Here is a 223,746-nt window from a genome sequence, read left to right as displayed (position 1 = left end):
AGATCGGGCTGCGGCGTTCCCGGACCTCGACGAGCACCTGATGCATGGTGAATCGATCAATTCCTACTGGGCGCTTGACCGGCTAGAGGCGTGGGACGCGGACGAGGACGGCACCGGCATGGCCTGGGAAGCACAAGGCTGGGTGGGTTCCGACTTGAACCGGCTCTGGCTGCGCAGCGAGGGCGAGCGTGCAGGTGGATCCACCGAGTCGGCGGATGTGGAAGTGCTGTACGGCCGAGCGATCGCCCGATGGTGGGACGCAGTCGCTGGTGTCCGCCATGACTTCGCCTTCGGCGGCGGGCCGTCGCGCACCTATGCCGCGCTCGGTGTGATCGGTCTTGCGCCGTACAAATTCGAAGTCTCCGCGACGGCCTACCTAGGCGAGTCCGGTCAGCTCGGGGTAGGTGCGGAAGCCGAATACGAAATGCTGTTCACCAACCGGCTGATCGGCCAGTGGCTGGTCGAAGGCGAGGCCTGGAGCAAGGACGATCCGGCGGTGGGAATCGGCAGTGGGCTGAGCAAGGTCGAAGCCGGTTTCCGCTTGCGCTACGAGTTCCATCGACAGTTCGCGCCCTATGTCGGCGTGGTCTGGGAGCGTGCTTACGGCGGAACCGCAGACCTCCGTCGCGCAGCATCAGGCGATGTTGACGACACCCGGATTGTGGCGGGCGTCCGCATCTGGTTCTGACAGGAACTGGCATTGAGCCAGCGTACGCAAGGCTGGCTGAAGTTTCTTCAGCGACACACACACCACTGATTTCGGAGTTCACGCATGAACGTAACACCCGTCACCCTCGCCCTCGCACTGGCATTTGCCGTTGTGTCGCCCGCTATGGCGCAGACAACCCAGGCGCATGCACATCACCCCGCCACTGCGGCAGCGGCGAACGTGGATGTTCCTGCCGCCGCCACGGCCGCCGTCGCCGTGGTAGAGCGGTTCAACACCGCACTGTCCAGCCAAGACCTGGCAACGGTCGGATCCCTGCTCGCTCCTGACGTCCTCATCCTCGAGTCCGGTGGTGCCGAGCACAGCCGCGAGGAATATCTGGGCCACCACGCCATCAGCGACGCGGCGTTCCTCAAGGACGCCCATCGCCAACTCCTGCGCCAGCGCGCACGAACCGCTGGTGAGTTCGCATGGGTGGGAACCGAAAGTGAGCTGCACGCCCAGAAGGACGGCAAGCCCCTGACCGTTCTGAGCACCGAGACAATGGTGCTGAAGCAGACCGCCGACGGCTGGCGGATCGTCCACATCCACTGGTCCTCGCGGACCAGGCGCTGAGCGGAGAACCGGAAATGAAAGCCTGCAGATTGAACCGACTGGCGTGGGCGGCTTTTGCGGTCGCCGGCTTGGGTGCCTGTACCCAGGCGGCGACACCCGCGCAGTCCACCATCGCGCCCGCTGTACAGGTCGTCCCGGAAACAGCCGACACCACTCCCGCTGCCCTGCCACGCATGACCGTCCACAAGACCCCGACCTGCGGGTGTTGCGGTAGCTGGGTTGACCACGTGCAGAAGGCGGGCTTCACCGTGGATGTGCACGACATGGATGACCTGGGTCCGGTCAAGGAACGGCTGGGTGTCCCCTATGCAAAGGGCTCCTGCCACACGGCCGAGATCGGCGGATACGTCATCGAAGGCCACGTCCCGGCCGCGGACATCAAGCGTCTCCTCGAAGAAAAGCCGGACGCACGCGGCCTGGTCCTCCCAGGGATGCCGCTTGGTTCTCCCGGCATGGAGGTTCCGGAGGGGCGACAGCAGCCGTACACGGTCGAGCTGGTCCATCGCGACGGAACCACCGAATCCTTCGCACAGCATTGATCCGCAAGAGCAAGAGGGGGCGGTGTTGCGGGCGCGCCGATTCTCGTCCGCGATGAAGCGGGAGATCCACATGACTCACCATTCCGAAGACCACCGGTCCCAGGCCATGAACACGTGCATCGACAACTGCACGCAATGCCATGCGATTTGCCTGGAGACCATCAACTATTGCCTGACCAAGGGAGGTGCACACGCAGCACCGGAGCACATCGCCCTGCTGGCGACGTGTGCCGATATCTGTGCCACCAGCGCTGACGCGATGCTGCGCGGTACGAGCGTTCATAACGTCATTTGCGGTGCCTGCGCGGAGATCTGCCGCCAGTGCGCGGATGCATGCGATGCCATGAACGACCCCGAGATGACGCGTTGCGCTGAAGCGTGTCGTCGATGCGCGGAAAGCTGCAGCGCCATGGCAGCTTGATGCATCGAGGGTCCCGCCTGCGATGGCGGGATCCTCACCTCCGATTTCACAAGGCACGGCGCCCACCAACGGGGCTTTGCATCAGTTCACAAAGAGGTCCATATGAAGTCTTCAAGCGTTCTTCGCTCTTTCGCGCTTGTACTCGCAATCGCGGCAGGGCAGTTTTCGCTGCAGGTCGCGCGCGCCCACGCGGCGTTACAGCAGTCCACACCGGCAGCAAATGCGGTCGTGGCCTCCCCAAGCCAGATCGATCTCGTGTTCAACGAGACGCTGATTCCGCGAGCGTCGCGGCTCAAGCTGGTCATGAAGCACGGCAGCTCCACCATGCCGATCGAGAATTTCACGACCGAGATCGTCAACAACGGCAAGACCCTGCGTGCCAAGTTGCCCCAGCCGCTGGCTCCAGGCGTCTATACGGTGGAATACCGCGCCGTCGGTGGTGACAATCACCCCATGCCGGGCAGCTTCAGCTTCACGGTGCGCTGAGGAGTCGCGAATGTTCGACCTGTCGGCTTACGCACTGAGATTCCTGGAGTACCTGGTTCTCATGCTTCTTTTCGGCGTCCCACTGTTCGGTTGGTACGGTTTGCGTCGACCGGCACTCGCCCACGCCCTGGCCGGGTGGCCATTCATGGGCGTTCTGTTGGTGAGTGCCGCCGTCGGTCTCGTGCTCACCGGGGCCGATGTCGTCTTCAAGACCGCGGGCATCATGGGAATGCCGATTGCCGACGTTGATCGCGAATCGCTCGGCTGGTATCTGTTTGATACGTCCGCAGGCCGCGCAGCCATGGCGAGAGGCGCGCTGCTGATCGCCATGGTGTTTGTACTCGGATGGCATCGTCGTCGCGGGAAGGTGGAGGCCGCCTTCCCGTTCGCGGCGACGCTGGCGGGCGGCGCCCTCGCCTCGCTGGCATGGAACGGCCACGCCGCCGCTGGCGAGGGCGTGGCAGGCGCGGTCCGGCTCTCTGCGGGCCTCGTCCACCTTCTCGCTGCAGGCGGCTGGATCGCAGCGGTCCTGATGTTCCTGGGAATGCTCCTGCGCGGCAAGGGCGCTGCGGGCAACGGGCGTCTGCGATCAACGCATGACTTCCTGCGTGGATTCTCGACGCTTGGAACGATTTTCGTTGCTGCGCTCATTGTGTCCGGCATCGCGCATTACGGTGATCTCACCGCGTGGTCATTGTCGACGCTGGTCCAGAGCACCTACGGAAACCTGTTGCTGTTCAAACTTGCCCTGTTCGGCGGAATGCTGGGCCTGGGAGCAATGCACCGATGGACGCTGGTGCCGCGCCTTGAACGGGCGCTGGCCGGCGGAGATCCCTCGCAGGAGGTGCGAGCCTTGCGGCAGAGCGTTGCGGCCGAGGCTGCGCTGGCGATCCTGATCCTCATTGTCGTTTCAGTGCTCGGGACGCTCAGCCCCGCTTGACCGTACCTTTCAACGACACACACGCTGGCAGGCCTAACTGGTGCCGCCTGTACGTCTCCGACGCACCCGAGAACCAGGTGCGACCGCACACGTTGCCGTAACTGTCGCGGTGCAACGCTTTCCAGGATGGTTGACGTCGGGTAGGACACTGTTCCGGAAACACTAGGAGAAGCAACATGGCACACGCTGTTCAAGGGACAGATCACAAGCACGCCGAGGGCAGCGGGCGTCCCTATCTGCTGTTCTGGATCAACATGGTGCTCGGTCTCGCGGTGATGTACATCGTCATGTTTTCGATGATCGATGGTGTCCGCGACTTCCGGAACAACCTGAACATGTTCTACATGGCACTGACCATGTGGGCTCCGATGGGGATCTTCATGCTCGCCACAATGCCTGGCATGTTCCCCAAGAAGGGCCTGAACATGGCGCTTTACGCAATCTTCGCCGCAGTGACGCTCGGCTCGTTCGGCGCCACGCGCGCGCAGGTGCTTGTAGATGACCGTCAGTTCATCGACTCGATGATCCCCCATCACTCAGGTGCGATCCTCATGTGCCGGGAAGCCAGACTGCGTGACGCCGAACTGCTCGCGCTGTGTGACGACATCACCAAAGCGCAGCGCTCCGAGATCGACCAGATGGAGAGCATCAGATCCCGTCTCGACTAGGCCGAGGATCTGCCTCCATCTGCTGCCCGGTGTCCGAGAAAAATGGGGTATCCGGAATCTGGTGTGGGTTCTGGCTCCTTGGGTCTTTGTAGCTATCACTTTCAAAGAATGGATTTTGGTGTTGGACGGCTGAGCGGATGTGCTAGAGTAAAAGTCGGATTTCAGTGTGGGTTCGCCCAAGGTGCTGAGTGACGGACTTTCTCCAGCTGCGAAGCCTGAAGACGCTTGAAATCCTGACCAGCGAGGACAGTTACGTCGTCAAGGCCGAAGGCGTCAATCAGTGGGTGACCTGCCCGCTGTGCAAGACCGGACGCCTGCATGGTCACGGCTCACAGGAACAGTCGTTTCAGGACACACCGACGCACGGCAAACCCGTCGTGATCTTCATCCAGCGCCGTCGCTATCGCTGTACAAGCTGCACCAAGACCTTGTTTGAGCCTGTGGCGGACCTTGATGGAAAACGCCAAGCCACGGCGCGTCTGGTGCGTTATATCCGCGACCAGTCCTTCTCCAAGACCTTTGCGGCCCTTGCCCGGGAAGTAGCCGTGGACGAAAAGACGGTCCGCCACGTCTTCGACGATTTCATCGAGGAGGTCGAGGCCAAGACCCAGTTCCGGACGCCGCGGGTGCTGGGTATCGACGAGCTCAAGATCATCGGCCAGTACCGGGCCATGATCACCAACGTCGAGCGCAAGACCGTGTTCGATATCCGCCCCAGCCGGGCCAAAGCCGAGTTGATGCCCTATTTCCGCGACCTGCGGGACAAGGACTCGGTCGAGTGGGTGGCGATGGACATGTACCACGTTTATCGGCAGGTGGTGCGCGCCACGCTGCCACAGGCCCGGATCGTGGTCGATCGATTCCATATCCAGCGCATGGCGAACGACGCGCTGGAGAAGCTGCGCAAGCGCATTCGCAAGGATTTGTCCACCCGGCAGCGCCTCAAACTCAAGGACGAGCGGTTCCTGCTGCTCAAGCGGCAGCACGACCTGACAGGGAGAGATATGGACCGGATGCGGGAATGGTTCCAACAGTTCCCGCTCCTAAGCGAAGCCCACGCGCTCAAGGAAGGATTTCTGTCGATCTGGGATCAGAAGACCCGCCCAGCAGCAGAAGCCGCCTGCGCGAAGTGGCAGGCCAATATTCCGACCGAATTGGCGGCCACGTTCAAGGACCTGACCACCGCCGTGCACAACTGGCACGACGAAATCTTCGCCTACTTCGAGCAGCCGATTACCAATGCCTATACTGAGTCAGTCAACCGAGTGGCCAAAGACATGAACCGCATGGGCAGGGGTTACAGCTTCGAGGTGCTTCGGGCGCGCATACTCTACGACAAGAAGGCGCGCAAGGATGGCTCGGTTATCGAAACCGTGTTGGTCGATGACGACGACCCAATGACCACGGACTTCGTGTTCCAGCGGATGACCACGGCGGCAACGCGCAAGAAGAAGATCACGCGCGTGGTCGAGTACGGCCCCTATCTCCCGACGCTGGCGCGGCTACTCGAAGAGGGGTATTTCGAATAGTCCTCAGCCCATTGTGCAAGAGGCGGCGCTTCAGCCTGAATTTGTGATTCAGCCGATGAAGCATAGGTAAGAGGCCCAGCCACTACCCCGCGCAACAGGACAGTTGCTTTACGTCCTTGGTGAAGGTTTGTGCCGCGAGTTTCAGCCCCTCGACCATCGTCAGGTAGGGGAATAACTGGTCGGCCAACTCTCGCACCGTCATGCGGTTGCGAATCGCCAGTACTGCGGTTTGGATCAGCTCGCCTGCTTCCGGGGCTACCGCTTGCACGCCGATCAGTCGTCCCGAACCGGCCTCCGAAACCAGCTTGATGAAACCGCGCGTGTCGAAGTTGACCAGCGCCCGGGGCACGTTGTCGAGCGTCAGCGTGCGGCTGTCGGTCTCGATACCGTCGTGGTGCGCTTCGGCTTCGCTGTAGCCCACGGTGGCGACCTGCGGGTCGGTGAACACCACCGCCGGCATCGCCGTCAGATCCAGCGTCGCGTTGCCACCCGTCATGTTGATTGCAGCGCGGGTGCCGGCCGCCGCCGCGACGTAGACGAACTGCGGCTGGTCAGTGCAGTCGCCGGCGGCATAGATGTGCGGCACGGTAGTGCGCATCGCGTGGTCGATGGTGATGGCGCCTTGCGCATTGACCACCACACCGGCCGCGTCGAGGTTGAGCGTGCGGGTGTTTGGGGTGCGGCCGGTGGCGAACAACAGCCGGTCGGCATGCAGTTCGCCGCGTTCGGTGGTGAGCACGAATTCCCCATCCTCATAGGCGACCTGGCTGGCCTGGGTGTGGTCCAGCACTTCGATGCCTTCGGCGCGGAACACGGCCGTGATGGCCTCGCCAATGGCGGGGTCTTCGCGAAAGAACAGTGTGCTGCGCGCCAGCATGGTCACCTTGCTGCCCAGCCGGGCAAAGGCCTGCGCGAGTTCGACGGCCACCACCGACGAGCCGATCACGGCCAGCCGATCGGGGATCGTGTCGCTGGCCAGCGCTTCGGTCGACGTCCAGAAGGGCGTGTCTTTCAAGCCCGGGATCGGTGGAATCGCCGGACTGGCCCCGGTGGCGATGAGGCAGCGGTCGAAACTCACCTCGCGCATCCCGTCGTCAGCGGTTGCCACGGTCAGCGTGTGCGCATCCTTGAATCGGGCATCGCCGCGCAGCACGGTGATGGTCGGGGTGCTCGTCAGGATGCCTTCGTACTTGGCGTGGCGCAGTTCATCGACGCGCCCCTGCTGCCGAGCCAGCAAGCGCTTACGCAGAATCTTCGGCGAGGCGGCGGCAATGCCGTCATCGAACGGACTCTCGCGACGCAGATGCGCAATGTGGGCAGCGCGCATCATGATCTTGGACGGCACACATCCGACGTTGACGCAGGTGCCGCCGAGAGTGCTGCGCTCGATCAGCGTCACACGCGCCCCTTGCTCGACGGCCTTCAACGCCGCCGCCATCGCCGCGCCGCCGCTGCCGATCACGGCCACGTGCAGTGCAGCCTCATCGTCCTCGCGCTTTGGTTCGCCGCCCAGCCGCTCTTGTGCATTGTTCAGCAGGTCGCTGGGTTGCCCCGGCGCATCGGCAAGCTGCGCTCGGTAACCGAGTGCGGATACCGCCGCGACCAGCGAGGTCACGTCCGCGGCGGTACCTACGCTGGCCTCAATCTCGGCCCGGCGCTGTGGGTAGGACACTGAGGCCGAACGCACGCCGGGCACCTTTTCCAAGGTCTGCTTGACGTGCTCGGCGCACGACCCGCAGGTCATGCCATCGATGTGCAGCGTGATCGCCTCGGTCATGAGCGTGTGCTCACTTCTTGACGGTAGACGGGTAGCCGGCGTTCTCGGTGGCTTTGGTCAACGCGGCCGGAGTGGTCTTGGCATCGTCGTAGGTTACCACCGCCTCCTTGGGCTCCCAGGTCACCTTGGCCTCGATGACGCCTTCGACCTTGGTCAGCGCCTTCTTGACCGTGATCGGACAGGTGGCGCAGGTCATGCTCGGCACCGACAGCGTGACGGTTTTGGTGGCGGCCCAGGCGGGAGCGCTGAGGGCAACGGTCAGAGCGAGCAATGCGACGAGTTTCTTCATGGCAATCTCCTTTCAGTAGAACAGGGGCATGAGGTAGGGGAACACGAGCGCGATCAGCACCAGGGCGGTGACGATCCAGAAGATCACCTTGTAGGCCGTCCGCACCTGGGGCACGGCGCATGCGTCGTCCGGCGCGCAGGCGCGAGCCGGCCGGAAGATGCGACGCCACGCGAAGAACAGCGCCACGAGCGCCACGCCAATGAAGATCGGCCGGTACGGTTCCAGCGCGGTCAAGTTGCCGATCCAGGCGCCGGAGAAACCCAGCGTGATCAGCACCAGCGGACCGAGGCAGCAGGTCGAGGCGAGGATGGCGGCGAGGCCACCGGCGGCCAGTGCACCGCGGCCGTTGCTGGGGTCTGCCATGTGAGGGATCTCCTTCCGAGACGTTGCGTGATGCGCTAAGGTTACTTCCGTAGTCAAGTACGGAGTCAAGCGCGATGGTGAACGATCCGCAAACACTGACCATCGGGGCTTTCGCCAAGGCCGCTGGGGTCAACGTGGAGACCATCCGGTTCTATCAGCGCAAGGGGTTATTGCCAGAACCAGGTCGGCCCGTCGGCAGTATTCGCCGCTACGGATCGGCGGACGTGGCGCGGGTGCGTTTCGTGAAATCCGCCCAGCGGCTGGGGTTCAACCTGGACGAAGTCGGCCAACTCCTACAGCTTGAGGACGGCACTCACTGCAGCGAAGCCGCCGAGCTGGCTGCGCTCCAGCTCACCGACGTGCGCACCAAGATGGCGGACCTGACGCGAATCGAAGCGGTGCTGTCACGGTTGGTCAACGAGTGCCATGCGCAGCGAGGCACTGTGTCGTGCCCGCTGATCGATTCTCTGCACGGGAGCTAGGCGCGTGGCTTAACCCGGTTTTCCGTTCCACTGCGCCTCAAACCCCAGTTCGAGCCGGGGGCAAGGTGACCTGCCACTGATTGTTTCCTTGCACCGACATGCGCCAGACAAAGCCCACACTGAAGGCTAAAAGCGCGTAAGCCTTGCGATACCAGAAACCTACCGAACGAGAGCTGTCAGACAAGAAGGGCTAGTGCGGTCTTCCCACACTAAAATCCGGATACCCGAAAAATGCCGCCCGGCCTCGCTCCAGAACTCGCCAAACTCCGGCGCCGAGACCGGCAGCCGCATGATGGCACTCGACAATGTGCCGCCGGCGCTGTCCAACTTCGAAACGCGCGGTCCATGACGTTGATCACCGGAGCCGGTTTCGGTCGACCGATCGTCTTACAGACAGCGGTCCAGAGGCCAGCGAGCTGATTCAACAGCCGCAATCGCCATCCGCACGATGGCAGTGCATGAGCTGGCTGCGCGGTAGCGACCTGCCGAGCTGCCGGGCCTTGACCTTGCCATCGTGGGAATCTTTAAGCTGGGCTTCCCGCGCATATTCCAGGGATAGTTCCATGACTTTCGTCGCCACCCGACCGGTCGCCAATCCACCCAGCTCCGCCGTCTCCCGCCTGAGCCTGCCAGTCGAGGGCATGACCTGTGCCTCCTGCGTTGGCCGCGTCGAGCGGGCGCTGAACGCGGTCCCCGGAGTGCAGACAGCCGCGGTCAATCTCGCCACCGAACGTGCCGACCTCACCTTCTTTGGCCTGGCCGATCCGCGGGCTGCGGTTCGCGCCATCGAGAGTGCCGGCTACACGGTGCGCGAAGAGACCACCGAGCTCGCGATCGAGGACATGACCTGCGCGTCGTGCGTGGGCCGGGTCGAAAAGGCGCTCGCACAGATCCCGGGCGTGCTCGAAGCCAACGTCAACCTGGCGACCGAGCGCGCGCGGGTGCGCCACCTTGCCGGGGTCGTTTCCACGGCGGACCTTGAAGCGGCGGTCGAACAGGCGGGTTACAAGTCCCGCCGCTTGTCCGTCGATACGGCAAGTGCAGGCGATCATGACGCCGAGCGTCGTGAGAGCGAGGCACGGGGGCTGCGGCGGGCTTTGACCATTGCCGCCGTCCTCACCTTGCCAGTCTTCATCCTCGAGATGGGGTCCCACCTGATTCCCGCCATGCATCATTGGGTGATGGGGGTCCTGGGTCAGCAGACGAACTGGTATATCCAGTTCGCGCTCGCCACCCTCGTGCTGTTTGGTCCGGGGCTACGCTTCTTCCGCAAGGGCGTACCAGCGTTGCTGCGCGCTGCCCCCGACATGAATTCACTGGTCGCGGTTGGCACGGCGGCCGCGTACGGCTATTCAGTCGTCGCGACCTTCGTCCCCGACGTGCTGCCCCCGGGCACCGCCAACGTCTATTTCGAGGCCGCCGTGGTCATCGTGACCCTGATCCTGCTCGGGCGCTCGCTGGAGGCGCGCGCCAAGGGGCGAACCTCACAGGCGATCAAGCGCTTGGTCGGACTCCAGGCCAAGACCGCGCGCGTCGAGCGCAACGGCGATACGGTCGAAATTCCGCTCGATCAGGTGGCGACCGGTGACGTCGTGCTGGTTCGTCCGGGCGAGAAGATTCCGGTGGACGGCGATGTCGTCGAGGGCGCCTCCTATGTCGACGAGAGCATGATCACCGGCGAGCCGGTCCCCGTATCGAAGGGGGTGGGCGCCGATGTCGTCGGAGGCACGATCAACAAGACCGGCGCTTTCAGTTTCCGCGTGACGAGGATCGGCGCGAACACGGTGCTCGCGCAGATCATCCGCCTGGTCGAGGAAGCGCAGGGTTCCAAGCTGCCGATCCAGGCGCTGGTCGACAAGGTCACCATGTGGTTCGTCCCGGCAGTGATGGCCGGGGCCGCGCTGACCTTCCTTGTTTGGCTGGCCTTCGGACCGGAGCCCGCGCTGTCCTTCGCGCTCGTCAATGCGGTCGCGGTGCTCATCATCGCCTGTCCCTGTGCCATGGGGCTGGCCACGCCGACCTCGATCATGGTCGGGACGGGCCGCGCGGCCGAGCTCGGCGTTCTCTTCCGCAAGGGCGAGGCCTTGCAGGCGCTGCGCGATGTGAGTGTCATCGCGCTCGACAAGACCGGCACGCTGACCAAGGGGCGCCCGGAGCTGACCGACCTGGTGCCTGCCGAAGGCTTCGAATACAACGAAGTCCTGGCGTTTGTCGCCGCGGTCGAGACCCGCTCCGAGCACCCGATCGCAGAAGCGATCGTCGACGCCTCCAAGCAGCGGGACATCACGCTCGCACCCGTCGGGGGCTTCGAGGCCACGCCGGGTTTCGGCGTGTCGGCCAAGGTCGCCGGTCGCACCGTCGCCGTCGGCGCGGACCGATTCATGACGCAGATCGGTATCGATGTGTCGGACTTCCTGCCTGTCGCCCAGCGTCTCGGCGACCAAGGCAAGAGTCCGCTCTATGCCGCGATCGACGGCCGGCTGGCGGCGGTGATCGCGGTGGCCGACCCGATCAGGGAGACCACGCCCGAGGCGATCAAGGCGTTGCATGCGCTGGGACTCAAGGTCGCGATGATCACCGGCGACAATGCCGCGACGGCCGCGGCGATCGCCAGGCAGCTCGGCATCGATGAAGTCGCGGCCGAGGTCTTGCCCGACGGCAAGGTCGCGGCGCTGAAGAAGTTCCGGACCAATGGCGCGCGGGTCGCCTTCGTGGGCGACGGCATCAACGACGCGCCGGCGCTGGCCGAAGCGGACGTCGGGCTCGCCATCGGCACGGGAACCGATGTGGCGATCGAGGCCGCCGACGTGGTGCTGATGTCGGGCGACCTGCGCGGCGTGACGAATGCCATCGCGCTCAGCCGAGCGACGATCCGCAACATCAAGCAGAACCTGTTCTGGGCTTTTGCCTATAACGCCCTGCTGATCCCGGTCGCGGCGGGTGCGCTTTACCCGGTGAACGGCATGTTGCTTTCGCCGATCTTCGCTGCGGCCGCGATGGCCCTCTCCAGTGTCTTCGTGCTCGGCAACGCGCTCCGGCTCAAGCGCTTCCAGGCTCCCATAACGATCGAAACCCGTACGGGGATGCCCCAGAGCGGGGCGGCATTGCCCAATCCGCGCCAGGCAATCGAACATTGATCCCAAGACACGGTGCCGCCTGACTGAACACCAAGACAGGATCGATGTGGCGGACGCCGGCCTAGCGTGTCGAACCAAGCATCCTTGGGTGACCAGGAAAAGAGAATGATGAATATCGGTGAAGCAGCCAAGTTTTCAGGCGTGTCGGCGAAGATGATCCGCTACTACGAACAGATCGGCTTGATCCCCAAAGCTGCGCGCTCTGAGGCCGGCTACCGACACTACAGCACGCCTGACGCTTATAGCCTTCGCTTTATCCGTCGCGCACGAGACCTTGGCTTCTCTGTCGAACAGATCGCAGAACTGCTGGTCTTGTGGCGCGACCGTGACCGGGCAAGCGCCGACGTCAAGGCGATGGCGCTTTCCCATGCCGCCGGACTGAAGACGAGAATCGCCGAGCTGCAGGCGATGGTGCAAACGCTCGAGCATCTGGCCGACCACTGCCACGGGGATGACCGACCGGAATGCCCGATCCTTGCGGATCTGGCCGAGCCAACAGCGGCGGAGTCGCGTTCGCAGGGTCCACATAGGACGCCTCGGTTTGGGGCCGACACGCCCGCCTCCTCGCGTAACCGCGGCGTCAGATGACTCATTCGTGGTCGGACGTGCATTCGCAAGAGTTCTCGGCGCCGTTGTCGGCCAGCCGTGAGCAGCTTGCAAACATTCTGCTGATAGCCGATTGACCTTGCCACGCTGTCAAACCCCATATTGATCCGACACCACAGTCGATCAGGAGATCAAGATGCTTCGTTTCCACATTCCAAACATGACATGCGGCGGCTGCGCCAAGTCCGTCAAGAAGGCACTGCTCAGTGTGGACCCCCAAGCCCGCATCGAAACCGACCCACCGACGCGTCAGGTGAGGGTCGATAGCGACATGGACGGGGGCGCGTTCCTCTCAGCGCTCAGTGAGGCTGGGTACCCGGACGAGCGATCAGCCTGAAGCTGGTTCCGGCCGCCGCCGGCGCGCTCTACTCGCGCTCGGGGATCCCGCTGAGCCCGATGGTTGCGGCGCTCGCCATGAGACTGAGCTAGGTGTCGGTTGTGGCCCGCGCGCTTCGCCTGGCCGGGTCGGCTCCGGTTTCGGCGACACCGAAAGCGGCCATGCCGGTCCAGTCACCCGATCTGCCCGGGGATTGATCTGGATCAGTTGCATCTGACCGAGCAAAAGGTAACCTCAAGCCATGATCCGCCGTCGTCACCGTAGCTGGTTCCAGCGCACCGCCCTCCTCGCGATGGCGGCATTGCTCTGGTCTCAGCTCGCGCTGGCCAGCCATGGCGGCTGCCTGGATCTTCCGGGCACACCCGCCGCCGCAGTCGCGGCCGGCGCGGATACCCCCCACGACCACGGCCACGGCTGCGACGCGGAGCTTCCCTCGGCGGACAGGGCGGTGTGTGCCGCGCACTGCAGCTTGGGGGGTATTTCGGCCGACAGTGGGCGCATCCCACCGGTCCCGCCGCTGTTTGTCGGAGCGTGGGTCTCCTGGTTCGTCGTGGCCGAGGTCGCCGATGCCGGCCCAGGGGTCACGCCCAGCTGGGTGGAATCGCCCCCCAGGGCCGCCTGGCACCGGCCCACCGCCCATCCCGCGGCTCTCCTGCTGATCTGATGCCCGAACGCTGACCCGCCCGCACAACTGTGCGGCGCGGTCCTGTGCGTTCGCGCCGTGGCTGCGTCACGGCACGTGTTCCTGCCCTCGTCCGAGCGACCTGCGTCGCGTCGGCCCAAGGACACTGATATGGCATCCCTGTTCGACCGAATGCAGGCCAGGCACCTGCACCCTAACCCGCTATTCCGCCGTCGGCCACTGCTCCGGCACCTGCTTGCCTGCGTGTTCGCCGGCGGCTTGTGGACGCTGGCGCTGCCCGCGACCGCCACCGAACCCATCCCGGGGCACAGCCTCGAGTCGATCCGCACCTGGGTTCTGGAACACAACCCCGAGCTGCGGGCCATGGACTTCGAAACCCAGGCCGCCGAAGCGAGGATCCTTCCCGCAGGTGCCCTGCCCGATCCGATGGCCTCGGTTGGATTCCGCGGCCTCGATCCGGACAAGCCCTGGCGCACCGCCGGTGCCGAGCGCGAGGTGAACTACGCGCTGCGTCAGCGCTTCCCGCTCTGGGGCAAGCGTGGTCTGGCGCGGACCGCGGCCAGCCAGGACGCGGTCGCGGTCGGGCTTGACCGCATCACCGCGGCGCGCGACCTGCTGGCAGAGGCTGAAGCGGCGTACGTGCGCTACTGGCATGCCGATCAGGCCGTGGCCGTGCTCGACCGCCGCATCGCCCTGCTCCGGCAGGTCGAGGAAATAGCCGGCGTGCGCTACGCCTTGGGTCGCGCGGCGCAGCAGGATGCCATCCGCGCCCAGGTCGAGCAGACCAGCCTACAGCGCGAGCGGATCGAACGCCTCGCGACCAAGCAGGAGGCGGCCGCCACCTTGAACGCGGTGCTGGGACGCCGTTCCGATGCACCGCTGGCGACTCCCGATGAGGCGCCGCGCCTCGTCGTCCACAGCGCCTCGCTCACCGAGGCACTGGATGACGCAAATGCGCACCCCGCGGTGCGCTCGCAGCAGGCCCGCGCCGAGGCCGCGCGCACGAACGTGGTACTGCAGCGTCGCAACCGCTTTCCCGACATCACCGTGGGCGTGGGTGCGATGCAGTACGGCAACGGCATCGAAAGCACCGAGCTGATGCTCGAGGTCGAGATCCCGTTCCAGCAGCGCGCCCGCCGCGAACGCGAGCGCGAGTCGCGCCTGCTCGAAGACGCGGCGCTGGCCCGCAGAGATGCCACGTTGCGGGCCGTCGAGGAAAGCGGCGCCTCCGCCTGGTCGCAGTGGACCAGCGCACGCGAGCGCCGCGCGCTGATCGAGAACACGCTGCTGCCGCAGGCCGACGCCACCTGGCAGTCCGCGCTGGCCAGCTACCAGGTCGGCGAAGTCGACTTCGGGACGCTGCTGGAAGCACTCAATGAATGGCAGGGCGCCGACCTCGCACGGGTCGATGCACTGCGTGACGAACTGTTGGGCGCCGCCGCCGTGCGCGCCATCGAAGGAGAGATCCGATGACCCGTGTCCAGACCCTGTCGCTCGCCATCGGCGTCGCACTCGCCGCACTCGCCGTCGGCTGGATGGCGGGCCGCGCCACGAACGATTCGCCCACCGCAGCCACGTCCGCCGAGGCAGCGGCCGCGGAACGCAAGGTGCTCTATTACCGCAATCCGATGGGCCTGGCGGACACGTCGCCGGTGCCGAAGAAGGATTCGATGGGCATGGACTACGTCCCGGTCTATGCCGACGACGCCCCGCCGGCGGCGCCGGGTACGGTGGTGCTGCCCCCGGACAAGGTGCAGGCGCTGGGCGTGCGCACCGAGGCGGTCAAGCGAGGAGCCATGTCCGCCACCGTGCGCACCAGCGGCACGGTCGAGGTCGACGAGACCCGGCAGTACGCGATCGCGCCCCGCTTTGAAGGCTGGGTGGAGCGGCTGTACGCGAACCAGACCGGCATGCGCGTCCGCGCCGGGCAGCCGCTGCTCTCCGTCTACAGCCCACAGTTGGCGGCGGCGCAGCAGGAATACCGGCTGGCCGACGAGACCGCCCGCAGGTTGGCCGGGTCCGATCCCGCGAGCGCGGCATCGATGACCCGCCTGCGCGATGCCGCACGCACCCGCCTGCGCAACTGGGAAATCAGCGACGCGCAACTCGGCAAGACGGGGCTGGTGCTCACCGCGCCCGCGGACGGGGTCGTGATCGAGAAGCCGGTGGTCCAGGGCGCACGCTTCGAGCCCGGCGAAACCATCCTGCGCCTGGCGGACCTGTCGACGGTGTGGGTGATCGCGAAGGTCCCGGCGGCGCAGGCCGCGGGCATCCAGCCCGGCCAGCCCGCACGCTTTGAAACCGTGGCCCTGCCGGGCCAGGTGGCCGAGGGCGCGGTCACCTTCGTGCAGCCCGTCATCGATGCGATGACGCGCACCGTGGATGTGCGCATCGCCCTGCCCAACCCCGACGGCGACCTCCGGCCGGGGCTCTACGGGACGGTGGTGCTGGAGGAGCCGGGTGCTGGACCGGTCCTGACCGTTCCGCGCTCGGCCGTGCTCGACAGCGGCACGCGCCAGGTGGTGCTGGTCGAGACCGGCCCCGGCCGGTTCGCACCGCGCGACGTCACCCTGGGTCGCCGTGGCGGCGATCGCATCGAAGTGCTCGACGGGATCGCCGAAGGCGAACAGGTCGTGGTCTCCGCCAACTTCCTGATCGACGCCGAAAGCAACCTGCAGTCGGCACTCCAGGGGCTTGAGGGTCATGCAGGACACGGCGCGCCTTCGGGCACCACTGAGGATCCACACGCCGGGCACGGTGAGGACGCCGTCGATCCGCACGCAGGTCATGTTGACGAGGTCGCTGATCCCCACGCAGGCCATGCCATACCGGCGACATCGGGAGATCCACCGGCTGCCGCCAGCGATCCTGGCGCGTCCGACGGCCATGACAGCCATGGCGACCATGGAACGATGAACGACCACGGCACACCTGCTCCCGCCACCAGCCACGAGGGGCACTGACATGCTTGGCCGTCTCATTGAATGGTCGGTGCGCAACGTCTTCCTGGTGCTGGTGATGGCGCTGGCGATTGTCGCCGGTGGCATCTACGCACTGATGAACACGCCGCTGGATGCCCAGCCGGACCTGTCGGACGTGCAGGTGATCGTGTTCACCGAGTATCCGGGGCAGGCGCCCCAGGTGGTCGAAGACCAGGTCACCTATCCGCTGACCAGCGCCCTGCTCGCGACGCCGAAGTCGAAGGACGTCCGCGGCTTCTCGTTCTTCGGCGCCTCCTTCATCTACGTCATCTTCGAAGAAGGCACGGACCTGTACTGGGCGCGCTCGCGCGTGCTCGAGAACCTCAACGTCGCATCGAAAAACCTGCCGGCTGGCGTGGCACCGGCACTGGGACCCGACGCGTCCGGCGTGGGCTGGGTCTACCAGTACGTGCTGCAGAGCGACCGCCACTCGCTGGACGAGCTGCGCGCGATGCAGGACTGGTACCTGCGTTACCAGCTCACCACCGCGCCCGGCGTGGCCGAGGTCGCCAGCGTCGGCGGTTTCGTGCGCCAGTACTCGATCACCGTTGATCCGCTCCGGCTGCGCGAGTTCGACATCCCGATTTCACGGGTGTCCGAGGTGATCGCCGAGAGCAACCGCGACGTCGGCGGCCGCGTGATCGAGATGGCCGAGACCGAGTACATGGTGCGGGGCCGCGGCTACCTGCGCGGTATCGAGGATATCGAGAGCCTGGTTCTGCGCGCCGAAGGGGGCGCACCGGTGCTGATCGGCGACGTCGCCCGGGTCGAACTGGTACCCGATGAGCGCCGTGGCATCGCCGACCTGGACGGCGAAGGCGACGTCGTGGGCGGGATCGCCATTGCGCGCTTCGGCGAAAACGCCCTGGCCGTGATCGGGGGGGTGAAGGAAAAGATCGCCCAGCTTGCGAGTGGACTCCCCGAGGGCGTCAGCGTCCAGGCGGTCTACGACCGCTCCGATCTCATCGTGCGCGCGATCAAGACGCTACGCACGACGCTGCTCGAGGAGAGCCTGATCGTCGCACTGGTGTGCCTGGTATTCCTGTTCCATGCGCGCAGCGCGCTGGTCGCGATCGTCATGCTGCCCGTCGGCGTGCTGATCGCGGTGATCGCGATGCGCATGCTGGGCATGAACTCCAACATCATGAGCCTGGGCGGCATCGCGATCTCGATTGGCGTGATGGTCGACGCGGCGATCGTGATGATCGAGAACGCGCACAAGCACATCGAGCGCTCCGACGGCTCCCGCAGCCGGACCCAGCTGATCATCGATGCCTGTCGCGAGGTCGGGCCGGCGCTGTTCTTCAGCCTGATGATCATCACCGTCTCGTTCCTGCCCGTGTTCGCCCTGGAGGCTCAGGAAGGTCGCCTGTTCAAGCCGCTGGCCTTCACCAAGACCTTCGCGATGGCCGGTGGCGCGCTGTTGTCGATCACGCTGGTACCGGTACTCATGCTGCTGTTCGTGCGCGGCAAGATCGTGCCCGAGCACAAGAATCCGGTGAACCGGTTCCTGGTTGCGGCCTATCGGCCGGTGATCAACGTCGTTCTGCGGCATCGCATGGCCACAATCATGTTTGCGTTGGTCGCCCTGTTTGCAAGCCTGTGGCCTGCATCGCGGCTGGGCAGCGAGTTCATGCCAACCCTCAACGAAGGCACGCTGCTGTACATGCCCGCGTCGCTTCCGGGCATGTCGGTGACCAAGGCCTCGGAGCTGCTGCAGCAGCAGGACCGGATCATCAAGGGCTTCCCGGAAGTGGAGTCGGTGTTCGGCAAGGCGGGCCGTGCCCTGACGGCCACCGATCCCGCACCGCTGGAGATGTTCGAGACCGTCATCAACCTCAAGCCCGAGGACGAATGGCGGGACGGCATGACCACCGACAAGCTCATCGCCGAGATGGACGCGGCGCTGAAGTTCCCGGGCGTCGCCAACTCCTGGACGATGCCGATCAAGGCGCGCACCGACATGCTGGCCACCGGCATCCGCACGCCCGTGGGCATCAAACTCTTCGGCACGGACCTTGAGCAACTCGACGCGCTGGCCACCGAGATCGAAGCCGTGGTGCGCGAAGTGCCGGGGACGACCAGCGCGTTCGCCGAGCGCCTGACCGGCGCCTACTACCTCGACATCACCCCCGACCTGGGCCGCCTGGCGCAGTACGGCGTAACCCTGGGCGAGGTGCAGGACGTGGTGGCGGCCGCGCTCGGCGGCGAGATCGTCACCACCATCCTCCAGGGCCGTGAGCGCTTCAGCGCGATCGTGCGCTATCCCCGCGAACTCCGCGACGATCCGCACCGGATAGGCAGCCAAGTCCTGGTGCCGGTGCCCGGCGGCGCCCAGGTGCCGCTGGGCGAACTGGCGCGGATTGAGGTCAGGAAGGGTGCGCCGAGCATCCGCACCGAGAACGCGATGCTGGCGGCGTACATCTACGTCGACACCCGAGAGAGCGATCTCGGCCGCTACGTGAAGGCTGCGCAGGAAGCGGTCACCGAGCAGGTGCAGTTCCCGCCTGGCTACTACGTGACCTGGAGTGGACAGTACGAATACATGCAACGTGCCGCGGAGAAGATGCGTGTCGTCGTTCCGGTGACGCTGGCGCTGATTTTCCTGCTGCTGTACCTCAACTTCCGCCGTGTCACCGAGTCGCTGATCGTGATGCTGTCGGTGCCCTTCGCACTGGTCGGTGGCATCTGGCTGATGTGGATGCTCGACTACAACACCAGCGTCGCGGTGATCGTGGGCTTCATCGCGCTGGCCGGCGTCGCCGCGGAAACCGGCGTGGTGATGCTGATCTACCTCGACCACGCACTTGAAGCGCGTGCCGCGCAGAGGCAGGCCGAAGGCCGGGCACTGGATTCACGGGACCTGCGCGAGGCCATCATCGAAGGCGCGGTCGACCGCGTGCGCCCGAAGATGATGACCGTGGTCGCGATCATGGCGGGCCTGCTGCCCATCATGTGGAGCAGCGGTACTGGCTCGGAAGTCATGCGCCGAATCGCTGCGCCGATGGTAGGTGGCATGGTGTCTTCGACCATCCTCACCCTGGTCGTGATCCCGGCGCTGTACTCGCTGATCAAGCAGCGGCAGCTGGCCAGGAAGCCGCACCCCTCCTCCGCACTACCCAAGGAGAAGTAGTGATGGGGCCGTTCAACGCAGGCAGGGACCGACGGTTCATGCAACTGTGGCCGCGAACATCCGTCCGTCTACGGCCAATTCGCGCGTTACTGGCTTCGCCCACCGCAAGGCCGGTTGACCTGTGTGCGAGACACAGGTCTAGCCTGATCAACACCTCGCCGGGAGCAAGCCGATGACGACCAAGGAAGAAGTGACGCTGCCGCTGATGACGGTCCGCCAGCTGGCACGGCAGGGCGATGTCACGGTGCATGTGGTGCGCAACTACCTGCGGCGCGGCCTGCTGCAGGCGGCGAGGCACACCGAGAGCGGCTACCAGCTGTTCTCGGCTTCGGAGCTCCAGCGCCTGCGCTTCATTCGCACCGCCCAACAGCTCGGCTTCACGCTGGCGGAGATCGAGGAAATCGTCCGCCACAGTGTTCTGCGAAGGAGTCCCTGCCCGCTGGTGCGCGACATCATCCGACGCAGACTCGAAGACACCCGCCAGCAACTGGACAACCTGCTGGCCATGCACGGGCGGATGGAGCATGCCGTCCACGCCTGGACTTCGCTGCCGGACTCCATCCCGACTGGCGACGATGTCTGCGCATTGATCGAATCCGTTGCAGCCGCTGAGGGCGGCGGATTCGTCAGGTCCACCCCGGGGCGACTCCCTGGACGCCGCCCCACTCAGGAGAACTTGCCATGACTGTTCCTGGTCCTGCCACCTCAGGGTCCCGACGTTGGGTCTTCTGGATCTTCCTTGCGCTGGCCCTGTTCTATCTCGGCGTCGAGCACCGCGCCCACCTTGCGGGGACGCTCCGCTGGCTGCCGCTGGCCATCTTGCTGCTGTGTCCCTTGATGCATGTGTTCATGCACAAAGGGCATGGCGGTCATGGAGGCGACGGAAGTCATGGGCGCGACGGCAATGCCGACGACCCACCCCATGGCCACCATCAGAGCCGTCGGAACCGGGCATGGAACGACGAAACGTCCGACACCTCGAACGAAGGACACCGACATGCACGCACCTGACTCCGGCTACGGTCTTTGGCTCCTCGCCGCCATCAACGCCGCGTTCTTCATCTTCTTCGCCTGGAGCTTCTACAAACCGCTGACCCGTTGGGACTGGCGTGGGTTCGGTATGTTCTCCGCCTTCGTCGTGGCCCTGTTCGCGGAAATGTATGGCTTCCCGCTGACGCTGTACGTCTTGGGCGGGTGGCTCAGCGCCAACTATCCGCAGGTCAACTGGCTCAGCCACGACGCCGGCCATCTGCTGGAGATGTGGTTCGGCTGGCGCGCCAATCCGCATTTCGGTCCATTCCACCTGGCGAGTTTCATCCTGATTGGCGGCGGGTTCTGGCTCCTGTCGGCAGCCTGGCCCGTGCTGTATCGGGCACAGCGTGAGGGTCGGCTTGCCCGGGAGGGCGTGTATGCACGCATGCGTCACCCGCAGTACGTCGCCTTCGTACTCGTACTGACTGGTTTCCTCCTGCAGTGGCCCACGCTGCTCACGCTCGCCAGCTATCCGGTGCTGGTGTGGGCCTATGCCCGCCTCGCGCGTCGTGAGGAGAGAGATTGCCTGAGCCGCTTCGGCGAGGACTACGTGAGCTACATGCAGGAGGTGCCGGCCTTCATACCGCGACGCCGGCGCGGTCCTGTCCGATCGGCGGGGGAAGTCCGATGAAGGCCGACCGTCGTGTTCCATCCCTTTGTGCTCTCGCAGTCTCGCTGTTTCGCCTCACATCCATTCAAGGAGTCCACACAATGAACAACGTCACACATGCCGCCTGTTTTGCTGGCCCACGCACCAATCCCAATCGCTGGTTCGCCGCGCTGGCGCTGGCGGGCGCCTTTGCCTTCTCCTTCGCACTGCCGGGGGCTGCTTCCGCGAGCGAAGGCGGGTTCCGCCACAACGTGTTGATGCGCGGCCAGGTTCTGGAGACGCAGGACGACACACTGGTGGTCTGCGTCGGCAAGGCCGACGGAGCCCAGGTCGACCAGGTGCTGGATGTGATCCGGCACAAGCGCCGTAACCGCGGTCCCCGGGATATCGGGCCGCGCTTTCGCCGGGAAGCCGTCGGTCAGGTGCGCATCACCGGGCTGTTCGACGACCACTACGCAGAGGCTGAAGTGATCTCCGGAAAGCCCAAGGTCAATGACATCGTCGAGCTGATTCGACCGTGAGCAAGCCACGCGTCCGGCGCGATCTGCGTCGGACGTGTGCCCGCTTTCCGCCATCACTTCCTGCCAGAACCGGAGCTCATCATGACCTCGACTTCCCGCCCGACGCTGCAGTTCCTCGGTGCCGCCGGTACCGTCACCGGATCGCGCTACCTGGTCGAGGCCAATGGCCAGCGCGTGCTGGTCGACTGCGGTCTCTTCCAGGGCTACAAACAGCTGCGCGAGCGCAACTGGGCACCGTTTCCCGTCGACGCGGCATCAATCGATGCGGTGATCCTGACCCACGCCCACTTGGACCATTCGGGCTACCTGCCCGCACTCGTCAAGCAGGGGTTCCGCGGCCGGATCCACTGCACCCACGGCAGCGTGGCGCTGTGCGGCCTGCTGCTTCCCGACAGCGGGCACCTGCTCGAAGAAGAGGCGAAGTACGCCGCGCGCAAGGGCTACTCGAAGCACAAGGAGCCGCGACCGCTCTATACGGAAGAGGACGCCCGTCGCAGCCTGAAGCAGCTGCAGGGACATGACCATGAACGCGACATCGAGGTCGCGCCCGGCTTCACGGTGCGCTTCCACCCCGCAGGTCACATCCTGGGCGCCGCCCACGTCAGCCTGGATGTCCAGGGCCAGCGCTTGCACTTCAGCGGCGACTTGGGACGGCAGCAGGAATCGCTGATGAATCCGCCGACGCCCCTGCCCGCCTGCGACGTACTGGTCTGCGAGTCCACTTACGGCAATCGCGAACACGTCCCGATCGACCAAGAAGCGGAATTGGCCCCGATCATCCGCCGTGTTGCCGCGCGCGGGGGCGTTATCGTCATCCCCGCCTTTGCTGTCGGACGCGCCCAGGCGCTCATGCTGCATATCGCCCGGCTGCGTGAGCGCAAGGAGATCCCTCGCGTGCCGGTGTACCTCAACAGCCCGATGGCGATCAACGCGACCCGGCACTACCACGCCCACCATTCCGAACACCACGTGTCCGAAGAGGACTGCCAGCGGATGTTCGACGTGGCCACCTTCGTCAACACGGTGGAAGAGTCGAAGGCGCTCAACCGCCAGCGCGGGCCGATGATCATCATCTCCGCCAGCGGCATGATCACCGGTGGACGCGTGCTTCACCACATCGAGGCGTTCGGCCCCGATGACCGCAACGCGATCCTGCTCGCCGGCTACCAGGCCGGCGGAACACGCGGTGCCGCGCTCGCGGCGGGCAAGCCCAGCTTGCGCATGTTCGGTCGCGAGGTGCCCGTGCGCGCCGAGGTGGTGCAGTTGCAAGGCTTTTCCGGCCACGCCGACGCCGGGGAGCTGCTGGACTGGATGCGCACCGCGCCATCCGCGCCGCGCGTCGTCTATCTCACCCATGGCGAGCCCGATGCAGCCGACACGTTGCGCGGGCGCGTGCAGCGCGAGCTGGGCTGGCGGGCGCGCGTGCCCGAGCACCTGGAGCGCGTGGGACTGGAGGATGCGCAATGACCGGGCAGGCCGCAGGCCATACCCGCCTGCGCGTCACCCGTGCCGGCATCGACACCTACCAGCAGCCGGTGGTCTACATGCATCGCGACTGCGAAGTCTGCCGCTCGGAGGGCTTTGCCGCGATGACACGCGTGAGGCTGGACGTGGACGCCCGCACGTTGGTGGCGACGCTGAACGTGGTTGTCGACGATCGGCTTGGCCTGGATGAGATAGCCCTGTCGGAGGCCGCGTGGACGCTGCTGGATCCCATGCCCGATGCCTTGGCCTGGGTCGGGCATGCGGAACCCGCGTCGTCGGCAGGCGCGCTCCGGGCCAAGGTATTCGGCGCGCGGCTGGACGACGCGCAGTACCTTGCCCTGGTGCAAGACGTGATGGAAAGCAGGTTGTCGGACCTGGAGCTTGCCGCGTTCGTCACAGCCAGCGCCGGCGACCGCCTGGACCACGCGGAGACGACCGCGCTGACGCGCGCCATGATCGCCGTCGGCCAGCGCCTGGACTGGGGCGAAGGGCCGGTGCTGGACAAGCACTGCGTGGGCGGCCTGCCGGGCAATCGCACCACCCCGATCGTGGTGGCCATCGTGGCCGCGCTGGGCTACCGCATTCCGAAGACGTCCTCGCGCGCGATCACGTCTCCGGCAGGCACCGCCGACACCATGGAAGTGATGGCGCCGGTGGCGCTCGACCTGGCGGCGATGCGGCGGGTGGTGGAGCGCGAGGGCGGCTGCATCGTCTGGGGCGGCAACGTGCGCCTGAGCCCGGCCGACGACATCCTGATCCGGGTGCAGCGGCCGCTGGACTTCGACAGCGACGGTCAACTGGTGGCCAGCGTGCTGTCGAAGAAGATAGCCGCGGGCTCCACCCACGTCCTGATCGACATGCCGGTGGGTCCGACGGCCAAGGTGCGAGGTGAGGCCGCGGCCCACAGTCTGGGCTCACGGCTTGCGCACACCGCGGCTGCGCTTGGATTGCAGCTGGGCATCCATCGCTCCGACGGCACCCAGCCGGTGGGCCGGGGCATCGGCCCGGCGCTCGAGGCGCACGATGTGCTCAAGGTGCTGCGCAACGCAGCCGATGCACCCGCCGACCTTCGCGAACGCGCACTTGCGCTGTCCGCGGCGCTGCTGGACATGGCACCGGGCAGCAACGCCGGCACCGGACTGGAGCGCGCGCGCAGCGTGCTGGATTCCGGGAGGGCGCTGGCCAAGTTCCTGGCGATCTGCGAAGCCCAGGGAGGCTTCCGCGAACCGGCGCGGGCGCCATTCACCGCCGACGTTCCGGCATCCGCGTCGGGCCGCATCACGGAAATCGACAACCGCAGGCTGGCCAAGCTGGCCAAGTTGGCCGGCGCACCCACATCCCCCACCGCCGGCCTGGAAACGAGTCTGCGCGTCGGCGATGCGGTCGAGCGCGGACAGCCTCTGCTGACCCTGCATGCGGAGTCTCCGGGCGAGCTGGCCTATGCGCTGGAGCACGCCGCCACCTTGCAACCCTTCGTCCTTGGAGAGGTTCCATGACCCGTGTGCTGATGCCTTTCCCGGCCGATGCAGCATTGGCCAGCACCATGAACCAGGCTATGCAGGCGCGCATTGCACCTGTGGCTTGGCGGCACTTTCCCGATGGCGAGTCGCTGGTGACCCTGGAGGACTCGCTGGCTGGCGCGGATGTGGCCATCCTGGCCAGCCTGCGCCACGCCGATGCTTTGGCCCTCCCGTTGCGTTTCGCCGCCCGAACGGCGCGCGAGTTCGGGGCGCGCTCGGTCGGCCTCATCGCACCCTACCTGGGGTATATGCGCCAGGACACCCGCTTCCATCGCGGCGAGGCGGTCAGTACACCGCTGTTTGCACAATTCCTCGAAGAGGCTTTCGACTGGCTGGTGACCGTGGACCCGCACCTGCACCGCGTCGAGCGCCTGCAGTCGCTCTACCGCATTCCGACGGTCCATGTATCGGCGACGCCGGCCGTGGCCCGCTGGATCGCTGAGACCGTCCCCGACGCTGTGCTGATCGGCCCTGACAGCGAGAGCGAGCAGTGGGTAGCGGACATCGCCGCCCTGTCCAGCATGCCCTACCAGGTGCTGGCCAAGGAGCGGCACGGCGACTACGACGTGCGCGTCAGCCTGCCCGACCCGGCAGCCGTGGCTGGTCGGACTCCGGTGCTGATCGACGACATCGTGTCGTCCGGCCACACGATCCTGGAGACCCTCGCACACCTGCGCCGGTTGTCGTTGCCGTCGCCGTTGCTGGTCGCCATCCATCCGGTGTTCGCAGGCGACGCCTATGCCCGCCTGCAGGAGGCGGGCCTGGCCCGCATCGTCAGCACTGACACCATTTCCCACCCCTCCAACGCCATCGCGCTGGGTGCGGACCTCGCCGCCGCGGCATCGACCCTGATGACCGCTTCGACCGATTCCCCGGAGGACCCATGAACCTGCATCTCAACTGCTGCACCGCCGACCAGCTGTCGGCCGCCGAGCGCCAGCGGATCCTTGAACTCGCCGACGCCCACCGGCAGGCCGATCCCGCGTTCGCCCACTGGGCGGCCGGCTACGGGGTGATCCGACATGACCCGCTTACCCTGCTCCGGGTCCGCCAGATGGTGCACGAGCTGGTCGCCCTGGGCCGCACGCCGGATGCCGGCACCGCATGGCAGCGGCTCGCCGCGGCCGACCGCGTCACCAGCGCCGGCATGTGGCTGGTGGCGCACATGACCTACAGCCAGCGCGTTCGTACCGACGGCGCGGCCCTGGAGGTCGATGATTTCAAGACCACGCCTGAAGGCCACACCGGCGGGTCCCTCAACATGGTGCCCGCCTACGCCGGCTACCTGCTGATGGATTCCCTGGATGGCGTCACCCGCGCGTGGATGATGGGCCAGGGGCACTGCGTGGCCGCCATCGACGCGCTGAACGTGCTGGTTGGCAACATGACCGACCGGCACGCCGAACGTTACGACCGCACCGGCGAAGGGCTGAGCCGGTTCGTAAGCGACTTCTATGCCTACACCCTCAATCCGGACGGAACGCCGGCGTCGCCCCTCGGCTCCCACGTCAATGCGCACACCGCCGGGGGCGTGATGGAAGGCGGCTATCTCGGCTTTGCCGAGCTGCAGTACGTGCATGCGCCGCTCAAGGATGAACGCCTGGTCGCCTTCCTCAGCGACGGTGCGTTCGAGGAACAGCGTGGCAGCGACTGGGCGCCACGCTGGTGGCGCGCCGAGGACAGCGGACTGGTCAGCCCGATCATCATCCTCAACGGGCGCCGCATCGAACAGCGCAGCCAGATCACCCAGCAGGGCGGCGAGCGGTGGCTGGACCGGCACCTGCGATTGAACGGCTTTGATCCGATCGCGCTGGACGGGCGCGATCCGGCCAGCATCGCGTGGGGCATCCACGTGATGGAGTCGCGCCTGCAAGCGGGCGCCGCTGTTCCCGCCGACGTGCGGCTGCCCTATGGCATCGCCGAAACCGTCAAGGGCTTCGGCTTCCCCGGCGCCGGGACCAACGCCTCGCACAACTTGCCGCTGCCGGGGAATCCGGCGAAGGATGCCGCGGCGCGCACGCTCTTCAATGAAGGCGCAGCGGCGCTGTTCGTGGCCGCGTCGGAGCTCGAGCAGGCCGTTGCCGCACTCAACAGCCACGATCTCCAGCAGCGGGTGCGCGAGCGCGACCATGCGCTGGCCGATCGCCAGGTGGAACCGCCCCGCGTCCCGGCGATCGCCGACCGCGGCGCCGGCGGTGAGAGCTCGCCAATGACCGCACTCGACGAGCAGTTCGTCGCCATCGCCGAGGCGAATCCGGGACTGCGGGTGCGCGTGGGCAATCCCGATGAGCTGCGCAGCAACAAGCTCGACCGGACCCTGGACGCGATGAAGCACCGGGTGCACGAGCCCGAGCCCGGCGTCGCCGAATCGCCAACCGGCGCGGTCATCACTGCGCTCAACGAAGAAGCCGTGGTCTGCGCGGCGCTCGGCAACAAGGGCGGGCTAAACCTGGTGGTCACCTACGAGGCGTTTGCACCGAAGATGCTCGGCGCCGTACGTCAGGAACTGATCTTCGCCCGCCACCAGGCCCAGGCCGGGCGCCCACCCGGCTGGCTGGGCGTGCCCCTGGTGCTGACCTCGCACACGTGGGAGAACGCGAAGAACGAACAGTCCCACCAGGATCCGACCATGGCCGAGGCACTCATGGGCGAAATGGCCGACATTTCGCGCGTGGTGTTCCCGCCGGACGCCAATGGCGCTGCCGCCGCCCTCGCCCGCGCCTTCGCGCAACGGGGCACGGTCACCACACTGGTCGTTCCCAAGCGTCCGGTGCCTCATGAGCTGACCCCGCAGCAGGCCCAGGCACTGGCCGAGACCGGCGCAACATGCCTCGCCGGCGATCCGGAGACGGCGGCGATCCTGCTGGTGGCCACCGGCGCGTACCAGCTGCAGGAAGTGCGCCGCGCACAGGCGCGTCTGGCCGCACGCGGAATGTCGGCCGCGATCGTCTATCTCGCCGAACCCGGCCGATTTCGCGCCCCGCGCGATCCGGAGGAGGCAAGGTACGTGCACTCCGACAGTGCGGTCCAAGCGCTGTTTCCGGTGGGCCGGCCGCGCGTATTCGTTACCCACACCCGTCCGGAGCCCTTCCTCGGTGCGCTGCGCCGACTCGACACCGGCCCCACCACCACCGCGGCGCTGGGCTTCGTCAACCGGGGCGGCACACTGGACGTGCCGGGCCTGCTGTTCGCCAACCGCAGCACCTGGGCGCACGTGGTTGACGCGGCTGCGGGCGTCCTCGGCGAGTCCCGCGACAACCTGCTGTCCGAAGCGGAGCTGGCGGCCGTGGATGGTCGCGGCGATCCGACCGCCATCCTGCGCGCGGAAGCGGGGCCGGCATCGTCAGCCGGCCGGTCAGGACCTCGCGCTGATGGCCGGCACGGTGCGCCGCGGAGGTCAGATCGCCTGGGCCGGACTGAAGCTCGGAGTCGCCGTGCTGCGCCTGCGCCGGCGTGCACCCGATCGGCTTCCCGCCTACATCAGCACCACCCTGGTGGGGCTGGGCACCACCTTCGTCAAGCTGGGCCAGGGCTTGAGCCTGCGCTGGGACCTGCTGCCGGCGCCCTATCGGGAGGCGCTGTCGCGACTGCACAGCGATGTGCCGGCGTTTCCTGCGGAGCAGGCGAGGCGCAGCGTCGAGCAGGCGTTCGGCGCACCGGTCGACGCGCTCTTCGCCAGCTTCGATGACAGGCCGCTGGCCGCGGCTTCAGTCGCCCAGATCCACCCGGCGCGCATGCATGACGGACGCGACGTGGTCGTCAAGATCACCCGCCCCGGCATCCATGCCCAGGTGCAGGCCGACCTGCGGCTGCTGCGGCGCACGGTGCGCGTGGCCCAGTGGCTGTGGCCGCCGCTCACGCGGCACCGCCCGCTCGAGCTCGTCGACGAACTGGGTGCCTTCCTGCGCGACGAGATCGACATGCGCCACGAGGCGCAGAACATGCGCCGCATGGCGAAGGTGCTCGATGCCCTGCCCGGCATCACACAGCCACATGTCGTTGAGCCCTACGCCACCCGCGACGTGCTGGTCCAGGATCGTAGCCACGGCACCCGCCTGGAAGCCGCTTATGGAACGGCGGCGGCTCCCGCACTGGCAAGGGCGCTGCTCGGTGCCTACGTGCATCAGCTCTTCGGCGCCGGCGTCTTCCATGCCGACCCGCACCCGGGGAATCTGTTCTTCTTTGACGACGGTCGCCTGTGCCTGCATGACTTTGGCTCGATCGGCGTGCTCGACCCTGCATCCCGGCTCGCGCTCGGCGGCATGGTCGAGGCCATTGCGGCCGACGACGCCGAGGGCGTGCTGGATGCAGCGATCGCCATGGGCTTCTTCCCGCCGCAGGTCGACCGCCGCTCGCATGTGCGCGAGATCCACCTGATCCTGGCCGAGATGGCCAGCCGTCCGCTGGCGCAGTGGTCCATTGCCGAGGCAATCTGGCGCGTGGCACGCATTGGGCAGGGCGCTGGCTTCCGGCTTCCGGCCCACCTGCTGTCCCTGATCCGGACGCTGTTCCTGGTCGAGAACACGCTGCGGGCGCTGGATCCGGATCTGGACCTGCTGGGGACGCTGTCCGCGCAGGCGGCCGCGATCGCCGACATTGCCGAAGCCAGCCGCCCCAGCGGCAACAGGCCGCTTGCCATGCGGCTGGCCCGCACTGCGCGCCAATTGCCACAGATCGCCACCGACCTGTTGCGGCAGGCGCAACTGAGCGACGGACGACCCGCCTTCTCCGTACACCACCATGGCCTGAGTTCCACGCAGGAGGCAATCGCGCGCACGGGCAACCGGCTGGCGTTGGCCCTGGTCACCTTGGGCCTGTACGTAAGCGGTGCGCTGTTGAGCCTGCATTCCGACGGCCCGCAAGTGTTCGGTCACATGCCTTTCCTGGCTATGGTGGCTTTCGCTGCTGCGGGATTGCTCTCACTGCGGCTGGTGATGGCCATCGCCAGATCGGGACACTTGTAACAGAACACTGATCTATCTCCCCGCTGGTGCCCGGCGCATCAGTGCATCCAGGAAGGCAGACCCATGACGCAACACAATCATCATCATCAAGATCATCAGGCGCACGGCGAGCAACCGCCGCATCCCCGCACGGGTGCTGAAGGTGACGTCCATGCCGGGCACGACAAGCACGCCGGCCACAGCGTGGCGAGCTTCCGCGACAAGTTCTGGCTCACGCTGCTGCTGACCATCCCCACTCTGATCTGGAGCGGGATGATCCAGCATTGGTTCGACTACACCGCACCACAGTTCCCGGGGTCGGCGTACATCCCGGCGGTGTTCGGCACGATCGTGTACTTCTACGGCGGCTCGCCGTTCGTCCGCGGCGGATACCACGAGCTGAGAAATCGCCTGCCGGGCATGATGACGCTGATCTCGCTTGCGATCACCGTCGCCTTCCTTTACAGCGCGTTGGTCACGCTCGGCGTTGTCGAGGGCTTGGACCTGTGGTGGGAGCTGGCGACGCTGGTGGCGATCATGTTGCTCGGCCACTGGATCGAGATGCGTTCGATCAACCAGGCACAGGGCGCTCTCAAGGAACTCGCGAAGCTGCTGCCTGATATGGCGGTGCGGTTGGATGAGGCCGGTACCGCGAAGGAAGTCCCTGTCGCGGAACTGAAGCGCGGCGACCTGCTGCTCATCAGGCCCGGCGCGAGCATTCCCGCCGACGGCGTCGTGAAGGAAGGGACCAGCGCCGTCAATGAAGCGATGATCACCGGCGAGTCCAAGCCGATGGACAAGTCGACGGGCGACCGGGTGATCGCCGGCACCGTCAACGGACAGGGCTCGTTGCGTGTCGAGGTGACGGGAACCGGCGACGAGACCGCGCTCGCGGGTATCATGCGGCTCGTCGAGCAGGCCCAGACGTCGCGCTCGCGCGCCCAGGCCCTGGCGGACCGGGCGGCGTTCTACCTCACGATCATCGCCATCGTCTCCGCCGCGGTTACCGCCATTGTCTGGCCACTCCTCGGTCGACCGTGGAGCTTCACGATCGAGCGCGTAGTGACCGTGCTCGTGATCGCCTGTCCCCATGCGCTGGGTTTGGCCATCCCGCTGGTGACCGCCATCTCGACCACGATTGGCGCACGGAACGGCCTGCTCGTGCGCGATCGACGCGGCCTGGAAGAGGCCCGTTTGCTGAACACGGTCGTGTTCGACAAGACAGGCACGCTCACGCTCGGTTCGCACCGCGTCGTGAAGACCACTGCCGCCGATGGACTCACCGACGACGAGGTGCTTCGCGTGGCCGCGTCGGTCCAGCGCGACGCTGAACATCCGATCGCGCAGGCGCTGATGACCAGCGCCAAGGAACATGGCATCGACGTTCCGATGTCGCAGGACTTCGAGTCCATGCCGGGACGCGGCGTGCGCGCAGTCGTCGAGGAGCGCTCGCTCCACGTTGGCGGGCCGGGTCTGTTGAGAATGCTCGCGGTCGAACCGCCGGAGACGCTTCGGCGGGCTGCCGAATCAGCGGCAGCCGATGGTCAATCTGCAACCTACCTTGTGGAAGGCGACCGGGTGCTCGCCGTGTTCGCGATCGCTGACGCCATCCGTCCCGAATCGTTCGATGCGGTCAAGCGTCTGCACGACAACGGACTGGAGGTTGTGCTGCTGACTGGTGATTCCACCGCAGTCGGCAATGCGGTCGGGAAGGAGCTCAATATCGACACCGTCTTCGCCGAGGTCCTGCCAGAGGACAAGGTGGCAAAGATCGAGGAACTGCAGGCCCAAGGGAAGCGCGTCGCGATGGTGGGCGACGGCGTCAATGACGCGCCGGCGCTGCTCACAGCCGACGTCGGCATCGCCATCGGCACAGGGACGGATGTCGCGGTCGAGGCTGGCGACGTCGTACTTGTGCGCAGCGACCCGCGCGACGTCCCTGCGATCATTGCATTGAGCAAGGCGACCTATCGCAAGATGATCCAGAACCTGTGGTGGGCCGCCGGGTACAACATCGTCGCCATCCCGCTCGCTGCCGGCGTTCTCGCTGCATGGGGGATCATGCTGCAACCCGCGCTTGGTGCAGTGCTCATGTCGCTGAGCACCATCGTGGTGGCGATCAATGCGCAGCTGTTGCGCCGGGCGGTACGGTCCCCATGAACATGAACTGGCGACACCTATGACCACGCGCCGGCTTCTGGCACTCAACGTTGGCTCGTCCACCCTCAAGGGCGCGTGCTATCTGTTGCAGGCTGAGGGCCCAGGCGCGCAGCCACGCGTCGTGGAGCGCTCCCGGGCCGAGATTGCCGTCGGCGCGGATGCGCAAGAGCGACTTGCCACCCTGCTCGAAATATTGTCGATACCGGCGCCCGGCCCCGACGTGGTGGTCCACCGAATCGTACATGGCGGCGACCTGCGCAACGCCAGCGAGCTCGACGAAGATGTACTTGCGAAACTGGATGCCTTGGTGCCATTCGCACCCTTGCACCAGCCGGTCGCCCTCGCGTTCGCGCGTGCCGCGCGCCTGCGTTGGCCGCAAGCCCGCCAGGGCGTGGCCTTCGACACGGACTTCCACGTGACACTCGCACCCTGGAGCCAGCGCCTGCCCGTCCCCGAAGCATGGGATGCGCTGGGCGTCCGCCGCTACGGTTTCCACGGACTCGCCTTCGCCTCTGCACTGCGAGTCGTGGCCAGCCAGGACGCCGGAATCCTGCGGAGCCGCGCCGTCTTCGCGCATCTGGGGGGGGGTTGCAGCGTCTGCGCCGTCGAGGACGGTCGGAGCCGCGACACCACCATGGCGCTCACTCCGCTGGGGGGAATCCCGAGCCCTACCCGCTCCGGGGATCTCGATCCCGGTGCGTTGCTGTACCTGCTCAGGCACGAACGGCTGGACGCGCAAGCGATTGAAGATGGTTTGTCCCGCACTGCAGGTCTTGCCGGCATCGCCGGGCACGGCGATATGCGCGTGCTGCTTGCCGATCCTGGCCCGCAGGCCCAGCTTGCCGTGGACCTCTTCGCAGTCCAGATCGCGCAGTCCATCGCGGCCATGGCCACGGGAATCGGCGGACTCGACCATGTCGTCTTTTCCGGCGGCATCGGCCACCGCGCGCCGGGTCTGCGGGCGCGGATCATCGCGCGCTTGGGCTGGCTTGGCCTGGCGCTGGCACCTGACGACAACGATGCTGGGGCCACGCGGATCGATGCCGCGAGCGGGCCGGCCATCTGGAACGTCGCGATCGATGAGGAACGCGAGCTGGCCGAATCAGCATTGGCCTGGCTGTAGTCCACGGCATACCGCCAGGGCGGCCCCAGCCAGGATTACTCGCCGATCAGTGGCGTCGTGAGCACCGCTGCGAATCCACCACCTGGGGTGCGCATGTTCGTAGTCTGGCCCTGATAAAGCCGGGCCGCGAACAACAGCACACCCGCCTCGGACGCGAAGCAGCGCACGTCCGCCTTGAGCGACTGGCCCCCATGCACGATCCGCATGCTCGGTGGCGCGAAGGCCTGTGCGATGTAGGTCGCCGACGCCATCGACTCCCACGTTCGCCGGGTGAGCTTGTCGCCCCGATAGCTGCCACGGCTGCCGAACCCTGCTGCAGGCTTGAAGAAGTAGCCGTTGCGCGCTGCCCACAGCGCATCCCGGTTTCCGGGGACGACTTCAACCGTTGTCGGGATCACCTCGGCCAGCAGGGCTGTCAAACCCGCATCGACCCCAAACCCGCCGAGCAAAGCCGCGTCTCCAAGCACCGCCAGGTTGCGCTTGTCGGCGAACAGCGCGTGCGCACGCGGATGCGGGGTGAGTGCGACGTCCCCTGCGAGATAAGCCTGACGAAGGTCCGCATGCGAAGCTTCCTCAAGCGCGAAATCGGTCAACCGGTTGTAGACCATGTCGATCGGGCCGTCGGCATCTGCAAGCCCCTCCGGGCCGAACCTCAGATCCTCGGGCGCGCGTATCACGCAGTCCACGCCGTGCTCCCGGAATGCGTCCGCGTACAGCTCGAACTCGGGGTAGAGGAACTGCTCCCGCGGGGCGCTGTCCACGATGGCCACACGGGACGGCGCGCGGCCCGACTGCTGCCGGGCATCGTCAAGCCAGGCGGCTACAGCCGCGCTATGGGCCTCCGTCGCCGTGGTCCAGGTGGTCCACGCAGCCGGCGCGCAAGATCTCACGGCATCGAGCAGCACGGCATTGAGGAGCAGCCCGCCTGGATTGGTGTTGACCTCGATCAACCGCGGGCCGTCGACGGTCAGGTGAAAGTCCAGCCCCAGGACGCCACCCGCCGAACCCGGGTAATGGGTTGCGATGTCGGGGGCCCATTGCAGGACGCGCTCGCGGTATCGTGGATTCTCTGCAACTTCGAAGAGCGCCGCCGCGACTCGCCCCATGGCGTCCAACGCCGCACGGTCGACGAACAGGGCGTACCGAGAGAACAGATGTGCGTGAACGGCCGGGTCAGACATGGACTCCGAGAAGGCGGCCCGGATCGACTCGTGCAGCCGCAAGACGTCGACTACTTCGCATGCACACCGCTGGTTGAGCGAGGCACCCACTGAAGTGGCACAGTTGATATTGCAGCCTGACTGGCCAGCCATTCTTGGGGCTCCCTAGGTTTACGCCTCGACGCAGCCTGGTTGCTGCGCTGCTGCATCGATCCCGCCCAGCAGTCATGTTATCTGCTCTCAGGACAAGCGCCGCTTCTCGAAGAAGACAGAGGTAGGGCGTGATGCCCCAACTGAACATCCGCTCGGGTTGGCAATCCAGCCCGCCCACCCTCGATAACGCACCCTAATCGCTGCACTCTACTCGACAACTTCCCGTTTGGGAGCAATATCGAAGGATCATTGCTGGGCTGCCCGCCGCGACCAGGATTTACCACTGGGGAGATATCGACGAAGGCGGCTTTCGCATTGCCGCCACGTTGGCGGCGGACGTGCTCGAGCAAGGGCGGAGTCTGCAACCTTGGCAGATGTCGCCCTCAAGTGTTCCGAAGCAGGCGCAAAAGACGGCGGCGCCAACCGCCGCACTCGCGCGGATGTCGTATTGGGCCGGCATGGCGGGCTGGAATGCGATCGCAGCGGACCCTAAAGATCACCCGTACCGGTTGGAACAGGAGGCGCTCGATCCTGTCCTACCCGGGTAGCCCCTCGGCCCCTGTCCATGTCTGCAGCCGTCGATCAGTTCGCAGCAGCGGCCAACAGCGGGGCCGTATCGATCCAGCAGGCGCGTCCACCCAGCGCCAGCATTGGAGACTATCGCCCTACCGAGTCGCTGGTGTTCGAGGGCGCGCTCGCGTTGACCGCCATTCCGATCGCCTCTGCCGGGGTTAGGCCCAAGCGCGCTGTAAGGTGAAGGAATTCCATGACGTCGAGCCGGCGCGCCCCCGCTTCGATGGCTGACAAACGCTGTTGGGGCCACCCGAGCTCCAGAGACAGCGCAGTTTGAGTGAGCCCAAGCTCCTCCCGTCGAGCTCGGAGCTGCTGAACCAGCCGTCTGTATTTGGCTGAATAGATCGTCTTGGTAGCCATTGCCGCGCCAAAAAAGGGCGACTGGAGAAGCTATGGCACAGGTACCGATTACATGAAATTCATGTAAGATCGGCCCATCTGCCAGCCCCTTTACACCTCCGCCGCCAGCGATGCGACATGACCCTGTATCTGGTGAATACCGCTGTTGAGATGACGCTCGAGCTGTATGTCTCTCAGAACCTGGAGGAATCCCTGACCATCCAGTACGAGCGCATCAAAGATCGAAAGGTGCGGGACACTTTCGTGAGGCGCTTGGAAAAGCAGGTCGAGACCCTACTGAAAGACAGTCTCGATTGGGACTTGAAGGAGCCGACCGAAGCCCAGCTCAACTACGCCACCCTGGTGGCCAAGCAACTCGGAATTTCCCTGCCGAGCGAGGCACGAAAGTTTCGCTTCCACACGGCGATGTTCCTGGAGATGTACGCGCCCCAGCTCCGGAAGGAATTCGAAGATGCCCGCGAACCGCCGGCCCCGTCATCAGCGCAAGCTGCGGAGCAGTTGGTCGCAGATAAGCTTCGGAAGGATGCGAGCGACCAGAGGTCGTGAGGCAGCGGTTCGCCTATCAGGCAGTAGCCGCTGAACCCTTCCACTTTCGATCTCAATGAGTGAGAGAGCCTGACTGGATACTAGTCATGACGACCTCAGAAGCGGCACCATGACAACGCCACACGAGCGCAGTCGCGCATTGGTTTGGGCAGGCGGATTTCTAATTGAGCTGGCTCGGGATGAGCGTCTGCCGGTGGACGTTCGGCGGAAGGCAGTCAGGACTGCTCGTCACTTTCCAACGATCGAACAAGTCGGCCACTTGGCCGCGACCGTGGCGTCATCCCATTCGCCGTTCGGGCTTGATCTCGAAGATCCTAGAACCACCCCCGAATGGGCCCGAGAATGCGAGCACGGGCCGCTCACCAATGACACGCGACTAGGCTGGCCAGCCGCTTCTGGAGGTGAGTGATCGTCTTGCCAAGACCGTTCTGGATCGCCCCCTACCCTCGATAATGGTCCCTAGCTGTGATCTCTCAGTAGGTTGTTCATCCGGGGTGATCCCGGAACACTGGAGGTGCGACCCATCAAGCACCCCAGGAGCCCCGGATGAACCTGCATAAACATGCCCGTCTTACGCCTCGCGGTTGAGCCCTTCTTGTTGAACGGGTGATCGACCACGGCCTGCGGGTCGAGGAAGCCGCCCACGCCGCGGGAGTGAGCGTCAGAACGGGGTGAACCCCTTCTGTCCATGCACCCAACTCCGCGGACAATCCATTCTCCAATTGCGGCCCACCTTCCGAACAAGTTCGTAGCCAACGCCGCATGACAATTTCCCTCCCTTCGCTCTACTACTGTTCGACCAGACGGGACCCAAGACTGACGACATTCTGATTGACCATCTGGCGCAACGAAACGACCTCCCTCCAGAGTTCAAGCAGCTCCCTTTCGGCTGACATCAGTTTGCTTTGGGCAAGATCCCTATCGCGCTTGAGCTCCTCTATCCGATCCCTCATGCTCTGATTTCTACGACGGGCAGCCCTTAGCTCCTCACGCGGAGTTCGTGAGCTCTTCAGTGGCGCCCCACTCGTCGCGATCCATCCCTGAATTTCCCTGACCAACGCAGGGAACCGTTCCTTCTTCAATGCACTTGGATCCTTACCGGCTTCGCGAGCGACATTATTCTGCGTGACCGGCGTCCCCTTAGGCAGAGTTTCCGGTTTGCCCAGCTTGAGCCGGAGAAACGCAGCACGAAAGGCTGCCTCGGCCTTACCCATAACAGAAGGATCAATCCGCATCGATAACATTCAATGCCTCCTTCACCGCCACTTCCTGCGCATCGAAGCACTCACGCAACAACGAATCTACGCTATCCACGTCGACGATGGCTTGGGCAATCAATCGACCTACTCTCTCGATCTGGTCTCGCTTGGCCTTGCTGATCAGAGCCTTGTCGCAACGCGTGCACTCCGAAAGATGATCGATGCCGCCATAGGGGCAATAGTCCCGGTTCAAGCAGACGCCCAATACGGTTTCACGAATAGAAATTTGTCCTTTCTTGGCCATGGACAAGAGCTGATTCGCGGTGCGCTGGCTGATGAACTCAACCATACGGGATTTGTGCTTCTCGCCGAGAGGCGAGGCGAACTCATCCCCGAGCAACGACGAGGCCCGTGTCGCCAATGCCTGAAACATCGTCTCGATGAACTCGGTGGTCATGGCCCGGTTCAGCCGGAGCCGCGAGAACCCCTGTCCGTAGTACAAGGACATCGTCGGGGTCTGGTGCTTCATCTCATACTGCAGGCTCGGCAGCGACACAATCCCGCTATGCGTGGCGTTCACGTTCAAGGTACGCCGCAACTGGTGGAATGTGAAATTCCACGGCTTCCCGACCGCGTACCGATCCATATCCAGCGAAGGCGTAACCAGCCTCGCCGCCTGTAGATCCTCTTCCGTGATCAGAATTTCCTTTGGGTCGAACAAGCGGGGACAACGCATACGCCATTCACGGAACGACAACGCCTTTCGCACCTCCTCGCCCAACCCGATATCGTTTACCCTCAAGACGCCCCACGGCTCGTACGTACGGGTGATAAGGTACGGGTTCTCGACCAACGCCTGAGCCACCTCGAAGCGAGGATCTTCGAGGGCAGTGGTCATCCGCATCCTGGCAACCGACGACATCGCCTCCACCGCAATTTTCGCGGTAGGGCTCGTGATCCAGATCGCATTGTCGTCGTCGACTGTCTTGCGTGTATCGCCCTGCAGTAGATAGACATCGCCCACCCGCTCATCGTGGTCGACGACCAGACAGTCCGATCGGAGACGTGCAACCTCAGACGCACGCATGCCACTGAAACTGGCTAGGTAAACGCTACCCACGAACTGCACTGCACCGAAGTACTTCGACAGCAACCTGACTCCCGATCCTTCATCGAGAGTCGACCCTACATCAACGACCCACTTCTCGATAACCTCCGCCACACCGAATGCCCTCGCGGTGTCGGCAAAAGAGCCGAGCCCAGCGGCGGCGTTGGTTTGGAACGCACTCATGCGCGGTCCAGGCGGCAACTCGTAGAACGCCGCGAGCGACCCGTGTTTCCGTTGATACACATCGAGGCAGTGATGGTAGATCGCCTCGAAATCGTCACACCGTCGATTGAACTCCTCCAGCATCTCACGGCACCTCTTCATCTGGTACAGCCACAGCCGCGGCGGAATGTAGGGATGCTGCCGCTTGGTGGTCTCCGGTGCAGACTTGATGATCATCTGGAGACGTTCCGGCGGCAAAATCTCGAACTGCAGGAACTCCCGCGCGTTGTACAACTCAAACAGCATAGACATCACGACGCCCAGCTTGGACTTGTGCACAACGCCACTGACCTTCGCAACCACCTTTGGGTATCGAGCCAGATCGGACACGAGGATACCGTTGTCGTTACAGAGCTTGAACAAGGGGCGCAACGAGGCGATATAGAAGCTCAGCGTGTCAGCCGTGACCAGGTTCCGTTCGCCGTACATGTAGTAGATCATCACCTGCTTCAACAACTCGCTGTTTCCTGAACTCAGGCGCAAACTATCGCGGCGCCTGGGAGCCACGCCAAAATCCAGTCGCACGGGCTTGCCAGCTAGCCAAGACAGATTCCAACTAGGGTCGGCGTAACGGCAGACCACTGCTCCCGCCATATCCACCGCTATCGGAAAATCCGGCGGGGGCGGAAACGAAGGCAACAGGTAGTTGGCGATGCCAGGGACAGCATAGGGACTGTCCAGCTTTAACACGAATTCATTCACGCCATGACCTCCGACAGCAGAATGAAACCCGCCCACCGCGGGTGATAATCTTCTTCCAGGCAACGTGTTTCCGCTTCCCGGACCCAATCAGCATGCACGCCGCTACGCGATCCGAAGTCAGTCAGGATGTCGTTGATCCTCTCGACCACCATCAGCGGCGCATTCGTTTTCAGGTCGGCGTCGACGCGCTTGTATTTGGCCAGTTCCAGCCGCTTTAGCATCCTGAAACTGGCCATCGACCACGCGTAATCAAGACTTTCGATCCCGCGGTACAGGTCACAGAAGAAGCAACCGGCAGGGTTCCGACAATCAGGCTCTGGTGCACGTTCGCTCACGCCCGCCGCCCGCGCGGGCGTCTGCGATGCGCATCCGCCTGGAGCAGGTGCTGCTTGCAGCGAATCTTCGACCCCTTGGAAGTACTTGGTCCACTCGATCGCGGCCACCTGATGATTTGGTTTGAGGTAGATCCGCTCGAGGGTCGCCACGTCGTGCTGCGCCATCTCTGCCACCACGGCGTTGTCACCCGCGGCCCGGGCGAGCCAGTTGATCCGCGTACCGCGCAGCATTTGCGGCGCGATGAACGGCCTGCCCAGCTTCGCCAGAAATCGCCGTACGTTCTCGATATTGAAGACGGCCCCAGGAGGCGCACCCTTCCGCGAAAAAACCGGAAACAAGAGTTCCGAGTATCCCCCGGGAATCGCCCGGAGGCGGAAATCGAGATACCGTTCGAAGTAAGGGCGATACTCGCTGTAGATCTCGAACTCTACATCTCCCTTCTTCCGGCCCTTGTACTTGCGCACTGCATATCCGTCCATGAAGCTCTCATACCGATAATCGCCCAGCGTCAGTGCCATTGCCTGCGCTTTGTTCATGCCCGTCTGCGCCACGAAGATCAAGAACTCGGCGCAGATCCGCAGGTTGATGACCATGAGCCGCTCCTCCAGCTTTGGCTCGGTCGATCGCCTGTTGCGACGGGCACGTATGACCTTTGGCGAACCAAACGGTCGGTTCTCGGCGTCAGTCTCTGCCAGAACCCGGCTTGTGGGCTGCAGACCGCACCACAATTCATGGGATTTCCCGGTGGATCGCAACTTGACATGCACGGGCAACGGCCCCAGACAATCGTCGAAACTCAAGCTCTCGACGATGTCCAGCAAGTCGATGCCGAAGGATTGCGTTCCGGCGAGGTTTTGCTTGTCCGCCTCAGTACCGAGAGCCTGATTCGACTTGCGAGGCTTCTTGAGCCTCGTTCCTTTCGACATCGATACGTAAGGAACATCCATGGCTCGCGAGAACAATCTAGCAACCGTTTTCCCCTGGTGATACACCACTCTCTCTTTCAGTTCACGCAAGCGAACGCGTTGGTACAGATACTCCACCCACGCTTTGAACCACTCCCTGACGTTCGACAGATTGACGTCACCGGACTGCTTATCCACGAACGCGTAGAAGGAACGGAGATGGCTGTAGAAATTTCGGACGGTTTGATCCCTGTCTCCCTGCGCGGCCTCAGCTTCCAGGAATTCGAAGACAAGCTCGATTGTGTCTAGGCGCTTCTCAATTGGACGCCCGAACTCACCACAGGCAATCCTCTCGACAACATTTGATGCATTGGCTCCGCCAGCGCCACGCCACAACAGCGTATCTACATACAATCGCACTTGGCGCTCGGTATAACTCACGGGCAGCAACATCCTTGGCGGCGCGAACTCACGCATCGACCGGCTCTTCCTGCCCAGCAAGCCTGCTTCCGAAAAGGAACTTCGTGAACTCATTGGCCCAGTACGCCTTGACCTTTTGTTGCTTGACGAAGGTGATGTAACGCGCCGCCGTTGCTTCGTCCTTATGCAGAAGCAGATCACGAATCAAGGAAATGATGTCGCCCCACCCAACGGATGCACCAGGCATCCGAGTAGCCGCTTCCGCCAGAGAAGTGGCAAACGTTGCGCGCGATCGGTGGAACTTGAACCCCTTGAGATTGAGACCTTCGATGGCTGCCGCCTTGCGCAGGCGCAACATATCGACATTCACCGAGGGGCTCTTGCCATTATCCCGTGTCGCGTACGGCTTGCCATACCGATTAAGGAAGACCAGATTCTTGTGCTCCGGCGCTGCCAGCGCCTCCCGCCGAAGTCGCCGTTCGGAATTTACGTATGCACGCATTTCCAATAGGAGTTCCGTTGGAATGATCACCCGCCCGGTCACACCGAACTTTGTCCTGACTGGCGCGCCGCGCACACCTGGCCCGATGTTCAGGTAGTGAAGCAATGGAGTTTCCGCGAGACGCACCGCATTCGTCAACGTAGCCAGCTTGAGATCGCATATCGATCCCAATCGCATTCCTGTGAGGAATCCGAGACGCAGCATCAAGTTGAATTCCAAGCTGCTATGCCTGGCCGACAACTCGAGGATGCTGTCGCGCTCTTCCAGGCTAACGGGAAGCAGCCCATCCTCGAGTTTGACAGCATTGCGATTCTTGTTCGGAATGCTGAGTTCAGAACTCGCAACTGCGATTGTCCGATTGAATCCGTGTTCGTCGCTAACCGTGATCGGAACAATCCGATCCTTCCAGAGCGGCCAGTCTGCCGAAATCAACCTCTCACTCCTAACCCACCGATACCACTTGATCACTCCCGCCATGTGCGCTGTTGCGACCGAGGCAGCGATACGATCCTTCTTTCGCAACATGACGAGGTGGCCGCGGAAACGGGTCGTCGGCCGATCTGCTTTCTTTTTGGGGAACTGGCTCCAATGTAGCTCCGGCTGGGACTCAAGAAACTTCATGTAAGCCAAGAGCGCTTGCGCCGTCGCCTCCAGCGTCGCGACAGACAACTGCTCACTGAGCACCAAGTCTGCGCGTGCGGCGAAATACAGGTTCGCTTCTGTCCACGGCTCCCCTGACCCCCAGTAGAGAACAGGCACTCCATTGACTGCCTGCAATTCGGATCGGCCATCCACATCGTGAGCCTTCGCCACCCACCGAATCCCGGCTCCTTCCGCCAGAAGAAACTCGTGAGGCGTGAAACAAATCCTGTCTAGGCGCGCCATCCCCTTCCTCGGACGCCGTCATTCGATGCAGGGAAGGGTATCGACAACCACTCATGATGTCCATGGTCTTCTATGTCATATATGTGCGTCCATAGCTTTCATGACATCCTTACCCTGCTTCTCGGTCATGCCCATGCCCAGGGTGACGCCGGCCTTGCCGGCGATGGGCACGTCGCGCGGGTCGTAGCGCTGCGCGGCGACCTTGTCGGCCCATTCGCGCAGCGCCGGCTCGCGGCGCAGCACCGGCACCGCGGCGTGGGTCATCGTCAGCGGGCAACTGGTGCCGGCCTCGACCTGGTGGTGCAGGTAGCTCAGCGCCGCGCGCGCGACATGCCGCCCGGGCCTGTCGCCTGCCCACGACAGGCCGGCCACGCCGTGGCCGATGGCCGCCTCCATCAGCCGATGGTAGGCCGGATGGAACTCGACCGCGTCGATACGGTGGCCGTGGCGATCGTGGGTCTTCAGCCGCGGGCGATCGCGGTTGGCGTCGAAGCCGAGGCGGTACAACTCGTCGCCGGCCAGCGCGGCGTAGCGAGCCAGCGCCTCGGCGAACGCCGCGCCGCCCTCGCGGTCGACGGCCTCGCGCAGCGTGAGGTCATCGGCCCACAGGTCGCGTGGCTCGAACGGCGGCGGCTGATTGTCGACCGCATGGGTCTCGAAGGGGGGCCATCCGCTCATCGCGCTCTCCCGTGTGCCTGCAGTGCCTGCGGGCGATTGTGCTGCATTCCCCATGCCGGCGCCCGGCAGCGCGCTCCCGGCCGGGCGACCGGCGTCACGGAAACGGGCCGTGCCGCGGGCACAAAAAACCCCGCCGCAGCGGGGTTCAAGGGAATCTTGAAGCGGTTTCAGGCAGCCGGGGTGATGTTGGAAGCCTGGGCGCCCTTCGGGCCCTGGGTCACTTCATAGCTGACGCGCTGGCCTTCCTGCAGGCTGCGGAAGCCCTTGGAATTGATCGCGGTGTGGTGCGCAAAGACATCGGCGCTGCCATCTTCTGGCGCGATGAATCCGAAGCCCTTGGCGTCGTTGAACCATTTCACAGTACCGTACGGCATAGCGCTTGCGTTTCCTTGAGTGTTGACGGGTGGATGTGTGACAGACCGCCACACGCGCCGAGTATGCAAATCCCGGGCCGTGTTGACAATCACCCGTGCGCGAGCGCCCCGATCAGCTCCGGCAGCGCGGCCGAGGCCGCCTCGACGTTGGCCAGCACCTCCGGCATCGTGATCTCCAGCCCGTCGCCGCAGCCGGCGGCCCAGTTGGCGACGATCGCCAGGCAGGCATAGTCCAGCCCCAGCTCGCGCGCCAGCGCGGCCTCGGGCATGCCGGTCATGCCGACCAGGTCGCAGCCGTCGCGGCGCATCCGCGCGATCTCGGCGCGGGTTTCCAGCCGCGGGCCCTGGGTGGCGCCGTAGCAGCCGCCGTCGACCACGTCCGCGCCCACGGCCGCAGCGGCCGCCAGCACGTCGCCGCGCAGCCGCGGCGTGTACGGGTCGCCGAAATCCACGTGCAGCACCTCCTCGCCCGGCTCCTCGCAGATCGTCGGGATGCGGCCCCAGGTGTAGTCGATGATCTGGTCCGGGCAGGCCAGCACGCGCGGGCCGAAGCGTTCGGTGATGCCGCCGACGGTGTTGAGCGCCAGCACGCGGGCGGCGCCGAGCTGCTTCAGCGCGGCCAGGTTGGCGCGATAATTGATGCGGTGCGGCGGCACCGAGTGGCCCTCGCCGTGGCGGGCCAGGAAGGCGACGCGGCGCTCGCCCAGCCGCCCGATCCGGACCGGGCCGGAAGGTGCACCGAAGCGCGTGTCCACCTCGTGCGTTTCCACGTCCTGCAATGCGGCCAACCGGTAGACACCGGTGCCGCCGATGACCGCCAGCGCGATCTCGCCGCTCATGCCCCTTCCTTCAACGCATACACGCCGGGCAGGTTGCGGCCCTGCTCGTGGTAGTCCATGCCGAAGCCGAACACGTAGCGGTCCGGCACTTCCAGCCCCGCGTAGTCGGCGCAGACGCCTTCGATGCAACGGTCGTGGCGCTTGACCGTCATCGCCGCGATGCGCACGTCGGTGGCGCCCTGTTCCAGGCACCACTGGCGCACGGCCTGCAAGGTATAGCCCTCGTCGAGGATGTCATCGACCAGCAGCACGCGGCGGCCGTACAGCGCGGTGGCCGGGCGATGCTTCCACACCAGTTCGCCGCCCTCGGTCGCGCCGCGGTAGCGGGTGGCGTGCAGGTAGTCGAATTCCAGATCGACGCCATGCGCGCCCAGCGCCAGCGCCAGCAGGCCGGAGAACGGCAGCGCGCCGTGCATGATGGTCAGGTAGACCGGCACTTCGCCGGCGTAGTCGCGCGCGATGCGCCCGGCCATCGCCTCGATGGCGGTTTCCAGTTGCGCGCGGTCCAGCAGCAGTTCCGAGCGCGGCAGCGCCTCGGCCAGCGAGGGGCGTTGATTCCCGAGGTTCGACATCTATGCGGTTCCCTGTTCTGGGCGCGGCAGTCTCGCCTGCGCCTGGTGATAGCGGTGGTCGGCCAGCAGGCCGTCCCAGCCCAGCGCGCCGCGGCCGATCAGGCCCAGCAGCGCGGCGGTGTTGCAGCGGCGTCCCGCGACCGCCTTCAGCGATTCGTCGACCAGCCTGGGCGAGCACACCAGCACGACGTCGCAGCCGGCGTCGAGGTGATCGTCGATGCGCGCCTTGACCCCGCCGGCGGAGAACGCCGCGGCCATGCCGATGTCGTCGGAGAACACCACGCCGCGGAAGCCCATCTCCTCGCGCAGCACGGTCTGGATCCAGTACGGCGAATAGCCGGCCGGCTCCGGCGCGACCGCCGGGTAGGCCACGTGCGCCATCATCACCGCGTCGGCACCGGCTTCGATGCCGGCCGCGAACGGCACCAGGTCCTCGTTGCGCAGCACCTCCAGCGGGCGCGGATCCACCGCGTCGTCGAAGTGCGTGTCCTCCAGCACGGTGCCGTGGCCGGGGAAGTGCTTGAGCGTGGCCGGCATGCCGACCGCGTGCATGCCGCGAACGTAGGCGCGGGTGAACTCGGCCACCACCTGCGGCTCGGCGGCGAAGGCGCGATCGCCGATGGCGCGGTTGCCGCGCGCCAGGTCCACCACCGGCGCGAAGCTCAGGTCGATGCCGCTGGCGCGCACCTCGCTGGCCATCAGCCAGGCGTGCTCCTCGGCCAGCGCCAGCGCCGCCTGCGGATCGCGCGCATGCAGGCGGCCGAATGCCTCCAGCGGCGGCAGCGCGCTGTAGCCGTCGCGGAAGCGCTGCACGCGGCCGCCCTCCTGGTCGACGCAGATGAGCTGCGGCCGCGGCGCGGCGGCGCGGATCGCCGCGCACAGCTCGGTCACCTGCTGGCGCGAGGCGAAGTTGCGGGTGAACAGGATGACGCCGGCCACCGCGTCGTGCTGCAGCCAGTCGCGCTCGGGCGCGCTGAGTTCGGTGCCGGCGATGCCAATGACGAGCATGGAAATCCTCAGGGAATGTCGGCGGCGGCGCGCTCGGCTTCGCTCCATTGCGAATACGGGCGCGCGGCCAGGGCCAGATTGTAATAGCGCGGCGCGTCGGTCACTTCACGCCCCGCCCACGCAGGCCGGGCGAACGGCTCGGCGGCGTCGCGCAACTCGATCTCGGCCACCACCAGCCCGGCGTTGTCGCCGAGGAACTCGTCCACCTCCCACAGGTGGCCTTCGTGGCGGACCAGGTGGCGGCGCTTGTCGACGATGCCGCCCACGCACAGTGCCAGCAGCGCCTGCGCGTCGGTGACCGGAATCCGGTAGTCGAATTCCTGCCGGGTATGGCCGAGCTCGCGCGACTTGAGGTTCAGGTAGGCTGCCTCGCCCTGGATGCGCACGCGCACCGATGCCTTCTGCTCGCCCCGATCCATCGCGCCGAGATCGTTGAGGTAACCCTGCGCCATCGGAATGACCTCATGCGCGGCATCGCGCCAGGCGTCGCCGGTGACGAGGAATTTGCGTTCGATTTCCAGGGGCATGGGGGAGGCCGGGATTGGGGCTAGAGGCTAGAGGCTAGAGGCTAGAGGCTAGAGGCTAGAGGCTTGCAGGATGTTCCACTGAACGAGGAAAGCAAGCGTCCACAGGTCCTTCGACCATTATTCCGGCGCAAGCTGGAATGACCGCTGGAAACGGCATTCCTCTTTCTGCATCCGACGACCGCGCGGCCGCTCATCCCGTCCCGAATCCCGAATCCCTAATCCCTAATCCCGAATCCCCAATCCCGGCCACTCATCCCCTCTCGAACAGCGCAATCGACTCCACGTGCGCCGTATGCGGGAACATGTCCATCACTCCGGCCGACCTGAGCGCGTAGCCCTGCTCGTTGACCAGGTAGGCGGCGTCGCGCGCCAGCGAGCCGGGATGGCAGCTGACGTAGACGATGCGGTCGAACTGCTTCAGCGGCAGCTGCTTCAGCACGTCGATCGCGCCCGATCGCGGCGGATCCAGCAGCAGCTTGTCGAAGCCCTGCCGCATCCACGGCGTGCCGCGCTGGTCCTGGGTCAGGTCGGCGGCATGGAACTGCACGTTGTGCAGCCCGTTGTGCGCGGCGTTTTCGCGCGCGCGCGCCACCAGCCCGGCTTCGCCCTCGACGCCGACCACCTCGCCGGCCAGCCGCGCCAGCGGCAGGGTGAAGTTGCCCAGTCCGCAGAACAGATCCAGCACGCGATCCTGCGGCTGCGGTTCCAGCAGTTCGAAGGTTCGCGCGATCATCTTCTGGTTCAGCCCGGCGTTGACCTGGATGAAGTCCAGCGGACGGAACAGCAGTTCGATCTTCCACTGCGGCAGCGCGAAGGCCAGCTTCGGCGCCTGCGGCCACAGGGCATGCACGCTCTCCAGGCCGCCCGGCTGCAGGAACACCGCCCAGTCCCGCGCCTGCGCGAACGCGGCCAGCGCCGCCAGGTCCGCATCGCCCAGCGGCTGCAGGTGGCGCACCACCAGCGCGATGCCGCTGAACCCGTCGGCCGCATCGCCGGCGATGAACTCGATCTGCGGGATGTGCGCGCGCGCCTGCAATCCATCGACCAGTTGCGCCAGCGCGGCGATGCGCAGGCCGATCTCCGGGATCACGGTGTGGCATTCCGACAGGTCCGCCACGAAGCGCGGATCCTGCTCGCGGAAACCGACCAGCGTCTTGTCCTTCTTGTCCACCCGCCGCACCGAGAAACGACCCTTGCGGCGGTAGCCCCAGCTCGCATCGGTCAGCGGCGGCAGCACCGAGGCCGGCGCCACGTGGCCGATGCGCTCCAGGTTGTCCAGCAGCACCTGCTGCTTGGCCTCGATCTGCCGCGACTCGTCCAGGTGCTGCAGCACGCAGCCGCCGCAGCTGCCGAAATGCAGACAGCGCGGGACGACCCGCTGCGGCGAGGCGGCCAGCACCTCCAGCGTGCGCGCCTCGTCGAAATGGCGGTTCTTCGCCGTCTGCTCGGCCATCACCCGCTCGCCCGGCAGCGCACCGGCGACGAACACCGCCTTGCCCTCGCGTCGCGCCACGCCGCGTCCATCGTGGCTCAGGTCCAGGATTTCCGCCTCGAAGGGCGTCTTGTCGATGCGGGGGGAACGGTGTCGTGCCACGTGGCGGAAGGCTGCGTGCGGTTGCGGGCCGCCATTGTCGCAGATGCCCGGCGCCGGCGACCCCATCCCCCTTCGGCGCGATAAGATGCGGCCGGAAAAACAGGAGGCGCGCCATGCCGGACACGGACGACAGGCAACCCAGGCTGCTGCTGGTGGAGGACGATCCCGTCAGCGCCAGTTTCATCGGGACGGTATTGAGTACGCTGCCCGCTTCGGTGGACATCGCCGGCAGTTGCGATGCGGCGCTGGAACGGCCGTCCCACTACGACCTGTGGCTGATCGACGCCAACCTGCCCGACGGCAGCGGCAGCGCGCTGCTGCGGCAGGCCCGGCAGCGGGATCCCGCATTGCGCGCACTGGCCCATACCGCCGACACCTCGCCCACCCTGCACGCGCGCTTGCGCGCCGAGGGTTTCGCCGACGTGCTGGCCAAGCCGCTGGCCGCGCAGGCGCTGCTGGCGGCCGTGCGGGAAGCGCTGGGAATGCCGGCAGCGCCCGCCCCGCCCGGCGCCGTGCCCGGATTGCCGGACTGGGACGAGGAGGCCGCGCTGCGCGCGCTGCATGGACGCCAGCAGCACGTGCTGCAGCTGCGGCAGCTGTTCCTCGACGAGTTGCCGGGGATGCGGCGCGCCATCGTCGATGCCGCCGCCGGCGGCGATGCCGCCGCGATGCGCGAAGTCCTGCACCGCCTGCGCGCCAGTTGCGGTTTCGTCGGCGCGGCGCGGCTGGGCGATGCGGTGGGCCGGCTGCACGACACGCCCGGTTCGGCGACCGCGCTGGAGGACTTCATCGCCGTCTGCAGTGGTCTGGAGGCCCGCTCCGGGCCGCTATGAACGCGCCGGCGCGCGCGCGATGCGATGCAGCTCGCCCGCCATTTCCCAGGACTTCAGGCCGCGCGGGCCGAGGTGGTGGGCCAGCACGCCGCGCAGCGGCAACCGCAGGCTGGCCAGATCGTCGGCCCCCGGTCGTTCGTCGTTCGCCAGCGCGAGCAGCGCATGGCCGGTCGCGGCGCGGCTGCGGTCGGCATGGCCGCGATCGCTGAGCAGTCGGCGCGGGCCGTGCTCGGGATCCAGCCGGTAGCGCGCCGCCGGGTCGATCGCCGCGCCGTCGCCGTCGTGATCGAAGGCGAAACCGAACCCGAGCGCTTCGAGCAGATCCCGCTCGAAGCGCCGCAGCGTCCACGCCAGCGATCCCTCCGTCGCCAGTCCGGCGCGGGTGCGCGCATAGGCCGCATAGAGATCCGGGCTGGGATCCTGCCTGGGCGCCAGCCGCAGGGTCAGTTCGTTGAGGTAGAACGCCGCCAGCGTGGCCTCGCCGCCCAGCCGGGGCGCGGCGTCCAGCGCCTCGGCGGCAATCAGCCGCGCCAGCTCGCCGCGCAGCAGCGCGTCCAGGCGGATGTGCTGCATCGGTTGCAGCGCCGCGCGCAGGACGTGCTTCTTCGGTCCCTGCACGCCGCGCGCGACCAGTCCCAGCCGCCCATGCCCCAGCGTCAGCGTCTCGACCAGCAGGCTGGTCTCGCGCCAGGGACGCGCGTGCAGGACGAAGGCGGGTTCGCCGGTGAGGCGCATGGGGGGCTAGGGGCTAGGGGCTAGGGGCTAGGGGCTAGGGTTAGGGGTTAGGGGCTAGGGATTAGGGATTAGGGATTAGGGATTAGAGGCTAGGGGCGAGGAATGACGAAGGCTTTTTCCTCGTCTCTAGCCCCTAGCCCCTAACCCCTAACCCTACTCATACCCAAACGCCTTCAGCGCCGTCTCGTCGTCCGACCAGCCCTCGCGCACGCGCACCCAGGTCTCCAGGAACACCTTGCGGCCGAACAACCGTTCCATCTGCATGCGCGCCTTGCTGCCGATGTCCTTCAGCCGGGCGCCGCCCTTGCCGATGACGATGGCTTTCTGGCTCTCGCGCTCGACCCAGATCACCGCGCCGATGCGCAGCAGCTCGCCCTCCTCGGTGAAGCGCTCGATTTCCACCGTCGTCGCATACGGCAGCTCTGCGCCGAGCTGGCGCATCAGCTGCTCGCGCACCAGTTCGCCGGCGAGGAAGCGTTCGCTGCGATCGGTGATCTCGTCCTCGCCGAACATCGGCGGCGCCTCGGGCAGCAGGGCCAGCACCTGCTTGACCAGCGCCTCCAGGCCGTTGCGCTTGAGCGCCGACACCGGATGCACGGCGGCGAATTCGCGTCCCTCGCTGACCTTGGCCAGGAACGGCAGCAGTTCGCTCTTGTCGCGCAGGCGATCGACCTTGTTGACCACCAGCACCACCGGGATGCCGGCGTCGCCGAGCACCTTGTAGGCCAGCGTGTCCTCCTCGTCCCAGCGCCCGGCCTCGACCACCATCAGCGCGGCGTCCACGCCTTCCAGCGCGCCGCGCGCCGCCCGGTTCATCACCTTGCTCATCGCCGATGCGGAGAACTTGCCCTGCTGCCGGTGCAGGCCCGGCGTATCGACCAGCGCGATCTGGCCATGCGGGAAGGTGGCGATGCCGAGCAGGCGATGGCGCGTGGTCTGCGGCCGGCTGGACACGATGCTGACCTTGGCGCCGACCAGCGCGTTGGTCAGGGTCGACTTGCCGACGTTGGGACGGCCGATGACGGCAACGCTGCCGCTGCGGTGCACGGGTTCCGGGGACGGGTTCATCTGGAAACGTTCAACCTTTCGATGACGGCGGCGGCGGCCTGCTGCTCTGCGGTGCGGCGCGAGGTGCCCTCGCCCTCGGCGGCCAGCGAGGGATCGACGATCGCGCAGCGGACCTTGAAATGCTTGGCATGATCGTCGCCGCTTTCCTCGATCAGCTCGTAGGTGGGCAGCGCGCGCTGGCGCGCCTGCAGCCATTCCTGCAGCCGCGTCTTGGCATCCTTTTCCGGCTTGCCGACCGGCAGCGCGGCCAGCGCTTCCTCGAACCACGGCAGCACGCGTGCGCGGCAGGCCTCGAATCCGGCATCCAGGTAGACGGCCGCGACCACCGCTTCCAGCGCGTCGGCCAGGATGGAATCGCGGCGGTGCCCGCCGGACTTCATCTCGCCCGGCCCCATCGTCAGCCGCGCGCCCAGTTCCAGCTGCCGCGCGATCGCGGCCAGCGAGGCCTCGCGCACCAGTTCGGCGCGGGCGCGGGTCAGCGCGCCCTCGTCGGCCCTGGGCCAGCGCGCGAACAGCGCCTCGGCCACCAGCAGGTTGACCACGCTGTCGCCGAGGAACTCCAGCCTTTCGTTGTGCGGCGCGCCGGCGCTGCGATGGGTCAGGGCCTGCGCGAGCAGGCCCTCATCCGCGAACTGGTGGCCGATGCGATCCGCGAGCAAACTTACGGCACCGCGCCCTTGCGCGTCAGTTCCTGGGTGGTGTCGAACTTGCCGACCACGTCCAGGTTGCCGACCATCGGCCGGCGCACTTCGTAGTTCACCTTCATCAGCCAGCCGCCTTCCATCCGCTCGATCTTGACGTCGGACTTCTTCACGTTCTCGGAGTAGTTGATGTAGAGCCGGCGGAAGAACAGATCCTGGATCTTCGACGGATCCATGTCGCCGATGCCCGGTTCGGACGCCAGCCCCTTCATCGCCGAACGCACCGCGTAGTACTCCTGGTACATCGGGAACAGCTTCATGCCGATGTAGGCGGCAAAACCCGCAACCGCCAGCACGATCAGGAAGCCGATCAAGGTCATGCCGCTCTGCTTGCGCTTCATTGTGTTTCCCCCGGTTCCCCGTTGAGTGTGCGATCGTCCGGCGCGGCAGGCCGGATCAGCGGATGCGGTTGCCGATCCGCGAGGGCTCGAAGCTGCCCTTGCAGAACCAGCCCTCGCAGTTCAGCCAGATCAGGAACGCCTTGCCGCGCAGGTTTTCCTCGGGCAGGAAGTGGGTCTGGGTCCACAGCCGGCCGTCCTCGCTATTATCACGATTGTCGCCCATGACGAAATAGTGGCCCGGCGGCACCTGCCATTCGCCCTGGCCGACGTGGCGTTCCAGGCCTTCCAGCACCTGGTGCGGGCGGCCCGGGAGCTGCTCCTCCAGCAGGCTGGCGCTGTCCAGCCCGAAGGCGACGCCGCGGCCGGTATAGGTGCCCAGCGTCTGGTACTGGATCTTCTGGCCGTTGATGGTCAGCTCGTTGCCCTGGAACACGATCCGGTCGCCGGGCAGGCCGATGACGCGCTTGATCCAGTTGTTCTGCGGATCGTGCGGCGGCTTGAACACCACCACGTCGCCGCGCGCCGGCTCGCCGATGGGCACGAACTTGTGGTTGTTGATCGGCAGGCGCAGGCCGTAGGCGAACTTGTTGACCAGGATGAAGTCGCCGATCAGCAGGTTGGGCATCATCGAGCTGGAGGGGATCTTGTACGGCTCGGCGACGAAGCTGCGCAGCACCAGCACGATGGCCAGCACCGGGAAAAACGCGCGCGAGTAGTCCACCAGCACCGGCTCTTCGTCCAGCAGCCCGCCGCGCGCGGCGCGGCGCCTGGCGAAGAACAGCTTGTCGCCCAGCCAGATCGCGCCGCTCAGCAGGGTCAGCACGACGAGGATTGTTTCGAACCAGACCATACGGATTCCTAAAAGCGGGAATAGGGAATGGAGAATGGGGAATGGGAGGAGCGGAAACAAAGGCAGGACACGGTGGTCGCTCTACCGATTCCCCATTCCCTATTCCCCATTCCCGGCATCACTTGCTGTCCACCTGCAACACCGCCAGGAAGGCCTCCTGCGGGATCTCCACGCGGCCGACCTGCTTCATGCGCTTCTTGCCTTCCTTCTGCTTTTCCAGAAGCTTCTTCTTGCGGCTGATGTCGCCACCATAGCACTTGGCCAGCACGTTCTTGCGCATCGCCTTGACCGTGGAGCGGGCGATGATCTGCGAGCCGACCGCGGCCTGGATGGCCACGTCGAACATCTGCCGCGGGATCAGTTCGCGCATCTTCTCGGTCAGCTCGCGGCCGCGACGATCGGCGTGGCTGCGGTGCACGATCAGGCTCAGCGCGTCGACCTTGTCGCCGTTGATCAGGGTGTCCAGGCGCACGAACGGGCCGGGCTGGAAGCGCAGGAACGAGTAGTCCAGCGAGGCGTAGCCGCGGCTGACCGACTTGAGCTTGTCGAAGAAGTCCAGCACCACCTCGGCCATCGGCAGCTCGTAGCTGATCTGCACCTGGCTGGCCAGGTACTGGATGCCGATCTGCACGCCGCGCTTTTCCTCGCACAGCTTGATGATGGCGCCGATGTAGGCTTCGGGAGTGAGGATGTTGGCACGGATGATCGGCTCGCGCACCTCCTCGATCAGGTTGGACTGCGGCAGCTTGGCCGGGTTGTCCAGCGAGATCACGCTGCCGTCGGTCTTCAGCACCTCGTAGACCACGGTCGGCGCGGTGGTGATGAGGTCCAGGTCGTACTCGCGTTCCAGCCGCTCCTGCACGATCTCCATGTGCAGCATGCCGAGGAAGCCGCAGCGGAAGCCGAAGCCCATCGCCTCCGAGCTTTCCGGCTCGAAGCGCAGCGCGGCGTCGTTCAGGCGCAGCTTTTCCAGCGCCTCGCGCAGCGCCGGGTAGTCCTCGGCGTTGACCGGGAACAGGCCGGCGAACACGCGCGGCTGCATCTCCTGGAAGCCCGGCAGCGGCCCCGGCGCCGGATCGCCGGCCAGGGTCAGGGTGTCGCCGACCGGCGCGCCGTGCACGTCCTTGATGCTGGCGGTGATCCAGCCCACCTCGCCGGCGCCGAGCTTCTTCATTTCCTTGCGCTTGGGGGTGAACACGCCGACCTTGTCGACCTCGTGGACGCGGCCGGTGGACATCACCAGGATCTTGTTCTTAGGCGCGATCTCGCCCTGCATCACCCGCACCAGCGAGACCACGCCGAGGTAGTTGTCGAACCAGGAATCGATGATCAGCGCCTGCAGCTTGTCGGTGTCGCGCGGCCGCGGCGGCGGGATGCGCTGGACGATCGCCTCCAGCACCAGGTCCACGTTCAGGCCGGTCTTGGCGCTGACCGCCACCGCGTCCTCGGCGTCGATGCCGATGACCGCCTCGATCTCGGCCTTGGCGCGCTCGATGTCGGCGGTCGGCAGGTCGATCTTGTTGAGCACCGGCACCACTTCCAGGCCCTGCTCCACCGCGGTGTAGCAGTTGGCCACCGACTGCGCCTCCACGCCCTGGGCGGCGTCGACCACCAGCAGCGCGCCCTCGCAGGCGGCCAGCGAGCGGCTGACCTCGTAGGAGAAGTCGACGTGGCCGGGGGTGTCGATGAAGTTGAGCTGGTAGACCTGCCCGTCCTTGGCCTTGTACGGCAGCGACACGGACTGGGCCTTGATGGTGATGCCGCGCTCGCGCTCGATCGGATTGGAGTCGAGCACCTGCGCCTCCATCTCGCGGGCCTCGAGGCCGCCGCAGAGCTGGATGATCCGATCGGCCAGGGTGGACTTGCCGTGGTCGACGTGGGCGATGATGGAGAAGTTGCGGATGTTCCGCATGGAATCGGCGGGCATGGGGGGCGGCGGCGAGGCCGTCGTCAGGAAAGTCGGGATTAACGCGACATTATCGCACGACGCGGCCGGCAGCTCCCGCTCCGTCGCCGCCAGGGCGCGGGAAGGCTCCGCGGCCTCCGCAGGCCGGCGCGCGCTGCCCCGCACGGGGGCGACGGCGCACCGTCGGCGCGGCTTGCTTCACTCGTCCTGCAAGGTCACCGCGAAGAAGCGCGTCGCCCCGCCCCGCCGCACCAGCAGCATCACCGTATCGCCGGACCTGGCGCCGGCCAGTTGCCGGTTCAGCGCCGCCGGGCTGTCGACGGCCTGGCGCCCCACCTGCAGGATGACGTCGCCCGGCTGGAGCCCGGCCTCCCGGGTGGCAGCGCCGTTGATGCGGGCGACCAGCACCCCTTTCTCATCGGCCTTCAATCCCAGCCGGCGCCGCGTATTGGCGTCGATTTCCTGCGAGACGATGCCCAGCGGATTGCTTCCGGCCGCGGCCGGAGGCGCGCCCGGCGCGGTCGAAGGACCGGACGATGCCGCCAGCGCCGGATCCTCCTGCAACTCGGACAAGGTGACGGTGAACTCGCGCGGCTTGCCGTCGCGCAGCACGGTGACCTTGGCGCGCGTGCCCGGCGGCAGGGCGCCGACCACCGGCGGCAGATCGCTGGACTGGTTGATCGCCACGCCGTTGAAGGAAGTGATGACGTCCATCGGCTCGAGACCGGCCTTGGCCGCCGGACTGTCCTCCAGGACTTCGGCCACCAGCGCGCCGCGCGTGTCGGACAGCTTGAGGCCGCGCGCATCGCTGGCGGTCAACGGCTGGACCTGCACGCCCAACTGGCCGCGGCTGACCCGCCCGGTCTTCTTGATCTGCTCGACCGCGCCCATCGCCAGATCCACCGGGATGGCGAAGCTGATGCCCATGTAGCCGCCGGACATCGAGAAGATCTGCGAGTTGATGCCGACCACCTCACCGCGGGTGTTCAGCAGCGGGCCGCCGGAATTGCCCCGGTTGATCGCCACGTCGGTCTGGATGAAGGGCACGTAGCGCTGCTCGGGCGAGGCGCTGCGGCCGACGGCGCTGATGATGCCTGCGGTGACCGAGTGGTCCAGGCCCAGCGGCGAACCGATCGCCACCACCCACTGGCCCGGCTTCAGGCCCGCCGAGTTGCCCAGGCGCACGGTGGGCAGATCCCTGGCCTCGATCTTCAGCAGCGCCACGTCGTACTGCTGGTCGCTGCCGACCACCTTGGCGGTGAATTCGCGGCGGTCCGGCAGGCGCACGACGACCTCGTCGGCGCCGTCGATGACGTGGTGGTTGGTCAGCACATAGCCGTCGGCCGAGATGATGAAACCCGAGCCCATCGAAATGCCACGTCGCTGCTGCGGCGCATGGTCGGGAATCTGGAATCCGGGCGGCAGCATGCGCCGGAAGATCTCGGGAATCTCATCCTGCTCCGGCACCTGCGTGCGCGATGCCTGCCGCGCGCCCGTGCGCGCCTCGATGTTGACCACGCCCGGCCCGACCTGCTCGACCAGCGCGGTGAAGTCCGGCAGTCCGGTCACCAGCTGCGGCGCCGGCGACTGCGCCACGGTCGGCGCGGCCAGCGCGGGCGACGGCGCCGCGCCTTCCGGCGCGCGCGCGCAGGCGACCAGCGGGGTGGTCAGGAACAACAGGAAAAGCAGGGGCTTGTGGACACGGAGGGTCATCGAAAACAGGCCTCGATCAAGTGAACGTCAACAAGGATGCCGCCGTCGCGGCCAGCAGGATCACTCCTGCCGGGATGGTTCCGCCGTTTCGGCCGGCGGCGGCGACGACAGGCGCGGCTCGAACGGATAGAAGCTGCGGCCCGCCTGGCTGCTGGACAGCCCGGCGCTGAACATGCCGGTGGCCGGGTATTGCGGCAGCGACGAGCGCGGCCACGGGCGCGCGGCCGGCGTCTCGTCCGCCGGCGGCAGGAAAGGGCTGGTGGACGGCAGGGGCTGCGCCTGCGCCGCCAGCACCGGCGCGGACGGCGGCGGCACCGGCGGCAGGGCCGATGCGGCGGCGACGCGGACCGGTTCGCGCTCGGCGCGGGCGGCGGCCGTGGCACGCGCGGCCTGCCGGGTGCGGGTGGCGCTGCGGCGCGGCGATTCGGTCCGCAGCGGCGCGCTCGCCACCGTGGCCACGACCACCAGGCCTGCGGCATCGGCGCTGGTGACGGTCGGTTCGGCCGGCGCCGGCGATGGCGCGGAAGACTGCGCCGCCACCGCGGAAGCGGCCGGCGCCGATTCGTCGACCGCCTGGTAGCGCGCCATGAACAGCGCCACCAGCGCCATCGACGCGGCCAGCGCGCCGCCGCCCCAGCGCGCCAGCCGGTGGCGGCTGCCGACCGAGGCGTCGTTGGCGGCCACAGCCGGCAAGCGGGTGGAAGCAGACGTCTTTTCCGCCGCCACCGCCAGCGCGACGCGCCGGGAAAGCCGGCCGGCGCCGTCGCCTGCGCCTGGCCGCGCAGGATCTCGCCGCACAACTGCCAGCGATCCCAGCAGCCGGCCAATTCCTCGTCGTGCTCCAGCCGGCGCAGCAGGAAGCGCGCCTGATCCGGCGGCAGTTCGCCGTCCATCAGCGCGGAGAGCTGCAGGAGGTGGTGCTGTTCGAGCTTGTCGGTTTCGTGGTTCATGGGCGGACCCGCTCCCGGGTGGCGCTGTCGATGTCGAGCAGGGGGCGCAGCTGCGCGTCGATGGCCTCGCGCGCGCGGAAGATGCGCGAGCGCACCGTGCCGATCGGGCAGTCCATCTTCTGCGCGATGTCCTCGTAGCTCAGCCCCTCCACCTCGCGCAGGGTGATGGCGGTGCGCAGTTCCTCCGGCAGGCCGTCCACCGCCTTCATCACCGTGCGCTCCAGTTCCTGGCGCATCAGCTCGCGCTCGGGCGTGTCGGTATCGCGCAGGCGGCTGCCGGCGTCGTACTGCTCGGCATCGGCGGCGTCGACGTCGTCGGTCGGCGGGCGGCGGTTGTGGGCGACGAGATGGTTCTTGGCGGTGTTCACGGCTATCCGGTGCAACCAGGTGTAGAACTGGGCATCGCCGCGGAAATTGCCCAGCGCGCGATAGGCGCGCAGGAAGGTTTCCTGGGCCACGTCCTGGCATTCGCTCCAGTCGTGCACGTAGCGCCCGATCAAGGCCACCACCCGGTGCTGGTACTTGCGCACCAGCAGATCGAAGGCCGCACTGTCGCCGCGCTGCACGCGCCTGACCAGCTCGATGTCCAGCTCCTGTGTTGGGTCTGTTCCGGCCATGCCGGGCCGCACTCCTGTCGGCCCGGTCATTGCCGGGCACTGTGACCGCCTGGGCGGAAAAAAGTTCAGCGGTGTCGCCAAACCGCTGCGCTATCAGGAATTTAACCCGCTCCACCGGAACATCGCCGGTGCCGCTGGTCACGCCCTTCCCGCCGATATATGGATTTGACGCGGGTTAAACAACCTCGGGATGATAGCGGCCTTGTCCATACGTGAACGGATGGTCCCTGCATGACCGCAAACTTCGATGGGCTGCGATTCAGCCACTGGAAAACCGAGCTGCGCGGCGACGGCATCGTCGTGCTGGCCTTCGACCGCGAGGGCGCCAGCGTCAACGCGTTCTCGCAGGATGCGCTGATCGAGCTGGGCGACGTGATCGAGCGGCTGGCCATCGAACCACCGAAGGGACTGGTGATCCGGTCGGCCAAGTCCTCGGGCTTCATCGCCGGCGCCGACCTGACCGAGTTCCAGGAATTCGACCGCCGCGGCACCGTCAACGACGCCATCCGCCGCGGCCAGAGCGTGTTCCAGAAGCTGGCCGACCTGCCCTGCCCGACGGTGGCGGCGATCCACGGCTTCTGCATGGGCGGCGGCACCGAGATCGCGCTGGCCTGCGACTACCGCGTGGCCTCCGGCGATCCGTCCACCCGCATCGGCCTGCCCGAGGTGAAGCTGGGCATCTTCCCCGGCTGGGGCGGCAGCGCGCGGCTGCCGCGGCTGATCGGCGCGCCAGCGGCGATGGACCTGATGCTGACCGGGCGCACGCTGTCGGCCTCGGCCGCGCGCAACCTCGGCCTGGTCGACAAGGTAGTGGACAAGGCGGTGCTGGAGGACGCGGCGGTGGCGCTGGTCCAGTCCGGCACGACGCGCCCGTTCAAGCAGCGGCTGACCGGATGGCTGACCAACACCTGGCCGGCACGGCAGCTGCTGGCGCCGCAGATGGTCAAGCAGGTGTCCCGCAAGGCGCGCAAGGAGCACTACCCGGCGCCGTACGCGCTGATCAACGCGTGGAAGAACGCCGGCGGCAAGGGCATCCAGGGCCGGCTCGACGCCGAGCGCAAGGCGGTGGTCAAGCTGGCCTCCACGCCGACCGCGCGCAACCTGGTGCGCATCTTCTTCCTGACCGAGCGGCTCAAGGGGCTGGGCGGCAAGGATCACGGCATCGCGCACGTGCACGTGATCGGCGCCGGCGTGATGGGCGGCGACATCGCCGCGTGGTCGGCCTACAAGGGCTTCGAGGTGACCTTGCAGGATCGCGAGCAGCGCTTCGTCGACGGCGCACTGGGCCGCGCGCAGGAACTGTTCGCCAAGAAGGTCAGGGACGAGGGCAAGCGGCCGGCGGTGGCGGCGCGGCTGAAGGGCGACCTGGAAGGCGCCGGCGCCGCGCAGGCGGATCTGGTGATCGAGGCGATCATCGAGAACCCAGAGGCCAAGCGCGAGCTGTACCAGGCCGTCGAGCCGCGGATGAAGCCGGACGCGCTGCTGACCAGCAACACCTCGTCGATTCCGCTGGACGAACTGCGCGAGCACATCGCCCGTCCGGCGCAGTTCGCCGGCCTGCACTACTTCAACCCGGTGGCGATGATGCCGCTGGTGGAGATCGTCCAGCACGATCGCCTGGACGAGGCCACGGTCAAGCGCCTGGCCGCGTTCTGCAAGGCGCTGGACAAGTTCCCGGTGCCGGTGGCCGGCACGCCGGGCTTCCTGGTCAACCGCGTGCTGTTTCCCTACATGCTGGAGGCCGCCACCGCCTACGCCGAGGGCATCCCCGGCGCGGTGATCGACAAGACGGCGGTGAAGTTCGGCATGCCGATGGGGCCGATCGAGCTGATCGACACGGTCGGCCTGGACGTGGCGCAGGGCGTCGGGGCCGAGCTGGCGCCGTTCCTCGGCCTGCAGGTTCCGGCGGCGCTGAGCGCGGTCGAGCCGGGCAAGCGCGGCAAGAAGGACGGCCAGGGCCTGTACAAATGGGAGAACGGCAAGGCGGTCAAGCCGCCGGCGCCGGAGAACTACCAGGCGCCGGCCGACCTGGAGGACCGCCTGATCCTGCCGCTGCTCAACGAGGCGGTGGCCTGCCTGCACGACGGCGTGGTCGCCGACGCGGACCTGCTCGATGCCGGCGTGATCTTCGGCACCGGCTTCGCGCCGTTCCGCGGCGGTCCCATCGCCCACATCCAGGCCACCGGCGCCGACGCGCTGGTCGAGCGCCTGCGCACGCTGCAGGGCCGCTACGGCGATCGCTTCGCGCCGCGCCCGGGCTGGGACATGGCGGTGCTGCGGCAGCCGACGCAATAGCGATGCATCGAAGGCAGGACGCCGCCCGAGGGCGGCGTTTCCGTCACCGGGCCAGGCATTGCCGGCGATACATGGCCCCGTCGTTCCGGCACAAGCCGGCCTCTTCAAGCCATTGAGGGCAAACGCGGGAATGACGGGCTGGAGATGCCCGGGGGATCCTAGTGTCGATGCGTATGGGAATGGCCATGATCGTGGTCATGGCCCGCATGCGCGTGCCGGGTTCCTTCCGCGCACGATGCCGCGCCGCAATGGCCGGATTCCATCTGCAAGGTGCTGTGGTGGATGGCGAATTCCTCCTCCAGCCGCCTCGACAGCGCCACGCGCAGCGCATCCGCATCGACGCCGCCTTCCGCCACCACGTGCGCGGTCAGCGCCGGCGTGCTGGAGCCCAGCGCCCACACGTGCAGATCGTGGATGTCGCGTACCCCGGGCGTCCGCTGCATGGCCTGGCGCACGCGCGCCAGGTCGATGCCCTTCGGCACGCCCTCCATCAGCACGTTGAACGCCTCGCGCAGCAGGATCCAGGTGCGCGGCAGCACCCACAGGCCGATCAGCACCGCCAGGATCGGATCGACGATCTGCCAGCCGGTGAGGCGTATCGTGACGGCGCCGATGATGACCGCCACCGAGCCGAGCATGTCGCTCCACACTTCCAGGTAGGCGCCCTTCATGTTGAGGTTCTCGCCGGCGCCGGCCTTGAGCAGGCGCATCGAGATCAGGTTGATGATCAATCCCAGCGCGGCGATGGCCAGCATCCCGGTCGAAGCCACCTCGGGCGGCTGGCGGAAGCGCTGCGCCGCCTCCCACAGGATGTAGCCGGCCACCACGAACAGCAGCCCGCCATTGATCACCGCGCCGATCGCCTCCATCCGCGCGTAGCCGTAGGTGCGCCGCGCGTCCGGCGGGCGCCGGCTCAGCCGCACCGCCACCAGCGCGACCGTCAGCGCCAGCGTGTCGGTGGCCATGTGCGCCGCGTCGGACAGCAGCGCCAGGCTGTTGGTCAGGAAGGCGCCGACGACCTCGGCCAGCAGGAAGGTCGCGGTCAGCCCGAGCGCCCACCACAGCGGCTTCTCATGGCGGATTTCGCTCGGGGCGTGGCTGTGGTCGTGTCCCATCTGGCGGCGCGTCGTCTTGAACCGCCAGCACCATAATCAGGCGGGTGCGCGGAGACTATTACATCGCACAGGCCGGGTTGGGCGTGCCCGCTCGCGCGCCGCCGCAACGGGATTGGACGCCGCTACATCGTGCTGGTCGGCTTTTCGGCGTTGAGCGTGCCGGCCAGCATCGTCTCGATGCGGTTCTTGATCGCCTCGCCCTCGGTGGTGTCGGCGAACTGCACGCCGATGCCGGCGATGCGCGCGCCCTGCGCGCCGACGGGCGTGACCCAGACCACCTTGCCGGCCACCGGCAGGCGCTCGCTGGATTCGGGCAGGGTCAGCAGCAGGAACACCTCGTCGCCGAGGAAATAGCGCTTGGGCGTGGGCACGAACACGCCGCCGCCCTTGATGAACGGCATGTAGGCGTTGTAAAGCCCGGCCTTGTCCTTGACTGCCAGCGACAGGATGCCCTGGCGTCCTCCGGCTGCACTCATTCCCGACTCTCCTGTGATTGGCGTGAAGCATGCGCGGCGCGCTGGCGATCCGGGCCGGCCCAGGCCCGCAGCAGTTCCACCATCGCCAGATCGGCGCGCACCGTGGTGCGCAGCAGATCGCGGGTGCGATTGGCGGCGTCGAACCACGTCGCGAGCTTGTGCAATCGCGCCGCGTCGGTCAAGCCGGCGCCGGCCTGCGCCAGCACCCAGTCGGCGGCGTGCGCCAGGCGCGCGTCGGCGTGTTCGTCGGACCAGCGCTGCGCGGTTTCCAGCACGCCGGCCTCGCCCTGCTCCAGCCGCGCCAGGTCGCGCGCGATGGCGCGGCGCAGCGCCAGGCCGTCCTCGCGCAGCCAGGCATCGGCCAGGCCGGGATGGCCGCGCGCGGCGTCCAGCGCCTCGGCGGCCTCGGCCGCGTCGTGGCCCTGCCGGCGCAGCCAGTCCAGCGCCTCGGCGCGCGGCGGCAGCCGGAATTCCAGCCGCTGGCAGCGGCTGCGGATGGTCGCCGGCAGCCGCTGTGGCTGCGCGCTGATCAGCCACAGGTAGCGGCCCGGCGCCGGTTCCTCCAGCGTCTTCAGCAGCGCGTTGCAGGCGGCGCGGTTGATCGCGTCGGCCGGGTCGATGACGACGACCTGCGCGGCGCCGTACTGCGGCGTCAGCGCGAGCTTCTGCGACACCTCGCGGACCTGCTCGATGACGATCTCGGTGCGCAGCTTGTCGCCGGTGCGGTTGGGGATGAAGGAGACGAGCTGGAAGTCCGGATGGGTGCCGGCCGCCAGCAACTGCGCGGTGCGGCCCTCGCCGGCGGGGCGCCCGCCCTCGAGCACGTGCTGCGCCAGCCGCTGCGCCATCGCGCGCTTGCCCAGCCCCTGCGGGCCGCAGATCAGCAGGCCGTGGCCCAGGCGGCCGGCGTCCAGCGCGGCCACCGCCTGGTCGTAGGCGCGCTGCTGCCAGGGCGAGAATCCGGCGGCGCTCATGCCTGCCCGTCCAGCCACGCGGCCAGTGCCGCGTCCACCGCCGCGCCGACCTCGGCCGGTGGGCGGCCCGCGTCGACGACGCGGAAGCGCTCCGGCTCGGCCGCCGCGCGCTGGCGGAAACCGGCGCGCACGCGCTCGAAGAAATCGTCCTGCTCGCGCTCGATGCGATCCGGCCACAGGTCGCGGCCGCTGATGCGCGCGCGGCCTTCGCGCACGTCCAGATCCAGCAGCAGGGTCAGGCCAGGCTTGAGGCCGACCGCGCGCCGCTCCAGTTCGGCGATCCACTCCGCGTCCAGGCCGCGCCCGTGGCCCTGGTAGGCGTAGCTGGAATCGGTGAAGCGATCGCTGACCACGTACGCGCCGCGTTGCAGCGCCGGGCGCACCACCTGGCGCACGTGCTGCGCGCGCGCGGCGAACATCAGCAGCAGTTCGGTCTCCGCCTCCAGCTTCTCGCCGCGCGGGTCGAGCAGCAGATCGCGGATGCGTTCGGCCAGCGGCGTGCCGCCGGGTTCGCGGGTCAGCACGACCTCGTGGCCGCGCGCCTGCAGGCACGCGCGGATCGCGGCGATGGCGGTGGTCTTGCCCGCACCCTCGCCGCCTTCCAGCGAGACCAGGCGCGGATGGGTCAGCACGGCGCGGGTCATGGCGTGGCCGGCTCCGTCTCCCGCGCCTGCAGCGTGCGCCGGCGGGTGGCCAGGTAGCGCGCCACCGCGGCGTTGTGCTCGGCCAGCGTGGCCGAGAACACGTGCCGGCCGCTGCCGTCGCCGACCGCGACGAAGTACAGCGCGTCGCCGTCCTGCGGATTGACCGCCGCGCGCAGCGCGTCGCGGCCGGGCATGGCGATCGGCGTCGGCGTCAGGCCGCGGCGGGTGTAGGTGTTGTAGGGCGTATCGGTGGTCAGGTCGCGGCGGCGGATGTTGCCGTCGTAGCTGCTGCCGATGCCGTAGATGACGGTCGGATCGGTCTGCAGCGGCATGCCGATCCTCAACCGACGCGCGAACACGCCGGCGATGGCCGGGCGCTCCCCGGCGATGCCGGTCTCCTTCTCGATGATGGAGGCCAGGATCAGCGCCTGCTCGGCCGATTGCAGCGGCACGTCCGGCGCGCGCGCGTCCCAGGCCTCGGCCAGCGCCTTCTCCATCGCCGCGTGGGCGCGCGCCAGCACGTCGCGATCGCTGTCACTGCGCGAGTAGAGATAAGTCTCGGGCAGGAAGCGGCCTTCCGGATGCTGGCCGGGATGGCCCAGTGCGGCCATCAGCGCGGCATCGTCCAGTTCCGCCGTCTCCTGCCTCAGCGGCGTGGCGGCGCGCAGGGCGGCGCGCAGCTGGCGGATGTTCCAGCCTTCCACCAGGGTGAAGCGGTAGTGGATGACCCGGCCCTGGCGCATGTCGTCCATCAGCCGGCGCGGGGTGATGCCCTGCGGCAGCGCGTATTCGCCGACCTTGAGCTGGGCGTCGGTGCCGGTGCGGCGCGCAAGCGTGCGCCATTCCAGATCGTGGCCGTCGCTCACGCCCTGCGCGCGCAGCTTGCGCAGCACGCCGGCGAACGAATCGCCGCGCGCCACTTCCAGCGTGGCGTCCTCGCCCAGCCCTTGCAGCGGCCGATCGGCGAACGCTTGGTAGCGCTGCCAGCCCCAGAAGCCGGCGCCCGCCAGCAGCACGACGGCCAGCACGGCGACGATGACGATGAAGCGCGCGACGCGCCTGCAACCTGATGCCACGGGTCCCTCGATCTGCGGTTCCGGCCGGGCAGGATACCCGGTCGTCGTCTCAGCGGCTTCCTTCGGTCCGCTCCGAATGCATGGCCTGCCCCCTCTCCCCCGCGTGCGGGGAGAGGGAAGACTCCTGGGATTCCGATATGCGCCAGTCAGCCTTCCAGCGCCTTCAGCAACCCGCGCGCCTTGGCGCGGGTCTCGTCCAGTTCCTTCACAGGATCCGAATCGGCGACGATGCCGGCGCCGGTGCGGAAGCGGACCTCGCTGCCGTCGCCGTCGGGCAGGATCTCGGCGCTGCGGATCAGGATGTTGAGATCGAGATCGCCGTCGCGGTTGAGCCAGCCGAACGCGCCAGTATAGGCGCCGCGCGCGGCCCGCTCCAGCTCGGCGATGATCTGCATGCAGCGCACCTTGGGACAGCCGGTGATGGTGCCGCCCGGGAAGGTCGCGCGGATGACCTCGCCCGGCGTCGTGCCGGCGCGCAGGTGGCCGCGCACGTTGCTGACGATGTGGTGGACGTGGGCGTAGCTCTCCACCGTCATCAGTTCGTCCACCTGCACGCTGCCGGGCGTGCAGACGCGGCCCAGGTCGTTGCGCTCCAGGTCGATCAGCATCACGTGCTCGGCGCGCTCCTTCGGATGGCCGACCAGCTCGCGGATGCGCATGGCGTCGTCGTCGCCGGGAAAGCGCGGGCGGGTGCCGGCGATCGGACGTGTCTCGACCACCTCGCCGCGCACCGACACCAGCCGCTCCGGCGAGGAACTGGCCACCGCCCAGCCGTCGCCGGCGAACAGGCCGGCGAACGGCGCCGGATTGCTCCTGCGCAGGCGCGCGTACAGCGCGGCCGGATCCAGCGGCGCATCGAAGCGCGCGCGCCATTCGCGCGACAGGTTGACCTGGAAGATGTCGCCGGCGGCCAGGTAGTCGAGGATGCGCGCAACGCCGTCGACGAAGCGCTGCGGCGCGTCCTCGTCGATGCGCGCCGGTGGCCGCCAGTCCGGCAGCGGCGGCAGCGCGGCGGCGTGGGCGGCATCGGCCTGCAAGGCATCCAGCAGACCCGCGTGGCCGGCCTCGGCCAGCATCACGCAGTCGCCGCTGTTGCGGTCGCGCAGCACCGCCGCCGGACAACGCAGCGCCAGCGCGTGCGGCCGCCGCGCACCGGCGGCAGGCAACGCCAGCACCGGCTCGATCTGTCCGGCCAGTTCGTAGTCCAGCAGCAGCGCCCAGCCGCCGCGGAACGGCCAGCGCGGTTCCTCGCGCGCGATCGCATGCGCGCGCCAGTGGCGATCCAGCGCCTCCAGGAAACCGCCCTGCTCCGCTTCCCCGCGCAGCGTGCGGGTGATGCCGTCTGCATCCAGCCGCAGGCCTTGGCCATCGGCCACCAGCAGCAGATCCCAGCGTCCCTGCGCGGTGCCCGAGGCCGCCGATTCCAGCAGCAACGGATAGCGCCGCGGATCCCGCCGGTGCAATGCCAGCAGGTCGATGTCGGACGGGAGGGCGCGGGTCTCGATCATGGGGTTCCTCCCCTCTCCCGCCGGGAGAGGGGTTGGGGAGAGGGTGCGGAGGAAATGCGGGCTTCGGGCATCGATGATGCCGCCACACCCTCGTCCGGCGCTGCGCGCCACCTTCTCCTGCAGGGAGAAGGCAGCGTCGTCAGATCCGCCTGAACACCAGCGTGCCGTTGGTGCCGCCGAAGCCGAAGCCGTTGGACACCGCCACGTCGATCTTCTTCTCGCGCGCGGTGTGCGGCACGTAGTCCAGATCGCAACCCTCGCCCGGTTCGTCCAGGTTGATGGTCGGCGGGACGATGCCGTGGTGCAGCGCCAGCACCGAGAAGATCGCCTCGGCGCCGCCGGCCGCGCCCAGCAGGTGGCCGGTCATCGACTTGGTCGAGCTGACCATGAGCCGATAGGCGTGATCGCCCAGCGCGCGCTTGATGGCCAGGGTCTCGGCCAGGTCGCCCTGCGGCGTGGAAGTGCCGTGCGCGTTGAGGTACTCGACCTGCTCGGGATTGAGGCCGGCGTCCTTCAGCGCCGACACCAGGCAGCGCGCCGGGCCTTCGCCGTTCTCGCTCGGCGCGGTCATGTGGTGGGCATCGGAACTGGCGCCGAAACCGGCCAGCTCGGCGTAGATGCGCGCGCCGCGCGCCTTGGCGTGCTCGTATTCCTCGAGGATCAGCACGCCGGCGCCGTCGCCCAGCACGAAGCCGTCGCGGTCCTTGTCCCACGGGCGCGAGGCCTTTGCCGGCGCGTCGTTGCGGGTGGACATGGCCTTCATCGAGCAGAAGCCGGCCATCGAGGTCGGCGAGGAACCCAGCTCGGCGCCGCCGGCCACCATCACGTCGGCGTCGCCGTACTGGATGGTGCGCATGGCCACGCCGATGGAATGGTTGGAGGTGGCGCAGGCCGACACCACCGAGAAGTTCGGCCCCTTGATGCCCTTCAGGATCGACAGCTGCCCGGGCAGCATGTTGATGATGGTGCTGGGGACGTAGAACGGCGAGACCTTGCGCGGGCCGCCCTCGGCCAGCCGCAGGGTCTGCTCCTCGATGCCGTGGATGCCGCCGATGCCCGAGCCGACGATCGCGCCGATGCGCTCGGCATTGGCCTCGGTGATCTCCAGCCCGGCGTCGTCCAGCGCCATGAACGAGGCGGCGATGCCGTAGTGGATGAACGGATCCATCTTCTTGGCGTCCTTGGCCGAGACGAAGGCGGAAGGATCGAAGCCGCGGATCTCGCCCGCGATCTGCGTGGCGTAGGAAGAAGCGTCGAACCGGGCGACCGGGCCGATGCCCGAGCGGCCGTTGACGATGCCATCCCAGCTGCTGGCCAGGTCGTTGCCCAGCGGCGACACCAGACCCATACCCGTAACGACGACGCGACGCCGGCTCATAGAGGACTCCTGATAGCTCTAGTCTTGATTCGCATGCGCCCTACGCGGGCGGATGTACGGCCCGGATACGCGCGGGGCCGCATGCGCGGCCCCGACACGATCCGGTGTAGCGGGCAGGATTACGCCTTGACGTGCGCCTTGACGTAGTCGATGGCCTGCTGCACCGAGGTGATCTTCTCGGCTTCCTCGTCCGGGATCTCGCACTCGAACTCTTCTTCCAGCGCCATCACCAGCTCGACCGTGTCGAGGGAGTCTGCGCCCAGATCATCGACGAACGATGCGTTGTTGGTGACTTCTTCTTCTTTGACGCCAAGCTGTTCGACGACGATTTTCTTGACGCGTTCTTCGATGCTGCTCATGGATATCGCTCCAGACGGAGATGGGGTGACTGATTGATTGCCATCGCGGGCGATGGGCAAACCGGGGATAGTTTAAGTGCAAAGCGGCAACGATTACAGGTGTCGATAACCGCCATCGGATCAAACACTTACCGATACTTGTGAATCACGGCATGTACATGCCGCCGTTGACGTGCAGGGTTTCGCCGGTGATGTAGCTGGCATGCGGGCCGGCCAGGAAGGCGACCGCGTGCGCGATGTCGGCGACCTCGCCCAGCCGCCCCAGCGCGATCTGCTGGGTCAGCGCCTGCTTGGATTCCTCCGGCAGGTCCTTGGTCATGTCGGTGGCGATGAAACCGGGCGCGACCACGTTGACGGTGACGCCGCGGCTGCCGATTTCCTTGGCCAGCGACTTGGAGAAGGCGATGATGCCGGCCTTGGCGGCGGCGTAGTTGGCCTGCCCGGCGTTGCCGGTCACGCCGATCACCGAGGCGATGTTGATGATGCGGCCCTTGCGCGCCTTCATCATGCCGCGCATCACCGCCTTGCTGGTGCGGTAGACGCTGGTCAGGTTGGTGTCGAGGATGGCCTGCCAGTCCTCGTCCTTCATCCGCATCAGCAGGTTGTCGCGGGTGATGCCGGCGTTGTTGACCAGGATGCTGATCGCGCCGATGTCCTTGCCGATCGATTCGATCAGCGCGTCGATGCCGGCGCCGTCGGCAACGTCGAGCACGCGCCCGTGGCCGCCCGTGGCCGCCAGCCGCGCGCCGATGGCCTGCGCGCCGGCCTCGCTGGTGGCGGTGCCGACGACGGTCGCGCCCAGCGCGGCCAGTTCGTCGGCGATGGCCGCGCCGATGCCGCGGCTGGCGCCGGTGACGAGCGCGATCTCGCCCTGCAGTGGCTTGCTCATTGCAGTGTCCTCTTGGAAAGTGGAGTGAAGGAGGAGCGCTGCGCGCTCAGTCCGCCCAGTCGGCCAGCGCGGCCTCGAAGTCGCCGGGCGTGGCCAGGGTACGCGCGTCGAGCGACTTGTCGATGCGCTTGTTCAGCCCGGTCAGCACCTTGCCGGGGCCGCATTCGGCCACCCGGGTGATGCCCGCCGCCGCCAGCGCCTGCACGCAGCCGGTCCACTGCACCGGCAGGTAGAGCTGGCGCACCAGCGCGTCGCGGATCGCCTCGACGCCTGCGTGCGCCTGCGCATCGACGTTCTGCACCACCGGCAGCGACGGCTCGCGCCAGTCCAGCCCGGCCATCGTCGCGGCCAGCCGGTTGGCGGCCTCGCGCATCAGCGGGGTGTGCGACGGCACGCTGACCGCCAGCTTGACCGCCTTGCGCACGCCGCGCTCGGCCAGTAGCGCGATCGCGCGATCCACCGCCGCCGCGTCGCCGCCGATCACGATCTGGCCCGGCGAGTTGTAGTTGGCCGGCACCACGACCTGGCTGTCGGAGGCCTGCTTGCAGACCTCGGCGACCACTTCATCCTCCGCGCCCAGCACCGCGGCCATCGCGCCGACGCCGGCCGGCGCGGCTTCCTGCATCAGCTGCCCGCGCAGGCGCACCAGGTGCGCGCCCTCGCGCAGCGACAGCGCGCCGGCGGCGACCAGCGCGGTGTACTCGCCCAGGCTGTGGCCGGCCAGGCGCGATGGCTGCGCGCCGCCGTGCGAGCGCCACAGGCGCCACACGGCGATGCCGGCGGCCAGCAGCGCCGGCTGGGTGTATTCGGTGCGACCGAGCATTTCCTCCGGGCCACCCTGCGACAGCGCCCACAGGTCCACGCCGGCGCCGTCGGAAGCCTCGACGAAGGTCTCGCGGACGGAGGGATGCAGTTCGGCCAGTTCGGCCAGCATGCCCAGCGATTGCGAACCCTGTCCGGGGAAGACGAACGCCAGCGGGGAAGAGGAAGTCGAGGTCACGCAGTCGGTGTCGTTTCAGCGGGCCGGAGATGATACGGGCGAAAACCCGGCTGCGTCTGTACTGGGGCGTATGCGGTGGACCGGGATTCGGGATTCGGGATTCGGGATTGGGGATTGGGGATTGGCAAAGGCGCATCGTGAAGCGCTGGGCGCGCTGCGCGAATCCGGAATCTTCGGTTGAGCCCAAGGTGAAGCCGCTGGCGAAGGATTCCGGCAATAGTGCGCTACACCGCTCGCGTCCCTAACGTGCCGCCTCGTCCAGCATCAGCGATACAGGAAAAATCAGGCCAGAAATCAGGCTCCACGCAACACATCACGACACTGCGCGATGCGCCTTTGCCAATCCCCAATCCCGAATCCCCGTTTTCAACGGACGAATGTCCGGTCATCCCGGCGCCTCAATAGCGCAACAGCGCCGAGCCCCAGGTGAAGCCGCCGCCGAAGGCTTCCAGCAGCAGCAGCTGGCCGCGCTGCACGCGGCCCGAGCGCACCGCCTCGTCCAACGCCAGCGGCACCGATCCGGAGGAGGTGTTGCCGTGCTTGTCGACGGTGACGATGACGCGATCCATCGGCATGTCCAGCCGCTTGGCGGTGGCCTCGATGATGCGCAGGTTGGCCTGGTGCGGGATCAGCCAGTCCAGGTCGTGCTTGTCCAGGCCGTTGGCCTCGAGGGTCTCGTCGACGACCGAGTCCAGCGCCTTGACGGCGTACTTGAACACGTCGTTGCCCTTCATCTCGATGCGGATGCCGTGGTTCGGCTGGTCCGGCTTGAACCCGCAGGAAACGCCGACCGGGTTCCACAGCAGTTCCTTCTTGCTGCCGTCGGCATGCAGGTGGGTGCTGAGGATGCCGGTCTCGCCGTCGGCCTTGAGCACCGCCGCGCCGGCGCCGTCGCCGAACAGCACGCAGGTGGTGCGCTCGCTCCAGTCGACCATGCGGCTGAGCGTCTCGGTGCCGATGACCAGCACCGTCTTGGCGTCGCCGCAGCGGATGAACTTGTCGGCCACGCTCAGGGCATACAGGAAACCCGAGCAGGCCGCGTTGACGTCCAGCGCCGCGCAGCCGCCGGCGCCCAGCCGCGCCTGGATCAGGCAGGCGGTGGACGGGAAGATCAGGTCCGGCGTGGTGGTGCCGACGATGATCATGTCGATGTCGGAGGCCTGGATGCCGGCCGCCTCCATCGCACGGGTGGCGGCGATGTAGCCCAAGTCGCCGGCGGTCTGGCCCTCGGCGGCGATGTGCCGCTCGCGGATGCCGGTGCGGCTGCGGATCCATTCGTCGCTGGTATCGACCTGCTTGGCCAGGTCGTCGTTGGTCAGGACCTTCTCCGGCAGATAGCTGCCGGTACCGGCGATACGCGCGTAAATGCGCCCGTTGGATTCCGGCTGCTTCATGCCCGCTCCCGTTGCTGGCCCGCAACGGGGCCGGTGTACCACACGCAGAAAGTGACGGGCGCGCCCCTGCGGGCGCGCCGGCCCGCATCAATCCTCGTCGGCGACGGCGTCGGACTTGGTGTTGATGACCTTCTTGCCACGGTAGTAGCCGTCCGCGGTCACGTGGTGACGCAGGTGGGTCTCGCCGGTGGTCGGATCGGTGGACAGCTGCTTGGCGGTCAGGGCGTCATGCGAACGACGCTGACCACGGCGGGACGGGGTGACTCGGGATTTCTGCACAGCCATGGGATTGCTCCAGCTCCAAAACTCGTAAGGTGAACCTGTCGATTCGTGTTGCCCGGCCGCGTTGGCGGCTAGTTCTTCTTCAGCGAGGCCAGCGCCGCGAACGGGTTGGCCTTCGCCAGTTCCTCTTCCTGCGCGGGCCAGTCGCGTTCGACCGCGTCCGACCCGGGCGCCACCGGCACCACCGGCACGGCCAGGACCAGTTCGTCCTCGACCAGCTCGGCCAGGCGCAGCATGCCGTCCTCCGGCACCAGCAGCGCCTCGTAGTCCGGCGGCAGCGCCGCCTCGTCGGCCTCGTCGCGCACCAGCCCGAGCCGCTGGGCGATCTCGACCGGGAACAGGAACCGCTCCAGGCTGCGCTGGCACACCAGCGGCAACTCGGCCCGTATCCTCAGTTCCACGTAAGGCACCTGCAACGCATCGCGATCGAATTCGACCGAGAAACGCGCCTCGCCGTCGGTATCCACCAGCAGCCCCTGCAGCCGCGTCATCGAGGACAGGGGCAGGCGGCCGTCGAAACTGCGCCGCGCCGCGACCATGCGCCAAGCATCCAACATCTCGGGCGTATTCGCGGACATAAGCCGCTGAATGTTAAGGACCGAGGGGCGACCTGTCAAACCCGGTGGACGGGCGGCCGCGCTTGCCGCGCCGGGCGCCGGCCCGCAGACTGCGCCTCCCCCCGCCGCCGACGCCGCCATGACCCTGCTGCTGGCCTCCACCTCGTCCTACCGCCGCCAGTTGCTGGAACGCCTGCGCCTGCCGGTGCGCCCGGCGCGGCCGGAGGTGGACGAGACCCCGCTGCCCGGCGAGGACTGCCCGGCCCTGGCCCGCCGTCTGGCGCGCGCCAAGGCCGCCGCCATCGCCGCCCAGCACCCGGAGAGCTGGATCGTCGGCGCCGACCAGGTCGCCGAACTGGACGGCCGGGCCATCGGCAAGCCCGGCCACCGCGAGGCGGCCCGGAGCCAGCTGGCCGCGATGTCGGGCCGCACGGTGCGCTTCCATACCGCCGTGTGCCTGATGCGCGGCGACGCCTGCCACGAGGCGCTGGACGCCACCGACGTGCGCTTCCGCCCGCTCGCGCCCGCCGAGATCGAGCGCTACCTCGACGCCGAGCAGCCGTTCGACTGCGCCGGCAGCTTCAAGTGCGAGGGCCTGGGCATCGTGCTGTTCGAGGCCATCGACAGCCGCGACCCGACCGCGCTGATCGGACTGCCGCTGATCGCGCTGTCGCGGATGCTGCGCGAGGCCGGTTTCGAGCTGCCCTGAGCCGCGTTCAATCGGAACCTTCGCGCGGCGTCTCCGCCTCGGGGCGGAACGGGGCGAAGCCCCATTCGCGCAGCAGCCCGAGACGCTGCGGCGCCTGCTCCGCCCTGCCCTCGTAGGCCTGCGCCAGGACTCCCGGATCCAGGTCGGGGTAATGCGCGCGGATGTGCGCGGCGTACTCGACCGCGCGCTCGCGCACCACCATCGCCTTCTTGAGCATGTGCAGGCCGTTGATCGCGGCGAAGCACAGCGTCACCACCAGCAGCGGACGCGCCCAGCGGCGCCACGCCGGCGCCGCCTCGCGCCAGGCCAGCACCATCAGCCCCAGCCAGCCGATCCAGAACAGCGTGGCGAAGCTGACGTAGCGGATGACGAAGGCGTGATCGGCGCCGAAATAGCCGGCCCGCCCCAGCGCCGTCATCACCGCGCAGCCGATCGCGAACAGCATCAGCGCCAGCCACGGCAGCGCGCGCCGTTCCCGTCCCATGCGCGCGAGCGCCATGCTCGCGGTCGCCAGCGCGAGCAGCGTCCACCACGGCGCCAGCTTGTTGGCGAAGCGCAGCACGCCGCCGCCGAGATAGTTGAGGACGTACATCGCCAGCACGTCCAGGCCCGGCCACGGCACCGGCTGGCCGCGCGCGCGCAGCAACGCGTACGCCAGCGCCGCCGCGCCCAGCAGCCACGGCAGCGCGAACGCCACGCGCCTGCGCCACGACCACTCCGTTCGCGCCAGGATCAGCAGCACCGCGATCGGGAACACCGCCAGCGTCGTGGTGAAGCCGAGCACGCCCGCCGCCGCCAGCGCCAGGCCCGCCAGGTTGAGCGCGAACGCCGGACGCTCGGCGGTGAGGAAGCGGATCGGCGCGATCGCCCCGAGCAGGCTGATGAACACCGCCACCTGCCAGCCCCATTGCAGGTTGGCCAGGTGACCCGGGTGCCAGGCCATCAGCAGCAGCACCAGCCACCATGCCCGGCCGACCTGCATGCCTTGCCAGCCGCTGCGCGCGATGCCCAGCAGCAGCCACGCCTGCACCACCAGCACCGCCCAGCTGACCATGCAGTCCAGCCACGGCTGCCCGCCGGACAGCCAGGTGGTCAGCAACAGCACCGCGTAGGCGGCGCTGTGGAAGTGGCTGCCGTCGTGGATGCGCCAGAACTCCGAGCCGGCCAGATCGCCGCGCTGCCAGGCTTCGTGGATCGGCACCAGATCGATGTGGTCCCACAGCATCAGCGGGATGTGCAGGAGCAGCGTCGCCGTCAGCATGAGGGCCGCGATCAGCAGGAAGGGCGGTACGGGACGGAAATGCGCGGAGTTCGCAATCATGGCGGCATCGGGATGCGTTCGGGATGGATTGCCGGGCACGGGACCCGGGGTGCTTCAGGGTGCACGGGCAGGCTCGCAATCGCTCCTGCCATGCATTGGACAAGCCGTTCCGGGCGCGGGAAGACGGGATGCCCTGTCATGGTTCGCCCATCGCCGGGTCGATGACGACCGGCTGCTCGGCCCAGGCCTCGCGGCTGCCGTCGCGGCCGTGGATCACCAGTCCCAGCCAATGCCGGCCGGGCGCAAGCGCCGAGGCATCGATCTGCGCGCTGAAGGCGATGGCCGGCTGCTGCGGATCGCGCGAGGCGTCGCGATAGAAGCGCGCCGGCCATTCGTCGCGATGGCCGTACTCGGCGAGCGCGACCGGCTTGCCGTCGAGGGTGACGGTGACCGCTTCCACGCCGGCCACGTCCTTGATCGCCCAGCCGCGCAGCGCGAACCGCGGCGGCACCCGCGCGCCGCTTTCCGGCTGGTTGATATGCGCGATCGCCGGTGTCACGCAATCGCCTTCCGCGCCGCCCGCGGGCAGCCGGAACAGCAGGAAGCGCTGCGCGCCGTGATCGCTGTTGATCACGCGCGGCGGCGGCAGCGCGCCCAGTTGCGCGCACAGCCACTGGTAGCGATCCAGCAGGTCGCGCAGCTTGACGTCGGTCGAGGACGCCACCAGCAGGGTCGGCGCCTGCGGGCGGCCGGCGTGGGCCAGTCCGGAGAGGGCCAGTTGCGGCGCGCGGCCATGCTTGTGGTTGAGCGGATGGTCGAGCACGGCGATGCGCGGGTCGCGCAGCGCAAAGCCCAGTTCGGCGCCGATCTTGAAGTTGTCGGCCAGCAGCACGGTACCGGCCGGCATCGCCCGCAGTTCCTCGCGCACCGCCACGGCCAGTTCGTCCCAGCCGGCGAAGTTGTACGGGTAGGACTTGTCGCCGGCCCAGTGCGCGCGCCAGGCCGGCACCGATACCGCCAGGTAGTAGGCCAGCAGCGCCGCCAGGCCCAGCGCGGCCATGAGCCAGGTCGCCATGCGCAGCGCGCGCGGCCAGCTCCGCAGCAGCACCGGCACGGCGACCAGCAGGGCCAGGTAGCCCGGCAGCGTCCAGTGGAAGCTGACCCGCTCCGAGTCGGCGAAGAAGCCCAGCGCGAAGAAGCCGAAGGTCGAGGCCGCGCCGAGCAGGCCGAGATAGCGCCACGGCGGCTGCGCGCCGGCGCGCAGCGCGCGCACGCACAGTTGCAGCAGCGCGAGGAACAGCAACGGCGTGGCCAGCAGCGCCTGCACGGCGATGAACCACGCGCCGCGCGCATCGAACGACCACGGATGGCGATCGACCAGTTGGAAGCGCAGTCCCGCATCGGCGTGCTGCAGGTTCCACAGCAGCAGCGGCAGCCATGCCAGCGCGCCGATCGCCAGCGCCGCCCAGACCCGCGCGTCGAGCAGCGCGCGGCGGCCCTGCGGCAGCGCCAGCAGGGCGATCGTGCCGATGCCGATCACGCCGACGAAGCGGTAATGGCTGAGCGCGCCGATCGCCAGTCCCAGCGCCAGCGTCGCCACGGCCGCCGCATCGACCCGCCGCAGCAGGCGCGCACCGGCATCCATGCACAGCACGGTGGCCAGCGCCATCGGCACGTCCGGCAGCGCCAGCAGGCCCAGCGTGCCGGACAGCGGCATCAGCACGACCAGGCTGCCGGCCTGCCAGCCGGCGGCCTCGTCGAACTCGCGCGCGCCGATGCGCGCGACCAGCCACGGCAGCAGCGCGGCGATCAGCAGGAACGGCATCCGCAGCGCCAGCGCGTGGTGGCCGCCGAGCTCGACGCCCAGCCGCGTCAGCCAGGCGGTCAGGCCGGGCAGATCCGAATAGGCCAGCGCCAGGTGCCGGCCTTCCTGCCAGTAGAAGGCCTCGTCGACGAACAGCGGCAGGCGCGCGGCGATCGCGCACTTGGCGGCCGTGGCCAGCAGCCACAGCGCGACGAAAACCCGCTTCGCCTGGTGTCGATCCTGCATCCGCTACACTCCCTCCTGACCCGTCAGCCGAGAGCGAGTGATGTCCGCAGTCCCCAGCGCCGGACCTATGCTATCCGATGCCCTGCTCGACGCCCTCAAGCGCGCGCAGCAGCAGGTCAACGCGCTGTTGCTGGGCAAGTCGCACGAAGTGCGGCTGGCGTTCGTGGCGTTGCTGTCGGGCGGGCACCTGCTGATCGAGGACCTGCCCGGACTGGGCAAGACCACGCTGGCGCACGCGCTGGCCGCCACGCTGGGGCTGGGCTTCCAGCGCGTGCAGTTCACTTCCGACCTGCTGCCGGCCGACGTGCTGGGCGTGTCGGTGTACGACGCGCAGAGCCGGCAGTTCCAGTTCCACCCCGGCCCGGTGTTCACCAACGTGCTGCTGGCCGACGAGATCAACCGCGCGCCGCCGCGCACGCAGAGCGCGCTGCTGGAGGCGATGGCCGAGCACCAGGTCACGCTGGACGGCGTCACCCATTCGCTGCCGGATCCGTTCTTCGTCATCGCCACGCAGAACCCGGTCGATCTGTCCGGCACCTACCCGCTGCCGGATTCGCAGTTGGATCGCTTCCTGCTGCGGCTCAACCTGGGCTATCCCAATCCCGAGTCCGAGCGCGCGCTGCTGGCCGGCGCCGACCGCCGCGAACTGATCGCCCAGGCCATGCCGCTGCTGTCGGACGAGGACGTGCTGGCGCTGCGGCAGGCGGTGGACGAAGTGCACGCCAGCGATGCGCTGATCGACTACGTGCAGGCGCTGCTGACCCGCAGTCGCCAGCACCCGGGCGTGCGCGTGGGCCTGTCGCCGCGCGCCGGCATCGCGCTGCTGCGCGGCGCGCGCGCCTACGCGCTGCTGCTGGGCCGCCGCCACGTGCTGCCGGAGGACGTGCAGGCGCTGTTCTCCGCGGTGGCCGCGCACCGGCTGGTGGCCGAGGCCGAGGCCGCGTCCACCCCGGCGCTGGCCAAGGCGGTGCTGCACGCGGTGCCGGTGGACTGATCGCGGCGCAAGCCTGAAGCCGTGTCCGACACGCCCCGCCAGCGCCTGGCCCGACGCTTCTCGCTGCTGGCGCGCCCGCGCCAACCCGAGGCGCTGCCGGCGCGGCTGGATCGTCGCCGCGTCTACGTGCTGCCGACCGGCTTCGGCGCGTTCTTCGCCGTGCTGCTGTTCTCGATGGTGCTCGGCGCGCTGAACTACAACAACAATCCGGCGCTGCTGCTGGCGCTGCTGCTGTGCTCGGCGGGGCTGGCCAGCCTGATGGCCGCGCACCTGCAGTTGTCGGGCCTGTCGGTCGACGCGCTCGGCGCCGAGCCGGTGCCGGCCGGCGCGGTGATGCAGGTGCACGTGGCGATCTCGGCGCGCGACGGCCGCAAGCGGCGCGGCCTGCGGCTGCACGGCCTGGGCGACCAGACCACCGCGCCGGTGCTGGCCGGCGAGCCGGTGGTGGCGACGCTGATGGTGCCCACCGAGCGCCGCGGCTGGCTGGATCCCGACCGCATCCGCCTGTCCACGACCCAGCCGCTGGGCCTGGCGCGCGCGTGGTCGTGGGTGTGGCCGCAGACGCCGTTGCTGGTCTACCCGATGCCGGAACACAACGGCCCGCCGCTGCCGGAAGGCTTCGGCCAGCAGCAGGCCACGCGCCTGCACCCGGCCGGCGAGGACATGCACCACCTGCGCCCGTATCGCCCCGGCGACCCGCGCCGCGCGATCGCCTGGAAGCACTCGGCCCGCCGCGACGCGCTGCTGGTGCGCGAGTACGAGCAGCCGCTGAGCCAGGACGTGGCGCTGGACTGGCAGGCGCTGGCCGGCCTGGACCACGAACTGCGCATCCGCCGGCTGGCGCGCTGGGTCGACCTGGCCGAGCGCGAAGGCCGCCGCTACCGGCTTTCGCTGCCGGGACAACCGCCGCTGGGGCCGTCGCAGGGCCCGGCCCACCGCCACCTCTGCCTGCGCGCGCTCGCGCTGCTGCCGCATGCCGCGCACTGACGCCCTGACGGACGCGCCGCCGATCGGCGCCGGACCGCGCGCATGGGTGCTGGCCACCGCCGGCCTGTGCCTGGCCGCGCTGCTGATCCCGTTGCCGGCCTCGGTGGCGCTGCCGATCGCGCTGATCGCGCTGGCGGTGGCCGCGCTGTCGTGGCGCCGGCCGCTGCACGCGGCGCTGCGCCTGCTGCTGGCCTTGTCGATGCTGGCGGTGGTGTTCGCGGTGATGGGCTTCAACTTCGGCCGCGATACCGGCTGCGCGATGCTGGCCTCGATGCTGGCGATCAAGCCGGCCGAGACGCGCAGCCTGCGCGATGCGCGCAGCCTGGTCGGGTTCGGGCTGTTCGCGCCGTTCGCCGCTTTCCTGCTCGACCAGGGACCGCTGACGATGGTGCTGGGCCTGCTGTCTGCGCTGGCCGCACTGGTCACGCTGCAGCGCCTGGCCGACGCCGAGGCCGGCCTGGCGGCCGGCGCGCTGCCGCTGCGGCGGCAGTTGCTGGCGGTCGGCCGGCTGGTCGCGCTGGGCCTGCCGATGATGCTGGCCGCGTTCTGGCTGTTCCCGCGCTTCCCCACCCCGCTGTGGGGCGTGCCCGAGCGCGCGCTGGCCAAGCCCGGGCTGTCCGACAGCATGGAGCCCGGCGGCTGGATCGACCTGATGGCCGACGACAACCCAGCGCTGCGCGTGCAGTTCTTCGGCGCGGAGCCGCGCCCGGAACAGATGTACTGGCGCGGGCCGGTGCTGTGGGAGTTCGACGGCCGCGTCTGGAGTCAATCGCGCTGGCTGCGCGAGCTGCCGCCGGAGACGGTGACCCACGGCGCGCCGGCCTGGGACTACCAAGTCGAAATCGAGGCCACCGATCGCCGCGAAGTGGTCGCGCTGGAACTGCCGCACGCCGCGCCGGCGGGAACCCGCCCGACCTACGACCACACCCTGCTCAGCCAGCGCCCGCTGACCTCGCTGACCCGCTGGCGCATGCAGTCGGCGCCGGTGCTGCGGCACGAGCCGCAGCTGCCCGCCGCCCTGCGCCAGTACGCGCTGCAACTGCCGGCCGGCTACAACCCCCGCACGCTGGCGCTGGCGGCGCAGTGGCGGCGCCAGGCCGGCAGCGACGACGCGCGCATCGTCGAGCGCGCGCTGGCATGGATACGCGCCGAGTTCGGCTACACGCTCGACACGCCGCTGCCGGGACGGCACAGCGTCGACCAATTCCTGTTCGAGCAGAAGAACGGCTACTGCGAGCACTTCAGCTCGTCCTTCGTCGTGCTGATGCGCGCGGCCGGCATCCCGGCGCGGGTGGTGACCGGCTACACCGGCGGCTACCGCAATCCGTTCGGCGACTACTGGATCGTGCGCAACATGGACGCCCACGCCTGGGCCGAGGTGTGGCTGCCGCAGCGTGGCTGGGTGCGGGTGGACCCGACCGCGGCGGTGGCCCCCGAGCGCATCTACGACACCCTGGAGGACCGCCTGTCCGGCGCCGGCGGCGGCCTGGGCGCGGTGCGCCAGCTCGGCGATTTCGGCGACTGGCTGCGGCGCGGCTGGAACGATCTGGTGCTCGGCTTCGACGCCTCCCGCCAGGAACGGCTGCTGTCGGGCCTGGGCATGGGCCGGCTGGGCGGCGAACGGCAGGGCCTGCTGTTCGCGCTGGCCGCCGCGCTGGCGCTGGGCTGGATGGCCTGGTGGCTGGCGCGCGGCGAGCGCGAGCGCGACCCGCTGCTGCGCGCCTGGCACCGCCTCGGCAAGCGCTACGCACGGCTGGGGCTGGAACGCGCGCCGCACGAACCGGCGCTGGCCTGGGCGCGGCGGGTGGCCAGGACGCGGCCGCAGGTCGCCAACGGGCTGGTTCCGCTCAGCGAGCGTTTCGCCGCGGCCCGCTACGCTGGCGACGTCCAGGACCGCGCTGCGCTCATCCGCGACCTGCGCCGGCACCGCCCGTAACCTCCTCCAGGAGATCCGCCATGAACATGCTCCGATCCACCGTGCTGATCGCCACGGCCGCGTTGCTGGGCGCCTGCGCGTCCGCGCCGCAGCCGCTGCAGGGCAGCTTCACCCAGGTCACCCCGCGCGACGCGGTCGCCACCGCCCAGGTCGGCGCACCGGTGCGCTGGGGCGGGCGCATCATCGAGACCATCCCGGGCCCCGACAGCACCTGCTTCCAGCTGGTGTCGCGTCCGCTGGCCGCCACCGGCCGGCCGCAAAGCTCGGCGCCGGACGCCAACGACGGCCGCTTCATCGCCTGCCGCGCCGGTTTCTACGACCCGGCGGTGTTCGCCGAAGGCCGCGAGGTCACCTTCGTCGGCCGCGTCGACGGCTACGAGAACGCCCGCATCGGCGAATACGACTACCGCCTGCCGCGCGTGGCCGCCGACGTCGTCTACCTGTGGCCGGAAGTGCGCCAGGTCGAGGTGCGGCCGTACCCCTATCCGTACTACGACCCGTTCTGGAGTCCGCGCTGGGGCTGGTGGGGCTGGTGGTGAAGCCTGCCGCCTGGTAACGAAAAAGCCGCTCGATGAGCGGCTTTTTTTCGTAGTGGTCAGCATCAACTGACGGCGATACCACTTGTAGAGCCGAGCTTGCTCGGCTGCCTTTCGCGCACAGCCGAGCAAGCTCGGCTCTACAAGGATGCCCTGTGGGAGCGACGTCAGTCGCGACGCGGCGGTACCTCGGTCGCGACTGACGTCGCTCCCACAAGCGTCAACCCGCCGTGCCGAAACGCCCCAGCGGTGCGCCGGCGAGCAGGTGCAGGTGGATGTGGAACACGGTCTGGCCGGCGTATTCGCGGCAGTTCATCACCACGCGGTAGCCGTCCTGCGCCAGTCCCTCGCGGCGCGCGTATTCGGCCGCGGCCAGCGCCAGCTTGCCGATGAGGTGGGCCTGCGACGGCTGCAGGTCATCCAGCGTCGGGATGGCCTCGTTCTTCGGGATGAACAGCACGTGCACCGGCGCCTGCGGCGCGATGTCCTTGAATCCCAGCACCTCGTCGTCCTCGTAGACGATGGTGGCGGGAATCTCGCGGCGGATGATTTTGCCGAATATGGTGTCGGTCATGGCTCGGGATTGGGGATTGGGGATTGGGGATTGGGGATTGGGGATTGGGGATTGGGGATTGGGGCAGAGCTTATCGCCTTTGCTCGCCTTTGCTCGTCATCCCAGCGCAAGCTGGGATGACGGTCCTGCGGGACGCGGGCTGTTGCGAATCCCGAATCCCGAATCCCGGTTTTCAACGGACGAATGTCCGGTCATCCCCGCCCTCAAGCCATCTCGCTGCGCGACCCGAACGCATGCGCCAGCGTGCCGCGATCGACGTATTCCAGTTCGCCGCCTAGCGGCACGCCGTGGGTCGGCCGGCTGGGGCGCACGCCATGCTGGCGCGCCAGTTGCGCCAGGTAGTGCGCGGTGGCCTCGCCCTCGACGGTGGGATTGGTGGCGATGATCAGTTCCTCCACTCCGCCCTGCGCCAGCCGCGCCGACAGCAGGTCCAGCCCCAGCTCGCGCGGGCCGATGCCGTCCAGCGGCGACAGCCGGCCCTGCAGCACGAAGTACAGGCCGCGGTAGCCGGTGGCCTGCTCGATGGCCAGCCGGTCCACCGGCGATTCGACCACGCACAGCTGCTGGCGATCGCGGCTGGCGCTGGCGCAGGTCGCGCAGATCTCGCTTTCGGTGAAGTCGCGGCACATCGCGCAATGGCCGATGCGCTCCAGCGCCTGCGCCAGCGTCTCGGCCAGCCGCTTGCCGCCGGCGCGGTCGCGCTCCAGCAGGTGGTAGGCCATCCGCTGCGCGGTCTTCTGGCCGACGCCCGGCAGCACGCGGAAGGCTTCGATGAATTGTTCGAGCAAGGAACCAGACATGGCGACGGACTCAGGAATACCGCATCAGCGAATCATCACCGGGCTTTTGCGAATCCCCAATCCCAAATCCCCAATCCCGTCCATCAAAACGGCAGCTTCATCCCCGGCGGCAGCGGCAGGCCGGCGGTGGCCGAGCCCATCTTCGCCTTCGACTCGGCATCGACCTTGTTGGAAGCGTCGTTGAACGCCGCGGCTACCAGATCCTCCAGCATCTCCTGGTCGCCGAGCAGCGACGGATCGATGCGGACCTTGCGGCATTCCTTGGCGCCGGTCAGGGTCACGCTGACCATGCCGCCGCCGGCGTTGCCGGTCACTTCCAGCTTGGCCAGTTCCTCCTGCGCGCGCTGCAGGTTCTCCTGCATCTTCTGCGCCTGTTGCATGAGCTGGGCGATGTTTCCACGCATGTCTTTCTACTCTTCGAAGGGGCGGATGGAGTCCGGCACGAGCTGCGCGCCGTGCTGCTGGATCAGGCGCTGGACGTCCGGGTGGTTCATGAAATCCTGTTCGGCGGCGCTGCGGCGCTCGTCCTGCTGCCGGTGCACGCGGTCCTTCAGCGTTTCGGCCTCGGACGAGGGGTGCACGAACACGATCTTCGGCGTGGCGCCGAAGCGGCGCGTGATCGCCTCGCCCAGTTCCTGCACCAGCCGATCCGAGCGCATGTAGTCGAAGCCGGCGTCCAGCGCCAGCTTCAGCACCCCGCCCTCGCAACCGGCGAAGGCGGCGTTCTCGGCCAGTTGCCGGGCCACGCCCTTCAGGCCGCTGCTGCCGGCGAACTGCAGCCAGCTCTCGGCATCGGCGATGACCGCGTCGTGGCCGAAGGCCCCGGTCGCGGCGGCCGGTTTGGCGGTTGCGGCCCCGGCAACGGCCGTTTCACGCGCCGGCACCGGGATCTGTGGCGGCGCGGACGGCGGCGGGGCTGGCGCACGCACCGCCTGCACCGGCGGTTCGGCATGCGGCGCGGCCACCGCCGCGGTTACGGCCCCGGTGGTCGCCGCCGCCGCGGAGGATTCGCCGCCCTTCATCTCGCCGGCCTGGGCCGGGCGGAACGCCAGCATGCGCAATACGCTCATCTCGAAACCGGCGCGCGGGCTCGGCGCCAGGTACAGGTCGCGGCGGCCGCCCAGCGCCATCTGGTACCACAGCTGCACCACTTCCGGCCGCAGCCGCTGGGCGAAGGCGTCGGCGTCGATGCCCTCGGCCTCGACCGCCACGCCCGGCACCAGTTGGCGCACCTGAATGCGGTGCAGCGCCTCGGCCAGGGCCTCCAGCACGCCGCTCCAGTCGGGCGAGAACTCGGCCAGCGCGGCGACCACCTGCAACAGCCGCGCGCCGTCGCCATCGGCCAGCGCGTCGAGCATCGCGCCGACCTGGGTGCGATCGACCGTGCCCAGCATCGTGCGCACGACCTCCTCGCGCAGCGCGCCGCCGGCGTAGGCGATGGCCTGGTCGAGCAGCGACAGGCCATCGCGCAGGCTGCCATCGGCGGCCCTGGCGAGCTGGACGATCGCGCTGGCGTCGGCTTCGATGGCCTCGGCGGCGAGGATCTTGGTCATCTGCCCACGGATCTGCTCCTCGTCCAGCCGCTTGAGGTTGAACTGCAGGCAGCGCGACAGCACGGTGACCGGCAGCTTCTGCGGGTCGGTGGTGGCGAGCAGGAACTTGACGTGGCCCGGCGGCTCCTCCAGCGTCTTCAGCAGCGCGTTGAACGCCGCCTTCGACAGCATGTGCACCTCGTCGATGAGATACACCTTGAACTTGCCCCGCGAGGGCATGTACTGCGCGTTCTCGATCACCTCGCGCACGTCGTCCACGCCGGTGTTGGAGGCAGCGTCGATCTCCAGCAGGTCGATGTAGCGGCCGGCGTCGATGTCCAGGCAGGCCGGGCACTGGCCGCAGGGATCGGCACTGGTGCCCTGCTCGCAGTTCAGCGACTTGGCGAAGATGCGCGCGATGGTGGTCTTGCCGACGCCGCGGGTGCCGGTGAACAGGAAGGCATGGTGGACGCGGCCGCTGTCCAGCGCGTTGCTGAGCGCGCGGACCACGTGTTCCTGGCCCACCAGCTCGGCGAAACGCCTGGGCCGCCACTTGCGGGCGAGTACGAGATAGGACATGCGCGCATTGTGCCATGCCCGGTGCGGCCGCCCGGCGGCCGGTTCAGCGGGCGGTCGCCGGGGACTCGCATAAAATCCGCTCGACGGCTAGAATTCACGACCCTGCAGGCGGCCGGAAAGCCGCCGCAGGTCCCGGAGAGGTGTCCGAGTGGTTGAAGGAGCACGCCTGGAAAGTGTGTAAGCGTCTAAACCGCGCTTCGGGGGTTCGAATCCCCCTCTCTCCGCCAATTCGAATAAGCCGTTGTTTTGCAACGGCTTTTTTCTTGGATTCGGAATCGCTTGTGGGACACCGATCGGGACACTCCCGATGCGACTCCCCCACTACCTGGTTCGCAATCCCTCAGGCCGTTTTGTTTTCCGCCTGCGTGTGCCTCGTGCACTTCAAGCACTGACGAAGCGCTTGGTTATCAAGCATGCCTTGTGCACGACCGACGCGCGTCTCGCACAGCAGCAAGCACTTGGGTTGGCCGCCCGCTATGCTCAGATTTTCGAGCAGCTGGGTTGGCAAGGAATGCCCAAACCTCCAAAGCCTGAGGACATCCTCGCCAGCGTGCAGGCTAACGGCCTGAGCCGCTACGAACTCGACCTGCAATCTGGGCGCCTGAAAGTCGATGGGCCTGAGGACCACGCCCTGGCGATGGACGCGCTCGCGCGTATCGGGTCGGTCGGCTTTCTGGCTCGCTCGCCGGAACCCACCACCCCGCCCGCCCCCAAGGTCGCCGAAGTCATCTCAATGAAGCAGGCCCAAGAGGCCTGGATCAAGTCGATCGCCCCAAGCACCAGCAAGAAGACCCTGAGCATCAAAACGACAGCCATCAAGGTGTAATGACCCAGTGATTTCCTGCTCAGGTGCTACCTTTTGACGGAGAGCACGATGAGCCAAGTGATGGACGAAGAGATCAAGCGATGGACGGCCCGGCGGAAGTCGGCGCTGGTGCTGGAAATCATCCAGGGCAAGACGACGGTGGCCGAGGCCAGCCGGCAGTTCGACCTGACCCCATCAGAAGTCGAGGGTTGGGTCGAGGAAGGCAAGCGCGGGATGGAGAACGCCCTGCGGGCGAAGCCCGAGGACGTTCGGGAGCAGTACGAGCGGCAGCTCAAGGACCTGCAGGAAGCTTACGGCGAGGCGATGCTGGAGCTGCGCGCTCGAAAAAAATTGGCGTCCCTGTTGGGCAAGGACGAGACCTGATGGTCTCAATCCAGCAGGGACTGCGGGAGGACGGCTTCGAGGTCTCGATGGTGAAGCTGTGCCGGTGGTTCGGCGTGGCGCGCAGGACGGTGTACTACCGACCGACCAAGGCACCGCCGACGGTGCGGCCGGAGTTGGCCGAGCCGATCAAGGCGCTGATCGAGGAAGAGCCATCGTTCGGCTACCGGACGGTGGCGGGCCTCCTGGACATGAACAAGAACACGGTGCAGCGGATCTTCCAACTGATGGGCTGGCAGGTTCGCAAACGGGCCGTGGGTGCTCGTCCACGGATCCAGGCGCTGCCGTCGGTGGCGCAGGCCCCGGACGAACGTTGGGCGACCGACCTGTGCCGGATCTGGGGTGGTCGGGATGGCTGGCTCACCCTGGCCCTGGTGATCGACTGCTACACCCGGCAGCTGCTGGGCTGGCAACTCTCGCGCAGCGGCAAGGCCAGCACCGCGGCCGCGGCGCTGGAGCAGGCGTTGATCGCCCGGTTCGGGACCTTGGGCCGGGTGCAGGCGCCATTCCTGCTGCGCTCGGACAATGGCCTGGTCTTTACCAGTCGCAACTACACGCGGCTGGTGCGCGGCTACGGCCTGCAGCAGGAGTTCATCACCCCGCACTGCCCGCAGCAGAACGGGATGGTCGAGCGCCTCATCCGCACCTTGAAGGAGCAGTGCGCGCATCGCCACCGCTTCGAAACCCAGCAACAGGCCATGCGCGTGATCGGCGACTGGATCCAGTTCTACAACCACCGGCGCCCCCACCAGGCGCTGGGCATGAAGACACCCGCCGAGGCTTATGCCTTAGCAGCCTGACCTGTGCAGGAACCGCTGGGTCATTACAACCTACCGAAGGCAGAGCGGATGTTGCGACGTGGATGATGTCTTGCGTGTTGCTTTGCATGAGTGTCCTCATTGGTGGGTGAGGACACTTGGATAAGGTGATCGCTTTTTCTGTCAAACGAAGATGAGCCGAAAAACGCTATTTTCAGTCCTCTTATGGATTGACGGTAACCGCGCACATTGCGGTCATAGACGGCGCGCTGATTGAGTTGCGAGAGAGAAATTTTCTAAATCTTGCCAATGACTTACGAACATGCAAAGCCATATACGTGTTTGCTTGGGCATAGTATTAGTTTTCTTACGTTGTTACACATAAGAACTAGAGCTTACATATACGTAATAATGAATAAAAAAATAAATGTCAAGAAACATTCTGCAAGAAAGAACTCTACGAAGAACGCGCCATTTAGCAGATGCGCCGGCTCCTAATCCTGCAAGCTGATGATCGCTCCATCCGGTGTCATGCAATGCGATCCCAGTAGTTCGCTGGCGCGAAGCAGACGCGGGGCCGGGAACACCGCTTTTACGCCTTTTCGACGCAGGTAGATAAGCACTGCCGCAAAAAGGGCGGCGAGAGAATAGAGCGCGTTCTGCAAATTTGCCTCTGTATAGCTGCGCGAGCGGTCATGTTTGACAGCATTGTGCGCACGCCACCAAGGTGGATGACCCGAGGCTGCCCAACCAAACCAAGGTTGGATTTCCAAGCCGGCCCTGCGCACTAGAACTTTGCCATTTACCAGCTTCTCCGCGTCATCGCCTAAGAGCTCAAAACAATTTCCCAAGCTCTTGCTCTTGCCTAGTCCGGCTGCGAGCTTCAAAACAACCTCTGCCTCTGAGCAACTCGCTAGGAGCAGACGAGTGCATTCAATTGAATGAGTGGAGAAGTTCGCCTCCGAGATCTCGACGAAGCGGGACAGCTGATACAGATCCTCTTCCAGAGCAAGGAAATATGCCCAGTGAATATCGTCTTCTTCCATCCATTTTTCATTCATGCGTCCGTTTCCATGCTAATTGGTACAGCCAACCCTGATCGCAATTTGCTCTGAGTCGTAGGCTTGCAGCTGCTTGGGCATATGCGTGGTGATCCTAGTCCAATTACTGTGCGCTCAACGTGCATATCTCGCGTCGAAACGTCAGCCCCCTTTCTGTCCTACGCGCCACCACCACGAGCTCATCGTTGACGCGCAAGACACGCTCCCATTCCCCTGCGGCGCACGCTTGGTCCCTGTGCATATCCAACCCCTGAACCATCCAGCTCGCGAGCGTCTCGACGCCTTGGCCGAAGCCTGACTCAGCGGCGATCACGGGGGAGATCAAAGACATTGTGGCAAACGCGCCCCCAATCCTTCCGAGCCACAGCCACGAGCGACCGGCTTTGTTCTTATCCTTGGATGAAAGCTGAGTGGCCCAGGCAAAGAACATCGTAAACAGCGCGATACCTGCCAGCACGCTGACAAATAATGCCAATGCAGGAATGGCCGCGATCGGTGCCATGAAGGCGGATGCACGGGGAAACAACCCAGGATCCTGGCCAGTCGCCGTATTTATGATGTTTGCGGCACTGCCGAGGCTATACGCGCTCACCATCACCGCCAACGGCACCAGGAGCCACTTGACCCACGCCGACTCCAAGTGGCCCACGACAATCACGTAGGCTTCTCGCGCCAATGCACCGAAGAGGAATAGCCCCGCACCCCAAAAAAATGGACCGACGAAGGCCTGGTCAACTTTGATAGCAAGCAAGATGATGCCAATCGCACAGAGGACCATGCCAAAGGCGTATGCCTTCTCGACTTGGCTCATGTATTTGAAAGCGGCAACCCGCCCTCTCAACCATGAGATAGCGATCACTTGAATCGTTTGCTCCATTGTCGTTCCCCCTCCGCCCAATCCGGCACACAATCTTATGCCGTCCGCCGGTCTCAACCACTGCGACTCCTCATGGAGACGCTGCCTGCATACCAATGATCTTGGGGAGAACCTATGCCTGTCCTGCAAGAGCCTCTTAACGATGCAAGCTACGCGGCGCTCGAATGGGTCTCCCTGGTCGGCGAGGAAGGAGATGGCTACGCCCCTTGGAGGCTGGCCAGCAAGTTCTTCCAGCAGGCGAGACGCTTAGAGGGCGACGGGCAGCCCCTTCAATCCCAAGCCATGCAAGTTCTGGGCGGTGCGATCTCCATGCATCTGCGGCACCCGTCCCATGCCCCCTTTGGACCCGTTTTCCAGTCCAGGGAAGGCCGGAGCATGTCCATGGAAGATCTTGGCGAGCACGACGTGGCACTTCTCGCGCGGGCCGCCCGGGACGCGCCCTCTCCATGGTTGCGGGCTAGGTTCTCCGACCTCGCGGTTACGGCTGATGGAAGCACGCCGCCCGACTGGCGCCTGGGACGGCTGGCCGTGGACGCCTACCTTGAATATGTCGCCTCGGTGTTCGGGACCGAACACGCGATCGGCGGTCTCGATGAACTGCAACGGAGCCTGGTGTTGCTATGGGTTTACGCCAAGAAAGACCACGCGCTTTGGGATCGGTATTGGACTGTCATCCTCGATGAGATCCCGCATTCCATCGAAAAGAATTGGCCTGGTCTTGTTTTCCGCCTCTGCGACGAGGCAATCAGTCGCAACCGCCATGCCTGCGAGGCCATCCTGCCCCAAATTGAAGCCAAGGCGCTCGCCTTGGAGGCCGAGTCCCCCCAAGAGGCAGCGCGTTGGCATGCGCAAGCACATCGTCTCAATCAACGCTTAGGGAAGCGGCAAGAAGCGACCGCTTCGCTCATGGCCCAAGGAGAAGCCATGGCCCGTGCCGCAGAGCTTGCAGCTGAGCATCAGCCGATGCTTGGTCCCATGCATATGACAGAGGCGATCAGCCTTCTTCGAAAGGCCAAGGCGGCTCCATCACGGATCCAGGAACTGCGGGACCGACTCGCCACCTACGAACGCGCTTCCTTGGATCACTATGGTCATTTCTCCGCAAAGACCGATGTAAGCGATTGGGTGAAGTGGATCGATGAGCAACTTGCGGCCCCCGACTTCTTCTCAGCATTGCTCCGAATGGCCTATCGGGCAGGACAATGGCTGAATGTCGAAGAGATCGAGGAACGCGTGCGGAAAAACTTCGCGAAGCATCCGCTGTCTAGTCTGTTCACAGCAACACACGTCAACTCCGATGGGGTGGTAGTTTCCCAACGGCCACCACTCGATCTTAATGATCCCACCTCCGTGCGCTTATATGCCATCAGTGATGCTAGCCAGACCGATATCCCGATGCGATCGTCGATCATGGTTTCGCGTGCCGCGGATACTCTCTACACCGCTTATCAGCCGTCATTTCATGCGATCAAAGAGATCGTGGAAGCATCACCCATCACACCCGTCGGGCAAACGGAAACCTTAGCTCGCGGCCTATTCTCTGGTTTCATTGATGATTGGCTGGCCGCATCCGTCTATCTGATCCCCGCGATAGAACCTTTTGTGAGGGCGCAGCTCAAACGGTCCGGAACACATACCACCGGCATGAATGAAGATGGCACGCAGCACGAGAAGACATTAGGCGAGCTACTCGACATGCCAGAAGCAGAGCGCTTCTTCGGCAAGAATCTTGTCTTTGAACTGCAAGTTCTTCTGACTGAACCCGAAGGCTTCAATCTACGTAATTCTTATTGCCACGGACTGATGTCAGACCGAGAATTGCAGAACGCAGGGATCATGTCGCTTTGGTGGACGCTCTGGCGGATGATCTTGTTCCCTTGGCACGACCACCCGGCAGTTCTGGCCAATCTTCCCCCTACGACTTCCTAGCGCTGAAAGGGGGATTCTGTCCTAGCGTGGCATTGCTGCCAGTCGCATTGGAAAGACCTCAAAGTGGAAATTTTTTTACGAGGGAGCTTCCACAAGCCGGACAACCTCCATGTCCTCTGCTGAGAGACCAAAGAGTGCGGTGATCTCGCTCTCAATTCTTGTGATCAGCACTTCTGCATGCCTCTCTTGCAAGATCCTCTGCACTGGGATCTTCGCCTGACCCGCCGCCATTTTTGTTGCAATCAGCTCGCTCACCATTGCTTCAATGGCTGTTCGTTTCTCTTCACTGGGAAGGGGAATGGGCAGATGCTCAATGAACTGTTTCCCGTGCGAGTAGTAGCCACCTCGGAATGCACTCGTATGCGTTCTTACGATAGCTTCGCTAAACGGATGATGGAGAACGGCCATCAGATATTTGTCGCTGACCCCGCTGCCTAGGCGCGCTCTCATCATGTAATAGGGACCATTACCGCCACCCGTCGCCATTACATTCGCTTCGTCATATGCATAACGCGCATCGGTGGACAGTGCAGGTAAAACGATCTTTGGCGAGTTGAACTTGGCCAGACTTTGAGAGCGCCCGAACTGGTAGAACTGCTGGCTACCTGCACGACCACCGACGATGTTTCTGCGCTCCAGTTCCGCTCTTCTTGCGTTGAGATACGCAAAGCAGTTTGGGAAGTCCGTTTCCATTCGCTCCGGCGGAATGAGCTCCACTGTTTGGCCACCGGCCACGTCCGCCTGGATCACATAAGGAAATATCATCCAACGATTCGCACTAACCTCTTCGTATGCGCCCAACTGTCCATCCAGGAGGCATGGACGGCATATTTCTCGCTCAATCGGCCACTCTTGCCCCGCCCAGCTCAATACGAGTGTGCCGGGTGCGTCTGAAACGTTGGTAAAGATATAGATGGCATCAGCACTGGTCTGGACGCCTACGAAGATCTCGGCAACCTGGCCAAGCTCGTGTGGATGAGCGGCCCGCATCTTGGCGATCAAGCTTACTGTTTCTGCAGAAGCAAACTGCCAGGGCTCCTCGTCTAGGGTGTCAGCAGGGATAGCCGCAACTGTCCCTGGATTTCCGTAGCGCCATTCGTCGAGTGGCCCGGGGTGTTCCACTTGTATGACGTCTGCTCCCACTCGACTAAGAATGAGAATGCATGTGTAGTTCGAACTATTCTCGAACACTTGCTTGACGCCAAAATGCACCACCTCTTCAAGCAGACGCTGGCCTGCGATCATTTTTCTGAGCGCGCGCCCCGCTTGGATCGTCATGAACTTATGAGGCGTGATGATGCCAAGCCGACCTTGGGGACTCAGCAGTGAAAGCGACCTCTCAACGAAGAGAGCGTATTTATCGAAATTATCGTGCTTCGCTGTGAGATACGGCGACTCCTCGTCGTGATAGTAAGCAACTTCCTCCGCCGAGTAGGTCGCCATGTTCTGGATGCGGATGTAAGGGGGGTTGCCCACCACGACATCAAAGCCGCCGCGCGCCATCTCTTCTGGGAACTCCTTTTCCCAATCGAAGGGCCTAACCTTATCCAATAGAGCGACTGGCATAGGCCCCTTAGCGTTCTCCCACTCCGCCTGGCTGACCAAGCTATTGCCTGACTTCAAGCTCATATCAAGCGAAGGAAGCGGCTTTTGCTTGGTGGAGGTAGCAAAGTGCGTCAGGCTCGCCTGTGTCTCTCGCTCGATGAGCTTCAACAACAGACTGAACTGGGCGACCTCAACCGCGCTGGCATCGATGTCCACGCCGCGGACGTGAGCCAGGAGAATTCGGCGTTTTTCTGCGAACGTTAGGCGCCACTGGCCTGCACCGCTATCGAAGATCCTCACGCCATCGTGCGCTGCGGGGTCATTCGCGAGATACCAGGACAGGTAGTGGTCCATTAGCAACTCGTAAAGCGACAGCAGGAAGATCCCTGACCCACAGCAGATGTCAATGACCGAAAGGGCCTCCACCTGTGCAGGACTCTTTCCATCCAAGAGCGGACGGAGAGTCTTGGACACAATCAAATCAACGATGTATCCGGGCGTTGGGAAAACACCATCACTCTCTCGAACCTCGGGGCGATTGACGATGGATACGACCCCTCCATCTACTTGGATTTCATCGCCCAAGAACTGCTCATAGATTTCACCGAGAACATGCGTGTCTACTACGGCGAAGGTGTAAGGGCTCTTGGGGTAGTAAAGGTCCTCAAAAATTGCCTGCAAAGCAGCATCGCTTATCTTGATTCCCAGCTTTTCATCGTCCAGCAATCGAAAAAGATCCGAGTTGTAGAAAGCATCGGCCCGGCGCAACTCGTCCATGAACAGCGCAAATGTGTTGCGAGCTTTCAAGTTCTCGTAGGTCTCTATGTCTCGATCTTCACAGATACGAAGGAAGATGATCCGAGACAGAAAGACCTGCACAGCGTAGGTAAGCTCAGCCGTGCTGAGCCCCGGCGTGTTCTGTTGAATATCCTTGGCGAGGATCTCACGCCAGCTTCTTACCTGGCGCAGGAAAAGATCATCAAACTGCTCTCCCGCTCCCTTCTTCGCTGGAACGGCGAATTTTCTATCAAACTCGCCAGAGTGCACCGATTGTCGAGAGAGAATAGGCCATAGCTCATCGAACCTCGCCTCAAACTCATCGTAATTGACCAACAACAAGCGGGCGTAATTTGCCTCGTCGTTGGCATTGGGCGCATGAGTTGTATCGTATACGGCTAGGCGATGAAAGTTCGTCAGCACTGATATTGCGAAGCCCGCAGAAAAGCCATACCGCCTTACTTGGAAGGCCGCTTCTTTGTTGGTCTCGATTGAGACGCTTGGCTTCTTGGCTTCAACAAAGAACTTTCTTTGACCCGCCAGCCGCAATTCGTAGTCAGGGCGTTTGTTAAGCTTCTCCCCAACTTCAACGGTTGCCTCTTCTACGACATCTCGTAGAAGCGAGCTCTGCCCAGAAGCGTTGTAAACATCCCATCCAAATGCTCCAAGCAGCGGGGTTATAAAATCAGTTCTGGCTTGTGTTTCGTTGTAGCCCTTATCCAGCCGCTCCGCCTCGTTGCTTTTGAACAGGGCGACGAGCTCAGCGACTCTCGCTTTTGCAGCTTCGCGCAGCTCGGCCGGATCGGTCATCAGAAGGTCTCCCTCGCAGCGCTAGAACGCCGACCACCTTTCTTTCGAGCCATGCGCCGATCCCGCATCTTGAACCAAATATCTCGAAGCGCCGTGCACTCAGTCTTTGAGAGACCCATGTGCTCCATGAGGACGATACGAGCATTCTGTTCGAGAACCTGATCGAGCCGCCCAGCGCGCATCAGTCGATCACACTCTGTGAGCGGCAAAGCACCATTCAATACGGCGGGCATAAGCAAGCGCTCGGCTTCGGTGGGTTCGAGTTCAAGCACGCCGCCGCCATAGCTGCGGCCCTCGATTTCTGCCGAAGCGGCAGTCAGCCAGGAATAGGTATTCGCCACGACCCGCTCCGGGGTGGCGTGTTTGGCCCTGAGTCGATGGATGGTGTCGGTTGAGGTGGCTTCTGCCTGATTGAGCACGACCCGGGGAAAATCGTAGATCTGACGAAAAAGAAACCCATCAGGAACCCAAACAGAGGGCACCTCATACCAGGGATTTCGAATTGAGCACTTATAGCCCGTATGAACTTCCTGCTGCTCTCCGAATTCGATGTAGCGCTTCAATGCGGGCGACAGTCTTGCGCCCTGCAAGCGTTTGAGATCCAACAGGTGAACGCGCCCGCCGGTCTCGGACATGGCTTTCCAGTCGGATTTTCTGACGGTGGTGCCCTTCAAATGCGCGGAACGAGACACAAGCGGCGCCGTGTAACCACTGATCCCGAACTCTTCGACTTGTTCTGTCGTGAGCACAAAGAACTCGTTGCGCCCAGTCACCACTCCAACATCAACACTTGCATGAGAGGAGAGAGAAGTCGCAGCACCCGACTCTCGCAGTGCCCGCATTAGCGAAATTTCCTGCTGCGTCAGGAAGTATTTCAGCCACTTCTCGTTATCGTGCCTAATAGTCTTAGGCTTTGCGGCGGCGAGGATCGACTTCGGTGTGCGCTGAGTGATCTCAGCCACTGTCTGCGCTTCTGTCATGGCTACGCGACAGAGGTTTGTATCAGAAGGTTTAGCGAGGCGACCATCCGCCAACAGCAAAACAACCTCTTGCTCCGCCTTCTCGAAAAAGAGTTCATTGCAAGCCACAACGTCTATACGCTTGAAGCGGTCAGTCAGGAAGGATCTCAGCTGTGCGGCGTAAGATACTTGCAGTATCTCAGCAGGCAGGACGAGACCCAGGCGACCACCCGGCTTTAGAGCCGCTGCGGCCGCCACGACGAAGGGGACCCACATGTTGGTGAGCTTGTTGGGCGCCAGGCCCTCATTCGCCATGAGCGTCATCGCAAGCGAACGATAGGGCTCTGGAAAAGTCTGGTAGCGGATGAAAGGGGGATTTCCAATCACCGCGTCATAGGTCTCACTGGCGTGTGCTTCGCGCCATGAGAAGAAATCCGAGTTATGCACGATTTTTTCTGCACCGCTACCGACGAGTGCTCGCAAACTCTCGCGCGCACTGTCCGCTTGGTCTTCCATGATCTCAACGCCCGTTAGGCGTGCGGCAATGTTGCTCTTCTGAGCACCGAGCTCACGATATCGGAGGGCGGCGGCTCGCAGAAAGGCCCCATCTCCGCAACTAGGCTCCAGGACCTTTTCCTTATCTGTGCGGATAGCCCATCCACAAATCCACTCCGCCACCTCAGAGGACGTGTAATAACCACCACGCAACTTGTCGCGGCTCAAATTCGTGAAGCGCCCGGCGCTTGGTCGCAGGGGTGCGCGCACCGGGTCATTTTTCTTTCGCGTTGGCATTGGTCAGCTCAGGGAATTTTGGAGAGGAGCGGCCATTGCTCTGCTACGTATTTTTCACTTGCGTCGCGGATCACCCAGGCCAGGGATACCTTCTTCTGCGATGCAATTTGTTCGAGGAGGCGGTAGAGCTCAGGAGGAAAGCTCACGGACGTCCGCAAAGCTTGGTCAGGTCTACCGCGTTCACTGGAGGCTTGTGCGGTCATGCTTTCGGTCTCCCTTCACGCCGATGCACCACTCTACACCAGGCTGGTGCATTCGCAGCCGGCCACCCGTCCTTTCGGGCAGGCAGGATGGGAGGAGACGGTCTCAGAAATGGCGACCATGCTTCCGGGGTGATCACCCTGCACGCGCAAGCCTTTCCGAACGCATGCGCATTCAGCTTTTGCTGGGATGGCCTACGCCCTGCTAAACTAGCGGGACACCCACTAGGACCCAGTCCGGTAGGTGTCGCGTGAGTGATTTCAATGGGTTAGGGGTCGGGATACCGTGTCCCCCTCTCTCCGCCAGTTCCACGAGCCGCGCCCCGGGCGCGGCTTCGTCTCTATGGTGACCCCGTCGGTCCCTCGCGACGCTAGATCGAAAATCCCGCCAGGGCCGGAAGGCAGCAACGGTATCGGTCGATGCGGGCGCCGAGGTCAGCCGGCGGGGTCATCGCCTTTCCGGTCGAGGCGGCGTGAAAGCCCGCATGTAGAGCCGAGCTTGCTCGGCTGCGTTTGCTGCCCCGGCTCATGCGACACGCGATGTGGGCCTTCGCGTCATGCTCGAAGCAGCGGAGCAAGCTCCGCTCTACAAGGACTCGCGGGTAGGGCCGGGCTTGCCCGGCCGCATCGACCTATTCCACCAGCCCGAGCGCATCGGGCTCGCGGCCGGTGACCCAGTAGTCGACGACCTGCCAGTTCGCGGTATCGATAACGGCGATGCGATCGCCGCCGCTGATGGCGACGTAGACGCGGGCGCGCTTGCGGTCGGCGACCACGCCGATAGGCAGCGGGGCGCGGCCGAGCATCGTCGGCTGGTATTCCATGTCCGCACGCGACAGCGCGACGGTCGCCAGCCGGACCTTGGTGAGGGCGTCGAACACCGCCAGTTCGGCCGCGCGCGCGTTGGTCACCAGCGCCAGCGCACCGTCGGCGGTGAACGCCACCCGGATCGGGAAGCCGGGGCTGCCCATGCGCCGCTTGACCGCCAGCGTGCGCGGGTCGTGCACGGTCAGGGTGCCGTCCTCGCGGTTGGTCACCCACACTTCCGCGCCGTCCGGGCGCACCGCCACGCCCTCGGCGCCGCGCCCGGCCGCCTGCTCGTGGGTGACGCGGCCGCTGGCCAGGTCGATGCGGCTGATCGTGCCCCGGGCGATCTTGCTGACGTAGGCGGTCTTGCCGTCCGGCGACACCGCGATCATGTGGCCGACGCCGTCGCCGACCTCGATGACCTGTTCGACCTTGCCCTGGCGCACGTCCACCCGCAGCACGCTGCCCGAAGCCTCGGTGGTCGCCAGCACACTGCCGTCGGGCAGGAAGCGCAGCCCGTGCGGCGCACCGTGCTGGCCGAGGTCGATGTGCCGGGTCGGCTGGCCGGAACGCAGGTCCAGCACCGACAGGGTGTTGCCGGCCTGTTCGCTGCCGTAGTTGCTGACCACGGCGATGTCGCCCTCCGGCGCCACCGCGATCTCGTGCGGCGCCGGGCCGGTGCGGAACTCGCCGATCCTGCGGCCGTCCTGCAGCGACAGCCGCCACACCGTGTCGGCGGACTTGTTGCCGACCAGCAGTTCGCCGGCGTCCGCGCCCGGCGCCAGCGCCAGGCCCAGCCACAGCCATCCCGCCGCTACCCGCGCCATCAGCACGTCCCGATGTCGCGCTTGCCGCCGCGCTTGCCGAGCAGGCGCGCCGGGCCGATGACGATGGCGTGCGAGAGCGCCTTGCACATGTCGTAGACGGTCAGCGCGGCGACGGTGGCGCCGGTCATCGCCTCCATCTCCACGCCGGTGCGGTGGGTGGTGCGCACGCTGCATTCGATCCGCAGCGCCGTCTCGCCCTGCCAGTCGATGGCGATGCGGCAGCCGTCGATCGGCAGCGGGTGGCAGAACGGGATCAACTCGTGGGTGCGCTTGACCGCCAGCGTGCCGGCGATGATGGCGGTATCGACGATGCCGCCCTTGGCGCTGCGCAGCCCGCTGGCGCGCAGTTGCGCGGCGACCGCCTTCGGAAAGGCCACCTTGCAGGTGGCCACCGCCTGCCGCGCGGTGACCGGCTTGGCCGAGACGTCGACCATCGCCGGACGTCCGGCCGCGTCGAGATGGGTGAGCGCGGAAGCGGGTGTTTTTGCCATGATCACGAATCTTTCGGCCGGATCAGCCGCCGATAAGATACATCTCCACGTGGCGCCCGCCCACGCGCGCGCGTTCGCCGCGCAGTTCGCTGTAGCGGTCGGCGCGGCGCGACCACAGCGCGGCCACGCGCTCGGAAACGGCCTGTTCGCCCTGCTCCAGCGCCTCCATCAGCGAGGTGCCGTCGGCGGCGAACAGGCAGGTGAACAGCCGCCCGTCGGCCGAGACCCGCGCACGGTGGCAGTCGCCACAGAACGGCTGGCTGATCGAACTGACGAAGCCCACCTCGCCCGTGCCGTCGGCGAAGGCGTAGCGTTCGGCGACCTCGCCGCGGTAGGCCGGCGCCAGCGCGCGCAGCGGCCAGCGCGCGTCGATGCGGTCGCGCAGCTCGGCCGAGGCCACCGCGTCGTCGCGGCGCCAGCCGTTGCAGGTGCCCACGTCCATGTACTCGATGAAGCGCACGACGTGGCCGCTTCCGCGGAAATGCGCCAGCAGCGGCAGCACCTGGTCCTCGTTGACGCCGCGCTGGACCACGCAGTTGATCTTGAGCGGGCCGAAACCGGCCTCCTCGGCGGCGGCGATGCCGTCCAGCACCTGCGCCACCTCGCCGCGGCCGCCCGACAGCCGGTGGAACAGTTCCGGATCCAGCGCATCGAGGCTGACCGTGATGCGCCCCAGGCCCGCCTGGCGCAGCGCGGCCGCCTGCCCGCGCAGCAGCGTGCCGTTGGTGGTCATCGCCACGTCCTCCAGGCCTTCGATGGCCGCCAGCCGCGCCACCAGGTCCGGCAGGTGGCGGCGCAGCAGCGGCTCGCCGCCGGTCAGGCGCAGCTTGCGCACGCCGGTGCGGACGAAGCCGCGCACCAGCGTCTCCATCTGTTCGAAGGTCAGGCGCCGTTGCGCGCCCAGCGCCTCGTCCTCGACCTCGCGCCCTTCCGGCATGCAGTAGCCGCAGCGGAAGTTGCAGGCCTCGATCACCGACAGGCGCAGATCGCGCAGCGGCCGCCCGAGCCTGTCCTGCGGCATCGTCGCGGCCGTGCGCGGCGCCTGCGTCGCCATGTTCACGCCTCCTGCGTCCATGCCAGCGGCGCGGCCAGCGCCAGCACCTCGCCCGGCCGGGCGACGCGGTGGCCGCGCGCGCGCAGCGCCTCGCCGTCGGCGGCGCTGGCGTAGTGGTAGAGCACGCAGCGGCGCAGCAATTCGGGCGGGTATTCGCGTTCCAGATCGTCGATGCCGCTGTGCGAGGGGTTGCCGTGCAGCGCGCAGTCGTGGGCGATCAGCTCGCGGGCGTCGGCATGGCGCGCGAGCATCTCCGGGATCGGCCGGGTGTCGCCGCTCCAGACGACGCTGCCGCGCAGGCGCAGGCCGAAGGCCGTGTCCGGCCAGTGGTGGCGCACCGGGAACACCTCCAGCCGCTGGCCGTCGTGCCAGAACGCGTCGCCGACCGGGATCAGCTGGAACGCGTCCCAGAAGTTGGCGCCGCCCTCGGCCAGCACGTTGGGATACTCGCCGACCCGCCGGTGCAGCCAGGGCACCAGCGGCGCAGGCACGTACAGCCGCACCTTGCCGCGCCGCGCCGGATCGAAATAGCTGCCGACGAACAGCCGCTCCATGCCGGCGACGTGATCCAGGTGCACGTGGGTGATGAACAGCGCCGAAGGGAAGCGGCCGCCGTAGTCGTCCAGCAGCGCGGTCAGGCCCTCGCCGCCGCAGTCGATGGTCAGCCACGGCTCGCCGTCGCGTTCGAGGGTCGCCATCGCCGAACCCAGCGCCACCGCGCTCGCCGCGCCGACGCCGTGGAAGCGCAGCGCCCAGCCGTCGCGTCGCGCGTCCATGCTCACACGCCCCGCGCCCAGGCCGCGTCGTAGGCGCGGCGCAGGCGTGCATAGCCCTGGCGGATCTGCCCGGCGTCGCGCGCGCCGCGCAATTTCAGCAGCGAGCGCAGCAAGCGCGACAGGTTGCGCTCGCGCCAGTGGGTGGCGGGGATGTGCAGCTTGCCGCGGTCGAAATCGATCAGCCAGCCCTTGCCGGCCTGGTCGAACAGGATGTTGTGCGCGTTGAGGTCGGCATGGTCCAGCCCGGCGCGATGGAAGCGCGCGATCAACTGCCCGGTCGCCTCCCACGGCAGATCGTCCTGCCCGCTTTCGAGCATCGCGCCCAGCGAGCGCACCCCATCCAGCCGTTCCAGCAGGATCGCGGCGCGGTAGCCGAAGCCGTCGCGCAGGTAGCAGGCCGCCACCGGGCGCGGCACCGGCAGGCCGCGCGTGGCCAGTGCACGGGTCAGGCGGAACTCGGCGAAGCTGCGCGTGCGGTCGGGCCCGCGCCACAGGTAGCGGTCGCGGCTGAAGCGCGCGGCCAGGCCGCCACGGCGATACTGCCGCAGCACGCACTGGCTGGAGGGCGCATCGATGAACCAGGCGCCGCCGCGGCCGCCGCTGTCCACCGGACGCGCGCGCGCACCCCACTTCTCCGGGTCGAACCAGTCCGGATCGGCCTTGCCCAGGTGGGTGCGATCGAACAGGATCGCGCCATAGCCGTCGCCTTGCCGGAACGGCGTCAGGGATTCGCTGGCGTCGAAGCTGACCATCCGGTCGAGTCTAGGGCGTGACGCCGCGGCGGTCACCTCCCCGCGTCGCGCTTTCAGGCATTCCGCATCACGCATCCGGCCGTGGCCAGCGCGCCGGTGTTCGTCATGGTCGGTCGCCGCACGGGTACGGCATACACTGTCGGCCAGGTTTCGTGCCCGGATTGCCGCCTTGCCCCCTGCCCCCGATTCGCTCTGCCTGCTCCGTCTCTCCGCCCTCGGCGACGTGACCCACGTGGTGCCGCTGGTGCGCACGCTGCAACGCCACTGGCCGGCCACCCGCCTGCACTGGATCATCGACAAGGCCGGCCACAGGCTGCTCGACGGCCTGGAAGGGGTGAGCTTCCACGTCTACGACAAGCGCAGCGGCCTGGCCGGCATGCGCGCGCTGCGGCGCGAGCTGCCCGGCCGCTTCGACGCGCTGCTGCAGATGCAGGTGGCCCTGCGCGCCAACCTGCTGTCGGCGTTCGTGCCGGCGCGGCGGCGCATCGGCTACGACCGCAGCCGCTCGAAGGATCTGCACGGCCTGTTCGTCAACGAACGCATTCCCGACCGGCCGGGCATCCACGTGCTCGACGCCATCGGCAGCTTCTGCGAGCCGCTGGGCCTGAAGCAGGCCGAGGTCGCCTGGAACCTGCCGGTGCCGCAGGAAGCGCACGACTGGGCCGCCGCGCAATGGCCGCGCGACGGCCGCCCGGTGCTGATGATCTCGCCCTGCTCCAGCCACGTGCGCCGCAACTGGTACGCCGACCGCTACGCCGCGGTGGCCGACCACGCCGCCGCGCGCGACTGGCGGGTGGTGCTGTGCGGCGGCCGCAGCGAGCTGGAACGCCGGACCGCCGACGCCATCGTCGCGGCGATGCGTGCGCCGGCGCTGGACCTGGTCGGCAAGGACACGCTCAAGCAGCTGCCGGCGCTGCTGGCGCGCGCCGATTTGGTGATGACGCCCGATTCCGGGCCGATGCACATCGCCAACGCGATGGGGGTCAAGGTGTTGGGCCTGCACGCGGCCAGCAACCCGCGCCGCAGCGGGCCGTACTCGGATGTCGCCTATTGCGTGGACCGCTACGACGCCGCCGCGCGCAAGTACCTGGGCAAGCCCGCCGCCGAGCTGAAGTGGGGCACCAAGATCGAGTTCGACGGGGTGATGGAACTGGTCACCGTCGACGATGCCATCGCCGCGTTCGAGCGCCATGCCGGCCGCTGAGGCCGCCGCGCCGCGCCGCGGAGCCGTGCCCGGGCTGGCGCCGCTGCTGCTGGGCCTGTTCGTGCTGTCCGGCTTCGCCGGGCTGATCTACCAGTCGCTGTGGTCGCACTACCTCGGCCGCACGCTCGGCCACGCGGCCTACGCGCAGGCGCTGGTGCTGGCGATCTTCATGGGCGGCATGGCGCTGGGCGCGTGGCTGGCCGGGCAGCGCAGCCGGCACTGGCGCCGGCTGCTGCTGGCCTACGCAATCGCCGAGGCGCTGATCGGCGCGTTCGCGCTGGCGTTCCCGCCGCTGTTCGCCGGCTACACCGCGCTGTCGCAGGACGGCGTGCTGCCGGCGCTGGGCGGCGGCTGGGCCGGGCTGCTCTACCCCTGGCTGTCGTCGGCGCTGCTGATCCTGCCGGCCTGCGTGCTGCTGGGCGCGACCTTCCCGCTGCTCAGCGCCGGCTACCTGCGCGCCAGCGACGAGCCCGGCGGGCGCGTGCTCGGCGGCCTGTACTTCGCCAACAGCATCGGCGCGGCGGCCGGCGCGCTGATCGCCACCTTCGTGCTGCTGCCGGCGCTGGGCCTGCCCGGCGCGATGCGGCTGGCCGGCGTGGCCAACCTGGTGGTCGCGCTGGCGGCGTGGGCGGTGTCGCGGCGGCTGCGCGAGGGCGCCGCGCCCGCGCGGCCCCTGGCCGAAACGGCGACGGCGTCCCCGTCACCGGCGACCGCCAACGACGCCGGCCTGGCGCGCGGGCTGCTGGCGATCGCCTTCCTGTCCGGCGGCTTCTCCTTCGTCTACGAGATCGGCTGGATCCGCCTGCTCAACCAGGCACTGGGGACCACGCTGCACGGCTTCGAGCTGATGCTGGCCGCATTCCTGCTGGGGCTGGCGTTCGGCGGCGGGTGGGTGCGCCGGCGCGCGGCGCGGCTGGCCGATCCGCTGCGGCTGGCCGCCTTCGCGCAGATCTGGATGGGCGTTTGCGCGCTGCTGTCGGTGGTGGTGTTCTCGCAGTCGTTCCACGCGGTCGGCTGGATGATGCAGGCGCTGGCGCGCAACGACGAGGGCTACCTGCTGTTCTCGCTGGGCAGCGCGCTGATCGCGCTGGGGGTGATGTTCCCGGCCGCGTTCTTCGCCGGCATGACGCTGCCGCTGTTCACCCTGGCGCTGCTGCGCGCCGGCGGCGGCGAGTCCGGCATCGGCCGCATCTACGCGGCCAACACGCTGGGCGCGATCTTCGGCGTGCTGCTGATGATGCATGCGCTGATCCCGCTGATCGGCGTGCGCTGGGGCATCGCGCTGGCCGCGCTGGGCGATGCCGCGCTCGGCTTCTGGCTGCTGGCGCGCGCGCCGTCGGGCGCGGCGGGGCGGCGCATCGGCGCGGTCGCGGTCGGCGTCGCGCTGGCGCTGCTGCTGACCGCCGGCCGGCTGGATCCGCGCGAGCAGGCCGCCGGCGTATTCCGCAACGGCAGCGTGCGCCTGTCCGACGAATCGGAGGTGCCCTACCTGCGCGACGGCAAGACCGCAACGGTGGCGGTGGTGCGCTCGGCCGCGCATGGCTCGGCCGCCATCCTGACCAACGGCAAGTCCGACGCGGCGATGGTGCTGGACCTGGACAGCCCGCCGCGCGGCGACGAGTTCACGATGGTCGCATTGGGCGCGCTGCCGCTGGCGGTGCATCCTGCGCCGCGCGAGATCGGCGTGATCGGCTGGGGCTCGGGCCTGTCCACCCATACTCTGCTCGGCAGCCCGCTCGTACAACGAGTGGAGACGGTCGAGATCGAGCCGGCCATCCACGCCGGCGCGCGGCTGTTCGGCGAGCGGGTGGCGCGCGCTTATACGGACCCGCGCTCGCAGGTGCGTTTCGACGACGCGCGACGCTTCTTCGCCAGCCACCAGCGCCGCTACGACGTGATCGTCTCCGAACCGTCCAACCCGTGGGTCAGCGGCGTGGCCAGCCTGTTCACCCGCGAGTTCTACGCCTTCCTGCGCGGCCACCTGGCCGACGACGGCGTGCTGGTGCAGTGGCTGCAGACCTACGAGATCGACGACGCGCTGCTGGCGACGATGCTGGCCGCGCTGCTGGAGGAATTCCCGGACGCCGAGGCCTACCTGGCCCACGACGTCGACCTGGTCATCGTCGCCTGGCGCGGCCGCCACCACGGCGCCGACCACCGGCGCCTGCAACATCCGGATCTGCAACGCGAGCTGCCGCGCGTCGGCCTGGGCAACGCCGACGAACTGGCGCTGCGCCGGATAGGCGGCGGCGATCTGCTGCGCACCTTCGTGCGCTCGCTGGATGCGCCGGTGCATCGCGACGACTACCCGCAAGTCGCCCTGCGCGCGCCGTCGGCGCGCTTCCGCGGCGCCAGTTCCGACACCCTGCAACGTCTGGTGGACAACGGCCTGCCGGTGCTCGACCTGCTCGAAGGCCGGACGCCGGCCACCGCGACGGCCGCTATCGGCGCCTACGGCGATCACCGCTTCACCCTGGCCCACCGCGATGCCGTCGCCATCGCCGGCGCGCTGCGCGGCGTGCCCGGGGACGCCCTCGCCCCGGAACTCGGCGACGAGGCGCTGCTGAAGCTGGAGGCGCTGCGTGCGATGTCGGCCCGCCCCGTCGACAGCCTGTGGTCGTGGTCGGATACGGTCGCCGCATTGGCGGAGAGCAGCCTGGGCGCACTGCCGGCCGAGGACCTGCGCGGCGCGTGGATCCAGCCGCTCTGGATCGATGCCGGAGCGCAGCCTCCAGCGGTGCAACGCATCCTGGACATGTACGCCGCCGCGGCGCGGCGCGACCCGGCGGCCATGCGCGAGGCCGGCGAGGCCACGCTGCAACTGGCCGAACCGCTGCCGATGCGCGTGCAGGAGCACGCCCTGGTCATCGCCCAGCTCGGCGCGATCGGCAGCGGCGACCCGGCGGCGGTGGAGAGGCTGCACCAGGGCTACGGCGTCGCCCTGCCGCACAGCGAGCGCTTCCGCATGGCCCGCCACTTCATCCGCGTGCGCGCCCTGGACACGGCCGCGGCCCAACGCTCCGCGGGCCGCTGAAAGCCGGCGCGGATCGCGCCGGCCGCGTCACTTACGCCTTCGGCGCGCCGCCGCCGCGGTAGTCCTCGTAGGACTTCTCCTCGACGTAGCTGGAACCCAGCGCCAGGTTGATGTCCTTCTTGATGCGCGCGCGCTCGTCGTTCTCGAAGTAGACGCTGCGCGCCAGCCGGACGAACTCCTCGTCGAAGGCCTGCGCCTTCTCCTTGAGGCGGATGTCGTCCTCGATCACCCACAGCCGCTCGTTGACCGCCTTCAGCCGCGCGCGCAGGTCGGCGATGTTGTGGCCGGCGGCCGGGTGGGCCATCCAGGTCTTCTCCAGCGCGGTCAGCTCGTTGCGGACGTTGGCCAGCTTGGCCTCGTCGGTCATCCGCTCGGACTTGATCTGCAGGATGGCGATCTTGTCGAGCAATTCGCCGAACGACACCGGCACCAGGATTTCGGACATGGGACGACACTCCGTAAGGGGAGCGCGATTCTACCGGGGGCGCCGTGAAGTTTCCGCTCCGCGCGCGGGCGATGGAGCGCCTCGCGATCGCCCCGCGAAAGACGGCGCGGAAGGCCTTCTCCCGCCCGCGCGCCGCGGCTGGATCTAGAATGCCGGCCTTTCCCGCAATCCGGAGCATCGAGAATGGACCTGCAATCCCTGCGCGTGATCGTCACCGGCGGCACCGGCGCGCTCGGCCGCGCGGTCGCCGAAACCCTGGCGGCCGCGGGCGCGCGCGTGGTCGCCCTGGATCATGCGCCGGCGACAACCGACGCACCGGCGGGCGTGCAGGTCATCGGCGGCATCGACCTGGCCGACGGCGACGCCGCCGGCCGCGCGGTCGCGCAGGCCGCCGATCTGCTCGGCGGGCTGGATGCGCTGATCAACATCGCCGGCGGCTTCCGCTGGGAGACCGTGCAGGACGGCAGCCTGGACAGCTGGGACCTGCTGTACCGGACCAACCTGCGCACCGCCGTCGCCGCGACCCGCGCGGCGCTGCCGCTGCTGCGGCAATCGGCGCGCGCCAGCATCGTCAACATCGGCGCGGCCGGCGCGCTGAAGGCGGGCACCGGCATGGGCGCCTACGCCGCCTCCAAGGCCGGCGTGGCCAAGCTGACCGAGGCGCTGGCCGACGAGCTCAAGGACGCCGGCATCACCGTCAACGCCCTGCTGCCGAGCATCATCGACACCCCGGCCAACCGCCGCGACATGCCCGACGCGGACTTCGCGCGCTGGGTCGCCCCGGCGCAGCTCGCCGGCACGGTCGCCTTCCTGCTGTCGGAACCGGCCCGCGCCATCACCGGCGCGCTGATCCCGGTCACCGGCCGGGTCTGAGGTCCGCCGCGCCGGCTACTGGCAGCGCACCAGGATCGCGGTGACGTTGTCCGAGCCGCCGCCGTCCAGCGCGGCGGCGATCAACGAATCGACGCATTCCTGCGCGCTGCAGTCGGTATGCCGCAGCGTATCGGCGATGCCCGAGTCGTCCACCTCCTCGGTCAGGCCGTCGCTGCACAGCAGCAGCTGCATGCCCGGGCGCAGCTCGCCGGTCATCGTCTCGACGTTGAGGTGGCGCGGGTCGGTCACGCCCAGCGCCTGGGTGACGACGTTGCGGTGCGGATGCTGGCGCGCCTGCTCGCTGGTCAGCGCGCCCTGGGCGATCAGTTCCTGCACGTAGCTGTGGTCCTGGCTGAGCTGGGCGAGCTGGCCCTCGCGCCACAGGTAGGCGCGGCTGTCGCCGACCCAGGCCACCTCGAAGCGCTGGCCCTGCACCCGCGCGGCGACCACCGTGGTGCCCATCGGCAGGCTGTCGTTGCGGCGGCGCGAGATGCGGATGATCTCCTCGTCGGCGATGCGGATGGCCTGCGCCAGCGGCGTGCCGTCGCGGATCTCGCGGACGATGGTCTCGCGCGCCAGCGCGCTGGCCACCTCGCCGCAGGCGTGCCCGCCCATGCCGTCGGCCACCAGCCACAGGCCCAGCTCGCTGTCACCGTAGTAGGTGTCCTCGTTGAGCTCGCGGCGCAAGCCGACGTGGGTGATATGCCCGAATTCGATCATGGTGGCCCGCGGGGGATGGACGGGAATAGCCTTGCCTGCCAATACGCGATCATCGCGGCGAAGCGGACAGGCGGCAAGCACGCCGCAGATGGCGGCATTCGGGCCGGATTCAGGCCGAAGCCCCGGTCCGCGCTTGTCGGCCAACGGCCCGCCCCGTATCATGCACGGCCCGGCTGCAGCCGGGACCGCATCGGAGAGGTGGCAGAGCGGTTGAATGTACCTGACTCGAAATCAGGCAGGCGTTTATAGCGCCTCGGGGGTTCGAATCCCCCCCTCTCCGCCAGATACGCATGACGCCCCGCAAGGGGCGTTTTGCGTATCTGGCGGAGAGGGGGGATCTGGATGAGAACCCAAGCGGGTTCGACAGCGTGCCGCAGGCGCGCTGGACAGCCGCAGGCTGGCCCCGCAGGTGCGCAAGCACCGGAGGGGCGAGGTCCGAAGGACCGAGCAATCCCCCCCTCTCCGCCAGATACGCAAGACGCCCCGCAAGGGGCGTTTTGCGTATCTGGTGCAGAAGGGGGATCTGGATGAGAACCCGAGCGGGTTCGACAGCGTGCCGCAGGCACGCTGGACAGCCGCAGGCTGGCCCCGCAGGTGCGAGGGGCGAGGTCCGAAGGACCGAGCAATCCCCCCTCTCCGCCAGACATGCAAAACGCCCCGCAAGGGGCGTTTTGCGTATCACGTGTTCACACGACCGTGGCGACCGCTTCCTGCGTGCCTTCCAGCGCGTCCCACAGGCAAACCCCGCCGGCCTTCTTGCGCAGCTTCTCCAGCCGCGCCTGGTGGGCGGCCAGTTCCTCCGCGTCGGGCTGCACGCGCGGGCGCGGCGCGGCAATCGCGGCGGTGAACACGAAGGTGGCGGCGCTGGCGGTCTCGGTTTCCTCGACGCCGGCGAAGCCGATCTCGCGCTGGCCGGCGGTCAGGTTGAGGTAGACGTCGCACAGCAGCTGGGCGTCGAGCAGCGCGCCGTGCAGCTGGCGGTGGGTGTTGTCCACGCCAAGGCGCTTGCACAGCGCGTCCAGCGAATTGCGCTGCCCGGGAAAGCGCTGCCGCGCCAGCAGCAGCGAGTCCTCCACGCGCACGCGATCGTGCATGCGGCCATAGCTCGGCCCCAGCAGCGACAGTTCGTAGTCGAGGAAGCCGATGTCGAACGCGGCGTTGTGGATGATCAGCTCGGCGCCGTCGATAAAGGCGAGGAACTCGTCGGCGATCCCGGCGAACAGCGGCTTGTCGGCCAGGAAGTCCAGGCTCAGCCCGGTCACCTCGGCCGCGCCCTGCTCGAACTCGCGCTGCGGATTGATGTACTGGTGGAAGGTGCGCCCGGTCGGGCGGCGCTCGAGCAGCTCGACGCAGCCGATTTCGACGATGCGGTTGCCCTTTTTCCACTCAAGTCCGGTGGTTTCGGTATCGAGGATGATCTGTCGCATCGGAGTCAGGGATCCGTCTCGGTGTCGCGGTCGAAGAGCTTGACCTCATGATCGTCGGCGGGCAACCGCAGGGTGCGCCGGAAGCGCATGCCCAGGCTTTCCAGCAGGCGGATCGAGGCCTCGTTGTGCGGCGAGACGATCGCCGCCACCCGCGCCAGCCGGTGGACCGGCCAGGCGGACGCCAGCACCGCGGCGGCCGCTTCGCGCGCATGGCCCTGGCCGCGGAATTCCGGCAGGAAGGCGTAGCCGATGTCGGCATCGTCGAGGAAGTCGCGCCGCAGCAGCCCGCACACACCGACGCTCTCGCCGCCCTGCTTCAGCTCCACCCGGTACAGGCCGAACCCGTGCCGCGCATAGCTGGCGATGGCACCGTCGAGCAGGTGCCGGCGCGATTGCGCGAGCGTGCGCACGCCGCGATCGCCGATGTTGTGCAGGAAGCCGGGATCGTTGAGCAGGCGCAGGTTGAACGCGACCTCGTCCGCGTTGTCGGCATCGAACCGCCACAGGCGCAGCCGCGCCGTCTCCAGCGCCGGGGTGGCGCTCATGGCGTCGCCGCGCCGGCGCGCACCCGCGTGGCCTGTTCACGCGCGAGCAGGTCGACGCGCTCGTTGTCGGGATCGCCGTTGTGCCCCTTCACCCAGCGCCAGTCGATCCGGTGACGCTGGCAGGCGGCGTGCAGCCGTTCCCACAGGTCGCGGTTCTTGACCGGTTCGCCGGCGGCGGTCTTCCAGTTGCGCCGCACCCAGTTGGCCATCCACTCGGTGATGCCTTGGCGGACGTACTGCGAATCGCTGTGCAGGGTGACCTGGCACGGCTCGGTCAGCGTCTCCAGGGCGACGATGGCCGCCATCAGCTCCATCCGGTTGTTGGTGGTGTGCGCCTCGCCGCCGACCAGCTCGCGCTCGCGCTGCTGGTAGCGCAGCAGCGCCGCCCAGCCTCCGGGGCCGGGATTGCCCAGGCAGGAGCCGTCGGTATGGATTTCCACGTGCTTCATCGACAAGGTGATTCCAGATCAGGCCGGCGCGGCGCCGGCGCGGCGCCAGGCGGTCTTGGCCGGAAGGGGGAAACGGGAGCCGGCGTGCGCTTCTCGGCACGCAGCAGGCAGGCCGCGCGCAGCGGCGCGATGGGGCCATCGGCGGCGAGCACGCGCGCGCAAGGGCCGAAGTAGCGGGCCTGCGGCTCGACCTGCAGGCCGGCCGCGCCCAGCCGCAGCCGCCAGGCCACCGCCGCGCGCGGCGGCAGGCCGGCGCGGCGCCAGTGCCGGCGGTACGGGCTCCAGGGGTTGAGGCTGAACAGCCACAGCCGCCCGCCCGGCGCCAGCACCCGCGCGCACTCGGCGATCAGGTCCTCGCTGCCGTCGTCGTGGGCATGCTGGAGCACCAGCCGGCCGATCGATTCGCTCGGCAGCGGCAGCGGCAGCGCGCAGCGCAGCGGCCCTTCGAAGCCGCCGCCGGCATGGCTCAGCCGCAGGCCGCGCCCGGCCGGCGACGGCGGCGCGGCGGCAGTGGCGGCGGGACCGGCGGCCAGCCACAGCCAGGGCTGGGCGTCGTTGCCCTGCAGGGCTTCGGCGACCGCCTGCGCCTCGGCCGCCAGCAGCGCCTGTCCGGCCGCGCTGCCGAACCATGCGATGGCATCGGGTTGACGGCTGAACGCGAAGGCAGGCATGGTCGGAATTGTAGTGGACGCGCCCCCCGGCGTCCGGTCCGGGATCCGCCATGCGCCTGCAAGCCCTTCCCGCTTTCGAAGACAACTACATCTGGGCGCTGGTGGACGACGACGGCGATGCGCTGATCGTCGACCCCGGCCAGGCCGAGCCGGTGCTGGCGGCCTCGCGGCTGGGGCTGTGGCCGGCCGCGGTGCTGGTCACCCACCACCACCCCGACCACTGCGGCGGCGTGGCCGCGCTGCGCGAGCGCTGGCCGACCCTGCCCGTGTTCGCCCCGGACGACGCCCGCATCGCCCACGCCAGCGAGCGCGTCGGCGACGGCGACAGCGTGGCCGTCAAGGGCTGGCGGCTGCGCGTGCTGGCCGTGCCCGGCCACACCTCCAGCCACGTCGCCTACCACGGCGGCCCCCCGCAGCAGGCCCCGCACCTGTTCTGCGGCGACACCTTGTTCAGTCTGGGGTGTGGTCGGATGTTCGAAGGTACGCCGCCGCAGATGCTCGCCTCGCTGGACCGGCTGGCCGCCCTGGCGCCGGAAAGCCTGGTCTGCTGCGGCCACGAGTACACGCTGGCCAACGCGGCCTTCGCGCGCACCGTGGATCCCCGGAACGACGCGCTGCGTCACCGCATCGAGGAAGCCCAGGCCATGCGCCAAGCCGGACGCCCCACCCTGCCGACCTCCCTGGCCCGGGAGCTGGCCTGCAATCCGTTCCTGCGTACCGACGCCCCCGCCGTGCAGGAAGCCGTCGCCCACCGGCTGGGCCGCATGCCGCGCGACCGGGTCGAGACCTTCGCCGAGCTACGGCGCTGGAAGGACGGCTTCCGCGCATGATCCGGCGCGGCTCCTTGCTGCTGGCCCTGCTGTGCGCGGCGGCCTGGCCGGCGCTGGCGACCGACCCCGCGGCCGCACCGCCCGAAGTCCCTGCCGCCCCCATCGCGCCCGAAACCCCGGAAGAGCCGGCGTTGCCGCCCGGCCATCGCAGCGGGCTGGAAATCTACCAGCGCTTCCGCGAGGGACTGGCCGATCCCGAATGCGACGCCGACGCCACCGGCGGGCGCTGGAAGCAGCAGTTCGGCCATGCCCCGGGCCGGCTGCTGCGCGACGACGACCTGCTGCCGCTGTTCGGCTACGTGGTCGACGCGCTGCGCGAGGCGCACCTGCCGACCGAGTACGCGCTGATCCCGTTCGTCGAGAGCGGCTACCGGCCGGGCGCGCGCAACGCGCAGGGACCGGCGGGGCTGTGGCAGTTCGTCGGCGTGACCGCGCGCAACCAGCAGATCCCGATGCGCCAGGGCTACGACGGCCGGCTGTCGGCGGTGGATTCGACGCGCGCGGCGGTGCGCTACCTGAAGACGCTGCACGGCATGTTCGGCGGCGACTGGCGGCTGGCGGTGATGGCCTACAACGCCGGCGAGTACCGCATCCTGCAATCGATGCGCCGGGCCGGCATGAACGCGCGGAACGCCCGCCCGGCCGAGCTGCCCGGCCTGTCCCCCATCACCTACGCCTACGTGGAGAAGCTGCACGCGCTGGCCTGCATCTTCCAGCAGGCCGACGACCGCAAGGAATGGCTGGAGCGGCTGGACCGGCCGGTGCCGCTGCTCGCCGCGCAGCCGCTACCGCCCGGTACCAGCCTGGAGCGCTGGAGCCGCGACAACGCGCACGACCCCGAACGGATGCGCCGGCTCAACCCGGCGCTGGCCGCCGGCTCCGGCCGCGGCGAGCGGCCGCTGCACGTGCTCGCCCCGCTGCGCGCCGACGTCGCCACTATTGCCGATGCACCCATCGCGACGCTGGCGCTGGCCGCGGTCACGCCTGCCGGCGCAACGCCCGCATCGGCCGCCTCCCCGGCCGCCGCTGCGCCGCGCTCGCACACCGTGCGCAGCGGCGAATCGGCCTGGCTCATCGCCCGCCGCTACGGCCTGCGCCCGCAGTCGCTGCTGGCCCGCAACGGGCTGCGCGCCGACAGCGTGCTGCGCCCCGGCACGGTGCTGCTGCTGGACGGCCTGGACGCCGCCGCGCGCCGCGCCGACACCGCCGCGGCGCCCGTGGCAGAATAGAGCGATCGTCCCGACAGCGAGTACATCATGGGTTTCCTGCAAGGCAAGCGCGCGCTCATCACCGGTATCGCCAGCGAGCGTTCCATCGCCACCGGCATCGCCGAGGCCATGCACCGCGAAGGCGCCGAACTGGCGTTCACCTACCAGAACGACAAGCTCAAGTCGCGCGTGGAGAAGGCCGCCGAAGCGTTCGGCAGCGACATCGTGCTGCCGCTCGACGTGACCGACGATGCTCAGATCGCCGCCTGCTTCGAACAGTTGGGCCAGCGCTGGGACGGCATCGACATCGTCGTCCACGCAATCGCCTTCGCGCCGCGCGAGGCCCTGGCGGGCGGCTTCCTCGACGGCCTGACCCGCGAGAACTTCGCCAGCGCCCACGACATCTCCGCCTATTCGCTGGCCGCGCTGGCCAAGGCCGCGCGCCCGATGATGCAGGGCCGCAATGGCGCGCTGCTGACGCTGAGCTACCTCGGCGCCGAACGTGCGCTGCAAAGCTACAACGTGATGGGCGTGGCCAAGGCCAGCCTGGAAGCCACCGTGCGCTACCTGGCGCTGAACCTCGGCCCGGAGGGCATTCGTGTCAACGCGGTCTCCGCCGGCCCGATCCGGACGCTGGCGGCCTCGGGCATCTCCGGCTTCCGCAAGATCCTCGGCCACGTCGAGGCCAACGCGCCGATCCGCCGCACCGTGACCATCGAGGACGTCGGCAACGTCGCCGCCTTCCTGTGCTCCGACCTGGCCGCCGGCGTCACCGGCGAGGTCACCTACGTCGATGGCGGCTACAACATCGTCGGCATGACCGGGCTGGGCGACGAAGAATAAGCGCCGGCCCTCGCGGATACGAAAAAGCCCGGCGATGCCGGGCTTTTTCATGGTATCTCCCCACCGAAGTCCGGGGGAGACGCTGTAGCGCCGGGCTTGCTCGGCGGATGGCCCGCCGGGCAGCGGAGCAAGCTCCGCTCTGCAGTGTGCGGGCCGGCGTTACAGCCGGTCTTCCATCACCTTGACCTTGTACTGCTTGCGCATCGCGTCGATGTAGGCCTGGGTGGCGCTGGCGCCGTCCATCTGCGCGACCTGCTGGCGCAGCATCGCGCGCTGCTCGGCCGGGATGGCCGACAGGTCGGCCTCGTTGACCTTGTCGACCGAGAACACCGCCCAGGCGCCGTTGCCCAGCGCGACCTTGCCGGTCGAGGGCTTGCCGTCGGCCGGGCGCTGCGCGGCGAAGATCGCCGCGTTGGCTTCCTGCGTCGGCACCTGCATGCCGCGCTGCAGACCGGGCAACTGGCCGGCCTGCAGGTTCTCGGCGCTGGCGATCTCCTGCAGCTTCTCGCCCTTGGCCAGGCGCGCCAGCAGCGCATCGGCGGCCGCCTGCGCGGCCTTGTCCTGGCGATCGGCGCGGATGGCGGCGATCACCGCATCGCGCACCTGCTCCAGCGGCTGCGCGCGCTCGGGCTGGTGCTCGGCCACGCGGATCAGCACGCTGTGGTTCGGCGCCAGTTCGATCGGATCGCTGACGGTGCCGTCCTGCACCAACGCCTCGGAGAACGCGGCGCGCTGCACCGACGGATGCGCGACGATGCCGACCGGCGCATTGCGCGCGACCGGGCCGACGCGCTGCACGGCCAGTCCGGTCGCCTCGGCGGCGGCGGTGAGCGAGGTCGGGTTCTTCAGCACCTCGTTGACCACGCGGCCGGCCAGTTCGTTGTAGGCGCGCTCGCCGTCGCTGGCGGCCTGCTCGCGCGCCAGTTCGTCGCGCACTTCCTCGAACGAGCGGCCCTGACCGGCCTTGATCTGCCTGAGCTGGAGCACGTGGAAGCCGTAGTCGGTCCGGACCGGGGCGCTGATCTCGCCGGCCTGCATCGAGAACATCGCGTCCTCGAACGGCTTGACCATCGAGCCGTCGCGCGCCACCCACGGCAGTTCGCCGCCGGCGTCCTTGGAACCGGGGTCTTCCGAATGGGCCTTGGCCAGCGCGGCGAAATCGGCGCCGCCGCGTGCCTGCTCGGCCAGCGACGCGGCCTTCCGCTCGGCCGCCTTGACCGTCGCCTCGTCGGCATCGGCAGGCACGGTGATCAGGATGTGCGCCGCCAGCCGCTGCTCGGGATCGACGAAGCGCGCCTTCTCGTCCTCGTAGCGCTTGCGCAGCGTGGCTTCGTCGGCGGGCGCCGCGGCAGGCAGTGCCGCGCCGTTGATCTCGACGTATTCCAGCGTCACCGATTCGGCCTGGCGGAAATCGCTGCCGTGGCTGTCGTACCACTGCTTGATCTCGGCGTCGGTGACCTCGGCGGCGTCGGCGGCCGGCGGCGCGACCATCGCGATGGTGACGTCGCGCGTTTCGCCCAGCAGGCGCAGCAGGCGCTCCATCTCCTTGTCGGTGATGAAGTCGGATTCGCCGATCGCCTGCGGGATCACCAGCATGCCCAGGCGCTCGCGCTGGCGCTCCTCGAACGCTTGCGGCGTCAGCGGCGGGTTTTGCTGCGACAACAGCAACTGGTAGCGCTCGAGGTTGAACTGGCCCTCGACCTGGAACGCGGGTTCGGTGGCGATGGCGCGCGCGACCGCGTCGTTGCCGATGACGATGCCGGCCTGCGCGGACGCCAGCGCCAGCACCTCGCGATCGATCAACTGCTGCAATACCCGCAGCTTGTTCTCCATGCTCTCGAACTCGCGCGGATCGAAGTCCTCGCCCTGCGCCTGGCGCTCCTGCGCGCGCACCTGCTCGAACTCGGCGCGGAACTCGTCGAGGGTGATTTCGCGGCGCTCCCACAGCATCGACACCGGCCACCAGGACGGCGCGGATTTCCACCAGTGCGGCGGCGCCTCGACCGTGGCCACGTCGTTGGCCGCGCCGCCGGTCATGTACTCGTTCACGCCGACGAAGGCGAACGGGATGATCAGCAAGCCGAGGATGAGGGTGGCGATCCAGCCGGTGGTCTTGTCGCGGAGTTTCTGCAGCATCGGTGCGCGGGGCCTGATTACGTCAAGCCTGCAAGTTTAGCGCGCTTTGCGCCGTCTGCAGCGGCATTCCCGGCACCGCCTGGATGCGCCGGTCCGGCCGGAAGCCCGCCCGGGCGAAGCCGGGCCGGGAAAGTTCGCATCGGCGGCCCGCTGCGATGGCCCGGAAAGCAGAAAGCCCGCTTGCGCGGGCTTCCCTTGTAGGTGGCGGAGTGGACGGGACTCGAACCCGCGACCTCCGGCGTGACAGGCCAGCATTCTAACCGACTGAACTACCACTCCGCGCTTTGGAACATCGAAACTCGCCTTTCGCGTCTTCCGCGAAAGAAAGCCCCCGATCGCTCAGGGGCTCCTTGTTACTGGCGGAGCGGACGGGACTCGAACCCGCGACCTCCGGCGTGACAGGCCAGCATTCTAACCGACTGAACTACCGCTCCGCGCCTTGAAACCTGGTGTTGCCTTGCTGGGTGCCCTGGTGGGTGCTGAGGGGATCGAACCCCCGACCCTCTCCGTGTAAAGGAGACGCTCTACCGCTGAGCTAAGCACCCAAGCGAGTCGATTAGTTTACGGCATCCTTCAGGGCTTTGCCAGCCTTGAACGAGGGGTTCTTCGAAGCCTCGATCTTGATCGCGTCGCCGGTCTTCGGGTTGCGGCCGGTGCGCGCGGCGCGCTCGCGGACCTGGAAGGTGCCGAAGCCGACGAGCGTCACGGTGTCGCCGGCCTTCAGGGCCTTGGTGACACTGGCGATGACGGCGTCGACGGCGCGGCCGGCTTCGGCCTTGGACAGTTCGGCCTGGTCGGCGACGGCATCGATCAATTCGGTTTTGTTCATCTAATGACTCCCTGTGCGGAGGATCCGCGGAATGAGTGATCGGCTGCCCGCGCTTCGGGACAGCCCATCGAGTTGCCGTGTGCAGCGTCGTGTACCAACGCGTGACGGGTGCGGGTTTTATACCAGCGCGATCCCTGCCACGCAAGCCGAAAACCCAATAACGACGCGGGTTTTGCGGCTTCTACGGGATCTGCGCGGCGAACGCTAGTGCTTGACGCCGGGTTGCGAAACCGGCTTGTCGGAAGAACCCAGCGGCCGTTCCTGCCCGCCTTCGGACGACGGCGCGATCGGCCGTTCCAGCGCGATGTCGAGCACCTCGTCGATCCATTTCACCGGGATGATGCGGATGCCGTCGGTGACGTTGGCCGGGATGTCGGCCAGGTCCTTGCGGTTCTCCTCGGGGATGATCACCGTGTCGATGCCGCCGCGCAGCGCGGCCAGCAGCTTCTCCTTCAACCCGCCGATGGCCGAGACGCGGCCGCGCAGGGTGATTTCGCCGGTCATCGCGACGTTCGCCTTCACCGGATTCTTCGTCAGCGTGGACACCAGCGCGGTCACCATCGCGATGCCGGCGCTGGGACCGTCCTTGGGCGTGGCGCCGTCCGGCACGTGCAGGTGCACGTCGTGCTTTTGCAGGAACTCGGCATCGATGCCGAGCTGCCCGGCGCGCGAGCGCACCACCGACAGCGCGGCGGTCGCCGATTCCTTCATCACGTCGCCCAGTTGGCCGGTCAGCGTGGTGCCGCCCTTGCCCGGTACCAGCGAGACCTCGATCTGCAGCAGGTCGCCGCCGACCTCGGTCCAGGCCAGGCCGGTGACCAGGCCGATCTCGTTCTGCTCCTCGGCGCGGCCGTAGTCGAAGCGGCGCACGCCCAGGTACTTGTCCAGGTTCTTCGAGGTCACCTGCACCGGCGCGGGCTTGCCGGACTTCTTCTTCGCCGGCTTCGGGCCGGCCAGGGCCAGTTCCTTGACCACCTTGCGGCAGATCTTGGCGATCTCGCGCTCGAGGTTGCGCACGCCCGACTCGCGCGTGTAGTAGCGCACGATGTCGCGGATCGCGCCCTCGGCGATCTTCAGCTCCTCCGGCTTCAGGCCGTTGGCCTTGATCTGCTTGGGCACCAGGTAGCGCTGGGCGATGTTGAGCTTCTCGTCCTCGGTGTAGCCGGGGATGCGGATCACCTCCATGCGGTCCAGCAGCGGGCCGGGAATGTTCAGCGAGTTCGACGTCGCCACGAACATCACTTCGGACAGATCCAGGTCCACTTCCAGGTAGTGATCGTTGAAGGCGTTGTTCTGCTCGGGATCCAGCACCTCCAGCAGCGCCGAGGACGGATCGCCGCGGAAGTCCATCGACATCTTGTCGATCTCGTCCAGCACGAACAGCGGGTTCCTGCTGCCGACCTTGTTGAGGTTCTGCACGATGCGGCCCGGCATCGAGCCGACGTAGGTGCGGCGGTGGCCGCGGATCTCGGCCTCGTCGCGCACGCCGCCCAGCGACATGCGCACGAACTTGCGGTTGGTCGCCTTGGCGATGCTCTGCCCCAGCGAGGTCTTGCCCACGCCGGGCGGGCCGACCAGGCACAGGATCGGGCCCTTCATCTTCTGCACGCGCGACTGCACGGCGAGGTATTCGAGGATGCGTTCCTTGACCTTGTCCAGGCCGTAGTGATCGGCGTCCAGCGTGTCCTGCGCGACCTTCAGGTCCTTGCGCACCTTGCTGCGCTTCTTCCACGGCACGCCGAGCAGCCAGTCCAGGTAGTTGCGCACGACCGCGGCCTCGGCCGACATCGGCGACATCTGCTTGAGCTTGTTGAGCTCGTTCCTGGCCTTGGTCTCGACCGCCTTGGGCATGCCGGCCTCGGCAATCTTGCGCGCGAGTTCCTCCTGCTCGTTGGGCACGTCGTCGAGCTCGCCCAGTTCCTTCTGGATCGCCTTCATCTGCTCGTTGAGGTAGTACTCGCGCTGCGACTTCTCCATCTGCGACTTGACCCGGCCGCGGATGCGCTTCTCCAGCTGCTGCACGTCGATCTCGCCGTCGACGAAGCCGACCAGCAGTTCCAGCCGCTCGCCGACCTCCAGCGTCTCCAGCAGGCGCTGCTTGTCGGCCAGGCGCACGCCCAGGTGCGCGGCGATGGTGTCGGCCAGGCGGCTGGGCTCGTCGATGCCGGACAGGGTCTGCAGCAGTTCCGGCGGCAGCTTGCGGTTGGTCTTGACGTACTGCTCGAACAGCGACATCAGCGAACGCGCGACCGCCTCGATCTCGCGCGGCTCGCGCCCTTCCGTCGATTCGATCTGCTCGCCGCGCCCATACAGCGAGCCGTCGCGCTCGACGATGCCGGAGACGTTGACCCGGCCCACGCCCTCGACCAGCACCTTGATGGTGCCGTCGGGCAGCTTGAGCAGTTGCAGCACCTGCGCCAGCGTGCCGACGGCGTACAGGTCGGCGGCGGCCGGATCGTCGGTCTCGGCCGACTTCTGCGCCAGCAGCAGGATGCGCTTGTCCGACTCCATCGCCTGCTCCAGCGCGCGCATCGACTTGTCGCGGCCGACGAACAGCGGGATGACCATGTGCGGGAACACCACCACGTCGCGCAGCGGCAGGACCGGCAGGTCTAGGATTTCGGACTCGGAACGACGCGGCATGGAGACTCCGTGACAGGCAATGCGGGGCGTGGAAACGCCGATGGCCCCGTTATGGGGCCATCGCGCGGGAGTTGCAAGGGGAAGCGGGAAAGGGCTTCCCGTTCAGTGACTTGCGGCCGACAGCCGCCGTTTCGTTCAGTCGCCCGAAGCGGCCTTGGGCGCGGGCGCGCTCTGGTAGATCAGGTAGGGTTCGGACTTGTGCTCGATGACCGATTCATCGACCACCACCTTGCCCACGTTCTCCAGCGACGGCAGGTCGTACATCGTGTCCAGCAGCACCGACTCGACGATGGTGCGCAGGCCGCGCGCGCCGGTCTTGCGCTTGAGCGCCTTGCGGGCGATGGCCGACAGCGCGTCCGGGCGGAACTCCAGCTCCACGCCTTCCATGTCGAACAGCTTGCGGAACTGCTTGGTGATGGCGTTCTTCGGCTCGGTCAGGATCTTGACCAGCGCGGCCTCGTCCAGTTCCTCCAGCGTGGCGACCACCGGCAGGCGGCCGACGAACTCGGGGATCAGGCCGAACTTGATCAAGTCCTCCGGCTCGACCTCGGCCAGCACCTTGCCGACCTCGATCTTGCGCTCGGAACTCTTGACCTTGGCGCCGAAGCCGATGCCGCCGGCCTCGGTCGAGCGCTGCTGGATGATCTTGTCCAGCCCGGCGAACGCGCCGCCGCAGATGAACAGGATGTTCTTGGTGTCGACCTGCAGGAATTCCTGCTGCGGATGCTTGCGCCCGCCCTGCGGCGGCACGCTGGCGACGGTGCCCTCGATCAGCTTGAGCAGCGCCTGCTGCACGCCCTCGCCGGACACGTCGCGGGTGATCGACGGGTTCTCGGACTTGCGCGAGATCTTGTCGATCTCGTCGATGTAGACGATGCCCTGCTGCGCCTTCTCGACGTCGTAGTCGCACTTCTGCAGCAGCTTCTGGATGATGTTCTCCACGTCCTCGCCGACGTAGCCGGCTTCGGTCAGCGTGGTCGCGTCGGCGATCGTGAACGGCACGTTGAGCAGGCGCGCCAGCGTCTCGGCCAGCAGCGTCTTGCCCGAGCCGGTCGGGCCGACCAGCAGGATGTTGGACTTGGCCAGCTCGACGTCGTCGTTGCGACTGCGGCTCTCGATGCGCTTGTAGTGGTTGTACACGGCCACGGCGAGCGTGCGCTTGGCGCGCTGCTGGCCGATCACGTACTGGTCCAGCACCTCGAGGATCTCGCGCGGCTTGGGCAGCGAGCTGCGCGCGGACTGGGCCTTCTCCTCCAGTTCCTCGCGGATGATGTCGTTGCACAGCTCGACGCATTCGTCGCAGATGAACACGCTGGGGCCTGCGATGAGCTTGCGGACTTCGTGCTGGCTTTTGCCGCAGAACGAGCAATACAGGATCTTGTTGCTGTCGCCGGTGCGGCCCTGACGGTCTTCGCTCATGCTTCGGATACCCAATTACCTGCCCGGTGAAGGGCTTTCAATCGCAGAATAGCACACGGTCCCGGCTTGTCAGCCGGGATCGTGAACAGGGGAAAGGCCCGCCGCGCGGCGGGCCGGAGGGCGCGCTCAGGCGGCCTGGATGGAGTCGTCAGGGCGGCGTTCCAGCACCTGGTCGACCAGGCCGTAGGCCTGCGCGTCGATGGCGCTCTTGAAGTTGTCGCGCTCGGTGTCGCGCTCGATGGTTTCCAGCGCCTGCCCGGTGTGGTGGGCCAGGATGGCGTTCAGCTTGGCGCGCAGGGTGAGGATCTCGCGCGCGTGGATGTCGATGTCGGTGGCCTGGCCCTGGAAGCCGCCCAGCGGCTGGTCGATCATCACCCGCGAGTTGGGCAGCGCGTAGCGCTTGCCCTTGGCGCCGGAAGCCAGCAGCAGCGCGCCCATGCTGGCGGCCTGGCCGACGCAGATGGTGCTCACGTCCGGCTTGATGTACTGCATGGTGTCATAGATGGCCATGCCGGCCGTCACCACGCCACCGGGCGAGTTGATGTACAGGCTGATGTCCTTCTCCGGGTTCTCCGCTTCCAGGAACAGCATCTGCGCGACGATGACGTTGGCGACGTGGTCGTCCACGCCGCCGACCAGGAAGATCACCCGCTCCTTGAGCAGGCGCGAATAGATGTCGTAGGCACGCTCGCCGCGGCTGGTCTGCTCGACCACCATCGGCACCAGGTTCAACGCCTTGGTTACATTGTCCACGCGGGGATCTCCTGTTCTTTCGTTGAATCCCCGCGCGCGGACGACGCGCGGGCTCTCGCAAAGCGGTTGCATTACTGGCGGATGGCTTCCTGGAAGGAAAGCGCCTGCTCGGTGTGCTGGGCGCGCTCGGCGATCCAGTCGATCACCTGCTCTTCCATCACCCGCGCCTGCAGTCCATTCATCAACTGGGGATCGTTGCGGTACAACTCAATGACCTGCTCCGGTTCCTCGTAGGTGGAGGCGATCAGGCGCAGGGTTTCGTTCACCCGCTTGGCCTCCAGCTTGAGGCTGTTGCGGCGGGCGACCTCGCCCACCAGCAGGCCGACCAGCACGCGCTTGCGCGCCGGGTCCAGGAAGCCCTCGTGGGCGTTGTCCGGGATCTGCCCGACCTGCTGGCCGCTGCGGCGGGCTTGCTCGACGGTCTGCTGGACCATCGCGCGGGCCTCGTTCTCGACCAGGCGCGGCGGCATCTCCACGTGCGCGTAGGCGGCGATCAGCTGCTCGCCGACCTCGCGGCGCAGGCGCGTCATCAGCGCGCCCTTGAGCTCGCGCTCCAGGTTGGTGCGGATGTCGGCGCGGAACTGCTCGACGTCGCCGCCCTTGACGCCGAAGCTCCTGATGAACTCCTTGTCCACTTCCGGCAGCACCGGCTCGGCCACGTCGGTGACCTTCAGGTGCACGTCGACCTGGCGGCCGGCCAGCTGCGGCACGCGCCAGTCGACGGGGAAGTCGACCTTCACGGTCTTCTCCTCGCCCTTGGACAGGCCGACCAGCGCCTGCTCGATCTCGCCGTACATGACGCCAGAGCCGACCAGGGTGGCACCCTTCTCGCTGCCCTCGGCGGGCATGCGCTCGTCGCCGGCCTGCGACCAGGTCTCCAGCCCGACGCGGTCGCCTTCCTTCGCGGCGCGATCGACTGGATTAAAGGTACGGCGCTGCAGGCGCAGGTTCTCGATCATCTGGTCGATGTCGGCGTCGGTCACCTCGGCGGTGTGGCGCACCACGTTCAACCTGGACACGTCGATGTCGCCGAAGTCCGGCACCACCTCGAAGGTGGCCACGAAGCTCAGTTCGCCCTCGCCCGGCTCGATGCGCGGGTTGCCGGCCAGCTGCAGCGACTGCTCGCGCACGGCGGTGCTGAAGGTCTCGCGCAGCAGGCCGTCCAGCGCCTCGGCGCGGACCTGCGGGCCGTAGCGCTGCTCGATGACCTTGGCCGGCACCTTGCCCGGGCGGAAGCCCTTGATGCGGGCGGTGCGCGCGATCTCGCGCAGGCGGCCGCCGACGTGGGTATCCAGCTGCTCAGCCGGCAGGCTGAAGCTCATGCGGCGCTCGAGGCTGCCGATCGATTCGACCGAAACTTGCATAACTGACTCACTCCTGCCGCCACGGCCCGCGGCCGCGGCATGTATGTTGATGATCTGGTCCGCCGGCAGCACGCAATGAAGCGCCGGCCCGCCGAACTGCCTAGTTTCGCCGATTCCGGGACGGGCCGCCACTGGCGGCGCATGCAGGCGCTCGCGTCGCGCGCTCCGGCCGGACGGAAGCCGGCCGGGAATGGCGCAGGACGGGGAGCCGGCAGGCGTCGCCGGCGGGCACCTGGTGCGGAAGGCGGGACTCGAACCCGCACGCCTCGCGGCGTCAGAACCTAAATCTGGTGCGTCTACCAATTCCGCCACTTCCGCAAGCGGCCGCGCATTCTATCGCCGGGCCACGGCCGCGGGCGAGGCGCGGGCAAAAAAGAAGCGCCCGGGGTTGCCGGGCGCTTCCGAAGTGGTGGGCCGTCAAGGATTCGAACCTTGGACCTATTGATTAAGAGTCAACTGCTCTACCAACTGAGCTAACGGCCCGAAAAACCCGGGTGCGTAGTGTACGCGCTCACCACGTTTCTTACAAACCCCCATGCATGGAGGAAGTGGGGTGGCTGAGGGGACTCGAACCCCCGACATCTGGAATCACAATCCAGTACTCTAACCAGCTGAGCTACAGCCACCACATTGGAACCACTGCCCCTGCCGGCTGCACCGGCAAGTGGCGCGCCCGACAGGACTCGAACCTGTAACCGCCGGCTTAGAAGGCCGGTGCTCTATCCGGTTGAGCTACGGGCGCCCAGGCCGGTTTGCCGCCTCCCGCCCGCGTCTGCAGACTGGTCGGGGTAGAGGGATTTGAACCCCCGACCCTCTGCTCCCAAAGCAGATGCGCTACCAGACTGCGCTATACCCCGACGAGAGCCCGGCGCGGCGCCAAGACGCCAACAAGGCCGGCTATTGTCGGCAGCCGGGCCGTCGCTGTCAAACACCGCGTGCGCCGCATGGCGGCCGCGCACATGCGATATCCTCCGTGGCCTAGGACCGCGGTCCTCACGATACCAAGGAGCAAGCATGATCCGCAGCGGCAATCCGGCATTGAAAGAATCCACCTTCCTCGATCTGGGCAGCGGCACGGTCGTCTCACGCAGCGCCGGCGCGATGACGCTGAACGGCACGGTCAACAAGACCGGCATGTTGCTGCTGCTGGCGGTGCTGACTGCGACTTTCGCCTGGCACCAGACCCTCTCGCCGGCCGGCGAAGTCCTTCCCGCCGCCAAGCTGTACCTGTGGGGCGGCCTGATCGGTGGCTTCGTCCTGGCGCTGGTGACCATCTTCAAGAAGGAATGGGCGCCGGTCACCGCGCCGCTGTACGCGCTGGTCGAGGGCCTGTTCCTGGGCGCGATCTCGGCCATGTACAACCACCTGTACGAAGGCATCGTGATGCAGGCGGTGATGCTGACCTTCGGCACGCTGTTCGCGCTGCTGATGGCCTACCGCTCGGGCCTGATCAAGGCCACCGAGAACTTCAAGCTGGGCGTGGTCGCGGCCACCGGCGGCATCGCGCTGGTCTACCTGGCTACCATCGTGCTGGGCTTCTTCAATATCCAGATCCCGCTGATCCACGAGTCGGGCCTGATCGGCATCGGCTTCAGCCTGTTCGTGATCGTGATCGCGGCGCTGAACCTGGTGCTGGACTTCGACTTCATCGAGTCGGGCGTGGAAGCCGGCGCGCCGAAGTACATGGAGTGGTATGCCGGCTTCGGCCTGATGGTCACGCTGGTGTGGCTGTACATCGAGTTCCTGCGCCTGCTGGCCAAGCTGAACTCGCGCGACTGATGCGTCCGCGACAAGGCGAAAAAGGGCGCTTCGGCGCCCTTTTTCGTATCCGCTCAGGCGGCCTCGTTGCCCGCCGGCAACGGCACGGCGCGGCGCCTGCGCGCCGGCCACAGCATGAACGCCACGGTCACCGCGACCAGCAGCCAGCAGTAGTGCGCCTGCCCGATCAGCGACAGTGGCGAGGCGCCGGCCAGCGAGGCCGCCAGCAGGATCTGCGCGCCGTACGGCAGCAGGCTCTGCACCGCGCAGACGAAGATGTCGAGCAGGCTGGCCGCGCGCGCCGGCGGCACGCCGTGGCGCTGGGCGATGTCGCGGGCCATGCCGCCGCTGACCAGGATGGCGACGGTGTTGTTGGCGGTGAATACGTCGGTGACCGCGGCCAGGCCGGCGATGCTCCATTCGCCGGTGCGGCGGCCGTCGTTGCCGCCGGCGATGCGCGCGATCAGGCCGGCCAGCCAGGCCAGGCCGCCGCTGGCCTTCATCAGCGCGGCCAGGCCGCCGATGAACAGCGCCAGCAGGGTGATCTCGACCACGCTCTCGAAGCCGCCGTAGATGTCGTCGGCGAAGCTGGCCAGGCCGTAGTCCTGCGCGCCGAAGAAATGCCCGAACACCGCCGCCACGACCAGGCCGATGCCGAGCACCACCAGCACGTCCAGCCCGGCCACCGCCAGTACCAGCACCAGCAGGTAGGGCAGCACCAGCCAGGGCGAGGCGTCGCCGGCCGGCTCCACCGGCGAGGCCTCGCCGACGATGCCCAGCAGCACCAGCGTCAGCAGCGCCGCCGGCAGCGCGATGCGCAGGTTCTCGCGGAACTTCTCCCGCACCGTGCAGCCCTGGGTGCGGGCGGCGGCGATGGCGGTGTCGGAGATCACCGACAGGTTGTCGCCGAAGGTGGCCCCGCCGATCACCGCGCCCAGCACCAGTGCGCGATCGATGCCGGCCGCGTCCGACACGCCCAGCGCGATCGGGGTGACCGCGGCGATGGTGCCCATCGAGGTGCCGATGGCCAGCGACAGGAAGCCGGCGACCAGGAACAGTCCGGGCAGGATCAGCGCCGGCGGCAGCGAGCCGATGCCGAGGGCGACCACCGCGTCGACCGCGCCGATCTGCCGGGTGACCATCGCGAACGCGCCGGCCAGCAGGAAGATCAGGCACATCAGCACGATGTCAGGATTGCCGATGCCCTTGAGCAGGGTGTCCAGCGCCGGCACGCCGGCGCGGCGCGCGATCCACAGGCCCAGCGCGATCGCCGGCAGGATCGCCACCGGCGCGTGCAATTGGTAGAAGCCCATCGCGTCGCCGTGGGCGGTGTAGTACAGCCCGGCGCCGAAGAACAGCGCCAGGAACAGCAGCAGCGGGGTCAGCGCGAGCGCGCTGGGACGAACGGGCATTTCGGCGGAACCGGGCGGAGGGGAACGGGCAATTTTGCGGCGGCGCAGCAATCGCGCCAAGCCCATGCCTGGGACACACGGCTACAAAAACGGGACGCTGGAGGCGTCCCGTTCAGGGGGGCGGATGGCCGCGGTTCCGCCGGGGCGGAAAGCCGCAGGCGCCGGCCGGTTCAGACCCGGCTGGCGATGGCCTTGGCGAAGGACATCGTGGTGCCCTCGCCGCCCAGGTCCGGGGTCAGCGAGTCCTTGGCCTCCAGCGTGGCGATGATCGCCGCGCGCAGGCGCTCGGCCTTGTCCGGCTGGCCCAGGTGGTCGAGCATCTGCGCCGCGCCCAGCAGCAGCGCGCAGGGGTTGGCCACGCCCTTGCCGGCGATGTCCGGGGCCGAGCCGTGCACGGCCTCGAAGATCGCCGCGTCGGCGCCGATGTTGGCGCCCGGGGCCAGGCCCAGGCCGCCGACCAGGCCGGCGCACAGGTCGGAGATGATGTCGCCGAACAGGTTGGTGGTGACGATGATGTCGAACTGCTCCGGGCGCATCACCAGCTGCATGCAGGTGTTGTCGACGATCATCTCGTTGGTCTGGATCTCGGGGTACTGCGCGGCAACCTCGCGCGCCACCTTCAGGAACAGGCCCGAGGTGGTCTTCAGGATGTTCGCCTTGTGGACGATGGTGACCTTCTTGCGGCCGGTCTTGCGGGCCAGTTCGAAGGCGTAGCGAACGATGCGCTCGGAGCCCTTGCGGGTGATCTTCTGGGTCAGCAGCGCGGTCTCGCCGTCCTCGGAGATGGACTGGCCCTCGCCGATGTAGGCGCCCTCGGTGTTCTCGCGCACCGTGATCAGGTCCACGCCGTCGGCGAAGCGCGACTTGGTGTTGGGGAAGGACTTGGCCGGGCGCACGTTGGCGTACAGGTCGAAATGGCGGCGCAGGGCGACGTTGATCGAGCTGAAGCCCTCGCCCACCGGCGTGGTCAGCGGGCTCTTCAGGGCCACGCCGTTCCTGCGGATGGAGTCCAGCGTGGCCTGCGGCAGCAGGTCGCCGTGCTTCTCCAGCGCGACCATGCCGGCGTCGGCTTCCTCGTACTTCAGGCCGGCCTGCAGGGCTTCGAGCACGTACAGGGTGGCGTCCATGATCTCCGGGCCAATACCGTCGCCGCGGATGACCGTAATCGTCTGGGTCATTGAATGGGATTCCGAACAGGGGCGTGCGCCGGCCGGGACCGGAACAGGACGCCAAGGGGGAAAAGTTGTGCCGCCAATTATGCCTGAACCGGCCGTATGGTCCCAGCGACGATGGTCTTATGCCCTCCCCTTCAAGGGGGAGGGCCGATGCCTGCGAGCCGATGGTTCGCATCGGACCGAACGCCGGAGCGGGCGCGAAGGCCGGGCGGATTGGGTGGGGATGGCTCCGCGAACCGACGACGGTGGCAGCCGGGAAAACCATCCCCATCCCGGCCTGTCCGGCCACGCGCAGCGCGCGTGGCGTTCATCGTCGCGCGAGCCTCCGGCTCGCAAACGCTCATCTTCACCCCCTTGAAGGGGAAGGGGAAACGCCTCAGCCGTGGTCGTGCGCCGCCAGCGCGCCGGCCTGGCCGCCTTCGAGCTGGTCGAGGAAATCCACCGCCCGCCGCAGGTGCGGGATGACGATCAATCCGCCGACCACCAAGCCAACCGAGAAGGTCTCGAAGAACTCCTCGCGGCTCACCCCCGCCTCCTTGCACTGGGCCACGTGGTAGCTGATGCAGTCGTCGCATCGCAGCACCATCGAGGCGACCAGGCCCAGCAGTTCCTTGGTCTTCACGTCCAGCGCGCCTTCCTGGTAGGTCTGGGTGTCGAGCGCGAAGAAGCGCCGCACGACCTGGTTGGGCTCGGCCAGGATGCGCTGGTTCATGCGCTGGCGGAACTCGGTGAACGCGCGGACGCGGTCCTCGCCTTCGTCGTGGCCGCCGCTCATGCGCCGGCCTCCGGGGCCCGGCCGGCCAGCAGCGGTTCCAGTCCGCCGGCGCGGTGCAGCGCCATCATGTCGTCGTAGCCGCCGACGTGGGTCTCGCCGATGAAGATCTGCGGCACGCTGGTGCGGCGGGTGCGGGCGACCATCTTCTCGCGCTCGGCCGGATCCAGGTCGATGCGGACCTCGGTCCAGGCCTGGCCCTTGCTCTTGAGGAAGTTCTTGGCCGCCACGCAGTACGGGCAGATGGCGGTCGAGTAGATGGTGATGGGCGGGGCGTCGCTCAAGGGAATTCTCCGGGTGATTCAAGGTCGACAATGGGCGATAGCGTATATGGTTCGCGGTGAACGCCGCTTCCAGGCGGGCGGATGGAACGCAGGATCCCACCCGGACGGATTAACGGCCGATTCACTCGCCACCCGCGCCCAGGCCTCATCCTGCGCTGCGCACCCCTCGTACGGAGTCGCCTCTTGCGTTCCCTGCTGCTCTGCACCGCCCTGACCCTGGCCCTGGCCGCCGCGCCGGCGTCCACGCAGGAGAACCGCCTGCCCGACATCGGCTCGTCGGCCGGCGAACTGCTCACGCCCGCGCGCCAGGCCGAGTACGGCGCGATGATGCTGCGCGAGTTGCGCAACTACGGCTACCTGCTGGACGACCCGCTGCTGAACGACTGGCTGCAGGGCGTCGGCAACCGGCTCGGCGCGCAGAGCGACACGCCGCGGCAGCCCTACACGTTCTTCCTGATGCGGGACCGCCAGATCAACGCCTTCGCCACGCTGGGCGGCTACATCGGCATGAACGCCGGCCTGATCCTGACCGCCGAGCGCGAGGACGAGATGGCGGCGGTGCTCTCGCACGAGATCGCCCACGTCACCCAGCAGCACGTGCTGCGCGGGGTCGAGCGCGCCCAGCGCGACCAGATCCCGATCCTGCTCGGCATGCTGGGCGCCATCGTGGTGGCGCAGAGCGCCGGCGGCAGTTCCAGCGGCGACGCCTCGCAGGCGGCCATCGCCTCGGCGATGGGGCTGATGGCGCAGCGGCAGATCGACTACACCCGCTCCAACGAGTCCGAGGCCGACCGCCTGGGCATCCGCACGCTGGCCCGCGCCGGCTACGACGTCGATGCGATGGCCGGCTTCTTCGCCCGCATGTCGCAGGCCATGCGCGGCAACCGCGGCCACGAGTACTACGACCTACCCGACTACCTGCGCACCCACCCGGTCAACACCACCCGCATCAGCGAGGCCCGCCAGCGCGCCGAGCAGATGCGCAAGGACCAGATCCGCACGACCACCCACGTGCCCGGCGGCGGCACCCGGGTGGAGACCATCCCCGCCGAAGGCCCCACCGCCGCGCCGCCGGCCGTCCGCGACAACCCGCTGCTGCCCGCGCTGGTGCGCCTGCCCAGCGAGGTGTTCGACAGCGGCGGCGCCAGCGGCCAGTTCGACTGGGCGCGCGAGCGCCTGCGCGTGTTCAGCGCGGACACGCCGCAGATGGCCCTGCGCGAGTACGAGGGCATCCGCCGCGACGGCGGCAGGCCGCTGACCCCGGCGCAGCGCTATGGGCTGGCGCTGGCCCATCTCCAGTCGGGCAACGGCGCCGCCGCGGCGCAGGAGCTGGAAGCCCTGCTGGCCGACGACCCGGGCAACCTGTGGCTGGAGACGGCGCTGGCCGAGGCCGACGCGCGCCGCGGCCGCCATGCCGCGGCCAACCACCGCATGGCCGCGCTGATGCAGCGCATGCCCCACCACCGCGCCATCGCGCTGACCTTCGCCGACATCCTCAACCAGCAGGGCACGCCGGAATCCGGCCGTCACGCGCAGGCGGTGCTGCGGCCGATGCTGGGCCGCTCGGGCGACGACCCGGTGTTCCAGAAGGCGTTCGCCCGCGCCAACGAGCTGGCCGGCGACAGCGCCCGCGCCGGCGAGGCCTATGCCGAGGCCGCCTTCCTCAACGGCCGCCCCGAGCAGGCGCTGCTCCAGCTGCAGAACCTGAAGAAGCGCGAGGACCTGGACTACTACGCGCGCGCGCGCATCGACGCGCGCATCGCCGCCATCACCCCGCAGGTGCTGGAACTGCGCCGGCAGGGCGTGCGCGACCCGGACCTGGAGCGCCGGCGCTGAAGCCGGGCCGCCGCGCCCTAAAGCGCTGCGCGCGGCCGTCATCTTCCTGACACAAAACTGTCGTCTAATGCCGCAGGCCCCTGGCGCGTCATGGGAAGGACATGCAGAAACACATCCTCATCGTGGACGATGAGCCGGCCATCCGCGACATGGTGGCCTTCGCCCTGCGCAAGGGCGACTACGAACCCATCCACGCCGGCGACGCGCGCGAGGCGCAGAACGCCATCGCCGATCGCGTCCCCGACCTGATCCTGCTGGACTGGATGCTGCCCGGCACCAGCGGCCTGGAACTGGCGCGACGCTGGCGCAAGGACGCGATGACCCGCGACGTGCCGATCATCATGCTGACCGCGCGCGGCGAGGAGAACGATCGCGTCGGCGGGCTGGAGGCCGGGGTGGACGACTACGTGGTCAAGCCGTTCTCGGCGCGCGAGCTGCTGGCGCGCATCCGCGCGGTGATGCGGCGCTCGCGCGAGGACGACGAGGACGGCAGCGTGACGGTCGGCGCGCTGCGCATCGACGGCGCGGCGCACCGCGTGTTCGCCGGCGACGCGCCCGTGCCGATCGGTCCCACCGAATACCGCCTGCTGCATTTCTTCATGACCCATCCCGAGCGCGTCTACAGCCGCACCCAGCTGCTCGACCACGTCTGGGGCGGCAGCGTGTACGTAGAGGAACGCACGGTCGACGTGCACATCCGCCGCCTGCGCAAGACGCTGGAGCCGCACGGGCTGGAGAACATGGTGCAGACGGTGCGCGGGGCGGGCTACCGGTTTTCGGCGGCGGTGGGGGGCTAGGGGCTAGGGGCTAGGGGCTAGGGGCTAGGGGCTAGGAACTAGAGGCTAGGGGCTAGGGGCTAGGGACGAGCGCATCGCCTTTTCGCTAGCCTCTAACCTCTAGCCTCTAGCCTCTAGTTCCTAGCCTCTAACCTCTAGCCTCTAGCCCCTCTCTACTGTCACATCCACCTGCCTACAATCCCCGCCCATGCCCCGCCACCTCCGCTCCGCATGGTTCAAGACGCTAGGCCAGCTGGCGCTGGTCCTGGTGGCCGCCGTGGTCGCGGGGCTGCTGATCGGCCAGGTGTGGCCGGTGCTCACGGCGGCGGCGCTGGCGGTGGTGGGCTGGCACTACCTGCGGCTGCGGCGCGTGCTGGTGCGGCTTGGCGCGCGGCAACGGCTGGATGCGCCCGCGCGCGGGGCCGGCGCATGGGACGAACTGGACCGCCTGCTCCATCGCAGCCAGGCCGAGATGCGCGCGCGCAAGAAGCGCCTGCTGGAGATGCTGCGCGCCTACCGCGCCGCCGCCGCGGCGCTGCCCGACGCGGTGGTGGTGATCGAGCGCAACAGCCAGCGCGTCGTCTGGTTCAACCGCGCCGCCACCGACCTGCTGGGCCTGCGCCATCCGCGGGACATCGGCGCGCCGGTGGTGGAACGGCTGCAGTCGCTGCCGATGTCGCACTGGCTGGCCGCCGGCCGCAACGCCGAGCCGATGCACGATGCCGCCTCGCCGGTGGCGCCGGACCTGCGGCTGAACCTGCGCCTGATCCCGTACTCCGAGGAATACTGGCTGCTGCTCGCGCGCGACGTCAGCAAGCTGCTGCGGCTGGAGCAGATGCGCCGCGACTTCGTCGCCAACGTCTCGCACGAGCTGCGCACGCCGCTGACCGTGGTCCACGGCTACCTCGACATGCTCGATCCGCAGGACATGCCGGAATGGGCGCCGATGCTGTCGGAGATGCAGAAGCAGTCGCAGCGCATGACCCAGCTGGTCGAGGACCTGCTGACGCTGTCGCGGCTGGAGGCGCAGGACAGCCTGCCGGACGAGGGCGTGGCGATGGCGCCGATGCTGGCCACCCTGCGCCGCGAGGCCGAGGCGCTCAGCCAGGGCCGCCACGCCGTCACCGTGCAGGATCACGCCGGGGTCGACCTGTGGGGCTCCAACAAGGAACTGCACAGCGCGTTCTCCAACCTGGTCGGCAACGCGGTGCGCTACACGCCGCAGGGAGGCGCCATCGCCATCGAGTTCGCGCGCGCGGCCGACGGCGGCGCGGTGCTGCGCGTGCGCGACACCGGCTACGGCATCCCGGCCGCGCACCTGCCGCGCATCACCGAGCGCTTCTACCGCGTGTCTACCAGCCGCTCGCGCGAGAGCGGCGGCACCGGCCTGGGCCTGTCGATCGTCAAGCACGTGCTCAACCTGCACCAGGCGCGGCTGGAGATCGAAAGCCAGGTCGGCCGGGGCAGCACGTTCTCGGTGCACTTCGGCGCCGAACGCGTGCATCCTCGCCACGATACTCCCCTTCCCCTTGCGCAGAGCCAGACCGCATGAACGCCGCCGCGCCCGCCCCTGGCGAGACTTCCACGCAGGAAGACCTGCTGCGCGACCCGGCACTCTACCTCAACCGCGAGCTGTCGCAGCTGGACTTCAACTTCCGCGTGCTGGCGCAGGCGCAGGATCCGCAGGTGCCGCTGCTGGAGCGGCTGCGCTTCCTGTGCATCTCCTGCACCAACCTGGACGAGTTCTTCGAGATCCGCGCGGCCACCGTGCGCCACGCCGTCGACTTCGGCCTGCCGCCGGCGGCCGACGGGATGAGCCCGTCCACCGTGCTCAACCGCATCCACGACCGCGCCGCCGAACTGGTCGAGGCGCAGTACCACTGCTGGAACCACGTGCTGCGCCCGGCGCTGGCCGAGGCCGGCGTGCGCGTGTTCCAGCGCGGCAGCTGGAACGCGCGCCAGACCCGCTGGCTGCGCGCCTACTTCCGCAACGAGATCATGCCGGTGCTGTCGCCGCTGGGCCTGGATCCGGCGCACCCGTTCCCGAAAATACTGAACAAATCCCTGAACATCGTGGTGGTGCTGAAGGGCAAGGACGCGTTCGGCCGCGCCGGCCACCTGGCGATCGTGCGCGCGCCGCGCTCGCTGCCGCGCATCATCCACCTGCCGCAGCGCGTGTCCGGCGGCGAGCACGACTTCGTGCTGCTGTCCTCGGTGCTGTCGGTGTTCGTCGACGAGCTGTTCCCAGGCATGCAGGTCAAGGGTTCCTACCAGTTCCGCGTGACCCGCAACTCCGAGCTGGTGGTGGACGAGGAAGAGGTGGAGAACCTGGCGCTGGCGCTGCGCGACGAGCTGGTCGATCGCGGCTACCGCCCGGCGGTGCGGCTGGAGATCGCCCACGACTGCCCCAAGCCGATCGTGCGCACGCTGCTGCAGAACTTCGCCCTGCCCGACAACGCGGTCTATCCGATCGACGGGCCGGTCAACCTCAACCGCGTGATCCAGGTCTACGACCTGGTGCAGCGGCCGGAGCTGAAATACCCCGCGTTCACCCCGCGCCCGCTGCGCGACGGCGACGCGCTGTTCGAGGAGGTCGATGACGGCGACGTGCTGCTGCACCACCCGTTCGACTCGTTCGGCGCGGTGCTGGACCTGATCAAGCAGGCCGCGATCGATCCCGGCGTGCTGGCGATCAAGCAGACCCTGTACCGCACCGGCAAGGACTCGGCCATCGTCGACGCGCTGGTACAGGCCGCGCGCAACGGCAAGGACGTGACCGTGGTGGTGGAGCTGCGCGCGCGCTTCGACGAGGACGCCAACCTCGGCGTGGCCGACAAGCTGCAGGAGGCCGGCGTGCAGGTGGTGTACGGCGTGGTCGGCTACAAGACCCACGCCAAGATGCTGCTGATCGTGCGCCGCGAGGGCCGCAAGCTGCGCCGCTACGTGCACCTGGGCACCGGCAACTACCACAGCGGCACCGCGCGCGCCTACACCGACCTGGGCCTCATCACCGCCGATCCGGACATCGGCAACGACGTGCACCTGCTGTTCCAGCAGTTGTCCGGGCTGGCGCCCTCGACCCGGCTCAAGCGCCTGCTGCAGTCGCCGTTCACCCTGCACGCCGGCATCCTCGCCAAGATCGAGCGCGAGGCGAAGCTGGCGCGCGCCAGGCCGGCGCGCATCATCGTCAAGATCAACGCGCTCAACGAGCCACGGGTGATCCGCGCGCTGTACGCCGCCTCGCAGGCCGGCGTGGAGATCGACCTGATCGTGCGCGGCGCCTGCGCGCTGCGTCCCGGCATGCCGGGCGTGTCTGACAACATCCGCGTGCGTTCGATCGTCGGCCGCTTCCTCGAGCACAGCCGCATCTACTGGTTCGGCAACGACGGCGCGCCGGAGCTCTACTGCGCCAGCGCCGACTGGCTGGAGCGCAACCTGCTGCACCGGGTGGAGACCTGCTTCCCGATCCTGGATCCGGACCTGGCCCGGCGCGTCTACCGCGAGGCCCTGCAGAACTACCTCGACGACAACCTCAACGCGTGGGAACTCGGCGCCGACGGCCAGTACCGCAAGATCGAACCGGCGCAGGGACAGGCGCCGTTCTCCGCGCAGGCCGCGCTGCTGGCCGAGGTCTGAATGCACGCGACCGCGACCCCGCCCCGCCCGCGGCCCGCCCGCCATTGCACGGCGGGCACTGCGCGCGCAAGCTACCGTCGCCCGCGGGCCTGCCGCTAAACTGCCGCATGCTCCACGCCTCCCTCAGCGCACCGCTCCTGCAAGACGGCGATCACATCGCGGCCATCGATCTCGGCTCCAACAGTTTCCACATGGTGGTGGCGCGCTACACGCTGGGCCAGTTGCGGGTGATCGACCGCCTGCGCGAGAGCGTGCGGATGGGCGACGGGCTGGACGACGCCGGCGGACTGGACGACCAGGCGCGCCGGCGCGCGCTCGAGTGCCTGGCCCGCTTCGGCCAGCGCATCCGCGACATCCCGCCGGCGCGGGTGCGCGCGCTGGCGACCAATGCCGTGCGCCAGATGGCCACGCCGCAGTCCTTCCTGGTCCCGGCCGAGGCGGCGCTGGGCCATCCGATCGAGGTGGTCTCCGGCCGCGAGGAGGCGCGCCTGATCTACCTTGGCGTGGCCCACGCGCAGCCGCCCAGGCCGGGCCAGCTGCGGCTGGTCATCGACATCGGCGGCGGCTCGACCGAATTCATCATCGGCCGCGGCCTGGAAACCCTGGAGCGCGAGAGCCTGCAGGTCGGCTGCATCGCCAGCACGCGGCGCTTCTTCCCCGGCGGCAAGCTGTCGAAGAAGCGCTGGCGCGAGGCGCTGACCGAGCTGGGTTCGGAATTCCAGCAGTTTTCCGGGCTCTACCGCAGCCTGGGCTGGCACGAGGCGCTGGGCTCGTCGGGCACGAACAAGAGCATCGGCGAGATCTGCGCGGCGATGAAGCTGACCAAGGGCGCGATCACGGCCGAGGCGCTGCCGCAGGTGCGCGACCGCCTGCTGCAGGCCGATCGCATCGAGGACATCGACCTGCCCGGGCTGTCCGGCGATCGCCGGCCGATCATCGCCGGCGGCGTGCTGGTGCTGGAGGCGGCGTTCAACGCGCTGGGGCTGCAGCGGCTGATGGTCAGCAAGGCGGCGATGCGCGAGGGCATCCTCTACGATCTGCTCGGCCGCACCAGCAACAACGATCCGCGCGACAGCTCGGTCTCCGCGCTGATGCAGCGCTACGGCATCGACGAACTGCAGGCCGCGCGCGTGGAAGCCACCGCGCTGCACCTGTTCGAACAGGTCGAGGAGGCGTGGGAGCTGGACGACGACGACGCGCGCATGCTGTCCTGGGCCGCGCGCCTGCACGAACTCGGCCTGGCCATCGCGCACAGCCAGTACCACGTGCACGGCGCCTACGTGCTGGAACATTCGGACATCGCCGGCTTCTCGCGGCAGGAGCAGCAGGTGCTGGCGGCGCTGGTGCGCACGCACCGGCGCGGCATCCCGAAGAGCGCCTTCGACGCGCTCCCCGATCGTTTGCTGCTGCGCGCCAGGCGCAAGGCCGCGCTGCTGCGCATCGCCGTGCTGATGCACCGCGCCCACGATGGCGGGATCATCCCGCACCTGGATCTTTCCGCCGACGACGCCCGCCTGACCCTGGTGCTGGACCGTTCCTGGATCGAGACCCGCCCGCTGCTGCGCGCCGACCTGCTGGCCGAACCCGAGGACATGCAGGGACTGGGCGTGATCCTGCAGCCGATGGTGGCCTGATCCCCTGCCCCTTCGCAGAGCCGCGCCGTCACCGCGGCGTCATCCCGTTGCAACGCGGGCTTCATCGGCGGCGGCGAGCATGCGCGAAACGCGGAGCCACGCATGCGCTATGCCATCGTCACCGAGACCTATCCGCCGGAGATCAACGGCGTCGCGCTGACCGTGCAGAGGCTGGAACTGGGCCTGTGCGCACGCGGCCACCATGTCGAAGTTATCCGCCCGCGCCAGCCAGCCGACGCCGAGGCGGGCGATGGCGGAGGCATGCAGGTGCGCGGCGCGCGATTGCCGTTCTACGCGGGACTGAGGTTCGGGATGCCGGCCACGCGCAGGCTGTTGCGGCACTGGAAGGAACGGGTGCCGGATGCGATCTACGTGGCCACGGAAGGCCCGCTGGGGTGGTCGGCGCTGCGCGCGGCGCGGCGGCTGGGCATCCCGGTCGCTACCGGCTTCCACACCCGCTTCGACCATTACATGCGCGACTACGCGATGGCATGGCTGGAGCCGGTCGCATTGGGCTGGATGCGGCGCTTCCACAACCGGGCGCAGGCCACATTGGTGCCGACCCGCGAATTGGCCGATGAACTGCAACGCGCCGGCTTCCTGCGCGTGCAGCGGCTGGCGCGCGCGGTCGATATGCGGCAGTTCGCTCCGGCCTGCCGCAGCGCCGGTCTGCGCGCGCAATGGGGGCTGGGAGAAAGCGATCTGGCGGTGATCCACCTCGGCCGCATCGCCGCCGAGAAGAACCTGCCGCTGGCGGTGCGCGGCTTCCGCGCGCTGCAACGCGAACGGCCGGACGCGCGGATGGTGTGGATCGGCGACGGGCCGCAGCGCGCGGCGCTGGCGCGCGAGAATCCCGACTTCGTCTTCTGCGGCATGCAGCGCGGCGAGGACCTGGCCCGGCACGTGGCCAGCGGCGATCTGTTCCTGTTCCCCAGCCGCAGCGAGACCTTCGGCAACGTCACCCTGGAGGCGATGGCCAGCGGCGTGGCGACGGTCGCCTTCGGCTACGGCGCGGCGCGCGAGCACCTGCGCGACGGCGTGCATGGCGCGACGGTCGATGGCGACGACGCCTTCGTCAAGGCGGCGCGGGCGCTGGCGTGCGACGACGCGCGCCGGCGCGCGATGGGCGTCGCGGCGCACGCGGCCGTGCAGAGGTTGCAGCCTGCGCAGGTCGCCGCCGAGTTCGACGCCCTGCTGCAACGACTGGCCGAAGCCCGGAGGAACGACGATGCCGCACTCGCCCCTGCCTGAAATCGCCGGCCGCGACGCCGGCTGGTGCCTGCGCGCCAACCGCTGGGGCCACTGGCGCGCGGTGCGCGGCTTCTTCGCCGTCGTCAGCCGGCTCGGCGACGGCGTGTCCTGGTACGCGCTGATGGGCGCGCTGGTCGTGCTGGACGGCATCGACGGGCTGCGCGCCTCGCTGCACCTGGCCGCGACCGGCGCGATCGCGCTGGCGCTGTACAAGGGACTCAAGCGCTGGACGCGGCGGCCGCGGCCATTCGCGCACGACGCGCGCATCCGCGCGTGGGTGGCGCCGCTGGACGAGTTCAGCTTCCCATCGGGCCATACGCTGCACGCGGTCACCTTCACCCTGGTCGCGCTGGCGTACTACCCGTCGCTGGCGTGGGTGCTGGCGCCGTTCACGCTGTGCGTGGCGGCTTCGCGGGTGGTGCTGGGGTTGCACTATCCCAGCGACGTGCTGGCGGCCGCGGGGATCGGGACGGCGTTGGCTTCGGCGTCGTCGTGGGTGGTGCGGGAAGGCGGGTTGTTGTTCTAGCTTTGGCGGGTCGTGCGCGGAAAGCGCCCCCCCATCCGCCCTCCGGGCACCTTCCCCCGCTAGCGGGGGAAGGGACGGTCGGCGCGGCGATCAGTTCTCCAGCAGCGGCTTGCGCGGCAGCTTCTCCTCGCGCATCGCCGCGTGGTAGGCGAACGAGGCGATGATCGCCGCGGCCTGCTTCAGGTCCTCCGGCGCGGCGTGGTCGAAGGTGTCCAGGTCGCTGTGGTGGACGTTGCTGAAGTAGTCCAGCCGATCCTGCACGAACTGGAAGCCGGGCAGGCCGACGCGGTCGAACGGGATGTGGTCGGTGCTGCCGGTGTTGCGGCTGGTGACGATGGTCGCGCCGACGTCGTTGAACGGCTTCAGCCACGCCTCGAAGATCGGCATCGCCGCGTGGTTCTCCTGCGCGTAGATGCCGCGGATCCGGCCCGAGCCGTTGTCCATGTTGAAGTAGGCCGAGAAGCGGTCGTAGTCGCGCTTGCGCTGCAACGCGCCGGTGCGCTCGCGCAGCGTGGCCGGCAGTTTCTTCTGCTCGGGATCGGTCGGCTCCGGATAGGCGGCGAAATGCCTGGCGACATGTGCCGAGGAGCCGAGCAGGCCCTGCTCCTCACCGCTCCACAGGGCGACGCGGATGGTGCGCCTGGGCTTGGCGCCGACCGCCTTGAGGATGCGCATGGCCTCCATCATCACCGCCACGCCGGCGGCGTTGTCGGCCGCGCCGGTGCCGGCGTGCCAGGAGTCCAGGTGCGCGCCGATCATCACGATCTCGCCGGCCTTGGGGCCGCTGCCGGGAATCTCGGCCAGGGTGTTGTAGCCGGGGTCGTTGCCTTCGCTGGTGAAGCGGGCGGCGACGTCCACGCGCAGGCGCACCTTCTCCTTGCGCGCCAGCGCGCGCATCAGCGGGTTGTAGTGCTCGGCCGCCACCGCCAGTTCGGCCACGCCGACCGGCTCGCCCGGCTTGCGCGATCCGCCGCCGCCGACGCGGATGATGCCGTTGTCCCAGCCGCTGATGCTCAGCGCGGCCAGTGCGCCCTCTTCCTCCAGCAGGCGCAGGGTGGCCTGGGTCAGTTCCTGGCGGCCCTGGTATTCCTTGAGCCGTTTTGCGCGATCGGACGCGGTGTCCTTGGGCACGCTGAAGGCGAGTAGTTCGGTCAGGCCGGCATCGTTGTAGCGGTGGCTGTCGGCCTCGGTGCCGGGCTTGTACTCGCGCAGTTCGCTGAGCAGGACGATCTTGCCCTTCAGCTTGCCCTTGTACTTTTCCAGGTCGGCCTTGGTCCTGATCGAGACGGCGATGGCCTCGCCCTCGACCGGGCCCTGGGTGCCCGGCGTCCACGCCTTGGGCACGGCATGCAGCGGCATCGCGCGCGGCTCCAGCAACTGCACGCTGGCCGAGCTGAATTCCCAGCCGCGGCCGAAGTCCTCGAACGCCTCGTCATGGACGTTGGCCAGTCCCCATTCGCCGAACTTCTGCCGGGTCCATGCGTTGGCCTTCGCCATCGACGGCGAGTTGGTCAGGCGCGGCCCGATCTGCTCGGTCAGGTGGCCGAAGGTGGCCATCACCTGCGAGCGGTGGAAGGCTTCCTGGCGGATGCGCCCGACCATCTCCAGATCCACCGGTTCGGCGGCCTGCGCCGGCAGCGCCGCGATCGCGCCCGACAATCCCAGGCACAGCGCCAACAGATTCCCCTTCAACACACGCGTCTCCTCGCGGGCCGGCCCGCTCGTCCCCAAAGCGCCCGAGTCTAGCCGAAGGAAGGCGCCCTCCCCCCTTCCATTAGTCATGCTTCAGTCGAGGGCCTGCACCCGTGCGTGCCGCAGCGCCGGCTGCTGCTGCCCGGGCCAGTCGCGGTCGTTGGCGACCTGCGCATGCGCGCGGCTGGCCTCCAGCGCGGCGAAATCGAGATCGGCCAGCGCCCACACCTCGTCGCCAACGGTGCGCGCGAGCACGCCGTCGGCGGGGAAGCCGGCGTCCATCGGCGCGTAGATCGCCGCCTGCCCGGTATTGGCGTCCAGCGCCGGGCTCCACGGCGCCTGCCCGGCGGTGACCGCCTGGGCGACGAACACGCGGTTCTCCAGCGCGCGCGCCAGGCAGCCCACGCGCACGCGGGTCGCGCCGGCCTCGGTGTCGGTGCAACTGGGCACGATGAGCAGGCGCGCGCCGGCCTCGCACTGCGCGCGCACCGGCAGCGGGAACTCGCTGTCGTAGCAGATCGACACGCCGGCGCGCACGCCGTCGGCCTCGAACACCTTCAATGCGTCGCCGCCCTCGATGACGCCGACGGCCTTCTCGAAGCCGGTCAGTTGCAGCTTGTCCTGCCAGCCGTGCGCGCCTTGCGGGGTGAACCAGTAGCTGCGGTTGCGGTAGCGGCCGTGGCCGGCGTCGAGCAGGAAGGAGCCGGCCACCACGTGCATGCGCAGTTCGCGCGCCAGATCGCCGAACAGCGTCCGCCAGGCGTCGTGGCAGGCTTGCAGCGCCGCCAGCGAGGCATGCAGATCCGCGCGCACCGCCGGCGCGAAGGTGGCGCCCAGCTCCAGCGACAGGTATTCCGGCAGTACCGCAATGCGCGCGCCGCGCGCAGCCGCCTGCGCCAGCAGCCGCGCCTGTTTGGCGGCGAAGGCGGCGAAATCGGCCGGCGCCTCGACCGGATAGCGGACGACGGCGACCTTCACCGCGCCGACTCCAGCGGCCGCAGCCAGAACGTCAGCGCATGCGGGATCTCGCCGCGCCCGATTTCGTCCCACGGCAACTGCATGGTCATGCCCGGCGCGCGCGCGTAGCCGCGCTTGCCCCAGAACGCGTCGTTGGGCCGGTGGCCGGCGGCTGGCGCGGATCGCCGTCGTCGCGATCCACCGCGCAGAACGCGGTCCAGCCGAAGCGGCCGAGATCGCGCGCATGCGCCTCGCGCCGGTCGAAGAAGGCATGGCCGATGCCGCGCCCGCGCCACCGCGGCAGCAGCACCGACTCGCCGAAGTAGAACACCCGCTCGACCGGCAGGCCGCGCTCGCGGAACGGCTGCGAGAACGCCGGCGCGTCGTCGGCCAGCGGCAGCCCGGTCGATGCGCCGACCACCTCGCCCGCGCCGTCGCGCGCCAGCACGAACACGCTGTCCGGCGAGGCCGCGTAGGCGGCCAGGTAGTCGCGCTCGTACCCGAGATCGCCGGCGTACAGGTAGGGCCAGTCGCGGAACACGGCGATGCGCAGCCGCGCCACGTCGTCCAGGTGCGGCAGCAGCTGCGCGCCGCGCAGGGATTCGAGGGTGTGGGAGGGGCTCGCCATGCGGCTACTTTAATGGGTCCGGATCCCGGCGATGCGATCATCGTCGTCTTCTGCCCTCCGTCCCCCGGTTCAAGCTCGGGGCAGGCTCTTCGGGACGCCTTCCACTTGCGGGAGAAGGAACCGCAGTGCCGTTCAATCCCACCAGCTGTAGACGACCAGCCGGTGCCGCGGGATCACCACCAGCACGCCGTGGCGATCCTCGCGCACGGCGTAGTACGCGCCCGGGCCGCGCGCGGCGACCAGCCTGCCGTGCAGCTCCCGATCCACCCGCATGCACAGCAGGCCGTTCCACAGTCCCTTGTCGTCGATGCCGTCGCGCCAGGCCGAAGGCAGCGGCGAGGGCTGCCAGTGGTGGTAACGGACCGGGCCGCCCGCCGCCTGCGCGGAGCGTGCGGTCCGCGCATGCTCGAAGAAACCCAGCCGGCGCTGGCCGATGTCCTGCGCCGTCGCCTCGGACAGGCGCAGGATCACCGCCCCGCAGGACTGGCTGCGCAGCGGCAGTGCCGCCCACACGGTCTGCCAGAACTGCCCCGGCTCGCTGCCGAAGCGTTCCATGCCGGCGGTGCGCAGCTGCGGCGGCAGCAGGGACTGGGCGCGCTGGTAGACGTGGATGCGGTTAGCCATCCAGCACGCCCCGCCCAGCAGCGCCAGCAGCAGGCACGCCTTCCGCGCCCGCCCGCGCAGCGGGTTCACCGCAGCGAGGCGCCGAGTTCATACCAGTCCACCTTGCGCGTGATCCACATGATCGCGGCCAGGATGCCGAACAGCAGCAGCGAGCCCATCAGCAGCGCATTGTCCTCGGAGACCAGCAGGCCGTAGAGCACGCCGTACAGCGCGGTCAGCATCGCCGCGAAGCCGGCCGCGCGCAGCCGGCTGCGCAACACCCCGGACAGGTAGACGAACTGCAGGCCGATGCAGGCGCCGGCGGCCAACAGGTAGGCCGGCAGGAAGGCGATGTGCTCGGACAGGCTGAGCAGCAGCAGGAAGAAGATCGCCAGCGCCAGCCCGACCAGCAGGTATTGCAGCGGGTGGATCGGCAGCCGCTTGATCAGCTCGAACAGGGCGAAGCCGACGAAGGTCAGCACCACGAACAGCAGGCCGTACTTGCTGGCGCGATCGGCCTTGGTGTAGATGTCCACCGGATCGACCAGACTCACGCCGACGGTGTCGACACGCGGGACCGCGCTTTCGTAGGCACGCCCGGCGTCGCCGTCGGCGATCTCGCGCCCGTCCTGCAACTGCGCCTGCACGTTGCTGGCCAGCGAGGAGATCTCCCAGTCGGCGGTGAAGCCGTCGCTGCGCAACTGGCTGCGCGGCGAATAGCCCTCGAACCTCGGGTGCGGCCAGGCCGAGGCCAGGTGGATGCGGTTGTCGTCGGCCAGCGGCGCCACCGCCAGCGACTGCGTGCCCTTGAGCACGAAGTCCATCGCCACCTCGTTGCCGGCCACGCGCTCGCCGGCGATCGCCGGCAGCGGCGCGTGCATGCCGCTGAAGCGCTTGGCCAGCGCACCGGTGCCGGCCAGCAACTGCAGCGGGCGGCCGTCTGCGCGCAGCACCGGCATGCCGACCAGGCCGCGCACGTCGGACATGCCGAAGGCCAGGTACGGGGTGCCGTACTCGCGCTCGACGTTGGCCGGCACGGCGGGCAGCGCCGGTTCGAAGGCGGCGCGCAGCTTGCCGTGCCATTCGTACACGCCCACGCGGTACAGGCCGACCTTCAGCGCGCGCGGCTGCATGTCGCCCTCCACCACCAGCGTGCGCGGCATTTGCAGGAACTGGCCACGGGTGCGCTCGATGCGGTGCTGGACCGCGCCCTTGTCGTCGGTGTACTCGACCCGACGGGTGTCGGTCCACGGCACCACCCGCATCGGCCCGATGAAGGTCTGCGCGCCGGCGCTGTTCTGCGCCACCCGCGCGACCGCCTGACCGCGGTAGGCCTGGCGTTCATGGACCACGCCGCGGATCATCATCAGCGGGATCAGCAGCAACAGCACCAGCCCGCCGACGGTGAGGAAGCGCAACAGCAGTCGTATCGATTTCATCTTCATGCCCCGGTTGGAAACGCGGACATGGTGGGCGCGGCCGGTGGCGCGGGATTGAGGGCTGTTTGAAGTCTGTGTGAAGTCCGGGGCGGCGGAGGCCAGGACGTGTAGGGCCGAGCTTGCTCGGCTGCGCCGGGCCGAAGCGAAGGGCAGCGGAGCAAGCTCCGCTCTACATGCAAGCAGAGCGTCGGGCACCGGGGCGTGTAGAGCCGAGCTTGTTCGGCTGCGCCGGGACCGGAAGCGAAGGGCAGCGGAGCAAGCTCCGCTCTACATGCAAGCAGAGCGTCGGGCACCGGGGGTTGTAGAGCCGAGCTTGCTCGGCTGCGCCGGGTCGGAAGCGAAGGGCAGCGGAGCGAGCTCCGCTCTACATGCAAGCAGAGCGTCGGGCGTCGGGGCGTGTAGAGCCGAGCTTGCTCGGCTGCGCCGGAACCGGAAGCGAAGGGCAGCGGAGCGAGCTCCGCTCTACATGCAAGCAGAGCGTCGGGCGCCGGGGCGTGTAGAGCCGAGCTTGCTCGGCTGCGTCGGGTCCGGACGCGAAGAGCAGCGGAGCGAGCTCCGCTCCACGCGAAACAGTGCGTTCCCTCTACCGGGCGTCGGCGGCGGGCAGTTCCAGCACGGACTCGGCGCCGCCTTCCGGATGGTTGCGCAACGCGGCGGTGCCGCCGTGCAGCCGGGCGACCTCGCGCACGAACGGCAGTCCCAGGCCGGAGCTGCGCTGGCCGGTGGCCGGGCGCGCCAGCGAGTAGAAGCGCTCGAACACCCGCTCGCCCGCGTAGTCCGGCACGCCGGGACCACGATCGCGCACCGACAGGCGGATCCGGTCCTGCAAGGTCGCGGCCGCCAGCACGATCTCCGAATCCGGCGGCGCGAACGCCAGCGCGTTGTCCAGCAGGTTGGACAGCGCCTGCCGCAGCAGGAACGGGTCGCCCTCCACCGCCAGCGGCGCCGGCGCGCACTCGACCCGCAGCCGCAGCCGCGCGGCCTGCAATCTCGGCGCCGTCTCCTCGTCCAGCCGGGCCAGCAGCGCGGCCACGTCGATGCGCTCGCGCCGTTGCAGCCAGCCGTGCTGCTCGACCTCGGCCAGCGCCAGCAGCTTGTCGATGGTCTCGGTCAGGCGCTGCTCCTGCGCCTGAATGTTGCGGGCGAAACGCTGGCGCTCGTCCTCCGGCAGCGGCTCCTGCAACAACTCGGCCGCGCCGCGGATGGCCGCCAGCGGGCTCTTCATCTCGTGGGTCAGCGACTGCACGTACTGCTCGACGTAGGCCTTGCCTTCCAGCTTGCGGCGCATCGTCTCCAGCGCGCGGCCGAGATCGCCGATCTCGTCGCGGCGCGGCTTCGGCGGCGGCACCGGCTCGCCGGCGCTGACCGCCTGCGCGTAGCGGTTGAGCCCGCGCAGGCCGCGCACCAGCCACCAAGTCATCACCACGCCGATCAGCGCCGACAGCCCGATCAGCCAGCCGCCGCGGCGCAGGATGTTGCGCTGGCTGGCGACGATGAAAGGCTCGAAGGCATGGTTGGGCTGGGCCAGCGTCAGCACGCCGATCAGCCGGCGCTCGTCGTCCGGATCGCGGATCGGCGCGGCCACGTGCATCACCGTGCGGGTGGCGTCGTCCGGCGTCTCCGGGCTGGAGCGCGCGCCGTACTCGCCGCGCAGGGTGCGGTAGACGTCGTTCCAGCGCGAGTTGTCGCGGCCGACGTCGCGGCCTTCCGAATCGTAGACGACGATGCCGCGCGCGTCGGTGATGGTGACGCGGTAGTCGATGCTGCGCTTGGGGAACTGCCAGATGTGCGCCTCCAGTTCGCGCCGGCTGGCCGTGCGCAGGTGGCGGACGAAGCCGCCCTCGGCGATGCGGCCGCGCTTCATGTCCTCGGCCGCCATCACCGCCAGCACGTTGGCCGCGTCGACCAGGGTCGATTCCATCGCCTGGCGCACGCCCGGCTTGACCTCGTTGACGAACACGCGCATCACGAAGAACGCCGCCAGCCCGACGATCAGGAAGAACCCCAGGAACAGCCGCAGCCCGATCCGCATCGCCGCGCCTTCAGGGCTCGAACGCGTAGCCGAGCCCGCGGTGGGTGCGGATCGGGTCGCGCGGCACGCCGGCCGCGCGCAGCTTGTGGCGCAGCGTCTTGATGTGGGTGTCGACGGTGCGGTCGGCGCTGTCGGCGTCGCTGTCCCAGCCGCGGTCCATCAGCTGCGCGCGGCTGAGGATGGCGCCCGGGCGCTGCAACAGCGCGGCCAGCAGGGCGTACTCGTAACGGGTCAGGTCCAGCGCCTGCCCGCGATAGCGGACGCGGTGGCCCTCGCGGTCCAGTTCGAAGCCGCCCGGCCGCGCCTCGGTTGCCACGGCCGCCGGCGACGGCACGGCCAGCGCCGGCGCGCGCCGCAGCCGCGCGCGCACCCGCGCGACCAGCTCGCGTGGCGAGAACGGCTTGGCCATGTAGTCGTCGGCGCCCAGTTCCAGCCCCAGCACGCGGTCGATCTCGTCGTTGCGCGCGGTCAGGAACACCACCGGCACCTGCGAGAACGCGCGCAGTTCCCGGCACACGTCGAAGCCGCTGGCGTCGGGCAGGCCCACGTCCAGCACCACCAGGTCGACGCCGCCAGCGCGCACCCGCGGGACCACCTCGCGCGCCAGCGCGCAGTGCTCGGCGGCGAAGCCCTCGCTGCGCAGCGCGTAGAGCACGGTATCGGCGATGGCGGCCTCGTCTTCGGCGAGCAGGATGTGCGGCATGCCGCGCAGCATAGCGGCAGCGGGCGCGCTGCGACTATGCTGCGCGGCATGAACTACCGCCACGCCTTCCATGCCGGCAACCACGCCGACGTCCTCAAGCACGTCGCGCTGCTGGCGATCATCGACGCGCTCGCCCGCAAGGAGGCGCCGTTCTTCGTGCTGGACACCCACGCCGGGCGCGGGCGCTACCTGCTCGGCGGCAAGGAGAGCCAGCGCACCGGCGAGGCGCAGGGCGGCATCTCGCGGCTGCTCGGGCAGGCGCAGCCGGTGCCGCCGGCGGTCGAGCGCTACCTGCGCGCGGTCGAGGCGGTCAACCCGGTCGGCGCGCTGATCGCCTACCCCGGCTCGCCGCTGCTCGCCGCGCAGGCGATGCGCCAGCAGGACCGGTTGGCCGCCTGCGAACTGCAGCCGGAAGAGGCGGCGGCGCTGAAGGAGGTCTTCGCCCACGACGGGCGCGTGGCCGTGCACGCGCGCGACGGCTACGAGGCGATGCACGCGATGCTGCCGCCGCGCATCGGCGCGGTGAAGTACGCGCGCGGGCTGGTGCTGATCGACCCGCCGTACGAGGCGCAGGACGCCGAGTACCCGCGCATCGTCGCCGCGCTGCGCGATGCGCTGTCGAAGTGGCCCACCGCGACCTATGCGGTGTGGTACCCGATCAAGCAGCGGCGCAGCCTGCTGCCGTTCTTCCGCAAGGTGGCCGCGCTGCCCGCCAAGTCGGCGCTGCTGGCCGAACTGCAGGTGCGCCCGGACGATTCGCCGCTGCGCCTCAACGGCAGCGGCATGCTGATCCTCAACCCGCCCTGGCAGCTGGATGCGGCGCTGGCGCCCGCCCTGCCCGCGCTGCGGCAGTCGCTGGGCGAGGCCGGCGGCTCGACGCGGCTGGAGTGGTTGAAGCAGGAATAGCGCGGGTTCGGAGGGTTTTGCGCAGGCGTTCGCGCTTGCGGCAAGGGGGAGCCCGAAGCGCCCTCACCCCAGCCCTCTCCCGCAAGCGGGAGAGGGGGCACTCCCTGAAAGATACAGGGGAACCTGCGACGTCAACCGGCGAGTTCGCGCTGGGTCTTCTTCGGCAATCGGGCCAGGATCAGCTCGTAGGCACGGCGCAGCAGCGCCTGCAATTCCGCGCGCGCCAGCGCAGAAGGATCGTCGAGCTTGACCCAGTGCGCGCGCGCCAGGTAAGGCGCCGGGACGAAGCCGGGACGATCGGTCAGTTCCAGGAAGCGCGCGTCCTCGACCTTGAAGCTCAGGCTGCCCTTGCCTGCGCCGTCCAGGCAATGGACGCAGAACATCTTGCCGGCGACGAGGAAGCACAGGTCGTTGCCCCACTTCACGTCGGTGCCCACGCCGGGCCAGCCCTCCATCCAGCCGCGCAGCGTCTTCTCGTCCACTTTCGGCCTGGCGGGCATGTCAGCGCAGCTCCTTGGGCAGGTCGGGCTCGAAGAAGGTCCAGCGCACCACCGGCCAGGCGGCCTTCAGTTCGTCCTCGACCCGGTTGACGTCGTCCAGCAGCGCGCGCACGGTGGGCGCCTCGCGCATCTGCGCCTGCACCGACACCACCACGTCGTTGCCCTGCTGCAGGGTGATGACGTGGATGAGGTGCACGACCTCGGGACGCGCGCGCAGCCAGTCCAGCAGTTGCGCCTCCAGCTCCGGATCCACGCTCTGGCCGATCAGCATCGCCTTGACCTCGACCGCCACCAGCACCGCGATGACGATCAGCAGCGCGCCGATCATGATGGTGCCGATGGCGTCCCACAGCGGGTCGCCGGTGATCACCGTGGCCAGCACCGCCGCCAGCGCGAACACCAGGCCCAGCAGCGCGGCCAGGTCCTCGCCGAAGATCACCACCAGCTCGGCCTGCCGGCTTTCGCGGAACCAGCGCCACAGCGAGCGCCCGCCGCGCGACTTGTCCACCTCCTGCAAACAGGCGCGCATCGAGACCGACTCGGCGGCGATGGCGAATACCAGCACCCCGACCGCCCACCACCACTGTTGCAGCGGTTCGGGGTTGTGCAGCTTGTGGATGCCCTCGTACAGCGAGAACATGCCGCCGATGCTGAACAGCATCACCGCCACCAGGAACGACCAGAAGTAGATCGCGCGCCCGTAGCCGAGCGGATGCTCGGCGCTGGCCGGCCGCCGCGCCTGCCGCAGCCCGAGCAGCAGCAGCAACTGGTTGCCGCAGTCGGCCAGCGAGTGGACCGTCTCGGCCAGCATCGCGCCGGAACCGGTCACGAAGGCCGCCACGCCCTTGGCCGCGGCGATGGCCAGGTTGGCCCCCAGCGCGAAGAGGATTGCACGCGTAGAATCGCCGTTGCCCGCCATCTGGAATCTCCCGTCCGATGCCGCGATTCTAAGGGCGGCGGGCGAACGGCCGCGCCCCGCACCGGAGACTGGATCGACGCCCGATGACCCGACCCAAACGACTGCCCCCCTGGCACGAGCACTTCCGCCTTCCCAGCGGCCGCGAACTGCTGATCCGCCCGATCCGGCCGGAGGACGCCGGGCCGATCCAGGGCGCGTTCGGCCTGCTGGGGCCGGAGGAAGTGCGCCAGCGCTTCCTCTACGACCTGCGCGAGCTGACCCCGGAGATGGCCCAGCGCCTGTGCCAGCCGGATCCGCAGACCGAGTTCGCGCTGGTCGCGGCCGAGCCGCTGCCGCCGGGCGAGGCGCTGGTCGGCGCGGTCGCGCGCGCGACCATCGTGCCGCGCTCGCGCCAGGCCGAATTCGCCATCCTGGTCAGCCACTTCATCGCCGGCCAGGGGCTGGGCCGCCACCTGATGCGGCGGCTGGTCAAGTGGTCGCGCTCGAAGAAGCTCGATGGCCTGTACGGCGACGTGCTGGACAGCAACGAGCCGATGCTGCAGCTGGCCCGCTCGCTGGGCTTCGCGCAGCGCCCGCAGGCCGGCGCGCCCGGGCTGGTGCGGGTGGTGCTGGATCTCAACGGCGAGCCCTGAACCGGCGCCGTTCGGCACGCCCGCGCGGGTATGCGCCACGCCGGCGCATACCCGGCCGCGCGGTCACGGCCGGGGAATGCGCATCCCGTAAAATGCGCGGTCCATGACGTATTCCTATCCGGCCCCGCCGCTGCCCAAACGCGGCCAGACACGCGCCTGGTGGCGCGCCCCCGCCTCCCCGACCGCGCTGGCCTGGTTCCTGGCCCGCGCCGCCGCCGCGCACGACGGCCCGTTGCTGGCCATCGCCCGCGACAACCACGGCGCGCACCAGCTGGAAGCCGACCTGCACACCCTGCTGGGCGCGCACGCCGACCTGCCGGTGGTGCCGTTCCCGGACTGGGAAACCCTGCCCTACGACCAGTTCAGCCCGCACCCGGACCTCGTCTCGCAGCGCCTGGCCGCGCTGCGCACGCTGCCCACGCTGAGGCGCGGCATCGTCGTCGTGCCAGTGCAGACGCTGATGCAGCGGCTGCCGCCGCGCAGCCACATCGACGGCAACAGCTTCGACTACCGCACCGGCCAGAAGCTCGACTTCGACCAGGAGAAGCGCCGGCTGGAAGCGGCCAGCTACCGGCACGTGCCGCAGGTGATGGACCCGGGCGATTTCGCCGTGCGCGGCGGCCTGCTCGACGTCTACCCGATGGGCGCCGAGGCGCCGCTGCGCATCGAGCTGCTGGACGAGGAGATCGACTCCATCCGCGCCTTCGACCCGGAGACGCAGCGCTCGCTGGACCGGATCGAGGCGGTGCGGATGCTGCCCGGCCGCGAGGTGCCGCTGGACGAGGCCGCCACCGCCCGCGCGATGGACCTGCTGCGCGAGCGCTTCGACGTCGATACCCGGCGCAGCGCGCTGTACCAGGACCTGAAGTCGGGGCTGGCCCCGGCCGGCGTGGAGTACTACCTGCCGCTGTTCTTCGCGCAGACCGCCACGCTGTTCGACTACCTCGGCGAGGACGTGCTGCCGCTGCTGGCCGACGGCGCGGCGGAGGCGGCCGAGGCGTTCTGGGCGCAGACCGGCAACCGCTACGAGCAGCGCCGCCACGACATCGAGCGCCCGCTGTTGCCGCCGGAGGAGCTGTACCTGCCGCCGGACGCGCTGCGCGAGCGGCTCAACCGGCAGCCGCGCATCGAGGTCTGCGGCGAAGGCCACCCGCGCCGCGACGAGGCCCAGCCGCTGGGCGAACAGCCGTTGCCGCCATTGCCGATCGCCGCGCGCGACGCGCCGGCGGGCGAGGCGCTGAAATCGTTCCTGGGCCACTACCCCGGCCGCGTGCTGATCGCCGCCGATTCGCCGGGCCGGCGCGAGGCGCTGCTGGAGGTGTTGCAGGCGGCGGAGTTGAAGCCGGAGGTACTCCCCAGCCCGGACGCATTCTTCCCTTCTCCCCCCGGGAGAAGGTGGCGCGAAGCGCCGGATGAGGGTCCGGCGAAGACTTCGACGACGGAACCATCGCGCACGTCCCGCACCCTCTCCCCAGCCCCTCTCCCAGAGGGAGAGGGGCTTGCGCGGTTCGCCATCGCCGTCGCCCCGCTGGAGGACGGCTTCGCCCTGGACGACCCGCGCATCGCGGTGCTGACCGAGCGCCAGCTGTTCCCCGAGCGCGCCACCCAGCCGCACCGCCGCCGCCGCACCGGCCGCGAGCCGGAGGCGATCATCCGCGACCTCGGCGAACTGAGCGAAGGCGCGCCGATCGTCCACGAGGATCACGGCGTCGGCCGCTACCGCGGGCTGGTGGTGCTGCAGGCCGGCGGCACGCCCGGCGAGTACCTGGAAATCGAATACGCCAAGGGCGACCGCCTGTACGTGCCGGTCGCGCAGCTGCACCTCATCAGCCGCTACTCCGGCGCGTCGGTGGAGACCGCGCCACTGCATTCGCTGGGCGGCGAGGCGTGGACCAAGGCGAAGAAGAAGGCCGCCGAGAAGGTCCGCGACGTGGCCGCCGAACTGCTGGAGATCCAGGCGCGCCGGCAGGCCCGCGCCGGCCTGGCGCTGGCGCTGGACCGGCCGATGTACGAGCCGTTCGCCGCCGGCTTCCCGTTCGAGGAGACGCCGGACCAGCACCACGCCATCGAGTCGGTGCTGCGCGACCTGCAATCCAGCCAGCCGATGGATCGCGTGGTCTGCGGCGACGTCGGCTTCGGCAAGACCGAGGTCGCCGTGCGCGCCGCCTTCGCCGCGGCCAGCGCCGGCAAGCAGGTCGCCGTGCTGGTGCCGACCACGCTGCTGGCCGAGCAGCACTACCGCAACTTCCGCGACCGCTTCGCCGACTGGCCGCTGAAGGTGGAGGTGCTGTCGCGCTTCAAGACCGCCAAGGAGATCAAGGCCGAGCTGGAGAAGCTGGCCGAAGGCAGGATCGACGTCATCGTCGGCACCCACCGGCTGCTGCAGCCGGACGTCAAGTTCAAGGACCTGGGCCTGGTCATCGTCGACGAGGAGCAGCGCTTCGGCGTGCGCCAGAAGGAGGCGCTGAAGGCACTGCGCGCCAACGTGCACCTGCTGACCCTGACCGCCACGCCGATCCCGCGCACGCTCAACATGGCGATGGCCGGCCTGCGCGACCTGTCGATCATCGCCACGCCGCCGGCCAACCGCATGGCGGTGCAGACCTTCGTCACCCCGTGGGACGCGGCGATGCTGAAGGAAGCCTTCCAGCGCGAGCTGTCGCGCGGCGGCCAGGTGTACTTCCTGCACAACGACGTCGAGAGCATCGGCCGCATGCAGCGCGACCTGCAGGAACTGGTGCCGGAGGCGCGCATCGGCATCGCCCACGGGCAGATGCCCGAGCGCGAGCTGGAACAGGTGATGCTGGATTTCCAGAAGCAGCGCTTCAACGTGCTGCTGTGCACGACCATCATCGAGTCGGGCATCGACATCCCCAACGCCAACACCATCGTGATCAACCGCGCCGACAAGTTCGGCCTGGCCCAGCTGCACCAGTTGCGCGGCCGCGTAGGCCGCTCGCACCACCGCAGCTACGCCTACCTGGTGGTGCCGGACAAGCGCAGCATCACCGCCGACGCGCAGCGCCGGCTGGAGGCGATCGCCTCGATGGACGAACTCGGCGCCGGCTTCACCCTGGCCACCCACGACTTGGAGATCCGCGGCGCCGGCGAACTGCTCGGCGAGGACCAGAGCGGGCAGATGGCCGAGATCGGCTTCAGCCTGTACACCGAGCTGCTGGAGCGCGCGGTGCGCAGCATCCGGCAGGGCAAGCTGCCGGATCTGGACGCCGGCCAGGAGGCGCGCGGCGCGGAAGTCGAGCTGCACGTGCCGGCGCTGATCCCGGAGGACTACCTGCCCGACGTGCACACGCGCCTGACCCTGTACAAGCGCATCAGCAACGCGCGCGACGCCGAGGAACTGCGCGAGCTGCAGGTGGAGATGATCGATCGCTTCGGCCTGCTGCCGGATCCGGCCCGGCACCTGTTCGCCGCCGCCGAGCTCAAGCTCGTGGCCAGCGAACTGGGCATCCGCAAGCTGGAACTGGGCGAGAACGGCGGCCGCATCGTGTTCGAGAGCAAGCCGAACATCGACCCGATGGCGGTGATCCAACTCATCCAGAAGCAGTCGCGCATCTACACGATGGACGGCCCGGACAAGCTGCGCATCAGGCTGCCGCTGCCGGAGCCGGCGGATCGCTTCAACGCCGCCAAGGGTTTGCTGATTGCGTTGAAAAGCGGCTGACCCCGGCACGGCACGCGCGCATGGATTAGGATGCGCGCATTGCCCCGGCCCGCGAGGACTGTGCGCTTGCTGCCCCATCTCCAGGCCACCGCCGAGGAACTGAGCTGCTCGGTGCACTCGCTCGCCGTGGCGATGGACGAGCGCGACCTCCACACCCGCCACCACTGCGACCGCACCAGCCTAATCGCGCAGGCGCTGGGCCGCCGCTGCGGGATCGACCGCACCGGGCTGGTGCAACTGGGCCTGGCCGCGGCCTTCCACGACGTCGGCAAGATCGGCATCCCGGATCGCATCCTGTATTCGCCCCGCCGGCTGGAGGGCGAGGAATGGGAGATGATGCGCAGCCACTCCGAGCGCGGCGAGCGCATCTTCGCCGAGAGCGGGCATCCGTACGCCGGCGAGGTGGCGCGGCTGATCCGCCTGCACCACGAATCGGTGGACGGCAGCGGCTACCCCGACGGACTGAAGGGCGAGGCAATCCCGCTCGGCGCGCGCATCCTCGCCATCGTCGACGGCTACGACGCGATGACCAGCCATCGCCCCTACCAGCAGGCGCGCACCCACGAGGAGGCGATGCGGGTGCTGTTCCTGGAACGCGGGCGCAAGGTGGACGTGCACCTGTTCGACGAGTTCGAGCGGATGATGCGCGCGGGCGGCTTGCGGGCGCAGTGAGCGACTGCCGTCCAGTATCCGGGTAGAGCGGAGCCTGCTCCGCTGTCACGGACTACAGCTGCGACTCCAGCGGCAACCATCCCAGCCCCCATACCGTCGCCCGCAGCCAGGCGCTGGTCTCCGGCTCGTGTTCCCAGTCGCGCGGCGGCTCGCCGGTCTCGTCGCGCCAGACCAGCGCGTCCCCGCGCAGCGACAGCCGGTAGCTGTGCCGCGGCGAGACCTTCTCCTCGTAGCGCGCCAGTAGTTCGCGCGCGGCGGCCGCATCGCGGAACAGCACGCCCATCTCGGTATTGAGGTTGACCGAGCGCGGATCCAGGTTGAACGATCCGATGAAGCCGGCATGCCCGTCGACGACGAAGGCCTTGGTGTGCAGGCTGGCCCCGCTGGATCCGAACAGGCTGCTGTCGCGCGCGCCGCGCGGCGTCAGCTCGTGCAGTTCGACGCCCGCCTCCAGCAGCGGCCTGCGGTACGGCGCATAGCCGCTGTGCACGGCCATCACGTCGGTGGCGGCCAGCGAATTGGTCAGCACGCCGATCTCCACTCCGCGCGCGCGCTGGCGGCGCAGCCAGTCCACGCCCTGCCGGCCCGGCACGAAGTAGGGCGAGATCACCTTCAGCTCGTCCTGCGCCTGCCCCATCGCCTCGATCAGCGGGCGCACCAGCCAGCGCTCGCGGCCCTCGTCCTTCATCTTGACCGCCGGATCGGAGATCACCTCCACCTGCTCGGGCCAGTGCAGCGGCCGCTTTCCCGCCAGGAACGCGCGCACGTCCGGCGATTCGGCCAGCCGCTGCCGGTACGGATGATCGCGCAGCAATTCCTCGGCGACCGCCATCGCCCGGCGCAGTTCCGGCAGCGCCGCGGGGTCGGGCTTCTTCAGCGCGGCCAGCGGGATGGCCGAGGGGCTGTTCCAGAACTCATCGAAGATCGCCTCGGTCTGCTGCACCGCCGGCCCGACCACGATGGCGTCCAGGTCGAGGAAATTGGTCTCGGCGGCGGCGTCGAAATACTCGTCGCCGATGTTGCGCCCGCCGACCACCGCGATGCGGCCATCGGCGATCCACGCCTTGTTGTGCATGCGCCGGTTGAGGCTGAAGCCGCGCAGCAGCATCTCCACGCCGCGGCCGAGGGTGCCGGCGCGGTTGCGGGTCGGGTTGAACATCCGGATCTCGACGTTGGGATGCGCTTCCAGCGCCGCCAGCGGCGAATCCCCGCCCTGCGCGTTGAGATCGTCCAGCAGCAGGCGCACGCGCACGCCGCGGTCGGCCGCGCGCAGCAGTTCGTAGTCGAGCAGGTGGCCGGTGAAATCGTCGTGCCAGAGGTAGTACTGCAGGTCCAGGCTGCGCCCGGCCATCCGCGCGGTGATCGCGCGCACGGCGAACGCGTCGAGGTTGTCCGACAACAGGGCCAGCCCGCTGCGCTGCGGATGGGCCTCGGTCAGCGGGACGATGGCGCGATCCAGCGCTCCGCCCTCCTGCAGCGGCAGCGCATCGGCCGGCCCCTGCGCGCGCTCGGCGAAGCGGCCGTAGCTGTACAGCGACAGCAGGCTGGCCGCCATGAAGGCGACGAGGGCGATTGCCAGCAGGCGCAGCTTGCGGGCCATGCGGTGCTCCGGTGGCGGTTGCGCCGATTCTAGCGACATGCGTGCCACGACTTGCGCAACGCGCGGCGGCTGGCGCACATTGCCGCAACGGCGCGGGCACGGTGGCGAGGGACAGGCAGGTGATTCATCCTACAGCGATGGCTATCTCCCCTACTGCCCCCCCTGTTTCCGCATCGAGCCGCCTGTTCAGGACCGGCGTGCTGGCCTGCCTGCTGACACTGCTGGCATCGCTGGCCGGCTGCGCCAGCGCACCGCCGGCCGCCGACGCGCCGCTGGCCTTCGTGATCGTGCGCCATGCCGAGAAGGCGACCAACGATCCGCACGATCCCGACCTTGATGCCGCCGGCCATGCGCGGGCGCGGGCGCTGGCCGGGGAACTGCGCGCCGAACCGCTGGCCGCGGTCTACGCCACCGAGTACCGGCGCACGCGGCAGACCGCCGGACCGGTCGCCGCGCGGCACCGGCTGCCGGTGCAGGCCTACTACGCCCGGGCCACCGCCGCGCAGAACACCGCGCATTGGCGGCAGCGCCACCGCCACGGCACCGTGCTGGTGGTCGGCCACAGCAATACCGTGCCGGACCTGGTCGCCGCGCTGTGCGGTTGCACGACGCCGGCGATGAGCGACGAGGAATACGACCGGCTGACCTTCGTGCGCTTCGACGCGCAGGGCCAGGCGCAGGTGGAGACGCGCCGTTACGGCGCACCGCGGCACTGAGGCGCGGGATGCCGGAACACGCCGGCGGCGACCGCCTTGTCGCCGCCTGCACCTGCCGCACGCTAGGCTCGGCGCATGAACGATACCTTCCCCGGCTGGAACGGCAGCATCGAGGACGCGCGCCGCCTGCAGGCCGAGCTCGCCCGCCAGGTCTCGCTGCGCGATGATTTTCCCGCCGACCCGCGGGTGCTGGGCGGGTTCGACGTCGGCTTCGAGGACGAGGGCGAAACCGTGCGCGCGGCCGGCGTGCTGCTGGACGCGGCCACGCTGCAACCCGTCGCGCAGACCGTGGCGCGCCTGCCGACGACGATGCCGTACGTGCCGGGCCTGCTCAGCTTTCGCGAACTGCCGGCGCTGCTGAACGCGCTGGCGCAGTTGCCGCAGCCGCCGGACCTGGTCTTCGTCGACGGACAGGGCATCGCCCATCCGCGCCGGCTCGGCATCGCCGCGCATTTCGGCGTCGCCACTGGCCTGCCCTGCGTCGGCGTGGCCAAGAAACCGCTGTGCGGCCGCCACGATCCGCCCGGTCCCGAGTCCGGCGACCACGCGCCGCTGCTGCATCGCGGCGAGCAGATCGGCTGGGCGCTGCGCAGCAAGCGCCGCTGCAATCCGCTGATCGTCTCGCCGGGCCACCGCGTGGGCATGGACAGCTCGCTGGCGCTGGTGCTGCGCTACCTGCGCGGCTACCGCCTGCCCGAACCGACCCGGCTGGCCGACCGGCTGGCTTCACGGCGCGACGAGCGCAGGGGTTGAAGGCGCATTCGTACTGTAGCGTCGAGCTTGCTCGACGGCTTTTGCCCACCGGCGGCGGCAGCGGAGCAAGCTCCGCTCTACAGGACGAGGTCGCGCGGAACCTCGGTGTAGCGTCGAGCTTGCTCGACGGCTTTTGCTCCACCGGCGCCGGCAGCGGAGCAAGCTCCGCTCTACAGGGCGAGGTCGCGCGGCGCGGAACCTCGGTGTAGCGTCAAACTTGCTCAACGGTTTTGCCCCACCGGCGCCGGCAGCGGGGCAAGCTCCGCTCTACAAGACGGGCCGCACCCGCCGGCAAGGGTGTGCAACCTTCCGTTGCGCCCGTGTCACCGTCGTCATCGCCTGGCTGTGCAATGCTGGCGCTCCCGATGCCAGCGAGGAAGCCGCATGACCGCCCTCATCAAGCCGCGCGAACACGATCTCGGCGACGGTTTCGTCGTGCGTCGCGCCGTGCCCAGCCTGCAGGCGCGCAGCGTGGGGCCATTCGTGTTCGTCGACCACATGGGGCCGACGGTGTTCGAGCCGGGCGTCGGGCTGGACGTGCGGCCGCACCCGCACATCGGCCTGGCGACGGTGACCTTCCTGTGGTCCGGCGCGATCAACCATCGCGACACGCTGGGCTCGCAGCAGGTGATCCGCCCGGGCGACGTCAACTGGATGACCGCCGGCCGCGGCATCGCCCATTCCGAGCGCACGCCGCCGCCCGAACGCGAGCGGGAAAGCCCGCTGCACGGCATGCAGACCTGGGTGGCGCTGCCGCGGCCCGACGAGGAGACCGCGCCGGCGTTCCACCACCATCCGGCGGCGACGCTGCCGCAGCAGCGCCGCGGCGGCGCCTGGCTGCGCGTGATCGCCGGCCGCGGCTTCGGCGAGGAATCGCCGGTGCGGGTGTTCGCCGACACCTTCAACGTCGCCGTCGACCTGCAGGCCGACGCGGAACTGGTCATCGACGACACCCACGCCGAGCGCGCGTTCTACGTGCTGGAAGGACAGGCCCAGGCCGATGGCGCCGACATTCCCGAGAAGCACCTGATCGTGTTCGACCGCGGCACCCGCCCGGTGCTGCGCGCCAGGACGCCGGTGCGCGGCATGCTGTTCGGCGGCGAGCCGCTGGATGCGCCGCGCCACCTGTGGTGGAACTTCGTCTCCAGTTCGAAGGAGCGCATCGAGCAGGCCAGGCAGGACTGGCGGGAAGGCCGCTTCGGCACCATCCCCGGCGACGACGAGGAATTCATTCCGTTGCCGGAGCGGTGACCCGCGCGAGCGGTTTGCCAGCATAGAGCCGAGCTTGTTCGGCTCTACACGTGCGATCGCTCGTTCAGAACCGCCCTTCCTGGTAGTCGACGAACGCCTGCATCAATTCCTGCCGGGTGTTCATCACGAACGGGCCGTGCCGCATCACCGGCTCGCGCAGCGGCCGGCCGGCGACCAGCAGCAGCCGCGCGGGTGCCTCGCCGGCACTCAGGATGAGTATCTCGCCGCCACCCAGGATGGCCAGTTCCTGCGCTTCCAGCGCACGCGCATCGTCGCCCTCGCCCACCGCCAGCACGCCCTCGAAGGCATAGAGGAAGGCGTTGTGGCCAGCCGGCAGCGCATGGCGCCACTTCGCACCCGCCTGCAGGGCGATGTCCAGGTAGATCGGATCGGTGGCCGGCTGCGAGATCGGCCCGGCCACCTCGCCGACCGCGCCGGCGATCACCTTCACCTCGACGCCGGCGGCGGGCGTGGCGACCGGGATGCGGTCCGGCGCGAATTCCTGGTACTTCGGCGCGCTCATCTTCTCGCGCGCCGGCAGGTTGACCCACAGCTGGAAGCCGCGCATGCGGCCGGACTCCTGCTCGGGCATTTCCGAATGGATCAGGCCGCGGCCGGCGGTCATCCACTGCACCGCACCCGGCGTCAGCAGACCCTCGTTGCCGTGGTTGTCGCGGTGGCGCATGCGCCCGTCGAGCATGTAGGTCACCGTCTCGAAGCCGCGGTGCGGATGCTCGGGGAAGCCGGCCAGGTAGTCCTCCGGCCGATCGGTGCCGAACTCGTCCAGCAGCAGGAACGGATCCAGGTCCGGCAGGTCCGGCCCGCCGATGACGCGGGTCAGGCGCACGCCGGCGCCGTCGGAAGCGGCGCGCCCGCGAACCTTGCGCAGGATGCGGGCGGGAACGGAAGCAGGGGCGGTATTCATGGCGGCTCTCGCATGGGAAGACCCCCGAGATGATGGCGGCGCCGGCGCGGCGGAATGGCCGGCGGCGCAACGATCCGTTGCAGCCGCCGGCGGCTGGCTTCAGGCCACGTAGACCGACTTGATGTTGGTGAACTCGTGGATGCCGTGGCCGGCCAGTTCGCGGCCGTAGCCCGATCGCTTGATGCCGCCGAACGGCAGCCGCACGTCGCTGCGCACGATCGCGTTGACGAAGGCCACGCCGCAGCGCAGCCGCCGCGCCACCCGCTCGCCGCGCGCGGCGTCGCGCGTCCACACGCTGCCGCCCAGGCCGAAGGTGGTGTCGTTGGCCACGCGCACCGCCTCGTCCTCGTCGCGCACGCGCAGGATCGCCGCGACCGGGCCGAACAGTTCCTCCTCGTAGGCCGGCATGCCCGGCGCGACGCCGTCGAGGATCGAGGCCGGATAGCCGGCATGGGAGGCGTCGGGCTCGCAGCCCAGCAGCGCGCGGGCGCCCTGGTCGATGCTGGCGCGCACCTGCCGGTGCAGTTCGTCGCGCAGGTCCTGCCGCGCCATCGGCGCCAGCGTGGTGGCCTCGTGCTGCGGATCACCCAGGCGCAGCTTCGCCGCGGCCTCGACGAAGCGCTCGACGAAGGCATCGGCGATCGCCTCGACGACGACGAAGCGCTTGGCTGCGATGCAGGTCTGGCCGGCGTTGGCGAAGCGCGCGGCGACCGCCTGCCGCACGGTCAGGTCGAGGTCGGCGTCCTCCAGCACGACGAAGGCGTCGCTGCCGCCCAGCTCCATCACGCACTTCTTCAACTGATCGCCGGCGTTGGCGGCGATGGAACGGCCGGCGCGCTCGCTGCCGGTCAGGGTGACCGCGGCGATGCGGGCGTCGCGGATGACGTCCGCCGCCTGCTCGTTGTCGATGTGCAGCACGCCGAACACGCCCTCGGGCAGGCCCGCGGCCCGCAGCACCAGCGCGATGGCGTCGGCGCAGCGCGGCACGTTGCTGGCGTGCTTGAGCACGGCGACGTTGCCGGCCATCAGCGCCGGCGCGAGGAAGCGGAACACCTGCCAGATCGGGAAGTTCCACGGCATCACCGCCAGCACGCAACCCAGCGGCTCGTAGCGCACGTAGCTGCGGCTGGCGTCGGTTTCGACGATCTCCTCGCGCAGGTAGCCGGCGGCATGATCGGCGTAGTAGTCGCAGGCGCCGGCGCACTTCTCGATCTCGGCCAGCGCCTCCTTGCCCAGCTTGCCCATCTCGGCGGTCATGATGCGCTGGAGGTCGCCCCGGCGCGCGCGCAGCTGATGGCCGATGGCGCGCAGCAGGGCGCCGCGCTCTTCCAGCGGCGTCGCCGCCCAGCGTTCCGCCGCGTCGCCGGCGGCGGCCAGCACCGCTTCGATGGCGGCGGCGTCCATCAGTTCATGGCGGTATTCGCTCTGGCCGGTATGGGGATTGATGGTTTCGACGGTCATGGCGGCGGTTTCGTTGTGCGTCGGGGAATTCTGCGGCGGGCGGCGTTACGGAGTCGTGGCGGGCTTTCCGGCTTCTTCCTGGCCCCCCTCCTGCAGCGCCATCTGCATGTCACGCTGCCGCCGCTTCTCCTCGCGTGTCATCAGCCACCAGCCGATCAGCGCGGCGATCGCCACCGCCAGGATCATCAGCGTGGCCAGCGCGTTGATCTTCGGGCTCAGGCCCAGCCGCACCGACGAGAACACCTTCATCGGCAGCGTGGTCGAGCTGGGGCCGGCGACGAAGCTGGCGATCACCACGTCGTCCAGCGACAGGGTGAAGGCCAGCAGCCAGCCGGACACCAGCGCCGGGGCGATGATCGGCAGGGTGATCAGGAAGAACACCTTGACTCGGTTGGCGCCCAGGTCCATCGCCGCCTCCTCCAGCGAGCGGTCCAGTTCCTGCAGGCGCGAGGACACCACGACGGTGACGAAGGCCAGGGTGAAGGTGACGTGGGCGATCCAGATGGCGACGATGCCCTTGGGCGTCATGTCCAGCGCCTGCCCCATCGACACGAACAGCAGCAGCAGCGACAGGCCGATGATTACCTCGGGCATCACCAGCGGCGCGGTGATCAGCGCGCCGAACAGGGTCTTGCCGGGGAAGCGCCGCATCCGCGTCATCGCCAGCGCCGCCAGCGTGCCCAGCACCACCGCCGCGGTCGCGCTCCAGAACGCGACCTTGATGCTGATCCACGCCGCGTCCAGCATCTGCCGGTCGCGGAACAGCTCGCCGTACCACTTGAACGAGAAGCCCGACCACACCGTCGCCAGCCGCGACTCGTTGAACGAGTACGCCATCAGCAGCAGCACCGGCAGGTACAGGAAGGCGAATCCCAGGCCGAGGATGACCCAGGTGGACCCGCGCCTGCGGAGCGCGCTCACGTCAGCCTCCCTTCCAACTCGCGCTGCTGCACCCGGTTGAAGATGACGATGGGGATCAGCAGCAGGATCAGCATCACGATGGCCACCGCCGATGCCGCCGGCCAGTCGCGGTTGTTGAAGAACTCGCCCCACAGCACGCGGCCGATCATCAGCGTGTCCGGCCCGCCGAGCAGTTCGGGGATGACGAACTCGCCCACCGCCGGGATCATCACCAGCATGCAGCCGGCGATGATGCCGGCGCGCGACAGCGGCACGGTGATGCGGAAGAACGCCTGCCACGGCCGCGCGCCCAGGTCGTAGGCGGCCTCCAGCAGGCGCGGGTCGTGCTTGACCAGGTTGGTGTACAGCGGCAGCACCATGAACGGCAGGTAGCAGTAGACGATGCCGATGTAGGCGGCCAGCGGCGTGTAGAGGATCTGGCGGCCGTCGATCAGGCCCAGCCATTGCAGCAGGTCGATGACGCCGGTCTTCTCCAGCAGCACGCCCACCGGCCCGCTGCTCTTGAGGATGCCGACCCAGGCGTAGACGCGCAGCAGGAACGAGATCCACGACGGCAGCACCACCAGCATCATCGCCACGTTGCGCGTGGCCGCCGGCAGCCGCGCGATCGCGTAGGCGATGGGATAGCCGATCAGCAGCGCCAGCAGCGTCGAGACGGCGGCGATCTTGATCGAGCTCAGGTAGGCCTGCACGTACTGCGAGTCGGTGAACAGCGCGACGTAGTTGCCCAGGTTGAGCTTCATTGTCAGCGCGCTGTCCACGTACTCCATGATCGGCGTGTACGGCGGCATCGCGATGGCCAGCCGCGAGAACGAGATCTTCAGCACGATCAGGAACGGGATCGCGAAGAACACCAGCAGCCACAGGTACGGCACTGAGATCACCGCCCAGCGCGGGTGCGGCAGCAGCTTGCGCAGGAACCGGCTCGCGTTCATGAGGTCAGCACCACGCCGTCGTTGTCGCCCCACCACACCCAGACCTCGTCGTTCCAGGTCATGCCCTCGCTGGCCCAGCGCTGCACGTTGGCGAAGTTGGCCATGAACTTGTAGCCGCCCGGCAGGCGCACGTGGTAGACCGAGTGGCTGCCGAAATAGGCGATGTCCTCGATCACGCCCCGGGCCTTGTTGAACGGCTGCGCGGGCTCGGCCTTGCCGATGCCGAGCTTCTCCGGGCGCACCGCGAACGCCACTTCCTGGCCCTCGAAGCCGGACACGCCGTGGCCGATGTGGATCGGCACCGGCAGCTGCGGGCTGCGGATGGTCACGTAGTCGGCCTCGTCCTCCTCGATCACGCCTTCGATCAGGTTGACCGAACCGATGAACCCGGCGGCGAAGCGGCTGGTCGGCTGCTCGTAGATCTCGTCGGGGGTGCCGACCTGGCGGATCCAGCCTTGGTCCATCAGCGCGATGCGGGTGGCCATCGTCATCGCCTCCTCCTGGTCGTGGGTGACCATCACGCAGGTCACGCCGGACTTTTCGATGATGTTGACCAGCTCGAGCTGCATCTGCGAGCGCAGCTTCTTGTCCAGCGCGCCCATCGGCTCGTCCAGCAGCAGCAGCTTGGGCCCCTTGGCCAGCGAGCGCGCCAGCGCCACGCGCTGCTGCTGGCCGCCGGAGAGCTGGTGCGGCTTGCGCTTGGCCAGCTTGCCCAGCTGCACCAGCGCCAGCATCTCCTCCACCCGCCGCTTGATGGCGTCCTTGGCCAGGCCGTCCTGCTTCAGGCCGAAGGCGATGTTCTGCTCCACCGTCATGTGCGGGAACAGCGCGTAGGACTGGAACATCATGTTGAGCGGGCGCTCGTACGGCGGCAGGTCGTTGAGCAGTTGGCCGTCGAGCCAGATCTTGCCGGTGGTCGGCTTCTCGAAGCCGGCCAGGCAGCGCAGCAGCGTGGACTTGCCGCTGCCCGAGCCGCCCAGCAGGGCGAAGATCTCGCCCTTGCGGATATTCAGGTTGGTGTCGTCGACGGCGACGAAGCCGTCGAACTCCTTGCGCACGTCGACGATGCGCAGGTAGTCCTCGTCCGCGCCGCCTTCCCTGCCGCTGTTCTGCCCGTTGACCATGCGCATCCCCTTGCTGCTGCCCCCGGTCGCTTGCCCGCTTGCAGGCGCCGTGGCGGTTGAACGAACAGGGCAGGCTCGTGCCTGCCCCGAGATTTCAGCGACCGCGCTTGAGCTCGGTCCAGAGGTTGGTGTACTGGCGATCCACTTCCGGCGGGATGATCGCGAAGGTGAACAGCTTGGCCTCGACCTCCGGCGGCGGGTAGATCGTCGGATCGTTGGCGATGTCCTGATCCATCAGTTCCTTGGCCTTCGGCACCGCGTTGGGGAAGCTGATGAAGTTGGAGTTGCTGGCCATCACCTGCGGGTCCAGCAAATGGTTGATGAAGGCGTAGGCGGCCTCGACGTTCTTCGCGTCCTTGGGGATGGCCAGCATGTCGAACCACTGCGGCGCACCCTCCTTCGGGATGGCGTAGGCGATGTCCACGCCGTTGCCGGCCTCGGCGGCGCGGTCGCGCGCCTGGATGATGTCGCCCGACCAGCCCACCACTAGGCAGATGTCGCCGTTGGCCAGCGCGTCGATGTACTGCGAGGAATGGAAGTTGCGGATGTACGGGCGGATGCTCTTGAGCAGCCGCGCGGCCTTGTCGATCACGGCCGGGTCGGTGCTGTTGGGATCCTCGCCGAGGTAGTTCAGCGCGATCGGCACGATTTCCGACGGCGTGTCGAGCAGGGTCACGCCGCAGTCCTTCAGCCTGGCGAGGTTCTCCGGCTTGAACACGATGTCCAGGCTGCCGGCGATTTCGGTGCTGCCGAACGCCGCCTTGACCTTGTCCACGTTGTAGCCGATGCCGGTGGTGCCCCACATGTACGGCACCGCGTACTGGTTGCCCGGGTCCTGGTTCTCCAGGCGCTTCATGATCTCCGGGTCGAGGTTGGCGTAGTTGGGAAGCTTCGACTTGTCCAGCGGCAGGAACACCCCGGCCTGGATCTGCCTGCCGAGGAAGTTCATCGTCGGCACCACCACGTCGTAGCCGCTGGAGCCGGCCAGCAGCTTGGTCTCCAGGATCTCGTTGCCGTCGAACACGTCGTAGGTGACCTTGATGCCGGTCGCCTTCTCGAAGTTCGGGATCGTGTCCTCGGCGATGTAGTCGGACCAGTTGTAGACGTTGACCTGCCCGCCCTTGCCGGCGGCGGTGCGCGGCGAATCGGCGCTGGCGGCGTCGTCCCTGCCGCAGGCGGCCAGGCAACAGAGGGCGAGAAGAAGGGCGGGTGTGCGTGACTTCATCGTGTTCTCCCGTGACGGCATGACTGGAATGTCGGTGGGCGGAGCGCCGGTTCCCAGGATGCGGGGGCGATCCGTCGTGCGATGACAGCGACTGCGGTTGCGATGGCCGGTTCCTTCCGCTTGCGCCTCGTGTTGCCTCCCCTGCCGCGCCGCCCGGGAGCGGCGCGGTGCGATGTTCAGCGCCCGGTCTTCAGCTCGGTCCAGATGCTGGTGTACAGGCGATCGATTTCCGGCGGCAGCACCGCGAAGGTGAACAGCTTGGCGTCCACCTCGGCCGGCGGGTAGATGGTCGGATCCCCGCTGATTTCCGCGTCCACCCGCGGCAGCGACGCCGGGATGGGGTTGGGATAGGTGACGTAGTTGGTGTTGGCCGCGGCCACTTCCGGGGTCAGCAGGTAGTTGATGAAGGCGTAGGCGGCCTCGACGTTCTTCGCGTCCTTGGGGATGGCCAGCATGTCGAACCACTGCGGCGCGCCTTCCTTCGGAATCGAATAGGCGATGTCCACGCCGTTGCCGGCCTCGGCGGCGCGGTCGCGCGCCTGGATGATGTCGCCCGACCAGCCCACCACCAGGCAGATGTCGCCGTTGGCCAGGTCGTTGATGTAGGACGAGGAATGGAAGTTGCGCACGTACGGGCGGATGCTCTTGAGCAGCGCCGCGGCCTTGCCGATGACCGCCGGGTCCAGGCTGTGCGGATCCTCGCCCAGGTAGTTCAGCGCGATCGGAATCAGTTCGGACGGCGTATCCAGCAGGGTCACGCCGCAGTCCTTCAGCCTGGCGAGGTTCTCCGGCTTGAACACGATGTCCCAGCTCTCGGTGAGCCCGGTGTCGCCGAAGACGGCCTTGACCTTGTCCACGTTGTAGCCGATGCCGCTGGTGCCCCACAGGTAGGGCACGGCGTACTGGTTGCCCGGGTCCTGCAACGCGATGCGCTCGAGCATGGCCGGATCGACGTTGGCCAGGTTGGGGATCTTCGACTTGTCCAGCGGCAGGAACACGCCGGCCTGGATCTGCCGGCCGAGGAAGCTCAGCGACGGCACCACCACGTCGTAGCCGCTGGAGCCGGCCAGCAGCTTGGTCTCGACCATCTCGTCGCTGTCGAACACATCGTAGGTGACCTTGATGCCGGTCGCCTTCTCGAAGTTCGGGATCGTGTCCTCGGCGATGTAGTCGGACCAGTTGTAGACGTTGAGGCGGCCTGCGTCCTTGCCGCCTTCGCCGGCCTTGTCGCCGCAGGCGGTCAGCGCGATCGCGCCGGCCAGCATTGCCATCAGTCGAAGCTTCATCGGTGTCGTTCCTGTTCGTGTCCGGTACCTGCCGCCATCATACGCCGTGGCCTGCGGCCGTTCAGCGGCGCCTACAGTCCCAGCGCATCGGCGGTCTCGTCCAGCGCCTTCCACGCCTTCACGAACAGCTCGTCCACCTGCCCACGCTCCAGGATCAGCGGCGGCGACAGCAGCATCGCGTCCCAGGTGGCGCGCAGGATCAGGCCGTTGCGCAGCGCGTTGTCGCGGCACATCACCCCGACCGCGCCGCGCTCGGGGAAGAAGGCGCGCTTGCGCTTGTCCGGCACCAGTTCCAGCGCGCCGACCATGCCGGCGATGCGCGCCTGCCCGACCAGCCGGTGCTCGCCCAGTTCGGCCCAGCGCTGCGCCAGGTAGGGGGCGATTTCGTTCTTCGCGCGCTCGACGATGCCTTCTTCCTGGAGGATGCGGATGTTCTCCAGCGCCACCGCCGCGCACACCGGGTGGCCGGAATAGGTGGCCCCGTGCGCCAGTTCGCCGCCCTGCTCCTTCAGCACGCCGGCCACCCGATCGTTGAACATCGCCGCGCCCAGCGGGATGTAGCCCGAGGTCAGGCCCTTGGCCACCGGCATGATGTCCGGCTGGAAGCCGAAGTACTGCGAGCCGAACCACTCGCCGGTGCGGCCGAAGCCGCAGATCACCTCGTCGGCGATCAGCAGCACGTCGTACTGGCGGCAGATGCGCTCGATCTCGGGCCAGTAGGTGCGCGGCGGGATGTAGACGCCGATCGCGCCCATGATCGGCTCGCCGATGAAGGCGGCCACGCGCTCCGGCCCCAGTTCCAGGATCTTCTGCTCCAGCCGGCGCGCGGCCAGCAGGCCGTACTCGTCCTCGGACAGGTCGCCGCCGTCGCCGAACCAGAACGGCGGATCGATGTGGTGGATGTCCGGGATCGGCAGCCCGCCCTGCTTGTGCATGCCCTTCATGCCGCCCAGGCTGGCGCCGGCCATGGTGGTGCCGTGGTAGCCGTCGTGGCGGCCGATGAAGACGTTCTTGCGCGGCTGGTCCTGCACCGCCCAGAAATGCCGCACCAGCCGCAGGATGGTGTCGTTGGCCTCGGATCCGGAATTGACGAAGAACGAATGGTTGATGTCGCCCGGCGCCAGTTCGGCCAGCTTGGCGGCCAGCGCGATGGTCGGCTCGGTGGTGCACTGGAAGAAGCTGTTGTAGTAGGCCAGCTCGGTCATCTGCCTCGACGCCGCCTCGCCCAGTTCCCTGCGGCCGTAGCCGATGTTGACGCACCACAGGCCGGCGAAGGCGTCGAGCAGCTTGTTGCCCTCGGCGTCCCAGACGTAGCAGCCCTCGCCGCGGGTCAGGATGCGGGTGCCGCGCTTGGCCAGCGCGGCGTTGTCGTTGAACGGGTGCAGGTGGTGGGCCGCATCGAGCTGCTGCAGGGTGCGAATGTCGGGTCGGGTCATGGGTGCTCCACAGCGATGCCGGTTGCGGGAGTGGTTCGGTGATGCCGGTTGTGGGAGCGACGTCAGTCGCGACGGGTCATCGGTAAAGCTTCATCGCGACTGACGTCGCTCCCACGGGGAAGGTTTGCAGGTCAGACGTTCAGCAACAGGAACTCCCGTTCCCACGAGCTGATCACCCGGAAGAACGTCTCGTACTCCTTGCGCTTGACCGATACGTAGGCGCGCACGAAGCGCGGCCCCAGCATCTCGCGCAGCGGATCGCAGGCCTCCAGGTCGTCCAGCGCCTCGCCCAGCGAGCGCGGCAGCTCGAAGCCCAGGTCCTGCGCGCTGCTTGCCAGCGGCGCGGTCGGCTGCAGCTTGCCGCGCATGCCCAGCAGGCCGCAGGCCAGGGTCGCCGCCATCGCCAGGTAGGGGTTGGCGTCGGAGCCGGCGAAACGGCTCTCCACGCGGGTGTTCTCCAGCGTGTCCATCGGCACGCGCAGGCCGCAGGTGCGGTTGTCGTAGCCCCACTGCACGTTGATCGGCGCCACCTGCCCCAGCGCCAGCCGGCGGTAGGAATTGACGTTGGGCGCGAAGAACGCCATCGCCATCGGCACGTACTTCTGCAGGCCGGCCAGGTAGTGGCCGAAGCGCGCGCTCTGCCGGGTCAGGCTGCGCCCGGCGAAGATGTTGCGGCCCTGCGCGTCGAGCACGCTCTGGTGGATGTGCATCGCGCTGCCCGGCTCGTTCTCCATCGGCTTGGCCAGGAAGGTGGCGTAGATGCCGTGGCGCATCGCCGCCTCGCGCATGGTGCGCTTGAACAGGAACACCTGGTCGGCGCGCGAGAGCGCGTCGTCGTGGGTGAAATTGACCTCCAGCTGCGCCGCGCCGGACTCGTGGATCAGCGTGTCCACGTCCAGCTTCATCGCCTCGCAGTAGTCGTACATCAGGTCGAGGATGGGATCGAACTCGTTGACCGCGTCGATCGAGTACGACTGCCGCGCCGTTTCCGGACGCCCGGAACGGCCGGCGCGGTTGCAGCGGGAAGTCCGGGTCGGTGTTCTTCTGCACCAGGAAGAATTCCAGTTCCGGCGCCACCACCGGGCGCAGGCCCTCCTTCGCGTACTCGGCCAGCACGCGGCGCAGCACGTTGCGCGGCGCCAGATCGTGCGGCTGGCCGTCCTTGGTGAAGCAGTCGTGGATCACCTGCGCGGTCGGGTCGGCCGCCCACGGCACCATCCGCACCGTGTCCGCGTCCGGGCGCAGGAACATGTCCGAGTCGGATGGCGAGGTCAGCTCGTAGTAGTCGTCCGGGTAGTCGCCGGTGACGGTGGTGGCGAAGATGCCCTCGGGCAGGCGCGTGCCGTAGTCGTGGCTGAACTTGTCGGCCGGGATGATCTTGCCGCGTGCGTTGCCGGTGATGTCCGGCACCAGGCATTCGACCTCGGTGATGCGGTGGGTCTTGAGCCAGCGCCGCAGCGAACTCTCGGACGGTTCGGCGGACGGCTTGCGGCGGCGGGGCTTGGGCGAGGGGCTCATGGGGGACTCAGTGAGGATCGCGGCGGGCGGCGCGCGCGCGGCAGGCGTCGCCGAAGGCGCGGAAGATGCCCAGGTAGAACGGATTTTCGGCGACCTTCCACTCCGGGTGCCATTGCACCGCCAGCAGGAAACCGTCGCCGTCGTGGCGGAACGCCTCGATCAGGCCGTCCGGCGCGGTCGCCTCGACGACCAGCCCCTGCCCCAGCCGCGCGATGCCCTGCCCGTGCAGCGAGTTGACCCTCGCCTCGCCGCCGCCGGCGATGCCGGCCAGCAGGCCGCCGGGAAGCAGGCTGACCGCGTGCGCGGGGCCGTACTGCACGTCCAGCGGCGCCTGGGGATCCTCGCGGTGATCCATGAAGCCGGGCTGCTCGTGCACCTTCTGGTGCAGCGTGCCGCCGAAGGCGACGTTGACCTCCTGCAGGCCGCGGCAGATCGCCAGCAGCGGCACGCCCATCTCCAGCGCCAGCGGGATCAGCGGCAGCGTCGAGGCGTCGCGGCGGGCGTCGTGCAGGTTGCCCTCGTAGCTGGGTTCGTCGCCGTAGTGGTGCGGCTCGATGTTGCTCAGCGCGCCGGTCAGCACGATGCCGTCCAGCCGTTCCAGCAGTTCCCGCCACGGCAGCGGCGGATCCAAGGTCGGCAGCGCCACCGGCAGCGCCTGCGCGCCGTCGACCACCGCCCGCACGTACTTCTCCCCGACCGTCAGGTACGGGTGCGGACCGAGGATCTTGTGATCGGTGGGCAGACCGACCAGAGGCAGGCGGGTCATGGGAACGCTCTGGGAAGGCGTGCCGGCAACTTAACCCGGCCGTTTTATTTTTACAACACGGGGGCAAGCAACCCGACCCCATCCGCCAGCGCAATGCCTTGCTGCACTGCGATTGGGCTGGCGGGCACGGTCCTGGCCTGGACTTCCGTTGAGTATTCTTGACACCCCTCCCGCTCTGCTAAGCTGCCGCGAACCGCCGGTGACGCGCCCATGACCCGCAGCCACGCCGCTCCAGACGCCTCTTCCCTGCCCGCCGAGGACCTGCGCACGCTGGCCTCCCTGCCCGACTGCGAACACGTCGACCTGCTGCTGCCCGACATGAACGGCCTGCTGCGCGGCAAGCGCATCGTGCGCGCGGCGTTGGAGAAGGTCTACGCCGACGGCGTCTGCCTGCCGATGTCGCTGATCGCCACCGACATCACCGGCAACACCGTCGAGGAGACCGGGCTGGGCTACGACATCGGCGACGAGGATCGCATCTGCCGGCCGGTGCCCGGCTCGCTGCGCGCGGTGCCGTGGACGCCGCGCCCGGGCGCGCAGTTGCTGCTGGCGATGGAGGACGGCCACGGCGGCACCTTCGAGGCCAACCCGCGCGAGGTGTTGCGGCGCGTGCTGGCGCGCTTCGCCGAACGCGGGCTCACGCCGGTGGTGGCGGTGGAACTGGAGTTCTACCTGTTCGACCAGCGCGCCGGCGCCGACGGCCGCCCGCGCCCGACGATCAACCCGTCCACCGGCCGCCGCAACAGCAGCACCCAGGTCTATTCGATGGAGGACCTGGACGACTACCGCGGCTTCACCGACGCGGTGGCCGCCGCCTGCCGCGCGCAGGACATCCCCGCCGACACCGCGGTGGCCGAGTACGCGCCGGGCCAGTTCGAGATCAACCTCAAGCACCGCGACGACGCGCTGCTGGCCTGCGACGACGCCGTCTACCTCAAGCGCGCGATCAAGGCGGTGGCGCAGCAGCAGGGCGCGCAGGCCAGCTTCATGGCCAAGCCGCTGGCCGGACAGGCCGGCAGCGGCATGCACATCCACGTCAGCCTGCTCGACGGCGAGGGCCGCAACGTCTTCGCGCCCGCGCACGAAGACGCGCCGGCCGACGCGCTGCGCCATGCCGTCGGCGGCCTGCAACGCAGCCTGGACGACTGCCTGCTGCTGTTCGCCCCGCACGCCAACAGCTACCGGCGCTTCGTGCTCAACGCCTTCGTGCCGCTCAACGACGCCTGGGGCTACAACAACCGCACCGTCGCCATGCGCATCCCGCACAGCGACGCGCGCAACACCCGCATCGAGCACCGCATCGCCGGCGCCGACGCCAACGTCTACCTGGTCACCGCCGCGGTGCTGGCCGGCATGCTGCACGGGCTCGAACACCGCTTCGATCCCGGCCCGCCGGTGGCCGGCAACGCCTACGCGCAGACTGAAGTGCGCACGCCCCACTGGCGGCAGGCCATCGCCGACTTCATGGCCAGCGAATTCGTGCAGGCGCAGTTCGGCGAGCGCTTCCGCCACATCTACGGCCAGCAGAAGCTCAAGGAGATGCACAGCTTCTACACCGAGGTGACGGATCTGGAATACGCGTGGTACCTGCGGTCGGTGTGAGCGCATGGCGAGCAACAGCCGGATTGTTCGCCAATCCTTCTCCTGCTTGCGGGAGAAGGCGTCCCGAAGGGACGGATGAGGGCGCTCTTGCACACCTTTTCGTCCGAACGGCGCGAATCCGCCCGTGAGATCTGCAGCGGCGACAGAATCCAGCATGAAAACCTCCGCCTCCCGTGATGCCTATCCACCGAGCTGGTACGCCGCCAGCGCCGCGCCGTTGCCGCCGCAGCCGGCGCTGCAAGGCGACCTCGACGCCGACGTCTGCATCCTAGGCGCCGGCTACACCGGCCTGACCGCCGCGCTGGAGCTGGCCGAGGCCGGCCACCGCGTCGTCGTGCTGGAAGCGCAGCGCATCGGCTGGGGCGCCTCCGGGCGCAACGGCGGGCAGGTGCTGGCCGGCTTCGGCTGCGAGCAGGACGCGCTGGAGGCGCTGGTCGGCGCGCAGGACGCGCGCCGGCTGTTCGATCTCTCGCGCGAGGGCATCGCCCGGCTGCGCGCGCGCATCGAGCGCCACGCGATCGCCTGCGACTGGCGCGACGGCCACGCCAGCGTGCCGCTGAAGCCGCGCCAGGTGCAGGCGCTGCAACGCTGGCAGGCGCACATGGCGCAGGCCTACGACTACCCGATGCAGTGGTGGAGCCGCGATCAATTGCGCGCGCAACTGGCCAGCGATCGCTACCTGGGCGCGGTGTACGACCCGCACAGCGGCCACCTGCATCCGCTCGAGTACGCCTTCGGCTTGGCGCGCGCGGCGCTGGCGGCGGGCGTGCGCATCTTCGAGCACTCGGCGGTGGTCGAACTGGCGCGCGAGCCGCGCCCGCGGCTGAAGACCGCGCAGGGGCAGGTGCGCGCGGATTTCGCCGTGCTGGCCGGCAACGCCTGGCTGCGCGGCGTCGCGCCGGAACTGGAGTCGCGGATCATGCCGGTCGGCACTTACATCGCCGCCACCGCGCCGCTCGGCCAGGCGCGCGCGCGCGAACTGATCCGCAACGACATGGCGGTGGCCGACGTGAACTGGGCCCTGGACTACTTCCGCCTCGGCCGCGACCACCGGCTGCTGTTCGGCGGCCGCGCCAGCTATTCGTCGCTGCCGCCGCCCGACCTGCGCGGGGTGATGGCGCGGCGGATGCGGCGGGTGTTCCCGCAACTGGCCGAGGTGCCGATCGAGTACCTCTGGGGCGGCTACGTGGACATCTCGCTCAACCGCGCCCCGCACTGGGGACGGCTGACGCCCAGCGTCTACTTCGCCCAGGGCTTCAGCGGCCACGGCGTGGCCGCCGCCGGGCTGGCTGGCCGGCTGATCGCCGAGGCGATCGGCGGCCAGTCCGCGCGCTTCGATGCGTTCGCCCGCATCCCGCACGCGCCGTTCCCGGGCGGCCGCGCGCTGCGCACGCCGCTGCTGGTGGCGGCGATGGCCTGGTTCAAGCTGCGCGACGCGCTGTGGTGACGCCGCTTCCCGCCTTCCGATAGACCGGATTGATTGCAATCAATGCCGCCGCGCCGCCCGCCCCCTAGCCTTGCCCGGCATCCAAGAGCGGGAAGGCAATCATGGCACTGCTGATCTGGCAGGACGATCTGAACACCGGCATCGAGGTCATCGACCAGCAGCACCGGCGCATCATCGAGATGATCAACCACCTGCACGTCACCCATGCCAACGCCGGCGCCGGGCGCCTGGTCGTCGGCGAGGTCATCGACGAGCTGGTGGACTACACGCTGTCGCACTTCGCCTTCGAGGAGGCGCTGATGGAGGACGCCGGCTACACCTTCTGCCATGCCCACCAGCGCGTGCACGAGATCTTCACCAAGCGCGTGTCCGAGTACCGCATGCGCTTCCAGGCCGGCGAGGACATCACCGACGAGCTGAAGAGCATGCTCTCGCGCTGGCTGTTCAACCACATCCGCAACGACGACAAGGCCTATTCCGAATCGGTGCGGCGGCACCTGGACCGCTTCGCCCGCGAGCACGAGGGCGGCAACTGGCTCAAGCGTTCGGTCAAGCGCCTGTTCAGCCAGCAACCCGCCATGCGCAACTAAAGTCCAGCCGGAGACGGCCGATAGGGTGACCAAGTCTTCCGTGCAGTCCCCTGCACATCCGGATGCCCGATGCAGTTGATCTTCCGCAACACCACGCCAGCCGGCAACGACGCCCTGCCCCAGCGGATCCTGCTGGTGGAGAACTCGCGCGCCTATACCCAGGTGGTCTGCGAGGCGATCCGGCAGAAGCTGGGCCTGCCGGTCACCGTGGTCGCCACCCTGGCCGAGGCGCGGGCGGCGCTGCAGTCGCGCGAGGACTGGTTCATGGTGCTGACCAGCCTGGTGCTGGCCGATGGCACCCGCGACCAGGTGGTCGAGTTCTTCCTCTCGCAGGGGCTGCCCACCGTGGTGGTCAGCGGCGTCTACGACGAGGACCTGCGCCAGCAGGTGCTGGGCCGGCAGATCGTCGACTACGTGCTGAAGAACACCCCCGGCAGCATCGACTACCTGGTCTGGCTGGTGCAGCGGCTGGAACGCAACCGCCGCATCGGCGCGCTGGTGGTGGACGACTCGCGCTCGGCACGCGCCCATTCGGCCAGCCTGCTGCGCCTGTACGGCTTCCGCGTGATCGAGGCGGCCGACGCGCAGGAGGGCATGGCGGCGCTGGAGGGCGATCCCGGCATCCGCCTGGCCATCGTCGACCAGGAAATGCCCGGCATGAAGGGCGACGAGTTCACCCGCCAGCTGCGCGTGCGCCACGCCCGCGACCACCTGGCCATCATCGGCATCTCCGGCACCCAGAACGCCTCGCTGATCCCGCGCTTCCTCAAGAGCGGCGCCAACGACTTCCTGCACAAGCCGTTCTCGCGCGAGGAGTTCTTCTGCCGCGTGTCGCAGAACATCGACCAGCTCGAACTGATCGGCACCCTGCAGGACCTGGCCACCCGCGACTTCCTCACCGGCCTGCCCAACCGGCGCAGCTTCCTGCAACAGAGCGAGGAGAAGCTGCCGCAGTGGCAGGCCGAGTCGCTGCCGGTGACCGCGGCGGTCATCGACGTCGATCACTTCAAGCACATCAACGACACCTGGGGCCACGAGGCCGGCGACTGCGCGCTGCGCGCGCTGGCCGCCGTCATCGTCGGCCATACCGGCGACGCCGCGCTGTCGGCGCGCTTCGGCGGCGAGGAGTTCTGCATGCTGGTGCCGGGACTGAGCGATGCGCAGTCGTGGAGCTACTTCGACGCGCTGCGGCGCAAGATCGAGGAAATGGAAGTGACCCTGCCCGGCAGCGGCGTCACCCTGCGGATGACCGCCAGCATCGGCGTCTACCGCACCCAGTCGCACGACGACCGCCTGCACATGCTGCTGGGCGAGGCCGACCGCCACCTCTACCTGGCCAAGGCCGACGGCCGCAACCGCATCAACACCGACGGTCATTCCGAGAGCGAGACCCCGCAAGCGGGCCCGCGCACGTCGCGCTATGGCGAGAGCCTGCCCTACGTGCAGGCGGCCGCGGCGACGGGGTGAGGCGGGCCTTGCCGCGCCTCAATCGCCCAGGTTGATCCAGGTCGCCTTGATCTCGGTGTACTTGTCGAAGGCGTGCAGCGACTTGTCGCGGCCGTTGCCGGACTGCTTGTAGCCGCCGAACGGCGCGGTCATGTCGCCGCCGTCCCAGTAGTTGACCCACACGCTGCCGGCGCGCAGCCGGCGCGCGACGCGGTGCGCGCGCGAGACGTCGCGGGTCCACACGCCGGCGGCCAGGCCGTACTGGCTGTCGTTGGCGTAGCGCAGCGCCTGCGCCTCGTCGTCGAAGGCGATCACCGACAGCACCGGGCCGAAGATCTCCTCGCGCGAGATGGTGTGTTCGTGGGCGACGTTGTCGAACACCGTCGGCTCGATGTAGCAGCCGCCGTCCACCGGCCCGACCCGGTTGCCGCCCAGCACCAGGTCGGCGCCCTCGGCGCGGCCCCTGTCGATGTAGTCGAGCACCCGCCTCGTCTGCGCCTCGTCCACCATCGCGCCCATCGGCGCGCCCGGTTCCAGCGGATGGCGCGGCTGCATCGCGCGGCCGGCCGCGACCACGCGGGCGACGAACTCGTCCTTGATCGCGCGCTCGACCAGCAGCCGCGAGGCCGCCGTGCAGACCTCGCCCTGGTTGTAGAAGATGCCGCTGGCGGCCGCCTCGGCGGCGCGGTCCAGATCCGGCGCGTCGGCGAAGACGATGTTCGGGCTCTTGCCGCCGCATTCCATGTAGGCGCGCTTCATGTTGGACAGGCCAGCGCATTGCAGCAGCCGGCGGCCGACCGCGGTCGAGCCGGTGAACACCAGCCCGTCCACGTCCATGTGCAGCGCCAGCGGCTCGCCGGCCGCCTTGCCGCCGCCCGGCACGACGTTGAGCACGCCGGCGGGCAAGCCCGCCTCCATCGCCAGTTCGGCCAGGCGCAGCGCCGACAGCGGCGATTTCTCCGACGGCTTGAGCACGACCGAGTTGCCGGTCGCCAGCGCCGGCGCCAGCTTCCACGCCGCCATCAGCAAGGGGAAGTTCCACGGCACGATCGCGCCGACCACGCCCAGCGGCTCGCGCGTGATCAGGCCCAGTTCGGCCGGGCCGGTCGGCGCGACCTCGCCGTAGACCTTGTCCAGCGCCTCGGCGGTCCAGTTGAAGCAGCGCACGGTCGCGGCCACGTCCACCTGGCGCGCGTCGGTGACCGGCTTGCCCATGTCCAGCGATTCCAGCAGCGCCAGTTCGTCGGCGTGGCGCTCGATCAGCGCGGCCAGCTTCTGCAACACCTTCTTGCGGTGCGTGGGCCGCGCACCGGCCCAGGCGCCGGCCTCGAAGCTGCGCCGCGCCGCCGCCACCGCGCGGTCGATGTCGAGCGCATCGCCATCGGCCACCTTCGCCAGCACGCGGCCGTCGATGGGGCTGACGCAGTCGAAGGTCGCGCCGCTGGCGGCATCGACGAAACGACCGTCGATGAAGGCCCGGGTGCGCAGGGAAAGGCCGTCGGCCATCGCCTGCCAGTCTTCGCGGGTGCGGGGTGCGCTCATGGTCAACGGCTCCTGTCTTGGCACCCTCCCCCGTTCACGGGGGAGGGCTGGGGTGGGGGCATGCCGGGGGAGGGGACACCATCCGGCCTCAAACCATCGTCCGGATTCCGCACGACGATCGCCATGCTCAATCCATCATCGAATCCATTGCGGAATGCGGGCTCCGTTCCCCCATCCCGCCCTTCCCCCGCAAGCGGGGGCAGGGGCCAAAGCTAGAACGTCGCCGGCGTATTGGCGCTGACGATCACCGCCTCTTCCTCGCCGACGTTGCGGAAGCGGTGCGGCACCCGGCTCTCGAAGTAGTAGCCCTCGCCCGCGCGCAGCACGCGCACGCTGCCGCCCACCGTCACCTCGACCTCGCCGGACACGATCACGCCGCCCTCCTCGCCCTCGTGCGCCAGCATGCTGTCGCCAGTGTCGCTGCCCGGCGGCATTACCTCGCGCAGGATGCACATCTGCCGCTGCGGGCGGTGCTGCCCGACCAGGAAGTAGTGGATGCCGTTGCTGCCCACGTCCGGCAGTTCTCCCGCGCCGTAGAACGGCTGATCGGGCGCGCCGGCGTCCAGGTCCAGGGTGAAGAAGTCGGCCAGCGAGATGGGGATGCCGTCGAGCACCTTCTTCAGCGAGCTGACCGACGGGCTGACCTTGTTCTGCTCGATCAGCGAGACCGTGCTGTTGGTGACGCCCACCCGCTTGGCCAGCTCGCGCTGGCTCAGGCCCTTGGCCTTGCGGACCAGTTGCAGGCGCGCGCCGATATCCATTGCCACCCTTTCGATGCCGAACTCGTGTTGCGGGATACTTTACACCGCCAGCCGGTACGTTCAATCCGCCGGTGGCCGCGGACGCACCGCCATTCCTGGCGCAGCGCCCGGCGATTCCGGCGACTGACGGCATCCGGGGCCGGCACGGCGGCAAGGCCAGTTGTAAAGTTTATTCAACGCGCTAAGCTGCCCGGCATCCGTCCCACAGGAACCGCGCCGATGCACCGCGACGACACCGAAGAGGCCAGCGCGCTGGCCGATCACTACGCGCGGCAGGCGACCCGGGCGCCGGACTCGCTCGACGCGTTCTGGATGCCGTTCACCGCCAACAAGCAGTTCAAGGCCACCCCGCGCCTGCTGGCCAGCGCCTCGGGCATGCACTACCGCAGCGTGGACGGGCGCGAGATCCTCGACGCCACCGCCGGCCTGTGGTGCTGCAACGCCGGCCATGCGCGCCCGCGCATCGTGCAGGCGGTGCAGCAGCAGATCGCCACGCTCGACTTCGCCCCCAACTTCCAGATGAGCTCGCCGCTGCCGTTCATGCTGGCGCAGCGGCTGGCGGCGCTAGCGCCGGGCGATCTGGACCACGTCTTCTACACCAACTCCGGCTCCGAGTCGGTGGACAGCGCGCTGAAGATCGCGCTTGCCTACCACCGCATCCGCGGCGAGGGCCAGCGCACGCGCCTGATCGGCCGCGAGAAGGGCTACCACGGAGTCGGCTTCGGCGGCATCTCGGTCGGCGGGCTGCCCAACAACCGCAAGTGGTTCGGCCCCGGCCTGCCGGCGGTGTCGCATATCCGCCACACGCTGGACATCGGCCGCAACGCCTTCTCCCGGGGCCTGCCCGAGCACGGCGTCGAACTGGCCGAGGATCTGGAACGGCAGATCGCGCTGCACGACGCCTCCACCATCGCCGCGGTCATCATCGAGCCGATCTCCGGCTCGGCCGGCGTGGTGCTGCCGCCGAAGGGCTACCTGGAGCGCATCCGCGCCATCTGCGACAGGCACGGCATCGTGCTGATCTTCGACGAGGTCATCACCGGCTTCGGCCGCGTCGGCCGCGCCTTCGGCGCGCAGCGCTTCGGGGTGACGCCGGACATCATCACCGCCGCCAAGGGCCTGACCAACGGCTGCGTGCCGATGGGGGCGGTGCTGGTGTCCGACCGCATCCACCAGGCGTTCGCGCAGGGGCCGGACAACGCCATCGACCTGTTCCACGGCTACACCTACTCGGGCCACCCGCTGGCCTGCGCCGCCGCGCTGGCGACGCTGGACACCTACGAGGAGGAAGGCCTGTTCGACAAGGCCATCGAGTTGGAGGAGTACTGGCAGGAGGGCCTGCACTCGCTGAAGGGCCTGCCGCACGTCATCGACATCCGCAACTACGGCCTGATCGGCGCGATCGAATTGGCCCCGCGCGAGGGCGCGCCAGGTGCGCGGGCCTACGACGTCTTCACCCGCGCCTTCCACGACGGCGACCTGCTGATCCGCGTCACCGGCGACGTGATAGCGCTGTCACCCCCGCTGATAATCGGAAAACAGCATATCGACCGGATCTTCCAGATTCTGGCAGACGCCATACGCACGGCCGCGTAAAATTACGGTCCGAAGGCGGACGCTCCCCACGCGCGAGCCCTATTCGACTTGCTCACGGAGAGTTCCTCAAATGTTGATCGGCGTCCCCAAGGAAATAAAGAACCACGAATACCGCATCGGCCTGACCCCGGCCGGCGCGCGCGAACTGATCGCGCATGGCCACCAGGTCATCGTCCAGCGCGACGGCGGCAAGGCCATCGGCCTGACCGACGACCAGTACGCCAAGGCCGGCGCGGAGATCGTCGACACCGCGCAGGAAATCTTTGCCCGCGCCGACATGATCATCAAGGTCAAGGAGCCGCAGCCGGTCGAGTGCGCGATGCTGCGCCCCGGCCAGTTGCTGTACACCTACCTGCACCTGGCCCCGGATCCGGAGCAGACCGCCGCGCTGGTCAAGTCCGGCTGCACCGCCATCGCCTACGAGACCGTCACCGATCGCAAGGGCGGCCTGCCGCTGCTGGCGCCGATGAGCGAGGTCGCCGGGCGCATGTCGATCCAGGCCGGCGCGCACGCGCTGGAGAAGGCGCAGGGCGGCTCCGGCGTGCTGCTGGGCGGCGTGCCGGGCGTCAAGCCGGCCGAGGTGCTGGTGATCGGCGGCGGCGTGGTCGGCATCAACGCCGCGCGCATGGCGATGGGCCTGAACGCGCACGTCACCATCCTCGACCGCTCGCTGGATCGCCTGAAGTACCTCGACGAGGTCTACGGCCACCAGCTCACCACCATCTACTCGACCCACGACGCCATCGAGGAGCGCCTGCCGTACACCGACCTGGTGATCGGCGCGGTGCTGATCCCAGGCGCGGCCGCGCCCAAGCTGGTCTCGCGCGAGCAGCTCAAGCTGATGCGCCCGGGCTCGGTGCTGGTGGACGTGGCGATCGACCAGGGCGGCTGCTTTGAGACCTCCAAGGCCACCACCCACCAGAACCCGACCTACGAGGTGGACGGCATCATCCACTACTGCGTGGCCAACATGCCCGGCGGCGTCGCCCGCACCTCGACCTTCGCGCTGACCAACGCCACCCTGCCCTACGCGATCCAGCTGGCCAACAAGGGCGCCAGGGCGATGCTGGACGACGAGCACCTGCTCAACGGCCTGAACGTGCACGCCGGCAAGATCACCTACAAGGCGGTCGCCGACGACCTGGGCTACGAGTACGTGCCGGCGCGGCAGGCGCTGGTGTAAGCGTGGCGTTTCCCGTGGGAGCGACGTAAGTCGCGACTGACGTCGCTCCCACGGAAGCCATGACATCGGGAGAATCGCATGCCCCATCCGCTGCACCACTATGTCAACGGCCAACGGAGGGAAGGCGGCAGCGGCCGCTTCGGCGATGTGTTCGATCCCGCCACCGGCGCCGTCACCGCGCGCGTGCCGCTGGCCTCGAGCGACGAAGTCGCGCAAGCGGTGGATGCCGCGTCCGCCGCCTTCCCGGACTGGGCCGCCACCACGCCGCCGAACCGCGCGCGGGTGATGTTCCGCTTCAGGGAACTGCTGGAGCGGCGCGCCGACGATCTGGCCAGGATCATCGTTTCCGAACACGGCAAGGCGCTGTCCGACGCGCGCGGCGAAGTCGCGCGCGGGCTGGAGGTGGTGGAGTTCGCCTGCGGCATCCCGCACCTGCTCAAGGGCGAGCATTCGATGAACGTCGGCCGCGGCGTCGATTCGTGGACCGAATGCGCGCCGCTGGGCGTGGCCGCCGGCATCACTCCGTTCAACTTCCCGGCGATGGTGCCGCTGTGGATGTTCCCGGTGGCGCTGGCCTGCGGCAACACTTTCGTATTGAAACCGTCCGAGCGCGATCCGTCCGCATCGCTGCTGCTGGCCGAACTGCTCCGGCAGGCCGGCCTGCCGGACGGCGCGTTCAACGTCGTGCACGGCGACAAGGCGGCGGTGGACGCGCTGCTGGACGAACCGCGCGTGCAGGCGGTGAGCTTCGTCGGCTCCACGCCGATCGCCGAGTACGTCTACGCGCGCGGCTGCGCCGCCGGCAAGCGCGTGCAGGCGCTGGGCGGTGCCAAGAACCACATGGTGGTGCTGCCCGACGCCGACCTGGACGGCGCGGTCTCGGCGCTGCTCGGCGCCGGCTACGGCTCGGCCGGCGAGCGCTGCATGGCGATCTCGGTGGCGGTATGCGTGGGCGAGGCCACCGCCGACGCGCTGGTGGAAAGGCTCGCGCCTAAGGTCGCCGCATTGCGGATCGGCCCGGGCTGCGAGGACCCGGAAATGGGTCCGCTGGTCACCGCCGCGCACCGCGACAAGGTGCGCGGCCACGTCGACGCCGGCGTGGCCGAAGGCGCGACGCTGGTGGTCGATGGCCGCGCCTGCGCGGTGGAAGGCCATGACGGCGGTTTCTTCCTCGGCGGCTGCCTGTTCGACCGCGTGACGCCGTCGATGCGCCTCTACCGCGAGGAGATCTTCGGGCCGGTGCTGTGCGTGGTGCGCGTGCCGGACCTGGAGAGCGCGCTGGAACTGGTCAACGGGCACGAATACGGCAACGGCACGGCGGTCTTCACCCGCGACGGCGGCGCCGCGCGCGAGTTCGCCCACCGCGTGCAGGCCGGCATGGTCGGCATCAACGTGCCGATCCCGGTGCCGATGGCCTTCCACAGCTTCGGCGGCTGGAAGCGCTCGCTGTTCGGCCCGCTGCACGTGCACGGCCCGGACGGCGTGCGTTTCTACACGCGGCTGAAGACGATCACCGCGCGCTGGCCGGAGGGCGAGCGGCGGGCGGAATTCGTGATGCCGACGATGGGATGAAAGCTGGGATTGGGGATTGGGGATTGGGGAATCGGGAATCGGGAATCGGGAATCGGGAATCGGGAATCGGGAATCGGGAATCGGGAATCGGGAATCGGGAATCGGGAATCGGGAATCGGGAAGAGCGTATCGCCTTTGCTCGTCATCCCAGCGCAAGCTGGGATCCATTTTGATTTTGACTTTGCTTGTCTAAAGTCGAAGCAATAGCAACAACAACAGCAACAGCAAAATGGATCCCAGCTTGCGCTGGGATGACGAGCCAGGCGCGGTAGGCTCGCCCATTCCCCATTCCCCATTCACTACACCTCCCCCATGTAGACTCCCCCGCGATGCCCCTGCCCGCCTCATCCCCCGACGATCCGCGCCGCGCGCAGCTGCGGCGGATGAAGGGCTGGGCGCTGGCGCTGCTGCTGGCGATGCTGTCCGGCTTCGTGTTCAGCCACTACATGGGCAACCGCGGTGCGTGGGCGTGGGTGGCGGCGTTCTGCGAGGCCGCCACGGTCGGCGCGCTGGCCGACTGGTTCGCGGTGGTGGCGCTGTTCCGCCATCCGCTGGGGCTGCCGATCCCGCACACCGCGATCATCCCGCGCAGCAAGCGGCGCATCGGCGACAGCCTGGCCGCGTTCGTGCGCGATCACTTCCTGCAACCGGAGCGGCTGCTCGAGCGCCTGCAGGTGTTCGACCCGGCCGTGCGGCTGGGCCAGTGGCTGGCGCAGCCGCAGCAGTCGGCGCGGCTGGCCGGGATGGCGCGCGGCTGGGCCCTGCAGGCGCTGGACCTGCTCGACGAGGCCGCGGTGCGCCGCGCCATCCACGGCTTCGTCGTCGCCCGCCTGCAAGCCTGGAACGTCGCCGCCAGCGCCGGCGAGGTGCTGCAACTGCTGACCCGCGAAGGCCGCCACCAGCGCCTGCTCGACGAGGCGTTGCAGCGGCTTGGCGTGCTGCTGGACGACGATGCGGTCAAGCAGCGCGTGTCGGAGATGATCCTGCGCTTCGCGCGCCGGGAATGGCCGCGCCTGATCGGCACGGTGGACTGGGTGCGCCCGGTCGAAGGCATGGCCGATTCGCTGGCCGAGCGGCTGGCGCGCGCGCTGGTGGAAGAGTTGCAGCAGGTGCTGGCGCAGCCCGGCCACCCGATCCGGCAGGACTACGAGGCGTGGGTGGCCGGCTACCTGCAAAGGTTGCGCGAGGATCCCACGCTGATCGCCCAGGTCGAGGCGATCAAGCAGCGGCTGATCGAGCACCCCAGCCTGCAGGAATACGTGCAGAGCGTGTGGGACGAGATCCACACCGGCCTGCGCCGCGATCTGGCACGCGAGGACTCGGCGCTGGCCGCGCACCTGCAACGCTCGCTGGCCGCGTTCGCGCAATCGCTGCAGCGCGACCCCGAACTGCGCGCGGCGATCAACCAGCACCTGATGGCCGGCGCCGAGAAGCTGACCACGCGCCTGCGCGGCGGCGTCACCGACTACATCGCCCAGACCATCCACGACTGGGACGAGCGCCACCTGGTCGAGCAGCTGGAACTGAGCGTGGGCCGCGACCTGCAGTACATCCGCTTCAACGGCACCCTGGTCGGCGGCCTGATCGGCCTGCTCCTGCACGCGCTGATCCTGCTGTCCGGCGGCTGACCGGGACGCGCGCGCGACGCGCTCAAGTCTGCGGAAACATGGCCGATACAGGCCTGGATGGCACTCCCGCATGCGGGGGCGCGGCCGCCCTTCCACCCGCACAGGATCCGCTCCGATGACACGTCCAACCGTACTGCTCTGCGACGATTCGCGCGCGCTGCGCATGCTGGCCGCCCGGCAACTGGCCGACTGCGGCTTCGAGGTGGTCGGCGAAGCCGGCAACGGCCTGGAAGCGGTCAGCCAGTACCAGGCGCTCAAGCCCGACCTGGTGCTGATGGACCTGGTGATGCCCGAGTGCGACGGCAAGCAGGCGCTGGGCCGCATCCTGCAGCACGACCCGCAGGCGCGCGTGGTCATCCTCAGCTCGCTCGGTGCGCAGAGCGACATCGAGGATTGCCTGAAACTGGGCGCCAGGTCCTACCTGCAGAAGCCCATCGATCCGGAAGCGATGGACCGCATCCTGCACGAAGCCGTGGCCTGAAGCCGCGTCGTCCTTCCCTTTCACGACATCACTGCGAGAGACGACTCATGGCAGCAAAATTCCTCGGCCAGTTCCTGCTCGAACGCGGCGCCATCACCCCGGAGCAACTGCTGGCGGCCATCGAGGCGCAGCGCGTCTCCAACCCGCTGCTGGGCGAGCTGGCGGTGCAGCGCGGCCTGCTGACCGATGCGCAGGCGCGCCGCGTCAACGAGCGCCAGCGCGCCGAAGACCGCCGCTTCGGCGACATCGCCCAGGAAATGGGCCTGCTGGACGAGGCGCAGATCGAGGATCTGCTGGCCGCGCAGAAAGCCGGGCGCAAGCTGTTCGGCCAGATCCTGGTCGAACAGGGCGTGCTGACCGACGCGGAGCTGGCCGGCCACCTGGAAGCCCACCGCGCCGACCTGGACGAAGCCAACCACGCGCTGGCCATCGGCATCTCCGGGCCCCTGGCCGAGACCGCCACCGCGGCCATCCGCGTCAGCCACCGCCTGTTCCCGCGCCTGCTGGCCAGCCAGTGCCAGGCGGCCGGCCTGGCCGACGACGAAGCGCTGCGCGGCTGCGAGGTCGCCGCGCACGTGCGCATCGAGGGCGAGCAGCCGCTGATGATCGGCATCGGCTGCGACCAGGCGACGATGCGACGAATGGCCAGCACGCTGCTGTCGATCCCGCCGGAGGAATGCGACGACGAACTGGCCATCGACGCGCTCAGCGAGGTGGTCAACGTGCTGATGGGGTATGTCGTGCGCGACACCCTGGCCGACGACGCCCGCTACCGCGCCTGCCCGCCGGAAGCCGGCGTCCCGGCCGCGCAGCTGATCGCCGGCGACAACGCGCACGCGGTGTCGATGAACTCACAGCTCGGCCCGTTCGTGCTGCTGGTCGGGCACTGAGGGCGCGCCCGGCATCGCCGGTTCCACAAGCGCACACCCGGCAGTCCGGGTTGGCGCCATCCGTCCGGCATCCCTTCATCCAGAAGGCTGGACGGGTGGCGCCAACCCGGCCTGCCGGTGTCTGCCCCCCACCGTCCGATGAATCGAACCGGAAGAGGCGCTGAATCGTCCCGTGCCGTGATTCCGTGCATCCTGCGAAAGGCCCCGTTCTGCAAGCCGCAGCGGGGCCTGATCGATACATGAGCCCGCAGGGGGAAGCGCCGGCATGGCCGGCGCTGGAATTCAGCCCTGCCGCCGCGTCAGCCGCCACGCACGGTGGATGCGCGGGTTGCGCTCGAAATCCGGGGGAATCGTCCGCGTGCTGATTTCGCGGCAGTCGGCGAACGCCGCGATCGCTTCCTCGTCCAGCCTGAAGCGCCGGAAGTTGTTGCTGAAGTACAGCACCCCGCCCGGCGCCAGCCGCGCCACCGCCGCGCGCAGCAGCCGCACGTGTTCCTTCTGCACGTCGAAGTCGTCGGCGCGCGCGGAATTGGAGAACGTCGGCGGGTCGCAGAAGATCAGGTCGTACTCGTCCTGCTCGGCTTCCAGCCAGGCCAGCGCGTCGGCCTGCACCAGCCGGTGGCGCGCGCCGGCCAGGCCGTTGAGGGCGAGGTTGTCGGCGCACCATTGCAGGTAGGTCGCCGACAGGTCCACGCTGGTGGTGGCGGCCGCGCCGGCGACCGCCGCCTGCACGCTGGCCACGCCGGTGTAGCAGAACAGGTTGAGGAAGCGCCTGCCCCGCGCCTCCTTCGCCATCTGCCCACGCAGCGGCCGATGGTCGAGGAACAGGCCGGTGTCCAGGTAATCGAACAGGTTCACCCGCAGCAGCGCACCGTGCTCGCTGACGGTGACGAATTCGCCGCGCGGCTGCGCGCGGCCGCGCACGTCGGCGTACTTGCTGCCACCCTTGCCGCGCTCGCGCGACTTGACCGCCACCTGCTCGGCCGGCACCGCGAACACCTCGCGCGCGGCGGCCAGCAGATCGCCGAAGCGCCGGCGCACGTCGGCCTCGGGGATGCTGGCCGGCGCGGCGTATTCCTGCACGTGCAGGAAGGTGCGCCCGGCGCCGTCGTGCTCGGCGTAGACGTCGATGGCGGCGGCGTACTCGGGCAGGTCGGCGTCGTAGGCGCGCCAGCAGGTCACGCCTTCGCGCTCGCGCCAGCCCTTGGCCTTCTTCAGGTTCTTGCGCAGGCGGTTGGCGACCATCTGCGCGCCCTCGGACAACGGCCGCGGCTCGCGCGGTTCGCGCGCCGGCGGCGCGATCGGGTCGCAGACGATCAGCGCGCACTCGATCGCGCCGTTGAACAACTGGTACTTCTTGCCCGCGCGCAGGCCGGTGGCGTGCGCCAGTTCGGCGTCGCCGCACAGCAGGCTGGCGCGCCACTGCGGCACCGCGCGCCGCAGCGCGTCGCCGAGCAGGCGGTACAGATCCGCATCGGCGGCCAGGCGCTCGTCGTACGGCGGGTTGCACACGGCCAGGCCGCGCGCCTCGGCCGGCGGCGCCAGATCCGCCACGTCGCATCGGACGAAGCGGATCTGGCCCGCCAGACCGGCCAGCACCGCGTTGTCCTGCGCCGCGCGCAACGCGCGCGGGTCGATGTCGCTGCCGTGGAACACCGGCTTCAGCGCGGCGCGTCCGGCCGTCTCGCGCATGACCGCATCGGCGTGCAGCGCGCGCCAGCCGGTGGCATCGAAACCGCGCCAGCGCGACGGCAGCGCGTTGCCGTGCCGCTGCAAACCGGGCGCGACGTCGGCCGCCATCAACGCACCTTCGATCAGCAGCGTGCCGCTGCCGCACATCGGATCCAGCAGCGCGCCGCCCTCGTGGTACAGCGCCGGCCAGCCGCCGCGCAGCAGCACCGCCGCGGCCAGGTTCTCCTTCAGCGGCGCCTCGTTCTGCGCCTGCCGCCAGCCGCGCCGGTGCAGCGGGCCGCCGCCCAGATCCACCGACAGCGTCGCCCTGCCCTTGCGCAGCGACAGGTTCAGGCGCAGGTCCGGCGCGTCGGTATCGACCGACGGGCGCTCCAGGCCTTCGCTGCGCATCGTGTCGACCACCGCGTCCTTGACCCGCTGCGCGGCGTAGCGCGCATGGGTGATGGTCGTGCCCGACACGTGCGCATCGACCGCCAGCGTGTGCGCCGGCGCCAGGTGCTCGGGCCACGGCAGCGCGGCGACGCCTTCGTACAGCGCCAGCTCGTCGGGGCAGTCGAACTCGGCCAGCGGCCACAGCACGCGGCTGGCCAGCCGCGACCACAGCACCGCGCGCTGCGCGTCGGCCAGTTCGCCCTCGGCGTTGACGCCGGCGATGGTGGCGGTGGCGCGCGCGGCGCCCAGCGCGACCAGTTCGTCGGCAAGCAGGTATTCCAGGCCCTTGGCGCAGGAAACGAAGAATTTCACGTGGACGGGTATCGGCTGGAGACGGCGCGAAGGTGCGGCGGCCGCGGGTGGGACGGGACGCCCGGATGCGGGAAGGCGGGGCCGTCGAGGGCTGGGGCGCAATGATCGGCTATCGCGCCTGCGTTTACCAGTCCAGCGACGCTCGCCACGGTTGCCGCCGCCAGCCGTCGTCGGCGATGTGCAGCCGCTCGTGCAGGTCCAGCCGTTCGAGGAACGCGTCGTCGTGCGAGACCACCAGCAGTGTCCCGGGATAGGCGCGCAGCATCCGTTCCAGCGCCTCCAGCGAGGGCAGGTCGAGATGGTTGCCGGGTTCGTCGAGCAGCAGCAGCGTCGGCGGATGCGCGGCGTAGAGCACGCAGGCGAGCGCCGCCTTCAACCGCTCGCCGCCGCTGAGCCGGCCGCTGGGGATGCCGATGCGGTCCGCCTCCAGCCCGAGCAGCGCCAGCCGGGTGCGCAGTTCCGGCTCGGCGGCCTCTGGATTGGCGGTGCGCAACTGTTCCAGCACGCCGGTGTCCGGATCCAGTCCCGCCAGGCGCTGGTCGAGGAACGCCGCCGCGACATGGGTCGTGCTGCGGCCGGCCACAGGCGCCAGTTCGCCGGCCAGCGTGCGCAGCAGCGTCGATTTGCCGGCGCCGTTGCCGCCGGTGACGGCAAGGCGCTGGCCGCCGGACAGGATCAGATCGAGTCGATGGCGGCGGGCCGGACCGAACGCCAGCGCCACCGCTTCCAGCGTGGCGATCCGCCGCCGGCGCGCGATTTCCGGCAGCGGGGCCAGCAGGGCGATTTCCGCGTCCCGTTCGACATGGCGCGCGGCCTCGCGCACCTGGGCGTCAAGCCGGCCCTGTTCTTCGGCATGGCGGCGATCCAGCCGGCCGGCGCTGGCCTGGCTGCGCTCCTTCTGCCGGCCGAGCAGGATCGGCGCCTGGTTGGCCTGCTGCGCCTGGCGATCGCCGCGCATGGTGCGGCGCTGCTGCCGCTCGCGCTGCTGCTGCAGCGACCGTTCGCCCCGGCGGCGTTCCAGCCTTCGCTGCTCCAGCAGCGCCTGCGCCGCTTCGCGTTCCCCGGCCCGGGCCTGCGCGTAGAAACCGTAGCCGCCGCCGTAGTCGCGCACGCCGTGCGCGGAGAGCTCGACGATCCGCCGCATGTCTTCCAGCAGGCCGCGATCGTGGCTGACGACCAGCAGGCCGCGCGGCCACTGCGCCAGTTGATCGCGCAGTTCGCGGCGGTGATGGCGATCGAGATGGTTGCTCGGCTCGTCGAGGATCAGGAAATCCGGCTGCGCCAGCCACGCACCGGCCAGCGCCACCCGCATCGCCTCGCCACCGCTGAGATGCGCCGTCGGCGTGTCCGCGCCGAGCCCGTCCAGGCCTGCGCGCGCCAGTTCGGCGGCAAGGCGCTGCTCGATGTCCCAACGCTCGCCGATGCACTCGTAGTCGGCCACGGCGCAGCCGCCGGCCTCGATCCGCGCCAGTGCGCCGAGCACGTCGGCGATGCCGGCCAGCGTCGCCACGGTATCGCCGGGCGCGCAGGCGATCTGCTGCGGCAGGTAGTGGACGTGCCCGGAGGCAAGGCGGCGGCCCGCCGTCGGCGCCAGCTCGCCGGCCAGGATGCGCGCCAGCACGCTCTTGCCGACGCCGTTGCCGCCGACCAGGCCGGTCGCGGTGGCGTCGAAGCGGAGGGTGAGCGGTGGAAACAGGATCCTGCCGTCGGGCAGGACATGCGACACGCCTTCGAGCGAAAGCGACGGATGCGTCATGCGGTACTCCATTGGATGCAAGGTCACGCGCCGATCCGGACAGGATGGGCGGCGGCATTGCCGTCGGCGGGACGGCGGCATCAATGGCGCATTGGACGAAGACTCCGGCAGGGACGCGGCATGATAGCCGTGGCGGTGGCAACCCGCATCCGGGGACGCGGCCGGCGTTCAGCCGCCCGTGGCGAAGGCCGGGTGGTATTCCACCTCGGCCAGCGGCAGCAGGCGGTCGCCGAACGCGAGCGCCTGGAAATACGCCGGCGGCACGCCCGGCAGGATCAGCCCCGGCTCGTGGCGGAAGCCGAAGCGCGCGTAGAACGCCGGCTCGCCCAGCACCACGCAGCCGGCCGCGCCGCGTTCGCGCAAGGCGTCGAGCACGGCCTCGACCAGCCGCGTGCCGATGCCGCGGCGCTGGTGCCCGGGCCCGACCGAGATCGGCCCCAGCCCGTACCAGCCCGGCGAACCGTCGGACAGGCCCACCGGCGAGGCCGCGGCGTGGCCGACGACGTAGCCGTCGTGCTCGGCCACCTGCGAGACCGCCAGCGCGCCGTCCCCGCGCAGGGCGGCGACGATGCGGTGCTCGTCGTGGCGGCTGTGCTCGGCATTGAAGAACGCGACCATCGTCAGCACTTCGATCGCGTCGGCGTCGGCCGGCGTCTCGGCGCGGATGCGCAGGCCCGGTAGCGCCTCCCGGTTCACAGCGACGCCAGCAGCTCGGCGAACGCGCGCGCCGAGGTCTCCACGCTGGTAGACAGGCGGTGGCCGTCGTCGACCAGCAGCAGGCGCGCCGCGCGCGGCCGCGCCCAGTCGATCACTTCCTGCGCCGGGATCAGTTCGTCGCGCCAGGCGTGGACGATGGAGACCGGCACGGCCGCCGCGTCCAGCGCCGGCAGCCGGCCCATCGTGGTCGGCGGCACCATCAGGAACAGCGCGCGCACCGGCACTTCCAGCGACACCCGCGCGGCGATGTACGAGCCCAGGCTGGAGCCGGCCAGCACCAGCGGGCCGCGCGCGGCCGCCGCCCGCGCCAGTTCCAGCAGGCGGCGCTGGCGCGCGACCACGTCGCCCAGTTCGCTGACGTCGCGGCGCGCGTCCAGGTCGGTGTAGTCAGGCCGTTCGTGGGTCCAGCCGTGCCGCTCGGCCACCTCGGCCAGGGCGCTGACCTTGGTCGCGTCCGGGCCGCTCTCGAAGCCGTGCGAGAGGATGCAATGCCCGCGCATCACCGCGCCTCTCCGGCATTGCCGATGCGTCCGGCGCGCGGCAGCGTGGCCATCGGCCTGGCGAGGACGGAATCGGGGTTGGGCGGCATGGCGCGTTCCGGATGCGAAGGCAGGGACGCCAGTCTACTTGACCGCGCCGCAGCGCCCGCCGGCCCGGCGCGGAGACGGTGCTAGCATCTGCGCGATGCTGCCCGACCTGCCGCCCCTGCCGCCGATGACCGTGGATCCGCTGCCCTACGAGCAGCGGCTGGAAGCGCGCCCGCGCGAGCGGATCGATCTGGTCGTCGTCCACTGCACCGAGCTGCCCGACCTGGCCGCCGCGCGCGTGGCCGGCGAGCGCGTGCTGTACGGCTCGGGCACCGGCAACAGCGGCCACTACTACATCGACCGCGACGGCAGCATCCACGTCTACGTGCGGCCCGAGCGCATCGCCCACCACGTGCGCGGCCACAATGCGCGCGCGATCGGCATCGAGCTGGTCAACACCGGCCGCTACCCGGACTGGCTGCACTCGGCGCGGCAGACGATGGACGAGCCGTACACCGAGGCGCAGATCGCCGCGCTGATCGCGCTGCTGGCCACGTTGCAGCGCGAGATCCCGACGCTGCGCCACATCGCCGGCCACGAGGATCTGGACACCGCGCGCGAGCCGGCCAGCGACGACCCTTCCGTGCAGGTGCCGCGCAAGCTCGATCCCGGCCCACGCTTCCCGTGGGAACGGGTGATGCGCGCCACCACGCTGCAGCGGCTCAAGCCCTGACCGGGGCTTCCCGTTGACGCGGGGCCGCGGCGGCGGGCCGGTATAATCGCGCCTTCCGTTTTCCCGCGAGCCCGCCCGCCTTGTCCCCGTCGCCCGAACCCGTCGTCTCCGAACTGATCGAGCTGCTGTCGCTGGAGCGGCTGGAGGACGACCTGTTCCGCGGCCAGAGCCGCGACATCGGCACCAAGTACGTGTTCGGCGGGCAGGTGCTGGGCCAGGCGCTGTCGGCCGCGCAGGCCACCGTCGATCCGGGCGCCGAGCGCCGAGCGCACTCGCTGCACGCCTACTTCCTGCGCGCCGGCGACATCGACGCGCCGATCGTCTACGACGTCGATCGCACCCGCGACGGCGGCAGCTTCTCGGTGCGCCGGGTCACCGCGATCCAGCACGGCAAGGTGGTGTTCTTCTGCGCCGCCTCGTTCCAGGCGCCGGAGGCCGGCGTGGAGCACCAGCTGTCGATGCCGGAAGTGCCGCGGCCCGAGGACATCGACCCCGCGCCGACGGTCCCCGCCGAGGTGATGGCGACGCTGCCGCCGAAAGTGCAGCGCTGGCTGTCGCGGCGCGGGCCGTTCGAGTTCCGCCACGTCTACCCGCGCGACGAACTGAACCCGCCCAAGCGTCCGCCGTTCCAGCAGGTGTGGTTCCGCCTGTCCGAGCCGGTCGGCGACTCGCCCGAGCTGCACCGCGCGCTGCTGGCCTACGCCTCCGACTTCCAGTTGCTGGGCACGGCCAACTACCCGCACGGCATCAGCTACTACCAGCCCAACGTGCAGATGGCCTCGCTGGACCACGCGCTGTGGTTCCACCGCCCGTTCCGCGCCGACGACTGGCTGCTGTACTCGATCGACAGCCCCAGCGCGCAGGGCGCGCGCGGACTGGCGCGCGGGCAGATCTTCGACCGCCAGGGCCGGCTGGTCGCCAGCACCGCGCAGGAGGGCCTGATCCGCGTGGTGCCCGACGCGAAGGCCGCCGCGCTGGTACCGGCGAAAGACTGATGCGCCAGGTCTTCACCAGCCAGCGCCTGGAAACCGTCGAGGGCGTCGCCAGGCTGCTCGACGAGCATGGCATCGAGACCTACATCAGCCATCCGCGCTCGTACAAGAGCAAGCGCGGCAGCCAGTTCAGCTACAACCAGCCCACCCCGCTGAACAAGCAGCCGGCGCTGTGGGTGCGCCATGCCGAGGACCAGCCGCGCGCGCGCGAACTGCTGCGCGCCGCCGGCCTGCTGGAGACCACCCGGCCAGGCGCCGCCGCGCCGCTGACTTTCGCCGATGTCGAGGAGGCCGCGCCGAAACGCCGCTCGTGGGCCTGGCGCGTGCGCCTGATCCTGCTGGCGCTGATCGCCGGTGCGGCCGTGCTGACGATCACCCGCCACCGCGCGCCGCCTGTCACGCCGCCCGCACAGCAAGCGCCCGCGCCGCAGCCCGCGCCCGCCCCGGCCGACGAGGAAGAGGAAGTGCGCGTCCCGATCCGCCCGGCCGGCGGCTGATCGCGGTCACATCCGCCGCCTCCCTGCGTCTGGACCGTCGAACCCGCCACGAGAACGCGATCGACATGAATGCCCAGGCCCTGGAACTGATGCTGCACGCCGAACTGCCCGCCGCCGCGCGCGGCGATCACGCCGCCTACGGCCGCATCGTGCGCGCCTGCCAGAACACGGTGACCGCGATCGCGCTGGCGATCACCCGCGACGTGCAGGCCAGCGAGGACATCGCCCAGGAAGCCTTCCTGCGCGCCTGGCAGCAACTGGATCGGCTGAAGAACAGCACCAGCTTCCTGCCCTGGCTGCGCCAGATCACCCGCAACCTCGCCCGCGACTGGCTGCGCGCGCACCGGCACCGGCCGATGACCGGCGAAGGCGCCGAGATCGCCATCGGCCTGGCTGCCGATCCCGCGCCCTCGCCGGACGAGCACCTGGCGATGACCGAGCAGGAGTTGGCCGCCGTCGAGATCATCTCCGCGCTGCCGGAGGACAGCCGCGAGACCCTGCTGCTGTTCTACCGCGAGGGCCAGAGTTCGCAGCAGGTCGCGCAGTTGCTGGGCCTGAGCGACGCGGCGGTGCGCAAGCGGCTGTCGCGCGCGCGCGCCTGCGTGCGCGACGAGCTGCTGGCGCGGTTCGGCGAGTTCGCGCGCTCCAGCGCGCCGGGCGCCGCCTTCGCGATGGTGGTGATGGGCGGGCTGGTCGGCGCCATGCCCACCGCCAGCGCGGCGACGGTGATCGGCTCGGGCGTGCTCGGCGGCGGTCTCGGCAAGCTGGGTACCGGCGGTGCGGCCGGCGGCGTCGCGGGCGGCTCGCTGGGCGTGATCGTCGAACAGCTCACCCAGCATCCGGCCGTCCTGGGCGGGGTCATCGGCGGCATGCTCGGCGGCGCCGGCGCCTACGCCCTGACCTGGTGGTACCTGGCGCGTTTCTGCGCCGACGCACGCGAACGCGGGCAGGTGCAGCGATTCATGTTCCTCAATGCCGGCACCGGTTCGGCCATGCTGTTCTGCCTGATGCTGGCGACCCTGCTGGCGCTCCCGTGGCAGGCCATCTTCGCCGTGTTCGCCCTCGGCATGGGCATCGTCAACTACCAGTACCTGGTCACGCTGCCGCGCATCATGGATCCGATCCTCGCGCGCCCGGCCAATGCCGGGCGCCGGCGAGGCTACGCCTATGTCGTCGGCAGGCCCGCGGTGGTGCTGAGCAGCCTGCTCGCCGGCGCTTCGCTGCTGTTCGCCCTGTCCAACGCCGGCCTGATGTAGCCGCCGGTTGGCCGGCGCCCTCCCGCCGGTCACACTTCGCCTCCGGCCCGGGTCCTGTCCTGCACGACCCCAAGGAGGCGAATACCGTGGCGACCCTTGCAACCGATCTGATCCTGCGCGAGAACCTGTCCGCCGCCGCGCGCGGCGACCACGATGCCTACGGACGCATCGTGCTGTCCTGCCAGAACACCGTCACCGCGATCGCGCTGTCGATCACCCGCGACGTGCAGGCCAGCGAGGACATCGCCCAGGAAGCCTTCCTGCGTGCCTGGCATCACCTGGGCCGGCTGAAGAACGCCGACAGCTTCCTGCCCTGGCTGCGCCAGATCACCCGCAACCTGGCGCGCGACCACCTGGAGAGCCGCGCGCGCCACGCCATGACCGGCGAGCAGGCCGAACTGGCGCTGGAGCTGGCCGCCGACACCGCGCCGACCCCGGCCGAGCGCGCGCTACACACCGAACAGGAACGGGCCGCCGCCGAGGTCATCGCCGCCCTGCCCGAGGACAGCCGCGAGACCCTGCTGCTGTACTACCGCGAAGGCCAGCGCAGCCAGCAGGTCGCCGACCTGCTGGGGCTGACCGACGCGGCGGTGCGCAAGCGGCTGTCGCGCGCGCGCCAGCAGGTGCGCGAGGAACTGATGGCGCGCTTCGGCGAGTTCGCCCGCAGCAGCGCGCCCTCGGCGGCGTTCGCCTCGGCGGTGGCCGGCCTGATCGCGATCGCGGCTCCGCCCACCGCCGCCGCCGCGGTGCTGGGCGCGGGCACCGGCGTGGCCGGCAAGGGCGCGCTGAAGCTGCTGGGCGCCTCGGCCGGCGCGGTCGCCATCGGCATGATCGCCGGCATCTCGGCGATCTGGTACGGCATCCGCAAGCCGCTGCGGCAGCCGCTGGATCGGCGCGAACGCAACGGGCTGCTGCTGTACGGCCTGTTCAACACGGCGCTGGTGATCGCCTTCGTCCTCGCCCTGACCACGCTCGCGCGCATGCCCGGCTGGGTGCCGCACGTGCTGGTCTCGCTGGGCTACATGGCCGGCATCCTGTGGTCGTCCATGTACTGGCTGCCGCGCATCCTCGCCCGCCGCCGCGCCCGCGACATGCGCCTGGATCCGCAGGGCACGCTGGAGAAGCAGCGGCGGGAGCGCCGCTGGCAGTCGATCGGCGCGGTGGTGGGCATCGGCCTGGCGATGGCGGCGCTGGTCCTCGGGCTGATCCTCGGCGGGCGCGTGGGCTTCTGAACCCGCGCTTCTTCATGCCTTTCCCACATACACCAGACAGGTCATCCCGCCATGCCCATTCCTTCGACGGACAACGCCACCCCGCCCGGCAATCGCGGCCTCCGCGCCTGCATGCGGATCATCCTTGCATTGCTGCTGGCCGCAGGCGCGCTCCCCGCCGCCTTCGCCACGACCGCAAGCGAGCCCTTTGCCCTGGAGGCCGGCAATGGGGTGACGCTGCACGGGCAAATCGACTTTCCCGCTGTTGACGCGCAACGGCAAACCCTGCCCGCGGTGGTGATGCTGGGCGGGACCGATGCGTTCGACAGGGATGTCCATTACGGGACATCCGGCACCGACGCCGACCTCATCTTCCGTGAACTGGCACGGACCCTGACCGCGCAGGGCCTGGCGGTCGTGCGCCACGACTATCGCGGCGTGTCGTGCAATGCCAGGACCATGCCCCCCTGCGAGCACTGCCAGTCGCGGCAGCAGATCAGGACGCATTTCGTCGCTTCCTGCGTCGACAACGACCTGCGCAAGTCGGTCTCCTGGCAGACGCTGCAATCCGATTTCCTGCAGGTCTACGAACACGCCCGGCGACACCCGCGCATCGATCCCGAGCGCATCATCGTCCTCGCCCATTCCGAGGGCAGCGTGCACGTCTCGCGCCTGGTAGGAGACGGGCGGATCGATCCGTCCGGCATCGTGTTCATCGGCATGGTCGCGGAAAGCCCGATGTCGGTCATCCGCTGGCAGATCTTCAGCCGCCATGCCGCCGACTTCCTGCGCCGGCTAGGCGGCAGCGGCACGGAACTTTCCGTCGACAATGCACGGATCGATGCCTTCTGCGACGAGGCCGGCATCGCGGCAGAAGCCTGTACGGCCTTCAAGTCGCCCGATGGCGGCTGGAACCTGTCCAGCCTCACCGAAACGATGGAAAGCCGCGAATACGTGATGCTGCGTTCCCAATGGCTGGCCATCGACGACGCCGTACCGTTCGCCCACCACCTTGCCGCCGATGGCGGAATATTCGCCTCCTTTGGATGGTGGAAGCAGTGGCTGCTCGACGACACGCCCGTCATCGAGCATCTGCACGGCTATCGCGGCAGCATCTCGGTCCATCTGGGCGGCATCGATGCGGCGACGCCCGCCGACCGGCAGATGCCGATGCTGGACAAGCTCGGCGACGCCTTCGGCGAGCGGTTGCAAGTGCATCACTATCCTTCGCTGGGGCACATGCTCGGCGCCGGCGCGATGCTGGGGCCGATGGACCAGGAGGCACAGGCCCGCGTGGTTGCCTCTGTGCTTGGGATTGAGGGACTAGGGACTAGGGACTAGGGATTGGGGATTGGGGATTGGGAAAGGTGAAGCGTACGCACTTGCGCACGCTCCACCTTCAGGCAGGTGGCGCATGGGTGTCATCACGCCTTCCCGCTTATCGGCGCGCGTGCCTGAAGCGCAGTTCGTCCTTGCCCAGGAAGCCATCCTTGTTCGCGTCCAGCTGATCGAAGCGCTCACCCAGGCGCGGGTGCGCCCTGGCTTCCTCGCGGCTGATGCGGCCGTCCTTGTCGGCGTCGATGCCGGCGAAGCGCTCGTCCGTGCGCGCCTGCATGCGCTGCTGGAATTCGGCGCGGCGCTTGCCGTCGGCCGCATCGATCTCGGCGCGGGTCAGCTTGCCGTCCCTGTCGGCGTCGGCAGCGGCGAACCACTGGTCGCGGCGCTGCTTCGCGTGTGCCTCGCGATCGGCGCGATCGACGAAGCCGTCCTTGTTGGCGTCGGCCTGGTCGAAGCGGGCGGCAAAGCGTGCATCGGCGGCGGCCTCGGCGCGGCTGATGCGGCCGTCCCTGTCGGCGTCCAGCTTGCCGTGGCCGAAACCGCGGCCATGCAGGCCGGCCTGCGGGCCGTGGCCCTTGCGCCCCCACTTGCCGGCGCGCTGCGGGCGCTCGTCGGCCGACAGCTTGCCGTCCTTGTTCTTGTCCAGCTCATCGAACTTCCCGGCCAGGCGCGGATGCGCGGCGGCCTCGGCGCGGTCGATGAAGCCGTCGCCGTTCTTGTCCAGCACCAGGCGTTCGGTGCGCTTGCCGGCGGTATCCGGCGGCGTGGCGGCCACGGCGGCGCCGGCGCCCAGCGCGGCCAGCACGGCCATCATCAGCAGGGTCTTGCGGGTCATGCGATATCTCCTCGAACAGGGCGCGACATGCGCCACGCATCGGAAAACGCCCGTGCCGGGAGCGGGTTGACCGTCGCCGCCGCCGGTTCATCCTGCGGACAGTCGCAATCCACGCGAAAGCGCCGCCGCAGTATGCTCAGCGCATGTCCGAACCGCTCGCCCGCGCGCTGTCCATCGCCGGCCACCCGATGCTGGTGACGCCGCTGGCCGCGCTGCTGCTGGCCTCCCGGCGCGGCGACGCGGCGCTGGCGGGGCGGCTGGCGCTGGGTTTCGCCTTGTTCGCCGTCGTGGTGATGGGCTGGTCTTGGTGGCAGGTGCGGCGCGGTCGCTGGGCGCACGTCGATGCCAGCCACCGTGAAGAGCGGCGCTCGCTCAACCTCGCGCTGCTGGCGGCCTTCGCCCTCGGCGCCGCGCTGTCGGCGCTGGCCGGCGCGGCGGCGGAGCTGGTCCTGGGCCTGGCGCTGGCGGCGGCGATCGTCGCGGTGGCGCTGGCGTGCGTGCGCCTGTGCAAGTTGTCGCTGCACCTGGCCTTCGCCGTCTACGCCGCCTGCCTGCTGTGGCCGCTGGGCCCGGCGTGGACGCTGGCCATGCTGTGCATGGCGGCCGCGATCGCATGGTCGCGGCTGCGCCTGCAACGCCACCGGCCGCGCGATCTGATCGCAGGCGCGCTGGCCGGCGGCGCGGCCGGCGCAATCCTGCTGGTGCGGCTGGGGACGTAGCGATGGGCGCCGATTCGCTGCCCGGCGACGACCTGCGCCTGTTCCACACCGGCACGCACCCTTGCGGCTACTGGCCCGACCGCGAGGCGCGCGACCTGGTGCTGGATCCGCGCGATCCGCGCCTGCCCGCGTTCTATCCCCATGCGCTGGGCTGGGGCTTCCGCCGCTCCGGCGACATCGTCTACCGCCCACACTGCCTGCACTGCCGCGCCTGCGTGGCGGTGCGCATCCCGGTCGATCGCTTCGCGCCGGATCGCGGCCAGCGCCGCTGCGCCGCGCGCAACGCGCACGTCGATGCCCGCATCGTCGCCAACGTGCAGACCGGCGAGCACCTGGCGCTGTACCGGCGCTACCTCGGCGCGCGCCACCGCGACGGCGGCATGGACGATCACGGCGCGGCCGAGTTCGACCAGTTCCTGGTCGGCAGTTGGTCGCAGGGCCGCTTCCTCGAACTGCGCGAACGCGGCCGCCTGCTGGCGGTGGCGGTGACCGACCTGGTGCCCGACGCGCTGTCGGCGGTCTACACCTTCTACGATCCCGACGAGGAAGCGCGCAGCCTCGGCACGCTGGCGATCCTGCGCCAGATCGAATGGGCGCGCCGCGAATCGCGTCGGCACCTGTACCTGGGCTACTGGATCGACGGCCACCGCAAGATGGACTACAAGCGCCGCTACCGCCCGCTGGAAGCCTACGACGGCCGCCGCTGGCGCGATTTCGACGAAGCCGCGACGCGGGATGCGTCATCGCCCGATCACGGCGCCGTGCCAGAATGACGGCATGCGCCGAATCCTGTCCTGCCTGCCCCTGCTGCTGGCCGCCTGCGTGAGCACGCCCGCCGATCGACCCGCCGACGCGCCGCTGCGCGTGGCCACCTACAACGCTTCGCTGTATGCCGACACCGCCGGCGGGCTGATCGCCGAACTGCAAGGCGACAGCCCGCGCGCGCGCAAGATCGCCGCGGTGCTGCAAAAGACCCGACCGGACCTGGTGCTGATCAACGAGTTCGACTACGACGAAAGCCACCGCGCCGCGGAGCTGTTCCAGCGCCGCTACCTGGAGGCGCCGCAGCCCGGCGGCGGGCAGGCGCTGCACTATCCGTACCGCTACCTCGCGCCGGTCAACACCGGCGTGCCGAGCGGGCTGGACCTGGACAACGACGGCGGCATCGGCGAAGGCCGGCAGCGCGGCAACGATGCTTGGGGCTACGGCCTGCACCCGGGCCAGTACGGCATGCTGGTGCTGTCGCGCTTTCCGATCGACGCCGCGCGGGCGCGCACGTTTCAGCTGTTGCGCTGGAGCGCGATGCCGGCTGCGGCGCGTCCCCTCGATCCGGCCACGGGCCGGCCCTGGCACCGCGACGAGGTGTGGGAGCAGCTGCGGCTGTCGTCGAAGTCGCACTGGGACGTGCCGGTGCTGACGCCGCGCGGCACGCTGCATTTCCTCGTCTCGCACCCGACCCCGCCGGTATTCGACGGCCCGGAGGATCGCAACGGCGCGCGCAACGCCGACGAGATCCGGTTGTGGCGCGAGTACGTCACGCCGGGCGACAAGCCCTGGCTGTGCGACGACGCCGGCGCCTGCGGCGGGCTGGCGGCGGACGCGCGCTTCGTCATCGCCGGCGATCTGAACAACGATCCCATCGACGGCGACGGCCGCAGCGCGGCCATCCTCGAACTGCTGGAACATCCGCGCGTGCTGCGCATGGCCACGCCGCGCAGCGCCGGCGGCGAGGCGGCGGCGCGCGGCTACATCGCGCGGGGCCTGCCGCTGCGCGGCGCGCCCGCGCACGTCACCGGCGACTTCGGCCCGCGCACCGGCGCGATGCGGCTGGACTACGTACTGCCGTCGACCGGCTTCGCCGTCGCGGGCAGCGGCGTGTTCTGGCCCGCGCCCGACGATGCCGACGCTGCCATCGCCGACGGCAGCGATCACCACCTGGTCTGGGTGGACCTTTCCCTGTAGAGCGGAGCTTGCTCCGCAGCTTCATGCACCCACAGGAGCCGAGCAAGCTCGGCTCTACAACCTCCAGGCGCCGAAGCGCTCCCTCCGGTACGGCGCCACCCGGTTCTTGTAGAGCGGAGCTTGCTCCGCTGCTTCATGCACCCACCGGAGCCGAGCAAGCTCGGCTCTACAGCCTCCGGACGCCGAAGCGCTCCCTCCGGTACGGCGCCACCCGCTTCTTGTAGAACGGAGCTTGCTCCGCTGCTTCATGCACCCACAGGAGCCGAGCAAGCTCGGCTCTACAGCTTGCGGACGCCGAAGCGCTCCCTCCGGTACGGCGCCCCCCGCTTCTTGTAGAGCGGAGCTTGCTCCGCTGCTTCATGCACCAATAGGAGCCGAGCAAGCTCGGCTCTACAACCTCCAGGCGCCGAAGCGCTCCCTCCGGTACGGCGCCACCCGGTTCTTGTAGAGCGGAGCTTGCTCCGCTGCTTCATGCACCCACCGGAGCCGAGCAAGCTCGGCTCTACAGCCTGCGGACGCCGAAGCGCTCCCTCCGGTACGACGCCACCCGCTTCTTGTAGAACGGAGCTTGCTCCGCTGCTTCATGCACCCACAGGAGCCGAGCAAGCTCGGCTCTACAGCTTGCGGACGCCGAAGCGCTCCCTCCGGTACGGCGCCACCCGCTTCTTGTAGAGCGGAGCTTGCTCCGCTGCTTCATGCGTCCACAGGAGCCGAGCAAGCTCGGCTCTACAACCTCCAGGCGCCGAAGCGCTCCCTCCGGTACGGCGCCACCCGCTTCTTGTAGAGCGGAGCTTGCTCCGCTGCTTCATGCACCAATAGGAGCCGAGCAAGCTCGGCTCTACAACCTCCAGGCGCCGAAGCGCTCCCTCCGGTACGGCGCCATCCGCTTCTTGTAGAGCGGAGCTTGCTCCGCTGCTTCGCGCGACCAGCCGGGCAAGCTACTCCACAAGGAAGCGATGCAGTCACGCCCGGACTTGCGGCAGCGCGTCATCGCGGCTTACGTCGTTCCCACGGCCGGGGTGGCGCGCGGTCCGAAGCCGAACGCGCCGTCGCTACGCGCCGAGACGATCATCCTGACCATCTGCCCCGGCACCATCAGCTCGATCTGCACGGTGCGGCCTTCCGGGGTCTGCCCTTCCAGCGTCATCTCGATCAGCGCGCCGGCGGTGTCGATCTCGCGGCACAGCACGTGCGGTTCGCCCGGCCCCTGCGCCAGGTACGGCTTGATCGCCTCGCCCAGCGCCTCCAGCGCCTGCGGGAAGAAGAACACCGCATAGCCTTCGCTGCCGTTCATCGCCTTCCCCTTCAGATCAGTTCGATGCGCAGCGCCGCGGCGGCCTGCCGGGCGGTCTCGCGCGCGGCCTCGATGCTTTCGCCGCGCGCCAGCGTCACCCCGACCCGGCGCTGGCCTTCCACCCGCGGCTTGCCGAACAGGCGCAGCGCGGTGTCGGGCGTGGCCAGCGCGGCCTGCACGTTGGAGAACGCCGGCACGCCGTGGCCCTGCGCCAGCAGCGCGCACGAGGCCGACGGCCCGTGCTGGCGGATCGCCCCGCCCGCATCGACGCCGACCGGCAGGCCGAGGATGGCGCGGGCATGCAGCGCGAACTCGCTCAGTTCCTGCGAGATCAGCGTGACCAGCCCGGTGTCGTGCGGGCGCGGCGAGACTTCGCTGAACCACACCTCGTCGCCCCTGACGAACAGCTCCACGCCGAACACGCCCCAGCCGCCGAGGTCGTCGGTGATCGCGCGGGCGATCTCCTGCGAGCGCCGCAGCGCCTGCGTCGTCATCGGCTGCGGCTGCCAGCTCTCGCGGTAGTCGCCGTCGCGCTGCAGGTGGCCGATCGGATCGCAGAACGCGGTGCCGCCGGCGTGGCGCACGGTCAGCAGGGTGATCTCGTAGTCGAAGTCGACGAAGCCCTCGACGATGCAGCGCCCGGCGCCGGCGCGGCCGCCGGTCTGCGCGTAGTCCCAGGCCGGATCGACGTCGGCCTCGGCGCGCAGCGTGCTCTGGCCCTTGCCGGAGGACGACATCACCGGCTTGACCACGCACGGCAGGCCAATGGCCGCGACCGCCGCGCGGTATTCCTCGAACGTGTCGACGAAGCGGTACGGCGAGGTCGGCAGGCCCAGCGTCTCGGCGGCGAGCCGGCGGATGCCCTCGCGGTCCATCGTCAGCCGCGCCGCGCGCGCGGTCGGGATGACGGTGGCCGCGCCCTCGGATTCCAGCGCGACCAGCACCTCGGTCTGGATGGCCTCGATCTCCGGGACGATCAGGTGCGGCTGCTCGCGCTCGACCAGCGCCCGCAGCGCCTGCGCGTCCAGCATGTCCAGCACGTGGGCGCGATGCGCGACCTGCATCGCCGGGGCGTCGGCGTAGCGGTCGGCGGCGACGACCTCCACCCCCAGCCGCTGCAGCTCGATCGCCACCTCCTTGCCCAGTTCGCCCGAGCCCAGCAGCAGCACGCGGGTGGCGGAGGGAGACAGCGGGGTACCGAGCGTGGTCATGGGCGTGGGCTTTCGGGAAGGGGCGCCAAGTTTAGCGAGCGGCCCGGGCGGACGAATGGCTATTGACACCTGATATCAATTTGATATCAATATCCAAACCCTGGAGAACGCCGATGAAAGAACAGCCCATCCCCTCCCTGCCCGGCATCCCCGTGCTGCTGGCCGTCATCGCCGCCGCCGTGCTGGCGGGCTGGCTCTTCGTGACCGCGGTCGCCCCGGACCCGGGCGTCAATCCAGCGCGCATCATCGCCAGCGCGGCGCTGGTCGCGCTGTCGGTCTTCGTGCTGGTCGGCCTGTACACCGTGCAGCCCAACCAGGCGGCGGTGATCAGCCTGTTCGGCAAGTACGTCGGCACGGTCAAGGACAACGGCCTGCGCTGGAACAACCCCTTCTACGCCAAGCGCAAGGTGTCCATGCGCGTGCGCAACTTCGAGAGCGGCAAGCTCAAGGTCAACGAGCTGGACGGCTCGCCGATCGAGATCGCCGCGGTGATCGTCTGGCAGGTGGTCGACGCGTCCGAGGCGGTCTACAACGTCGACGACTACGAGAGCTTCGTGCACATCCAGTCCGAATCGGCGCTGCGCGCGATGGCCACCAGCTATCCCTACGACCAGCACGAGGAAGGCCAGCTGGCGCTGCGCAGCCACGCCGCGGAGATCTCCCAGCACCTGCAGGACGAACTGGCCGAGCGGCTGGCCGACGCCGGCGTGCGGGTCATCGACGCGCGCATCAGCCACCTGGCCTATGCGCCGGAAATCGCCCAGGCCATGCTGCAGCGCCAGCAGGCCAACGCGGTCATCGCCGCGCGCACGCGCATCGTCTCCGGCGCGGTCGGCATGGTCGAGATGGCGCTGGCCGAGCTGGAGAAGAACGGCACGGTCAGGCTCGACGAGGAACGCCGCGCGGCGATGGTCAGCAACCTGCTGGTGGTGCTGTGCGGCGATCGCGGCACCCAGCCCATCGTCAACGCCGGCTCGCTGTACTGAGGCCGGCATGGACGACGTGATCGGCCCGCTGATCATCGCCGCCAGCGGCCTGCCGGCGCTGGGCATCGCGCTCTGGAGCGGCCGCGACGGCAGCGCGCACGCGCGCGGCACCGGCCTGCGCTGGGCATTGATCGCCCTGTGCATGTTCGTCGGCGCCCTCGGCCTGTACTTGGCCGCCGGCAACACCGGCGCCATGCAGGCCGTGGCGGTGGTGATGGTGCTGGCGGTCAACGGGATACTCGTCTCGCTGCTGCTGCACCTGCGCCGCGGCACCGCTGGAGCATCGCGGAAGTGAGCGAGAAGAAAGCCTATCCGCTGCGCATCAACGCCGACGTGCTGGCGGCGGCGCAGCGCTGGGCCGACGACGAGCTGCGCAGCCTCAACGCGCAGATCGAGTACGTGCTGCGCGACGCGCTGCGCAAGGCCGGGCGGCTGCCCGCGCCGGACAATCCCCCCGCACAGGAGAACGAGCCATGAGCAATCGCTGGAACTACCAGGTCGTGGAAGTGAAGACGGGATGGATGGGCGGCTTCAAGGCCGAAGCCTTACAGGAAGAACTCAACAAGCACGGCAAGCTGGGCTGGGAACTGGTCAACATCATCCACACCATGCCATCGGTTCCCTCGCCCATCCTGGTATTCAAGCGGGAGGGCTGAGCATGATCCGGCGGCGGCTGGCCCTCGCTGCTTCTCCCGTCCGCCGCGATGCCGGAACGGGCTGCGCGGGGACGGCCACAGCCTGACGCTTTCGATACCATCGCCGGCCGCTGCAGCGCAGACGCGCCGGTTCTGCCTCCACGTCACCGCCCCGCTGCCGGGCAAGGGAAGTCCCTAGATGTCTCCAACCGATCCACGCCTGCAACTGGCGCCGCCGGACAGCAAGGCGCGCGTATGGCTGTTCGTGCTCGTGGTGATGCTGCCGGTGCTGCTGGTCACCGCCATCCTGGCCTGGGAGGCATTGGGCGGACAGGCACAGGACTCGGTCGGCGGCGGCATCGCGCTGTCCTCGCTCGCGACCCTGGGCGGGGTGATGCTGCTGACGCTGGCGCTGTGGTGGGTGCTGGCGCGCTTCATGCACCGGCAGGCCTTGTCGCTGGATGCCGCGCGGCTGGAGGTGCGCTCCAGCTTCTACCGCACCTCGGTGGCGCTGGACGCGCTGGATCTCGAACACGCCCGCGTGGTCGATCTGGACGAGCGCACCGAACTGCGCCCGGCCCTCAAGACCAACGGCTTCGCCCTGCCCGGCTTCCGCAGCGGCTGGTTCCGCCTGCGCAACCGCCGCCGCGCCTTCGTCGCGCTGGCCGCCGGCCGCCGCCGGCTGTGGCTGCCCACCCGCGGCGGCCATGACCTGCTGCTGGAACCTCGGGACGCGCGCGCGCTGCTGGAACGGCTGCGCGAACTGGCGGGCGCATCGGCACGCCGGTAACCTGCGCCGATGCGCGCGCCAGACCGCTTCCTGTTCAACACCCCGGACATCGAACTGTGGCCGGCCTGGCTGCTGCGCGCGCGCGGCAACCATGACGCCCGCCTGCTGGCGCGCGCGCGCTTCGTGCTGCGGCGCAAGCACGACGGCCGCTACCTGGCCGCCACCGTGGACGAAGGGCTGCAGCCGCTGCTGCCGCGCTGGACGCGCGAACGCGGCGTCGACGCGGCGCTGGACATGCTGGACGCGGTGCTCGCCACGCCACGCCGGCCGCCGGGCGCATCGGCGACGCTGCCGTTGGATCGCCTGCACGAGCGCCTCGCGCAACTGGGCGTGGACGGCGACTACGGCGCGCGCACCGGCCTGCCGCGGGTGGCCGAACCAACGCGGCTGGCGCTGGCCGGCTTCGATCGCTACCGCCGGCCGCTGTGGCTCACCGCCGCCGCCGCGCGCGCCTGGCAGCGCATGCAGGCGGCCGCCATGCGCGAAGGCGTCGTGCTGGAGGCCATCTCCGGCTATCGCAGCCACGACTACCAGCTCGGCATCTTCGAGCGCAAGTTCGCGCGCGGGCAGAGCCTGGCGCAGATCCTCGCCGTCAACGCCGCGCCCGGCCACAGCGAACACCACGGCGGGCAGGCGCTGGACATCGGCGCGCCGGGTGAGCCGCCGGCGGAGGAGTCGTTCGAGCGCACGCACGCCTTCGCCTGGCTGCAACGCCACGCCGCCGGGTTCGGCTTCACGATGAGCTATCCGCGCGACAACCCGCACGGCATCGTCTACGAGCCCTGGCACTGGCGGTACCGGGAGGCAGGGACGGAATCGTAGGCCCTTCCCGCCGCTTCCCCGCGCGGGGAGAAGAAGCGGACCGCACCCGGCAGCATCGGCAAGCAAAGGCCAAGGCGCGCGGGGGTGACAGGACGCGGCGTTGGAACCGAAAGCGTTCCAGTTCCGGAAGTCAGCCGTCCGCCGAACGGCGCGGTGCTTCAGTCCTGCGAACGCCTGGTCGGCTCCCTGGCCTGCGCGGCGAAGTCGGCGATGCGCCAGAGGTAGAAGCTGGCGTAGGTGCGGTAAGGCCCCCACTGCTCGCCGCGCGCGGCCAGTTCCCTCGGCGTCGGCATCGTCCCGGCCTTGTCGACCAGCTGCGCGCCCTTGCGGACGCCGAGATCGTCCACCGGCAGGATGTCGGGCCGGCCCAGGCGGAACATCAGCATCATCTCCACCGTCCAGCGGCCGATGCCGCGGATCGGCACCAGCGCGGCGACGATCTCGTCGTGGTGCATCGTCGCCATCTGCCGCAGCGTCGGGATCTCCCCGCGCAACTCGCGCAGCGCCAGATCGCGCAATGCCAGCGTCTTGTTGCCGGACACGCCGCAGGCGCGCAGCGCGGCATCGTCCATGCGGCCCAGCGTGTCGGCATGCAGCCGCGCGCTGCCGAGGGCGGCCTCGACCCGGCCGACGATGGTCGCCGCGGCCTTGCCGCTGAGCTGCTGGTAGAGGATGGCGCGTGCCAGCGCGTCGACCGGATCGAAGCGGCGCCGCCAGCCGTCCTGCGGCTCCAGGTAGCCGATGCGCTTCATCCAGCCGCCAAGGCGGCGATCGCGCCGGCCGAGGTGTTCGAAGGCGGCGGCGGTGTCGAAGCCGCGGGCATGGCGTGGCATGGCGTCGCTTCCTGTGTCAGCGCCTCAGCGCATCGGCTGCCCACAGCAGCCAGCCCAGCATCAGCGTGGTCCCGCCGAACGGCGCCAGCCGGGTCGGCCATCCCCACAGCGCATTGCCGGCCAGGCTGCCGGCGAACAGCAGCGTGCCCAGCGCCAGCAGCAGCAGCGCCAGTCGTCCCAGCCGGCGCGCGGTGCCCGCCGCCAGCGCGGCCAGCGCGATGCCGTGGCCGAAGGCGAACAGCGCGGCGGTCTGCAGGTTGGACTGCGCATGCGCGTCGGCGACGCCGTGCGAGGCATAGGCGGACAGGCCGACCGCGACGGCGGCCAATGCCGCGCCGAGGGCGGCCAAGGCGGAGGGCTTGCGCTGGCGACGGTCGTGGAGGCTCATCTTGTTGGCTTCAGGGATTCATCGGCGAAGGCTTCGGAACCTCGGCATCCGCCGCGGTTTCCGGGGGCCGGAAAAACGACGCGCCGCAAGAGCGGCGCGTCGGGGTGTGGCGTATCGACGGACGGTATCGCCCCGATCAGTGCTTGATGGCCCAGTACACGTCGAACTCGCCCTCGGCGGTGAACGAGGTGTCCACGCCCTTGTTCCAGGACTCGTAGGGGCGATCGACCACCTCGTGGCCGTCGGTGACCGCCCAGGCGCGCAGCGAATTGCGCACCGCGTCCAGCTCGGCCATGTAGCCGGTGTACTTGGCGGCGGCGGACTTGCGCGGCTGCAGGCGGACGTACTCGACCGGGGCGCCGGAGGGGATGGTGACCTTCAGCGGCTCGCCGCTGGCGGCGACCGGCTCGGTGCTGGCGGGCGCCTCGTCGGTGGCGGCGTCATCGCCTTCCGTCGGGGCGGGACCGCTGCGCTTGCGCACCGGCTGGGCCACGTCGAAGGCGTACTTCTCGGTGCCGAAGTCGGTGGTGATGATGCGCAGCGGACCGGCGGCGACCAGGCCGTTGGCGTCCATCACGCGCTTGATCCATTCCTGGTTGGCCTTGATCGAGGCCTTGATGGTCTCGTTGCTGCGATCGATGTTGCCGGCGTTGACGAACAGGATGTCCTCGGCCGGCAGGTCGACCACGCGCAGATCGGTCAGCTTGCTGCCTTCGACGCGGTAGTCGAAGTTCGGCACGGTGGCCAGCATGTTGGTCAGCTTGGACAGGCCCGCCTTGAGCGCGTCACCGACGTGGCGGCTGACGTACATGCCGGCGTAGCGGCCGACGATGTTCCAGCCGTATTCCACGTCGTAGGTCTGGGTGATCTTGACGTTGCGGCCGTTCTTGCCGGCCGGCTCCAGGGTGAAGAGGGTCTTCTTGTTCTTGCCCGAGGTCTTGTTCTCGATGGCGTAGGCGATGCTGCCGCCGCCACCGGCCTGCGGCGCCTCGCTGTGGGTGATTTCCCAGCGGCCCTTGCCCCAGTAGCCGGGCGAGTCGTATTCCACGCGCGCACCGACGCCGGAAACGTTGTCCGAGTAGGACAGCTCGGCGGGGTTGTTCGGCAGCAGCGGACTCCAGTCCTTCAGGCGGCGCACATTGTTCAGCGTGTCGTAGACGATGGTCATGCGGCGGTTGGTCTCGACGCTTTCCACCAGGTGGCGCTTGGACGGCAGCACCAGTCCGATCACCAGAAACAGCGCCAGGACCAGCGCCAGTGCAATCACGAACTCGATCAAACGGGTCATTCAGGAGTCTCCGGGAGCCGGTGCCACGGCCATCAAGAAAAAATGCACCGCGCATCCTAGCAGGCCATCGGGTTCCGCCGAAACCCGGCGATTTTGCGCGGCGCACCATGCGCGACCGTACCGGGCCGGCGCCCGGCCGGCCGGGATGCCCGCACCCGGACCCGGGCCCGACCGCCGCGGCCAGGCATGGGACTCCAGCGCCTGCGCCAAGCCGTCCTGGCGGGCGGGCGACCGTCCCGTTCAGACAAGCTGCAGTTCGAACGCCTTCAGCACCGCCCGGGTGCGGTCGCGCACGCCGAGCTTGCTGAGGATGTTGGAGACGTGGTTCTTGATGGTGCCCTCGGCCACGCCCAGCGAATTGGCGATCTCCTTGTTGGAGAAGCCGCTGGCCATCAGCCGCAGGATCTCGGTCTCGCGGTCGGTCAGCGGGTCCGGGCGGTCCAGGCTGACGAACTCGTTGCGCATGTGCTCCAGCCCGGACAGCAGGCGCTGGGTCACCGCCGGTTGCACCAGCGATCCACCATCGGCCACCGTACGGATCGCGCCGACCAGCTGCTCCAGCGACACGTCCTTGAGCAGGTAGCCCTTGGCGCCGGCCTTGAGCCCGGCCAGCACCAACTGGTCGTCGTCGAAGGTGGTCAGGATGATCGACGGCGGCAACTGGCCGGCGCGGGCCAGCGCCTGCAAGGCCTCCAGCCCGGACATCACCGGCATGCGCATGTCCATCAGCACCACGTCGGGCCTGATCTGCGGGATCAGCTCGACCGCCTGCCTGCCGTCGGCCGCCTCGGCGACCACCTCGATGCCGTCGTCCAGCGCCAGCAGCGAGCGGATGCCCTGACGCACCAGCGTTTGGTCGTCGACCAGACATACACGAATCATGGGGAATCTCCGGGAACGGTCTCGGGTTGGGGAACGGAAGCCAGCGCGCTGGACGCCAGCACGGCGGCGGACTCCAGCACCGGCAGGCGGATCCGCAGCCGGAACCCCTTGCCGGGCGCGGTGTCCAGCTCGAGGTCGCCGCCGTACTGCGCCAGCCGCTCGCGCATGCCGCGCAGGCCGTTGCCGGCGACCACGCCGTCGGCGCCGCCGCCATCGTCGCCGGCCTCGATGAGGATGTCGCCGCCCACGCGCCGGCAGCGCAGCCACAGGTTGCGCGCACCGGCATGGCGCACGGCGTTGGTGATGATCTCCTGGGTGCAGCGCAGCAGCACGTGCGCGCGCTGCGGGTCGTCCAGGGTCAGCGGCGAGTCGATGTCCATGTGGATGTCCAGCGAAGGCACCTTCTCGGCCAGCGGCAGCAGCGCCGCGCCCAGGTCGATGGCACCGCTCTCGCGCAGCTGGCTGACCGCCTCGCGCACGTCGGTCAGCAGCAGCCGGGCCAGGGTATGCGCCTGGCGGACGTGCTCCTGGGCGCGGCCCTCGGTGATGTGGCCGGCCACTTCCAGGTTCAGGCTCAGCGCGGTGAGGTGGTGGCCGAGCAGGTCGTGCAGCTCGCGCGAGATGCGGGTGCGCTCGTTCACGCGCGCGCTCTCTGCCAGCAGCACGCGGGTGGCGCGCAGCTCGGCGTTGAGGCGGCGCTGCTCCTCGCGCGCCTCGGCCTGCTGGCGGGCCACGTAGGCGGTGACCAGCACGAAGGCGGCGAAGCCGACGTAGAAGGCCGACTGGAACAGCGCCTCCCAGAAGCTGAAGTATTCCAGCGCCATGAACGACCACATCAGCGGCACGTGCCCCAGCAGCAGCCAGGCCATCGCCACCCGCAGGTTCAGCAGCCACGGCAGCACCCCGGCCACGATCACCATCAGCATCGCGCTCAGGCCGGTGCGGCTGTACACGCCGACCGCCACCGCCGCGGCGGTCAGCACCAGCGCCAGCGGGATGCTCCAGGCGCTGGCCCGGGCCTTGCGCGCGCCCAGCGAGCGCGTGGCCAGCCAGTAGCAGGCGCCGAAGGTGAAGTACGCCAGCGCGGTCATCGGGATGTCCGCGCCCTGCCCGTCGGCGCCGCTGGACGGCGGCAGGAACCACACGTTCAGGATGATCGGGATGCCGACCAGCGCCCACGTGTAGAGGCCGGTGGCGCGCAGCAGGCGGGTATGGCTGAGTCGTCCCAACATGGCCGCATCTTAGGCGCATTCGCCGCGGCCGCCTCCCCACGAAAGTCATGCCGCTTCCCGGCCGGCGCCGTGCCCGGGCGCGGCGCCGGCGGCTGTCATGGCGGGCGAGCCTTCGCCGGGCGGCCATGCGATAATCCGGGCCTGGCCGCCATCGGCGGTCGCCCCACGCACAAGTCCTCTGCAAGACCCCGTACGGAGCCAGGTTAAATGTCGATCGTCATCCGCGACGTGCGCGAGCACGAGCTGGATTCCGTCCTAGCCCTCAACAACAATGCCGGCCTGGCCATCCTGCCGCTGGATGCGGCCCGGGTCCGCCGCTTCTACGAGCAGGCCGAGTACTTCCGCGTCGCCGAGCGCGACGGCAACCTGGCCGGCTTCCTGGTCGGCTTCGGCTCCGACTCCGAGCACGACAGCAGCAACTTCGCCTGGTTCCGCGAGCGCCACCCCAGCTTCTTCTACATCGACCGCATCGTGGTCGCCAGCCGCCGCCGCGGCGGCGGCGTCGGCCGCGCCTTCTACGCCGACGTGCAGAGCTACGCCGAACTGCGCTACCCGCTGCTGTGCTGCGAGGTGTTCCTCGACCACGGCGCCGACCCGGCGCTGCTGTTCCACGGCAGCTTCGGCTTCCGCGAGGTCGGCCAGAACATCATGGCCGACGTCGGCGTGCGCGCCAGCATGCTGATGAAGGAGCTGTGCAGCTACCCGTGGGTGCGCCAGACCTACGGCGGCCGCCTGCCCGACGAACCCTGGGCGCGCACCCGCGACCTGGCCGGCCTGCGCGAACAGCGCGCGACCGGGACATGAGCGCGGGAATGGCGAACCTGGACTACGAGCAGGCCGGCGAACTGAAGATCGGCCAGGTCGGCATCGCCAACCTGCGCGTGCGCACGCTGGACGTGGCGCAGTTGGTGCGCGAGATGCACGAGCGCGTCGAGCGCGCGCCCAGGCTGTTCGGCCGCGCCGCGGTCATCATCGACTTCGGCGGGCTGGCGCGCACGCCCGACGCGGACACCGCGCGCGCGTTGCTGGAAGGACTGCGCGAGGCCGGCGTGCTGCCGGTGGCGCTGGCCTACGGCACCCGCGAGACCGAGCAGTTGTCCGAACAGCTCGGCCTGCCGCTGCTGGCCAAGTTCCGCGCCCAGTACGAGCCGGTCGAGGCCGCGCCGCCGAGGCCGCGCGCGCCGGAACCCGCGCCGGCGCCGGCCCCCGCCCCGCCGCCGGCCGCGCCGGCCCGGCCCGGGCTGATGCAGAAGACGCCGGTGCGCTCGGGCCAGCAGCTGTACGCGGAGAACCGCGACCTGACCGTGCTGTCCACCGTCGGCGCCGGCGCCGAGGTCATCGCCGACGGCTCCATCCACGTCTACGGCGCGCTGCGCGGCCGCGCCCTGGCCGGCGCGCGCGGCGACACCGCCGCGCGCATCTTCTGCCACGAGTTCAACGCCGAGCTGGTGGCCATCGCCGGCCACTACCAGGTGATGGAAGACATCCCCAGGGACCTGCGCGGCAAGCCCGTGCAGATCTGGCTGGAGCAGGAACAACTGAAATTCGCCGCCCTCCCGTAGGGCACCGCCGCATCCCTCCGGCACTCCCCGTATCCCCCGCAAGGAGAAAACCATTGGCTGAGATCATCGTCGTCACATCCGGCAAGGGTGGCGTAGGCAAGACCACCACCAGCGCCAGCATCGCCTGCGGGCTGGCGCGGCGCGGCAAGAAGGTCGCGGTCATCGACTTCGACGTCGGCCTGCGCAACCTGGACCTCATCATGGGCTGCGAGCGCCGCGTGGTGTACGACTTCGTCAACGTGGTGCAGGGCGAGGCGACGCTGAAGCAGGCGCTGATCAAGGACAAGCGCTTCGACACGCTGTTCGTGCTGGCCGCCTCGCAGACCCGCGACAAGGACGCGCTGACCAAGGAAGGCGTGGAGAAGGTGATCAAGGACCTGGCCGACGACGGCTTCGACTACATCGTCTGCGATTCGCCGGCCGGCATCGAGAAGGGCGCGTTCCTGGCCATGTACTTCGCCGACCAGGCCATCGTCGTGGTCAACCCGGAAGTGTCCTCGGTGCGCGACTCCGACCGCATCCTCGGCCTGCTCGACTCCAAGACCCGCCGCGCCGAGAACGGCGAGCCGCTGAAGGCCAACCTGCTGCTGACCCGCTACAACCCCGAGCGGGTGGAAAGCGGCGAGATGCTCAGCATCAAGGACGTGGAGGAAGTGCTGGGCCTGAAGAGCATCGGCGTCATCCCCGAGTCCGGCGACGTGCTCAACGCCTCCAACAAGGGCGAGCCGGTGATCCTGGACCTGGAGTCGCCGGCCGGCCAGGCCTACGACGACACCGTGGCCCGCCTGCTCGGCGAGGAGCGGCCGATGCGCTTCACCACGTTCGAGAAGAAGGGATTCTTCAGCAAGCTGTTCGGAGGTTGAAATGGGCATGTTCGATTTCCTCAGGGCGAAGAAGAACACCGCCGAGACCGCCAAGAACCGCCTGCAGATCATCATCGCCCAGGAGCGCAGCTCGCGCGGCGCGCCCGACTACCTGCCGCTGCTGCGCCGCGAACTGCTGGAAGTGATCAGGAAGTACGTCAACGTCGACGTCGACGCGGTCAAGGTCGATCTGATCAAGGACGGCGACCACGACGTGCTCGACATCTCGGTGGCGCTGCCCGAAGGCAACGGCTGAGCATGGAGCGTAGAGCGGAGCTTGCTCCGCTCCCCCTGATTCCGGACTTTCGCGAAGCGGAGCAAGCTCCGCCCCTCCTGCCGCCATGACCCCTGCCCCCGCCGACGCGCAAGACGCGACCCCGGACGTGCTGTGCGTGCGCGACGTGCCGTTCGCGGCGCTGACCGGCCTGCTGGCGCGCCACGCCCTGCGCCTGCACCGGGTCGGCGACGGTCAAGACATCCCCGGCAGCTACTGGGGCGAGCCGGAAGCCGGCGTCATCGCCAGTGACGTCTACGCGCGCGACGACACGCCGATCCATTCGCTGCTGCACGAGGCCTGCCACCTGATCGTGCTGCCGCCGGAGCGGCGCGCCGCCGTGCACACCGACGCCACCGACTCGGACATCGAGGAGGACGCCACCTGCTACCTGCAGATCGTGCTGGCCGACGCGCTGCCGGGCGTCGGCGCCGCGCGGCTGATGGCGGACATGGACGCGTGGGGCTATTCGTTCCGGCTGGGCTCGACCGCCGCGTGGTTCGCGCAGGACGCCGAGGACGCGCGCGCCTGGCTGCACGCGCACGGCCTGCTGCCCGCCCCCTGAATCCATCCCACCTTGTGGGAGCGACGTCAGTCGCGACCGGATAAAGAAACTCCCGGGACATCTGGGCTTCCCCATTCCAGGGCCACGCCCGCCATCGCGCGTCCGCAGCCGAAGCGCCCTCCTTGCACCGCGCCGTCGCGACTGACGTCGCTGCCACGGGATCCGACCCGCACTTGCGGCCCTCCCGCCGCGCCACTAGCCTTCCGCCATCCCGTTCACCGCGCACCCGCCGCAAAGGACTCCCGTGAAGCCACGCCACCTGCTGCTTTCCCTCGCCATCGGCGCCAGCCTCGTCGCGCTGGCCGCCTGCAAGAAGGAGCCTTCGCCCGATGCCGCCCCCGGCGCCGCCACCACGCCGGGCGAGACCGCCGACCAGTTCATCGCCCGCGTCAACGACGAGCTGCGCAGGATGTACCCGGAGCTGACCGCCGCGCAGTGGCTGTCGAGCACCTACATCAACGACGACAGCCAGTTGCTGGCCGCCAAGGGCAACGAGCGCTACCTGACCCAGCTCAACAGCTGGATCGAGCAGGCCAGGAAGTTCGAGGGCCAGCAGATGACGCCCGAGACCGCGCGCGCGATCCAGCTGCTCAAGCTGTCCACCGCGATGCCGGCGCCGAAGGATCCGGCCAAGCTGGAGGAACTGGCCAAGCTCGCCACCAAGATGGAAGGCATGTACGGCGCCGGCAGCTACTGCACCGGCGAGGGCGATGCGAGGAAGTGCCGCCAGCTCGGCGAGCTGGAGGACGTGTTGCGCAGCAGCCGCGACTACGACCAGCAGCTGGACGCGTGGCAGGGCTGGCACACGATCGCCCAGCCGATGCGGCAGGACTACGTGCGCTTCGCCGAGCTGGTCAACGAGGGCGCCCGCGAGATGGGCTTCGCCGATACCGGCGAGATGTGGCGCAGCGGCTACGACATGAGCCCGGCCGAAATCGCCGCCGAGACCGATCGCCTGTGGGACCAGGTCAAGCCGCTGTACGAGCAGTTGCATTGCTACACCCGCACCAAGCTGCAGGCCACCTACGGCGTGGAGAAGGGCCAGGTCAACGGCCTGCTGCCGGCGCACCTGATGGGCAACATGTGGCAGCAGGACTGGGGCAACCTGTGGGACATGCTGGAGCCGTACAAGGGCGCCGGCAGCCTGGACATCACCGGCACGCTGGAGCGCCAGGCGCAGGCCAACTACACCGCCGCGATCGGCAAGGCCGGCCCCGGCATCACCGAGGACGCGCGCTTCCAGGCCGGCCGCGAGGCGCAGTTGCAGACCGCGCGGCAGATGACCGAGCGCGCGCAGGACTTCTACACCTCGCTGGGCATGCCCAGGCTGCCGGAGAGCTACTGGTCCAAGACCCAGTTCATCAAGCCGCTGGATCGCGATGTGGTCTGCCACGCCAGCGCCTGGGACATGAACTTCGCCGGCGACGTGCGCACCAAGATGTGCATCAAGCCGAACGAGGAGGACTTCACCACCATCTACCACGAGCTCGGCCACGTCTACTACTACCTGGCCTACAACAAGCTGCCGCCGCTGTTCCAGGGCGGCGCGCACGACGGCTTCCACGAGGCCATCGGCGACACCATCGTGCTGTCGATGACGCCCGACTACCTCAAGTCGATCGGCCTGGTCGGCGACCAGCAGCAGAGCAACGAGGCGCTGATCAACGCGCAGATGCGCATGGCGCTGGCCAAGGTGTCGTTCCTGCCGTTCGGGCTGATGATCGATCGCTGGCGCTGGGGCGTGTTCGACGGCTCGATCAAGCCCGACCAGTACAACCAGGCGTGGTGGGAGCTGAAGGCGCGCTACCAGGGCGTGGCGCCGGCCACCCCGCGCGGCGAGGAGTTCTTCGATCCGGGCGCCAAGTACCATGTGCCGGGCAACACGCCGTACACGCGCTACTTCCTCTCGCACGTGCTGCAGTTCCAGTTCTACAAGGGCCTGTGCGACGCGGCCGGCTACCAGGGCCCGCTGTACGAGTGCAGCTTCTACGGCAACAAGGCGGCCGGGCAGAAGTTCTGGGCGATGCTGGAGAAGGGTTCCAGCCAGCCGTGGCAGTCCACGCTGAAGGAGCTGACCGGCACCGAAAAGATGGACGCCAGCGCGGTGCTGGAATACTTCGCGCCGCTGCAGGACTGGCTCAAGCAGCAGAACGAGGGCCAGACCTGCGGCTGGCAGGCCACGGCCGGCGCTCCGGCGCCGCCGCGCGGCAATTGATGCCGCGACGCACGGGGATGCCTTGGTGAAAGGCTCCCTGCGGACCGGCCGAACGGCAGCGCGCGCCGCCGTTCGGTCGTAGCGCGGAGCCTGCTCCGCTGCCCCGTCCCGGGGCAAGCCTTCCCGTGAGCCGGGCAAGCCCGGCTCGCGGGGTTTCCAGCGGTGCGCGACTTCGCGCAGCCGGCAGACCCTGCAGATTCCGCATCAGGCCACGGGCGGCTCTTCTTTCCCGTCGCCCTCGCTGCCGCCCTCGCCCTTCATCTCCGCCTCGAGCTTCTTTTCGTAGGCTTCCAGGCTCAGGCCCTGCGCGGCGGCCTCCAGTTCGGCGGTGTCGCGCAGTTCGTCCGAATAGGCCAGCCGCACCGGCTGGCCCTCGGCCTCGTGCAGCGCGGCGGCACGCTTGATCATGGCCAGCACCTCGGCGGCACTGTCGGAGCTGCCGGCGATGCGGCCATGCAGGCCCAGCACCCACACCCCGGCGCGGCGCACGATGCCGGCCAGCAGTTCGCCCTGCGGGTTGCGCAGTTCGGCGTGCGGCTCCACCGCCGGCGCGTTGGCGCGGGCCAGGTTGCGCGCTTTCTCGGCCTTGCGCTTCTTCGCCTCGCGGCGGGCCTTGGACTGGATGGACATGCCTTGTTCCTAGAGTTGATCAGTGGGTTCCATCGCCGGCGCATCCTTCGCGCAGCGCGGTTCGCGCCGGCTCACCCGCATCTCCCAGCGCCAGAACAGCCAGCCCAGCAGGGTGAAGGCGCCGGAGGCCAGCGCCAGGTGCAGGCCGTGGTGGCTCAGCAGCGGCGACAGCAGGCCGGCGATGATCGCGTTGACCAGCAGGTTGCTGAACGCCTGCAGCGACGAGGCCGCGCCGCGCTGGCGCGGATACATGTCGAGGATGGACAGGGTGAGGATCGGGAAGATCAGCGCCACCCCGAACGCCAGCAGGCTCATCGGCAGCACCGCCCACGGCACCGCCGGCGCGTCGGCCAGCGCGTTGTAGCCCACGTTCAATGCCACGCCCGCGCCCATGAAGGCGAAGCCCAGCGCGCTCAGCCGCGTCCCGCTGACGCGCCCGGCCGCCTTGCCGGACAGGAACGCGCCCAGCGTCATGCCGCCGATGGTGGGCAGGAACAGCCAGGCGAACTGCTGCTCGTTCAGGCGCAGCAGGTCCAGCACGAACGCAGGCGCCGAGGCGATGTAGAGGAAGATGCCGCCGAAGTTCAGCGAGCCGGCCAGCGCCAGCCGCTGGAAGCGCGGGTTCAACGCGATGGAGAAGTAGTCGCGCAGCAGGTGGGCCGGCGCGACCTTCATGCGCGCGGCCGGCGGGTGCGTCTCCGGCAGCCACAGGGTGATGCTGGCCAGCAGCAGCAGCGAGAAGCCGGCCAGGAACCAGAAGATCAGCGGCCAGCGCCCCCAGCCCAGCAGCCAGCCGCCGATGATCGGCGCGATCGCCGGGGCGATGCCGAAGATCATCGACACCTGGCTCATCAGCCGCTGCGCGTCGTCGCCGTGGAAGACGTCGCGGATCACGGCGCGCCCGACGATGAAGCCCACGCCCGCCGACAGCCCCTGCAGCGCGCGGAACAGCAGCAGCGTGCCCATGTCCTGCGCCAGCGCGCAGCCGATCGAGGCCAGCATGAACACGAACAGCCCGGCGAAGATCACCCGCTTGCGGCCCAGCGCGTCGGACAGCGGCCCGTGCACCAGGCTCATCGCCGCATAGGTCAGCAGGTAGACGCTGATGGTCTGCTGCATCGCCAGCTTGTCCGCGCCCAGTTGCGCGCCCATCTGCGGGAACGCCGGGAAGATCGTGTCGATCGAGAACGGGCCGAACATCGCCAGCCCGCCCAGCAGCAGGGCCAGGCGGCGGGTGGAAGGCGTGGCGGTCACTTGGCCGTGTTCCCCACGGCGGCGGCGGCCGCCACCGGCGGCTTCGACGGCGCGATCACCGCCATGCGCTTGAGCGCCGAGAGCGGGATCGCCTCGGCGCGCCTTTCCGCCGGCCACCACAGGAACACGTAGGCGCTGGTGGTGCCCAGCAGGCGCGCCTGCTGCGGCAGCGGCGCGCTGTCGCCGATCATCGTCACCTGCACGCGATGGCCGGAGCCGCCTTCGCGGATATGCTCGGCGCGATCGATGACGTACCAGGACGAGGCCCAGATCATGCCCCAGGCGCCCGCCACCACGGTGCCGGTGATCGGCGCCATGCCGATGCCGGCCCAGCGCATCAGCCGCAGTTCCGGGAACAGCAGCCGGCCCCACCAGCGCCCGCGCAGCCGCTGCACCTTGCCCGGGTAGCGGATGCGGAACACCTCCGGCCAGGTGATCAGCAGCACCAGCAGCACCGAGGCGGCCAGCAGCAGCGCATAGGCCGGATCGCGCAGGCCGGCGACCAGGTAGTCGCTGGGCTGCATGTATTCGAGGATCGGCAGCGAGAAGCTGCGGTAGAACCAGAAGCTGGCCCACAGGCCGATGAACGAGACCGACAGGTAGGTCGCGGCGACCAGCAGGCTGGGCTCGCGCAGCAGCAGCCGCCAGATGCGGATCACCCAGGCCTCGGCGGGCGCGAACGATTCGGCCGCCGGCTGCGGCGGCGGGAGGGCCGCTGCCGGCGCATCGGCGGCCGCGGAAGACGGCGGTGGGGCGGAACGGGCGTCCTGCATGGCGGTCCTGGCGATGCGCCGGGGCTGGCTCGCCCGCGGGCGGCGGCCGGGCATCCAGATGGCGGGGGGATGGGAAACCGGCAGGCATGTTAAGCCCTATCGCCGGCCCCGGCGAGGCTATAATCGCCGGGCAACAACGCGGTGGGAGAAGCGGGCAAGGCCCGCTGCCGAAGGCGCAACGCCCGTAATCGCTCAGGCCAGATACCACCGCAGGCAACAAAAACTCTGGAGAGACCGGTCAAACCCGGCGCCGAAGGGGCACGAACCCGCGGACCTCGTCCCGCGCGGCTTCCAAACTCTCAGGCAAAAGGACAGAGGGGCGCCCCACGTGCGGCTTCGCACGTCACTTCCGGATGCCTCCTGCCCATGTCCCAGCACACCCCGCTCCGTGCCCTCGAGCACCACGACGCCTTCATCGAACGCCACATCGGCCCCAACGAAGCCGAAATCGCGCACATGCTCGGCGTGGTCGGCTACGACTCGCTGGAGGCGATGACCGACGCCATCGTGCCCGCCAGCATCAAGTCGCCCGCGCCGCTGGCGCTGCCCGAGGCGCTGAGCGAGGAGGAGGCGCTGGCTCGCATCCGCGCCATCGCCGATCGCAACCAGGTCCTGCGCAGCTTCATCGGCCAGGGCTACTACGGCACCCACACGCCGAAGGTGATCCTGCGCAACATCCTCGAGAACCCGGCCTGGTACACCGCCTACACGCCGTACCAGGCGGAGATCTCGCAGGGCCGCATGGAGGCGCTGATCAACTTCCAGACCATGATCGCCGACCTGACCGGGATGGAGATCGCCAACGCCTCGCTGCTCGACGAGGCCACCGCCGCGGCCGAGGCGATGACGCTGGCCAAGCGCTCGGCGCGGTCGAAGTCGGACGTGTTCTTCGTCCACGACGCGGTGCACCCGCAGACGCTGGAAGTGCTGCGCACGCGCGCCGAGCCGATGGGCATCGTGCTGCGCGTCGGCACGCCGGAGGAAGCGCTGGAAGCCGACAGCTTCGGCGTGCTGCTGCAATACCCGGACACCTTCGGCCACGTCGGCGACCACAAGGCGCTGGCCGAGGCCGTGCACGCGCGCGGTGGCCTGGTCGCGGTGGCGACCGACCTGCTGGCGCTGACCCTGATCGCCGCGCCGGGCGAATGGGGCGCCGACATCGTGGTCGGCAACTCGCAGCGCTTCGGCGTGCCGTTCGGCTTCGGCGGCCCGCACGCGGCGTTCATGGCCTGCCGCGACGCCTTCAAGCGCTCGATGCCCGGCCGCCTGATCGGCGTGTCGATCGACGCGGCCGGCAACCCAGCCTACCGCCTGACCCTGCAGACCCGCGAGCAGCACATCCGCCGCGAGAAGGCCACCTCCAACATCTGCACCGCGCAGGTGCTGCTGGCGGTGATGGCCTCGATGTACGCGGTCTACCACGGCCCGGAGGGGCTGACCCGCATCGCCCGCCGCACCCACCGCCTGGCCGCCGTGCTGGCCGCGGCGCTGCGCAGGGCCGGCGTCGCCGTGGCCGGCGGTTTCTTCGACACCCTGCACGTCACCGGCATCGACGCGGCGACGCTGCACGAGAAGGCGCGCGTGGCCGGCATCAACCTGCGCCACATCGACGCCACCTCGCTGGGCATCAGCCTGGACGAGACCAGCACGCGCGAGGACGTGACCGCGCTGGCCGGCCTGTTCGGCGCGCGCATCGACAACCTCGACGCGCTGGACCTGGACACGCCCGACGCGCTGCCGGCCAACCTGCGCCGCACCAGCGCGTTCCTGCAGCACCCGGTGTTCAACACCCACCACAGCGAACACGAGCTGCTGCGCTACATGCGCGCGCTGGCCGACAAGGACCTGGCGATGGATCGCACGATGATCCCGCTGGGCAGCTGCACGATGAAGCTCAACGCCACCGCCGAGATGATCCCGGTGACCTGGCCGCAGTTCGCCGGCATCCACCCGCTGGCGCCGGCCGCGCAGGCGCAGGGCTACCGCGAGCTGATCGACGGGCTGGAGGCGATGCTGGTCGAGTGCACCGGCTACGACGCGGTCAGCCTGCAGCCCAACTCCGGCGCGCAGGGCGAGTACGCCGGCCTGCTGGCGATCCGCGCCTACCACCGCGCGCGCGGCGAGGGCCACCGCGACATCTGCCTGATCCCGGACTCGGCGCACGGCACCAACCCGGCCTCGGCGCAAATGTGCGGCATGACCGTGGTGGTCACCAAGACCGATGGCAACGGCAACGTCGACGTCGAGGACATCCGCCGCAACGCCGAGAAGTACGGCGACCGCCTGGCCGCGATCATGATGACCTACCCGTCCACGCACGGCGTGTTCGAGGAGGAAGTGGTCGAGATCTGCGAGATCATCCACCGCCACGGCGGCCAGGTGTACACCGACGGCGCCAACATGAACGCGCTGGTCGGCGTGGCCAAGCCCGGCAAGTGGGGCTCGGACGTGTCGCACCTGAACCTGCACAAGACCTTCTGCATCCCGCACGGCGGCGGCGGCCCCGGCGTCGGCCCGTGCGCGGTCAAGGCGCACCTGGCGCCGTTCCTGCCGCGCGCACTCGGCGAGCACGGCGTGCGCACTCAGGGCGTGGGCGAAGGCGAGGTCGGCATGGTCAGCGCGGCCACCTTCGGCAGCGCCTCGATCCTGCCGATCAGCTGGATGTACATCACCCTGATGGGCGCGGCCGGCCTGCGCCGCGCCACCCAGGTCGCGCTGCTCAACGCCAACTACATCGCCCGCCGCCTGGCGCCGCACTTCGACACCCTGTACACCGGCCGCAACGGCCTGGTCGCGCACGAGTGCATCCTCGACCTGCGCCCGATTAAGGACGCCACCGGCATCAGCGCCGAGGACGTGGCCAAGCGCCTGATCGACTTCGGCTTCCATGCACCGACGCTGAGCTTCCCGGTCGCCGGCACGCTGATGGTTGAGCCGACCGAGAGCGAGTCGCTGCACGAGCTGGATCGCTTCATCGACGCGATGATCCAGATCCGCGACGAGATCCGCGCGATCGAGGACGGCCGCCTGGACCGCGAGGACAACCCGCTCAAGCACGCTCCGCACACCGCCGTGCAGGTCAGCGCCGGCGAGTGGACCCACGCCTATCCGCGCGAGCTGGCGGCGTTCCCGCTGCCGTCGCTGAAGCAGCAGAAGTACTGGCCGCCGGTGGCGCGCGTGGACAACGTGCACGGTGACAAGAACGTGTTCTGCAGCTGCATCCCGGTGGAAGCCTTTGCCGGCGACGCCGAGGCCGTCGGCGAGGCGAACGCAACGTAGTTCCGCGCATTCCATCGACGAAGATGCGCGAGGCCCCGCATGCGGGGCCTCGTTGCGGCCGGGTTCCGTCGCCTGCCCGGCTGCTTCGGCTCCGGGCACGGCAGAGCAGCGGAGCAAGCTCCGCTCTACAGGGGTAAAGGTGAATTGCCTCGCCGCAGGCCGCGAAGTATCAGCCGGCGTATCACTGTAGAGCCGAGCTTGCTCGGCTGCACCAGATCCGACGCCGGCAAAGCAGCGGAGCAAGCTCCGCTCTACAAGGGTGAAGGTGAATTGCCTCGCCGCAAGCCGTGAGGTACCAGCCGACGTATCACTGTAGAGCCGAGCTTGCTCGGCTGCACCAGATCCGAGGCCGGAGATCCGAGGCCGGCAAAGCAGCGGAGCAAACTCCGCTCTACAAGGGTGAAGGTGAATTGCCTCGCCGCAGGCCATCAAGTATCAGCCGACGTATCACCGTAGAGCCGAGCTTGCCCGGCTGCACCGGCTCCGGAGCCGGCAAAGCCGCACCGCAGTTTCAGCCCACGCCGGCCAGCGCCTCCTGCAGCGACGCCGCCGTCACCGGCTTGACCAGGTGGTGATCGAAGCCCGATTCGCGGGTGCGCTGGCGATCCTCGTCGGCGCCCCAGCCGGTCAGCGCGACGATGCGCATGCCGGCGCTCCAGTCCTGCGCGCGCATGCGCCGGCAGATCTCATGCCCGTCCAGCCCGGGCATGCCGATGTCCATGAACACCACCTGCGGGCGCAGCGCCTGCGCCGCCTCCAGTCCCTCCAGGCCGCAATAGCGCGTCTGCACCTGGTGGCCCAGCAGTTCCATCACCATCGCGATCGAATCGGCGGCGTCGCGGTTGTCGTCGATGACCAGCACGCGCAACTGCGCCGTCGCCGTGTCGCCCGTGTTGCCATCGTTTCCGGTCGCGGCCATGCCGGCCTCCTCGCTCAGGGGAATTTTCAAGGTGAATTCGCTGCCCTTGCCGGCGCCCTCGCTGCGGGCCTCCAGCCGGCCGCCGTGCAGCTCCGCCAGTTGCTTGGCCAGTGCGATGCCCACGCCCAGCCCGCCGAAGGCCGACTGCTTGTCGTCGTCCACCTGCGCGAACAGTTCGAAGATGCTCTCCAGTTGTGCCGGCGCGATGCCGATGCCGTCGTCGCGCACGCGCACCACCGCCTGCCCGTCCTCGCCCTTCAGCGCCACGTGCACGTGGCCGCCTTCCGAGGTGAACTTGGCCGCGTTGTTGAGCAGGTTGCCGAGGATCTGCGACAGCCGGGTGGCGTCGGCCTCGGCCTGCATCGGCGCCAGCGGCAGATCGCAGGACAGCCGGCGGTTCAGCCGCCGGTAGTGCGCCTGGAAGTCCTGCACGGTATGGCGCACCACCTCGGCCATGTCCAGGCGCGCGCGCCGCAGCTTCACCTTGCCCAGGTTGATGCGGTTGATGTCGAGCAGATCGTCCAGCAGGTGGGTCATCTGCCCGACCTGGCGCTCGATCATCGCGATTGCCCTGCCGGTCACCTCGGCATTGGTACCGGCCAGCTTCAGCGCCTGCAATCCGGCCGAGATCGGCGCCAGCGGATTGCGCAGTTCGTGCGCCAGGGTGGCGATGAACTCGGTCTTGCGGCGATCGACGGTCCTGAGCGCTTCCTCGGCCTGCTGGCGTTCGCTGGTGTCGCTGAACAGCACCGCCACCTGCCTCAGTTCCGGGGCGCCGAAACGGAAGGCGTAGACGTCGAACCAGCGCCCCAGTTCGTGGGCATGGCTCTCGAGGCGCCGCGGTTCGCCGTCGCGCGCCACCTCGCCATAGAACTCGAACCAGAACGCCTCGTGGTTGGGCGCGATTTCCCGCATCCGCCGGCCGGTGGCCTGGTGCATGCCCGAGTGCCGTTCGAACGCGGGATTCACTTCCAGGAACAGGTAATCGACGGGCTTTCCGGCCTGGTCGTAAATCATCTCGATGACGCAGAAGCCGGCATCGATGGACTCGAACAGCGCCCGGTACTTGAGCTGCGACTCGCGCAGCTGTCGTTCCAGCACGGTGCGCTCGGAGACTTCCTCCAGCAGGCCCATCACAGCGATCACCCGGCCCTCGACGTCGCGCGCGCTGACCACGGCGCGATCGCGCAGCCAGCGCACGGTGCCGCCCTCCAGCACCACGCGATATTCGGCGTCCATCGAGCCGCGTTCGTGCAGCAGGCCGTCGTACTGCGCCAGTGCGCCGGGCAGGTCGGCCGGATGCAGGTTGCACCACCAGTCCTTGTCGCCCTCCGCATCCATCGGCAGGCCGAGGAAGGCGCAGACTTCCTGCGGTGCGGCGCGGCCTGCCTCACCGACCTGCGCGCGGTACAGCACGCTGCCTGCGGCGCCGCCCGGCGACGACGTGGATGGCGGCGCGTTTGCTGCGGATATGACGGACGACATTCGACGCTTGCCCCCTGTATGTAGGGCAAGCGTAATTGCTCACCGTTCACACTCTGTGAACAAGGCAGCGATGCGCAAGGACGATGCCTTCACGAAAGCCGCTCCACCATGACCGGCGAACCCATCGGGCAGGACGCACACGCATCCCGCCGCATTCCAGGAGCGCAAGCCAATGGCCGCCCGCAAGACTCCGAGCAAGCCCCTTCCTTCCGATCCTTCCAGGCAACCCGCCAGCCGCTCCGGCGACCGGCGCGGCAACGGCGATGAGCTGCAACAGCAGGCCGGCGGCAGCCACCCGGCGATGACCACGGCGCAGGGCATCCCGATCAGCGACAACCAGAACTCGCTGCGCGCGTCCACGCGCGGCCCCACGCTGCTGGAAGATTTCATCCTGCGCGAGAAGATCACCCACTTCGATCACGAGCGCATCCCCGAGCGCATCGTGCACGCGCGCGGCTCGGCGGCGCACGGCTACTTCGAGTTGACCAAGTCGCTGGCCAGGTACTCCACCGCGAAGATCCTGACCGAGGCCGGCGAGCGGACGCCGGTGTTCACCCGCTTCTCGACCGTGGCCGGCGGCGCCGGCTCGGTCGACACCCCGCGCGACGTGCGCGGCTTCGCGGTCAAGTTCTACACCAGGGAAGGCAACTGGGATCTGGTCGGCAACAACATCCCGGTGTTCTTCATCCAGGACGCGATGAAGTTCCCGGACATGGTCCACTCGGTGAAGATGGAGCCGGACCGCGCCTTCCCGCAGGCGGCCAGCGCGCACGACACGTTCTGGGACTTCGTGTCGCTGACGCCGGAAACGATGCACATGATCATGTGGGCAATGAGCGACCGCACCCTCCCGCGCTCGCTGCGGATGATCGAGGGCTTCGGCGTGCATTCGTTCCGCCTTCTCGATGGCGACGGCAACAGCACCTTCGTCAAGTTCCACTGGCGGCCGAAGCTGGGCATCCAGTCCACCGTGTGGGACGAGGCGGTCAAGCTGCAGGCGGCCGACAACGACTTCCACCGCCGCGATCTGTTCGAGGCCATCCAGTCCGGCAACTTCCCCGAGTGGGAGCTGGGCGTGCAGCTGTTCACCGAGGAACAGGCCGAATCGTTCCCGTTCGATCACCTGGATCCGACCAAGCTGATCCCCGAGGAAACGATCCCGCTGCAAATCGTCGGCCGGATGGTGCTGGACCGCTGGCCGGACAACTTCTTCGCCGAGACCGAGCAGGTCGCCTATTGCCCGGCCAACATCGTGCCCGGCATCGACTTCAGCAACGACCCGCTGCTGCAGGGGCGGCTGTTCTCCTACCTGGACACGCAACTGATCCGGCTCGGCGGGCCGAACTTCCACCAGATCCCGGTCAATGCGCCGAAGTGTCCGTTCGCCAACCACCAGCGCGACGGCCACATGCAGATGCAGGTCCACAAGGGCCGGGTGAACTACGAGCCCAGTTCGCTGCAGGACGATTCGCCGCGCGCCACGCCGGCCGGCTTCCGCAGCCACGCCACGCCCGACGACGGGATCAAGGGCCGCATCCGCGCCGAATCCTTCGCCGATCACTACACCCAGGCGCGGCTGTTCTTCCGCAGCCAGACGCCGCACGAGCAGGCGCACCTGGCCAGCGCGCTGGTGTTCGAACTGTCCAAGGTCGAGACCGCGCACGTGCGCGAGGCGGTGGTCGGCCAACTGCGCCACGTCGACGAAAGCCTGGCCAGGCGCGTGGCCGATGGCCTGGGGCTGGACGCGCTGCCGCCGGCTCCGCCGGCCAAGGTGCCGGCGCAGGACATGCCGCCCTCGCCCGCGCTGCGCATCATCGGCCGCATGAAGGAAACGCTGCAGGGCCGCTGCGTCGGCATCCTGATCCATGACGGTTCCGACGCCGCCACCGTCAAGGCCCTGCGCAAGGCGGCGGAAGGCGCGGGCGCGACCGTCAAGATCGTCGCGCCGAAGGTCGGCGGCGCCACGCTGTCAGACGGCAGGAAGCTCGCCGCCGACGGCCAGCTGGCCGGCACGCCATCGACCGTGTTCGACGCGGTGGCGGTCGTGCTGTCGGACGAAGGCGGCAAGCAACTGGCCAAGGAAGCGGCGGCGGTCGATTTCGTCCGCGACGCCTTCGGTCACCTGAAGGCCATTGCCTTCGACGCCGGGGCCCAGGCCGTGCTGAAGGCCGGCGGCGTCGGCAAGGACGCCGGTGTGGTCGATGCCGGCGATGCCAAGGCGTTCATCGCCGCGGCCAGGACCCGGCAATGGGAGCGCGAAAAGAAGGTGCGCATGCTGGCCTGAGCCCGGCGATGGCCGCGGCGGCAGCCGGCATGCGTCCGCGCCGGCCGCCGGTGTTCCGTCGCCGTGCGGCACGGTTTGCCGACGCCCGGCGGTATCCGGGATTTACCCGTGTGTCCTCAGCGGCGGATTCTCGTTGAGCGTGCCGTCCTCCTCGATGAGGACGAAACGCTCCCCCTGCTCATCGCACACCAGCGGCACCGGCGTGCGGAACAGCGGCCTGCGCACGAAGCGCAGTTGCCAGTGGAAATGCTCCAGGGTCTGCAGGGTCTGCAACTGCGCGGGCAGCAGGCCGGCCCGCATCTGGTCGGGATCCTGGCGCGTTTCGGATCGACGTCGTTCGGACACGGCCATGTCAGCAGCTGCCTGCGCCCTGCGTCACAAACGGACGATTCTGGTCACTGTCGTTCATATCCACTCCTGCCGATGCCGACGGATCAGGCACTGACGCCGGCTGTGCGAAGCGATGCAGGATTTGTGCCGGAACCACCCGGCACGCGGGATGGCCGCTTGCATATTCCGTCGCCGCCCTCCAATATAACTTTCGTTATAACTCGGACGTGACCGGCCATGAAACTCAAGATCACCACCATCGGCAATTCCGCCGGCGTCATCCTGCCCAAGGAACTGCTCGCCCGCCTGCGCGTGGAAAAGGGCGACGAACTGCACGCGCTGGAAACACCCGACGGCATCCGCCTGACCGTCTACGACCCGGAACTGGCCGGGCAGATGGAGGTGGCCGAACATGTCATGCGCAAGCGCCGCACCTTGCTCAACAAGCTGGCGCAGTGACACCGCCATGATTGTCTGGATCAAGCGCCCGCTCGCCTTGGCCATCCACGACCGCCAGCTTGCCGAGCATGGCGGCGGTTGCGGCGTGCGCGACGAGACTCTGCTCGATTCCGCGCTGGCACGCCCCCAG

The 223,746-nt window shown here is 68.7% G+C and carries 202 protein-coding genes, 10 tRNA genes, 1 other RNA gene, 9 pseudogenes and 1 riboswitch (2 of these 223 cut by a window edge); of the genes and pseudogenes, 103 read left to right on the top strand and 119 right to left on the bottom strand.

Annotation, left to right across the window (positions count from 1 at the left end; translation table 11 throughout):
* The 8 genes from AAG688_RS07060 to AAG688_RS07025 all read left to right on the top strand — a co-directional run.
* A protein-coding gene (locus tag AAG688_RS07060) for a copper resistance protein B (RefSeq protein ID WP_411834628.1) crosses the window boundary here: on the top strand, nt 1-688 show its 3' portion. It extends 476 nt beyond the left edge of the window; 688 of the gene's 1,164 nt are visible here — the last part of the coding sequence; its start codon lies beyond the left edge, outside the window; its stop codon occupies nt 686-688.
* Between the two features lie 84 nt (nt 689-772).
* Nucleotides 773-1,282: a YybH family protein gene (locus tag AAG688_RS07055; protein ID WP_411834627.1), complete on the top strand. Its 510-nt coding sequence runs from the start codon at nt 773-775 to the stop codon at nt 1,280-1,282.
* Nucleotides 1,283-1,296: 14 nt separating this feature from the next.
* Nucleotides 1,297-1,821 carry a DUF411 domain-containing protein gene (locus AAG688_RS07050; RefSeq protein ID WP_411834626.1) on the top strand — a complete coding sequence of 175 codons (525 nt, stop codon included), beginning with the start codon at nt 1,297-1,299 and terminating at the stop codon, nt 1,819-1,821.
* A 52-nt stretch (nt 1,822-1,873) separates the two neighbouring features.
* Nucleotides 1,874-2,242, top strand: a complete 369-nt coding sequence (locus AAG688_RS07045; RefSeq protein ID WP_411834625.1) for a four-helix bundle copper-binding protein — start codon at nt 1,874-1,876, stop codon at nt 2,240-2,242.
* Nucleotides 2,243-2,344: 102 nt separating this feature from the next.
* Nucleotides 2,345-2,728 (top strand): copper homeostasis periplasmic binding protein CopC, encoded by a 384-nt coding sequence (copC, locus tag AAG688_RS07040; protein ID WP_162407124.1) that lies wholly within the window; start codon nt 2,345-2,347, stop codon nt 2,726-2,728.
* Between the two features lie 10 nt (nt 2,729-2,738).
* Nucleotides 2,739-3,668: a copper homeostasis membrane protein CopD gene (gene copD / locus AAG688_RS07035; RefSeq protein WP_162375426.1), complete on the top strand. Its 930-nt coding sequence runs from the start codon at nt 2,739-2,741 to the stop codon at nt 3,666-3,668.
* A gap of 176 nt (nt 3,669-3,844) precedes the next feature.
* Nucleotides 3,845-4,336, top strand: a complete 492-nt coding sequence (locus AAG688_RS07030; RefSeq protein WP_141480889.1) for a DUF305 domain-containing protein — start codon at nt 3,845-3,847, stop codon at nt 4,334-4,336.
* A 188-nt stretch (nt 4,337-4,524) separates the two neighbouring features.
* Nucleotides 4,525-5,865, top strand: a complete 1,341-nt coding sequence (locus AAG688_RS07025; RefSeq protein WP_054665575.1) for an ISL3-like element ISStma11 family transposase — start codon at nt 4,525-4,527, stop codon at nt 5,863-5,865.
* Nucleotides 5,866-5,947: 82 nt separating this feature from the next.
* On the opposite strand, the gene merA is transcribed toward AAG688_RS07025, so the two are convergent.
* From merA to merT, 3 genes are read right to left on the bottom strand one after another with little or no spacing between them, the layout of a single operon-like run.
* Nucleotides 5,948-7,642, bottom strand: coding sequence for a mercury(II) reductase (gene merA, locus AAG688_RS07020; RefSeq protein ID WP_411834624.1), 1,695 nt, complete (start codon nt 7,640-7,642; stop codon nt 5,948-5,950).
* 10 nt (nt 7,643-7,652) lie between these two features.
* Nucleotides 7,653-7,931 (bottom strand): mercury resistance system periplasmic binding protein MerP, encoded by a 279-nt coding sequence (merP, locus tag AAG688_RS07015; protein WP_012480190.1) that lies wholly within the window; start codon nt 7,929-7,931, stop codon nt 7,653-7,655.
* 12 nt (nt 7,932-7,943) lie between these two features.
* Complete coding sequence (gene merT, locus AAG688_RS07010; RefSeq protein ID WP_019183730.1) at nt 7,944-8,294, bottom strand: mercuric ion transporter MerT; 351 nt, start codon at nt 8,292-8,294, stop codon at nt 7,944-7,946.
* A 74-nt stretch (nt 8,295-8,368) separates the two neighbouring features.
* On the opposite strand from merT, the gene merR reads away from it, so the two are divergent.
* The 19 genes from merR to AAG688_RS06915 all read left to right on the top strand — a co-directional run bounded on the left by merR (nt 8,369) and on the right by AAG688_RS06915 (nt 33,007).
* Nucleotides 8,369-8,776 carry an Hg(II)-responsive transcriptional regulator gene (gene merR / locus AAG688_RS07005; protein ID WP_012480188.1) on the top strand — a complete coding sequence of 136 codons (408 nt, stop codon included), beginning with the start codon at nt 8,369-8,371 and terminating at the stop codon, nt 8,774-8,776.
* A gap of 563 nt (nt 8,777-9,339) precedes the next feature.
* Nucleotides 9,340-11,913, top strand: a complete 2,574-nt coding sequence (locus AAG688_RS07000; protein ID WP_411834623.1) for a heavy metal translocating P-type ATPase — start codon at nt 9,340-9,342, stop codon at nt 11,911-11,913.
* A 108-nt stretch (nt 11,914-12,021) separates the two neighbouring features.
* The gene (gene cueR / locus AAG688_RS06995; RefSeq protein WP_133321319.1) at nt 12,022-12,501 is read left to right on the top strand and encodes a Cu(I)-responsive transcriptional regulator; all 480 of its coding nucleotides are present in this window, start codon (nt 12,022-12,024) and stop codon (nt 12,499-12,501) included.
* A gap of 154 nt (nt 12,502-12,655) precedes the next feature.
* Nucleotides 12,656-12,856, top strand: coding sequence for a heavy-metal-associated domain-containing protein (locus tag AAG688_RS06990; RefSeq protein ID WP_100322961.1), 201 nt, complete (start codon nt 12,656-12,658; stop codon nt 12,854-12,856).
* 241 nt (nt 12,857-13,097) lie between these two features.
* Nucleotides 13,098-13,520 (top strand): hypothetical protein, encoded by a 423-nt coding sequence (locus tag AAG688_RS06985; protein WP_411834622.1) that lies wholly within the window; start codon nt 13,098-13,100, stop codon nt 13,518-13,520.
* Between the two features lie 129 nt (nt 13,521-13,649).
* The gene (locus tag AAG688_RS06980) at nt 13,650-14,972 is read left to right on the top strand and encodes a TolC family protein (protein ID WP_411834621.1); all 1,323 of its coding nucleotides are present in this window, start codon (nt 13,650-13,652) and stop codon (nt 14,970-14,972) included.
* The gene (locus AAG688_RS06975; protein WP_055765270.1) at nt 14,969-16,462 is read left to right on the top strand and encodes an efflux RND transporter periplasmic adaptor subunit; all 1,494 of its coding nucleotides are present in this window, start codon (nt 14,969-14,971) and stop codon (nt 16,460-16,462) included. The genes AAG688_RS06980 and AAG688_RS06975 overlap by 4 nt, the downstream gene beginning before the upstream one ends.
* Nucleotide 16,463: 1 nt before the next feature.
* Nucleotides 16,464-19,613 (top strand): efflux RND transporter permease subunit, encoded by a 3,150-nt coding sequence (locus tag AAG688_RS06970; RefSeq protein ID WP_411834620.1) that lies wholly within the window; start codon nt 16,464-16,466, stop codon nt 19,611-19,613.
* 172 nt (nt 19,614-19,785) lie between these two features.
* Nucleotides 19,786-20,298 (top strand): MerR family transcriptional regulator, encoded by a 513-nt coding sequence (locus tag AAG688_RS06965; RefSeq protein WP_282884642.1) that lies wholly within the window; start codon nt 19,786-19,788, stop codon nt 20,296-20,298.
* Nucleotides 20,295-20,624: a DUF2933 domain-containing protein gene (locus tag AAG688_RS06960; RefSeq protein WP_081759952.1), complete on the top strand. Its 330-nt coding sequence runs from the start codon at nt 20,295-20,297 to the stop codon at nt 20,622-20,624. Before AAG688_RS06965 ends, AAG688_RS06960 begins: the two co-directional genes overlap by 4 nt.
* Nucleotides 20,611-21,276 (top strand): methyltransferase family protein, encoded by a 666-nt coding sequence (locus AAG688_RS06955; RefSeq protein ID WP_024889943.1) that lies wholly within the window; start codon nt 20,611-20,613, stop codon nt 21,274-21,276. The genes AAG688_RS06960 and AAG688_RS06955 overlap by 14 nt, the downstream gene beginning before the upstream one ends.
* An 80-nt stretch (nt 21,277-21,356) precedes the next feature.
* Nucleotides 21,357-21,776, top strand: a complete 420-nt coding sequence (locus AAG688_RS06950; protein WP_024867875.1) for a hypothetical protein — start codon at nt 21,357-21,359, stop codon at nt 21,774-21,776.
* Nucleotides 21,777-21,857: 81 nt separating this feature from the next.
* Nucleotides 21,858-23,243 (top strand): MBL fold metallo-hydrolase RNA specificity domain-containing protein, encoded by a 1,386-nt coding sequence (locus AAG688_RS06945; protein ID WP_411834619.1) that lies wholly within the window; start codon nt 21,858-21,860, stop codon nt 23,241-23,243.
* Nucleotides 23,240-24,757 (top strand): thymidine phosphorylase family protein, encoded by a 1,518-nt coding sequence (locus AAG688_RS06940; protein WP_411834618.1) that lies wholly within the window; start codon nt 23,240-23,242, stop codon nt 24,755-24,757. The genes AAG688_RS06945 and AAG688_RS06940 overlap by 4 nt, the downstream gene beginning before the upstream one ends.
* Complete coding sequence (locus tag AAG688_RS06935; protein WP_182335401.1) at nt 24,754-25,668, top strand: ribose-phosphate diphosphokinase; 915 nt, start codon at nt 24,754-24,756, stop codon at nt 25,666-25,668. The genes AAG688_RS06940 and AAG688_RS06935 overlap by 4 nt, the downstream gene beginning before the upstream one ends.
* Nucleotides 25,665-28,469 carry a xylulose 5-phosphate 3-epimerase gene (locus AAG688_RS06930; RefSeq protein WP_411834616.1) on the top strand — a complete coding sequence of 935 codons (2,805 nt, stop codon included), beginning with the start codon at nt 25,665-25,667 and terminating at the stop codon, nt 28,467-28,469. Before AAG688_RS06935 ends, AAG688_RS06930 begins: the two co-directional genes overlap by 4 nt.
* On the top strand, nt 28,381-29,745 hold the full coding sequence (locus tag AAG688_RS06925) for an ABC1 kinase family protein (RefSeq protein WP_411834957.1): 1,365 nt from the start codon (nt 28,381-28,383) through the stop codon (nt 29,743-29,745). Before AAG688_RS06930 ends, AAG688_RS06925 begins: the two co-directional genes overlap by 89 nt.
* Before the next feature lie 63 nt (nt 29,746-29,808).
* Entirely contained in the window at nt 29,809-31,884 is a 2,076-nt protein-coding gene (locus AAG688_RS06920; RefSeq protein ID WP_411834615.1) for a heavy metal translocating P-type ATPase, read from the top strand.
* 19 nt (nt 31,885-31,903) lie between these two features.
* Complete coding sequence (locus AAG688_RS06915; protein ID WP_411834614.1) at nt 31,904-33,007, top strand: hypothetical protein; 1,104 nt, start codon at nt 31,904-31,906, stop codon at nt 33,005-33,007.
* A gap of 35 nt (nt 33,008-33,042) precedes the next feature.
* On the opposite strand, the gene AAG688_RS06910 is transcribed toward AAG688_RS06915, so the two are convergent.
* A complete protein-coding gene (locus AAG688_RS06910) occupies nt 33,043-34,188 on the bottom strand; it encodes a hypothetical protein (RefSeq protein WP_162407204.1) in 1,146 nt (381 codons plus the stop codon).
* A 458-nt stretch (nt 34,189-34,646) separates the two neighbouring features.
* Here AAG688_RS06910 and AAG688_RS06905 point away from each other — a divergent pair, with 458 nt between their 5' ends.
* The gene (locus tag AAG688_RS06905) at nt 34,647-34,868 is read left to right on the top strand and encodes a hypothetical protein (protein WP_411834613.1); all 222 of its coding nucleotides are present in this window, start codon (nt 34,647-34,649) and stop codon (nt 34,866-34,868) included.
* A gap of 109 nt (nt 34,869-34,977) precedes the next feature.
* On the opposite strand, the gene AAG688_RS06900 is transcribed toward AAG688_RS06905, so the two are convergent.
* Entirely contained in the window at nt 34,978-35,253 is a 276-nt protein-coding gene (locus AAG688_RS06900) for a helix-turn-helix transcriptional regulator (protein ID WP_330947191.1), read from the bottom strand.
* 117 nt (nt 35,254-35,370) lie between these two features.
* Between AAG688_RS06900 and AAG688_RS06895 the strand changes: the two genes are divergently transcribed.
* The 3 genes and pseudogenes from AAG688_RS06895 to AAG688_RS06885 all read left to right on the top strand — a co-directional run.
* Complete coding sequence (locus tag AAG688_RS06895) at nt 35,371-35,799, top strand: hypothetical protein (protein ID WP_411834611.1); 429 nt, start codon at nt 35,371-35,373, stop codon at nt 35,797-35,799.
* Between the two features lie 109 nt (nt 35,800-35,908).
* Entirely contained in the window at nt 35,909-36,208 is a 300-nt protein-coding gene (locus tag AAG688_RS06890) for a BPSL0761 family protein (protein ID WP_330947193.1), read from the top strand.
* A 137-nt stretch (nt 36,209-36,345) separates the two neighbouring features.
* Nucleotides 36,346-36,468 (top strand): annotated as a pseudogene (locus AAG688_RS06885) (leucine zipper domain-containing protein); the annotation flags it as partial.
* A 119-nt stretch (nt 36,469-36,587) separates the two neighbouring features.
* Here AAG688_RS06885 and AAG688_RS06880 read toward each other — a convergent pair.
* From AAG688_RS06880 to rlmD, 11 genes and pseudogenes are all read right to left on the bottom strand, one after another.
* On the bottom strand, nt 36,588-37,043 hold the full coding sequence (locus AAG688_RS06880) for a hypothetical protein (protein WP_411834610.1): 456 nt from the start codon (nt 37,041-37,043) through the stop codon (nt 36,588-36,590).
* A complete protein-coding gene (locus tag AAG688_RS06875) occupies nt 37,024-39,030 on the bottom strand; it encodes a hypothetical protein (protein ID WP_411834609.1) in 2,007 nt (668 codons plus the stop codon). The genes AAG688_RS06880 and AAG688_RS06875 overlap by 20 nt, the downstream gene beginning before the upstream one ends.
* A complete protein-coding gene (locus AAG688_RS06870; RefSeq protein WP_330947196.1) occupies nt 39,027-40,748 on the bottom strand; it encodes a hypothetical protein in 1,722 nt (573 codons plus the stop codon). The genes AAG688_RS06875 and AAG688_RS06870 overlap by 4 nt, the downstream gene beginning before the upstream one ends.
* Nucleotides 40,741-42,078, bottom strand: coding sequence for a tyrosine-type recombinase/integrase (locus AAG688_RS06865; protein WP_411834608.1), 1,338 nt, complete (start codon nt 42,076-42,078; stop codon nt 40,741-40,743). Before AAG688_RS06865 ends, AAG688_RS06870 begins: the two co-directional genes overlap by 8 nt.
* 93 nt (nt 42,079-42,171) lie before the next feature.
* A pseudogene (locus AAG688_RS06860) lies at nt 42,172-42,756 on the bottom strand (DNA alkylation response protein); the annotation flags it as partial.
* Between the two features lie 167 nt (nt 42,757-42,923).
* Nucleotides 42,924-43,130 carry a cold-shock protein gene (locus AAG688_RS06855; RefSeq protein ID WP_097119939.1) on the bottom strand — a complete coding sequence of 69 codons (207 nt, stop codon included), beginning with the start codon at nt 43,128-43,130 and terminating at the stop codon, nt 42,924-42,926.
* 89 nt (nt 43,131-43,219) lie between these two features.
* Nucleotides 43,220-43,969 carry an S-methyl-5'-thioinosine phosphorylase gene (locus AAG688_RS06850; RefSeq protein WP_411834607.1) on the bottom strand — a complete coding sequence of 250 codons (750 nt, stop codon included), beginning with the start codon at nt 43,967-43,969 and terminating at the stop codon, nt 43,220-43,222.
* Nucleotides 43,966-44,541: a hypoxanthine-guanine phosphoribosyltransferase gene (locus AAG688_RS06845; RefSeq protein ID WP_411834606.1), complete on the bottom strand. Its 576-nt coding sequence runs from the start codon at nt 44,539-44,541 to the stop codon at nt 43,966-43,968. The genes AAG688_RS06850 and AAG688_RS06845 overlap by 4 nt, the downstream gene beginning before the upstream one ends.
* On the bottom strand, nt 44,542-45,549 hold the full coding sequence (gene nagZ, locus AAG688_RS06840; protein WP_411834605.1) for a beta-N-acetylhexosaminidase: 1,008 nt from the start codon (nt 45,547-45,549) through the stop codon (nt 44,542-44,544).
* 8 nt (nt 45,550-45,557) lie between these two features.
* Entirely contained in the window at nt 45,558-46,076 is a 519-nt protein-coding gene (locus AAG688_RS06835; RefSeq protein ID WP_411834604.1) for a CYTH domain-containing protein, read from the bottom strand.
* Nucleotides 46,077-46,326: 250 nt separating this feature from the next.
* Entirely contained in the window at nt 46,327-47,670 is a 1,344-nt protein-coding gene (rlmD, locus tag AAG688_RS06830; protein ID WP_411834603.1) for a 23S rRNA (uracil(1939)-C(5))-methyltransferase RlmD, read from the bottom strand.
* Nucleotides 47,671-47,783: 113 nt separating this feature from the next.
* Here rlmD and AAG688_RS06825 point away from each other — a divergent pair, with 113 nt between their 5' ends.
* Nucleotides 47,784-48,503 (top strand): response regulator, encoded by a 720-nt coding sequence (locus tag AAG688_RS06825; protein WP_411834602.1) that lies wholly within the window; start codon nt 47,784-47,786, stop codon nt 48,501-48,503.
* Here AAG688_RS06825 and recO read toward each other — a convergent pair.
* The 10 genes and pseudogenes from recO to rpoE form a co-directional block, all read right to left on the bottom strand.
* Nucleotides 48,498-49,238, bottom strand: coding sequence for a DNA repair protein RecO (gene recO, locus AAG688_RS06820; RefSeq protein ID WP_411834601.1), 741 nt, complete (start codon nt 49,236-49,238; stop codon nt 48,498-48,500). The two genes, AAG688_RS06825 and recO, sit on opposite strands and share 6 nt — an antisense overlap.
* 153 nt (nt 49,239-49,391) lie before the next feature.
* The gene (gene era, locus AAG688_RS06815) at nt 49,392-50,306 is read right to left on the bottom strand and encodes a GTPase Era (RefSeq protein WP_411834599.1); all 915 of its coding nucleotides are present in this window, start codon (nt 50,304-50,306) and stop codon (nt 49,392-49,394) included.
* A complete protein-coding gene (gene rnc / locus AAG688_RS06810; protein ID WP_411834598.1) occupies nt 50,303-50,965 on the bottom strand; it encodes a ribonuclease III in 663 nt (220 codons plus the stop codon). The genes era and rnc overlap by 4 nt, the downstream gene beginning before the upstream one ends.
* Nucleotides 50,966-50,967: 2 nt before the next feature.
* On the bottom strand, nt 50,968-51,348 hold the full coding sequence (locus AAG688_RS06805) for a DUF4845 domain-containing protein (protein WP_411834597.1): 381 nt from the start codon (nt 51,346-51,348) through the stop codon (nt 50,968-50,970).
* Between the two features lie 55 nt (nt 51,349-51,403).
* Nucleotides 51,404-52,198, bottom strand: coding sequence for a signal peptidase I (lepB, locus tag AAG688_RS06800; protein ID WP_411834596.1), 795 nt, complete (start codon nt 52,196-52,198; stop codon nt 51,404-51,406).
* Between the two features lie 118 nt (nt 52,199-52,316).
* Nucleotides 52,317-54,110, bottom strand: coding sequence for a translation elongation factor 4 (gene lepA, locus AAG688_RS06795; RefSeq protein ID WP_411834595.1), 1,794 nt, complete (start codon nt 54,108-54,110; stop codon nt 52,317-52,319).
* A gap of 192 nt (nt 54,111-54,302) precedes the next feature.
* A complete protein-coding gene (locus AAG688_RS06790) occupies nt 54,303-55,817 on the bottom strand; it encodes a DegQ family serine endoprotease (protein ID WP_411834594.1) in 1,515 nt (504 codons plus the stop codon).
* A gap of 60 nt (nt 55,818-55,877) precedes the next feature.
* The gene (locus AAG688_RS06785) at nt 55,878-56,501 is read right to left on the bottom strand and encodes a hypothetical protein (RefSeq protein WP_411834593.1); all 624 of its coding nucleotides are present in this window, start codon (nt 56,499-56,501) and stop codon (nt 55,878-55,880) included.
* A 140-nt stretch (nt 56,502-56,641) separates the two neighbouring features.
* Nucleotides 56,642-56,710: pseudogene (locus AAG688_RS06780) on the bottom strand (hypothetical protein); the annotation flags it as partial.
* A gap of 53 nt (nt 56,711-56,763) precedes the next feature.
* The gene (rpoE, locus tag AAG688_RS06775; protein ID WP_411834592.1) at nt 56,764-57,384 is read right to left on the bottom strand and encodes an RNA polymerase sigma factor RpoE; all 621 of its coding nucleotides are present in this window, start codon (nt 57,382-57,384) and stop codon (nt 56,764-56,766) included.
* Here rpoE and AAG688_RS06770 point away from each other — a divergent pair.
* Together AAG688_RS06770 and AAG688_RS06765 are read left to right on the top strand one after the other, a co-directional pair.
* Nucleotides 57,383-57,553, top strand: coding sequence for a hypothetical protein (locus tag AAG688_RS06770; RefSeq protein WP_411834591.1), 171 nt, complete (start codon nt 57,383-57,385; stop codon nt 57,551-57,553). The genes rpoE and AAG688_RS06770 overlap by 2 nt on opposite strands.
* A 62-nt stretch (nt 57,554-57,615) precedes the next feature.
* Nucleotides 57,616-59,679, top strand: coding sequence for a 3-hydroxyacyl-CoA dehydrogenase NAD-binding domain-containing protein (locus tag AAG688_RS06765; RefSeq protein ID WP_411834590.1), 2,064 nt, complete (start codon nt 57,616-57,618; stop codon nt 59,677-59,679).
* A 158-nt stretch (nt 59,680-59,837) separates the two neighbouring features.
* On the opposite strand, the gene AAG688_RS06760 is transcribed toward AAG688_RS06765, so the two are convergent.
* The 13 genes from AAG688_RS06760 to AAG688_RS06700 all read right to left on the bottom strand — a co-directional run bounded on the left by AAG688_RS06760 (nt 59,838) and on the right by AAG688_RS06700 (nt 71,352).
* The gene (locus AAG688_RS06760) at nt 59,838-60,794 is read right to left on the bottom strand and encodes a cation diffusion facilitator family transporter (RefSeq protein WP_411834589.1); all 957 of its coding nucleotides are present in this window, start codon (nt 60,792-60,794) and stop codon (nt 59,838-59,840) included.
* A gap of 122 nt (nt 60,795-60,916) precedes the next feature.
* A complete protein-coding gene (locus AAG688_RS06755) occupies nt 60,917-61,270 on the bottom strand; it encodes a PilZ domain-containing protein (RefSeq protein WP_411834588.1) in 354 nt (117 codons plus the stop codon).
* On the bottom strand, nt 61,267-62,244 hold the full coding sequence (locus AAG688_RS06750) for a DNA polymerase III subunit delta' (protein WP_411834587.1): 978 nt from the start codon (nt 62,242-62,244) through the stop codon (nt 61,267-61,269). Before AAG688_RS06750 ends, AAG688_RS06755 begins: the two co-directional genes overlap by 4 nt.
* Complete coding sequence (gene tmk / locus AAG688_RS06745) at nt 62,241-62,888, bottom strand: dTMP kinase (protein WP_411834586.1); 648 nt, start codon at nt 62,886-62,888, stop codon at nt 62,241-62,243. Before tmk ends, AAG688_RS06750 begins: the two co-directional genes overlap by 4 nt.
* Nucleotides 62,885-63,964, bottom strand: coding sequence for an endolytic transglycosylase MltG (mltG, locus tag AAG688_RS06740; RefSeq protein WP_411834585.1), 1,080 nt, complete (start codon nt 63,962-63,964; stop codon nt 62,885-62,887). The genes tmk and mltG overlap by 4 nt, the downstream gene beginning before the upstream one ends.
* A gap of 146 nt (nt 63,965-64,110) precedes the next feature.
* The gene (locus AAG688_RS06735) at nt 64,111-65,472 is read right to left on the bottom strand and encodes an aminodeoxychorismate synthase component I (RefSeq protein ID WP_411834584.1); all 1,362 of its coding nucleotides are present in this window, start codon (nt 65,470-65,472) and stop codon (nt 64,111-64,113) included.
* Between the two features lie 139 nt (nt 65,473-65,611).
* Nucleotides 65,612-66,850 (bottom strand): beta-ketoacyl-ACP synthase II, encoded by a 1,239-nt coding sequence (fabF, locus tag AAG688_RS06730; RefSeq protein ID WP_411834583.1) that lies wholly within the window; start codon nt 66,848-66,850, stop codon nt 65,612-65,614.
* 119 nt (nt 66,851-66,969) lie between these two features.
* Nucleotides 66,970-67,209, bottom strand: a complete 240-nt coding sequence (gene acpP / locus AAG688_RS06725; RefSeq protein WP_036135371.1) for an acyl carrier protein — start codon at nt 67,207-67,209, stop codon at nt 66,970-66,972.
* A 145-nt stretch (nt 67,210-67,354) separates the two neighbouring features.
* Nucleotides 67,355-68,098 (bottom strand): 3-oxoacyl-ACP reductase FabG, encoded by a 744-nt coding sequence (fabG, locus tag AAG688_RS06720; protein WP_411834582.1) that lies wholly within the window; start codon nt 68,096-68,098, stop codon nt 67,355-67,357.
* Nucleotides 68,099-68,144: 46 nt separating this feature from the next.
* Nucleotides 68,145-69,032 carry an ACP S-malonyltransferase gene (gene fabD, locus AAG688_RS06715; protein WP_411834956.1) on the bottom strand — a complete coding sequence of 296 codons (888 nt, stop codon included), beginning with the start codon at nt 69,030-69,032 and terminating at the stop codon, nt 68,145-68,147.
* 464 nt (nt 69,033-69,496) lie between these two features.
* Nucleotides 69,497-70,492 (bottom strand): beta-ketoacyl-ACP synthase III, encoded by a 996-nt coding sequence (locus AAG688_RS06710; RefSeq protein WP_411834580.1) that lies wholly within the window; start codon nt 70,490-70,492, stop codon nt 69,497-69,499.
* Between the two features lie 87 nt (nt 70,493-70,579).
* Nucleotides 70,580-70,777 carry a 50S ribosomal protein L32 gene (gene rpmF, locus AAG688_RS06705; protein WP_411834579.1) on the bottom strand — a complete coding sequence of 66 codons (198 nt, stop codon included), beginning with the start codon at nt 70,775-70,777 and terminating at the stop codon, nt 70,580-70,582.
* A gap of 68 nt (nt 70,778-70,845) precedes the next feature.
* The gene (locus AAG688_RS06700) at nt 70,846-71,352 is read right to left on the bottom strand and encodes a YceD family protein (protein WP_411834578.1); all 507 of its coding nucleotides are present in this window, start codon (nt 71,350-71,352) and stop codon (nt 70,846-70,848) included.
* Nucleotides 71,353-71,470: 118 nt separating this feature from the next.
* On the opposite strand from AAG688_RS06700, the gene AAG688_RS06695 reads away from it, so the two are divergent.
* Complete coding sequence (locus AAG688_RS06695) at nt 71,471-72,040, top strand: Maf family protein (protein ID WP_411834577.1); 570 nt, start codon at nt 71,471-71,473, stop codon at nt 72,038-72,040.
* A gap of 7 nt (nt 72,041-72,047) precedes the next feature.
* Here the strand turns inward: AAG688_RS06695 and AAG688_RS06690 are convergent, their stop codons facing one another.
* Complete coding sequence (locus tag AAG688_RS06690) at nt 72,048-73,361, bottom strand: hypothetical protein (RefSeq protein ID WP_411834576.1); 1,314 nt, start codon at nt 73,359-73,361, stop codon at nt 72,048-72,050.
* Between the two features lie 136 nt (nt 73,362-73,497).
* Nucleotides 73,498-75,351: an ArnT family glycosyltransferase gene (locus AAG688_RS06685; RefSeq protein WP_411834575.1), complete on the bottom strand. Its 1,854-nt coding sequence runs from the start codon at nt 75,349-75,351 to the stop codon at nt 73,498-73,500.
* 67 nt (nt 75,352-75,418) lie between these two features.
* Between AAG688_RS06685 and AAG688_RS06680 the strand changes: the two genes are divergently transcribed.
* Genes AAG688_RS06680 through AAG688_RS06665 form a run of 4 tightly spaced genes read left to right on the top strand, consistent with a single transcriptional unit; the run spans nt 75,419 to nt 79,807 of the window.
* Nucleotides 75,419-76,345, top strand: a complete 927-nt coding sequence (locus AAG688_RS06680; RefSeq protein WP_411834574.1) for an AAA family ATPase — start codon at nt 75,419-75,421, stop codon at nt 76,343-76,345.
* A gap of 21 nt (nt 76,346-76,366) precedes the next feature.
* Nucleotides 76,367-77,332 (top strand): DUF58 domain-containing protein, encoded by a 966-nt coding sequence (locus AAG688_RS06675; protein ID WP_411834573.1) that lies wholly within the window; start codon nt 76,367-76,369, stop codon nt 77,330-77,332.
* On the top strand, nt 77,319-79,268 hold the full coding sequence (locus AAG688_RS06670) for a DUF3488 and DUF4129 domain-containing transglutaminase family protein (RefSeq protein ID WP_411834572.1): 1,950 nt from the start codon (nt 77,319-77,321) through the stop codon (nt 79,266-79,268). Before AAG688_RS06675 ends, AAG688_RS06670 begins: the two co-directional genes overlap by 14 nt.
* A 26-nt stretch (nt 79,269-79,294) precedes the next feature.
* Entirely contained in the window at nt 79,295-79,807 is a 513-nt protein-coding gene (locus tag AAG688_RS06665; protein WP_411834955.1) for a Slp family lipoprotein, read from the top strand.
* Between the two features lie 217 nt (nt 79,808-80,024).
* Here AAG688_RS06665 and AAG688_RS06660 read toward each other — a convergent pair whose 3' ends face one another.
* From AAG688_RS06660 to dnaX, 4 genes are all read right to left on the bottom strand, one after another.
* On the bottom strand, nt 80,025-80,378 hold the full coding sequence (locus AAG688_RS06660; RefSeq protein WP_411834571.1) for a histidine triad nucleotide-binding protein: 354 nt from the start codon (nt 80,376-80,378) through the stop codon (nt 80,025-80,027).
* Between the two features lie 203 nt (nt 80,379-80,581).
* Complete coding sequence (recR, locus tag AAG688_RS06655) at nt 80,582-81,178, bottom strand: recombination mediator RecR (RefSeq protein ID WP_411834570.1); 597 nt, start codon at nt 81,176-81,178, stop codon at nt 80,582-80,584.
* 83 nt (nt 81,179-81,261) lie between these two features.
* Nucleotides 81,262-81,582, bottom strand: coding sequence for a YbaB/EbfC family nucleoid-associated protein (locus tag AAG688_RS06650; RefSeq protein WP_411834569.1), 321 nt, complete (start codon nt 81,580-81,582; stop codon nt 81,262-81,264).
* 6 nt (nt 81,583-81,588) lie between these two features.
* Nucleotides 81,589-83,289: a DNA polymerase III subunit gamma/tau gene (dnaX, locus tag AAG688_RS06645; protein WP_411834568.1), complete on the bottom strand. Its 1,701-nt coding sequence runs from the start codon at nt 83,287-83,289 to the stop codon at nt 81,589-81,591.
* A 134-nt stretch (nt 83,290-83,423) separates the two neighbouring features.
* Here dnaX and AAG688_RS06640 point away from each other — a divergent pair.
* The 4 genes from AAG688_RS06640 to AAG688_RS06625 all read left to right on the top strand — a co-directional run bounded on the left by AAG688_RS06640 (nt 83,424) and on the right by AAG688_RS06625 (nt 85,296).
* Nucleotides 83,424-83,516: transfer RNA gene (locus tag AAG688_RS06640), tRNA-Ser, on the top strand.
* An 80-nt stretch (nt 83,517-83,596) separates the two neighbouring features.
* Entirely contained in the window at nt 83,597-84,115 is a 519-nt protein-coding gene (locus AAG688_RS06635; protein ID WP_411834567.1) for a DUF6538 domain-containing protein, read from the top strand.
* A gap of 48 nt (nt 84,116-84,163) precedes the next feature.
* A complete protein-coding gene (locus AAG688_RS06630; RefSeq protein ID WP_411833340.1) occupies nt 84,164-84,478 on the top strand; it encodes a DUF1153 domain-containing protein in 315 nt (104 codons plus the stop codon).
* Complete coding sequence (locus AAG688_RS06625; RefSeq protein WP_411834566.1) at nt 84,478-85,296, top strand: IS3 family transposase; 819 nt, start codon at nt 84,478-84,480, stop codon at nt 85,294-85,296. Before AAG688_RS06630 ends, AAG688_RS06625 begins: the two co-directional genes overlap by 1 nt.
* Nucleotides 85,297-85,748: 452 nt before the next feature.
* Here AAG688_RS06625 and AAG688_RS06620 read toward each other — a convergent pair whose 3' ends face one another.
* Both AAG688_RS06620 and AAG688_RS06615 read right to left on the bottom strand, forming a co-directional pair.
* Complete coding sequence (locus tag AAG688_RS06620) at nt 85,749-86,315, bottom strand: hypothetical protein (protein WP_411834565.1); 567 nt, start codon at nt 86,313-86,315, stop codon at nt 85,749-85,751.
* 103 nt (nt 86,316-86,418) lie between these two features.
* Nucleotides 86,419-87,126, bottom strand: a complete 708-nt coding sequence (locus tag AAG688_RS06615) for a hypothetical protein (protein WP_411834564.1) — start codon at nt 87,124-87,126, stop codon at nt 86,419-86,421.
* Between the two features lie 180 nt (nt 87,127-87,306).
* On the opposite strand from AAG688_RS06615, the gene AAG688_RS06610 reads away from it, so the two are divergent.
* Complete coding sequence (locus tag AAG688_RS06610; protein WP_411834563.1) at nt 87,307-89,121, top strand: DUF4209 domain-containing protein; 1,815 nt, start codon at nt 87,307-87,309, stop codon at nt 89,119-89,121.
* Nucleotides 89,122-89,196: 75 nt separating this feature from the next.
* On the opposite strand, the gene AAG688_RS06605 is transcribed toward AAG688_RS06610, so the two are convergent.
* The 3 genes from AAG688_RS06605 to AAG688_RS06595 all read right to left on the bottom strand — a co-directional run bounded on the left by AAG688_RS06605 (nt 89,197) and on the right by AAG688_RS06595 (nt 94,207).
* Entirely contained in the window at nt 89,197-92,253 is a 3,057-nt protein-coding gene (locus AAG688_RS06605; RefSeq protein ID WP_411834562.1) for an Eco57I restriction-modification methylase domain-containing protein, read from the bottom strand.
* Complete coding sequence (locus AAG688_RS06600; RefSeq protein WP_411834561.1) at nt 92,253-93,935, bottom strand: Eco57I restriction-modification methylase domain-containing protein; 1,683 nt, start codon at nt 93,933-93,935, stop codon at nt 92,253-92,255. Before AAG688_RS06600 ends, AAG688_RS06605 begins: the two co-directional genes overlap by 1 nt.
* Nucleotides 93,936-94,012: 77 nt before the next feature.
* Entirely contained in the window at nt 94,013-94,207 is a 195-nt protein-coding gene (locus AAG688_RS06595; protein ID WP_411834560.1) for a CopG family transcriptional regulator, read from the bottom strand.
* 349 nt (nt 94,208-94,556) lie between these two features.
* Here AAG688_RS06595 and ffs point away from each other — a divergent pair.
* An RNA gene (gene ffs / locus AAG688_RS06590) (signal recognition particle sRNA small type) lies at nt 94,557-94,653 on the top strand.
* 183 nt (nt 94,654-94,836) lie between these two features.
* Here the strand turns inward: ffs and AAG688_RS06585 are convergent.
* Genes AAG688_RS06585 through AAG688_RS06565 form a run of 5 tightly spaced genes read right to left on the bottom strand, consistent with a single transcriptional unit; the run spans nt 94,837 to nt 98,911 of the window.
* Nucleotides 94,837-95,838 (bottom strand): gluconolaconase, encoded by a 1,002-nt coding sequence (locus tag AAG688_RS06585; protein ID WP_411834559.1) that lies wholly within the window; start codon nt 95,836-95,838, stop codon nt 94,837-94,839.
* The gene (moaC, locus tag AAG688_RS06580) at nt 95,838-96,329 is read right to left on the bottom strand and encodes a cyclic pyranopterin monophosphate synthase MoaC (protein WP_411834558.1); all 492 of its coding nucleotides are present in this window, start codon (nt 96,327-96,329) and stop codon (nt 95,838-95,840) included. The genes AAG688_RS06585 and moaC overlap by 1 nt, the downstream gene beginning before the upstream one ends.
* A gap of 22 nt (nt 96,330-96,351) precedes the next feature.
* The gene (gene moaA, locus AAG688_RS06575; protein WP_411834557.1) at nt 96,352-97,383 is read right to left on the bottom strand and encodes a GTP 3',8-cyclase MoaA; all 1,032 of its coding nucleotides are present in this window, start codon (nt 97,381-97,383) and stop codon (nt 96,352-96,354) included.
* Between the two features lie 2 nt (nt 97,384-97,385).
* Nucleotides 97,386-98,159 carry an MBL fold metallo-hydrolase gene (locus AAG688_RS06570; protein WP_411834556.1) on the bottom strand — a complete coding sequence of 258 codons (774 nt, stop codon included), beginning with the start codon at nt 98,157-98,159 and terminating at the stop codon, nt 97,386-97,388.
* Between the two features lie 2 nt (nt 98,160-98,161).
* Nucleotides 98,162-98,911, bottom strand: a complete 750-nt coding sequence (locus tag AAG688_RS06565) for a 3-deoxy-D-manno-octulosonic acid kinase (protein ID WP_411834555.1) — start codon at nt 98,909-98,911, stop codon at nt 98,162-98,164.
* 169 nt (nt 98,912-99,080) lie between these two features.
* Between AAG688_RS06565 and AAG688_RS06560 the strand changes: the two genes are divergently transcribed.
* Both AAG688_RS06560 and AAG688_RS06555 read left to right on the top strand, forming a co-directional pair.
* A complete protein-coding gene (locus AAG688_RS06560) occupies nt 99,081-100,115 on the top strand; it encodes a glycosyltransferase family 9 protein (RefSeq protein ID WP_411834554.1) in 1,035 nt (344 codons plus the stop codon).
* The gene (locus AAG688_RS06555) at nt 100,102-103,149 is read left to right on the top strand and encodes a spermine synthase (protein WP_411834553.1); all 3,048 of its coding nucleotides are present in this window, start codon (nt 100,102-100,104) and stop codon (nt 103,147-103,149) included. The genes AAG688_RS06560 and AAG688_RS06555 overlap by 14 nt, the downstream gene beginning before the upstream one ends.
* A gap of 31 nt (nt 103,150-103,180) precedes the next feature.
* On the opposite strand, the gene AAG688_RS06550 is transcribed toward AAG688_RS06555, so the two are convergent.
* Complete coding sequence (locus AAG688_RS06550) at nt 103,181-103,594, bottom strand: DUF6165 family protein (protein ID WP_411834552.1); 414 nt, start codon at nt 103,592-103,594, stop codon at nt 103,181-103,183.
* Between the two features lie 183 nt (nt 103,595-103,777).
* Here AAG688_RS06550 and AAG688_RS06545 point away from each other — a divergent pair, with 183 nt between their 5' ends.
* The gene (locus AAG688_RS06545) at nt 103,778-104,467 is read left to right on the top strand and encodes an SDR family NAD(P)-dependent oxidoreductase (RefSeq protein ID WP_411834550.1); all 690 of its coding nucleotides are present in this window, start codon (nt 103,778-103,780) and stop codon (nt 104,465-104,467) included.
* A gap of 15 nt (nt 104,468-104,482) precedes the next feature.
* On the opposite strand, the gene AAG688_RS06540 is transcribed toward AAG688_RS06545, so the two are convergent.
* A complete protein-coding gene (locus AAG688_RS06540; protein ID WP_411834549.1) occupies nt 104,483-105,187 on the bottom strand; it encodes a PP2C family protein-serine/threonine phosphatase in 705 nt (234 codons plus the stop codon).
* Nucleotides 105,188-105,379: 192 nt separating this feature from the next.
* Here AAG688_RS06540 and AAG688_RS06535 point away from each other — a divergent pair.
* Nucleotides 105,380-105,470: transfer RNA gene (locus AAG688_RS06535), tRNA-Ser, on the top strand.
* Between the two features lie 403 nt (nt 105,471-105,873).
* Here the strand turns inward: AAG688_RS06535 and dnaQ are convergent.
* Genes dnaQ through AAG688_RS06515 form a run of 4 tightly spaced genes read right to left on the bottom strand, consistent with a single transcriptional unit; the run spans nt 105,874 to nt 108,279 of the window.
* Entirely contained in the window at nt 105,874-106,614 is a 741-nt protein-coding gene (gene dnaQ, locus AAG688_RS06530) for a DNA polymerase III subunit epsilon (protein WP_411834548.1), read from the bottom strand.
* A gap of 5 nt (nt 106,615-106,619) precedes the next feature.
* On the bottom strand, nt 106,620-107,159 hold the full coding sequence (locus tag AAG688_RS06525) for a GNAT family N-acetyltransferase (RefSeq protein WP_411834547.1): 540 nt from the start codon (nt 107,157-107,159) through the stop codon (nt 106,620-106,622).
* A complete protein-coding gene (gene rnhA / locus AAG688_RS06520; protein ID WP_411834546.1) occupies nt 107,156-107,608 on the bottom strand; it encodes a ribonuclease HI in 453 nt (150 codons plus the stop codon). Before rnhA ends, AAG688_RS06525 begins: the two co-directional genes overlap by 4 nt.
* Nucleotides 107,605-108,279, bottom strand: coding sequence for a hypothetical protein (locus AAG688_RS06515; RefSeq protein WP_411834545.1), 675 nt, complete (start codon nt 108,277-108,279; stop codon nt 107,605-107,607). The genes rnhA and AAG688_RS06515 overlap by 4 nt, the downstream gene beginning before the upstream one ends.
* A 50-nt stretch (nt 108,280-108,329) precedes the next feature.
* On the opposite strand from AAG688_RS06515, the gene gloB reads away from it, so the two are divergent.
* Genes gloB through AAG688_RS06500 form a run of 3 tightly spaced genes read left to right on the top strand, consistent with a single transcriptional unit; the run spans nt 108,330 to nt 111,160 of the window.
* The gene (gloB, locus tag AAG688_RS06510; protein ID WP_411834544.1) at nt 108,330-109,109 is read left to right on the top strand and encodes a hydroxyacylglutathione hydrolase; all 780 of its coding nucleotides are present in this window, start codon (nt 108,330-108,332) and stop codon (nt 109,107-109,109) included.
* Complete coding sequence (locus AAG688_RS06505; RefSeq protein ID WP_411834954.1) at nt 109,109-110,338, top strand: transglycosylase SLT domain-containing protein; 1,230 nt, start codon at nt 109,109-109,111, stop codon at nt 110,336-110,338. Before gloB ends, AAG688_RS06505 begins: the two co-directional genes overlap by 1 nt.
* A 27-nt stretch (nt 110,339-110,365) precedes the next feature.
* Nucleotides 110,366-111,160 carry an enoyl-ACP reductase gene (locus AAG688_RS06500; protein WP_411834543.1) on the top strand — a complete coding sequence of 265 codons (795 nt, stop codon included), beginning with the start codon at nt 110,366-110,368 and terminating at the stop codon, nt 111,158-111,160.
* Nucleotides 111,161-111,319: 159 nt separating this feature from the next.
* On the opposite strand, the gene AAG688_RS06495 is transcribed toward AAG688_RS06500, so the two are convergent.
* From AAG688_RS06495 to AAG688_RS06430, 14 genes are all read right to left on the bottom strand, one after another.
* Nucleotides 111,320-113,296, bottom strand: a complete 1,977-nt coding sequence (locus AAG688_RS06495; RefSeq protein WP_411834542.1) for a peptidyl-prolyl cis-trans isomerase — start codon at nt 113,294-113,296, stop codon at nt 111,320-111,322.
* Between the two features lie 202 nt (nt 113,297-113,498).
* Nucleotides 113,499-113,575 (bottom strand) — tRNA-Asp (locus AAG688_RS06490).
* A 78-nt stretch (nt 113,576-113,653) separates the two neighbouring features.
* Nucleotides 113,654-113,730 (bottom strand) — tRNA-Asp (locus tag AAG688_RS06485).
* A 36-nt stretch (nt 113,731-113,766) separates the two neighbouring features.
* Nucleotides 113,767-113,841 (bottom strand) — tRNA-Val (locus AAG688_RS06480).
* Between the two features lie 11 nt (nt 113,842-113,852).
* Entirely contained in the window at nt 113,853-114,125 is a 273-nt protein-coding gene (locus AAG688_RS06475; RefSeq protein ID WP_411834541.1) for an HU family DNA-binding protein, read from the bottom strand.
* A gap of 204 nt (nt 114,126-114,329) precedes the next feature.
* Complete coding sequence (gene lon / locus AAG688_RS06470) at nt 114,330-116,768, bottom strand: endopeptidase La (protein WP_411834539.1); 2,439 nt, start codon at nt 116,766-116,768, stop codon at nt 114,330-114,332.
* Between the two features lie 135 nt (nt 116,769-116,903).
* On the bottom strand, nt 116,904-118,187 hold the full coding sequence (gene clpX / locus AAG688_RS06465; protein ID WP_411834538.1) for an ATP-dependent Clp protease ATP-binding subunit ClpX: 1,284 nt from the start codon (nt 118,185-118,187) through the stop codon (nt 116,904-116,906).
* Between the two features lie 126 nt (nt 118,188-118,313).
* A complete protein-coding gene (gene clpP, locus AAG688_RS06460; protein WP_411834537.1) occupies nt 118,314-118,940 on the bottom strand; it encodes an ATP-dependent Clp endopeptidase proteolytic subunit ClpP in 627 nt (208 codons plus the stop codon).
* 71 nt (nt 118,941-119,011) lie between these two features.
* Nucleotides 119,012-120,304 carry a trigger factor gene (gene tig, locus AAG688_RS06455; RefSeq protein ID WP_411834536.1) on the bottom strand — a complete coding sequence of 431 codons (1,293 nt, stop codon included), beginning with the start codon at nt 120,302-120,304 and terminating at the stop codon, nt 119,012-119,014.
* Nucleotides 120,305-120,537: 233 nt separating this feature from the next.
* Nucleotides 120,538-120,622, bottom strand: a tRNA-Leu gene (locus AAG688_RS06450).
* 89 nt (nt 120,623-120,711) lie between these two features.
* Nucleotides 120,712-120,787, bottom strand: a tRNA-Lys gene (locus tag AAG688_RS06445).
* A 66-nt stretch (nt 120,788-120,853) separates the two neighbouring features.
* Nucleotides 120,854-120,930: transfer RNA gene (locus AAG688_RS06440), tRNA-His, on the bottom strand.
* A 39-nt stretch (nt 120,931-120,969) separates the two neighbouring features.
* Nucleotides 120,970-121,046 (bottom strand) — tRNA-Arg (locus AAG688_RS06435).
* Nucleotides 121,047-121,084: 38 nt separating this feature from the next.
* Nucleotides 121,085-121,161, bottom strand: a tRNA-Pro gene (locus AAG688_RS06430).
* A 160-nt stretch (nt 121,162-121,321) separates the two neighbouring features.
* Here AAG688_RS06430 and AAG688_RS06425 point away from each other — a divergent pair.
* Nucleotides 121,322-122,083 (top strand): Bax inhibitor-1/YccA family membrane protein, encoded by a 762-nt coding sequence (locus AAG688_RS06425; protein WP_411834953.1) that lies wholly within the window; start codon nt 121,322-121,324, stop codon nt 122,081-122,083.
* A gap of 53 nt (nt 122,084-122,136) precedes the next feature.
* Here AAG688_RS06425 and AAG688_RS06420 read toward each other — a convergent pair whose 3' ends face one another.
* From AAG688_RS06420 to grxC, 4 genes are all read right to left on the bottom strand, one after another.
* Nucleotides 122,137-123,474 (bottom strand): Na+/H+ antiporter NhaC family protein, encoded by a 1,338-nt coding sequence (locus AAG688_RS06420; protein WP_411834535.1) that lies wholly within the window; start codon nt 123,472-123,474, stop codon nt 122,137-122,139.
* 170 nt (nt 123,475-123,644) lie between these two features.
* Nucleotides 123,645-124,652, bottom strand: coding sequence for an isocitrate dehydrogenase (locus AAG688_RS06415; RefSeq protein ID WP_411834534.1), 1,008 nt, complete (start codon nt 124,650-124,652; stop codon nt 123,645-123,647).
* A 373-nt stretch (nt 124,653-125,025) separates the two neighbouring features.
* Complete coding sequence (locus tag AAG688_RS06410) at nt 125,026-125,424, bottom strand: carboxymuconolactone decarboxylase family protein (protein WP_411834533.1); 399 nt, start codon at nt 125,422-125,424, stop codon at nt 125,026-125,028.
* Entirely contained in the window at nt 125,421-125,705 is a 285-nt protein-coding gene (gene grxC, locus AAG688_RS06405) for a glutaredoxin 3 (protein ID WP_411834532.1), read from the bottom strand. The genes AAG688_RS06410 and grxC overlap by 4 nt, the downstream gene beginning before the upstream one ends.
* Before the next feature lie 183 nt (nt 125,706-125,888).
* On the opposite strand from grxC, the gene AAG688_RS06400 reads away from it, so the two are divergent.
* From AAG688_RS06400 to AAG688_RS06370, 7 genes are all read left to right on the top strand, one after another.
* The gene (locus AAG688_RS06400) at nt 125,889-127,541 is read left to right on the top strand and encodes a M48 family metalloprotease (protein ID WP_411834531.1); all 1,653 of its coding nucleotides are present in this window, start codon (nt 125,889-125,891) and stop codon (nt 127,539-127,541) included.
* Between the two features lie 101 nt (nt 127,542-127,642).
* Nucleotides 127,643-128,338 (top strand): phosphate regulon transcriptional regulator PhoB, encoded by a 696-nt coding sequence (phoB, locus tag AAG688_RS06395; RefSeq protein WP_411834530.1) that lies wholly within the window; start codon nt 127,643-127,645, stop codon nt 128,336-128,338.
* 187 nt (nt 128,339-128,525) lie between these two features.
* Nucleotides 128,526-129,869, top strand: coding sequence for a phosphate regulon sensor histidine kinase PhoR (phoR, locus tag AAG688_RS06390; RefSeq protein ID WP_411834529.1), 1,344 nt, complete (start codon nt 128,526-128,528; stop codon nt 129,867-129,869).
* Nucleotides 129,866-131,953: a polyphosphate kinase 1 gene (ppk1, locus tag AAG688_RS06385; RefSeq protein WP_411834528.1), complete on the top strand. Its 2,088-nt coding sequence runs from the start codon at nt 129,866-129,868 to the stop codon at nt 131,951-131,953. The genes phoR and ppk1 overlap by 4 nt, the downstream gene beginning before the upstream one ends.
* A 107-nt stretch (nt 131,954-132,060) precedes the next feature.
* Complete coding sequence (gene ppx / locus AAG688_RS06380) at nt 132,061-133,587, top strand: exopolyphosphatase (protein ID WP_411834526.1); 1,527 nt, start codon at nt 132,061-132,063, stop codon at nt 133,585-133,587.
* A 102-nt stretch (nt 133,588-133,689) separates the two neighbouring features.
* Complete coding sequence (locus AAG688_RS06375; protein ID WP_411834525.1) at nt 133,690-134,838, top strand: glycosyltransferase family 4 protein; 1,149 nt, start codon at nt 133,690-133,692, stop codon at nt 134,836-134,838.
* Nucleotides 134,816-135,364, top strand: coding sequence for a phosphatase PAP2 family protein (locus tag AAG688_RS06370; RefSeq protein WP_411834524.1), 549 nt, complete (start codon nt 134,816-134,818; stop codon nt 135,362-135,364). Before AAG688_RS06375 ends, AAG688_RS06370 begins: the two co-directional genes overlap by 23 nt.
* A 90-nt stretch (nt 135,365-135,454) precedes the next feature.
* Here the strand turns inward: AAG688_RS06370 and AAG688_RS06365 are convergent, their stop codons facing one another.
* The 7 genes and pseudogenes from AAG688_RS06365 to creB form a co-directional block, all read right to left on the bottom strand.
* Nucleotides 135,455-137,059 carry a M28 family metallopeptidase gene (locus AAG688_RS06365; RefSeq protein ID WP_411834523.1) on the bottom strand — a complete coding sequence of 535 codons (1,605 nt, stop codon included), beginning with the start codon at nt 137,057-137,059 and terminating at the stop codon, nt 135,455-135,457.
* Between the two features lie 90 nt (nt 137,060-137,149).
* Nucleotides 137,150-138,034, bottom strand: a complete 885-nt coding sequence (locus tag AAG688_RS06360) for a carbon-nitrogen hydrolase family protein (RefSeq protein ID WP_411834522.1) — start codon at nt 138,032-138,034, stop codon at nt 137,150-137,152.
* Nucleotides 138,031-138,641: pseudogene (locus AAG688_RS06355) on the bottom strand (GNAT family N-acetyltransferase). Before AAG688_RS06355 ends, AAG688_RS06360 begins: the two are co-directional and overlap by 4 nt.
* A gap of 132 nt (nt 138,642-138,773) precedes the next feature.
* Nucleotides 138,774-139,334, bottom strand: coding sequence for a hypothetical protein (locus tag AAG688_RS06350; RefSeq protein ID WP_411834521.1), 561 nt, complete (start codon nt 139,332-139,334; stop codon nt 138,774-138,776).
* Nucleotides 139,331-140,683, bottom strand: a complete 1,353-nt coding sequence (creD, locus tag AAG688_RS06345) for a cell envelope integrity protein CreD (RefSeq protein WP_411834951.1) — start codon at nt 140,681-140,683, stop codon at nt 139,331-139,333. Before creD ends, AAG688_RS06350 begins: the two co-directional genes overlap by 4 nt.
* 583 nt (nt 140,684-141,266) lie before the next feature.
* The gene (creC, locus tag AAG688_RS06340; protein ID WP_411834520.1) at nt 141,267-142,715 is read right to left on the bottom strand and encodes a two-component system sensor histidine kinase CreC; all 1,449 of its coding nucleotides are present in this window, start codon (nt 142,713-142,715) and stop codon (nt 141,267-141,269) included.
* Between the two features lie 10 nt (nt 142,716-142,725).
* Entirely contained in the window at nt 142,726-143,430 is a 705-nt protein-coding gene (gene creB / locus AAG688_RS06335; protein ID WP_411834519.1) for a two-component system response regulator CreB, read from the bottom strand.
* Nucleotides 143,431-143,466: 36 nt separating this feature from the next.
* On the opposite strand from creB, the gene AAG688_RS06330 reads away from it, so the two are divergent.
* Entirely contained in the window at nt 143,467-144,324 is an 858-nt protein-coding gene (locus AAG688_RS06330; RefSeq protein ID WP_411834518.1) for a 23S rRNA (adenine(2030)-N(6))-methyltransferase RlmJ, read from the top strand.
* Between the two features lie 131 nt (nt 144,325-144,455).
* Here the strand turns inward: AAG688_RS06330 and AAG688_RS06325 are convergent, their stop codons facing one another.
* On the bottom strand, nt 144,456-144,824 hold the full coding sequence (locus tag AAG688_RS06325; protein WP_411834517.1) for an MmcQ/YjbR family DNA-binding protein: 369 nt from the start codon (nt 144,822-144,824) through the stop codon (nt 144,456-144,458).
* 1 nt (nt 144,825) lies between these two features.
* Nucleotides 144,826-145,743: a cation diffusion facilitator family transporter gene (locus tag AAG688_RS06320; protein ID WP_411834516.1), complete on the bottom strand. Its 918-nt coding sequence runs from the start codon at nt 145,741-145,743 to the stop codon at nt 144,826-144,828.
* An 83-nt stretch (nt 145,744-145,826) separates the two neighbouring features.
* Here AAG688_RS06320 and AAG688_RS06315 point away from each other — a divergent pair, with 83 nt between their 5' ends.
* The 4 genes and pseudogenes from AAG688_RS06315 (at nt 145,827) to AAG688_RS06300 (ending at nt 150,729) form a co-directional block, all read left to right on the top strand.
* Nucleotides 145,827-146,375 (top strand): N-acetyltransferase family protein, encoded by a 549-nt coding sequence (locus AAG688_RS06315; RefSeq protein ID WP_411834515.1) that lies wholly within the window; start codon nt 145,827-145,829, stop codon nt 146,373-146,375.
* A 103-nt stretch (nt 146,376-146,478) separates the two neighbouring features.
* A pseudogene (locus AAG688_RS06310) lies at nt 146,479-147,750 on the top strand (transcription-repair coupling factor); the annotation flags it as partial.
* 117 nt (nt 147,751-147,867) lie between these two features.
* Nucleotides 147,868-150,057, top strand: a pseudogene (gene mfd, locus AAG688_RS06305) (transcription-repair coupling factor); the annotation flags it as partial.
* A gap of 66 nt (nt 150,058-150,123) precedes the next feature.
* Nucleotides 150,124-150,729, top strand: a complete 606-nt coding sequence (locus tag AAG688_RS06300) for an HD-GYP domain-containing protein (protein ID WP_411834514.1) — start codon at nt 150,124-150,126, stop codon at nt 150,727-150,729.
* A gap of 52 nt (nt 150,730-150,781) precedes the next feature.
* Here the strand turns inward: AAG688_RS06300 and AAG688_RS06295 are convergent, their stop codons facing one another.
* Nucleotides 150,782-152,329 (bottom strand): phospholipase D family protein, encoded by a 1,548-nt coding sequence (locus tag AAG688_RS06295; RefSeq protein WP_411834513.1) that lies wholly within the window; start codon nt 152,327-152,329, stop codon nt 150,782-150,784.
* A gap of 137 nt (nt 152,330-152,466) precedes the next feature.
* Between AAG688_RS06295 and AAG688_RS06290 the strand changes: the two genes are divergently transcribed.
* The 3 genes from AAG688_RS06290 (at nt 152,467) to AAG688_RS06280 (ending at nt 155,049) form a co-directional block, all read left to right on the top strand.
* Nucleotides 152,467-153,045, top strand: coding sequence for a SixA phosphatase family protein (locus AAG688_RS06290; protein WP_411834512.1), 579 nt, complete (start codon nt 152,467-152,469; stop codon nt 153,043-153,045).
* Nucleotides 153,046-153,120: 75 nt separating this feature from the next.
* A complete protein-coding gene (gene nfi, locus AAG688_RS06285; protein WP_411834511.1) occupies nt 153,121-153,798 on the top strand; it encodes a deoxyribonuclease V in 678 nt (225 codons plus the stop codon).
* 384 nt (nt 153,799-154,182) lie between these two features.
* A complete protein-coding gene (locus tag AAG688_RS06280) occupies nt 154,183-155,049 on the top strand; it encodes a pirin family protein (protein ID WP_411834510.1) in 867 nt (288 codons plus the stop codon).
* A gap of 64 nt (nt 155,050-155,113) precedes the next feature.
* Here AAG688_RS06280 and AAG688_RS06275 read toward each other — a convergent pair whose 3' ends face one another.
* The 10 genes and pseudogenes from AAG688_RS06275 to AAG688_RS06230 all read right to left on the bottom strand — a co-directional run bounded on the left by AAG688_RS06275 (nt 155,114) and on the right by AAG688_RS06230 (nt 166,646).
* Nucleotides 155,114-155,974 (bottom strand): pirin family protein, encoded by an 861-nt coding sequence (locus AAG688_RS06275; protein ID WP_411834509.1) that lies wholly within the window; start codon nt 155,972-155,974, stop codon nt 155,114-155,116.
* A 99-nt stretch (nt 155,975-156,073) separates the two neighbouring features.
* The gene (locus AAG688_RS06270; RefSeq protein ID WP_411834507.1) at nt 156,074-157,435 is read right to left on the bottom strand and encodes an NAD-dependent succinate-semialdehyde dehydrogenase; all 1,362 of its coding nucleotides are present in this window, start codon (nt 157,433-157,435) and stop codon (nt 156,074-156,076) included.
* Between the two features lie 45 nt (nt 157,436-157,480).
* Nucleotides 157,481-158,356, bottom strand: a complete 876-nt coding sequence (locus tag AAG688_RS06265) for an ABC transporter permease subunit (RefSeq protein ID WP_411834506.1) — start codon at nt 158,354-158,356, stop codon at nt 157,481-157,483.
* Nucleotides 158,353-159,291, bottom strand: a complete 939-nt coding sequence (locus AAG688_RS06260; protein WP_411834505.1) for an ABC transporter permease subunit — start codon at nt 159,289-159,291, stop codon at nt 158,353-158,355. Before AAG688_RS06260 ends, AAG688_RS06265 begins: the two co-directional genes overlap by 4 nt.
* Nucleotides 159,288-160,415, bottom strand: a complete 1,128-nt coding sequence (locus AAG688_RS06255; protein WP_411834503.1) for an ABC transporter ATP-binding protein — start codon at nt 160,413-160,415, stop codon at nt 159,288-159,290. The genes AAG688_RS06260 and AAG688_RS06255 overlap by 4 nt, the downstream gene beginning before the upstream one ends.
* A 94-nt stretch (nt 160,416-160,509) precedes the next feature.
* Nucleotides 160,510-161,640, bottom strand: coding sequence for a polyamine ABC transporter substrate-binding protein (locus tag AAG688_RS06250; protein WP_411834502.1), 1,131 nt, complete (start codon nt 161,638-161,640; stop codon nt 160,510-160,512).
* 176 nt (nt 161,641-161,816) lie between these two features.
* Complete coding sequence (locus AAG688_RS06245; RefSeq protein ID WP_411834501.1) at nt 161,817-162,926, bottom strand: polyamine ABC transporter substrate-binding protein; 1,110 nt, start codon at nt 162,924-162,926, stop codon at nt 161,817-161,819.
* A 71-nt stretch (nt 162,927-162,997) separates the two neighbouring features.
* Complete coding sequence (locus AAG688_RS06240) at nt 162,998-164,362, bottom strand: aspartate aminotransferase family protein (RefSeq protein WP_411834500.1); 1,365 nt, start codon at nt 164,360-164,362, stop codon at nt 162,998-163,000.
* Between the two features lie 131 nt (nt 164,363-164,493).
* Nucleotides 164,494-165,880: pseudogene (locus AAG688_RS06235) on the bottom strand (glutamine synthetase family protein).
* A 7-nt stretch (nt 165,881-165,887) separates the two neighbouring features.
* Nucleotides 165,888-166,646 (bottom strand): gamma-glutamyl-gamma-aminobutyrate hydrolase family protein, encoded by a 759-nt coding sequence (locus AAG688_RS06230; RefSeq protein ID WP_411834499.1) that lies wholly within the window; start codon nt 166,644-166,646, stop codon nt 165,888-165,890.
* 210 nt (nt 166,647-166,856) lie between these two features.
* On the opposite strand from AAG688_RS06230, the gene AAG688_RS06225 reads away from it, so the two are divergent.
* The 4 genes from AAG688_RS06225 (at nt 166,857) to AAG688_RS06210 (ending at nt 171,752) form a co-directional block, all read left to right on the top strand.
* On the top strand, nt 166,857-168,248 hold the full coding sequence (locus tag AAG688_RS06225) for a glutamine synthetase family protein (protein ID WP_411834498.1): 1,392 nt from the start codon (nt 166,857-166,859) through the stop codon (nt 168,246-168,248).
* A gap of 154 nt (nt 168,249-168,402) precedes the next feature.
* Nucleotides 168,403-169,695: an NAD(P)/FAD-dependent oxidoreductase gene (locus AAG688_RS06220; RefSeq protein ID WP_411834497.1), complete on the top strand. Its 1,293-nt coding sequence runs from the start codon at nt 168,403-168,405 to the stop codon at nt 169,693-169,695.
* A 101-nt stretch (nt 169,696-169,796) separates the two neighbouring features.
* Nucleotides 169,797-170,285: a bacteriohemerythrin gene (locus AAG688_RS06215; protein ID WP_411834496.1), complete on the top strand. Its 489-nt coding sequence runs from the start codon at nt 169,797-169,799 to the stop codon at nt 170,283-170,285.
* A gap of 69 nt (nt 170,286-170,354) precedes the next feature.
* Nucleotides 170,355-171,752: a diguanylate cyclase gene (locus AAG688_RS06210; protein WP_411834495.1), complete on the top strand. Its 1,398-nt coding sequence runs from the start codon at nt 170,355-170,357 to the stop codon at nt 171,750-171,752.
* Between the two features lie 18 nt (nt 171,753-171,770).
* Here the strand turns inward: AAG688_RS06210 and AAG688_RS06205 are convergent, their stop codons facing one another.
* A complete protein-coding gene (locus AAG688_RS06205; protein WP_411834494.1) occupies nt 171,771-173,273 on the bottom strand; it encodes an aldehyde dehydrogenase in 1,503 nt (500 codons plus the stop codon).
* A gap of 212 nt (nt 173,274-173,485) precedes the next feature.
* Nucleotides 173,486-174,034, bottom strand: a complete 549-nt coding sequence (locus AAG688_RS06200; RefSeq protein WP_411834493.1) for a cupin domain-containing protein — start codon at nt 174,032-174,034, stop codon at nt 173,486-173,488.
* Between the two features lie 219 nt (nt 174,035-174,253).
* On the opposite strand from AAG688_RS06200, the gene AAG688_RS06195 reads away from it, so the two are divergent.
* The 6 genes from AAG688_RS06195 (at nt 174,254) to AAG688_RS06170 (ending at nt 181,384) form a co-directional block, all read left to right on the top strand.
* Nucleotides 174,254-175,630, top strand: a complete 1,377-nt coding sequence (locus AAG688_RS06195; protein WP_411834492.1) for an aspartate aminotransferase family protein — start codon at nt 174,254-174,256, stop codon at nt 175,628-175,630.
* Between the two features lie 70 nt (nt 175,631-175,700).
* Nucleotides 175,701-176,813: an alanine dehydrogenase gene (gene ald / locus AAG688_RS06190; protein ID WP_411834491.1), complete on the top strand. Its 1,113-nt coding sequence runs from the start codon at nt 175,701-175,703 to the stop codon at nt 176,811-176,813.
* A 78-nt stretch (nt 176,814-176,891) separates the two neighbouring features.
* Nucleotides 176,892-178,385: a CoA-acylating methylmalonate-semialdehyde dehydrogenase gene (locus AAG688_RS06185; protein ID WP_411834490.1), complete on the top strand. Its 1,494-nt coding sequence runs from the start codon at nt 176,892-176,894 to the stop codon at nt 178,383-178,385.
* Between the two features lie 329 nt (nt 178,386-178,714).
* Nucleotides 178,715-180,013, top strand: a complete 1,299-nt coding sequence (locus tag AAG688_RS06180) for a DUF445 domain-containing protein (RefSeq protein WP_411834489.1) — start codon at nt 178,715-178,717, stop codon at nt 180,011-180,013.
* Nucleotides 180,014-180,128: 115 nt separating this feature from the next.
* A complete protein-coding gene (locus AAG688_RS06175; protein ID WP_411834488.1) occupies nt 180,129-180,494 on the top strand; it encodes a response regulator in 366 nt (121 codons plus the stop codon).
* Nucleotides 180,495-180,541: 47 nt separating this feature from the next.
* Nucleotides 180,542-181,384 (top strand): chemotaxis protein CheX, encoded by an 843-nt coding sequence (locus tag AAG688_RS06170; RefSeq protein WP_411834487.1) that lies wholly within the window; start codon nt 180,542-180,544, stop codon nt 181,382-181,384.
* Between the two features lie 282 nt (nt 181,385-181,666).
* On the opposite strand, the gene rlmKL is transcribed toward AAG688_RS06170, so the two are convergent.
* The 4 genes from rlmKL to AAG688_RS06150 form a co-directional block, all read right to left on the bottom strand.
* Entirely contained in the window at nt 181,667-183,820 is a 2,154-nt protein-coding gene (gene rlmKL, locus AAG688_RS06165; protein ID WP_411834486.1) for a bifunctional 23S rRNA (guanine(2069)-N(7))-methyltransferase RlmK/23S rRNA (guanine(2445)-N(2))-methyltransferase RlmL, read from the bottom strand.
* A gap of 124 nt (nt 183,821-183,944) precedes the next feature.
* Nucleotides 183,945-185,576, bottom strand: a complete 1,632-nt coding sequence (locus tag AAG688_RS06160) for an ABC-F family ATP-binding cassette domain-containing protein (RefSeq protein ID WP_411834485.1) — start codon at nt 185,574-185,576, stop codon at nt 183,945-183,947.
* A 168-nt stretch (nt 185,577-185,744) separates the two neighbouring features.
* Nucleotides 185,745-186,194 (bottom strand): GNAT family N-acetyltransferase, encoded by a 450-nt coding sequence (locus tag AAG688_RS06155; protein ID WP_411834950.1) that lies wholly within the window; start codon nt 186,192-186,194, stop codon nt 185,745-185,747.
* 74 nt (nt 186,195-186,268) lie between these two features.
* Entirely contained in the window at nt 186,269-186,796 is a 528-nt protein-coding gene (locus tag AAG688_RS06150) for a YqiA/YcfP family alpha/beta fold hydrolase (protein WP_411834484.1), read from the bottom strand.
* Between the two features lie 181 nt (nt 186,797-186,977).
* Here AAG688_RS06150 and AAG688_RS06145 point away from each other — a divergent pair, with 181 nt between their 5' ends.
* The 6 genes from AAG688_RS06145 (at nt 186,978) to AAG688_RS06120 (ending at nt 192,850) form a co-directional block, all read left to right on the top strand.
* Nucleotides 186,978-187,553, top strand: coding sequence for an N-acetylmuramoyl-L-alanine amidase (locus AAG688_RS06145; protein ID WP_411834483.1), 576 nt, complete (start codon nt 186,978-186,980; stop codon nt 187,551-187,553).
* An 80-nt stretch (nt 187,554-187,633) separates the two neighbouring features.
* Nucleotides 187,634-188,548 carry an acyl-CoA thioesterase II gene (gene tesB / locus AAG688_RS06140; protein WP_411834482.1) on the top strand — a complete coding sequence of 305 codons (915 nt, stop codon included), beginning with the start codon at nt 187,634-187,636 and terminating at the stop codon, nt 188,546-188,548.
* The gene (locus tag AAG688_RS06135; protein WP_411834481.1) at nt 188,548-189,042 is read left to right on the top strand and encodes a pathogenicity-like protein; all 495 of its coding nucleotides are present in this window, start codon (nt 188,548-188,550) and stop codon (nt 189,040-189,042) included. Before tesB ends, AAG688_RS06135 begins: the two co-directional genes overlap by 1 nt.
* Nucleotides 189,043-189,107: 65 nt before the next feature.
* Nucleotides 189,108-190,298: an RNA polymerase sigma factor gene (locus tag AAG688_RS06130; protein ID WP_411834480.1), complete on the top strand. Its 1,191-nt coding sequence runs from the start codon at nt 189,108-189,110 to the stop codon at nt 190,296-190,298.
* Nucleotides 190,299-190,384: 86 nt separating this feature from the next.
* A complete protein-coding gene (locus AAG688_RS06125) occupies nt 190,385-191,530 on the top strand; it encodes an RNA polymerase sigma factor (protein WP_411834479.1) in 1,146 nt (381 codons plus the stop codon).
* A gap of 51 nt (nt 191,531-191,581) precedes the next feature.
* A complete protein-coding gene (locus AAG688_RS06120) occupies nt 191,582-192,850 on the top strand; it encodes an alpha/beta hydrolase (protein ID WP_411834478.1) in 1,269 nt (422 codons plus the stop codon).
* 97 nt (nt 192,851-192,947) lie between these two features.
* Here AAG688_RS06120 and AAG688_RS06115 read toward each other — a convergent pair.
* Both AAG688_RS06115 and AAG688_RS06110 read right to left on the bottom strand, forming a co-directional pair.
* Nucleotides 192,948-193,079, bottom strand: a pseudogene (locus tag AAG688_RS06115) (hypothetical protein); the annotation flags it as partial.
* A gap of 78 nt (nt 193,080-193,157) precedes the next feature.
* Nucleotides 193,158-193,682: pseudogene (locus AAG688_RS06110) on the bottom strand (calcium-binding protein); the annotation flags it as partial.
* Between the two features lie 143 nt (nt 193,683-193,825).
* On the opposite strand from AAG688_RS06110, the gene AAG688_RS06105 reads away from it, so the two are divergent.
* Genes AAG688_RS06105 through AAG688_RS06095 form a run of 3 tightly spaced genes read left to right on the top strand, consistent with a single transcriptional unit; the run spans nt 193,826 to nt 196,363 of the window.
* Nucleotides 193,826-194,401: a phosphatase PAP2 family protein gene (locus AAG688_RS06105; RefSeq protein WP_411834476.1), complete on the top strand. Its 576-nt coding sequence runs from the start codon at nt 193,826-193,828 to the stop codon at nt 194,399-194,401.
* A gap of 2 nt (nt 194,402-194,403) precedes the next feature.
* Nucleotides 194,404-195,174 (top strand): arginyltransferase, encoded by a 771-nt coding sequence (locus AAG688_RS06100; protein WP_411834475.1) that lies wholly within the window; start codon nt 194,404-194,406, stop codon nt 195,172-195,174.
* Nucleotides 195,175-195,178: 4 nt separating this feature from the next.
* Nucleotides 195,179-196,363 carry an endonuclease/exonuclease/phosphatase family protein gene (locus AAG688_RS06095; protein WP_411834474.1) on the top strand — a complete coding sequence of 395 codons (1,185 nt, stop codon included), beginning with the start codon at nt 195,179-195,181 and terminating at the stop codon, nt 196,361-196,363.
* A 997-nt stretch (nt 196,364-197,360) separates the two neighbouring features.
* Here the strand turns inward: AAG688_RS06095 and AAG688_RS06090 are convergent.
* Both AAG688_RS06090 and purT read right to left on the bottom strand, forming a co-directional pair.
* Complete coding sequence (locus AAG688_RS06090) at nt 197,361-197,657, bottom strand: hypothetical protein (protein WP_411834473.1); 297 nt, start codon at nt 197,655-197,657, stop codon at nt 197,361-197,363.
* A gap of 11 nt (nt 197,658-197,668) precedes the next feature.
* The gene (gene purT / locus AAG688_RS06085) at nt 197,669-198,868 is read right to left on the bottom strand and encodes a formate-dependent phosphoribosylglycinamide formyltransferase (protein ID WP_411834472.1); all 1,200 of its coding nucleotides are present in this window, start codon (nt 198,866-198,868) and stop codon (nt 197,669-197,671) included.
* A 113-nt stretch (nt 198,869-198,981) separates the two neighbouring features.
* Here purT and AAG688_RS06080 point away from each other — a divergent pair, with 113 nt between their 5' ends.
* From AAG688_RS06080 to AAG688_RS06055, 6 genes are all read left to right on the top strand, one after another.
* Nucleotides 198,982-199,854 carry an SPFH domain-containing protein gene (locus AAG688_RS06080; RefSeq protein WP_411834470.1) on the top strand — a complete coding sequence of 291 codons (873 nt, stop codon included), beginning with the start codon at nt 198,982-198,984 and terminating at the stop codon, nt 199,852-199,854.
* Nucleotides 199,855-199,861: 7 nt separating this feature from the next.
* Nucleotides 199,862-200,149 carry a hypothetical protein gene (locus AAG688_RS06075; RefSeq protein ID WP_411834469.1) on the top strand — a complete coding sequence of 96 codons (288 nt, stop codon included), beginning with the start codon at nt 199,862-199,864 and terminating at the stop codon, nt 200,147-200,149.
* On the top strand, nt 200,146-200,331 hold the full coding sequence (locus AAG688_RS06070) for an Arc family DNA binding domain-containing protein (RefSeq protein WP_411834468.1): 186 nt from the start codon (nt 200,146-200,148) through the stop codon (nt 200,329-200,331). Before AAG688_RS06075 ends, AAG688_RS06070 begins: the two co-directional genes overlap by 4 nt.
* Entirely contained in the window at nt 200,328-200,510 is a 183-nt protein-coding gene (locus tag AAG688_RS06065) for a DUF4177 domain-containing protein (RefSeq protein WP_411834466.1), read from the top strand. Before AAG688_RS06070 ends, AAG688_RS06065 begins: the two co-directional genes overlap by 4 nt.
* 178 nt (nt 200,511-200,688) lie before the next feature.
* Nucleotides 200,689-201,279, top strand: a complete 591-nt coding sequence (locus AAG688_RS06060; protein ID WP_411834465.1) for a hypothetical protein — start codon at nt 200,689-200,691, stop codon at nt 201,277-201,279.
* Nucleotides 201,280-201,288: 9 nt separating this feature from the next.
* A complete protein-coding gene (locus tag AAG688_RS06055; protein ID WP_411834464.1) occupies nt 201,289-202,101 on the top strand; it encodes a M15 family metallopeptidase in 813 nt (270 codons plus the stop codon).
* A gap of 158 nt (nt 202,102-202,259) precedes the next feature.
* Here AAG688_RS06055 and AAG688_RS06050 read toward each other — a convergent pair whose 3' ends face one another.
* The 5 genes from AAG688_RS06050 to AAG688_RS06030 all read right to left on the bottom strand — a co-directional run bounded on the left by AAG688_RS06050 (nt 202,260) and on the right by AAG688_RS06030 (nt 206,724).
* Nucleotides 202,260-202,934, bottom strand: a complete 675-nt coding sequence (locus AAG688_RS06050) for a DNA-3-methyladenine glycosylase family protein (RefSeq protein WP_411834463.1) — start codon at nt 202,932-202,934, stop codon at nt 202,260-202,262.
* 16 nt (nt 202,935-202,950) lie between these two features.
* Nucleotides 202,951-203,322 (bottom strand): DUF423 domain-containing protein, encoded by a 372-nt coding sequence (locus AAG688_RS06045; protein WP_411834462.1) that lies wholly within the window; start codon nt 203,320-203,322, stop codon nt 202,951-202,953.
* A 136-nt stretch (nt 203,323-203,458) separates the two neighbouring features.
* On the bottom strand, nt 203,459-204,610 hold the full coding sequence (locus AAG688_RS06040; RefSeq protein WP_411834461.1) for a polyketide cyclase: 1,152 nt from the start codon (nt 204,608-204,610) through the stop codon (nt 203,459-203,461).
* A 240-nt stretch (nt 204,611-204,850) separates the two neighbouring features.
* Entirely contained in the window at nt 204,851-205,492 is a 642-nt protein-coding gene (locus AAG688_RS06035) for a response regulator (protein WP_411834460.1), read from the bottom strand.
* The gene (locus AAG688_RS06030; RefSeq protein ID WP_411834459.1) at nt 205,489-206,724 is read right to left on the bottom strand and encodes a sensor histidine kinase; all 1,236 of its coding nucleotides are present in this window, start codon (nt 206,722-206,724) and stop codon (nt 205,489-205,491) included. The genes AAG688_RS06035 and AAG688_RS06030 overlap by 4 nt, the downstream gene beginning before the upstream one ends.
* Before the next feature lie 207 nt (nt 206,725-206,931).
* On the opposite strand from AAG688_RS06030, the gene AAG688_RS06025 reads away from it, so the two are divergent.
* The 6 genes from AAG688_RS06025 (at nt 206,932) to AAG688_RS06000 (ending at nt 212,203) form a co-directional block, all read left to right on the top strand.
* A complete protein-coding gene (locus AAG688_RS06025) occupies nt 206,932-207,528 on the top strand; it encodes a GNAT family N-acetyltransferase (RefSeq protein WP_411834458.1) in 597 nt (198 codons plus the stop codon).
* A gap of 8 nt (nt 207,529-207,536) precedes the next feature.
* A complete protein-coding gene (gene minC / locus AAG688_RS06020; protein ID WP_411834457.1) occupies nt 207,537-208,286 on the top strand; it encodes a septum site-determining protein MinC in 750 nt (249 codons plus the stop codon).
* Nucleotides 208,287-208,339: 53 nt separating this feature from the next.
* On the top strand, nt 208,340-209,149 hold the full coding sequence (gene minD / locus AAG688_RS06015; RefSeq protein WP_411834456.1) for a septum site-determining protein MinD: 810 nt from the start codon (nt 208,340-208,342) through the stop codon (nt 209,147-209,149).
* 1 nt (nt 209,150) lies between these two features.
* On the top strand, nt 209,151-209,405 hold the full coding sequence (minE, locus tag AAG688_RS06010; protein WP_411834455.1) for a cell division topological specificity factor MinE: 255 nt from the start codon (nt 209,151-209,153) through the stop codon (nt 209,403-209,405).
* Nucleotides 209,406-209,490: 85 nt separating this feature from the next.
* Entirely contained in the window at nt 209,491-209,988 is a 498-nt protein-coding gene (locus AAG688_RS06005; RefSeq protein ID WP_411834454.1) for a hypothetical protein, read from the top strand.
* Nucleotides 209,989-210,232: 244 nt separating this feature from the next.
* Nucleotides 210,233-212,203, top strand: coding sequence for a M2 family metallopeptidase (locus AAG688_RS06000; protein ID WP_411834452.1), 1,971 nt, complete (start codon nt 210,233-210,235; stop codon nt 212,201-212,203).
* 204 nt (nt 212,204-212,407) lie between these two features.
* Here AAG688_RS06000 and AAG688_RS05995 read toward each other — a convergent pair whose 3' ends face one another.
* The 3 genes from AAG688_RS05995 to AAG688_RS05985 are packed head-to-tail and all read right to left on the bottom strand — an operon-like array spanning nt 212,408 to nt 214,860.
* On the bottom strand, nt 212,408-212,833 hold the full coding sequence (locus AAG688_RS05995) for a hypothetical protein (protein ID WP_411834451.1): 426 nt from the start codon (nt 212,831-212,833) through the stop codon (nt 212,408-212,410).
* A 9-nt stretch (nt 212,834-212,842) separates the two neighbouring features.
* Complete coding sequence (locus AAG688_RS05990; RefSeq protein ID WP_411834949.1) at nt 212,843-214,033, bottom strand: multidrug effflux MFS transporter; 1,191 nt, start codon at nt 214,031-214,033, stop codon at nt 212,843-212,845.
* 50 nt (nt 214,034-214,083) lie between these two features.
* Nucleotides 214,084-214,860 (bottom strand): hypothetical protein, encoded by a 777-nt coding sequence (locus AAG688_RS05985; RefSeq protein ID WP_411834450.1) that lies wholly within the window; start codon nt 214,858-214,860, stop codon nt 214,084-214,086.
* Nucleotides 214,861-215,075: 215 nt separating this feature from the next.
* Nucleotides 215,076-215,185, top strand: a riboswitch (glycine riboswitch).
* 41 nt (nt 215,186-215,226) lie between these two features.
* On the opposite strand from AAG688_RS05985, the gene gcvP reads away from it, so the two are divergent.
* Nucleotides 215,227-218,139 carry an aminomethyl-transferring glycine dehydrogenase gene (gene gcvP, locus AAG688_RS05980; protein ID WP_411834449.1) on the top strand — a complete coding sequence of 971 codons (2,913 nt, stop codon included), beginning with the start codon at nt 215,227-215,229 and terminating at the stop codon, nt 218,137-218,139.
* Nucleotides 218,140-218,650: 511 nt separating this feature from the next.
* Here gcvP and AAG688_RS05975 read toward each other — a convergent pair.
* Nucleotides 218,651-220,543, bottom strand: coding sequence for an ATP-binding protein (locus tag AAG688_RS05975; protein WP_411834448.1), 1,893 nt, complete (start codon nt 220,541-220,543; stop codon nt 218,651-218,653).
* A gap of 172 nt (nt 220,544-220,715) precedes the next feature.
* On the opposite strand from AAG688_RS05975, the gene AAG688_RS05970 reads away from it, so the two are divergent.
* Nucleotides 220,716-222,827, top strand: coding sequence for a catalase (locus tag AAG688_RS05970; RefSeq protein ID WP_411834447.1), 2,112 nt, complete (start codon nt 220,716-220,718; stop codon nt 222,825-222,827).
* A gap of 102 nt (nt 222,828-222,929) precedes the next feature.
* On the opposite strand, the gene AAG688_RS05965 is transcribed toward AAG688_RS05970, so the two are convergent.
* Nucleotides 222,930-223,178, bottom strand: coding sequence for a hypothetical protein (locus AAG688_RS05965; protein WP_411834446.1), 249 nt, complete (start codon nt 223,176-223,178; stop codon nt 222,930-222,932).
* A gap of 216 nt (nt 223,179-223,394) precedes the next feature.
* On the opposite strand from AAG688_RS05965, the gene AAG688_RS05960 reads away from it, so the two are divergent.
* Together AAG688_RS05960 and AAG688_RS05955 are read left to right on the top strand one after the other, a co-directional pair.
* A complete protein-coding gene (locus AAG688_RS05960) occupies nt 223,395-223,616 on the top strand; it encodes an AbrB/MazE/SpoVT family DNA-binding domain-containing protein (protein ID WP_411834445.1) in 222 nt (73 codons plus the stop codon).
* 7 nt (nt 223,617-223,623) lie between these two features.
* On the top strand, nt 223,624-223,746 hold the 5' portion of the coding sequence (locus AAG688_RS05955; protein ID WP_411834444.1) for a type II toxin-antitoxin system death-on-curing family toxin. Its footprint extends 306 nt past the window's final position; 123 of the gene's 429 nt are visible here — the first part of the coding sequence; its start codon is at nt 223,624-223,626; its stop codon lies beyond the right edge, outside the window.

The organism is Pseudoxanthomonas mexicana, from assembly GCF_046736355.1.
Classification (GTDB): domain Bacteria; phylum Pseudomonadota; class Gammaproteobacteria; order Xanthomonadales; family Xanthomonadaceae; genus Pseudoxanthomonas_A; species Pseudoxanthomonas_A mexicana_B.
Note: the sequence above shows the minus strand (reverse complement) of the source record. Positions and strands in the feature narration are given on the sequence as shown.

What these genes read in the sequence shown, in the direction of transcription:
- AAG688_RS07055 (WP_411834627.1), top strand. Translation starts at nt 773, where the DNA reads ATGAACGTAACACCCGTCACCCTCGCCCTCGCACTGGCATTTGCCGTT.
- AAG688_RS07050 (WP_411834626.1), top strand. Translation starts at nt 1,297, where the DNA reads ATGAAAGCCTGCAGATTGAACCGACTGGCGTGGGCGGCTTTTGCGGTC.
- AAG688_RS07045 (WP_411834625.1), top strand. Translation starts at nt 1,874, where the DNA reads ATGAAGCGGGAGATCCACATGACTCACCATTCCGAAGACCACCGGTCC.
- copC (WP_162407124.1), top strand. Translation starts at nt 2,345, where the DNA reads ATGAAGTCTTCAAGCGTTCTTCGCTCTTTCGCGCTTGTACTCGCAATC.
- copD (WP_162375426.1), top strand. Translation starts at nt 2,739, where the DNA reads ATGTTCGACCTGTCGGCTTACGCACTGAGATTCCTGGAGTACCTGGTT.
- AAG688_RS07030 (WP_141480889.1), top strand. Translation starts at nt 3,845, where the DNA reads ATGGCACACGCTGTTCAAGGGACAGATCACAAGCACGCCGAGGGCAGC.
- merA (WP_411834624.1), bottom strand. Translation starts at nt 7,642, where the DNA reads ATGACCGAGGCGATCACGCTGCACATCGATGGCATGACCTGCGGGTCG.
- merP (WP_012480190.1), bottom strand. Translation starts at nt 7,931, where the DNA reads ATGAAGAAACTCGTCGCATTGCTCGCTCTGACCGTTGCCCTCAGCGCT.
- merT (WP_019183730.1), bottom strand. Translation starts at nt 8,294, where the DNA reads ATGGCAGACCCCAGCAACGGCCGCGGTGCACTGGCCGCCGGTGGCCTC.
- merR (WP_012480188.1), top strand. Translation starts at nt 8,369, where the DNA reads ATGGTGAACGATCCGCAAACACTGACCATCGGGGCTTTCGCCAAGGCC.
- AAG688_RS07000 (WP_411834623.1), top strand. Translation starts at nt 9,340, where the DNA reads ATGACTTTCGTCGCCACCCGACCGGTCGCCAATCCACCCAGCTCCGCC.
- cueR (WP_133321319.1), top strand. Translation starts at nt 12,022, where the DNA reads ATGAATATCGGTGAAGCAGCCAAGTTTTCAGGCGTGTCGGCGAAGATG.
- AAG688_RS06990 (WP_100322961.1), top strand. Translation starts at nt 12,656, where the DNA reads ATGCTTCGTTTCCACATTCCAAACATGACATGCGGCGGCTGCGCCAAG.
- AAG688_RS06985 (WP_411834622.1), top strand. Translation starts at nt 13,098, where the DNA reads ATGATCCGCCGTCGTCACCGTAGCTGGTTCCAGCGCACCGCCCTCCTC.
- AAG688_RS06980 (WP_411834621.1), top strand. Translation starts at nt 13,650, where the DNA reads ATGGCATCCCTGTTCGACCGAATGCAGGCCAGGCACCTGCACCCTAAC.
- AAG688_RS06975 (WP_055765270.1), top strand. Translation starts at nt 14,969, where the DNA reads ATGACCCGTGTCCAGACCCTGTCGCTCGCCATCGGCGTCGCACTCGCC.
- AAG688_RS06970 (WP_411834620.1), top strand. Translation starts at nt 16,464, where the DNA reads ATGCTTGGCCGTCTCATTGAATGGTCGGTGCGCAACGTCTTCCTGGTG.
- AAG688_RS06965 (WP_282884642.1), top strand. Translation starts at nt 19,786, where the DNA reads ATGACGACCAAGGAAGAAGTGACGCTGCCGCTGATGACGGTCCGCCAG.
- AAG688_RS06960 (WP_081759952.1), top strand. Translation starts at nt 20,295, where the DNA reads ATGACTGTTCCTGGTCCTGCCACCTCAGGGTCCCGACGTTGGGTCTTC.
- AAG688_RS06955 (WP_024889943.1), top strand. Translation starts at nt 20,611, where the DNA reads ATGCACGCACCTGACTCCGGCTACGGTCTTTGGCTCCTCGCCGCCATC.
- AAG688_RS06950 (WP_024867875.1), top strand. Translation starts at nt 21,357, where the DNA reads ATGAACAACGTCACACATGCCGCCTGTTTTGCTGGCCCACGCACCAAT.
- AAG688_RS06945 (WP_411834619.1), top strand. Translation starts at nt 21,858, where the DNA reads ATGACCTCGACTTCCCGCCCGACGCTGCAGTTCCTCGGTGCCGCCGGT.
- AAG688_RS06940 (WP_411834618.1), top strand. Translation starts at nt 23,240, where the DNA reads ATGACCGGGCAGGCCGCAGGCCATACCCGCCTGCGCGTCACCCGTGCC.
- AAG688_RS06935 (WP_182335401.1), top strand. Translation starts at nt 24,754, where the DNA reads ATGACCCGTGTGCTGATGCCTTTCCCGGCCGATGCAGCATTGGCCAGC.
- AAG688_RS06930 (WP_411834616.1), top strand. Translation starts at nt 25,665, where the DNA reads ATGAACCTGCATCTCAACTGCTGCACCGCCGACCAGCTGTCGGCCGCC.
- AAG688_RS06920 (WP_411834615.1), top strand. Translation starts at nt 29,809, where the DNA reads ATGACGCAACACAATCATCATCATCAAGATCATCAGGCGCACGGCGAG.
- AAG688_RS06915 (WP_411834614.1), top strand. Translation starts at nt 31,904, where the DNA reads ATGACCACGCGCCGGCTTCTGGCACTCAACGTTGGCTCGTCCACCCTC.
- AAG688_RS06910 (WP_162407204.1), bottom strand. Translation starts at nt 34,188, where the DNA reads ATGTCTGACCCGGCCGTTCACGCACATCTGTTCTCTCGGTACGCCCTG.
- AAG688_RS06900 (WP_330947191.1), bottom strand. Translation starts at nt 35,253, where the DNA reads ATGGCTACCAAGACGATCTATTCAGCCAAATACAGACGGCTGGTTCAG.
- AAG688_RS06895 (WP_411834611.1), top strand. Translation starts at nt 35,371, where the DNA reads ATGACCCTGTATCTGGTGAATACCGCTGTTGAGATGACGCTCGAGCTG.
- AAG688_RS06890 (WP_330947193.1), top strand. Translation starts at nt 35,909, where the DNA reads ATGACAACGCCACACGAGCGCAGTCGCGCATTGGTTTGGGCAGGCGGA.
- AAG688_RS06880 (WP_411834610.1), bottom strand. Translation starts at nt 37,043, where the DNA reads ATGTTATCGATGCGGATTGATCCTTCTGTTATGGGTAAGGCCGAGGCA.
- AAG688_RS06870 (WP_330947196.1), bottom strand. Translation starts at nt 40,748, where the DNA reads ATGCGTGAGTTCGCGCCGCCAAGGATGTTGCTGCCCGTGAGTTATACC.
- AAG688_RS06865 (WP_411834608.1), bottom strand. Translation starts at nt 42,078, where the DNA reads ATGGCGCGCCTAGACAGGATTTGTTTCACGCCTCACGAGTTTCTTCTG.
- AAG688_RS06855 (WP_097119939.1), bottom strand. Translation starts at nt 43,130, where the DNA reads ATGCCGTACGGTACTGTGAAATGGTTCAACGACGCCAAGGGCTTCGGA.
- AAG688_RS06850 (WP_411834607.1), bottom strand. Translation starts at nt 43,969, where the DNA reads ATGAGCGGCGAGATCGCGCTGGCGGTCATCGGCGGCACCGGTGTCTAC.
- AAG688_RS06845 (WP_411834606.1), bottom strand. Translation starts at nt 44,541, where the DNA reads ATGTCGAACCTCGGGAATCAACGCCCCTCGCTGGCCGAGGCGCTGCCG.
- nagZ (WP_411834605.1), bottom strand. Translation starts at nt 45,549, where the DNA reads ATGCTCGTCATTGGCATCGCCGGCACCGAACTCAGCGCGCCCGAGCGC.
- AAG688_RS06835 (WP_411834604.1), bottom strand. Translation starts at nt 46,076, where the DNA reads ATGCCCCTGGAAATCGAACGCAAATTCCTCGTCACCGGCGACGCCTGG.
- AAG688_RS06825 (WP_411834602.1), top strand. Translation starts at nt 47,784, where the DNA reads ATGCCGGACACGGACGACAGGCAACCCAGGCTGCTGCTGGTGGAGGAC.
- recO (WP_411834601.1), bottom strand. Translation starts at nt 49,238, where the DNA reads ATGCGCCTCACCGGCGAACCCGCCTTCGTCCTGCACGCGCGTCCCTGG.
- era (WP_411834599.1), bottom strand. Translation starts at nt 50,306, where the DNA reads ATGAACCCGTCCCCGGAACCCGTGCACCGCAGCGGCAGCGTTGCCGTC.
- AAG688_RS06805 (WP_411834597.1), bottom strand. Translation starts at nt 51,348, where the DNA reads ATGAAGCGCAAGCAGAGCGGCATGACCTTGATCGGCTTCCTGATCGTG.
- lepB (WP_411834596.1), bottom strand. Translation starts at nt 52,198, where the DNA reads ATGGTCTGGTTCGAAACAATCCTCGTCGTGCTGACCCTGCTGAGCGGC.
- lepA (WP_411834595.1), bottom strand. Translation starts at nt 54,110, where the DNA reads ATGCGGAACATCCGCAACTTCTCCATCATCGCCCACGTCGACCACGGC.
- AAG688_RS06790 (WP_411834594.1), bottom strand. Translation starts at nt 55,817, where the DNA reads ATGACCCTCCGTGTCCACAAGCCCCTGCTTTTCCTGTTGTTCCTGACC.
- AAG688_RS06770 (WP_411834591.1), top strand. Translation starts at nt 57,383, where the DNA reads ATGCCGGGCCGCACTCCTGTCGGCCCGGTCATTGCCGGGCACTGTGAC.
- rpoE (WP_411834592.1), bottom strand. Translation starts at nt 57,384, where the DNA reads ATGGCCGGAACAGACCCAACACAGGAGCTGGACATCGAGCTGGTCAGG.
- AAG688_RS06765 (WP_411834590.1), top strand. Translation starts at nt 57,616, where the DNA reads ATGACCGCAAACTTCGATGGGCTGCGATTCAGCCACTGGAAAACCGAG.
- AAG688_RS06760 (WP_411834589.1), bottom strand. Translation starts at nt 60,794, where the DNA reads ATGGGACACGACCACAGCCACGCCCCGAGCGAAATCCGCCATGAGAAG.
- AAG688_RS06755 (WP_411834588.1), bottom strand. Translation starts at nt 61,270, where the DNA reads ATGAGTGCAGCCGGAGGACGCCAGGGCATCCTGTCGCTGGCAGTCAAG.
- AAG688_RS06750 (WP_411834587.1), bottom strand. Translation starts at nt 62,244, where the DNA reads ATGAGCGCCGCCGGATTCTCGCCCTGGCAGCAGCGCGCCTACGACCAG.
- tmk (WP_411834586.1), bottom strand. Translation starts at nt 62,888, where the DNA reads ATGACCCGCGCCGTGCTGACCCATCCGCGCCTGGTCTCGCTGGAAGGC.
- AAG688_RS06735 (WP_411834584.1), bottom strand. Translation starts at nt 65,472, where the DNA reads ATGATCGAGACCCGCGCCCTCCCGTCCGACATCGACCTGCTGGCATTG.
- fabF (WP_411834583.1), bottom strand. Translation starts at nt 66,850, where the DNA reads ATGAGCCGGCGTCGCGTCGTCGTTACGGGTATGGGTCTGGTGTCGCCG.
- acpP (WP_036135371.1), bottom strand. Translation starts at nt 67,209, where the DNA reads ATGAGCAGCATCGAAGAACGCGTCAAGAAAATCGTCGTCGAACAGCTT.
- fabG (WP_411834582.1), bottom strand. Translation starts at nt 68,098, where the DNA reads ATGAGCAAGCCACTGCAGGGCGAGATCGCGCTCGTCACCGGCGCCAGC.
- fabD (WP_411834956.1), bottom strand. Translation starts at nt 69,032, where the DNA reads ATGCTGGCCGAACTGGCCGAACTGCATCCCTCCGTCCGCGAGACCTTC.
- AAG688_RS06710 (WP_411834580.1), bottom strand. Translation starts at nt 70,492, where the DNA reads ATGAAGCAGCCGGAATCCAACGGGCGCATTTACGCGCGTATCGCCGGT.
- rpmF (WP_411834579.1), bottom strand. Translation starts at nt 70,777, where the DNA reads ATGGCTGTGCAGAAATCCCGAGTCACCCCGTCCCGCCGTGGTCAGCGT.
- AAG688_RS06700 (WP_411834578.1), bottom strand. Translation starts at nt 71,352, where the DNA reads ATGTCCGCGAATACGCCCGAGATGTTGGATGCTTGGCGCATGGTCGCG.
- AAG688_RS06695 (WP_411834577.1), top strand. Translation starts at nt 71,471, where the DNA reads ATGACCCTGCTGCTGGCCTCCACCTCGTCCTACCGCCGCCAGTTGCTG.
- AAG688_RS06690 (WP_411834576.1), bottom strand. Translation starts at nt 73,361, where the DNA reads ATGATTGCGAACTCCGCGCATTTCCGTCCCGTACCGCCCTTCCTGCTG.
- AAG688_RS06685 (WP_411834575.1), bottom strand. Translation starts at nt 75,351, where the DNA reads ATGCAGGATCGACACCAGGCGAAGCGGGTTTTCGTCGCGCTGTGGCTG.
- AAG688_RS06680 (WP_411834574.1), top strand. Translation starts at nt 75,419, where the DNA reads ATGCTATCCGATGCCCTGCTCGACGCCCTCAAGCGCGCGCAGCAGCAG.
- AAG688_RS06670 (WP_411834572.1), top strand. Translation starts at nt 77,319, where the DNA reads ATGCCGCGCACTGACGCCCTGACGGACGCGCCGCCGATCGGCGCCGGA.
- AAG688_RS06665 (WP_411834955.1), top strand. Translation starts at nt 79,295, where the DNA reads ATGCTCCGATCCACCGTGCTGATCGCCACGGCCGCGTTGCTGGGCGCC.
- AAG688_RS06660 (WP_411834571.1), bottom strand. Translation starts at nt 80,378, where the DNA reads ATGACCGACACCATATTCGGCAAAATCATCCGCCGCGAGATTCCCGCC.
- recR (WP_411834570.1), bottom strand. Translation starts at nt 81,178, where the DNA reads ATGTCTGGTTCCTTGCTCGAACAATTCATCGAAGCCTTCCGCGTGCTG.
- AAG688_RS06650 (WP_411834569.1), bottom strand. Translation starts at nt 81,582, where the DNA reads ATGCGTGGAAACATCGCCCAGCTCATGCAACAGGCGCAGAAGATGCAG.
- dnaX (WP_411834568.1), bottom strand. Translation starts at nt 83,289, where the DNA reads ATGTCCTATCTCGTACTCGCCCGCAAGTGGCGGCCCAGGCGTTTCGCC.
- AAG688_RS06635 (WP_411834567.1), top strand. Translation starts at nt 83,597, where the DNA reads ATGCGACTCCCCCACTACCTGGTTCGCAATCCCTCAGGCCGTTTTGTT.
- AAG688_RS06630 (WP_411833340.1), top strand. Translation starts at nt 84,164, where the DNA reads ATGAGCCAAGTGATGGACGAAGAGATCAAGCGATGGACGGCCCGGCGG.
- AAG688_RS06625 (WP_411834566.1), top strand. Translation starts at nt 84,478, where the DNA reads ATGGTCTCAATCCAGCAGGGACTGCGGGAGGACGGCTTCGAGGTCTCG.
- AAG688_RS06620 (WP_411834565.1), bottom strand. Translation starts at nt 86,315, where the DNA reads ATGAATGAAAAATGGATGGAAGAAGACGATATTCACTGGGCATATTTC.
- AAG688_RS06615 (WP_411834564.1), bottom strand. Translation starts at nt 87,126, where the DNA reads ATGAGCCAAGTCGAGAAGGCATACGCCTTTGGCATGGTCCTCTGTGCG.
- AAG688_RS06610 (WP_411834563.1), top strand. Translation starts at nt 87,307, where the DNA reads ATGCCTGTCCTGCAAGAGCCTCTTAACGATGCAAGCTACGCGGCGCTC.
- AAG688_RS06605 (WP_411834562.1), bottom strand. Translation starts at nt 92,253, where the DNA reads ATGACCGATCCGGCCGAGCTGCGCGAAGCTGCAAAAGCGAGAGTCGCT.
- AAG688_RS06595 (WP_411834560.1), bottom strand. Translation starts at nt 94,207, where the DNA reads ATGACCGCACAAGCCTCCAGTGAACGCGGTAGACCTGACCAAGCTTTG.
- AAG688_RS06585 (WP_411834559.1), bottom strand. Translation starts at nt 95,838, where the DNA reads ATGGCGCGGGTAGCGGCGGGATGGCTGTGGCTGGGCCTGGCGCTGGCG.
- moaC (WP_411834558.1), bottom strand. Translation starts at nt 96,329, where the DNA reads ATGGCAAAAACACCCGCTTCCGCGCTCACCCATCTCGACGCGGCCGGA.
- moaA (WP_411834557.1), bottom strand. Translation starts at nt 97,383, where the DNA reads ATGGCGACGCAGGCGCCGCGCACGGCCGCGACGATGCCGCAGGACAGG.
- AAG688_RS06570 (WP_411834556.1), bottom strand. Translation starts at nt 98,159, where the DNA reads ATGGACGCGCGACGCGACGGCTGGGCGCTGCGCTTCCACGGCGTCGGC.
- AAG688_RS06565 (WP_411834555.1), bottom strand. Translation starts at nt 98,911, where the DNA reads ATGGTCAGCTTCGACGCCAGCGAATCCCTGACGCCGTTCCGGCAAGGC.
- AAG688_RS06555 (WP_411834553.1), top strand. Translation starts at nt 100,102, where the DNA reads ATGCCGGCCGCTGAGGCCGCCGCGCCGCGCCGCGGAGCCGTGCCCGGG.
- AAG688_RS06550 (WP_411834552.1), bottom strand. Translation starts at nt 103,594, where the DNA reads ATGTCCGAAATCCTGGTGCCGGTGTCGTTCGGCGAATTGCTCGACAAG.
- AAG688_RS06545 (WP_411834550.1), top strand. Translation starts at nt 103,778, where the DNA reads ATGGACCTGCAATCCCTGCGCGTGATCGTCACCGGCGGCACCGGCGCG.
- AAG688_RS06540 (WP_411834549.1), bottom strand. Translation starts at nt 105,187, where the DNA reads ATGATCGAATTCGGGCATATCACCCACGTCGGCTTGCGCCGCGAGCTC.
- dnaQ (WP_411834548.1), bottom strand. Translation starts at nt 106,614, where the DNA reads ATGCGACAGATCATCCTCGATACCGAAACCACCGGACTTGAGTGGAAA.
- AAG688_RS06525 (WP_411834547.1), bottom strand. Translation starts at nt 107,159, where the DNA reads ATGAGCGCCACCCCGGCGCTGGAGACGGCGCGGCTGCGCCTGTGGCGG.
- rnhA (WP_411834546.1), bottom strand. Translation starts at nt 107,608, where the DNA reads ATGAAGCACGTGGAAATCCATACCGACGGCTCCTGCCTGGGCAATCCC.
- AAG688_RS06515 (WP_411834545.1), bottom strand. Translation starts at nt 108,279, where the DNA reads ATGCCTGCCTTCGCGTTCAGCCGTCAACCCGATGCCATCGCATGGTTC.
- gloB (WP_411834544.1), top strand. Translation starts at nt 108,330, where the DNA reads ATGCGCCTGCAAGCCCTTCCCGCTTTCGAAGACAACTACATCTGGGCG.
- AAG688_RS06500 (WP_411834543.1), top strand. Translation starts at nt 110,366, where the DNA reads ATGGGTTTCCTGCAAGGCAAGCGCGCGCTCATCACCGGTATCGCCAGC.
- AAG688_RS06495 (WP_411834542.1), bottom strand. Translation starts at nt 113,296, where the DNA reads ATGCTGCAGAAACTCCGCGACAAGACCACCGGCTGGATCGCCACCCTC.
- AAG688_RS06475 (WP_411834541.1), bottom strand. Translation starts at nt 114,125, where the DNA reads ATGAACAAAACCGAATTGATCGATGCCGTCGCCGACCAGGCCGAACTG.
- lon (WP_411834539.1), bottom strand. Translation starts at nt 116,768, where the DNA reads ATGCCGCGTCGTTCCGAGTCCGAAATCCTAGACCTGCCGGTCCTGCCG.
- clpX (WP_411834538.1), bottom strand. Translation starts at nt 118,187, where the DNA reads ATGAGCGAAGACCGTCAGGGCCGCACCGGCGACAGCAACAAGATCCTG.
- tig (WP_411834536.1), bottom strand. Translation starts at nt 120,304, where the DNA reads ATGCAAGTTTCGGTCGAATCGATCGGCAGCCTCGAGCGCCGCATGAGC.
- AAG688_RS06420 (WP_411834535.1), bottom strand. Translation starts at nt 123,474, where the DNA reads ATGCCCGTTCGTCCCAGCGCGCTCGCGCTGACCCCGCTGCTGCTGTTC.
- AAG688_RS06415 (WP_411834534.1), bottom strand. Translation starts at nt 124,652, where the DNA reads ATGACCCAGACGATTACGGTCATCCGCGGCGACGGTATTGGCCCGGAG.
- AAG688_RS06410 (WP_411834533.1), bottom strand. Translation starts at nt 125,424, where the DNA reads ATGAGCGGCGGCCACGACGAAGGCGAGGACCGCGTCCGCGCGTTCACC.
- phoB (WP_411834530.1), top strand. Translation starts at nt 127,643, where the DNA reads ATGCAGAAACACATCCTCATCGTGGACGATGAGCCGGCCATCCGCGAC.
- phoR (WP_411834529.1), top strand. Translation starts at nt 128,526, where the DNA reads ATGCCCCGCCACCTCCGCTCCGCATGGTTCAAGACGCTAGGCCAGCTG.
- ppk1 (WP_411834528.1), top strand. Translation starts at nt 129,866, where the DNA reads ATGAACGCCGCCGCGCCCGCCCCTGGCGAGACTTCCACGCAGGAAGAC.
- ppx (WP_411834526.1), top strand. Translation starts at nt 132,061, where the DNA reads ATGCTCCACGCCTCCCTCAGCGCACCGCTCCTGCAAGACGGCGATCAC.
- AAG688_RS06375 (WP_411834525.1), top strand. Translation starts at nt 133,690, where the DNA reads ATGCGCTATGCCATCGTCACCGAGACCTATCCGCCGGAGATCAACGGC.
- AAG688_RS06370 (WP_411834524.1), top strand. Translation starts at nt 134,816, where the DNA reads ATGCCGCACTCGCCCCTGCCTGAAATCGCCGGCCGCGACGCCGGCTGG.
- creD (WP_411834951.1), bottom strand. Translation starts at nt 140,683, where the DNA reads ATGAAATCGATACGACTGCTGTTGCGCTTCCTCACCGTCGGCGGGCTG.
- creC (WP_411834520.1), bottom strand. Translation starts at nt 142,715, where the DNA reads ATGCGGATCGGGCTGCGGCTGTTCCTGGGGTTCTTCCTGATCGTCGGG.
- creB (WP_411834519.1), bottom strand. Translation starts at nt 143,430, where the DNA reads ATGCTGCGCGGCATGCCGCACATCCTGCTCGCCGAAGACGAGGCCGCC.
- AAG688_RS06330 (WP_411834518.1), top strand. Translation starts at nt 143,467, where the DNA reads ATGAACTACCGCCACGCCTTCCATGCCGGCAACCACGCCGACGTCCTC.
- AAG688_RS06325 (WP_411834517.1), bottom strand. Translation starts at nt 144,824, where the DNA reads ATGCCCGCCAGGCCGAAAGTGGACGAGAAGACGCTGCGCGGCTGGATG.
- AAG688_RS06320 (WP_411834516.1), bottom strand. Translation starts at nt 145,743, where the DNA reads ATGGCGGGCAACGGCGATTCTACGCGTGCAATCCTCTTCGCGCTGGGG.
- AAG688_RS06315 (WP_411834515.1), top strand. Translation starts at nt 145,827, where the DNA reads ATGACCCGACCCAAACGACTGCCCCCCTGGCACGAGCACTTCCGCCTT.
- AAG688_RS06295 (WP_411834513.1), bottom strand. Translation starts at nt 152,329, where the DNA reads ATGGCCCGCAAGCTGCGCCTGCTGGCAATCGCCCTCGTCGCCTTCATG.
- AAG688_RS06290 (WP_411834512.1), top strand. Translation starts at nt 152,467, where the DNA reads ATGGCTATCTCCCCTACTGCCCCCCCTGTTTCCGCATCGAGCCGCCTG.
- nfi (WP_411834511.1), top strand. Translation starts at nt 153,121, where the DNA reads ATGAACGATACCTTCCCCGGCTGGAACGGCAGCATCGAGGACGCGCGC.
- AAG688_RS06280 (WP_411834510.1), top strand. Translation starts at nt 154,183, where the DNA reads ATGACCGCCCTCATCAAGCCGCGCGAACACGATCTCGGCGACGGTTTC.
- AAG688_RS06275 (WP_411834509.1), bottom strand. Translation starts at nt 155,974, where the DNA reads ATGAATACCGCCCCTGCTTCCGTTCCCGCCCGCATCCTGCGCAAGGTT.
- AAG688_RS06270 (WP_411834507.1), bottom strand. Translation starts at nt 157,435, where the DNA reads ATGACCGTCGAAACCATCAATCCCCATACCGGCCAGAGCGAATACCGC.
- AAG688_RS06260 (WP_411834505.1), bottom strand. Translation starts at nt 159,291, where the DNA reads ATGAACGCGAGCCGGTTCCTGCGCAAGCTGCTGCCGCACCCGCGCTGG.
- AAG688_RS06255 (WP_411834503.1), bottom strand. Translation starts at nt 160,415, where the DNA reads ATGGTCAACGGGCAGAACAGCGGCAGGGAAGGCGGCGCGGACGAGGAC.
- AAG688_RS06250 (WP_411834502.1), bottom strand. Translation starts at nt 161,640, where the DNA reads ATGAAGTCACGCACACCCGCCCTTCTTCTCGCCCTCTGTTGCCTGGCC.
- AAG688_RS06245 (WP_411834501.1), bottom strand. Translation starts at nt 162,926, where the DNA reads ATGAAGCTTCGACTGATGGCAATGCTGGCCGGCGCGATCGCGCTGACC.
- AAG688_RS06240 (WP_411834500.1), bottom strand. Translation starts at nt 164,362, where the DNA reads ATGACCCGACCCGACATTCGCACCCTGCAGCAGCTCGATGCGGCCCAC.
- AAG688_RS06230 (WP_411834499.1), bottom strand. Translation starts at nt 166,646, where the DNA reads ATGACCCGCCTGCCTCTGGTCGGTCTGCCCACCGATCACAAGATCCTC.
- AAG688_RS06225 (WP_411834498.1), top strand. Translation starts at nt 166,857, where the DNA reads ATGACCCGCAGCCACGCCGCTCCAGACGCCTCTTCCCTGCCCGCCGAG.
- AAG688_RS06220 (WP_411834497.1), top strand. Translation starts at nt 168,403, where the DNA reads ATGAAAACCTCCGCCTCCCGTGATGCCTATCCACCGAGCTGGTACGCC.
- AAG688_RS06215 (WP_411834496.1), top strand. Translation starts at nt 169,797, where the DNA reads ATGGCACTGCTGATCTGGCAGGACGATCTGAACACCGGCATCGAGGTC.
- AAG688_RS06210 (WP_411834495.1), top strand. Translation starts at nt 170,355, where the DNA reads ATGCAGTTGATCTTCCGCAACACCACGCCAGCCGGCAACGACGCCCTG.
- AAG688_RS06205 (WP_411834494.1), bottom strand. Translation starts at nt 173,273, where the DNA reads ATGAGCGCACCCCGCACCCGCGAAGACTGGCAGGCGATGGCCGACGGC.
- AAG688_RS06200 (WP_411834493.1), bottom strand. Translation starts at nt 174,034, where the DNA reads ATGGATATCGGCGCGCGCCTGCAACTGGTCCGCAAGGCCAAGGGCCTG.
- AAG688_RS06195 (WP_411834492.1), top strand. Translation starts at nt 174,254, where the DNA reads ATGCACCGCGACGACACCGAAGAGGCCAGCGCGCTGGCCGATCACTAC.
- ald (WP_411834491.1), top strand. Translation starts at nt 175,701, where the DNA reads ATGTTGATCGGCGTCCCCAAGGAAATAAAGAACCACGAATACCGCATC.
- AAG688_RS06185 (WP_411834490.1), top strand. Translation starts at nt 176,892, where the DNA reads ATGCCCCATCCGCTGCACCACTATGTCAACGGCCAACGGAGGGAAGGC.
- AAG688_RS06180 (WP_411834489.1), top strand. Translation starts at nt 178,715, where the DNA reads ATGCCCCTGCCCGCCTCATCCCCCGACGATCCGCGCCGCGCGCAGCTG.
- AAG688_RS06175 (WP_411834488.1), top strand. Translation starts at nt 180,129, where the DNA reads ATGACACGTCCAACCGTACTGCTCTGCGACGATTCGCGCGCGCTGCGC.
- AAG688_RS06170 (WP_411834487.1), top strand. Translation starts at nt 180,542, where the DNA reads ATGGCAGCAAAATTCCTCGGCCAGTTCCTGCTCGAACGCGGCGCCATC.
- AAG688_RS06160 (WP_411834485.1), bottom strand. Translation starts at nt 185,576, where the DNA reads ATGACGCATCCGTCGCTTTCGCTCGAAGGCGTGTCGCATGTCCTGCCC.
- AAG688_RS06155 (WP_411834950.1), bottom strand. Translation starts at nt 186,194, where the DNA reads ATGGTCGCGTTCTTCAATGCCGAGCACAGCCGCCACGACGAGCACCGC.
- AAG688_RS06145 (WP_411834483.1), top strand. Translation starts at nt 186,978, where the DNA reads ATGCTGCCCGACCTGCCGCCCCTGCCGCCGATGACCGTGGATCCGCTG.
- AAG688_RS06135 (WP_411834481.1), top strand. Translation starts at nt 188,548, where the DNA reads ATGCGCCAGGTCTTCACCAGCCAGCGCCTGGAAACCGTCGAGGGCGTC.
- AAG688_RS06130 (WP_411834480.1), top strand. Translation starts at nt 189,108, where the DNA reads ATGAATGCCCAGGCCCTGGAACTGATGCTGCACGCCGAACTGCCCGCC.
- AAG688_RS06120 (WP_411834478.1), top strand. Translation starts at nt 191,582, where the DNA reads ATGCCCATTCCTTCGACGGACAACGCCACCCCGCCCGGCAATCGCGGC.
- AAG688_RS06105 (WP_411834476.1), top strand. Translation starts at nt 193,826, where the DNA reads ATGTCCGAACCGCTCGCCCGCGCGCTGTCCATCGCCGGCCACCCGATG.
- AAG688_RS06100 (WP_411834475.1), top strand. Translation starts at nt 194,404, where the DNA reads ATGGGCGCCGATTCGCTGCCCGGCGACGACCTGCGCCTGTTCCACACC.
- AAG688_RS06095 (WP_411834474.1), top strand. Translation starts at nt 195,179, where the DNA reads ATGCGCCGAATCCTGTCCTGCCTGCCCCTGCTGCTGGCCGCCTGCGTG.
- AAG688_RS06090 (WP_411834473.1), bottom strand. Translation starts at nt 197,657, where the DNA reads ATGAACGGCAGCGAAGGCTATGCGGTGTTCTTCTTCCCGCAGGCGCTG.
- purT (WP_411834472.1), bottom strand. Translation starts at nt 198,868, where the DNA reads ATGACCACGCTCGGTACCCCGCTGTCTCCCTCCGCCACCCGCGTGCTG.
- AAG688_RS06080 (WP_411834470.1), top strand. Translation starts at nt 198,982, where the DNA reads ATGAAAGAACAGCCCATCCCCTCCCTGCCCGGCATCCCCGTGCTGCTG.
- AAG688_RS06075 (WP_411834469.1), top strand. Translation starts at nt 199,862, where the DNA reads ATGGACGACGTGATCGGCCCGCTGATCATCGCCGCCAGCGGCCTGCCG.
- AAG688_RS06065 (WP_411834466.1), top strand. Translation starts at nt 200,328, where the DNA reads ATGAGCAATCGCTGGAACTACCAGGTCGTGGAAGTGAAGACGGGATGG.
- AAG688_RS06060 (WP_411834465.1), top strand. Translation starts at nt 200,689, where the DNA reads ATGTCTCCAACCGATCCACGCCTGCAACTGGCGCCGCCGGACAGCAAG.
- AAG688_RS06055 (WP_411834464.1), top strand. Translation starts at nt 201,289, where the DNA reads ATGCGCGCGCCAGACCGCTTCCTGTTCAACACCCCGGACATCGAACTG.
- AAG688_RS06050 (WP_411834463.1), bottom strand. Translation starts at nt 202,934, where the DNA reads ATGCCACGCCATGCCCGCGGCTTCGACACCGCCGCCGCCTTCGAACAC.
- AAG688_RS06045 (WP_411834462.1), bottom strand. Translation starts at nt 203,322, where the DNA reads ATGAGCCTCCACGACCGTCGCCAGCGCAAGCCCTCCGCCTTGGCCGCC.
- AAG688_RS06040 (WP_411834461.1), bottom strand. Translation starts at nt 204,610, where the DNA reads ATGACCCGTTTGATCGAGTTCGTGATTGCACTGGCGCTGGTCCTGGCG.
- AAG688_RS06035 (WP_411834460.1), bottom strand. Translation starts at nt 205,492, where the DNA reads ATGATTCGTGTATGTCTGGTCGACGACCAAACGCTGGTGCGTCAGGGC.
- AAG688_RS06030 (WP_411834459.1), bottom strand. Translation starts at nt 206,724, where the DNA reads ATGTTGGGACGACTCAGCCATACCCGCCTGCTGCGCGCCACCGGCCTC.
- AAG688_RS06025 (WP_411834458.1), top strand. Translation starts at nt 206,932, where the DNA reads ATGTCGATCGTCATCCGCGACGTGCGCGAGCACGAGCTGGATTCCGTC.
- minC (WP_411834457.1), top strand. Translation starts at nt 207,537, where the DNA reads ATGGCGAACCTGGACTACGAGCAGGCCGGCGAACTGAAGATCGGCCAG.
- minE (WP_411834455.1), top strand. Translation starts at nt 209,151, where the DNA reads ATGGGCATGTTCGATTTCCTCAGGGCGAAGAAGAACACCGCCGAGACC.
- AAG688_RS06005 (WP_411834454.1), top strand. Translation starts at nt 209,491, where the DNA reads ATGACCCCTGCCCCCGCCGACGCGCAAGACGCGACCCCGGACGTGCTG.
- AAG688_RS05995 (WP_411834451.1), bottom strand. Translation starts at nt 212,833, where the DNA reads ATGTCCATCCAGTCCAAGGCCCGCCGCGAGGCGAAGAAGCGCAAGGCC.
- AAG688_RS05990 (WP_411834949.1), bottom strand. Translation starts at nt 214,033, where the DNA reads ATGTTCGGCCCGTTCTCGATCGACACGATCTTCCCGGCGTTCCCGCAG.
- AAG688_RS05985 (WP_411834450.1), bottom strand. Translation starts at nt 214,860, where the DNA reads ATGCAGGACGCCCGTTCCGCCCCACCGCCGTCTTCCGCGGCCGCCGAT.
- gcvP (WP_411834449.1), top strand. Translation starts at nt 215,227, where the DNA reads ATGTCCCAGCACACCCCGCTCCGTGCCCTCGAGCACCACGACGCCTTC.
- AAG688_RS05975 (WP_411834448.1), bottom strand. Translation starts at nt 220,543, where the DNA reads ATGTCGTCCGTCATATCCGCAGCAAACGCGCCGCCATCCACGTCGTCG.
- AAG688_RS05970 (WP_411834447.1), top strand. Translation starts at nt 220,716, where the DNA reads ATGGCCGCCCGCAAGACTCCGAGCAAGCCCCTTCCTTCCGATCCTTCC.
- AAG688_RS05965 (WP_411834446.1), bottom strand. Translation starts at nt 223,178, where the DNA reads ATGGCCGTGTCCGAACGACGTCGATCCGAAACGCGCCAGGATCCCGAC.
- AAG688_RS05960 (WP_411834445.1), top strand. Translation starts at nt 223,395, where the DNA reads ATGAAACTCAAGATCACCACCATCGGCAATTCCGCCGGCGTCATCCTG.